Annotated in this window: 190 protein-coding genes, 3 tRNA genes and 3 pseudogenes (1 of these 196 cut by a window edge); 97 read left to right on the top strand and 99 right to left on the bottom strand. The window is 40.8% G+C overall.

Annotated features, from left to right (window positions below; genetic code table 11):
• A partial coding sequence (locus BS333_RS13810; protein ID WP_158297055.1) for a hypothetical protein occupies positions 1 to 4244 on the bottom strand: 4244 nt, incomplete at its 3' end.
• 394 nt (positions 4245 to 4638) lie between these two features.
• Between BS333_RS13810 and BS333_RS13815 the strand changes: the two genes are divergently transcribed.
• Positions 4639 to 6318, top strand: a complete 1680-nt coding sequence (locus BS333_RS13815; protein ID WP_021711027.1) for an RluA family pseudouridine synthase — start codon at positions 4639 to 4641, stop codon at positions 6316 to 6318.
• Between the two features lie 68 nt (positions 6319 to 6386).
• Here the strand turns inward: BS333_RS13815 and BS333_RS13820 are convergent, their stop codons facing one another.
• The 12 genes from BS333_RS13820 to BS333_RS13875 form a co-directional block, all read right to left on the bottom strand.
• Positions 6387 to 6836, bottom strand: coding sequence for a hypothetical protein (locus BS333_RS13820; protein WP_021711026.1), 450 nt, complete (start codon positions 6834 to 6836; stop codon positions 6387 to 6389).
• On the bottom strand, positions 6814 to 7548 hold the full coding sequence (locus BS333_RS13825; protein ID WP_021711025.1) for a winged helix-turn-helix domain-containing protein: 735 nt from the start codon (positions 7546 to 7548) through the stop codon (positions 6814 to 6816). The genes BS333_RS13820 and BS333_RS13825 overlap by 23 nt, the downstream gene beginning before the upstream one ends.
• 391 nt (positions 7549 to 7939) lie before the next feature.
• Positions 7940 to 8407: a hypothetical protein gene (locus tag BS333_RS13830; protein ID WP_021711024.1), complete on the bottom strand. Its 468-nt coding sequence runs from the start codon at positions 8405 to 8407 to the stop codon at positions 7940 to 7942.
• Positions 8367 to 9014: a winged helix-turn-helix domain-containing protein gene (locus BS333_RS13835; protein ID WP_021711023.1), complete on the bottom strand. Its 648-nt coding sequence runs from the start codon at positions 9012 to 9014 to the stop codon at positions 8367 to 8369. Before BS333_RS13835 ends, BS333_RS13830 begins: the two co-directional genes overlap by 41 nt.
• A gap of 99 nt (positions 9015 to 9113) precedes the next feature.
• The gene (locus BS333_RS13840) at positions 9114 to 9473 is read right to left on the bottom strand and encodes a DUF6968 family protein (RefSeq protein WP_021711022.1); all 360 of its coding nucleotides are present in this window, start codon (positions 9471 to 9473) and stop codon (positions 9114 to 9116) included.
• Positions 9474 to 10036: 563 nt separating this feature from the next.
• Complete coding sequence (locus BS333_RS13845; protein WP_021711021.1) at positions 10037 to 10777, bottom strand: AAA family ATPase; 741 nt, start codon at positions 10775 to 10777, stop codon at positions 10037 to 10039.
• A 161-nt stretch (positions 10778 to 10938) separates the two neighbouring features.
• Positions 10939 to 12858, bottom strand: coding sequence for an Lcl C-terminal domain-containing protein (locus BS333_RS13850; protein WP_021711020.1), 1920 nt, complete (start codon positions 12856 to 12858; stop codon positions 10939 to 10941).
• 36 nt (positions 12859 to 12894) lie between these two features.
• Positions 12895 to 13797: a hypothetical protein gene (locus tag BS333_RS13855; RefSeq protein WP_021711019.1), complete on the bottom strand. Its 903-nt coding sequence runs from the start codon at positions 13795 to 13797 to the stop codon at positions 12895 to 12897.
• Entirely contained in the window at positions 13794 to 14528 is a 735-nt protein-coding gene (locus BS333_RS13860) for a hypothetical protein (protein ID WP_021711018.1), read from the bottom strand. The genes BS333_RS13855 and BS333_RS13860 overlap by 4 nt, the downstream gene beginning before the upstream one ends.
• Positions 14529 to 14566: 38 nt before the next feature.
• The gene (locus BS333_RS13865) at positions 14567 to 16933 is read right to left on the bottom strand and encodes a TcfC E-set like domain-containing protein (protein ID WP_021711017.1); all 2367 of its coding nucleotides are present in this window, start codon (positions 16931 to 16933) and stop codon (positions 14567 to 14569) included.
• Positions 16926 to 17417, bottom strand: a complete 492-nt coding sequence (locus tag BS333_RS13870; RefSeq protein WP_021711016.1) for a hypothetical protein — start codon at positions 17415 to 17417, stop codon at positions 16926 to 16928. The genes BS333_RS13865 and BS333_RS13870 overlap by 8 nt, the downstream gene beginning before the upstream one ends.
• A 79-nt stretch (positions 17418 to 17496) precedes the next feature.
• On the bottom strand, positions 17497 to 18015 hold the full coding sequence (locus BS333_RS13875) for a hypothetical protein (RefSeq protein ID WP_021711015.1): 519 nt from the start codon (positions 18013 to 18015) through the stop codon (positions 17497 to 17499).
• Positions 18016 to 18352: 337 nt separating this feature from the next.
• Between BS333_RS13875 and BS333_RS13880 the strand changes: the two genes are divergently transcribed.
• The 3 genes from BS333_RS13880 (at position 18353) to BS333_RS13890 (ending at position 20935) form a co-directional block, all read left to right on the top strand.
• Positions 18353 to 19189 carry a hypothetical protein gene (locus BS333_RS13880; protein WP_021711014.1) on the top strand — a complete coding sequence of 279 codons (837 nt, stop codon included), beginning with the start codon at positions 18353 to 18355 and terminating at the stop codon, positions 19187 to 19189.
• A 16-nt stretch (positions 19190 to 19205) separates the two neighbouring features.
• Positions 19206 to 20063, top strand: a complete 858-nt coding sequence (locus tag BS333_RS13885) for a Hint domain-containing protein (protein WP_021711013.1) — start codon at positions 19206 to 19208, stop codon at positions 20061 to 20063.
• A 77-nt stretch (positions 20064 to 20140) separates the two neighbouring features.
• Positions 20141 to 20935: a hypothetical protein gene (locus BS333_RS13890; protein ID WP_021711012.1), complete on the top strand. Its 795-nt coding sequence runs from the start codon at positions 20141 to 20143 to the stop codon at positions 20933 to 20935.
• Between the two features lie 204 nt (positions 20936 to 21139).
• Here BS333_RS13890 and BS333_RS13895 read toward each other — a convergent pair whose 3' ends face one another.
• Entirely contained in the window at positions 21140 to 22729 is a 1590-nt protein-coding gene (locus BS333_RS13895; RefSeq protein WP_021711011.1) for a DUF1566 domain-containing protein, read from the bottom strand.
• Between the two features lie 377 nt (positions 22730 to 23106).
• Between BS333_RS13895 and BS333_RS13900 the strand changes: the two genes are divergently transcribed.
• Positions 23107 to 23571 carry a DUF6790 family protein gene (locus tag BS333_RS13900; RefSeq protein WP_021711010.1) on the top strand — a complete coding sequence of 155 codons (465 nt, stop codon included), beginning with the start codon at positions 23107 to 23109 and terminating at the stop codon, positions 23569 to 23571.
• Positions 23572 to 23674: 103 nt separating this feature from the next.
• Here BS333_RS13900 and BS333_RS13905 read toward each other — a convergent pair whose 3' ends face one another.
• Positions 23675 to 25099 carry a glycoside hydrolase family 18 protein gene (locus BS333_RS13905; RefSeq protein WP_021711009.1) on the bottom strand — a complete coding sequence of 475 codons (1425 nt, stop codon included), beginning with the start codon at positions 25097 to 25099 and terminating at the stop codon, positions 23675 to 23677.
• A gap of 68 nt (positions 25100 to 25167) precedes the next feature.
• Complete coding sequence (locus BS333_RS13910) at positions 25168 to 25920, bottom strand: hypothetical protein (RefSeq protein WP_021711008.1); 753 nt, start codon at positions 25918 to 25920, stop codon at positions 25168 to 25170.
• 270 nt (positions 25921 to 26190) lie between these two features.
• On the opposite strand from BS333_RS13910, the pseudogene BS333_RS22305 reads away from it, so the two are divergent.
• Positions 26191 to 26579: pseudogene (locus BS333_RS22305) on the top strand (transposase); the annotation flags it as partial.
• Between the two features lie 117 nt (positions 26580 to 26696).
• Here the strand turns inward: BS333_RS22305 and BS333_RS13920 are convergent.
• Positions 26697 to 27368 (bottom strand): hypothetical protein, encoded by a 672-nt coding sequence (locus tag BS333_RS13920; RefSeq protein WP_021711007.1) that lies wholly within the window; start codon positions 27366 to 27368, stop codon positions 26697 to 26699.
• Positions 27369 to 28331: 963 nt separating this feature from the next.
• On the opposite strand from BS333_RS13920, the gene BS333_RS13925 reads away from it, so the two are divergent.
• A complete protein-coding gene (locus BS333_RS13925; protein WP_021711006.1) occupies positions 28332 to 29369 on the top strand; it encodes an OmpA family protein in 1038 nt (345 codons plus the stop codon).
• A 16-nt stretch (positions 29370 to 29385) separates the two neighbouring features.
• Positions 29386 to 34059, top strand: a complete 4674-nt coding sequence (locus tag BS333_RS13930) for an endonuclease/exonuclease/phosphatase family protein (protein ID WP_021711005.1) — start codon at positions 29386 to 29388, stop codon at positions 34057 to 34059.
• 120 nt (positions 34060 to 34179) lie between these two features.
• Here BS333_RS13930 and BS333_RS13935 read toward each other — a convergent pair whose 3' ends face one another.
• On the bottom strand, positions 34180 to 34875 hold the full coding sequence (locus tag BS333_RS13935; RefSeq protein ID WP_021711004.1) for a riboflavin synthase: 696 nt from the start codon (positions 34873 to 34875) through the stop codon (positions 34180 to 34182).
• Between the two features lie 232 nt (positions 34876 to 35107).
• Here BS333_RS13935 and BS333_RS13940 point away from each other — a divergent pair, with 232 nt between their 5' ends.
• A complete protein-coding gene (locus BS333_RS13940; RefSeq protein ID WP_021711003.1) occupies positions 35108 to 35353 on the top strand; it encodes a DUF3297 family protein in 246 nt (81 codons plus the stop codon).
• 218 nt (positions 35354 to 35571) lie between these two features.
• On the opposite strand, the gene BS333_RS13945 is transcribed toward BS333_RS13940, so the two are convergent.
• Entirely contained in the window at positions 35572 to 35862 is a 291-nt protein-coding gene (locus BS333_RS13945) for a putative quinol monooxygenase (protein WP_021711002.1), read from the bottom strand.
• Positions 35863 to 35902: 40 nt separating this feature from the next.
• Positions 35903 to 36466: a cysteine hydrolase family protein gene (locus BS333_RS13950; RefSeq protein ID WP_021711001.1), complete on the bottom strand. Its 564-nt coding sequence runs from the start codon at positions 36464 to 36466 to the stop codon at positions 35903 to 35905.
• Positions 36467 to 36567: 101 nt separating this feature from the next.
• On the opposite strand from BS333_RS13950, the gene BS333_RS13955 reads away from it, so the two are divergent.
• Together BS333_RS13955 and BS333_RS13960 are read left to right on the top strand one after the other, a co-directional pair.
• The gene (locus BS333_RS13955) at positions 36568 to 37509 is read left to right on the top strand and encodes a GlxA family transcriptional regulator (protein ID WP_021711000.1); all 942 of its coding nucleotides are present in this window, start codon (positions 36568 to 36570) and stop codon (positions 37507 to 37509) included.
• Between the two features lie 140 nt (positions 37510 to 37649).
• A complete protein-coding gene (locus BS333_RS13960) occupies positions 37650 to 37910 on the top strand; it encodes a DUF2999 family protein (protein ID WP_021710999.1) in 261 nt (86 codons plus the stop codon).
• Between the two features lie 117 nt (positions 37911 to 38027).
• Here BS333_RS13960 and BS333_RS13965 read toward each other — a convergent pair whose 3' ends face one another.
• Both BS333_RS13965 and BS333_RS13970 read right to left on the bottom strand, forming a co-directional pair.
• Positions 38028 to 39380 carry a sphingomyelin phosphodiesterase gene (locus tag BS333_RS13965; RefSeq protein ID WP_021710998.1) on the bottom strand — a complete coding sequence of 451 codons (1353 nt, stop codon included), beginning with the start codon at positions 39378 to 39380 and terminating at the stop codon, positions 38028 to 38030.
• A gap of 325 nt (positions 39381 to 39705) precedes the next feature.
• The gene (locus tag BS333_RS13970) at positions 39706 to 41169 is read right to left on the bottom strand and encodes a hypothetical protein (RefSeq protein ID WP_021710997.1); all 1464 of its coding nucleotides are present in this window, start codon (positions 41167 to 41169) and stop codon (positions 39706 to 39708) included.
• 265 nt (positions 41170 to 41434) lie between these two features.
• Between BS333_RS13970 and BS333_RS13975 the strand changes: the two genes are divergently transcribed.
• From BS333_RS13975 to BS333_RS22185, 3 genes are all read left to right on the top strand, one after another.
• On the top strand, positions 41435 to 42532 hold the full coding sequence (locus tag BS333_RS13975) for a YdcF family protein (protein ID WP_021710996.1): 1098 nt from the start codon (positions 41435 to 41437) through the stop codon (positions 42530 to 42532).
• A 188-nt stretch (positions 42533 to 42720) separates the two neighbouring features.
• Entirely contained in the window at positions 42721 to 43410 is a 690-nt protein-coding gene (locus tag BS333_RS13980) for an MOSC domain-containing protein (RefSeq protein WP_021710995.1), read from the top strand.
• Between the two features lie 376 nt (positions 43411 to 43786).
• Complete coding sequence (locus tag BS333_RS22185) at positions 43787 to 43963, top strand: hypothetical protein (protein WP_021710994.1); 177 nt, start codon at positions 43787 to 43789, stop codon at positions 43961 to 43963.
• A 148-nt stretch (positions 43964 to 44111) separates the two neighbouring features.
• On the opposite strand, the gene BS333_RS13985 is transcribed toward BS333_RS22185, so the two are convergent.
• Positions 44112 to 45110, bottom strand: coding sequence for an arginine deiminase-related protein (locus tag BS333_RS13985; protein WP_021710993.1), 999 nt, complete (start codon positions 45108 to 45110; stop codon positions 44112 to 44114).
• Between the two features lie 580 nt (positions 45111 to 45690).
• Here BS333_RS13985 and BS333_RS13995 point away from each other — a divergent pair.
• Together BS333_RS13995 and BS333_RS14000 are read left to right on the top strand one after the other, a co-directional pair.
• Entirely contained in the window at positions 45691 to 47529 is a 1839-nt protein-coding gene (locus BS333_RS13995; protein WP_021708253.1) for an ABC transporter ATP-binding protein, read from the top strand.
• 285 nt (positions 47530 to 47814) lie between these two features.
• On the top strand, positions 47815 to 48522 hold the full coding sequence (locus tag BS333_RS14000) for a DUF445 domain-containing protein (protein ID WP_033003221.1): 708 nt from the start codon (positions 47815 to 47817) through the stop codon (positions 48520 to 48522).
• Between the two features lie 125 nt (positions 48523 to 48647).
• On the opposite strand, the gene BS333_RS14005 is transcribed toward BS333_RS14000, so the two are convergent.
• The 10 genes from BS333_RS14005 to BS333_RS14050 all read right to left on the bottom strand — a co-directional run bounded on the left by BS333_RS14005 (position 48648) and on the right by BS333_RS14050 (position 60772).
• Positions 48648 to 49130 (bottom strand): Lrp/AsnC family transcriptional regulator, encoded by a 483-nt coding sequence (locus tag BS333_RS14005; RefSeq protein WP_021708255.1) that lies wholly within the window; start codon positions 49128 to 49130, stop codon positions 48648 to 48650.
• A gap of 136 nt (positions 49131 to 49266) precedes the next feature.
• Entirely contained in the window at positions 49267 to 50760 is a 1494-nt protein-coding gene (gene putP / locus BS333_RS14010) for a sodium/proline symporter PutP (protein WP_021708256.1), read from the bottom strand.
• Positions 50761 to 50895: 135 nt separating this feature from the next.
• On the bottom strand, positions 50896 to 51603 hold the full coding sequence (locus tag BS333_RS14015; RefSeq protein ID WP_021708257.1) for a hypothetical protein: 708 nt from the start codon (positions 51601 to 51603) through the stop codon (positions 50896 to 50898).
• Between the two features lie 11 nt (positions 51604 to 51614).
• Positions 51615 to 54749 carry a bifunctional proline dehydrogenase/L-glutamate gamma-semialdehyde dehydrogenase PutA gene (gene putA / locus BS333_RS14020; protein WP_021708258.1) on the bottom strand — a complete coding sequence of 1045 codons (3135 nt, stop codon included), beginning with the start codon at positions 54747 to 54749 and terminating at the stop codon, positions 51615 to 51617.
• 353 nt (positions 54750 to 55102) lie between these two features.
• Positions 55103 to 55918: an AraC family transcriptional regulator gene (locus BS333_RS14025; protein WP_021708259.1), complete on the bottom strand. Its 816-nt coding sequence runs from the start codon at positions 55916 to 55918 to the stop codon at positions 55103 to 55105.
• Positions 55919 to 56159: 241 nt separating this feature from the next.
• Complete coding sequence (gene pdxH, locus BS333_RS14030; RefSeq protein WP_021708260.1) at positions 56160 to 56795, bottom strand: pyridoxamine 5'-phosphate oxidase; 636 nt, start codon at positions 56793 to 56795, stop codon at positions 56160 to 56162.
• Between the two features lie 284 nt (positions 56796 to 57079).
• A complete protein-coding gene (locus BS333_RS14035) occupies positions 57080 to 57505 on the bottom strand; it encodes a GNAT family N-acetyltransferase (RefSeq protein WP_021708261.1) in 426 nt (141 codons plus the stop codon).
• Between the two features lie 335 nt (positions 57506 to 57840).
• Positions 57841 to 59028 carry a hypothetical protein gene (locus BS333_RS14040; RefSeq protein ID WP_033003222.1) on the bottom strand — a complete coding sequence of 396 codons (1188 nt, stop codon included), beginning with the start codon at positions 59026 to 59028 and terminating at the stop codon, positions 57841 to 57843.
• 271 nt (positions 59029 to 59299) lie between these two features.
• On the bottom strand, positions 59300 to 59845 hold the full coding sequence (locus BS333_RS14045; protein WP_021708263.1) for an OsmC family protein: 546 nt from the start codon (positions 59843 to 59845) through the stop codon (positions 59300 to 59302).
• A gap of 153 nt (positions 59846 to 59998) precedes the next feature.
• Positions 59999 to 60772, bottom strand: a complete 774-nt coding sequence (locus BS333_RS14050; protein WP_021708264.1) for an SDR family NAD(P)-dependent oxidoreductase — start codon at positions 60770 to 60772, stop codon at positions 59999 to 60001.
• Positions 60773 to 61171: 399 nt separating this feature from the next.
• Between BS333_RS14050 and BS333_RS14055 the strand changes: the two genes are divergently transcribed.
• The 7 genes from BS333_RS14055 to BS333_RS14085 all read left to right on the top strand — a co-directional run bounded on the left by BS333_RS14055 (position 61172) and on the right by BS333_RS14085 (position 71756).
• Complete coding sequence (locus BS333_RS14055) at positions 61172 to 63037, top strand: sensor histidine kinase (RefSeq protein WP_021708265.1); 1866 nt, start codon at positions 61172 to 61174, stop codon at positions 63035 to 63037.
• On the top strand, positions 63030 to 64256 hold the full coding sequence (locus tag BS333_RS14060) for a sigma-54-dependent transcriptional regulator (RefSeq protein WP_021708266.1): 1227 nt from the start codon (positions 63030 to 63032) through the stop codon (positions 64254 to 64256). The genes BS333_RS14055 and BS333_RS14060 overlap by 8 nt, the downstream gene beginning before the upstream one ends.
• Positions 64257 to 64376: 120 nt before the next feature.
• On the top strand, positions 64377 to 65768 hold the full coding sequence (locus BS333_RS14065) for an HlyD family type I secretion periplasmic adaptor subunit (RefSeq protein ID WP_021708267.1): 1392 nt from the start codon (positions 64377 to 64379) through the stop codon (positions 65766 to 65768).
• Between the two features lie 300 nt (positions 65769 to 66068).
• Positions 66069 to 66728: a transglutaminase-like cysteine peptidase gene (locus tag BS333_RS14070; protein ID WP_033003233.1), complete on the top strand. Its 660-nt coding sequence runs from the start codon at positions 66069 to 66071 to the stop codon at positions 66726 to 66728.
• Between the two features lie 5 nt (positions 66729 to 66733).
• Positions 66734 to 68647, top strand: a complete 1914-nt coding sequence (locus BS333_RS14075; protein ID WP_021708269.1) for a bifunctional diguanylate cyclase/phosphodiesterase — start codon at positions 66734 to 66736, stop codon at positions 68645 to 68647.
• An 18-nt stretch (positions 68648 to 68665) separates the two neighbouring features.
• Complete coding sequence (locus BS333_RS14080; protein WP_021708270.1) at positions 68666 to 70777, top strand: type I secretion system permease/ATPase; 2112 nt, start codon at positions 68666 to 68668, stop codon at positions 70775 to 70777.
• A 397-nt stretch (positions 70778 to 71174) separates the two neighbouring features.
• Positions 71175 to 71756 (top strand): flavodoxin family protein, encoded by a 582-nt coding sequence (locus BS333_RS14085; RefSeq protein WP_021708271.1) that lies wholly within the window; start codon positions 71175 to 71177, stop codon positions 71754 to 71756.
• Between the two features lie 197 nt (positions 71757 to 71953).
• Here BS333_RS14085 and BS333_RS14090 read toward each other — a convergent pair whose 3' ends face one another.
• The 4 genes from BS333_RS14090 to BS333_RS14105 all read right to left on the bottom strand — a co-directional run bounded on the left by BS333_RS14090 (position 71954) and on the right by BS333_RS14105 (position 75694).
• Entirely contained in the window at positions 71954 to 73600 is a 1647-nt protein-coding gene (locus tag BS333_RS14090; RefSeq protein ID WP_021708272.1) for an ABC transporter substrate-binding protein, read from the bottom strand.
• Between the two features lie 254 nt (positions 73601 to 73854).
• Positions 73855 to 74595, bottom strand: a complete 741-nt coding sequence (locus BS333_RS14095; protein ID WP_021708273.1) for a hypothetical protein — start codon at positions 74593 to 74595, stop codon at positions 73855 to 73857.
• Positions 74596 to 74644: 49 nt separating this feature from the next.
• A complete protein-coding gene (locus BS333_RS14100; RefSeq protein ID WP_021708274.1) occupies positions 74645 to 74980 on the bottom strand; it encodes a hypothetical protein in 336 nt (111 codons plus the stop codon).
• 75 nt (positions 74981 to 75055) lie between these two features.
• Positions 75056 to 75694 (bottom strand): hypothetical protein, encoded by a 639-nt coding sequence (locus BS333_RS14105; RefSeq protein ID WP_021708275.1) that lies wholly within the window; start codon positions 75692 to 75694, stop codon positions 75056 to 75058.
• A 372-nt stretch (positions 75695 to 76066) separates the two neighbouring features.
• Between BS333_RS14105 and BS333_RS14110 the strand changes: the two genes are divergently transcribed.
• From BS333_RS14110 to BS333_RS14120, 3 genes are all read left to right on the top strand, one after another.
• Positions 76067 to 76906 carry a hypothetical protein gene (locus tag BS333_RS14110; RefSeq protein ID WP_021708276.1) on the top strand — a complete coding sequence of 280 codons (840 nt, stop codon included), beginning with the start codon at positions 76067 to 76069 and terminating at the stop codon, positions 76904 to 76906.
• Positions 76907 to 76921: 15 nt separating this feature from the next.
• Entirely contained in the window at positions 76922 to 77773 is an 852-nt protein-coding gene (locus tag BS333_RS14115; RefSeq protein WP_021708277.1) for a Hint domain-containing protein, read from the top strand.
• Between the two features lie 66 nt (positions 77774 to 77839).
• Positions 77840 to 78640 carry a hypothetical protein gene (locus tag BS333_RS14120; protein ID WP_021708278.1) on the top strand — a complete coding sequence of 267 codons (801 nt, stop codon included), beginning with the start codon at positions 77840 to 77842 and terminating at the stop codon, positions 78638 to 78640.
• A gap of 200 nt (positions 78641 to 78840) precedes the next feature.
• On the opposite strand, the gene BS333_RS14125 is transcribed toward BS333_RS14120, so the two are convergent.
• Both BS333_RS14125 and BS333_RS14130 read right to left on the bottom strand, forming a co-directional pair.
• The gene (locus BS333_RS14125) at positions 78841 to 79230 is read right to left on the bottom strand and encodes a hypothetical protein (RefSeq protein ID WP_050568001.1); all 390 of its coding nucleotides are present in this window, start codon (positions 79228 to 79230) and stop codon (positions 78841 to 78843) included.
• Positions 79231 to 79292: 62 nt separating this feature from the next.
• Positions 79293 to 80468: a TauD/TfdA family dioxygenase gene (locus BS333_RS14130; RefSeq protein ID WP_021708280.1), complete on the bottom strand. Its 1176-nt coding sequence runs from the start codon at positions 80466 to 80468 to the stop codon at positions 79293 to 79295.
• A 307-nt stretch (positions 80469 to 80775) separates the two neighbouring features.
• On the opposite strand from BS333_RS14130, the gene BS333_RS14135 reads away from it, so the two are divergent.
• From BS333_RS14135 to murQ, 3 genes are all read left to right on the top strand, one after another.
• The gene (locus BS333_RS14135; protein ID WP_021708281.1) at positions 80776 to 82266 is read left to right on the top strand and encodes an aldehyde dehydrogenase family protein; all 1491 of its coding nucleotides are present in this window, start codon (positions 80776 to 80778) and stop codon (positions 82264 to 82266) included.
• Positions 82267 to 82344: 78 nt separating this feature from the next.
• Complete coding sequence (locus BS333_RS14140) at positions 82345 to 82722, top strand: YgiW/YdeI family stress tolerance OB fold protein (RefSeq protein ID WP_021708282.1); 378 nt, start codon at positions 82345 to 82347, stop codon at positions 82720 to 82722.
• A gap of 195 nt (positions 82723 to 82917) precedes the next feature.
• Positions 82918 to 83820 (top strand): N-acetylmuramic acid 6-phosphate etherase, encoded by a 903-nt coding sequence (murQ, locus tag BS333_RS14145; RefSeq protein WP_021708283.1) that lies wholly within the window; start codon positions 82918 to 82920, stop codon positions 83818 to 83820.
• Between the two features lie 110 nt (positions 83821 to 83930).
• Here the strand turns inward: murQ and BS333_RS14150 are convergent, their stop codons facing one another.
• The 4 genes from BS333_RS14150 to BS333_RS14165 all read right to left on the bottom strand — a co-directional run bounded on the left by BS333_RS14150 (position 83931) and on the right by BS333_RS14165 (position 90540).
• Positions 83931 to 85610, bottom strand: a complete 1680-nt coding sequence (locus BS333_RS14150) for a DUF342 domain-containing protein (RefSeq protein WP_021708284.1) — start codon at positions 85608 to 85610, stop codon at positions 83931 to 83933.
• Positions 85611 to 86128: 518 nt separating this feature from the next.
• The gene (locus BS333_RS14155) at positions 86129 to 88153 is read right to left on the bottom strand and encodes a GNAT family N-acetyltransferase (RefSeq protein ID WP_021708285.1); all 2025 of its coding nucleotides are present in this window, start codon (positions 88151 to 88153) and stop codon (positions 86129 to 86131) included.
• 188 nt (positions 88154 to 88341) lie between these two features.
• The gene (locus tag BS333_RS14160; RefSeq protein ID WP_021708286.1) at positions 88342 to 89316 is read right to left on the bottom strand and encodes a ParB/RepB/Spo0J family partition protein; all 975 of its coding nucleotides are present in this window, start codon (positions 89314 to 89316) and stop codon (positions 88342 to 88344) included.
• Between the two features lie 6 nt (positions 89317 to 89322).
• Positions 89323 to 90540, bottom strand: a complete 1218-nt coding sequence (locus BS333_RS14165) for an AAA family ATPase (protein ID WP_021708287.1) — start codon at positions 90538 to 90540, stop codon at positions 89323 to 89325.
• A gap of 1218 nt (positions 90541 to 91758) precedes the next feature.
• Between BS333_RS14165 and BS333_RS14170 the strand changes: the two genes are divergently transcribed.
• Positions 91759 to 93729, top strand: coding sequence for a replication initiator protein RctB domain-containing protein (locus BS333_RS14170; protein WP_033003228.1), 1971 nt, complete (start codon positions 91759 to 91761; stop codon positions 93727 to 93729).
• Between the two features lie 277 nt (positions 93730 to 94006).
• On the opposite strand, the gene BS333_RS14175 is transcribed toward BS333_RS14170, so the two are convergent.
• Complete coding sequence (locus BS333_RS14175; RefSeq protein ID WP_021708289.1) at positions 94007 to 94465, bottom strand: hypothetical protein; 459 nt, start codon at positions 94463 to 94465, stop codon at positions 94007 to 94009.
• A gap of 340 nt (positions 94466 to 94805) precedes the next feature.
• Here BS333_RS14175 and BS333_RS14180 point away from each other — a divergent pair, with 340 nt between their 5' ends.
• The 3 genes from BS333_RS14180 to BS333_RS14190 all read left to right on the top strand — a co-directional run bounded on the left by BS333_RS14180 (position 94806) and on the right by BS333_RS14190 (position 96533).
• Positions 94806 to 94991: a hypothetical protein gene (locus BS333_RS14180; protein ID WP_021708290.1), complete on the top strand. Its 186-nt coding sequence runs from the start codon at positions 94806 to 94808 to the stop codon at positions 94989 to 94991.
• 288 nt (positions 94992 to 95279) lie between these two features.
• Entirely contained in the window at positions 95280 to 95504 is a 225-nt protein-coding gene (locus BS333_RS14185) for a DUF3283 family protein (protein WP_021708291.1), read from the top strand.
• A 312-nt stretch (positions 95505 to 95816) separates the two neighbouring features.
• Entirely contained in the window at positions 95817 to 96533 is a 717-nt protein-coding gene (locus tag BS333_RS14190; protein ID WP_021708292.1) for a YebC/PmpR family DNA-binding transcriptional regulator, read from the top strand.
• 65 nt (positions 96534 to 96598) lie between these two features.
• On the opposite strand, the gene rodA is transcribed toward BS333_RS14190, so the two are convergent.
• The 3 genes from rodA to BS333_RS14205 form a co-directional block, all read right to left on the bottom strand.
• Entirely contained in the window at positions 96599 to 97717 is a 1119-nt protein-coding gene (gene rodA, locus BS333_RS14195; RefSeq protein WP_021708293.1) for a rod shape-determining protein RodA, read from the bottom strand.
• A gap of 385 nt (positions 97718 to 98102) precedes the next feature.
• Entirely contained in the window at positions 98103 to 99764 is a 1662-nt protein-coding gene (locus tag BS333_RS14200) for a methyl-accepting chemotaxis protein (RefSeq protein ID WP_021708294.1), read from the bottom strand.
• A 306-nt stretch (positions 99765 to 100070) separates the two neighbouring features.
• On the bottom strand, positions 100071 to 100463 hold the full coding sequence (locus tag BS333_RS14205; protein ID WP_021708295.1) for a thiol-disulfide oxidoreductase DCC family protein: 393 nt from the start codon (positions 100461 to 100463) through the stop codon (positions 100071 to 100073).
• 484 nt (positions 100464 to 100947) lie between these two features.
• On the opposite strand from BS333_RS14205, the gene gltS reads away from it, so the two are divergent.
• A complete protein-coding gene (gltS, locus tag BS333_RS14210; RefSeq protein ID WP_021708296.1) occupies positions 100948 to 102183 on the top strand; it encodes a sodium/glutamate symporter in 1236 nt (411 codons plus the stop codon).
• Positions 102184 to 102260: 77 nt separating this feature from the next.
• Here gltS and BS333_RS14215 read toward each other — a convergent pair whose 3' ends face one another.
• The gene (locus BS333_RS14215; RefSeq protein ID WP_021708297.1) at positions 102261 to 103352 is read right to left on the bottom strand and encodes a flavin monoamine oxidase family protein; all 1092 of its coding nucleotides are present in this window, start codon (positions 103350 to 103352) and stop codon (positions 102261 to 102263) included.
• Between the two features lie 129 nt (positions 103353 to 103481).
• Here BS333_RS14215 and BS333_RS14220 point away from each other — a divergent pair, with 129 nt between their 5' ends.
• Both BS333_RS14220 and BS333_RS14225 read left to right on the top strand, forming a co-directional pair.
• Complete coding sequence (locus BS333_RS14220) at positions 103482 to 104051, top strand: TetR/AcrR family transcriptional regulator (RefSeq protein ID WP_021708298.1); 570 nt, start codon at positions 103482 to 103484, stop codon at positions 104049 to 104051.
• A gap of 162 nt (positions 104052 to 104213) precedes the next feature.
• A complete protein-coding gene (locus BS333_RS14225) occupies positions 104214 to 105575 on the top strand; it encodes a tetratricopeptide repeat protein (protein ID WP_021708299.1) in 1362 nt (453 codons plus the stop codon).
• Between the two features lie 127 nt (positions 105576 to 105702).
• Here BS333_RS14225 and BS333_RS14230 read toward each other — a convergent pair whose 3' ends face one another.
• Positions 105703 to 106185, bottom strand: a complete 483-nt coding sequence (locus BS333_RS14230; protein ID WP_021708300.1) for an ASCH domain-containing protein — start codon at positions 106183 to 106185, stop codon at positions 105703 to 105705.
• A 209-nt stretch (positions 106186 to 106394) separates the two neighbouring features.
• Between BS333_RS14230 and BS333_RS14235 the strand changes: the two genes are divergently transcribed.
• Entirely contained in the window at positions 106395 to 106793 is a 399-nt protein-coding gene (locus BS333_RS14235) for a hypothetical protein (RefSeq protein ID WP_021708301.1), read from the top strand.
• Positions 106794 to 107152: 359 nt separating this feature from the next.
• Positions 107153 to 107734 carry an endonuclease V gene (locus tag BS333_RS14240; protein WP_021708302.1) on the top strand — a complete coding sequence of 194 codons (582 nt, stop codon included), beginning with the start codon at positions 107153 to 107155 and terminating at the stop codon, positions 107732 to 107734.
• 71 nt (positions 107735 to 107805) lie between these two features.
• On the opposite strand, the gene BS333_RS22070 is transcribed toward BS333_RS14240, so the two are convergent.
• The 3 genes from BS333_RS22070 to BS333_RS14250 all read right to left on the bottom strand — a co-directional run bounded on the left by BS333_RS22070 (position 107806) and on the right by BS333_RS14250 (position 109588).
• A complete protein-coding gene (locus BS333_RS22070; RefSeq protein WP_021708303.1) occupies positions 107806 to 107970 on the bottom strand; it encodes a hypothetical protein in 165 nt (54 codons plus the stop codon).
• Positions 107971 to 108620: 650 nt separating this feature from the next.
• Entirely contained in the window at positions 108621 to 108818 is a 198-nt protein-coding gene (locus BS333_RS14245) for a hypothetical protein (protein ID WP_021708304.1), read from the bottom strand.
• A gap of 200 nt (positions 108819 to 109018) precedes the next feature.
• A complete protein-coding gene (locus BS333_RS14250) occupies positions 109019 to 109588 on the bottom strand; it encodes a LexA family transcriptional regulator (RefSeq protein WP_021708305.1) in 570 nt (189 codons plus the stop codon).
• Between the two features lie 569 nt (positions 109589 to 110157).
• Between BS333_RS14250 and BS333_RS14255 the strand changes: the two genes are divergently transcribed.
• From BS333_RS14255 to BS333_RS22075, 19 genes are all read left to right on the top strand, one after another.
• Entirely contained in the window at positions 110158 to 110766 is a 609-nt protein-coding gene (locus BS333_RS14255) for a bacteriophage antitermination protein Q (protein WP_156007069.1), read from the top strand.
• A gap of 202 nt (positions 110767 to 110968) precedes the next feature.
• Entirely contained in the window at positions 110969 to 111250 is a 282-nt protein-coding gene (locus tag BS333_RS14260; RefSeq protein ID WP_145993874.1) for a hypothetical protein, read from the top strand.
• Positions 111251 to 111320: 70 nt separating this feature from the next.
• The gene (locus BS333_RS14265) at positions 111321 to 111875 is read left to right on the top strand and encodes a hypothetical protein (protein ID WP_021708308.1); all 555 of its coding nucleotides are present in this window, start codon (positions 111321 to 111323) and stop codon (positions 111873 to 111875) included.
• Positions 111850 to 112578 carry a phage baseplate assembly protein V gene (locus BS333_RS14270; protein WP_021708309.1) on the top strand — a complete coding sequence of 243 codons (729 nt, stop codon included), beginning with the start codon at positions 111850 to 111852 and terminating at the stop codon, positions 112576 to 112578. Before BS333_RS14265 ends, BS333_RS14270 begins: the two co-directional genes overlap by 26 nt.
• Positions 112579 to 112586: 8 nt before the next feature.
• Positions 112587 to 112913: a hypothetical protein gene (locus BS333_RS14275; RefSeq protein ID WP_021708310.1), complete on the top strand. Its 327-nt coding sequence runs from the start codon at positions 112587 to 112589 to the stop codon at positions 112911 to 112913.
• A complete protein-coding gene (locus tag BS333_RS14280; protein ID WP_021708311.1) occupies positions 112910 to 113902 on the top strand; it encodes a baseplate J/gp47 family protein in 993 nt (330 codons plus the stop codon). Before BS333_RS14275 ends, BS333_RS14280 begins: the two co-directional genes overlap by 4 nt.
• Positions 113886 to 114659, top strand: a complete 774-nt coding sequence (locus BS333_RS14285) for a phage tail protein I (RefSeq protein ID WP_021708312.1) — start codon at positions 113886 to 113888, stop codon at positions 114657 to 114659. The genes BS333_RS14280 and BS333_RS14285 overlap by 17 nt, the downstream gene beginning before the upstream one ends.
• The gene (locus tag BS333_RS14290; protein ID WP_021708313.1) at positions 114652 to 115206 is read left to right on the top strand and encodes a phage tail-collar fiber domain-containing protein; all 555 of its coding nucleotides are present in this window, start codon (positions 114652 to 114654) and stop codon (positions 115204 to 115206) included. Before BS333_RS14285 ends, BS333_RS14290 begins: the two co-directional genes overlap by 8 nt.
• Positions 115199 to 115981 (top strand): hypothetical protein, encoded by a 783-nt coding sequence (locus BS333_RS14295; RefSeq protein WP_021708314.1) that lies wholly within the window; start codon positions 115199 to 115201, stop codon positions 115979 to 115981. The genes BS333_RS14290 and BS333_RS14295 overlap by 8 nt, the downstream gene beginning before the upstream one ends.
• Positions 115982 to 116305: a phage tail assembly chaperone gene (locus BS333_RS14300; RefSeq protein ID WP_021708315.1), complete on the top strand. Its 324-nt coding sequence runs from the start codon at positions 115982 to 115984 to the stop codon at positions 116303 to 116305.
• A gap of 85 nt (positions 116306 to 116390) precedes the next feature.
• Positions 116391 to 116582 carry a hypothetical protein gene (locus BS333_RS14305; protein ID WP_021708316.1) on the top strand — a complete coding sequence of 64 codons (192 nt, stop codon included), beginning with the start codon at positions 116391 to 116393 and terminating at the stop codon, positions 116580 to 116582.
• Complete coding sequence (locus BS333_RS14310) at positions 116582 to 117727, top strand: phage tail sheath protein (protein ID WP_021708317.1); 1146 nt, start codon at positions 116582 to 116584, stop codon at positions 117725 to 117727. The genes BS333_RS14305 and BS333_RS14310 overlap by 1 nt, the downstream gene beginning before the upstream one ends.
• 23 nt (positions 117728 to 117750) lie before the next feature.
• Positions 117751 to 118218: a phage major tail tube protein gene (locus BS333_RS14315; RefSeq protein WP_021708318.1), complete on the top strand. Its 468-nt coding sequence runs from the start codon at positions 117751 to 117753 to the stop codon at positions 118216 to 118218.
• Positions 118219 to 118454: 236 nt separating this feature from the next.
• A complete protein-coding gene (locus tag BS333_RS14320) occupies positions 118455 to 118982 on the top strand; it encodes a phage tail assembly protein (RefSeq protein WP_021708320.1) in 528 nt (175 codons plus the stop codon).
• 126 nt (positions 118983 to 119108) lie between these two features.
• Positions 119109 to 121850, top strand: a complete 2742-nt coding sequence (locus tag BS333_RS14325; RefSeq protein ID WP_021708321.1) for a phage tail tape measure protein — start codon at positions 119109 to 119111, stop codon at positions 121848 to 121850.
• On the top strand, positions 121850 to 122251 hold the full coding sequence (locus tag BS333_RS14330; RefSeq protein ID WP_021708322.1) for a phage tail protein: 402 nt from the start codon (positions 121850 to 121852) through the stop codon (positions 122249 to 122251). The genes BS333_RS14325 and BS333_RS14330 overlap by 1 nt, the downstream gene beginning before the upstream one ends.
• Positions 122252 to 122425: 174 nt before the next feature.
• Positions 122426 to 123388, top strand: a complete 963-nt coding sequence (locus tag BS333_RS14340; protein ID WP_021708324.1) for a contractile injection system protein, VgrG/Pvc8 family — start codon at positions 122426 to 122428, stop codon at positions 123386 to 123388.
• Positions 123389 to 123399: 11 nt separating this feature from the next.
• On the top strand, positions 123400 to 123924 hold the full coding sequence (locus BS333_RS14345; protein WP_021708325.1) for a glycoside hydrolase family 108 protein: 525 nt from the start codon (positions 123400 to 123402) through the stop codon (positions 123922 to 123924).
• A 50-nt stretch (positions 123925 to 123974) separates the two neighbouring features.
• A complete protein-coding gene (locus BS333_RS22075) occupies positions 123975 to 124220 on the top strand; it encodes a hypothetical protein (protein WP_021708326.1) in 246 nt (81 codons plus the stop codon).
• A gap of 201 nt (positions 124221 to 124421) precedes the next feature.
• Here BS333_RS22075 and BS333_RS14355 read toward each other — a convergent pair whose 3' ends face one another.
• Positions 124422 to 125435, bottom strand: coding sequence for an alcohol dehydrogenase catalytic domain-containing protein (locus BS333_RS14355; RefSeq protein ID WP_021708327.1), 1014 nt, complete (start codon positions 125433 to 125435; stop codon positions 124422 to 124424).
• A 372-nt stretch (positions 125436 to 125807) separates the two neighbouring features.
• On the opposite strand from BS333_RS14355, the gene BS333_RS14360 reads away from it, so the two are divergent.
• From BS333_RS14360 to BS333_RS14370, 3 genes are all read left to right on the top strand, one after another.
• Positions 125808 to 126455: a penicillin-insensitive murein endopeptidase gene (locus BS333_RS14360; protein ID WP_033003264.1), complete on the top strand. Its 648-nt coding sequence runs from the start codon at positions 125808 to 125810 to the stop codon at positions 126453 to 126455.
• Positions 126456 to 126542: 87 nt separating this feature from the next.
• Entirely contained in the window at positions 126543 to 127262 is a 720-nt protein-coding gene (locus BS333_RS14365) for a metallophosphoesterase family protein (RefSeq protein WP_021708329.1), read from the top strand.
• Between the two features lie 69 nt (positions 127263 to 127331).
• Positions 127332 to 127547, top strand: coding sequence for a TIGR02450 family Trp-rich protein (locus BS333_RS14370; protein ID WP_021708330.1), 216 nt, complete (start codon positions 127332 to 127334; stop codon positions 127545 to 127547).
• Positions 127548 to 127642: 95 nt separating this feature from the next.
• Here the strand turns inward: BS333_RS14370 and rtcA are convergent, their stop codons facing one another.
• From rtcA to BS333_RS14390, 4 genes are all read right to left on the bottom strand, one after another.
• Entirely contained in the window at positions 127643 to 128710 is a 1068-nt protein-coding gene (gene rtcA / locus BS333_RS14375) for an RNA 3'-terminal phosphate cyclase (protein ID WP_021708331.1), read from the bottom strand.
• 8 nt (positions 128711 to 128718) lie between these two features.
• Positions 128719 to 129945 carry an RtcB family protein gene (locus BS333_RS14380; protein WP_021708332.1) on the bottom strand — a complete coding sequence of 409 codons (1227 nt, stop codon included), beginning with the start codon at positions 129943 to 129945 and terminating at the stop codon, positions 128719 to 128721.
• Between the two features lie 47 nt (positions 129946 to 129992).
• A complete protein-coding gene (locus BS333_RS14385) occupies positions 129993 to 131147 on the bottom strand; it encodes a slipin family protein (protein ID WP_021708333.1) in 1155 nt (384 codons plus the stop codon).
• A gap of 177 nt (positions 131148 to 131324) precedes the next feature.
• Positions 131325 to 131392: transfer RNA gene (locus BS333_RS14390), tRNA-OTHER, on the bottom strand.
• 264 nt (positions 131393 to 131656) lie between these two features.
• On the opposite strand from BS333_RS14390, the gene rtcR reads away from it, so the two are divergent.
• From rtcR to BS333_RS14405, 3 genes are all read left to right on the top strand, one after another.
• Positions 131657 to 133261: an RNA repair transcriptional activator RtcR gene (gene rtcR, locus BS333_RS14395; RefSeq protein WP_033003265.1), complete on the top strand. Its 1605-nt coding sequence runs from the start codon at positions 131657 to 131659 to the stop codon at positions 133259 to 133261.
• A 164-nt stretch (positions 133262 to 133425) separates the two neighbouring features.
• Positions 133426 to 133989 carry an RNA 2'-phosphotransferase gene (locus BS333_RS14400; RefSeq protein WP_021708335.1) on the top strand — a complete coding sequence of 188 codons (564 nt, stop codon included), beginning with the start codon at positions 133426 to 133428 and terminating at the stop codon, positions 133987 to 133989.
• Positions 133990 to 134301: 312 nt separating this feature from the next.
• Entirely contained in the window at positions 134302 to 137019 is a 2718-nt protein-coding gene (locus tag BS333_RS14405) for a hypothetical protein (protein ID WP_021708336.1), read from the top strand.
• 116 nt (positions 137020 to 137135) lie between these two features.
• Here BS333_RS14405 and yiaA read toward each other — a convergent pair whose 3' ends face one another.
• From yiaA to BS333_RS14420, 3 genes are all read right to left on the bottom strand, one after another.
• The gene (gene yiaA, locus BS333_RS14410) at positions 137136 to 137576 is read right to left on the bottom strand and encodes an inner membrane protein YiaA (protein WP_021708337.1); all 441 of its coding nucleotides are present in this window, start codon (positions 137574 to 137576) and stop codon (positions 137136 to 137138) included.
• Between the two features lie 99 nt (positions 137577 to 137675).
• The gene (locus BS333_RS14415) at positions 137676 to 138137 is read right to left on the bottom strand and encodes a hypothetical protein (RefSeq protein WP_021708338.1); all 462 of its coding nucleotides are present in this window, start codon (positions 138135 to 138137) and stop codon (positions 137676 to 137678) included.
• A 486-nt stretch (positions 138138 to 138623) separates the two neighbouring features.
• On the bottom strand, positions 138624 to 139448 hold the full coding sequence (locus BS333_RS14420) for a lipocalin family protein (RefSeq protein ID WP_162147565.1): 825 nt from the start codon (positions 139446 to 139448) through the stop codon (positions 138624 to 138626).
• Positions 139449 to 140010: 562 nt separating this feature from the next.
• Here BS333_RS14420 and BS333_RS14425 point away from each other — a divergent pair.
• Positions 140011 to 141399 carry an SLC13 family permease gene (locus BS333_RS14425; protein ID WP_418369084.1) on the top strand — a complete coding sequence of 463 codons (1389 nt, stop codon included), beginning with the start codon at positions 140011 to 140013 and terminating at the stop codon, positions 141397 to 141399.
• A 112-nt stretch (positions 141400 to 141511) separates the two neighbouring features.
• On the opposite strand, the gene nagB is transcribed toward BS333_RS14425, so the two are convergent.
• Together nagB and BS333_RS14435 are read right to left on the bottom strand one after the other, a co-directional pair.
• The gene (nagB, locus tag BS333_RS14430; protein ID WP_021708341.1) at positions 141512 to 142312 is read right to left on the bottom strand and encodes a glucosamine-6-phosphate deaminase; all 801 of its coding nucleotides are present in this window, start codon (positions 142310 to 142312) and stop codon (positions 141512 to 141514) included.
• Positions 142313 to 142698: 386 nt separating this feature from the next.
• Positions 142699 to 143052 carry a MaoP family protein gene (locus BS333_RS14435; RefSeq protein ID WP_021708342.1) on the bottom strand — a complete coding sequence of 118 codons (354 nt, stop codon included), beginning with the start codon at positions 143050 to 143052 and terminating at the stop codon, positions 142699 to 142701.
• 148 nt (positions 143053 to 143200) lie between these two features.
• Between BS333_RS14435 and BS333_RS14440 the strand changes: the two genes are divergently transcribed.
• On the top strand, positions 143201 to 144103 hold the full coding sequence (locus BS333_RS14440) for a LysR family transcriptional regulator (RefSeq protein WP_021708343.1): 903 nt from the start codon (positions 143201 to 143203) through the stop codon (positions 144101 to 144103).
• A gap of 84 nt (positions 144104 to 144187) precedes the next feature.
• On the opposite strand, the gene BS333_RS14445 is transcribed toward BS333_RS14440, so the two are convergent.
• Complete coding sequence (locus BS333_RS14445; RefSeq protein WP_021708344.1) at positions 144188 to 144391, bottom strand: hypothetical protein; 204 nt, start codon at positions 144389 to 144391, stop codon at positions 144188 to 144190.
• Between the two features lie 259 nt (positions 144392 to 144650).
• On the opposite strand from BS333_RS14445, the gene BS333_RS14450 reads away from it, so the two are divergent.
• Positions 144651 to 146018, top strand: coding sequence for a DNA-3-methyladenine glycosylase 2 family protein (locus BS333_RS14450; RefSeq protein WP_021708345.1), 1368 nt, complete (start codon positions 144651 to 144653; stop codon positions 146016 to 146018).
• Positions 146015 to 146509, top strand: coding sequence for a methylated-DNA--[protein]-cysteine S-methyltransferase (locus BS333_RS14455; protein ID WP_021708346.1), 495 nt, complete (start codon positions 146015 to 146017; stop codon positions 146507 to 146509). Before BS333_RS14450 ends, BS333_RS14455 begins: the two co-directional genes overlap by 4 nt.
• Before the next feature lie 109 nt (positions 146510 to 146618).
• Here the strand turns inward: BS333_RS14455 and nhaD are convergent, their stop codons facing one another.
• Both nhaD and BS333_RS14465 read right to left on the bottom strand, forming a co-directional pair.
• Positions 146619 to 148049 (bottom strand): sodium:proton antiporter NhaD, encoded by a 1431-nt coding sequence (gene nhaD, locus BS333_RS14460; RefSeq protein ID WP_021708347.1) that lies wholly within the window; start codon positions 148047 to 148049, stop codon positions 146619 to 146621.
• A gap of 374 nt (positions 148050 to 148423) precedes the next feature.
• The gene (locus tag BS333_RS14465; RefSeq protein WP_021708348.1) at positions 148424 to 149449 is read right to left on the bottom strand and encodes an acyltransferase; all 1026 of its coding nucleotides are present in this window, start codon (positions 149447 to 149449) and stop codon (positions 148424 to 148426) included.
• A gap of 413 nt (positions 149450 to 149862) precedes the next feature.
• Between BS333_RS14465 and BS333_RS14470 the strand changes: the two genes are divergently transcribed.
• From BS333_RS14470 to BS333_RS14495, 4 genes are all read left to right on the top strand, one after another.
• Positions 149863 to 150732: an alpha/beta fold hydrolase gene (locus BS333_RS14470; protein ID WP_021708349.1), complete on the top strand. Its 870-nt coding sequence runs from the start codon at positions 149863 to 149865 to the stop codon at positions 150730 to 150732.
• A gap of 483 nt (positions 150733 to 151215) precedes the next feature.
• Positions 151216 to 152265 carry an SDR family oxidoreductase gene (locus tag BS333_RS14480; RefSeq protein ID WP_237359115.1) on the top strand — a complete coding sequence of 350 codons (1050 nt, stop codon included), beginning with the start codon at positions 151216 to 151218 and terminating at the stop codon, positions 152263 to 152265.
• A 325-nt stretch (positions 152266 to 152590) separates the two neighbouring features.
• The gene (locus tag BS333_RS14490) at positions 152591 to 156109 is read left to right on the top strand and encodes an LruC domain-containing protein (protein ID WP_021708352.1); all 3519 of its coding nucleotides are present in this window, start codon (positions 152591 to 152593) and stop codon (positions 156107 to 156109) included.
• A gap of 14 nt (positions 156110 to 156123) precedes the next feature.
• A complete protein-coding gene (locus BS333_RS14495) occupies positions 156124 to 156591 on the top strand; it encodes a hypothetical protein (RefSeq protein WP_021708353.1) in 468 nt (155 codons plus the stop codon).
• Between the two features lie 129 nt (positions 156592 to 156720).
• Here BS333_RS14495 and BS333_RS14500 read toward each other — a convergent pair whose 3' ends face one another.
• The 3 genes from BS333_RS14500 to BS333_RS14510 form a co-directional block, all read right to left on the bottom strand.
• Positions 156721 to 157494, bottom strand: coding sequence for an SDR family NAD(P)-dependent oxidoreductase (locus BS333_RS14500; protein ID WP_021708354.1), 774 nt, complete (start codon positions 157492 to 157494; stop codon positions 156721 to 156723).
• A gap of 271 nt (positions 157495 to 157765) precedes the next feature.
• Positions 157766 to 160306, bottom strand: coding sequence for a glycosyl hydrolase family 18 protein (locus BS333_RS14505; protein ID WP_021708355.1), 2541 nt, complete (start codon positions 160304 to 160306; stop codon positions 157766 to 157768).
• Between the two features lie 382 nt (positions 160307 to 160688).
• Positions 160689 to 161186, bottom strand: coding sequence for a DUF2850 domain-containing protein (locus BS333_RS14510; RefSeq protein ID WP_021708356.1), 498 nt, complete (start codon positions 161184 to 161186; stop codon positions 160689 to 160691).
• 545 nt (positions 161187 to 161731) lie between these two features.
• Here BS333_RS14510 and BS333_RS14515 point away from each other — a divergent pair.
• Both BS333_RS14515 and BS333_RS14520 read left to right on the top strand, forming a co-directional pair.
• Positions 161732 to 162109, top strand: a complete 378-nt coding sequence (locus tag BS333_RS14515; RefSeq protein ID WP_021708357.1) for a hypothetical protein — start codon at positions 161732 to 161734, stop codon at positions 162107 to 162109.
• Complete coding sequence (locus BS333_RS14520) at positions 162102 to 163499, top strand: leukocidin family pore-forming toxin (protein ID WP_021708358.1); 1398 nt, start codon at positions 162102 to 162104, stop codon at positions 163497 to 163499. The genes BS333_RS14515 and BS333_RS14520 overlap by 8 nt, the downstream gene beginning before the upstream one ends.
• Positions 163500 to 163603: 104 nt before the next feature.
• Here the strand turns inward: BS333_RS14520 and BS333_RS14525 are convergent, their stop codons facing one another.
• Complete coding sequence (locus BS333_RS14525; RefSeq protein WP_021708359.1) at positions 163604 to 163990, bottom strand: DUF2541 family protein; 387 nt, start codon at positions 163988 to 163990, stop codon at positions 163604 to 163606.
• Between the two features lie 596 nt (positions 163991 to 164586).
• On the opposite strand from BS333_RS14525, the gene BS333_RS14530 reads away from it, so the two are divergent.
• The gene (locus BS333_RS14530; protein WP_021708360.1) at positions 164587 to 166359 is read left to right on the top strand and encodes a hypothetical protein; all 1773 of its coding nucleotides are present in this window, start codon (positions 164587 to 164589) and stop codon (positions 166357 to 166359) included.
• 154 nt (positions 166360 to 166513) lie between these two features.
• On the opposite strand, the gene glgX is transcribed toward BS333_RS14530, so the two are convergent.
• A complete protein-coding gene (glgX, locus tag BS333_RS14535) occupies positions 166514 to 168469 on the bottom strand; it encodes a glycogen debranching protein GlgX (protein WP_021708361.1) in 1956 nt (651 codons plus the stop codon).
• A gap of 401 nt (positions 168470 to 168870) precedes the next feature.
• Between glgX and BS333_RS14540 the strand changes: the two are divergent.
• Positions 168871 to 169965, top strand: a pseudogene (locus BS333_RS14540) (HNH endonuclease signature motif containing protein); the annotation flags it as partial.
• Positions 169966 to 170184: 219 nt separating this feature from the next.
• Positions 170185 to 171369: a tetratricopeptide repeat protein gene (locus BS333_RS14545; RefSeq protein ID WP_021708363.1), complete on the top strand. Its 1185-nt coding sequence runs from the start codon at positions 170185 to 170187 to the stop codon at positions 171367 to 171369.
• 261 nt (positions 171370 to 171630) lie between these two features.
• On the opposite strand, the pseudogene sstT reads toward BS333_RS14545, so the two are convergent.
• The 6 genes and pseudogenes from sstT to malT form a co-directional block, all read right to left on the bottom strand.
• A pseudogene (gene sstT, locus BS333_RS14550) lies at positions 171631 to 172839 on the bottom strand (serine/threonine transporter SstT); the annotation flags it as partial.
• A 428-nt stretch (positions 172840 to 173267) separates the two neighbouring features.
• The gene (locus tag BS333_RS14555) at positions 173268 to 173732 is read right to left on the bottom strand and encodes a copper chaperone PCu(A)C (RefSeq protein WP_021708365.1); all 465 of its coding nucleotides are present in this window, start codon (positions 173730 to 173732) and stop codon (positions 173268 to 173270) included.
• Positions 173722 to 174339, bottom strand: coding sequence for an SCO family protein (locus BS333_RS14560; RefSeq protein WP_021708366.1), 618 nt, complete (start codon positions 174337 to 174339; stop codon positions 173722 to 173724). The genes BS333_RS14555 and BS333_RS14560 overlap by 11 nt, the downstream gene beginning before the upstream one ends.
• A gap of 9 nt (positions 174340 to 174348) precedes the next feature.
• Positions 174349 to 174774: a hypothetical protein gene (locus tag BS333_RS14565; protein ID WP_021708367.1), complete on the bottom strand. Its 426-nt coding sequence runs from the start codon at positions 174772 to 174774 to the stop codon at positions 174349 to 174351.
• 197 nt (positions 174775 to 174971) lie between these two features.
• Positions 174972 to 175883 carry a polyprenyl-phosphate transporter gene (locus tag BS333_RS14570; protein ID WP_033003256.1) on the bottom strand — a complete coding sequence of 304 codons (912 nt, stop codon included), beginning with the start codon at positions 175881 to 175883 and terminating at the stop codon, positions 174972 to 174974.
• Between the two features lie 492 nt (positions 175884 to 176375).
• Positions 176376 to 179102, bottom strand: coding sequence for an HTH-type transcriptional regulator MalT (gene malT, locus BS333_RS14575; protein ID WP_021708369.1), 2727 nt, complete (start codon positions 179100 to 179102; stop codon positions 176376 to 176378).
• Positions 179103 to 179578: 476 nt separating this feature from the next.
• Here malT and BS333_RS14580 point away from each other — a divergent pair, with 476 nt between their 5' ends.
• From BS333_RS14580 to glgB, 3 genes are all read left to right on the top strand, one after another.
• A complete protein-coding gene (locus BS333_RS14580) occupies positions 179579 to 182032 on the top strand; it encodes a glycogen/starch/alpha-glucan phosphorylase (RefSeq protein ID WP_021708370.1) in 2454 nt (817 codons plus the stop codon).
• Positions 182029 to 184212 carry a 4-alpha-glucanotransferase gene (gene malQ / locus BS333_RS14585; protein WP_021708371.1) on the top strand — a complete coding sequence of 728 codons (2184 nt, stop codon included), beginning with the start codon at positions 182029 to 182031 and terminating at the stop codon, positions 184210 to 184212. The genes BS333_RS14580 and malQ overlap by 4 nt, the downstream gene beginning before the upstream one ends.
• Before the next feature lie 261 nt (positions 184213 to 184473).
• The gene (gene glgB / locus BS333_RS14590) at positions 184474 to 186663 is read left to right on the top strand and encodes a 1,4-alpha-glucan branching protein GlgB (protein WP_021708372.1); all 2190 of its coding nucleotides are present in this window, start codon (positions 184474 to 184476) and stop codon (positions 186661 to 186663) included.
• Between the two features lie 73 nt (positions 186664 to 186736).
• Here the strand turns inward: glgB and BS333_RS14595 are convergent, their stop codons facing one another.
• The 4 genes from BS333_RS14595 to BS333_RS14615 form a co-directional block, all read right to left on the bottom strand.
• The gene (locus BS333_RS14595) at positions 186737 to 188035 is read right to left on the bottom strand and encodes a dicarboxylate/amino acid:cation symporter (protein WP_021708373.1); all 1299 of its coding nucleotides are present in this window, start codon (positions 188033 to 188035) and stop codon (positions 186737 to 186739) included.
• 600 nt (positions 188036 to 188635) lie between these two features.
• The gene (locus BS333_RS14605) at positions 188636 to 190786 is read right to left on the bottom strand and encodes a polysaccharide biosynthesis tyrosine autokinase (protein ID WP_033004433.1); all 2151 of its coding nucleotides are present in this window, start codon (positions 190784 to 190786) and stop codon (positions 188636 to 188638) included.
• Positions 190787 to 190811: 25 nt separating this feature from the next.
• Positions 190812 to 191252: an arsenate reductase/protein-tyrosine-phosphatase family protein gene (locus BS333_RS14610; RefSeq protein ID WP_021711471.1), complete on the bottom strand. Its 441-nt coding sequence runs from the start codon at positions 191250 to 191252 to the stop codon at positions 190812 to 190814.
• A gap of 134 nt (positions 191253 to 191386) precedes the next feature.
• Positions 191387 to 192508 (bottom strand): polysaccharide export protein, encoded by a 1122-nt coding sequence (locus tag BS333_RS14615; RefSeq protein WP_021711472.1) that lies wholly within the window; start codon positions 192506 to 192508, stop codon positions 191387 to 191389.
• A gap of 809 nt (positions 192509 to 193317) precedes the next feature.
• On the opposite strand from BS333_RS14615, the gene BS333_RS14620 reads away from it, so the two are divergent.
• Both BS333_RS14620 and BS333_RS14625 read left to right on the top strand, forming a co-directional pair.
• Positions 193318 to 194178 carry a patatin-like phospholipase family protein gene (locus tag BS333_RS14620; RefSeq protein ID WP_021711473.1) on the top strand — a complete coding sequence of 287 codons (861 nt, stop codon included), beginning with the start codon at positions 193318 to 193320 and terminating at the stop codon, positions 194176 to 194178.
• Positions 194179 to 194229: 51 nt separating this feature from the next.
• Positions 194230 to 194718, top strand: coding sequence for a GNAT family N-acetyltransferase (locus BS333_RS14625; protein WP_021711474.1), 489 nt, complete (start codon positions 194230 to 194232; stop codon positions 194716 to 194718).
• Positions 194719 to 194779: 61 nt separating this feature from the next.
• On the opposite strand, the gene BS333_RS14630 is transcribed toward BS333_RS14625, so the two are convergent.
• Positions 194780 to 195235 (bottom strand): acyl-CoA thioesterase, encoded by a 456-nt coding sequence (locus tag BS333_RS14630; protein ID WP_021711475.1) that lies wholly within the window; start codon positions 195233 to 195235, stop codon positions 194780 to 194782.
• 360 nt (positions 195236 to 195595) lie between these two features.
• Here BS333_RS14630 and BS333_RS14635 point away from each other — a divergent pair, with 360 nt between their 5' ends.
• Together BS333_RS14635 and BS333_RS14640 are read left to right on the top strand one after the other, a co-directional pair.
• A complete protein-coding gene (locus BS333_RS14635; RefSeq protein WP_255209442.1) occupies positions 195596 to 195901 on the top strand; it encodes an HU family DNA-binding protein in 306 nt (101 codons plus the stop codon).
• A 205-nt stretch (positions 195902 to 196106) separates the two neighbouring features.
• A complete protein-coding gene (locus tag BS333_RS14640) occupies positions 196107 to 197351 on the top strand; it encodes an NADH:ubiquinone reductase (Na(+)-transporting) subunit B (RefSeq protein WP_021711477.1) in 1245 nt (414 codons plus the stop codon).
• 83 nt (positions 197352 to 197434) lie between these two features.
• Here the strand turns inward: BS333_RS14640 and BS333_RS14645 are convergent, their stop codons facing one another.
• The 4 genes from BS333_RS14645 to BS333_RS14660 form a co-directional block, all read right to left on the bottom strand.
• A complete protein-coding gene (locus tag BS333_RS14645; RefSeq protein WP_021711478.1) occupies positions 197435 to 198049 on the bottom strand; it encodes a DUF2913 family protein in 615 nt (204 codons plus the stop codon).
• A gap of 31 nt (positions 198050 to 198080) precedes the next feature.
• Positions 198081 to 198164 (bottom strand) — tRNA-Leu (locus BS333_RS14650).
• 238 nt (positions 198165 to 198402) lie between these two features.
• Entirely contained in the window at positions 198403 to 199008 is a 606-nt protein-coding gene (locus BS333_RS14655; RefSeq protein WP_021711479.1) for an alpha-ketoglutarate-dependent dioxygenase AlkB family protein, read from the bottom strand.
• Between the two features lie 345 nt (positions 199009 to 199353).
• Positions 199354 to 200868: a DUF3612 domain-containing protein gene (locus BS333_RS14660; RefSeq protein WP_021711480.1), complete on the bottom strand. Its 1515-nt coding sequence runs from the start codon at positions 200866 to 200868 to the stop codon at positions 199354 to 199356.
• Between the two features lie 169 nt (positions 200869 to 201037).
• On the opposite strand from BS333_RS14660, the gene BS333_RS14665 reads away from it, so the two are divergent.
• Complete coding sequence (locus BS333_RS14665) at positions 201038 to 201616, top strand: aldolase/citrate lyase/malate synthase family protein (RefSeq protein WP_021711481.1); 579 nt, start codon at positions 201038 to 201040, stop codon at positions 201614 to 201616.
• Positions 201617 to 201666: 50 nt separating this feature from the next.
• Here BS333_RS14665 and BS333_RS14670 read toward each other — a convergent pair whose 3' ends face one another.
• Complete coding sequence (locus BS333_RS14670; protein WP_021711482.1) at positions 201667 to 202680, bottom strand: GGDEF domain-containing protein; 1014 nt, start codon at positions 202678 to 202680, stop codon at positions 201667 to 201669.
• Between the two features lie 260 nt (positions 202681 to 202940).
• On the opposite strand from BS333_RS14670, the gene BS333_RS14675 reads away from it, so the two are divergent.
• From BS333_RS14675 to BS333_RS14685, 3 genes are read left to right on the top strand one after another with little or no spacing between them, the layout of a single operon-like run.
• Complete coding sequence (locus BS333_RS14675) at positions 202941 to 204287, top strand: DASH family cryptochrome (RefSeq protein ID WP_227739129.1); 1347 nt, start codon at positions 202941 to 202943, stop codon at positions 204285 to 204287.
• Positions 204288 to 204335: 48 nt separating this feature from the next.
• Entirely contained in the window at positions 204336 to 205880 is a 1545-nt protein-coding gene (locus BS333_RS14680) for a cryptochrome/photolyase family protein (RefSeq protein WP_033004432.1), read from the top strand.
• A complete protein-coding gene (locus tag BS333_RS14685; RefSeq protein WP_021711485.1) occupies positions 205880 to 206602 on the top strand; it encodes an SDR family oxidoreductase in 723 nt (240 codons plus the stop codon). Before BS333_RS14680 ends, BS333_RS14685 begins: the two co-directional genes overlap by 1 nt.
• A gap of 69 nt (positions 206603 to 206671) precedes the next feature.
• On the opposite strand, the gene BS333_RS14690 is transcribed toward BS333_RS14685, so the two are convergent.
• Positions 206672 to 206824: a DUF2256 domain-containing protein gene (locus BS333_RS14690; protein ID WP_081638521.1), complete on the bottom strand. Its 153-nt coding sequence runs from the start codon at positions 206822 to 206824 to the stop codon at positions 206672 to 206674.
• Between the two features lie 19 nt (positions 206825 to 206843).
• On the bottom strand, positions 206844 to 207989 hold the full coding sequence (gene msrB / locus BS333_RS14695; protein WP_021711486.1) for a peptide-methionine (R)-S-oxide reductase MsrB: 1146 nt from the start codon (positions 207987 to 207989) through the stop codon (positions 206844 to 206846).
• Between the two features lie 474 nt (positions 207990 to 208463).
• Here msrB and BS333_RS14700 point away from each other — a divergent pair, with 474 nt between their 5' ends.
• The 3 genes from BS333_RS14700 to BS333_RS14705 all read left to right on the top strand — a co-directional run bounded on the left by BS333_RS14700 (position 208464) and on the right by BS333_RS14705 (position 210478).
• Positions 208464 to 208868, top strand: coding sequence for an OsmC family protein (locus BS333_RS14700; protein WP_021711487.1), 405 nt, complete (start codon positions 208464 to 208466; stop codon positions 208866 to 208868).
• A 484-nt stretch (positions 208869 to 209352) separates the two neighbouring features.
• Positions 209353 to 209529 carry a hypothetical protein gene (locus BS333_RS22080; RefSeq protein ID WP_021711488.1) on the top strand — a complete coding sequence of 59 codons (177 nt, stop codon included), beginning with the start codon at positions 209353 to 209355 and terminating at the stop codon, positions 209527 to 209529.
• Between the two features lie 127 nt (positions 209530 to 209656).
• Positions 209657 to 210478, top strand: a complete 822-nt coding sequence (locus BS333_RS14705; RefSeq protein WP_021711489.1) for a BspA family leucine-rich repeat surface protein — start codon at positions 209657 to 209659, stop codon at positions 210476 to 210478.
• A 177-nt stretch (positions 210479 to 210655) separates the two neighbouring features.
• On the opposite strand, the gene BS333_RS14710 is transcribed toward BS333_RS14705, so the two are convergent.
• Positions 210656 to 210732, bottom strand: a tRNA-Pro gene (locus BS333_RS14710).
• 350 nt (positions 210733 to 211082) lie between these two features.
• On the opposite strand from BS333_RS14710, the gene BS333_RS14715 reads away from it, so the two are divergent.
• Complete coding sequence (locus BS333_RS14715) at positions 211083 to 211463, top strand: acyl-CoA thioesterase (RefSeq protein ID WP_021711490.1); 381 nt, start codon at positions 211083 to 211085, stop codon at positions 211461 to 211463.
• Positions 211460 to 212173 carry an SDR family NAD(P)-dependent oxidoreductase gene (locus BS333_RS14720; RefSeq protein WP_021711491.1) on the top strand — a complete coding sequence of 238 codons (714 nt, stop codon included), beginning with the start codon at positions 211460 to 211462 and terminating at the stop codon, positions 212171 to 212173. Before BS333_RS14715 ends, BS333_RS14720 begins: the two co-directional genes overlap by 4 nt.
• A 9-nt stretch (positions 212174 to 212182) precedes the next feature.
• Here the strand turns inward: BS333_RS14720 and BS333_RS14725 are convergent, their stop codons facing one another.
• The 6 genes from BS333_RS14725 to BS333_RS14755 form a co-directional block, all read right to left on the bottom strand.
• Positions 212183 to 212719, bottom strand: a complete 537-nt coding sequence (locus BS333_RS14725; RefSeq protein ID WP_021711492.1) for an autoinducer binding domain-containing protein — start codon at positions 212717 to 212719, stop codon at positions 212183 to 212185.
• Positions 212716 to 213279, bottom strand: a complete 564-nt coding sequence (locus BS333_RS14730) for a helix-turn-helix domain-containing protein (RefSeq protein ID WP_081691980.1) — start codon at positions 213277 to 213279, stop codon at positions 212716 to 212718. The genes BS333_RS14725 and BS333_RS14730 overlap by 4 nt, the downstream gene beginning before the upstream one ends.
• A 931-nt stretch (positions 213280 to 214210) precedes the next feature.
• Positions 214211 to 214732 carry a DUF2058 domain-containing protein gene (locus BS333_RS14735; protein WP_021711931.1) on the bottom strand — a complete coding sequence of 174 codons (522 nt, stop codon included), beginning with the start codon at positions 214730 to 214732 and terminating at the stop codon, positions 214211 to 214213.
• A 94-nt stretch (positions 214733 to 214826) separates the two neighbouring features.
• The gene (locus tag BS333_RS14740; protein WP_021711930.1) at positions 214827 to 215819 is read right to left on the bottom strand and encodes a Gfo/Idh/MocA family protein; all 993 of its coding nucleotides are present in this window, start codon (positions 215817 to 215819) and stop codon (positions 214827 to 214829) included.
• 430 nt (positions 215820 to 216249) lie between these two features.
• On the bottom strand, positions 216250 to 219288 hold the full coding sequence (locus BS333_RS14750) for a YncE family protein (protein WP_021711903.1): 3039 nt from the start codon (positions 219286 to 219288) through the stop codon (positions 216250 to 216252).
• A 194-nt stretch (positions 219289 to 219482) separates the two neighbouring features.
• Positions 219483 to 220916 carry a DEAD/DEAH box helicase gene (locus BS333_RS14755; RefSeq protein ID WP_021711904.1) on the bottom strand — a complete coding sequence of 478 codons (1434 nt, stop codon included), beginning with the start codon at positions 220914 to 220916 and terminating at the stop codon, positions 219483 to 219485.
• 208 nt (positions 220917 to 221124) lie between these two features.
• On the opposite strand from BS333_RS14755, the gene BS333_RS14760 reads away from it, so the two are divergent.
• Complete coding sequence (locus BS333_RS14760) at positions 221125 to 221448, top strand: DUF4156 domain-containing protein (protein ID WP_021711905.1); 324 nt, start codon at positions 221125 to 221127, stop codon at positions 221446 to 221448.
• A gap of 506 nt (positions 221449 to 221954) precedes the next feature.
• On the opposite strand, the gene BS333_RS14765 is transcribed toward BS333_RS14760, so the two are convergent.
• Positions 221955 to 223301 (bottom strand): DUF1501 domain-containing protein, encoded by a 1347-nt coding sequence (locus tag BS333_RS14765; protein WP_021710381.1) that lies wholly within the window; start codon positions 223299 to 223301, stop codon positions 221955 to 221957.
• 5 nt (positions 223302 to 223306) lie between these two features.
• Positions 223307 to 224791, bottom strand: coding sequence for a DUF1800 family protein (locus tag BS333_RS14770; RefSeq protein ID WP_021710382.1), 1485 nt, complete (start codon positions 224789 to 224791; stop codon positions 223307 to 223309).
• A gap of 453 nt (positions 224792 to 225244) precedes the next feature.
• On the opposite strand from BS333_RS14770, the gene BS333_RS14775 reads away from it, so the two are divergent.
• Together BS333_RS14775 and BS333_RS14780 are read left to right on the top strand one after the other, a co-directional pair.
• Positions 225245 to 225964 carry an SDR family oxidoreductase gene (locus tag BS333_RS14775; RefSeq protein ID WP_021710383.1) on the top strand — a complete coding sequence of 240 codons (720 nt, stop codon included), beginning with the start codon at positions 225245 to 225247 and terminating at the stop codon, positions 225962 to 225964.
• 200 nt (positions 225965 to 226164) lie between these two features.
• Positions 226165 to 227334: a D-alanyl-D-alanine carboxypeptidase family protein gene (locus BS333_RS14780; protein WP_021710384.1), complete on the top strand. Its 1170-nt coding sequence runs from the start codon at positions 226165 to 226167 to the stop codon at positions 227332 to 227334.
• A gap of 89 nt (positions 227335 to 227423) precedes the next feature.
• On the opposite strand, the gene BS333_RS14785 is transcribed toward BS333_RS14780, so the two are convergent.
• Entirely contained in the window at positions 227424 to 228275 is an 852-nt protein-coding gene (locus BS333_RS14785; protein ID WP_021710385.1) for a patatin-like phospholipase family protein, read from the bottom strand.
• Positions 228276 to 228444: 169 nt separating this feature from the next.
• Positions 228445 to 228870 (bottom strand): universal stress protein, encoded by a 426-nt coding sequence (locus BS333_RS14790; RefSeq protein WP_033004038.1) that lies wholly within the window; start codon positions 228868 to 228870, stop codon positions 228445 to 228447.
• Positions 228871 to 229298: 428 nt separating this feature from the next.
• On the opposite strand from BS333_RS14790, the gene BS333_RS14795 reads away from it, so the two are divergent.
• Complete coding sequence (locus tag BS333_RS14795) at positions 229299 to 230438, top strand: hypothetical protein (protein ID WP_021710387.1); 1140 nt, start codon at positions 229299 to 229301, stop codon at positions 230436 to 230438.
• Positions 230439 to 230446: 8 nt separating this feature from the next.
• Positions 230447 to 230686, top strand: partial view of a hypothetical protein gene (locus tag BS333_RS14800; RefSeq protein WP_021710388.1) — the 5' portion only. The gene runs 693 nt beyond the window's last position; 240 of the gene's 933 nt are visible here — the first part of the coding sequence; the start codon lies at positions 230447 to 230449; its stop codon lies off the right edge, out of view.

Consider the following 230686-nt stretch of genomic DNA (forward strand, 5'->3'; position numbering starts at 1 on the left):
AGTGCATCCGCATACAGAGATTCATTCGCCGCATCCGCACCACTCACGCCCTCTATATTGTTGAGGTCCTCAGCCGTGACAGTGCTGCCCGTAACACTCCCTGAAGTGATGTCAGAGATAGTGTCTAGGTTTTCCTCACTGGTGTTCACTGCATCAACAACTGCTTGGAGCTCTTCCGCGGTAGGGTTGCTGCTGTCAGCGTAGGTGCCGTTTGCCAATGCATCGGCATACAGAGACTCATTCGCCGCATCCGCACCACTCACCCCCTCAATCGCATTCAGCTCATCAGCCGTAATGGTCACGCCGGTCACTGTACCTGAAGTCACACCAGAAACCGTTTCTAGGCTGTTGACCGAGTCAATCACTGCTTGGATTTCTTCCGCGGTTGGATTGCTGCTGTCAGCGTAGGTGCCGTTCGCCAATGCATCAGCATACAGAGACTCATTCGCCGCATCCGCACCACTCACGCCCTCAATCGCATTCAGCTCATCGGCTGTGATGGTGCTGCCTGTCACTGTACCTGAAGTCACACCAGAAACCGTTTCTAGGCTGTTGACCGAATCAATCACCGCTTGGATTTCTTCTGCGGTTGGATTGCTGCTGTCAGCGTAGGTGCCGTTCGCCAATGCATCAGCATACAAAGACTCATTCGCCGCATCCGCACCACTCACGCCCTCAATCGCATTCAGTTCTTCAGCCGTAATGGTGCTGCCTGTCACTGTACCTGAAGTCACACCAGAAACCGTTTCTAGGCTATTGACCGCATCAATCACCGCTTGAATCTCTTCTGGAGTTGGGTTACTGCTGTCAGCGTAGGTACCGTTCGCAAGTGCATCGGTATAAAGGGACTCATTGGCCGCATCCGCGCCACTGACGCCTTCAATCGCATTAAGATCTTCAGCCGTGACAGTGCTGCCCGTAACACTCCCTGAAGTGATGTCAGAGATAGTATCTAGGTTTTCCTCACTGGTGTTCACTGCATCAACAACTGCTTGGATCTCTTCCGCGGTTGGATTGCTGCTGTCAGCGTAGGTACCGTTCGCCAATGCATCGGTATAAAGGGACTCATTGGCCGCATCCGCGCCACTGACGCCTTCAATCGCATTCAACTCATCGGCTGTGATGGTCACCCCGGTCACTGTACCAGACGTCACACCAGAAACCGTTTCTAGGCTATTGACCGAGTCAATCACCGCTTGGATTTCTTCTGCGGTCGGGTTACTGCTGTCGGCATAGGTACCGTTCGCCAGTGCATCCGCATACAGAGATTCATTGGCTGCATCCGCACCACTCACGCCTTCAATCGCATTCAGCTCTTCAGCCGTAATAGTCACCCCTGTCACTGTACCAGACGTCACACCAGAGACCGTTTCTAGGCTATTGACCGAGTCAATCACCGCTTGAATTTCTTCTGGGGTGGGGTTGCTGCTGTCCGCATAGGTGCCGTTCGCCAGTGCATCCGCATACAGAGATTCATTGGCTGCATCCGCACCACTCACGCCTTCAATCGCATTCAGATCTTCAGCCGTAATAGTCACCCCTGTCACTGTACCAGACGTCACGCCAGAAACCGTTTCTAAGCTGTTAACCGAGTCAATAACAGCTTGGATTTCTTCTGCAGTGGGGTTGCTGCTGTCAGCGTAGGTGCCATTCGCCAGTGCACCCGCATACAGAGACTCATTCGCCGCATCCGCACTACTGACCCCCGCAATACCATTAAGTTCGTCGGCAGTGACTGTTACACCTGTCACGGTTCCAGAGGTCACACCAGAAACGGTCACTAAACCATTCACTGAATCAATCACCATTTGAATTTCTTCAGCTGTTGGAGTGGCTGCCACTGCATAACTGCCCGTTGGAAACGCTGCGGTGTAAAGCGCTTCATTTTCAGCAACAGCACCACTGACGCCCACGATAAGATTGATCTGCTCCGCAGTGACTGCAACTGTGTCAGAGTTGCCTGCAATGTCTTCCGCTACTTTATCTAATAAAGCTTGATTATTTGCCGCGTCAATAGCAGCTTGTAATTCTGCTGCGGTTGGGTTGGAAGCATCCACATAGGTCGACGCTTGAAAAAAAGATTGATAATAAGATTGGTTTTCAGCCAGCGCACCAGCGACACCTTCTATCCAGTTAATCTCCTCTGCCGTCATATCCACACCATCGGCATTACCTGTTATTTCATCAATAGCGGCAACTAGAGGTGAGAAGCGCACCCAAAGGCTATTGTCAGAATAATTCTCCCCTTTTTTAAAACCATTGTCTTGTGCTGATGGATGCCAGTACAGATTGTCTGCTTCACCACAACTGTCCCATACTTTTTTTACTATTGATTCTGGTGTTGTATCACAGGAGGCAGTAATGCCGCCGCCAGTACCAAGCCATTCTACTCCTCTCCCTACATCACCGGTTAAATACCCCCCCAAAGTTTGTTTTGTTTTATATCGTTCTAGATATACTGGATGGTCGGTTTGCCAATCATAAGAAACATCATCGACACTAACGCCACTAAGTCTTAATTCATTGACTCTCGGAGAATTTAAAAATAAGAAACTGTTTGAATTTCGACGAATATCCAAGGTGTAGGATAAACTCGCAGAAGCTTGTCGTACACCTGAAGCAGTAAGTATCCAACCATTTTCATCAACATAGGATGAGATTGCATTGCTGTTAACTTCCGGTTGAGTGTAAAAATAATATACACCAGCTTCAGTCACACTTTTGCTTTGATAAAAGCTGGTAAACGGGTTTTCAATCGAACCATCACTCACAGCATCATCTGCAACAGGCAAAGTGGATCTTGGCATAATGGAATAAGTATTAACAATTGGAGTGTATGCTTGACCTGAATGAGAATCGTCGTAGTCGATTTGAACATCAGTGTTAATAACACTATTAATGTTAGCATCAGAGTCGATAGAAACTTTAAACGAAAATGTTTGAGCCTCATTAACCGGTAATGTACCTCCTGTCGTACCAGTAGCTCCTTGCCCCAAATTAATATGTACCGTATTTGTTAATGAATCAAAATATCCTACGTCGCCATCCAAAGTATCTGTTAAAGCGCTATTACTGGCCAGACTTCCGTTAACATATGTCAACCCAGGCGGTATGGTGGATGACATTTTTAAATTTTCAACTCGTTCGCTCTGAACTGTGATAGTGGACCAAAATAATACTTGGCTGCCTGGTTCAGGGTATGGTGCAGTCCCAGTCAACCCAGCTAACCAAACATTAAGATCCAGTTCAGGCTGAACCTCAGTTTCAACCCCCAGAACTAATAAGTTGGCCCAGTCATCTCCTCCTTGGCCAGTCTCATTCACACCCGAATCTCTGAAACATAAGTTAGTCGCGCTATTTGGCAAAAGACTGCTAATATCGATAAGATCGGAATCCCATTCAGCGATAGTATGGGAGGTTGTTTGAGCAACACCGTCTACGGTGTAGGAGCCATTGAGAACATCATTAGCTGGGTTCAAGGCATCGGATACCCTCTTTGCTGTATCATCAGTACAAGCAGCAGAGGCCCCTGTAGTAGAAGAGCTTAATGTAAGAGCATTACCGTAACCGCTCGCACCACCATAACCCACAATAAGTGCTTTGGCCTCAAATGAACCACCGGTTGGCGTCAGGATATCATCAACATGAATATCGACCGCTGAAGAACCAACGTATTTCAAACCACTATGAATCGTAATATTTTTATGGCTGATCTCATCTCCCTGTACGATCGCAACGATTGTCCAGCCGCCTTTGTTGCTGGTACTGGTTGAGTCATTGTATAAATCTTTAACTGAATAAGATCCAGAACCGGCATTTTGCACAATCGTGGTAATATCAGCCCTAAAACCACTTCCTTCCCACTCCCACACTGCATCAGCCCAGTCAGCATTAATGACCTGAAAAGTCGAAGCTCCGGGTACTTTTAAATTGGCTGTTGCTCTAGAATCACCAGTAGTCCAATTCCCCAAGCTTGTTGCTTTGGTACCCCAAAATAGCCAAGCTTTAACCACATTCGCACCACTGGGAATGTTGAGATCAGAATACGTTTCACCTGAGACATGATCACTGGAAAGGTCGTGTATATACCCGCCAGAAGCCATGATAATTTCCGCGTTGATATTTTCATTGTAGAGCTCCGAAAATTCAGTTTGAGCATAAGCAACATTAATCTTCGCGAAAAGGAAAACAACAACTAATAGAAAAGAATGTAAGATATTGAAAGATAGGACTGTTCGATTCATAGTCTTTAACCAATGTTGAGAGACCAGAAACATACAGCAAATTACAAGCCATATTATCAACTTTGATGAAATTTTTATATCTATTCAATTATTTTTAATTAACCAATCACTTACTCTCTCATTGAATAATCAGAGATAAAGTTAGGTATCGAACTTGAATTTATATCCGGGAAGAAGATAGAAAATTACTCGAATTGAATGTCATAATGAGAATATTTTTAATTTTTTGTCAGTCACTTTGTCATTAAGGTAAATGATAAGATCTTCACAATATATAAAACATGAACTTATACCCAATTAACCTCAAGATGCCTGCGCTATACCCAGTTCAGTAGCAATTCCGGCTAAAATAGGTAAAATCCCAGCTCCTTTAATATCGCCTGAGTTAACCTACATGCCATCGCCTGAACACTGCTTTACTCGTTTTACTGCTGATATCTCTCAAGTTGAGTTACCAACGCAGTTTACGTTTCCTTTCTATTATACCCCACACCCATTGAGTGTTCTGGCAGCCAAGCAGTTACAGCAGTATTTACTTAAGCAAAAGGACTTTTGCCACGATTTTGGGCTAAACGGAACAACAGAAGGACGAGGTAAGATGTTTGGTGTCCTTGTGGTGCAAAACCAACAAGGAGAGGTGGGGTTTCTTAGCGCTTTTTCTGGCAAGATTGCTGAGCAAAATTTACTGCCTGGGTTCGTTTCCCCCGTGTTTGATATGTTGCAGGATGAAAGCTTTTTCCATGAAGAAAATAACGCCATAAATAAAATCAATGCACAATACCGCGATCTTGTATCTCAGTCTGATATCGCTGACCTGCAAGCAGACATCCGTGCTGATCGCATGGTTTATCAACAAGAAGAAACCGAGTACCGTAACTTGATTATTGCCAATCGAGCAAAGCGTAAACACCAACGTGAACTTGGCCTCAACACTCTACCAAACGATCAGCTTAACCAGCTATTAGAGCATCTGGCAAAACAGAGCGTCGCTGAGAAAAATACGCTTAAATACATGAAAAAGTCTTGGGATGATAAGCTAGCGGTGAAAGAAGCACGCTTAGCCGAGCTTGAATCACAACGCGAGAGTTTAAAAGCACAACGGAAAGCACTTTCAAACGCGTTACAAGAGAAACTGCACAAGCAATACCGCTTTCTCAACCAGCTTGGCAAAGAACGAAACCTCATTGATATTTTTACCCCTACGAACAATCCGGTTCCTCCAGCAGGAGCAGGCGAATGTGCGGCCCCAAAACTCCTTCAGTTCGCTTTTCAATACGGCTTTAAACCGCTTGCTATGGCGGAATTCTGGTGGGGCACGCCGCCAAAATCAGAAGTGAGGCAGCACAAAGCGTTTTATCCATCCTGTCAGAGCAAATGTCAGCCCATTTTGAGCCATATGCTGCAAGGGTTAAACGTAGAACCCAATCCGTTAGCAATCAGTTGGGCACAAGAAAAAGAACTCGAAATACTGTTTCAAGATGATGCGATGGTGGTGGTAAATAAACCTTCAGGGCTGTTGTCAGTCCCCGGCAAAACCATTAAAGACTCTGCCTACACTCGACTGCAAGAGAGGTTCCCTGATGCTGAAGGGCCTTTTGTTATTCATCGGCTTGATATGGCAACCTCTGGAATCTTAGTCTTCGCTCTTACCAAACGGGCCAATAAAAGCTTACAGAAACAGTTTATTACCAGAGAGGTTCAAAAAAGATACATCGCTATTCTGGAAGGCACCTTGGATAAAACCGAGGGCTTAATCACCTTACCAATGCGTGGTGACCCTGATGACAGGCCAAGGCAGCTAATTTGTCACCAATTTGGCAAGCCAGCAGAAACGAAGTGGCAGTTAATCAGCGTTACAGAGGGGCGCAGCCGAGTGAGGCTGTACCCAAAGACAGGTCGAACTCATCAATTAAGACTGCACTGCGCCCACCATTTAGGGTTAAACATGCCTATCAGAGGAGATGGTTTATATGGAGAAAAAGCAGATCGCCTTTATTTGCATGCAGAGAGGCTGGAACTCTATCATCCCTATACTAGGCAACCGATGCATTTTACAGCTAACTGCGAATTTTAAGTTGGGCGAAAATCATATACCCAAGTGACCTCAAAGTACTTGGGTATATTGGTGCTCAACACAACATGTTATTCAATGAAACCTTTGTGCAAAGCCTGATCATGAGAGGAACGAAAAATAGCCCCCTTAGGTAGATCCACAACAGCATAATTAAATAGCGCATTATGCACCGAGTAGTAAGCTCTTAAACCTAACAATTCATAGACTGAAACACCACTTTTAGCCGATGGAGAAGGACTATCACCATAAAATATGGTGTTATATAAATTCACTCGATAAGTGATCCCACCCCAATATCCATAAAGTGATTTTTTTATATAATGTTGTCCAGTATCTTTATCCCATACATCATAATAAATAAACCCTTTATTACACTTTATATTGTACTGAATTCTCCCGTTAGACTCACTTAATTCATAATCGCAGCCTAAGCCATTAATAAAAGGTTTAAAGACAAAAAAAGAGGTGATGATTAAAAGAGCTATAACTGAAACGCTAACGTACTTTGATGAACTCATGTTTACTATTCTCATCATAGATGTATCCATATAAATATAAACCTGGTGTGAGTTTTTTTGCTTCACTCTTATTAAAAGAGAGTACCGAACATACTTCAACGCTCTGATTATTAAATCGTAAACACTTCACATTAGGTTCTGAGACTTGTATCGCTAGATAGGATAGACATAAAATCGCACCGTAAGCCATTAAAACTACTCGAAAGTAGGTTATTTGGGAACGATTAAACAATGATGATACTACATTGATATTTTTTTCTTTCGACGAATCAAGTTTTGACGTACCAGGCTCAATTAGCTTATTTTCAGTATCACTTCTAACAGCCTCGTTCAATTCTTTCGTTTGATCAGCATCTTTTTCTTCTATTTTTTCTTTAAAAACAAAATGCTGGTGTCCTTCTTCTGAAAGATATTGATTAATATTTTTTAACCATACTTCTTCGCAAGAATATAAATAGCCCTCCCCTCTTATTGTCTTTATTGTAATACCAAAGTTTCTAAGTTTTCGAATCGCCATAGTCAGGGCATTTTCGACAACAATAATTTTTGGCCAACCTGCTTTTACAAGATCATCTCTGGTTTGAGCTGCTCCAATATGATTAACAAAGAAAACGAGCAATCTGCCTTCAGCAACACTAAGCTTTCCTTTTTCATTACCCTCTTTATCATATAATATTTTAGAGCTGTCATCATAAATAAATTTAACATCCATATTAATTATTCAACCTTATAATGGGTATATTAACAAATGATAATAATTAGCTATAAATAGTTACCCTATCTGCTAAAAACGAAATGGTCTAAAGTCATAAATATTGAAACTCTCATCCATTTGACATGTTGTTTTAAAGTCCTCTAAATAGTTTGTTTTAAATGAATCATTTGTCACAAAGCCACTCGCATGACAAATAATAGTAAATGGCAGTAAAAATAATACCAAGATAAATAGTAAACTTTTAATCATATTCGATATCTAATATTAAAGTAGTGCAGAAGATGCTAACCATCTCGTAACCTTGAGTTAACAAAACAAATATAAAATAAGGTAATCCTTTAATTTCAACAACTAAGAAGGGTTTATAAACAAAAAGCAATCACAGCCATTATTCAATAAAGCCTCTTTTGGGTGGTGTTGAGAAGTCAGATTTAAAAACAGCACCTTTAGGAATCTCAACAAGTGAAAAACTATTAGTGTCGTTTTGACGGTTAAATGAGGTCCAGATACTCGAAAGTTGATATACAGATAAACCACTACCAGTGACGTTCTCATCAGGTCCTTTTAAATGAATGGTATGGCCTAAATTAAGGTTATAAGTGAAGCCATTCCAATAACCATAAAAAGATTTATTAACAAAACGTTGCCCCGTTTCTTTATCCCAGATATCTTGATAAATAAGACCGCGCTTACAAGTAAGCTCATAGTGAATCCTTTCGTTGTAATCATATAATTCAAAATCACAGCCTAGACCATTCACAAATGGCTTAAGAACAAATAACGTAAACAAAAGACTCAATAGGAGACAGATTTGCTTAATGTATTTTAATGAACCTGTGCGTATCATCGTCATCATAAGTATATCCGTAGAAATAAAAACCGGAAGATAAGTCTGCTAATCCGGTTTGTGGAATAGTAATGGTTGAACAAACTTCAACATCCTTGTCCGTGACACAAACGACATTAGGCTTGTCAGACTCAAGTAATAACAGGAAGATCAGCAATACAAAATTATAGCCGATACAGCATAGCCAAAAAGTCGCTGATAATGGACGTCTACGTTCAATGCCCCGATTAGACAAAAGACGCTTTTCATCTTTTTCATCGTCAACGTCAGAAGCGACAAGTTGTTGCACATTTTGAGAAGCTAACACATCTTGTTCCTGTTGAATAAAGATATGCTCATCGGTTAATGTGTATCCTTTGCGTGGTACAGTTTGTATTTGCACACCTGCGTTGCGGATTCTCCTTATGGCCATTGTCAGGGAGTTGTCTACAACAATCAGACCCGGCCAACCATAATGAAACATATCATCACGAGACACACACTGGCCGCGATTTAGGATCAAGAGTTCAAGAATAGCGGACTCGGCAGAGCTCAACTTGGCAATTTCTTTACCTGATTGATTACGGATTTGCCCCGTATGAAGATCTAAAAAGTTATTCAAGCTGATGCTATCCAATAAATATTAATAATTATTAAGTATAAACCGTATTTAAAGTCGCGAACTGAAAACTTAAATACGGTAGAATTCTATTGCTTTCAGGATGACAACTATCGATTAGCTTTTGTCGAGAAAGTCTTCTAAAAAATGAGTGGAAAGCATATCAAAAGGACAAGTAAGGGCCGAATCGGAATAAAAAACAAATCTGGATGCTTTGAATTCACGTAACTTGATACTAATATGTTGAATAGCCAAACAAAGCGCTTGTAATGAAGAGACACCATAAAGCCTTTTCTCTGCTTCCAGTCCTTCAATATTAACAATACAGACATGCATTTTTATGCCTTGTAGACGCGGAAGGTCATAAGGTACAGGCTGACTGATCCGAAAAATCACCTTCCTTACTTCAGAAGCCTGGGAGTTTTCAACGGGTATCGTCACGAAATACTTCGCTTCACAAATGGTATACGTTTCCATGTTTATCCTAATCAATATCAATAAAAGAACGAGTGAACAGTTTTATGTCAGGTTCGCATTACAGTGATGTATCGAACATAAGTAAAAAACAAAAAGGGTAAATCAATGAAGCGTAAAGTAACTGAACACAAACAAATCGACCACGAAATAAAGCTAATCACAAATAAAAACTCATAAAATCATCACCTTAAAAAAACATAAAATCTAATAGTACATTTATTTTGAGGGGGAACCGTACACAGATGAACCCAAGGAGCTTAATTATGTAGTAGGCAACTAAAATTAAGAGCGATGTTAATAGATTGAGATCAAAGAAGGCACAGGAATAAATCTGCTCAGAGACAGATCTCCCCTCCCAAAAAGTGAGTAACCTTAGCACTCAGGCTTTATTAACGATTCTTCATATAGGCCCACTATACCTACAAATCATTGCTGCAACGGATAGCTAAGGTTGTCACACTAAGCAAAACATCTAGAAGTAACTCGAGTGCAAACATTATTGACAAGATGATCTGTCGCAATTATTTAAGAGAACTTAAAAAGAGAATACGACCAAAATCATGTCACTCATCATTCATGAGAATTTGCATCATATACTCATGTCGTTTAAGGAAATTGAGAGTCACTTCATAGTGCTCTGTGTCTTCATACTTCGTTTTATAAATACCACTTTCGCTAAACTGATAAATGATAGCTCTAGGATAAGCAAGGAGAATCGGTGAATGCGTTGCAATAATAAACTGCGAGCCGTCTTCGACAAGTTGATGGATCGCTGAAATAGCAGCCATTTGTCGGGTTGGTGATAAAGCAGCTTCTGGCTCATCCATGATATATAAGCCGTGACCGCGAAGCTTATTCGTGATCGTGGACATAAAAGATTCTCCATGTGATTGTTCATGCAAAGAGTTTCCACCATACCCTTGCAGTGACGGCGGAGAAATTTGATCAATATAAGTTGCAACATTATAAAAGCTTTCTGCTCTAAGGAAGTAATAATCCTTTGGCCTCTTAAAGCTTTTAATTGTTTTGATGAAATCAGCTAACTGAGAATGAGTTTCTTTAGTATGGAATAACATATTTTTGTTACCACCTTCTGCATTTAGCCCCATTGCAACAGCAATAGCTTCAATTAGTGTTGATTTGCCTGTCCCGTTTTCGCCAATAAAAAAAGTCACATCAGGATGAAATTTAATGAAATCGAGCTCCTTGATTGAAGGAACATTGAATGGATACTGGTCAAAAGTTGTGATTTTCTCACGCTTTAACTCAATTTCTCTTAAATAAGGTTTATTCTCGAAAGACATACACATAATCCAAAGGTAAGAAGAAAGGAGGTTAAAGCCTCTAGAAGGCCAAAAGTTATAAATAGACTTATTCCGAACATAAAAGTCACTAGTAAAGTGGCGAGATATTCGTAATTTAAATATTTCCAGAGACATAGTTAACCTGAGATAAAATTAAAATGTCACAGCCGCTGGGGAACAGCAGATATTTGACGACTTACAATAGAGGAGACTTGTTGATCGTCAAATAATTCAACTATAACCCAACGGTATAGTTGACCATAAACAGTTCCAGTCGATAAGAAGATACAATGAACTGGTTGGTTTGCTAAAACTTTACATAATTGATTAGACGGATATACTATATCTCTATATCCATAAATACCAAATTTAGCGATATAAATTTTGAAAAAACGATCCTTATTAGATACTTCATTTAATGAACCTTTAAATAAAAATCTAAAATTTGGTCCTGTTTGCGAATGAGTCAAATCATTTTGCTCATTTAATTCAGGAAACATAATATCTTGAGTTGTATATATAGAAAATTCCTCTCTGAATGAGACGCAGGAGACATAGAATTGATTAGAAGTATTTTTTGCACTGGTATTAGGACTAACAAGCCAATCTCCAAAAAAATTAACATTTTTATTTTTATTATAGTTATTAAAAACCCAATATTGCTTGTCATGATTCCAATCTGCAAGAGAGTTACCAGATAAAGATGAATTTTTTAGCTCTGAGAAATCATAATCTAAAGGTAAACGCCAGTTAGTTCGCCCTCCAAGGCGTTTGGAATTATAGGTCTTGCACAAAGCCTGAGCGCTGGACAAATCAAACGTGTAGAAAAATGAATTAGATTCACTAGTACTTAACTGATTTTCTGCAAATTGAGAGAAACCAAGACTATCTAAAAATGTTTTTGAGGGCGGGCTAGTGAATAATTTACCCCCACCTATATCAACAATATCTATACAATTTGAAACGGTGCCAGAATTACTATCACATATAGGATCAATATCTGTCATGACAAGCGTAAGAATTCCTGTTTTAAAACTTCCCTTATGGTTAGAGAGAACAAAAGTAACATCTAGATACTTAGGTGATTGACTATTCCTAGTAAAAGTAAAAAATTTATTATACGGGTCATTTAGATGCTTAGAACGAATAAAAGCAGAACCATCAACTGAATATACATTAACCAATTGATATTCGATGTTATTTTGAATTGAAATAAGTTTAGATATATCTATATCTAAAATACCTTTAGAACTAGATTTATAATTAAAATCATTTATTTCTTCAATAATTAGTCCATTAGGAAGATTTTCACCTATAGAAATGTCAATCTGACCTAATTTTGCTTCTGATAAGTTTTTAGTATTAGTCAGAGTGTAAAGAATACGAGCATAACCAGCTACACGGTAAGAAAATTTAATTGAGTTTTGAAAAAGTTTGACATCACCGTCGCCAAGTAGGGTGTACTGTTCAGATAGTTCCCAATCATCCCAATTAATTGTGAAATAATCAGCCAAATCTATATTTATTGTTTGAGAATCATGTTCATCTGACAACAACCCATGTTTTGAAATGATTTCAAGCTTTGGATCTTTATCAGTCGTAGCGAAAAAATTGAGTGTTGAAAACTGGCTTTCAACTCGGTGACCAGTGCTTAATGACTGGCCACTTACTTTATACCGGTAAGAGCACAAATTACGGCTATCTAATTGGACATAGAAACCCAATTTATCGCCATTTAACTCGACAACTGGCGCATTACAAACACCGGTCATACGCATCATCGGTTGACCTTCATGCTGACTGACAGTGTCAACTTTAATGTCATCAATAACGATATCACTCTTGGAGGAGATAAACTGACGAATATCAACAAACTCTTGAATGTTGGGCTCGACAGTAACAAAATCACTGCGAGTTTCAATGAATGGTGAAGCCTCGACAACATCAACTGTAGATTGAGTGTTTAAGGAAGAAGAAGCCGTCGAGGAGTCCTTACACCCCAGCAGGTTAAGAAGTGATAAGGTGACCCCAATCAGCACAGAAAGTCGGTAGAAAAAAAATTGATTTAAATATTTATACATAGGGATATATCTCAAATATAGTAAGCGAAATAAATATTAGATACTTGGTGAAAACGTCAAATAAAAAACATCACGATAAAAGTCGGCGTTAACACTGGATTCATCAACGTCAAAACCAACTTCAAAAGATAAATCTATACTCTGAGCATTTATATCCTGCACGATACTACGATTGGCAACATGACCTTGATAATTGACAAGATAGCTATCACCGAATTTTATGTAATATGGAATTTCTGTTCTCGGAGTAACATTAGTAGACTTCATTGAATATTGACTGCGATGCTCCCAGAGCGAAATTGTTAATCCACTATTAAAATTACCTGTCACATTAGCATTATATCGAGTAAATCCACTAACTCGATTATTTTGATACTTGGGTACAATCTGTCCAGAGCCAGTCAATGTAACATTTGAAACATAGAAATCGCGATTACTTATCTTAAAGAAAATAGGCAATGAAGCCTTATGAAGGCTAAGAGCGCCGGAATCAGGAACAATATATTTATATTGATATTCAATAAAAGCCATTCCGGAATATACACCATTATTCTTTGGTTTTCCGCTCATAGAGACCTTAAAAACAGGTTTTATAAATCTAAATGGTGTGGATGGATCTGGTAGAGGATTTATTTTTGAACAGTCATCATTATAGCCCTCTGGGGTTATAATTTTCATCTCATCGATATTTATATTTATAGAATCAGTCCCCGAATTTAAATTAATACTTTTAATGTCATTAATAATAGAGACCTGCTCCCAACAACCTGTTGGAGGTAAGTTATCGACAATATGCCATTGAGAAGGAGATATTGCATCACCATTAAAGATAATATTATTCCAATTAACGATACCATCTTGATAAAAGCCCTCTAAGGTCAAAGCAAAAATTGAAGGCGAAAATATAAATAAATTCAGTAACAAAGCATAATACCTCATATATTATGCCCTTTATGAATAGTTATTGATTCACGATATTTAGCGCGATGAGTCTCAAGGTTGACAAGGATATCATCTGACATCAAACCTTCCTTCAAATTAACATTTAACTTTCTACCAGCAAGAACAACAAACTCTTGAGTACAGTCTGTGCCCTCAGATTTGATATACTTACATGAATCTAGATTAGCTCTTATAAAACTATTACCTTTATTATGAATATAAAGTATCTTTCCATCATATTTGATATCATAATTAATTGGTTGTTCTTCTCCAGCTAAGATAAATAAGGGCCCCAAACCAATAGTAAAGTTTACATGATTGGTTTTTTCCATACCTTCAGAGACATAAGCTTGAGGTATGAAACTTATCTGGAAAGCACGATCAATATTATTAGATTTAGGATCTAAATTAGTATCAGATAGAGTAATAAAGAAATCTTTTTTTCTCCCTGGTTCAATGATCGTCTTTCTAGGTGATAGATTTATTCTCCAATCAAAAATATTATTTCTATTGTAGTCCACCATTTCTATCTCACCATTTTTTATAAATAATTCAGATATAGAAGTAGAGACAAAAATTCGAGCATTTTCATTATTTTTAATTGTAAAAACAGACTCATCATCATAAGCGGAAACCAGCATCATTGAATTAATTTCTAAGGCAGTTGAACCAAAAGAAATTGATAATAGTAAAAATATTATCACTTGACTTAATTTATGTTTTATCATTTTTTACCTATAAATTATATTAAAATAGTATTTAAGATTTAAATACACACTCCTGAAAATGAAGTTGAGTTTTTAATTTGTTTAAAATTACATACTCTACTGTTAGAACTTAAATTGAAATTACTACCTTTGATATATGTAACCTGAAAAACACCATCGTCTGAGATCTGTTGTACGTCAATACAAGTTTCTCCTGCACAGTCAAGAGATGAGATTGGGTTACCGAATTCATCATCTAAAATGACAATCATATTTTCAACATCATACGCTTTAGGGCTTACTGTGTATAACGTTCCGGGCAGAGATGTAACATCAAAGGTATTATCTTTTATTAGGGTATTTTTTTCTTTTGGTTCAATCAATATTTCTTGCTGTTGATATTCAACCAATTTAGTAACATTAGAATCTTTATTAAGCACTTTCCTTGAGATAAAACGTCCATTTTTTGAACTTGATACATAAACACTTTCTTCCTTAGCCGCTAAAAAATTATCACGTCTTAATTTAATAAATGAACGTCCTTTTAAGTTTGTAAAATCCAGGCTACCATCACTGAATATTTGAGTTCCGGAAGCACTACCTGATAGAGACTTTCTTCCAAGTGAATCAACATATACGTATGCATTAGAGTTAAATTTTTGGTTTTTTGATTGTATAGACGAAGAAAAATCAACGAATGATCTGTTAGTAACAGCTTGGAGACTTACAGAAGTATTACTATCAAAATTTTCTGATTCATCAATCATACTTAATGAGTTTCTTATACTGATTACATTATTATCCTTCACATACACATTGTTGCTAGCAGAAAAAATCTCATCAAACTTGAGCTGTAATGATAACGAAATATTAAATGAAGAATCCCGAGTTTCATAACGTTGGTAATCTGCAGATAAAGTAATATCTGCTGAAGATAAGTGGTAGTTTAAAGAAGAATAAACCATTCTATAATCATACCTATCACTTTTTTGATAATAAGAAAACTTATTATCTGAGTATTGTGATAACCGTATATAGCCAGTTCCACCAAGTACAAGCCCAGATGCTCCTATACCAAATTCACGATAGCTATTATCTCTATATAATGTATTAATTAAATCAAAGCTATTAGTATTAGCCTTCAAATCTAAATGACTATAGTAAAAATCGAAAAATGACATTCTAAAATTCAAGGTAGTAAAACTGTCACCATACTCATTAACTCCCCCCGTACCTTCAAAATACCAGTCATCCTTAAAAAGATATTTACTTCCGATTTGAAAGTAATGACCATATTCAGAAAGTGTAATACCACTGCCAATCATAAAAGGTTCATCAATACGATAATTCAACAGACCTCTTGAAAAGAAAAAGTCATCTCCTTTCGAATTTTCCATCAAGCCAACATTGAGAGTATGATCATAGCGACCAGTCTCAAGTTGAAAGTCATTATTATTAACAATTCTTTTCTCTTCTCGAAAGACTTCTTCACCTAATGCTTTAAAAACTAAAACAATTTTATAAGAACCAACTGGTAGATCATCATAACTGATGAAGTTTTTTCCTTCCGAAATAGATTTGCTGTAAATAATTCTTTCAGATTTATAAACCTCCACTTGACCATTTTCTGAAGCAGAAAAAATTATTTTCTGAGAATTTTTCGTTTTATTCTTGATTAATTGACGACTTGAAGCAACATATGCTGACGTAGAAATGTAGTTAGTATCATTAGATAAATAGTCGGTTGAATTAAAAGAAAGTGTGTTTTCACTATAGCCAAATTTAAGTAAGTTATCCAATTTTTCATAACTATACATAGCCTCAAATACATCCGTATTTCCTCTAGTATCAATTTGAGTATCAATACTTAGAAAGCCAATAGGTAAACCAACCGTCGTATTATTTGACCAATTTAATTGTGGCTGTTTATTCATCTCGCTAGATAGATAAAAGTTACTCCAGTTAATCATTGCAGGTGATTTATTTTCATATTCGATGTACTCTTTCTCATCAGAAATACTCTTGAAAGCACTGGGGGATAAAATAACTTCTAAAATGGAGTTATCGTAGTCGAAATCTAGAACATATTCTCTTTCATGATTTTTTTTTGATAATATCTCAGACCGATTAAGTCCTTTTTTGAGAATAGATATTATATCCGATGATGTTTTACCTTTAATTCCTTTATCATCCAAAAAAGATCTGACAACATTAATGTTTGAAGAATAGTCTACCAACTTTATAGACTCGTATGATACTAACATCTCAGTGTCAACACTTTCATTAATTCCAGCTAATCTTATGGAGATCATTTTATTTTTTTCTATAAAATATTCTGAGAAATTATCAGGATATCCTTTAGAATATACATTAGCATGAAAGAATTGTAGAATAGATATGAAGAATAACACATAAAAATTAGACATTTTTTGATGCTACCATAATAGAGACCGTTCCTGAGCAATCATATTTTTCATTTCCAAATTCTTTTATTTCATCAAAGATTAATTCTAAAGACAATGCATTATTAACATCATCCAAATTAAAATCTAGCTTATTTTGGCTCTCTATAGATTGACCGTTAAATTTGATATTAACTGGTATTAAAAATGAGGACCTAAGGGAGGTACACTGATGTAAAGAATGAATTAATGATAAGGTATATTTACCAGAACTTTTAGAGCTTTTTAGTCCAAATTGATACTTTAAGTTATCAAACTTTTTTTCAGTCAAATTAAAAGAAGCTACAATAAGGGTATTATTATTAATAATTTCTAAGGAATCATTATTAGTCTTACTTATGTATACTGAAACAGGTACCGGGACGACTTTTTTAAAATCTTTTATATATGCTGATTCAACATTAAAGCTTACAGCCGACACCATTATTAACAATATTGCATTTAACATAATTTAATAGTATTCATATTATTAAATATATTTATACCCCCTATGCCAACATGGAGCACAGGGGAGAGGAGGGTGTTAATTAAGTAGTAGAATTTGTGATAATTAAACTAACACTTAAATTCACCATATCAAGAGCTTTTGCCGGAAATTGCTCATCATTTTCAAATGACAAATTATTAAAATCTCCAAAGGTAATATTTTTATCGGTATTTTTATCTATAGTTTGGTTGTTAACCTTCCATGTCGCGCCTGTTAAATAGTCATTAGAAGGAGTACCCCCAACTTCCAAAGCTGGATCTTTTAATTTAACGTTGTAATCACCATTTAATCTATCTCCACTTCCGTCTTTTAAATCAAATATAAAATCAGTGGCAGAAAGCTTAAAGTGTCCTATTTTATCACCCTTGTCTATTTTCAATTTTCCCTTTGAGATAGTTGCAACACTTAGAGCACTACCTATATCTGATCCAGAAGGAACTTGCCCACTCCATTGAAAAGATGCAGTTGAAGAAGTATTTGCCTGAGTTTGCATTCCTATAGATGACAGTGACAACAAAATTGCCGGTAATAGTAAATTTTTAAATTTAATTTTTTTCATAACAAATCCATATTTTTTCTGTATTAATTTAATCTTAAACCTGGTGACGTGTCACAAAGCGGAACCACAATACCTCATTAAATCCTAACACTTCAATAAATTAAAAATAAATAAAAAGAATCACACAAATATATATAAAAAAATTATAATAATCAGACACTTATACAAATTAGGCAAAGTATTTATTATTGTGATCACAGCTGATTAGATAAAGAAGAGTAATTAAATGTAGGCTTGAGATAAGAATAATTTAAACCTCAATTAAAATATTATATGTTTGTCAGCGTCAATTTATATTGACTAAATTTAAAGTAACTCAATTATTTAGAGGTTTACGATGATAAGAGAAAGATGGAATAGGACATTAACATTAAGCGTCATATCCTTAATCCCTTTAGGCGCTATTGCAGACAATCATATATATAATAGCTGTAACGAAATATTAGCTGAAGGAGCATTTAATAGATATCAAGCAACTAACAATTTTGAAACCAGATTAGCGTTAAAGAAATGGCTATGTAGCGAAACATCTAATGAGAACTTAAACCTTCAGTATGATGTTATGAATATTTTTTCACCAAATCATGATCTTGAAAACTTATCCACTTGGAAAAGAAACAACTGTCGTGGTACAGACTTTAACTATTCAGGAAGTAAATCCTCTCACCTTTTGATACAAAGTAATAATGATATTATTTTAGATGATTGGAGCAATTGTATGCAAAAGCAACAAGCCCATCCTCTCATTTGTTACGCAAAAGAAACTGTGGATTCTGTTAAAATGGTACTTAAAGTGAATGGTAATAGTGGTATCGGTAATATTAATGTGCTCGAAGCGATTGGGACCAATATGACGGCTCTTACAACTGTACCACGAGTCTTAAGAACCGGAAAAAGAACAGTCCGATATAAAATAGATAATATCAATCAGGAATCCTATTTTGATTTAAATGGTCAAGCTGACTATATAGACGTTTCATGCAATTATACGATACCTAAAAAACCGATTATTGAATCAAATAAAGAATGTGATTTATTCAGAATGCAAGTCTTGGATAGCGGTAAAATCTCTTATCGCGAATATGAATATTTAAAAGATACAAATATGGTCCCCTTGTTTAGTAAAGAAAATGGTAAATACATCGGTGGCTACCCTTGTGATATTTATGAGTGAAGAATAAGGATATTAAATGAATATTAATAAAATAACACTTATTTTAGGAATCAGCCTTTTCAGCTCCACAACTCTAGCAATTCCTGAAATCGAAGTACAACAAAGATGTTCAATGGATAGTTTAAATGTATCAAAAGCAATTGGGAGAAACAAATGGGCTAAGAGATGTTCATTCATTTCTGAAAGAGATTATGAGTATTATACATATGACGATGATGGTAACATAAGAGCCAGACCTAAGTACCCAAGTTTTTTTAGTCCATATAATTTTAATGATTGGTTTAGAGCTCCTACTAATGAATATTCCTCATGTAATATAAAACATTATACAAAAAAGATATTTTGTGTATCTTCATGCTATACACCCGACCAAAAAATACTATTTTCTGATGGAGAACACGCCATATATGATGCACTAACAAAGAGATTAACAAATATCGTCACCTTATCTGACGATGCAAACCTCGAAAATCTCTCTTATCAGATAAAAGATGTCGAAGCCTATAGTGAGTCAATTATTGAAACAGTTCATAATATTCGAGTATTTCACACTGCCAGCGGTAACCAGATCAAGGTAACGGATAATCACCCGTTACTTGTTTCTACAGGTTACATGCTCACCGCTGAAAATATTAATACTGGTGACAGCTTGATCAGCAAAGATGGCACCTTTGATGAAATCACCAACATTGAAGACATTAAATTTACAGGAAAAGTCTATAATGTCATGCCAGATACCTCAGATAACAGTACAAATGGTCAAATCGTTGTAGCACAAGGATTCCTCTCTGGTTCTATGTATTATCAAAATGATGGTGCAGATCTGACTGGAAGACTATTACTAAGAAGTCAGGTTCCTACCGATCTCTTTTAACCTATTATGATAATACTCAAATAACTTCAACTTAAATTAAAGCAAGGCATATATGCCTTGCTTTTCACAGGTTTTATATGTTAAAAAAAATACTATTCACTACATCCATACCTACTATCGCTTTTTTAATCTTTCACTATGGTATGCAAGAAAAAGGTTTTAATCTATCTGTTCTAGGAGATGATTTACTTAATGAAAAAAATATACAGTCATCTATTACTTCCACCTTACCTCTTACCAAAGGTACACCTGTCCAAACCATCAATTCATACCAAATCGATGATCTAGATCCAGATGAACAAAGCTATGACTGGGCATATAATACTTGGCGTCAACCAAGCGAAAAGTTTGATCATTTTATTTCTCTAAGTAGCAAAGTATTGACTACTACTTCTGATCGACAAAACTTTGAGTTATTATTAAATGACTACAAAATGGTAGAAGCTTCAAGAATAGCGCTATTATCTGATATTGATACGAATAGATATAACTATGATGATGAACGTGAAAGATGGGATGCCATTTATTATATTAGCAGTATCATTACAGGTAAGTATAGAACTCAATACTTTAATGATATTATCAATTTATCTATAGAAATAATTAACAAACCACTTCCAGAAAATATTACTGATATAGAGATAAAAAAATCTCTTATTGGAGATAAAGTTGAAATTGCTATGGATTTAGCCATCTTCCAGCCTGAAGTATGGTTAGAGTATAAAACCAATAGCACTCCTAGTATGGATAAGTTCATACATTATGTTGATACTGAAGCCTCTTTTAGTCGTGCACAGGCTAAAGATAATGCTGAAAGGCTAGCTACGAGATTGAAAAATCTATCAGAAAAAACCCACAACGAGTCTCAATAAAAATTCAGTTAAAATCAAATTTAAATAAAAAGAGTTACCTATCTTACTAGAAATGGTTTTTCTTCAATAGAAGTCATTCACAGGTAACTCTTCTTAAACCTCAGATAACAGATAACCCATCTAACTAACAATTCACATACCCCGTAATTTCAGGAGGAATAGTTCAGAACACCTTAAGGCTAATTGAGCATATCTGCTTAATCTTCAAAGCTGACGTTCAGAAATACAGGATGCGAAAAGTTCAAAGTCTGGCTCGTAAGAGAACTCATATCCAAAGTATAGGTTCATATTTTTATATTGATCTGGCTTAGTAGGTTTAACTGTTTGTGTAGTCGACCAGTAATTATAACTTGTTGGCCACCCCCGTTTATTAAACATATTACCAAAAGTATTAAACAGTTTATCTAATTCGTTCAAGGTTGCTAATCGCCAGTTTGTTCTTCCACCTAAAGTTATCGTATTATAGATATCACAGAGTGCCAGCGCTTTAGAGTGACTAAATCTATAGAAATTACCGTAATTCTGACCCAGAACTCCATTAGCTGTACTATTAGTTTCAATTAATTCAGAACTTATGTTATCTAAGAAATTAACTGATGGTGAATTTGTAAATAACGTTTCATTTCCTATATCAGCAATATCAATACACGCTTTATCTGGTAGTCTTCCATTACACAAATAAGCATTCGTAAGATCTTGGTTTATTCCTACTAATCTCAAGATACCGGCTTTAAAATTTCCTTCATTATCAGAAAGTACGAAGCTTACATCCGTGTTTTTCGGACTGTACTTATTCCAGTTAAAAGTAAACTCTTTGTTGTTAAGGTTTTTTCTTTGCTCATCATTTAACGATACAGATCCATCAATTGAATACACGTTTATTAATTGGTAATCAATATCATATTCTAGTTTTATAAGATTTCTAATATCAACAATTAAGGTAGGTTGAGAATCAACTTCATACCTAAATTCTTCTATATCAGATATTATAATTCCATTAGTATGTTCTTTACCAATGGTGATATCAATTTGTCCTAGTTTAGCTTCTGTAGATTGTTTGGAGTTAAAAAGTGTATAAAAAATACGTACATAACCTGCTGTTTTTCCATAATAGGATATTGTTTTTTCAGAAGTTTTTATTTCACCATCTCCTAACAGTATAATATCTTCGGATAAATCCCACTCGGAAATGTTTAACTCACTCAATTCATCTACTAAATTTATATTAACTACGGCTTGAGAATTAGGGTTATTTGTTAATAATATATGCTTTGATATTGTTGGTAGCCTCGCATCAGACTCCACCGTAGCAAACAAATTTATTTTGGCAAATTGACTTTCTACCTCCTCATTGTTGCTTGTTTTTCTTCCAGTCACTTTATATCGATAAGTACATAAGTTATGGTTATCTAATTGAACATAGAAGCCCAGACGATCACCATTTAGTTCAGGAGTTGGGGTACCACAATATCCTGACTGGTACACACTTTCTTGCCCTATATTTTGATTAGTGACCTCTACTTCAATGCTATCTATATCGACATCATTTTCATATGATACGTAATTACTTATATCAATATATTCTTGAGTACTTGGCTGAACAGTAATAAAGCCACTTCTTGTACTAATCGCCTGAGGTGGTGCAGCGTGATCAGTTGTAGGTCGATTGTGGGATTCATTTGAAGAAGGCTCCGAAGAATCCTGACACCCAAATAGGCTCGAAATTAATACAATAGTAACCACCTGTGAAGATAATCGATATAGGTTGAATGATTGATTTGTTTTATTATACATTAGTTCACCTTATTTGTTGACAACTATAACTTTATATTTTGCATACATAATTACACTGTAAGCCTTAAGGGCTAAGCTAGATTTAATTTTTATTGCCAATGCATCTTATCAAAGCAAATAATAATTTATCAATTATTAACCCAATAATTAATTAAAAACCGACAATTTACTATTGTTATAATTTAACTCTTTAACGGCAAACCTTTAACTAAAGTAAATTAATTTTATATAACTACACAAATATAAATATTAACCAAAAATTTGATTAGTGATTTTCAATATGATCATTATTATCACATTTTTTAGATAAAATATATCAATGCGATAAAATGTCTTATACTAATAGGTAATCTAATTAATAATGGAAAGTATAACTCATGAAAATGACTTTTATCATCGAATGGTTTCGACCAATAGCGATTACTGCTGTTTATTTTATTGCAGAGGATAATAACACCGACGTCTATTCCTTTTTCCACATTCTAGGGCCTTGGATTGTCGCCATTATGGGATTCAGTGTCGCATTTGAAGGGCTTTGCTTGGGCAAAGAAGCCGCTGGTAAAATCGGTTATCGCTCGGATCGGCCTTATCAGGTTCAATCTGCTCTTTGCAATCTTGCTATTGCTATCGTCGCCGTCTTTGTCTTCTTCTCTAACTTGGGCAGCATGGCAGATGTCACTATCACACTGGTTATGTTAGTTTTCTTCTCACTTTCGGCTTTCAATCATCTTTTAACCGCTCTAATTCAACACAATTTTAAACCTGTTAACTTGTTGAGACCACTCATGACTGTCGTGTTACTCTTTCTTTTAGTCCCACCTTTATTATCAGTATTAAGCTAGTTTCTTGTGCTTGTCCTGTGTAGCTTGTTTAATTCATTTGGTAATTTAATAAAAATAAGTCGCTCAGTAATATTCTGAGCGACTTCCGATATTTTATTTGTTGTTATTTAACATACTCTTTCCAAGCTTCTTGCCAGTTTATCCCTTCACCTGGTTCATATTTTTCTGGATTAATATTGCATTTAGCCTCATCAAAGCACTGAAAAAGCCTTTGATTTGCATCATTGTATACAATATCACCATTACTGAATTGCTGGCGCTTGGTATTGACCAAATCACTTTGATAGTGAGGATATCCATAGTCAGGAACTCCTTTAACGATATAACGCGACAATTCTCTAATTAATGTGTCTTTACCCATTGAGCTTCCTGGACCACCACTATGTAAGCTTAATGTAATTATCGAACCGGGAGCAATATGCCTTTCTCTTTCTCCGATGGCAAGCATATTATTCCCATCATTTTGTACAGAATCACAATAGTAACAAGTGCCTTTGTAGGTTTCGAAATTATACACGTCATTAATTTTGGCGATTACTCGATGTTCACCATAATAAATACCCTGCGGTATCACTGCCTCTATACCTCCCATGGGTAAGGTGTATATTTTAAAGTCGTTCGGATTTGGATATTGACTATTGAATTCTTTATGTAGATTCGCACGGATAGGATCAAGCACTGCCGCCTGAGTCAATAAAGTTGCCATGCCCATATATTGACTGTATTCCGTTTTTAAATTTTCCGCTTTAAATTGGTTATTATTACTCCCAACCAATAAAATCACTGTTTTATCTTTTGGCCAATCTTCAAGTTTTGACATGGTATCATTCACATATCTCCTTAACATGTATGTACTGCTTGCTTGAGTCATGATGTGATACTCATCAATCGCGTAACTAAAGTTGCTTAAAAAGTTTCTTAATTGATTATTGTATGGTCTTGCCCAATATGATGAGTATTGTGGTATTGACAGTTCGAGACTAATATCTGGATATAGATTGTTTAAGTTATGTAAGACATTACCCAGTTTTTGGTAAAATGCTCCTTCTGTTTCATCTGGGCTGAAATCACCATTTCTCCAGGTTTCATGTTCAATATCAAAGGTTATTCTATCTATATTAACCGGTGATCTTCTTATTGACTCATCGATCAAATTATAAAGTTCTTTTGCATCACAAACCATTACAGGATCGTCTTGACCGCCAGCGGCACCGCCAAAAACAAGACCTACCTTTCCACCATTTTCTTCAAAGTTTTTGTATTTTTGCGCATGCCCAGTAATAGGATTAACATAGGAACCATCTGTTATATTATCGAAATTACAATCCAACCCTTTTTTAATTAAAAGAAAACCGATTGACACATCCTTAATATCATAATTATCATCAACCTTTTCTAAAACATAGGGATCTTGATTTAGTGCATACGCGCCCATGTATGCGGCTGTTGGTTTACTTCCAGAGAATTCACTTGCATGACTTCCTCCAGTTATAATTAATAGAGATATAATCCCAATTATATTTTTCATCTTAAATTCCTTTTTTATTTATAGCTTCTCATATAAAGAGCGGAAATTTCCGCCCTTTATATTATTTATTAATCTATCAACTTAACTTCATATGGATCCCATGCTTGGTTCCAACTCAGGCCATCCCCCGGAGCATAGTATGTCGGTAGACCATTACACCAATTTGTAATTTTACACTTATATAGGGACCTAGTTGATTCACCGTAAACAATATCACCTGCCTTGAACACCTGACTACCTTCCACTACATCATCTGCATTGTAATGAGGATAGCCATAATCAGGTAAATCATCTTTTAAGTTTGGAACAAAAATTGCTTTCACTACAGCACTATCAGGTACATTTTTCAATTTACTACAAGATTTTGTCGAACCATATTCTAGATAAACGCCATTGCCTTCTACTGCTGCACATTGTCCATTCTCTTCAATATCCCAATCATTGTTACCTCCTTCACCATTAAAATGGCTTCGAGTTGAGAAATTTGCATATTGTTTACCAGCTCTGTCTGTAATATCCCAACTTACTCCAACCCAGCCGTTTACATAAATTTTCCCATTAATTTGACTCCCACAAAAACTACCAGTTGTACCGGCGTTAATATAGAAAAACTCATCAGTTTGTTGTTCTATCCCAGAGTCGTCGACATATTGCTTAACTCTCACTTTCAAATCTTTGTAGAAAGGTTCCGTTATTTTTACACATGGAATTTGGTGGACATAGCCATTTGGTCCTCGTACGGATACATCATCAATATTTGCAATTGCATTCGCAGATAATGATATCAGGGGTATTGTAAGATATTTTAATTTCATTTTCATGATTCTATTCCTATGTTTTAATTTTTCCTTTTGACTTTAAGCATTGCCCAAGGTCAATTTAATTTTTAAACTTAAAACATCAATAATCAAATAATAAAAAATCATCAAGAATAAATTAAAAATATATTATAATTACTTTTTCAATCAGTGATTATATAATGAAAAATGTGATAAATAGAGTATTAAGAATTACATATACTATATCTCCAATTAACCCTTAAGAGCCTTTTTTAAGTTATATATGGTTTTTTTGTTGCGTAAATTGCATAAGTGCTGCCTAATTTGCTCAGCAAACACGTCGTAAACCCCATGAAATATCGTGCGATGGTACTTATGAACTAATGGATTGTCACGCAGCAATCAGCATTAAACGAGACGCAACTATTATACCTTCAAGAGATGGAGCGGCATTCTGAGAACGAGGTCATCCAAGAAATTTAGCAGCGGGTTGTCAAAAGCTATATGGCTTGAATAAGCATTCGAAAGGATACTATGGTTATCACAAGTGCTCTCTATCTGAGACGGCGATGTATCGTGCAAGGCAGTTACTTGGTGGGTGATTAAGTTTAAGGAATTACATCGCACAAGTCGGTGAAACTTACGCGATACTCAAATCGTTAAATAAGCTTACGGGTCTTGTTATGCCTAAAGCTTGCTGAATTAGCTAAAAGTCAATCTCAATAGGTCGATTCGGCTTCGAAAGTGAATTACACATCAAAGCCTAAAAAGAGCGGAAACTAACGCTCTTTTATAAAAACTAATAATTAATAATTATTTTATTCGAATGGCACTTCATATTCACTCCATGCCTGATCCCAATTTAAACCCTTTCCTGGCTCATAGTACATTGGGTTACCATTACACCAGTTTTCAACTTTACATTGATATAAACTTTCATCATACTCACTATAAACAACATCACTTGCCTTAAATTTTTCAGGTTTCACATCTTGTGATTTATAGTGACGATAGCCATAGTCAGGCTGTCCTGTGACAACATAAGTTGCAACTACTCTAATTAGCGTGTCGTCACCGACTGAACCACCTGGGCCACCAGAATGTTGAGTTAGTGACAACGTTGAGCCTATCATTTCTATTCCAGATCCTGAGAATTTCGAATTTTCAACATATACCTTACCATCCGAATTTCCTAATACATGACAATAATAACATTCTCCATTATAAGTTTCATGATTATATACATCATCAATTTTTGCTATGATTCTGTGTTCACCACCATAAGCAAATATTCGCTCAGGTACTTCGGTACGAATTTGTCCATTTGGTAATGCATATATTTTGTAGCCATCCTCAGAATAATTTTTTTGGATAACGACATCATTTTCCTCGCTAGTAGTGGAATCACCTGTATTCGCTAATACATTCAATGATATGAGTCCTGATGATACTAGAGATAGTAGTGTAAGGTATTTTAATTTCATTTTCATGATTCTATTCCTATTTTTTATAGTTTTCCTTTTAACTTTAAGCATTGCTCAAGGTCAATTTGATTTTTAAACTTAAATTATTAATAATCAAATAATAAAGAATCATCATGAATAAATTCAAAAATATTATAATTAATTTTTACTCGACGAGTATATTATTTTACATATTATACAATTATATTTATTTTTAAATTATCTGATAAGAAATGGGATAAATCGAGTATTAAAAATTACATATATACCCAAGTGACTTCAAGATGCTTTATTCAGAGCGAGGTCACTGAGTTGAATTCAAGGAAGACAACAAAGCGGAATAGTATTCTACTTCTTATTTTTGTAAGAAGAATGGTTGTCTGACGCAAGAAGCCGGCTCAGTGACACGCTCCCAAATGGCGAGCGACCTTAACTTTCAGACTTTGTTAACGATTCTCAATGTAGAACGACTATATCTTCGATATCCTTGCCGCGCCTGAGAGATAAGGCTACCTCGCTGAACACAGCATCTTGAGGTTACTTGGGTATATACTATTATCTCCAACTAACCCTAAAGAGCCTTTTTTCAGTGATACATTCTTAGCGCCCAATGTAGCAAAGAAAAGAAAGTACCGTCGTTCGATATAGAGAATCGTCAAAAAGTCTTTGGGCTAAAACTGCTCAATCTTTCGGTGCGATCTTTGGGTTCAACCCGGTAGCATTTATTGGATAAAGATTACTTTCTTAATATCAATGATTTTTGAAATCACTCTTTTTCTGATGATTTGAAGACTCAACCATAAAACCAAACAATCATAAAAAAAATACATAAGATTTTATAATAAACTAAAGGCATATAGTCGTTAGATTCAGCCGTACTTTTGTCAATTTCAAGTCAATTTCTTATATCTGTGACAATGCATCGCAATTTTTATGTAAAAATATAAATATCAATAAACGTAACGAATAAAAATTGGAACTTTATACCTTATGAAACACGAAAGAAAGGTGCAGAGTAGTTGTATTATTGCCTTAGCAGCATTGTCACACAGCGCTATGGCTGATATGTATATTGCTCCCACCATTGGTGTAAGTTACTTCTCTGGTGGTTGTGAGTCTCATGAACTCAGCTGTGATACAAACGATATTTCTTTTGGTGCGACGCTTGGCTATCAATATTCCCCGAATATCGCTATCGAGCTGGGTTACCAGCATTATGGAGAAGTAGAAGCAACCTATCCAGCGCTTCAAAATCAGCTCCTGAAGGCGGATTACTCAGCAAAAGTTCAAAGCGCAGAGCTCGGTCTAGCTTACTCTTTGCCTGTTGCAGATTCATTAGCCCTTAACCTCATCGGTGGTGCAGCTCTTTGGTTCGTCGATATGGACGGCAAAGAATTGAGTTATCGTGTAAACAAATCAAGTAATGGCCTTTCTCCCTATCTTACTACCTCTGGCAGTTATAAACTATCTGAACAATTAAGTGTTGATTCTGGTTTAAAATGGGTTAGTTCTGTTGGTTCCAGTGCCACTGGTAAATCCGATATCTGGCAAGCATTTATTGGTTTAACTTACCGTTTCCCTTCAAATATGTCGACTGCTTCTGTACCCAGAACATACGATACAGAGCCATTATCTGCCTCTCCGTCAACTTCTTCGGTCTTTTCCGACAAGGTCAAATCAACGGTAAAAGAAGAACAATCATTAACTTTATATTTTAATTTTGACAGTAGCCAGCTTTCGCCTGATTCACTGGTTAAGTTGAAAAGCTTTACCAAAGGAATGTCTGAAAAGCAGTCGATTCTTATCATCGCTTCAACAGATGATACTGGCACAAACCACTATAACGATAACCTGTCTATTCGCAGGGCAAAATCAATTAGATCAGCTTTGTTACACGAAAATATCAAAAAACAACGAATTAAAATCACAGCGCTTGGTGAAGAAGTGCAGAGTCTTTCTGTTCCAAACTCTCAACGCCGAAGTGCGACCATTAAAATCTACAACCATAACCTTGCCACTCCTTTGTGAGCAGGAGTTCTAAATTATGATAAGATCTTTTATATTTAGCCTTTTTATACTGCTTTTAGCCGCATGTGACGGCTCAGGCGGCTTACCTAAACAAGGCTCAGGCAACACAGACCCTGTTGTTGTCTCTTCAAAACCAATTCTGAATATCACTGGTATCCCGCAGAAAACATTTGCGGGTGATACCCTCACTTTACACGGTACAGCTTGGGATGATTCAACAGATATTACCTCGATTCACTGGTCAAGTACCGGGATGAAGCTTATCGATCAAGATATCCAACTGCAATCGAATGACTCAGAGCAACAGCCAACTCGCTTTACTGCAAAGTTTCGTGTTGATGATGTTTTAGAACCTCAAAAAGCAACTATTTTAGGTACAGCAACGGCATTATCAGGTCAAAAAAGTGATAATCAGGCCTTCGAATTAACTATTTTTATCAAAGAGAGCATTGATAATTCAAAACCAAGTGTCTCTATTCCGCATATCATTTTAGATAAAATGAATAGTTCAGTTACCGCCGGACAAACTGTAACAGTTACGGGTAAAACTTGGGACAAGTTTGGTGACATCACCAAACTCAACTGGAAAGCGCAACACTTAAAGCTCATCAGACAAAGCCTCATTCCTGCCACTGGGGACTCTGCACTAAAGCCGCTCTCTTTCTCAGCAACTTTTGAAGTGGATGATGCCCCTCAAGCAACCAGCGCAACCATTGAAGTTTCTTCAGTATCAAGCACTGAACACCAAAGCCCTTACGCGACTATGACGCTTGCAATTGAGCCGGATACAAAGCCTGCACCTATTGCTTTGCCTAAAATCAAATTTGACCGCTTACCTTTGACCGCTGTTAGTGGCCGGCCATTTGTCGTCACAGGTCGAGCATGGGATGAGTTTGGTGGTACTGCCAGCATTGCTTGGGACAATAGTGAACACTTTGCCATTATTGATGAAAAAACAGAGCTTGAAGCTGACAGTTCTTCTCCTTTTCCCATTTACTTTGAAGCAACGCTTGTTGCCTTGGATACTTCCACAACAACCAGCGCACCTATTCAAGCATCAATTACCGCTGAAAGTGGCGCTTCTCAAACCACCAGCGCAACATTAACGATTGTGCCAGATCACGCACCGCTAAGCCAAACCTACATCAATCTAGAGAATGTGCCTGATTCAGTAAAAAGTGGAGAGACCTTTACTGTTTCTGGATCGACTTGGTCTGACGACGGTGACGTTAAGTCATTAGAATGGACAACACCTAACTTAACTCTGCTAAAAACGACTTTAATTAAGCCCGGGAATGACTCGGAACAGAATCCAAAGTTTTTTACGGCAACGTTTGTCGCCGAAACTCTATTCGAAGTTGACAAAACGGCCACAATTAGCGTGATTGCTAAATCTACTGAGTATGACGAAAGTGTGCCTGCCTCAGACGCAATAACGATCATCGCTCGTAAAGAAGATAATCGACCAGTCGAAATTTCACGACCGAAAGTAGTCATTTTATCCGCCCCTATGGATTCGATTGATAGCGGCGATACCTTTACTATTACTGGTAAAACCTGGGATAACGTAGGTGATGTGGCTTCGTTAAATTGGACAACAGAAAATGCCACACTTATTGAGCAAGCCTTTACTCCTGCTGAAGGGGATTCTAAGCTCAATCCAAACAGCTTTACAGCCAAATTCAAAGCAGATCAAGTTCGCTACGATCTGCCAGCTTCCGTAAGTGTCGTGGCAACATCTACCCAACAGATGGATAACTCACCACAAGCGATCCAATTCACTATTATTTCACGTAATTTCTCCGATGCCTCGAACCCACATGTGTTGATTGAATCTGAAGAAAACACGATGAGCAGTGGAGAAGAAATCACTATTACTGGGGCTGCCTGGGATAGCGCCAAAGGTGATATTGCCTCCCTTGAGTGGGATACTGAGAATCTGACTTTAGTGTCAGAAGTGTTTGAACCTATTGCGAACGATTCTGAAGAAAACAAAGTCAGCTTTCAAGCAACGTTTAGGGCAAAAGAAGTCACCGCAGACTTACCTGCATCAATAACCGTCACGGCGCACTCTGATAAAGGCGAGCAAATACAATCAAAATTGGATGATTTAACCATCATCGCCAGAAAAGAAAGCAATGAACGCCCGGTCATTTCAAAACCAACGGTTACGTTAACCCCCTCTCTTGGCACAGTAAGGCCTGGAGGAACCGTCACCTTAACAGCAGAAGCTTACAGTACTAATGCTAATATCGACTCCATCGAATGGAAAACAGATAACAGCAATTTATCGCTCTTAAATTCTGACGATATCCCTACAGGCAGTACCGACAGCAAAGATAAACCACTTACATTGAGCGCCGAGTTCCAAGCAAGCGATTTCGTTAGTTTGGAGCAAGCTAACATTACTGTCATTGTAAGAGATGGCAGTGCGGGTATCCCTACCAGCAAAAGCGCTAAGATTGAGTTAAAGCCTTGGTCTAAGCCAACACTGGTAAAAGTAACAGCCACGCCAGAAGTATCATCAGGGCAGACTATCGCGTTTGAACTGGACGCTTTCGATGAAGACTCTTACATCAGTCACGTTAATTGGTTTACCGATAGCCCCAATGGCGAGGTAACCTTACCAAGCTACGACGTACCAAGTGGTCATCAGAATGATTCAGCAGATAACCTTCTAGAAATCGATACCTTTTTTGAGACAAAAGATGGGTTATTAAATGATCTTGATGTCAACGTTTGGGCTGAAGTGACGTCTTTTAATGGTACCCAATCCATCACTGACAAACAGCCAGTTAAAATCAAAAAAGCTGTCCGCCCAACTATTGGGGTGATGACCCATGCATACCGTGGCGATCATCAACACCTAAATCCAACACAACCAATACAAGACAATGATCAGATCACGATTAGTGCAACAGCCTCGGCTGAAGCTGCCACAGCAGGACTAGATGAGATCAAGATTACTTCTTACCGTTGGTCACAAATGCCAGATGATGAGGTTGAACTCACTCTTGATGAGTCTGAACAGTCGATTCCGGTCCAAGATCAAAAAAACACGGTTGAGACTCCACTCAATATTACCCTACCGAAAACAGGTAAAGACGGCTCGGACTCAGAAACGATATATAATCTCAAACTAATCGTAACTGATGAACGTGGCTTGGAAAGTGAAGCAAAAGAGTTTGAGCTGAAGGTTAAGCCAAGAACTCAGCTTAAAGTTATAACAGCCAATGTGTTTTTAATTCCCTTTAGTACTGTTGAGAGAGATAAACGAGTTAGTGAATATCTGAAGGTAAAAAACGACCTTTTTGATTTCAATGATGTAGTCGTGCTCAATGAAGCATTTGCAGGTACACTTGCAGGCTCATATACTCAAAGGCTTTTTGATGGCATAAAAACCACCTTCCCCTATAGAACTGATCCTAATGAAGATTCCGGTTTAAGACTAAATAAAGGTGTTGTGGTACTGAGCAAAGAACCAATAATACAACCTGCAGTATACCGTGTATTTGCTCAGGCATGTGGTGAGGATGAGGGAGCCAATAAAGGCTTTATCCATGTAAAAATAAGAAAAAATGATAAAATCTACAATATCATTGCCACTCATACTCAAGCAGACACGGACGCGTGTATTTTTGGTTCAACTCCCGAGAGTATAAGGAAAGCTCAGTTTGAAGAAATTAAACAGTATATCGATGAATCTCTTCGAACCAAAGCCATGGATACATCGGAGTACCTATATATTGTAGGAGATCTTAATGTTGTCAAAGGATCAGCAGAACATGCTAAGATGATGTCGATATTGCGCACCAATGAGCCTGTTCACAGAGGCCTCAAGTATTCTTGGGATCCGCATCTTAATTCTCTTGCAAGCTACAAAAATAGTGGTTGGAAGCAGGACGGACAACTTTTGGATTATATTTTATCAGTTAAAGGGTTTGCACAGCCACGTGCATGGCATAATGTCGTTTTAGACCCCGCTGTAAAAGACGTGTACTATGATGTCATTCCAGTCCCAAGTTTTAATGCAGGCAGGCATTACTTGAATGATCTATCAGATCATTTCCCCGCTATTGGTTTTGAATATTTAGAGGCAGGCATTCCTAAAAAATCTTTTAGAGGACAAAATAAACGCTACAATACAATTAAATTTAGGCATCAAGACACTGGAGAATACATAAAGGCTGGTGCAAGCACTGGTATCGTTGGTAGCTGGTCAGCAGGCGACTATGTACTTATTGGAGCTCATACAGACGAAGCAGATATCGAATGGGCAATTGACAGTCAATATCCTAGCTATTGGTTAAACAATGACACAAACTCATTTCCGACGTGCCTACTTGACGATAGTTTTGTTGAAATAGAGTCTCTAAGGCACAAGTCATATTTTTTGAACTATACAGAGCTTTATCCTAGTTACTATAAACTCTATACAAATGCATCTAAATGGCTTTCAATTGAAAAAGTTGATGATTATGGCCATCGACTATCTGGTTGTATAGAAAATGGGGACAAAATTTACTTAAGAGATGGAGCTGACACATCATCTAGTTGGTCTTATGCTTCTAGAGTTGTTTCTAGTGGCGTTCCATATTTTAGAATTAATGAATACAGAGCAGATGCAGACATTTTCGTGGTTGAAATGCCAGAAGCAATCCCATTGGATTGGTCCGATTTACCAGACTAAATAACTTATAAAATAACATTATAAAAAAAGACCTAGCACGTGCGGCTAGGTCTTTTTATATCACTACAAATGATATCTAGGTGAGCGCAAATTAATTCTAATATTTAAAAGGGGGCATGATTACTTTGGCTTGTAACCTAAGGCATTCATATCCACCCCTTGCTCTGCAAGTAACTTTTCAAACATTGGCATTAGTGGCCCAAGATTTTCAGCGATGGTTTCACGTACGGTATCAACGACGATTTGTGTACCACGCTCAATTTCTACATTAATCCAATCGCCTATCTTTTTTTGTTCAAAAACCGTCATACGTCGAGTCTCAGGAATCAGCCATACCTCAAACCAGCCTTCCGTTTTATCTACATCAGAAACCGTTAAACTGGCGCCGTTTAATGCAATATAACCTTTAGAAAAAATGTATTTCTTCCACGCTTCCGGCAAGTCAAAGCGCATGCAGTAGTTATCTTCAATATGTTTAATATCAAGCACCGCAATATTAAAATCGACATGACCAGATAAAGGATGACCTCCGATCTCAGCACCATCTTTTGCGGCACGCTCTGCGTTAACCCACGTACTCGCTTCATATTTGCTGAGTGTGGTGATCAACAAGCTCTGCAACATGACGTCAAATTTAACTCGAACATCTGAGAGAATTTCTGTCACGGTAAGGCATACACCATCAATAGCAATGCTCGCACCAATTTCTAAATCGGTACAAAAACCAGGCTTAAAATCAATAGTAAAAGTACGAATACCATTTTTATCAGCGACCGCAGCTATTTTAGCAACTGACTGAATTATTCCCGTAAACATCGTCACCTCTTTTCATTGACTTGGGTATATATAACTTTACATATTAACTCTACCCCTGCAAGTGAGTAAACGAGTGTTAACTTAATGCGATACCCAAGTGACCTTAAAATGCTTGATTCAAGGTAATATCGCGGAGCCAAATTCAAGCCAAACAACGAGGCCGAATAGCACTTGTACACAAACATGACACTGACTACAATGGCGCATCATTTATTGACTTGGAATAAACACAATGACAGATGCCGCCAAACCCGCTTTACCTGATCGCCTTGCTGGTAACCCGCGCAGTCCATTTTTCATTAAAGAGTGCTTCGAACACCAGATTGGTATTCGCTTTAATGGCCAAGAGCGTACTGATGTTGAAGAGTATTGTATCAGTGAAGGGTGGGTTAAAATCGCATCACCAAAAGCTAAAGATCGTTTTGGTAACCCAATGTTGATCAAACTAAAGGGCGAAGTAGAAGCTTACTACGCTTAAATCTAAACGTTAACATACCCAAGTAATCTCAAGATATTCTGCCTAGAAAGACTGGCCTTGAAACCACTTGGTATTGATAAAAAGCCCGATATCTATCGCAGTGCTAGATATCGGGCTTGTTGTTCCAATGGCTTCAACACTCGGCCCATTCGCAATACTCACTTAGCTTGAAGCAAAGTTATTCGATACAGCTATGCCAAATTGTTGAGATCTATGGTCTAAATATCAACCAGCGACTCATAAGTGTGAATCGTTGGCTCATGATTAAGAAATGTCAGTAATTGGGCAAAATCACCACGTTCCTTACGCCAGTCCAAGTATTTTGCCAACGCACCTGCCTGTGACCACTCGACACTGGCCATAAATTGATGATCATTTAATCGTGCAGCTTGAGCCTTTATATTCCCAGGGAATTGGCGTGTTTCGGGAAGAATACGCCGAAGAAACTCAACAAAATTGCTTTCTTGACCCGGCTTGGTTTCAAATTCAAAAATACTGATCAAAGCCATAAATTCAGTCCTTATGGGAATTATTTTGTTTATTTGTGATTTACTTGGCCAAAGGCAGTAAATTAGCGGTACTGTCTACATCACAGTAACCAAACTTTAAAGCGGCCATGTAGGCTGCATGAACCTGAGCTGCGGGAACGGTTACGCCATTGAACTCAAGGTCTAATGTCGCACATGCATCATGAGCAACATGACAATCGTAACCAAAGTCTACTGCCGCACGAGTCACGGCATCAATACACATGTGGCTCATTGCACCAACAATAACCAGTTTTGTTACTTGAAGTTCTTCTAGCTTAGCTTGAAGCTCTGTGTCTCTAAAGCTGTTGATTTGATGCTTTAAAATCACTGTTTCACCTTCAATGGGTGCAACACTGCTGTGGATCTGTGCCCCTTCTGAATTTGGTAGGAAGAAAGGTGCCTCTTCACTTGGAAATTCGTGTCTTACATGGATAACAGGTAAACCTTTTTGACGAAACGCGTTAAGCAACTGAGAGGCATTTTGTGCGGCAGCTTCTGTACCAGATAGTGCCCATTTAGCACCAGAGTATGTTGGGTAGTAGTCATTTTGAAAATCAATCAATAATAAAGCAGTATTAGACATAATAAGTTCTCTTTTATTTTGTTGTTCAGAGTTGATGGGACTATTATGCGAAATAACAATCGGTGACACCGATGGCAAAATTGACATAAAGCAGTTCAAAAATGACAAAAGTAATTCAAATTCAAATTATTGACTATCCAGACGCCTTACAGAGCGCCATCTTCGGCCTTAAAGAGCTGTTTCTCATGGCCAATGACATACTTCTCAAAGAGAACTACCCGGTTCAATTTGAAGTCAGCTTGTTGTCTTGCCGTGATTCAAATAACCTGCACTTTCTAGAAGCTCAACCCAACGCCGTACATTTGTTGATCATTCCACCCAGTCTTGGCGGCGAATATTATCTCTCCCCTCCTCCAGAAATGCTCCAGTATCTAAAACAGGCTCACACCCATGGCACACAACTATGCTCAGCCTGTGCTGGTACCTTTATCCTCGCTAAAACCGGTATGTTAGATGGCCGCTCCGCCACAACTCACTGGCAGTTTGCACAAGACTTTAGGACTGCTTTTCCTCAGATATCATTAAAAGTTGAAAGCTTACTGGTTAATGAAGGTGATATTTTGACCGCTGGTGGTTTAATGTCTTGGGTCGATTTAGGGCTTGAAATTGTCGCCCAACTGACTAAGCCTCATATTATGCGTCAGCTAGGTAAGTTTCTGATTGTTGATACAGCTCGAAGAGAACAGCGTTACTACGAAAGCTTTATTCCTAAGTTTGATCATGGTAATGGTGTCATTATAAAGGTACAGCATCATTTACAAACTCATTACAGCGATGCACTGACCATCGCTCAGTTGGCACAGATAGCTTTTATGAGCGAGCGCACTTTTTTACGCCAATTTACTCAGGCAACAGGGTTAAAACCCACTCAATACATTCAGCGGTTAAGAGTACAAAAAGCATGTGAACAGTTGGAAGCCTCCTCATTAAGTTTTGAAAAAATCGCTCTCAGTGTCGGCTATGAAGATGCTAATAGCTTGCGTAAGGTGTTCACAAAAATCATTGGGTTGAGCCCTTCTGCATTTAGAGCTCGATTCGCCTAACTAGAAGAGCTTAGGTATATACCCCAAAAACCTTCAAGATGTCTTGTTCAGAGAGACGATCTTAGCTCAGTTTGGTATATATCATGATGATAGACAGTGCTACACTTACCTGAATTTTTCAGGATCGAAAAGGAAAAATAATGAATCCAATTATTGCTATGTTAAAAGACAACAATATTAGCGACGAGCAAATACAAACTATTTTCCATACCTTAACTCAAAACCCATTAGCAGCGATGGCAACGATCAGTCAACTTGGCCTACCTCAGGACAAACTACAATCACTGATGGCGCAGGTAATGCAAAACCCAGCGTTGATCAAAGAAGCTGTTGACGAATTAGGGCTAGACTTTGCAAAAGTCGAAGAAGCGAAACAAAAACTACAAGATACACCCAAGTGACTTCAAGATGCTTGGGTATAAAACGCTTAATCCCTACGAAGTATACCTAAGTATCTTTTAGGCTGACCTTAGCACTCGTACTAAGGCCAGCTTCTCATTGAGTCGTTGCGTTATTACCTACTCATCTGGACTAAAAGAAAATCTTCCTTCAACACTAAAGTGGTCTGACAGATGCCAATTCCCCCATGTATTTGCACTTGCACGCTGCCTTAGCTTCACCGTATTGGTATTTTCTATTGCTCTACGGTGCCTAGAACTCACGAAAACATAATCTAAATACTCAATCGTTTGCCCACCTGAAAAACGTGCCGCGGCGTAAGGATTGATTCGAGGATCAAACGTTGCGTCTACATAACCCAAATACTGAGGTGGGTCCACTTCTAGGGTGGCAAGCATCAAGAGATATTCGGTAAAGTCTTCGTTCTTATTAATGTTAAAGTCACCCGCATAGATTACGGCTTCATTGGTTGGGATCTGTTTGGACAACATAAAGGTTCTCAACAAACCCAGTTGAAGGCGACGTAGCCTATGAGCTGCAGGTGTATCAAAAGAGGCTAAATGAGTGTTAAACACATGATAAATAACACCACCTTTGCTGATTTTGGTATAGACAATACCTTTATCAGCGTAGCAATCAGTGCCGGAACAGTGATCAAAAACAATCGCATCAGTCTCTAAAATCGGGTAACGACTTAAAGTCACCACACCACCATCATACATCGCCATGCTATCGCCTCCTACCACATCGGTGCGATAAGCATATTCAAGACTTAATCGATCAAAGAGCTCTTCGCGGTCATTAGAGAAAGCTTCTTGCAGTGTCAGTACATCGTACCCAGATAAATTATGATCCATTAGAGCCGCTCTTTCAATGATATCGGATGAGACTGATGGAATCATCCATAGGTTATAACTCGCGATTTGGAGGATATTTTCATCATATTCCATCTCGGCGATATCATGCTCACAAACTACATAGTCAATATCATCAAAGCTAGATGTATAGACTGCTTTTACAGCGAATTCAGTGTGATGACCGTCTTCTCCATATAACTCGACAACATAAGGGTAATAATCTGTTTTAAGCTCTCTATTTTTAAAACCATAAGAAATGGTCGTCCCTGCACCATGCCCTAACAAGCGCATCTGCCCTAAAGGTGCGTTGGCCATCTCTTGCCAATCGCCTTGTGCATTTTGAAAACGTGTTTCAAAGTAATAATCATAAGTTGCACCATTTTCAATCCCATAATAGCGATTAAATTCAGCGACTTTAACCCTCTGATAAGGTGGAATAATTAAGTTTTCATCCATCAATCGATACTGGTAGCCTTTTTCAACTGGAGCGGTGGTGTCGACCAAAACCTGAACGGTGATAGGTTTATTGGTTCTATTTGTGTAATACACAGAAGTGGCAAAAGCTTGAAACGTGAGTATCCACAACACGGTGGATATAATTATTGATTTAATCATTATTATCCTCTTTACATTTTTTTAACATACTTCCATTTTTCAATAAAGCTTCAGCACAAAAGTTAATCAATTTAACCGGATTAAAAGTGTGAGATTCGATTGAATTGTGTTCTTTTTATTAGAAAAATGTAACGTTAATTTGTTTTGTTATTAAATGTAATAACAATAAAATCAATTAATTACGGTAAGCCACGCAAACAAAAACCAACTTATACTCAAGTGACCTCAGATGCTTGATTCAGAGCTCAGAGCATCTCGCTGAACACAGCATCTAGGGGCACCTAGGTATAAATTAAGAAAACATTGGTCTCGAGTGGCATTGTGTTCATGGCCGAATCAAATAGCGTAACTGTTCAATAATGACTTTACCAACCCCTGTTTCATCAAAAACTCCACACATACTGACACGATCTTCTTTAACCACTAAATCACATACGAACTGACCATCAAATCGGTTAGGCTTATTCAGGGGTATACTTAAATTAAGTGCCGTTTTTTTTACCTTTCGATTTTCTAACTTCATTTCATAACCAATAATGTTTAGCTCTAATGACTCTTTAGGGAAGAGCACATCATAACTTTGCTCCCAATCAATGACGGAGTCTTGCCAAGTCAGGTTGGCTACTTGCTCAATATAATTACAAGGCTGCTCTGAATATAATTGGCAATCTGGATCAGCAGGTTCAAAGCAACTCGTCCAACGATAAGTATTAGCGCAACTCTCCAGCACATCTCGGTACATTTGTTCTGTTAAGGCACACGTTTGTGCAATATCCCAATATTGGCACTGTTCTGAGTGAGTAAAAGCCATAAATCGATGCCATTTTTTGATGGCCAATCTTGCAGGGCGATAGTCTTTAAATGCTTGCCAATACTCCATTCCTTCTGGTATCAAATAAGTGGATGTTTGATAACTAATGATATTGTGACGTTGGCTAGTGCTTGTTTCAAATTCTCTTAATTTTTCAGCGAAATTCAATAGATTCGTATCAGATAGAACCATTAGGTCTCCGGAAACATGGGCCTTGATCTTAATCTCATAATCTTGCTGATACTGGCGATATTGCTCTAATACTTCAGTATCGGCTGAACCGGAGATCAACATCATATAGCTGGCTGAAATTTTCGCAGCGGTCTCAGCAACATCCTTCTTTTGTTGAGTCTTTGATTTTACCTGCAATAGTAGAGAAAGCTCACGTCCATATTGAATACCATCGACTAATACATCACCGCATATATTCCTAAAATTTGTCTTACTGATGTTCGTATTCGCTTGCAAGAGCGCCAAAGCTCTAGGGTCTATTGTTGGCCAAGCGTCATTAATTAACGTGTAGGTTTTCTCTTGGATCACAAAAGCCACAGTGTTGTTTTGCTCTAGATTTTGAAAGCTATTCGACATATCTCGCTTGAATTGAGTGGAGGCCGAAAAATTGCCGTAACTTCCTTCAGCGTTAATAGAAAGATCAGCTGAGAAGAACTCTTCCACTTCTGACTTACTTGATACCACTCGTCCTTCAACATAGCGGCTTAGATTATCGACTCTTTGGAAGCTTTGGTCACTCAAACACCGATTTCTTGTCGGTCGCTCAGTGACTAAATTAAACCCATACCCTAATTGATTACCATTTAGCCGTTTATTTGAGCCATTTAAAGCATTGATTTCTGATGGGTTTAGCGGTTGATATTGTGCTTTTTTCCATAAACTATTGACGAATGCTGGTTCCAACATTGCGCAGACCGCTTGATTGACAAAAGCAATACATAAGCAAAACATCACTAATAATTTCATTATTTTTATATCCTTACCTTAGAAGACAAGTGATATTTAATGCGATAGTTCACTTTTATTCACACTTAAAGTAAACAAAATGTGATCAATGTGTAACCAAACCCCATGGTGAAATTTCTATATTTAGTGACATAGAGCAAATATTAACAAAAGAGACATTACGGAATATCATTTTATTTAACGTAGATCACAGTATATACATTCCGTAAAATTAGACTACCTTCCTGCCATCAAGTGGCTCTCAAATAATAATTAGGACTCCATTATGAAAAAAAGTGTTTTTGCTATCGCCCTTGGTAGCATCTTGAGCCTTAGTGCTGCTCCTCATCTTTTTGCCAGCCAAGAGCCAACAGCTCACTCCTCTGTCAGCTATGCGCAACTGGTGACAAAACGCCAAGTCGTTGATCAGCTTTTGAATGACGCCGTGACCGCTTTTAAATCACCGGCTCGTATTTCACATGCAGGATTTACAGCAAAAATGCCAAGTAATATGGAGATTGTCACTCATCGCTTATTAGAAGCCTATCAGTTGGAACCTTACCGTACTGATCTGTTAATTTCTGCGGCCAACGCTGAAATTTATAACAAGAACGTAGATAGAGCGATTGAATTATTTGAACAAGCTTTAACCGTGGCGCCTGATGATGTGGATTTACACGCTTACCTTGCTGTTTGGCAACGTTTCAAGGGAGATAAACCAAAGTCACAACAGCACATGGCAACTCTAACTAAGCTAAATCCAGGCAAAGCAGCGGATATCGAAAAGATGTTTGCTACTATCGATCGAGTACTTGCCACGCCTTTAAAAGAAAAGCCACAGACCAATAAGTTAGATAATAAAGGGGCCATTGTTACTCTTGGCTACGCTTTAAACCCTGATGGCTCAATGCATGATATCTTGATTGCACGCCTGCAAACGACACTTGAAATGGCCAAGGCAGCGCCTGACGCAATTATTATACTAACTGGTGGTGTACCTAAGAATCATAAAACCGAAGGTAAATTAATGGCAGACTGGTTAATCGAACATGGAGTCAACAAAGATCGTATTATCGAGGAAAACTACGCCACCAGTACTGTCGGAAATGCACTGTACAGCAGCTATGCATTAGCACGCCACGGTATCAAACATGCAACAATCATCAGCTCTGCCAGTCATGTTCGTCGTGGACAAACTCTATTTGAAATTGCCAGTTGGCAAACAGGCCCACAAGGGATCACATTTGATACGGTGAGCTACCCTGACAGACCTTTACATGAATTGCAAAATGCCAGCGAAAATGAATTACTTGGTATTTACCGTGATGCATTGAGAACTTATGGGATGTGGAGTTACCGTTCTTATCCACTCGAATCTCGCTAACAAAGATTCCGATCATTTAGAACTTTCACTATTCCATTTTTATATAGCCTCAAGATGCCTTATTCAGAGCATTTTGAGGTTATTTGGGAATAATACATTTATTTTATAAATATCACATTCTTGCTCTTTCAAATAAAAAATAAAATTAATATACTTCTCACTCTTTAATTACAAAATCCAAAACTAATATGTCAACTTTAGGCCATATCAATGCTGTTTTAGCGGGTAAAGCACTTCCCTATGCCCATCAGTCACTCAGCGCAATCAATAAGAAAATACTCTCTGGCCGTCACTATGTTTCGACGCTTGGGTTACTGCAAGATGAACAAGGCGATCCTCGCTTTCATGGAGGCCTACAAAAAGCGCTTCATATCTATCCCAGTGAACACTATGCGTTTTGGCAACAAATACTTGGTCCGTTACCCGTCATTAAAACCGTGGGGGCATTTGGGGAGAATTTAAGTTCGTCAGGAGTCACTGAATCCACCATTTGCCTCAATGACAAAATTCGTATTGGTTCAACTTTACTGGAAGTCTCTCAAGGGCGCATGCCCTGCTGGAAACTGAATGTAAGATTTGACCAACATGATATGGCCAAAAAACTGCAAGATACCCTAAAAACAGGGTGGTACTTCAGGGTACTCGAAGAAGGTGAGATTGGTGTTGGTGATGAGATTATCTTGTGTGAGAGACTCTATCCTGAATGGTCAATTGCAACGATCATGCGTATCGTTTTTGAAGGCAGCCTTGACCGCCAGAAACTAGAGCAACTACTGAGCCTCCCACTGGTTGACTCTTGGCGTAAAGTTGTCGAGCAACGTTTGCACTCTGGCCAACTTGAAGATTGGAGCCCACGCCTAATCGGACCTACGGCATAAAACTCAATGTTCTTCAAAGTTGTAACAACCAGAGTGATTTGGCCATAAAGAGCGCAGTAAAATTTGTGTCATCACTCGCAAAATTAATCACTCATTAAAAATACTTCACGTAATAGTTTTACGTTTTTTTATATTTTATAAATAGCTTTTTCATAATCATAGAATAACAACACTATCATCAGCTGAATTTCTATGACATATCCCTTGATAAATAAGGTTGTTTGAAGGGCCAGATTCACATTAGTGCAATAAAAATAGAGCTAAAATTAGCTTATACCCAAGTAGCGTTAAGCTAATTAGTTACCTGTCCCCAAGTATTTTCAAGAAACTTGGAGATCAATAACGGTTTTTAGTCACTAAGTAGTAGGAGGTTGTTATGGAAAAGTATTGCCCAATATGTCAAACAGAAATGATTGATCGCAGTAATTACTTCATCTGCCCAAGAAACAATATTGGTGAATGTATTTATGATGGCTACGAAGATAAAAATATAGAATACCAATATAATGCCTACACAAATCAATATGAAATTGAAACGGTCACATTGGTTTAATACTGAAGTATGGGTTTAATACCGAAGTATATTGAGCTAAATAACCTTCTCACAGAGGTCATAAATCTCTATTGATGAATATACCCAAGTAACACAAGATGCTTGGGTATAGCCGTCTATCTTTATCACAGAATATCGCATTGTACTGTTATTTGAAGGTCATGCGAGGTAAAAACACCTCTGCCAACATACAACGAACAGAGCCACCACCGATGGATTCTATTGTCGATACATCAAAAGGTAACAGCTTTCCATATTGAGACAATTGTTCACGTTGGGCAGGTGTAAATGCACGATAAGCAGATTGGGACATGGCAATCACTTTATCATCTGTATTTGTCGTCAGTTGTAAGACATTGCCACAAAATTGGTTCATCTGTTCAATCGATATTGAGATAATGTCCCTGTCTTTTTTGATTGAGTCAATGATATAACCCCGTTCGTATTCAGGAATAACTTGATCACAAATGACGCAAAACCCCTCTCCCAATGCCATCATGACATTCGTGTGATACACAGGAGATCCAGAAGGTAAACAAGTTTGAAATGACAAGACGCTTTCATAGTTTATACGTCGAGCAAAGTCCACTAACACTCGACGATCACAACGCTGCGACAAGGCGGCATAAATGGTTTTATTGATATGATCACAAACCATCGCCCCCGTGCTCTCTAAGTAAGCATCATCTGATAGATATGAGAGCAAAGAGTCTTGCTGAGTTACCGCATAACCCGCGTTGCCAAAAGCGGTGATTAAAGCTTCTGGCCGAACTTCTTTGCGACGATTTTCGCAAGCCATCGGAAAAGTAAATAAAACGCCCTCAGGTGTGGTATTGAACCAATTATTGGGAAACACTGCATCCGGCGTAGGTAGCGTTGATAATGGATAATCGAATTCAATCACTTCTACTCCTGCTGAGCGAAGCTCTTCCACCATAATGGCAAACTCGTTCATCACTCGAAGCAAAATATCTTCCTTAGATAACCCTGTTGGATTTTGAAATTCATTATCTTGGGCAGTTTCAGGGTTAAAGCCAAATTCTTTGGGGGGCACCATTACCACACAGTTCGTCGTTTGAACCGATGATCGTTCAACATCTTTTGAATGACCAGGCTGTAGATTAAGAGCAGCTCCATGTTTCAGCATATTTTATTTCCCTTATTAAAGCAACGACCCAAATTGTAATGTTTTTGTTAATTTCTATTTTGCTTTTTTTTATATAAATTTAATCTTAATTCAGGAACATTTCGCGTAAAAGCCCTTATAAACGATAAATTTTTTCGAAGTTTAAATGATTTACATTATAGAAAAGCCCAAAACTCAATATGATAGTCCGCTTTAAACACACCAAGTGACAACAAAAAATAGATTACATCTTAATAACATTTAGTTAGACTATTTTGATATATACCCAAGTGACTTCAAGATGCTTGATTCAGAGCGAGGTCACTGAGTCGAATTCAAGGAAGACAACGAAGCGGAATAGCAGGCTCTTTCCAAGTTGTCTGATGCAAGAAGTCGGCTCAGTGACACGCTCCCAAAGGGCGAGCGACCTTAACTCTCAGACTTTGTTAACGATTCTCAATGTAGAACGACTATATCTTCGAATCGTTGCCGCGCCTGAGAGATAAGGTCATCTCGCTGAACACAGTATCTTGAGGTTACTTGGGTATATACCCAAGTAATCTCAATATGCTCCCGTTAAGCTCTACTTTTAGGATACGTTATGTTTAAGCGATTCGAAGGTTTTACCAAACCTTTCCCAGATCACGCGACCGAGCAGCCGCCATCGGGAATTTTTGCCTTTTTACGTCACTACACAAGAGGCTTCGAAAAACCATTGATTTTCATGTCAGTGATGTCAACCATTGTCGCCATTGTTGAAGTGTCTCTGTTCGGTGCTATGGGTCAACTTGTTGATTGGCTCTCGACCAGTAATCCCGAGACCTTTTTGCAAGAGAATAAATCCGAGCTGATTTTTTTTGCACTACTTTTACTGGTTGTGATGCCAATTCTGGTGGTGGTGTATTCCTTACTGATTCATCAAACATTACTGGGCAATTACCCGATGTCCGTTCGCTGGTTAGCACACCGCTATCTACTCAATCAAAGCCTGAATTTCTATCAAGATGATTTCGCAGGACGCGTAGCAACAAAGGTCATGCAAACTTCTCTCGCCGTCCGAGAAACCGTGATGAAAACCATGGATGTGTTTGTCTATGTTTCGGTTTATTTCACAAGCATCATTGTGATGCTCGCGGCTGCAGACTGGCGCTTAATGATCCCTATGCTGGTATGGCTGTTGGTTTACATTGCGATTCAAATCCATTTCGTACCAAAACTAAAAGATATCGCCTCAGAACAAGCCGATGCCCGCTCCACGATGACAGGTCGCCTGGTTGATAGCTACACCAATATTCAAACCGTTAAACTGTTTTCCCACAGTCAACGTGAAACCCGCTACGCCAAACAAGGAATGGAAGGGTTTTTAAATACGGTTTATCGACAAATGCGTTTAGTCACTGGCTTCGATGTTGCTGTGGAAATTTCTAATTATTTATTGGTATTTTCTGTTACCGCCCTATCCATTTATTTATGGTTAGATAGCGCCATTACCGTCGGGGCGATTGCGATTGCCGTTAGCTTGGCCTTGCGCATAAATGGTATGTCGATGTGGATCATGTGGGAAGTCGGTGCCTTGTTTGAAAACTTAGGTACGGTTGTAGATGGCATGAAAACGTTATCTAAGCCGATTGACATTCAAGATAAACCCGATGCCAAAGCACTTGAAGTCAAATCTGGTGGGATTGAGTTTGATAACGTCAGCTTTCACTACGGAGAAAAGAAAGGGGTGATTCATAATCTTAACCTCAATATCAAACCGGGTGAAAAAGTAGGGCTAGTTGGGCGTTCAGGTGCCGGTAAATCGACCTTGGTTAATTTGCTATTACGCTTCCACGATGTCGAACAAGGAAGGATTAAAATTGATGGACAAGACATCGCACAAGTCACGCAAGATTCACTTCGCGCCCAAATAGGCATGGTGACACAAGATACGTCGTTATTGCATCGCTCAATTCGCGACAACATCTTATATGGCAGACCTGATGCGACGGAATCCGAACTACGAAAAGCCACCAAACAGGCTCATGCCGATGAATTTATCGAAAGTTTGAGCGATCCTTTCGGTAACGTCGGTTATGATGCTCAGGTTGGCGAACGTGGCGTGAAGCTTTCAGGAGGACAGCGTCAGCGGATTGCAATTTCTAGAGTATTACTCAAGGACGCTCCATTACTTATTTTGGATGAAGCGACTTCGGCCCTTGATTCAGAAGTCGAGTCCGCCATCCAAGAAAGCTTAAATGAGCTAATGCAAGGTAAAACGGTGATTGCGATTGCTCACCGATTATCAACGATTGCACAAATGGATCGCCTCATTGTGCTCGATAAAGGCAACGTTGTCGAACAAGGCACTCATCAAGAGCTAGTGGCACAAAAAGGCATTTATGCACAGTTGTGGGCTCACCAGACAGGTGGCTTTATTGGTGAAGACGCGGATACTTAAGGTTTCACATCATCTCATGCATCAATGCTTCATCCTTGAACTAGGGGAAAGACACTTTCCCCTATCAAGTAAAAATGGTCAAACACAAGGATATAAACCGACTTGTTGCTTCAGACAACCGTTCCTCTCACACAAATAACAAAGAACCCACTATTCCGCTGCATTGTCTTCCTTGAATTCGACTCAGTGATATCGCTCTTAATCAGCAGCTTGAGGTCACTTGGTTATAGGTATAAAATTCTGTTTTCTGAATCACTCCTTTCAACTGTTATACAATCAAACATTATGAATAAAAGTTTGCTGACCAATCTCATTGCCTGCACATTAATGGGCATGGGGTATTATTTTCAAAATCACTCACTGTGGTATGCCGGACTATTCGCATTTTCAGGCGCAATCACCAACTGGCTAGCAATCCATATGCTGTTCGAAAAAGTGCCCGGATTGTATGGTTCTGGTGTGATCCCATCACGCTTTGAAGAATTTAAGCTAGCAATCAAGACGCTCATGATGGAACAGTTTTTTACTGAAGCAAATATTGATCGTTTCCTCAACCAAGAGATGTCTGGTAGCGTTAATATTAATCTCGCCCCTGTTATCGAGAAAGTGGATTTAAACCCGGCTTTTGATTCACTTGTCGAAGTCATTGAGGGCTCTCAGTTTGGCGGTATGCTCGCCATGCTAGGTGGTGCTGAAGCCCTACAGCCAATGCGCCAGCCTTTTATCGACAAAATGAAAGTTTCGATTGTCGAGTTAAGTAAAAGCGACAGCATCAAAGAAGCACTCAAAGAACAAATTGAATCACCAAGCATGATGAGTGAAATCAAGCAAAATGTTGAAAGTATTATCGATCAGCGCCTGAGCGACCTGACTCCTAGCCTCGTCAAAGAAATGGTACAAAAGATGATCAAAGAGCATTTAGGCTGGCTGGTTGTTTGGGGAGGTATCTTTGGTGGGGTGATTGGATTATTGACTACGTTTTTCAATATGTAATTATTGCTCAAACATTATCCTCAAACATCAGAAACAGCAATAGAGCGGCATCTTGTGTCGCTCTATTTTTATTGAATTTTTTCTCTATACCCAAGTGCCCCATCGTTAACCAGAGTATACGGCCTCTAAGGGACACGTAATAACTCTGGATTCACACCAAAGCCTGTTTTGTGCTCTTGAATCACAACTTCACTGCGTGTTTGAATCACGCCGGGTAGAGTCCCCAGCTTATTTGACATGAAATTCTGATACGCTTTTATGTTTGCCACACGCACTTTTATCATCGTGTCAAAATCTCCAGACAACGAGTAACATTCTTCAATTTCTGGCATTAACGCGACTGCTTTGGCGAACTTTTCAAAAATAGAAAAGCTGCTTTGATCAAGGCGAATATGGATGAAGACTTGCATATCTAGCCCAAGTTTTTCTCCATTCAGTTCGGCATGATAACCACTGATGTAGCCCTCTTTTTCGAGACGCTTTACTCGTTCAGAGCATGGCGATGTGGTGAGGTTTACCTGCTTCGCTAACTCCACAACAGGTATTCTGCCTTTATTGTATAAGACATCGAGTATCTGTAGGTCTATTCTGTCCAACTGATGACGCATTGGCCCTCCAAAATTAATAAAACCTTACAATAGCCAACCGCTAAATTGAGCACCTAAAATCACGCAAATGAGTGTTGACATAAAAAAACCCGCGACAGCCATTGCACATCGCGGGTTTTAGCTGATTGTCTAGCGGTTAGTCAAGCTCAACCAACTTTTGCTGGTACTGTTTGTGCTGCTCACTGACTGCACGAGAGGCACCGCCCGTTAGTTTGCTGACTGCGAAGATTGTCATTGCAGACAAGATGATTCCAGGGACGATTTCATAGACGTCAAACCAACCACCTGTTAGCTGTTTCCAGACCACAACGGTTACTCCACCCACCAAAATGCCGGCTAAAGCACCATTGCGGTTCATTCCACCCCAATATAGGCTCATTACCACAGCAGGACCAAATGCCGCTCCGAAACCAGCCCAAGCGTAGGAAACAAGATCTAATACTGAGCTGTCTGGTGTCATCGCAAGTGCCAGTGCAATCAAAGAAATCACAATCACCCCGATGCGTCCCACCATCACAACCTCTTCTGAGCTCGCGTTTGGTTTAAAGACTTGCTTATAAATATCTTCTGCCAGAGCCGAAGAAGAAACCAGTAACTGAGAATCAGCAGTACTCATGACAGCTGCAAGAATCGCAGCCAACAAGACACCGGCAATCACAGGGTGGAACACTGAGTTAACCAGCAACATGAAGATCTTTTCACCATCATCGATTTTCGGCCCATTGTGAGACGTCATCCATACTAGGCCAACAAGACCAACAAGCAATGCTCCAATCATCGAAATTGATGTCCATACAACGGCAATACGGCGCGCTGTCGTCAGATCTTTGTTTGAGCGAGAAGCTTTAAAACGCGCGAGAATATGCGGCTGGCCGAAATAACCAAGGCCCCAAGCAAGTAACGAAATAATCGCGACCGCAGATAAAGGCTCACCTTTAACATCATTCCATAAGGTCATGAGTTCTGGATTGATATTATGCAAGTCAGTCGTTAATTGACCGACACCACCTTCCATTACCGCAATTGGCACGATAAGGAGCGCTGCAGCCATCAACAACCCCTGAACCAAATCCGTCCAAGAAACAGCTAAGAAACCACCAAACAAAGTATAGGAAACGACACAAACAGTACCGATGATCACAGCAATTTTGTAATCTAGACCAAATACGGTTTCAAAAAGTTTTCCGCCTGCAACCAGACCTGAGCTGGTGTAAAAGAGGAAGAATAAGAGAATAAAGATCGCAGACAGCGCCTGAATGAGTTTGGATTTATCGTTAAAACGACGAGAAAGAAACTCAGGCAATGTTAAGGCATCGGTTTGAATACTGTAAGTACGCAAACGCTTAGCATTGATCAACCAGTTAGCCCATGTACCCAGTAACAAACCAGCCGCTAACCAGAATGCTTCAATACCGGCAGCATAAGCATAACCTGGCAGACCAAGTAATAACCAACCACTCATATCTGAGGCACCAGCAGAAAGAGCTGCAGGCCATGGACCAAGGCTACGACCACCCAAAAAGTAGTCCGATGAATTAACGGTTTTCTTATATGCGTAAATACCAATCCCTACCATAATCAGTAGGTAAGCCACAAAAGTGGATGTGATAGCAAAGCTGTTTTCTATCATTTGATAGTCCTCGTTATAATTATGTCCTTCCTTACCTGCTTTGATATTTTGCCCTCTCAGCAATACATCAAAGTAGCCATACCAACTTCGGCAGACTCTTCGGCCTGCTCTACGAAGTTGGTATAAAAGTTAGGGTTAGTGAGCGTCGCTCCCCATCTCAAGTAGGGTTGCATTACCACCCACTGCGGTAATATTAATCGTTCGCGTACGCTCAGTAATAAAGCGCAGCGATAGATGAGGATCATGAGCCAATGTTGATGACTCTAAATCCGTTTCAGACACTAAGCCAACGATCGCGCCGTTGCGCTTAGCTAATTGTAAATTCAGCGCATGCTCAATATTTGAGTGTCCAATATATCCGACACTGCGTACGTCACTGTCTAACAATGACGCTGACGCATCATAGGCGACAACTTGAACCAAGTTAGAAGGCAAATTCACAGAAGATAACGCCTGCTTAATCATTTTATTAAGTTCAGCGTTGTCACTACAAACAACCACACTATTTCCTGCAACAAGGGCACAGGTAATCATGGCAAAGGCACTGGATAACGTATTCGCTTGATTAACAAGGTTGCTTTCACAAATAATCAGTGCAACCCCACGTCCTGCCGCGTATAACTCGTTTGTTTCGCCTGTAGGACCAATCAGTTGATGTGTTTCTGCCAGCAATGAAGAAGCATGTTGTAAGTGATAAGAAACCACTTTTGCAACGCTATCATTTTGCGCTTCCAAAGCTGCTCTTAATGCTTTTAAATGGTCGTATTTATAATCAAAGCTGGTTAAATTCCACTGTTCCCAAGCAGAAAGTGCGTCTTTAAAATAAGCGATCTGATGAACCATATTACGACTCCTTATGCGTTGTCTGCTTGAGTAAGTGAATGCTGAGTAAATCGGTATAGATAATGCGGACCACCCGCCTTTGGTCCAGTACCGGATAAGCCTTGCCCACCAAACGGCTGAACACCAACAACGGCACCAACTTGATCTCGGTTAATGTAGCAGTTACCCACACGCACATGCTTCTCAATCCAGCGGTAAGTGGTTTCATTACGGCTATGGATCCCCATTGTCAGGCCAAAGCCAGTAGTATTGATCTGCTCGACTACGTTCGGTAACTCGTTCGCTTTAAAACGAACAATATGCAGAATCGGACCGAATTGCTCTTCTTTCAAGACATCAATGCTTGAGATCTCAAACGCACTCGGCGCCACAAAATCACCGTGCTCACATTCTGGCGCTAGAGATAATTGAGCCACTTTTGTTTGGGTTTTGCTCATCTGTTCAATGTGGGCCAATAATTTATTTTTAGCATTCGCATCAATAACAGGGCCCACATCGGTTTTATGTAGGTAAGGGATACCGACTTGCAGCTCACTCATCGCACCTTTGATGAGATGGATAATGCGATCCGCCACATCTTCTTGCACAAACAACACTCGAAGTGCAGAACAACGTTGCCCAGCAGATGCAAAAGCAGAGCGAATGACATCACGCACAACTTGCTCTGGCAGAGCGGTACTGTCGACGATCATGGCATTCTGACCACCGGTCTCTGCGATGAATGGCACAGGTTTGGCGTCACGCTCCGCTAACGTCACATTGATCCGCTGCGCAGTTGCGGTTGAACCTGTAAAAGCAACGCCCGCGATGGCATCATGCGATGTTAATGCATGACCAATTTCACCACCTCGTCCAGGCAAGAGTTGAATCACACCTGTAGGGAAGCCTGCGGCAAACATCAATTCAATCGCACGAGCCGCAATCAAACTGGTTTGTTCTGCTGGTTTGGCGACCACCGTATTCCCCGCAATAAGTGCCGCGGAAATTTGACCAAGGAAGATTGCCAAAGGGAAGTTCCATGGACTAATACAAACGAAAACGCCCAACCCCTCTCGGCTTGACAGACGTTTAACACCATCAAAACCTTCAAGTTCAACAGATTGTAGATTGCTAGCCTGCTTTGCATAGTAACGACAAAAATCCACCGCTTCGCGCACTTCATCGATACTGTCATGGATAGTCTTACCTGCTTCTTGATGACAAATAGCAACCAGTTCAACAAGGTTATCTTCCATAAGATCGGCAAGTTTTTCTAAACAAGCCGCTTTGTTCTCAATCGGTGCCTCTTTCCAAGCAGGGAAAGCGACATGAGCAACGTCAATGGCTTCGGAAACATGATCAAGAGTCGCGAAAGCAACTTGTCCCACTTCGATTCGGCGATCATAAGGCGCAGTGATTGTTTCTACGTTTCCTTCCTTGATCATGCTTTCAGCTTTATTGACACCATTGATGATTGGACCAGCTATCCACTTGTTATTTAAAAAGTGTTCAACTTGAGCTTCAAACGGCTTAGCCTCACTGTGAATATCAATATTGACCCCATAGGAGTTTTTACGCTCTGGGAAAATCCCCGTCGGCATAGGGATTTTTGCATTGTTCAACGTTTCAAAGCTAGTCAGTACGTCCACAGGATGCTGCGTCAATTCTGAGACAGGACAGCGAGCATCAACCAAGCGGTGCACAAATGAGCTATTTGCGCCATTCTCTAATAAGCGACGAACTAGATAAGGGAGTAGATCGGCATGGCTGCCCACTGGAGCGTAAATACGCACGGGTTGACCATAGGTCTTCATTACATGGTTATATAACGAATCACCCATGCCATGTAGACGTTGAAACTCATAATCTTTGTGCTGTGCCATAACTGCAATGGCAGTCACTGTGTGCGCATTGTGGCTCGCAAACTGAGGGAAAATATTGCCACGAACACCTTCACTCAATAGGAAACGGGCACACGCCAAATAAGCCACATCGGTCGCTTCTTTACGGGTATAAACCGGGTAGTTGTCATAACCCGCTTGCTGAGACCACTTGATTTCGCTGTCCCAATAAGCGCCTTTTACTAAGCGCAGCGGGATAAGATCCCCTTGCTCTTTCGCCAAGCCATTTAACCAGACCAAAACTGGTAATGCTCGTTTTGAATAAGCTTGAACAACAAGGCCGAATTTACCCCAACCTTTCACTTGTTCACTGCGATAAAGTTTTTCAAACAATTTCAATGACAGTTCAAGTCGATCGGCTTCTTCTGCATCAATCGTGATCGCAACATCCACTTCAATGGCACGCTGTAATAGCTGTGTCAATGTGTCACAAAGCTCTGTTAGCACTCGTTCTTCATTGGCAACTTCATAACGTGGATGAAGAGCAGAAAGTTTGATCGATACCGATGGTGCAGGGCTGTTATCACGTCGAGTCGCATTTTCTCGACCGACCGCTTCAATCGCCATTAAGTAGTCTTTAAAGTACTTCTGAGCATCAGCAGAGGTCAATGCTGCTTCTCCGAGCATATCAAAGGAATAAGTAAACCCTTTGTCGCGCATCGATTGGCCATTTTTTTGTGCCTCTTCGATGGTACGGCCACGAACAAATTGGTGTCCCATGATTTTCATTGCTTGATACATCGCCTTACGAATCACAGGCTCGGAGAATTTATTCACTAGGCGATTCACGGCCTGTGACGGGCTATTTGACTCTTGTTCACCCAGACCAATCACTTTTCCAGTTAACATCAGCCCCCAAGTGGACGCATTAACAAATACAGAATCTGAACTCTTTAAGTGCGACTTCCAATCCGCCACACTGAGTTTATCTTTAATCAAAGCGTCTGCTGTTGCAGAGTCAGGAATACGCATTAGTGCTTCTGCAAGACACATAAGTAAAATACCTTCTTGGGTATCTAAACTATATTCAAGTAGAAGCGCATCAATCATCTGAATTGATTTTTTGTCGGCTCGAATGGCTTCAATAAGTTGGGTTGTCTGAATCGTGACGGCCGTTTTTTCTTCTTCTGTTGGCATCGCTAATGGCAATAATTGTTCTAACCATTCCGACTCGTCCACCATATATAATGGCGAGATCAGTGACCACAACTTATCAAGCGGTTGCCCGATAAATTCCGGTGTCAACACGTTCTTTGCTGCAAACATGCGCTTTCCTCAATCTCTTCTTCGAAACCACTTCGAAGATTATCAATAGCAGGCAGTGTATTTTGAGGGCAATAAGAATACTTGTCAAAAACTCCGAGCTTTTTGCTTAAAACTCGCTTTTATAACAAAACACCTACATAGTCACACGCAAATTAGCAATATATTGTATTGCAAACTGTAAAATTTAACTTTAAATTACAACATTAATAATCAATACCTTACCACTTTGATTAAAATAGATACAAATTGATAAGCACTTCAATGAATATTAACGATCTTCACGTATTTTAAGAAATGGGAGTTAAGAGAAAAATAGACGAAAAAAGGTGAACAAATTGAAGAAAATTTATAGCTTAGACAAATTGTTTTTTGTACTGCGAGGGAGAAAGACCTTGAAGACGGCTAAATGTGTGGGTGAAAGTACTCTGACTTGAAAAGCCAGTGAATTCTGCAATTTGTCCTAAGGTTAACTGGCCGCGCTCTATCAAGTTACGCGCCATATCAATCCGTCGACCCAGCACATATTGATGAGGTGTGATGCCAATTTGTGCTTTAAATAGGCTGTGGAACTGACTTTCACCTAAGAAAACACTGCCCGCTAGCTGAGCCACGGTAATTTTATGGCTCAGGTGAAGATCAATGTAGCGATCGATTGCATCTAGGTCAAAACGAGATTCTTTACGTGAGGCCTCGAACGAGGAAATATGGCGCTGCATCAGTGCGATCACTGTATCATGGCATGCTCGACTCAATAAATGATCATCAGGGGAACAGCGCATCTCTTGTACCAACATTTGGATCAACTTTTGAATTTGACCATCCAATTGAAAGTATAAGTGTTTCTTCTCTAAATCATTAATATGGTTAAGAAATACGGGAGAGTCACCGACAGGTTTAGGCATATTTAAAACTAAAATATCAGACTGATTCAGAGTCCCACCGAAAGCATGATCAGAGTGTGCCGTTACTACGCAACCTTGGCCAGGACCGACAATATTACCCTGACCTCTCACTTCAAATTCCACTTGTCCTTTAAGACCAATCACAATCTGAGTGTAAGCATGCTCGTGACAATCCATATACGATGGTAACGTAATTAATTCTGCAGGTTTAGGCAGTTCATTAGTTACTTCAAGGAAGGAAGTTATTGAATTATCGAAGTTACTCATTCTGGACATTAGTTTTTGTTCACGATACTCGCCAGCATCATATACTTTATCGACAGGGTTGCAAATTTTCTCAATAGCAACGCCAAAAGAAACCCTAAAGATCATTAAGACTTTTACATGATCATCTGTCCGGAACGATGATCATGTAATATTAAACTACGGTTATTGTCTGGCCAATTTAGCTAATAAAAAGCCGCTTTGTATAAACGCTCGCCAATGAGAACAACAATGCAGAGCCCGATTATGGAGCCAGTCTATCAATGTCCCAATGATCATGTTGATGAGAGAATAGAAATCTGTCATGGAGGCGGTGCTCGCCACCTTGCCAAAACTCGATACTTTGTGGTTTTACTCGAAAGCCTCCCCAAAAACTTGGAACAGGAATCTCACCACTAGCAAACTTCTGTTTTAATTCAAGAAACTTTCCTTCCAGAACTCCACGAGCAGAAATACGACTGCTTTGTTTACTTGCAATGGCTGCAAGTTGGCTTTCTTTTGGTCGAGAGGTAAAGTATTTCATATTTTCTACCGCACTTAGTTTTTCCACAGTACCTGTAATATGGACTTGGCGTTCAAGAGGATGCCATGGAAAGTGCAGACTAATATTATGGTTATTTTCCAGCTGTTGTGCTTTACGACTACCAAGGTTAGTAAAAAAGACAAATCCAGCTTCATCAACATTTTTTAATAGAACAATTCGCTGGAATGGCATGCCCGTTTTATCGACCGTCGCAACCGTCATGGCTGTTGGATCGGCAATGCCGGACTCCACAGCTTGTGCTAACCAAAGGTTAAATTGCTCAATGGGATCCGCTTTGAGATCTTTACGACGCAATCCCCCTTTGGTGTATTCACGACGCATATCAGTAAGTTCCATCTTTACTCCTCACTCGTTTTTTAAAGATTGTGCTCCGGATAGTGACGAATTACAAGTACGGTGAGATAAACTGGATTATTGATATACCCAAGTACAGCTTTGGTTCTGCTGTACCTGCCCCCTACGTCTCAACTCGCTCCCCAAACATTAAAAACCTCTTTATCATTAGTTAATATTAAATAATCTCGTAATAGCGTAAGTCATCTCCAGTTATATTGAAACGCAAATAATTGCGTATTCTATAAGCAAGATAAGGGGACGTTAGACTCATTTTAAGACACTTGCTATAACTCTTTTACAAGGCAATATGTTGTATGTCCTTTAGGGTAGTCGGGTAACTCACCAAAAACCTTATAACCCCGCTTCTCATAAAAAGGTTTTGCTTGAAAGCTGAGTGTTTCAGTCCGCATATAATTGAAGCCTTGCTCTTTAGCAAAGGTTTCGGCAGCATCCATTAATTGATTACCCACTCCCTGACCTCGAGTATCATCAGATAACCATAATAATTCTAGGATACAATAGTTCCAGAAAGCACAAGCACGGATACCACCGACTACATTTCCATTATTGTCTTTAGCAAAGGCTGCGAATTTTGTGTCTGGCTCAAATACCACATCATCAGGTATATATCCCTGATTAAAAGATTGAATACCTTTGCTTATCGTTTCAAGATCATCCTTACTTGGAGAAGTGGTAATTTCTATTCTCATTGTTCATCCGTATTTTTGGCAGTTATATTTGTAGCTATAGCACTGAGCATACAGCGTTAACCACTAGGTTGTGAATGATATACCCAAATAACCTTAAGGTGCTGCGTTCAGCGAGATGACCTGAACTAGTTTTTAACCTAGTTCACTTTGATTAACATGAAAATGTATCTTAAAGTTCAAGGTGCTTTTTTATATGCGAGGTCAGTTTGCTACTGAGCCGCTAGCCAAAGACTTCGTGCTTGAGTGCTCCATCTTAGTCAAAGCGATAGCCGCTCAATTTAGCTGATTAGCACGGATATATACCGCTCAACAGCCAATTTGAGTTTAACCCAGGTTTATAGGTATAGGTTCGCAAGCTCATGCCACTTTTTCTCACCAATAACCCTGGTTAAGTCTGCGATTGCTGATTCAGAAAGGCTGCCATCATCGTTGTAAGTCAGAGTCGGCAGTCGAGTATCTAAGCTCTCTCCTTTCTCAATTAGGCTATGATCAATCGCTTGCCAAAATGCAGGGCCCTTAACGTAAAATAGTGGGTAATATTGGTACTGCTGTTGCTTAGCGACAAGGTGGTTGGCTTCTAACAATCCGGTGCTTGCAAATGGGAAACTGCGCTCAAAATCATGCCATTGAGCTTGCGGGTCGACAAAATCATAAGGTGTCTTGCCTAAAGATTTAATACCATAGTACTCCGCGATACTTTCGGATGCCCACATTGGTGAAGTTGTATCGAGCAAGTGCATGGACTCGTGAGCCGCAATTTTAAGCAGCATTGGCATATCGTCCTCTTCTAGCTTTCCATTATTTAACAGGGCGTTAATAAGTATTTTATCGCTACCTGCAGCGCCACTGACACTGCCAACTTGTTTATCTCGGCTAAAGAAGACGATATCCCACTGGTTCACACTACTATCAGGAAATAAACGAGTGAGATAATCTAATTGAGATTCCAGTGCCGGCTTCCAATCGTCCATCGTGTGTAAAATCTGCTCGGTATCTGTGGTGACTTTGATCGCTTTACCATTGATATTTAATTCGACAGGCTTAAGGCCCCAGACAACAAACAGCGGTGGTTGATCGGCATCAGGCAACCTTCCACATTCACCATCCGGAGCACAAACTTGTGCAGGAACAGGTTGACCATGATGCGTAGAAAACCGTGGCAGAGAATTAAACTCACTGATAAATCGCCAACCTTTGTTTGGTTCATAACTATCGATTTGTTCAGCGATATCAAAACCATCGTGCCCTATCTCAACAAGTGGCCGTTGCCAAGTCACATGCTCACATTGAATCAGTGTTTGATATGCGATAGCAGATTGGCTTCCATCTTCATTAGCACAAAACAAGTCAGGCTGTGTGTCATTAACATGCGTTCTTGCCGGCAGTGCATGAAATGTTCCAAGCTGCTGAGTATCGACATTAATGGTGACAACGTCGGGACGCTCAGCCAGCTCTTCCAATTGATAGGTAAGCGTTGATGCTGCAGAGGTGATGAGTGCAGTAGAGAGCAATAATACAGACATAATAGGCACACGTTATTTGTAATAACAATTGGAGTTGAGGGACTAAAATTAGTTCAATGCAGGCTTCCTTTTTGCGCCAATTTCCGCAATTCACGAGATGATAAAGTCTCATTTCCATTAAATAACTATCCCCAAATACCTTTAAGATATTTGGGGATAGTTTTATCATTTAATCATCAAATGACATTTATTTATCGATGCTATCGCTTATAAGCTCTTGTCACATATAAATCGCTCTTTCTCTATCAACGACAACCGACAAACATTGATATTAGGCTTTCATCGCCGTTACTTTTACTGCATCAGCAATGGTGCGGTAGTTTGGTGACAGTTTTTGTACGCTAGCAATCACTTCATCAAATTCAGCTTGAGTCGCATCGCCTTTCACGTCAAAGTGGAACTGGATTTCATCAAAGCCTACTGGTGCTTCTTCGCTTACGTCTAGGAAACCACGTAGGTCAAGATTGCCCTTGATCGTTAGGTTTACAGAGTCAAGTTTGATACCACGTGCACTTGCTCCAGCAACAAAACCAACCATCATACAACCTGCCATACCACCTAGTAGGTAATCTTGTGGTGTTGGGTAAGCGTTGTTACCCAGTAGCTCTTCTGGCTCGCCGACTTGGAAGCGAAAATCTTTCACGATTTCTTTACCGCCAACTTTTTGATTGAGCGTACGAATTTCGCTGTGTACGCCACCTTTCCATTCTGCAACAATGCCGTATTCTGAAATAGCTTGTGCCGGTTCATTGGTAACGATTTCTGTGTAAGCTGCAAGGTCATTAAGTTTGATGCCATTTAGGGGTGCGTTTGCCATGAGATTTTCCTTTAAATTTTTATGATGACGCTGATGCCTAATGTGAGTGCTTATTCGTTTGAATCTGCATCAGTCGCTTTATTTTTGTTATTTATCTATTTCACTTTTATCGCGGCTTCCCCGCCCTTTTGGAGGAAGCCACACACGTTGTGATTACTGGTTACGACCTGCCATTACACCGCCGTCAACATTCAGTACCGTACCTGTTGTCCAAGACGCTTTGTCTGACAGTAAGTACTCAATCGCGTCTGCAACATCTTCTATTGAACCAATGCGGCCAATTGGGTGGAATTCATTGAAGCCTTTCAGTGTTGATTCAATTTCTTCTTCTGCGATGAAAGATTTGTAAATCGTTGACATCACAACAGCAGGAGCAACTGCATTCACTCGTACGCCATGCTCGCCCAGTTCAATCGCTAGGTTTTTAGTTAGAGCATGTAAGCCTGCTTTTTGCATTGAGTAAGCGGATGAAGGCGTTGCTTTAATCGCTTGGTGTGCCCACATAGAGCCGATGTTGACGATAGCACCGCCACCGTGTTGTTTCATGTTCTTCGCTACTGCTTGAGTGATAAAGAAGAAAGCACGGTTCATATCAAGTTGTAGGTCATAGTCACGCTCTGAATGCTCAAGGAAATCAACAGGCTTGAAGAAGCCAGCCGCGTTAACCAAGTAACCAATGTGGCGTTGTTCTGCATTCAATTGTTCAATAAAGCTTTGCACTGCAGCTGGGTCGTAAAGGTCAACTTGAGCGGTCTCAACTTGGCCGTTAGTCTTTGCTTCAAGGTCTTGTTTCGCTTCAGCCAGGTTTTGTGCGTCATGAGACAGAATCATCACTGGTACACCGCCGTTAAGAAGGCGTTCAGCGGTAGCTTTACCCATACCAGAAGAGCCGCCAACGATAAGTGCAATTGAAGAAGTATTAAACATATTGAATCCTTACTCTACCTTCTAGTAGATAGTTATTAATTTTCTAAAAAAGGAGTGTTTGCGTTTTCACTCCCTGTCTGTGGTTGTTACTTTATGATCCTTGATGAATGACGTCAACAACTTTTTCTACCTATCGATAGGTAAATTATAAGATAATTAACTTTACCTTTTAAAATCAGCAATTTGCATTGTTTATTATTTTTAAACTTTTATCACTGAAAATTTTAATATGGCAAAGGCACCTCAAGATCTCTTGAATATCACAACGAAATCACCACCTCATTAGCAAAATATGTCACTATTCTACTTATACCTAAGTAACCTCAATATACGCTTCAGCGAGACAGCCTTTGGGTACGTGTCTGGATATTTGATAAAAATCATAAAAACGAGATAAATGTGAATCTACTCAACCCTAAAGCACTTCAACATTTTTTGCTGGCTTTAGCATGTATCGCCATTATCGGCCTGTGCTTTACGCATCAACTCGCCACTCAGCACCAATACCAGCATTGGCAAGCAGAGCTCAAACAACGAGCAACAAATGTTGCCCAAGAAATCGATGATGAATTGGCGAAGTTTGAGCAAATACCGAACTTGCTCAACCATGATCCGAGACTGCTGGCAGCATTACAAACAGAAACAAAGACTAAAGACCTGAATCTACTGCTGTCTGATTGGCTCGCACAAAGCCTTGCCGATACCATCTATGTGCATGACCAAACGGGACTGGTCATTGCTTCTAGTAACTATCAACAAAACGACACTTTTATTGGATCTAATTTTGCCTTCCGCCCCTATTTTCAAAAAGCATTAAAAGGTCAAAAAGCTCAATATGTCGCTCTTGGTGTACGTTCAAAAAAACGAGGTTACTTCTTCTCTTCACCTTTATGGCTCGAAGATAAAGTGGCTGGGGTTATTACTGTAAAAGTTAACTTAGAGCAATTAGAACAAAGGCTTGCTCAAATGAAAGGGGATATTTTAATCGCGGGTATCCATGATGTTGTCTTTATGAGCAACTTAGCTGATTGGCGATATCGTGCCTTGTTCCCTTTGTCAGAAGCAGCGAAAAAAGAACTGACCCAGACACAGCAATACGGTGCCGCATTACCTAAGTACAATGGTGACCTGACAAAGGATACAGGCGCTAAAGAGTTAGTAAGCAATCACTTTCTAATTTCACCCGATTATATCTCTTACACCACCGAGTTGTTCGACAAAAATTACCGTGTGATAAGCTTAATAAATCAAAAAGAGGTGCTAAAAGCGGTTCTTCAAACTGACATTACTTTTTTAGTGTTGTATGCGGTCATTGCGCTTATTGCGCTGGCTTGGTTTCAAATGCTGGTCAATAAGGCCAGACTGGCTGATTTAAATATTAATTTAGAACGCATTGTCACAGAGCGTACTGATTTTCTCAGCCAAGCCAATAACAAGTTACGTCATACCATTGAGCAATATAAACAAAGCCAACAAGCGCTTAAGCAAACACAACAAGAACTGACGCAAGCGACTAAATTGGCGTTACTGGGCGAGCTTTCCGCCAGCATAAATCATGAAATCAACCAGCCTTTAGCAGCGCTCAAAACTTATAACGAAAATTCATTACGCCTGATGGCGATGGAACGTTACCCAATGGTCACAGATAACCTCCATAAAATGCTTGATCTCAACGGCACAATTGCAGAGGTCATCGCACGCTTAAAAATATTCACTCGTAAAACAGAAAGCAGTCCACACAATGAAGTGTCTATTTTGCAAGAAGCTGTGAGTAATGCATGCCGTATACTTAATACCCAGTTGACGAAACAAGGTATCACTGTCGATATTCCAAGCATCCCTACTCCAATCTTGCTCGCTATCCACAATGTTGAGTTGGAACAAGTGCTGATCAATATACTTCACAATGCCACTCAGGCGATGACAGGTAACAGCTTAGAACCACGTATTGCGATAACCATTCGATGTGATGAACACATGTGCGATATTTATATATCTGACAATGGACCAGGCATGGATCAAGTTTCTTTATCGCGCATTTTTGACCCTTTCTTTACGACTAAACCAGAAGGCTTAGGGTTAGGGTTAACCATTTCCAAACGCATTTTGGAGAGCTACCAAGGGACATTAAGCGCTTATCAAGGTGATAAGAATCAGGCACCTTCAGTCAGTGCTTGTTCTGGCGTCCACTTAGGCGGAATGACCTTTACTATTCGTCTGCCTCTCATCAAACAAAACTCTCAGGAGGCCCCTTCCGATGCATAGTCAGATATTTTTTATCGATGATGAACCTCATATTCGCGATGCTGTATCACAGGCTTTACTGCTTGAAGGACTCGATGTGACATGTTTACCTAATGCGGTCGAAGCATTACGTGTCATTGATGTCGACAAGCCTGCTTTAATCATCACGGATATAAATATGCCAGTGATGGATGGGTTGGAATTTATGCGGACCTTGTTAAATCAAAATAAACATTTTCAATTTATTGTCTTGACGGGGTACGGCGATGTAAAAACCGCAGTTGAAGCGATGAAGTGTGGCGCCTACGATTTTCTAGAAAAGCCGTTTTCGACAGAACATTTGCTCAAGTCTTTATACAAAGCGAATGACAAGTTGCAGTTACTGCAGGAAAATATCTGGTTAAAGAAAGAGCTGGATATGCAGACACATGTGGGACCAAAGATGATTGGACACAGTCAAGTCATGGTCGATATACGCCGCGCATTAATCAGTGCCCCTGCTCAGCAACCGATTATTTTTTTGGGTGAAGCAGGCACAGGCAAAAGACTCGCTGCACAATTCACTCATGATATTCACGCTCCACCAGAAGCAGAACTCATCACGCTTTCCAGTGAAGATTGGCAAGATGAATCTCAAGAACGTCTGTATCAGTTTCTTGATGATTTACCCTGTGACCGATGTTCATGTAGCCTCTATATTTACAATATGGAACACATGACACTGGAGCAGTGGCAATCCCTATTAGCTCACCCAAATATTAACCGTGTTCTCGGCTCTGCCAGCAGAGTTTCCAAAGCGATCGAGCAAGTCACCAACGTTATCCGTATGCCTACTTTAGATCAGCGTAAAGAAGATATTGGCCCACTATACCGCCACTTTGTCCGCCATGCGACTAGTCGTTATCAACTGCAACCACAGCAGATAAGCCTTGAAGAAATACAAGAGCTTACCGATCGAGAGTGGCCAGAAAACATCAAACAATTAAGGCAGTTTGCTGAACTCAGAGCTCTTAAACCTAATGTTTTGTATATGGAAGATTGGCAACAAACCAGTGCTGACATTCAAAGTATGGCTCAGCGTATAGAATATTTTGAATACGGGTTACTTTTTGACGCCCTTCAGCGGCATAGAGGCAGACTTAAAGATGTTCAACTAGAATTAAAACTATCACGTAAGACTCTATACGACAAATTGAAAAAACATCAGCTGGATAAAGCCCAATTCAAAGGCCGTCATTGATTAAAGATGACTTGGCTGAAATAAAAACCTTGGGTACAAAAAAACGTGGTTATCAATAAAACCATCTAAGCCAGTTCGAAATCAGCCTCATCGAGAGTTCTCCTTAGGACAAGGAATAGAATGAGCCGAGATAAGTACACGAAATTGAATCAAGATGAATTGGATTTCGTCGATGATAAAACTGCCGCATTAATACTCAATACGCCCACCAGCGCACGTACTATGCTTTGGGTCATTGCTTTGTTTTTCGTTGCAGCTGTCATTTGGGCGGCTTGGGCCAAAATAGATAAAGTGACGGTGGGTCAAGGTAAAGTCATTCCATCTTCTCAAGTTCAAATTGTGCAAAACCTCGAAGGAGGGTTAATTAAAGAAATTTTGGTCAAAGAAGGCCAACAAGTCTCGAAAGGCCAACAGCTGTTGCTGATTGATGACACACGCTTTCGCTCAGACTTTAGAGAACGAGAACAACAAGTTGCCAACCTAACCGCTTTAGTCATCCAACTTTCGGCCTCCATTGACAGTGTTGAAGTCAACCGAAATTTCAAAAGTCGTCATTGGGAAAACAGCGTTATTATTCACGATGATAAGCTCGTCTTCCCTCAAGATTTAGAAGAAAGTCAACCTCAGCTAACCCAGCGACAAGAAGCCGAATATCAAGGTAACTTGCATAACCTCAGAAATCAGTTGTCCGTCATTGATCAGCAAGTCAAACAGAAACAACAAGACCTCGTCGAAATACAAGCACGCGTAAACAATTTACGTCGCAGCTATCGGCTCGCCAAAAAGGAACTCGACATCACCAAACCATTGGCAGATGAAGGGGTTGTGCCTCATGTTGAATTGCTCAAGCTCCAACGTCAAGCCAATGATACCCGCCGTGAATTGACGTCCAGCGAGCTCAAAACACCGGTGATCAAATCCGCCATTCGCGAGTCGATGCTTAACCGAATCGATGTCGCCCTAAAATTTCGCTCCGAACAACAAGAAAAACTCAACAACGTTCAAGATCAGTTATCAGCACTGGTAGAGTCTACCGTTGGTCTAGAAGATCGCGTTAATCGTACTGTGGTCCTTTCTCCAGTAACGGGCACAATTAAGACGCTGAATGTGAATACCGTCGGTGGTGTTATCCAGCCCGGAATGGACATTGTTGAAATTGTCCCAACCGAGGACTCTTTACTCATCGAAGCCAAAATAGCTCCCAAAGACATCGCTTTTTTACGTCCCGACCTACAAGCAATTGTTAAGCTGACTGCCTATGATTTCACTAAATATGGTGGTCTCGAAGGAGAGCTTGAACACATCAGTGCCGACACCACACAAGATGATGAAGGTAACAGCTTCTATATCGTTCGTATTCGCACCCAAAAAACCAACTTTGGTCAAGGCACTGATTTACCGATTATTCCCGGAATGATGGCCTCTGTCGATATCATTACAGGTAAACGTACCGTGCTGGAATACTTGCTCAAACCCATCTTAAGTACCAAAAACAATGCTTTGAAAGAATAGGAGTATTCTCAGAGCCAGTCGTCCTTAGAACTGACTTTTTCAGAGCGTGGGTGGTTTTTTGTATAAGGTACAGGCTTTGATGTGTTGCCTTCTAGATGAGCAGCGATTAGCAACAGGCAGCACTTATCCTTTAAGTTGATGATCATGTTCTCAATTTAATGAAAATACTGTTTTTAAACCTGGGGATACATACAAAAGCACAACGCACCTTGGATAAATAGACAATTTTTGCACTGGGGAACACTTTGAATAGTACAATTGTGGTGTAAGTCGACTATGCACTCTTTATCAATTAAAAGGATGGCATTGTTTATTTTTATTATTTGTATTTCATTGCAAATCAACGCTCTCAACAACAGAGAGCAGCAATGGATAAAAGCAGTTTCATCCGTTTACGGAGAGCGCGCAGGGCTGCGAGTTCAAGCTTGGCGCAAAAAACAACATCGACTTCAATCTCAAACCAACCGCCAAAAGCTGTCGGAGGTGAACCATTTTTTTAACCAATTACACTTTGTCGATGACATCAAACTTTGGGGAAAAAAAGATTATTGGGCCACACCATTGGAGTTTTTAGGCAGTAGCGCTGGAGACTGTGAGGATTTTACTATCGCTAAGTATTTTTCATTGCTTGAACTCGGTATTTCGGATTCCAAAATGCGTTTGGTCTATGTCAAGGCTATCCATCTCAATCAATTCCATATGGTTTTAGCCTACTACCCAACGCCCAGTTCTGAACCCTTGATTCTCGATAACCTCAAACATGAAATAGTACCAGCGTCTAAGCGCCAAGACTTGAGACCAATCTACAGCTTCAATGGTAAAAACTTATGGTTGATGAAATCTGCCGCCAGTTCTGGGCAGTTAGCGGGTAAGGCTTCACGTTTGAGCCTTTGGAATGACTTACGCTCCCGTCAGCGTAAGCTGAAACTTAAGAAACCTAAAATTAACTTTGACGAGTGAAAAACATGACCCTTTATAAAAAGCTTGTGGTGGGGATGGTGACCGTCTTTCTGCTCCTGATGATCGCGGTTTTACTCATCCAACTCGACACAACAAGAAATAGCTTGGAACAACAACAACGTTCAGAGGTTAACAACACCATTAATACCGTTGGCTTAGCTTTAGCACCTTACTTAAAAGAGAAAGATAAGGTGGCGGTAGAATCAGTAATCAACGCTTTGTTCGATGGAAGTACCTATTCTGTTGTTCGTCTTACCGCACTTGACTCAGATGACCAAGTTGTGCGCACTTACCCGATAAAACCCAGTCGTGTCCCGCAATGGTTTGTCGATCTTAATTTATTCAAAGCCATACATGATAAACGTACCGTGACCAGTGGCTGGTTGCAGCTCGCAGAAGTCGAAATCATCAGCCACCCCGGCGCTGCGTATGAACAGTTATGGCGAGCCTTAGTGCATTTATTAACGGCTTTCTCGGTTGTCTTTTTGATTGGCTTAATTGCGATTTCCTATGTTCTTCGCCGTTCCTTGAGGCCTTTAAAAGCGATAGAAAGAAAAATGCGTGACATTGCCAACAATCAATTTGGCTCCCCACTTGCTCGCCCTAACACAAAAGATCTCATTTCAGTTGTGGATGGCATCAACTCCATGTCTGCTCAAATTGAGCTTTCATTTAAAGAACAAGCCAAAGAAGCACAACGTTTACGCGCTCAAGCCTACCTCGACCCTGTCTCTAAACTCGGTAATCGCTCTTTCTATATTAACCATGTTGATCAATGGCTCGCAGAAGAAACGGAAGGAGGGATTGCTTTACTTCATGCTGAATACATCGGCGATATCTATGAAACAAAAGACTATCAACTTGCCGACGCTCATGTGAAAGAGTTATCCGAACGACTCAAAAACACCATCGATATATCCACGGCTACTATTGCGCGTTTATCCAGTGATGAATTTGGCTTATTGTTTCCTCATACCGACGAGAGCGAGCTGAAGCTTATTGCAAGCAGCATTGTGAACTGCGTTAACGGGCTCAACACGGACCCAACAGGGTTGGCAAAACCAAAAGCCTCACTTGGTGTCGCTTTTAGCAAAGAGCCCAAAGCACGTTCGGAGCTACTGGCGATGGTAGATAACGCCTTATCGCAAGCGAAAGCTCATCCAGAGCAGGCTTATGGCTTCATCGGAGGTGACGCAAGTTCACACCTAATGGGTAAACAACAGTGGAAAGCGCTCGTCGAAGAGGCCATTCACAGTGGATGGATTCAATTTCGTTTCCAAGCTGCCAAAAATGCTTGGGGCAAGATATATCACAAAGAGGTGTTCTCTAGCATAGAAAAGCAAGGGGAAACATTCCGAGCCAATCAGTACTTGTTTGCTTTGGAACAACTCAATGCAACGAATATGTTTGATCAATACGTCATCAAGTCGATGATCCAGAAGTTAAAAAGTGGCCAAATAAACGAACCCATTGCGATCAACATTGCTCAAAGCAGTATTTCTGAGCCATCCTTTATTCGTTGGACTTCTCATATGTTGGAAAAACACAGCAAAGTTGCCTCCATGCTGCATTTCGAATTGCCAGAGTCCTGCTTTATTGAGCACCCTCATCATACCGCCTTACTGTGCCATGCCATCCGTCAGTCTGGTGCCATGTTTGGAGTGGATAATTATGGCCGAAACTTCCAATCGCTTGAATACATTCAAGAGTTCCGCCCTAACTATGTCAAATTAGATTATTTGTTTACTCATAACCTCCATGATGAGAAACAAAAGTTCACTTTAACGTCCATTTCCCGTACCGCCCATAATTTGGGGGTGACGACCATTGCATCACGGGTTGAAACTCAGGTTCAACTGGATTTCTTAACAGAGCACTTTGTTGAAATATTCCAAGGTTTTATTGTCGACAAAGAATAGAAACGAGGTAGATCAAGGATGAAAGACCCCTTACTGAACTCGCTTATTTACGTTAGCCGTTACTTTGGGTTAGCCAATTCACCTGAGGCCCTAGTCAACGGATTACCACTTTCTGATGGAAAACTGACGCCCTTTCTCTTTCCTCGCGCAGCAGAAAGAGCTGGGTTAATCGCCAAAGAAAGCCAAGCAGATTTAGAGGCGATTTCAAGCTTGATTCTACCTGTCATCCTCATTCTTAAAGAGGGAGAGGCCTGTGTCCTCAACAGCATTAATCATGACAGTTTAGAAGTAGAGATCACCAATTTAGAAAACGGTATGGTCCCTATTGTAGTCCCACTTTCTGAGCTGAAAGAACAGTATATTGGCCGCTACTTCCTGATCAAAAAGCAGTTTCAATATGACGAACGTTCACCGGAAGTCCTAGAGACCCGGCAAGGCCATTGGTTCTGGTCAACACTATGGCAGTCGAAACGCATTTATCGCGATGTCTTTATTGCTTCTTTTCTGATCAATATTTTTGCTATTGCCACACCAATGTTTACTCGCTTAGTTTACGACAAAGTGGTTCCCAACCTCGCCTTTGAAACGCTGTGGGTATTATCCAGCGGGATCTTCATTATTTTCTTATTCGATTTCTTACTCAAGTCACTACGTAATTATTTTATTGATGTGGCTGGAAAAAAATCGGACATTCTGATTTCCTCAAAGTTATTCAGTAAAGTGCTAGGCATTCGGCTTGAATCAAAACCACCGTCTGTCGGCGCCTTTGCCCGCCACTTACAAGAGTTTGAATCAATACGAGAGTTCTTTACTTCCGCAACGTTAAGTGCCCTGATTGATCTGCCGTTTGCTCTGCTGTTTTTACTCGTTATTTGGTTAATGGCTGGTGATTTGGTGTATGTGCCCCTGATCGGTGTCATCCTCCTGATTATTCACTCGCTGATCATCCAACGTCCATTGCGCCAATCTATCGAGGAAGGCTCGCGCTTGGCGTCACAAAAATACGCCAATCTCGTCGAAAGCTTGGCCGGGCTAGAAACCGTAAAAATGCTCAGTGCGCAAAGTCAGTTCCAATATCGCTGGGAAGAGGCTGTAGCTCACATGGCCACTTGGAACATTAAAAGCCATAGAATCACCGACAGCATTCAGAATTCTGCTGGATTTGTCCAGCAAAGTTGTAGCGTTGGCATGATCATTCTCGGCGTTTACCTGATCGCAGAAGGAGAATTAACCATGGGAGGTTTAATCGCTGCTACCATGTTAAGCGGTCGCGCTATTGGCCCTATGGTTCAGCTTTCTTTAATTTCCACTCGCTATAACCAAGCCAAATCCTCAATGACCATTATTAATCAAGTAATGTCGATGCCCGATGAACAGGAGTCAGGTAAACGTTACGTACATCGCCCAGTCGTACAAGGCAAGATTGAAATTGACCGCGTCACCTTTCATTATCCCGATGCCCCCATCGCCTCGATTCGGGACTTAAGCCTGACCATCAACCCCGGAGAGAAAGTTGCCATCATCGGCCGAATTGGCTCAGGCAAGACCACATTAGAACGCTTGATCATGGGACTTTATAAACCAACCGAAGGCCATGTTCGGATTGATGACACCGACATAGATCAACTGCATCATGTGGACGTGCGACGTAATATTGGCTGTGTACCACAAGACTCAACCCTATTTTTTGGTTCAGTCCGAGATAATATTACTTTAGGCCACCCACTTGTTGATGATCGAGATGTCTTAGAGGCAGCGAATCGTGCTGGTGTCACGGCTTTTACTCAATCAGACCCAGCAGGGCTTGAGCGCCAAGTCGGAGAAGGTGGCAATATGTTATCCGGAGGACAACGTCAAGCCGTCACTATTGCACGGGCTTTCCTTGGCCATCCGCCCATTTTGCTTTTAGATGAGCCCACCAGCGCGATGGACAATCGATCCGAGATGCACATCAAGCATCAACTCGCTCAGCTTAAACCAACAGAAACCTTGGTTTTGATTACACACAAGACATCAATGCTCGATGTTGTAGACCGAGTCATCGTAATGGAAAAAGGCAGTATCATTGCAGATGGACCTAAAGCAAAAGTCCTCAGTGATTTAAAAAGTGGCAAAGTTCGGAATCATTAAAAACAAGCAGAGTCTAAAAGCAATCAAAATCACACATCGAGACCTTGATTTCGATACTCACACCGATTGGTTGGGGTATCGAGTTCAACTTTGATAAAAAAAATGCTCCATATAACCCAATTCTTCTAAAAAAATCCAGAGCAGAACAAAACCAACAATCGCAAACAGAACCATGATGGCCTTTTCATCTTCTTCCATACGTTCACCCCACCATAGAATCATGTTGCATACATTAGTCACACACTAAGCTAACAGTAATTCTTTAAAAATATCAATTGAAGGTCTGGCTCTGTGAACTCGATACAAAACTTTTTCAGCTTTTTTATTTGACCTCAACTTAAGTAGAGGTTTTAGCCTATGGTCATTACTTCTATTTTTACCTCAAAAAGGAACGATTGTGTCTAAGATTGCCATCATTTATTTTTCTAAAACTCAAGCGACCGCAAAGTTAGCACGCTCAATTGAAAGCGGTATTGTTCAACATGGTGAGCACAGTGTGCTTTCTCATCAAATTCAAGGTTCAGAGATCATTGAGGGCCGGTTCAGTAACCCAGAGCTGATGCAACAGTTAGCCGATTGCGCTGCGATTATTTTCGGTTCTCCAACTTATATGGGAGGCGTCGCTGCACAGTTTAAGGCCTTTGCTGATGCATCAAGCGGAACTTGGTCTAAACAAAAATGGACCAATAAATTAGCTGCGGGATTCACCTGTGGTGGCTCTTTAAATGGCGATCAATCAATGACTTTGCAATACCTACAAACGCTTTCTAGCCAACACGGCATGCTATGGGTCAGTTTAGGTATCCCGAGCAATAGCGGAGAACAAGGCCTCAATCGTTTAGGAACTCAAGCCGGCATTGTCGCACAAAATAATAACGGTAAGTTGCATCATTCAGATCTTGCCACGGCTCATTACCTTGGCAACAGAATCGCCGAACTGGTCAGTGCACAAGCTGATAATACACAAGCTAATAAGTAAGATATCATAGGGCTGGTTGCTGTATTAAATGAGCGACAATAATCACTGTTAAGGTTTGCTTCGTTGAACCACCAAAATAGAAAGCAAACCCATGCCAGAAAGCTCAGAGCCAAAGTAAGTGGTTACTATATCTAAGTAACCACAATGTGCTTGGGTATCGTGATGGGTAAAAAATTTAGTGAAAAAAGTACTCTGAACTATTGAGGCACTATGTAGAGATCTTTGGAGTAAATCCGCCCTTCGACATTATTTTTGGCAAAACCTCCAACATTGGGACGAACTAAGCGCGCTTGCATATAGTAATAGATGGGTGCGATCGGCATATCTTTGGCGAGTAGCTGCTCTGCTTGATCGTAATAGCCTTGTCTCTTATTCTGCTCTGTCGCGGATAGCGCTTGCTGCATAACAGCGTCGTATTCTTTGCTCTGATAACGGGCAAAATTCCCCGTCGATTCTGAGCGAAGTAAACTGAGGAAAGTCGAGGCTTCATTGTAATCCCCGCACCAAGATGCTCGCATAACATCAAAGTTACCTTGCCTACGCGACACCAAATACGATTTCCATTCTTGGTTTTCTAGCTCAACTTTAGCGCCCAAGTTTTTTTTCAGCATTGATGCAATAGCAACAGCAATCGACTTATTGGACTCACTGGTGTTATACAGCAAAGAAAAGGTCAATGGATTTTCTTTAGAATAACCCGCTTGCTTTAGTAACGCTTGTGCATGTTGATTACGCTGCTGCTGGGTCCATTGGCTGTATGTTGGCTGTGAAGCATGAAATCCAGCGGTAAACTTATGTGCGAAGGTATACGCAGGTAGGTGACCAACTTGTGTGACTCCATCGGTGATCACATCACGCATAATAGAATAAGAGACGGCTTTTCTCACTCGCTCATCGTCAAAAGGAGGACGAGTGGTATTAAAAGCATAATAGTAAGTACATAATAACGGCACACTGGTATAAGCCTGAGGGTAATCTTGCTGTAGTTTTTGTGCCATGTGAGGCGGGATATCAGAAGTTAGGTCTACTTCGCCTGCAGCATAACGATGAATAGAAGCATTTTGGTTTTCAAACGGAATATACGTCACTTGATTCAAACGAGTATCGACCTGATCCCAATAATTAAGGTTCTTGGTAAGCTCTAAGCGCTCATTAACCACCCATTTTGCTAAAGTGAATGCCCCATTGCCAACAAACTGCTGAGGATCGTTCCAAGGCTTATCACGGTTTTCTACGGTTGCTTTATGTACTGGCATCATAGAAGTATGGGCGGTCATGGCAACGAAATAAGGCACTTTCTCTTCTAACTCAAAGCGAATGGTATGCTTATCCAAGGCAGTCATACCCAACGCTTCCAATGGCTTTTTTCCATCCGCTACCTCTGCAAGGTTCTTTATCTTGGTGATTCTCAGATACCATACATTGGGAGAGGCCGTTTTAGGATCAACCGCTCGCCTCAGTGAATACACAAAGTCTTGTGCTGTAATAGGATCACCATTCGACCATTTCGCCTCTTTGCGCAAATTAAAAGTAAAAACTTGGTTATCTTCGGTATGCCATGATTGTGCAACACCTGGGATGATATTTCCGTCACGATCTTGGATGACGAGGCCTTCAAATAAGTCTCTTATAATGTGCATTTCAGGCATCCCTTCCGCTTTTGCAGGATCTAAGGTAGCGGCTTCTGCATCATTAGCACGAACTAAGTGTTGCTGAGAGAAGAATTGTTGAGAGTTAGTATCGGTATCTCGCTGGGGAGCGGTTGCCAATGCTGCTCCTGCAGGCAGCAACATGTAACACAGCATGGCTATCGGTTGCTTAAAAAACGTTCTTTTTATGTCCATTTAATGCTTCTCCTTTGGATAACTCAGTGATTGGATGATAGCCAAAACTGAACCTTTTAATTTCAGAGTGGTTCATTTACATCACTTCGTTATGGTAATGCTCACCATTAGTCAAAGCATAGACGGCAAAAGCAGAGTTCACTAAGTTGCTCTGCTATAAGGAAGGGGAATATGCCCAAGTAACGGCAACTTAGGCATACAATGAACACTCACCAAACAACCATTTGGAAGGCTCTATTCAAATACTGTAATAATTAGGGTAATTTAGAACCATACAGTGGTAGGGATTTATTATTATTAAGGGTAATATAACCCGGAAAGTGTGGTTCACCATCTTCACCGATCCAAAGACCCGCGAACCCAGAAACTTGACCGTTATTTTTCACATCATTACAGTTCTCTGCAGAACCAGTAATTTGGAATAAGTTATTTTTCATATGGCTTATATCGATGTGTACTTTGCAATAAGTATTAATATCATCAACAAAATCTAGGTTGTAGTTTTTATGCTCGAGACCTATAACGTTACTGCGGTTGACAACCAAATAACTTAATAGCTTTAAGCTACTAATATTAATTTCATTATCATTTAAGACGTTAAAATCATCATTAGCATCATCTACATTAACATAACCACCAGCTCCAAAAGGCTTATAAGTGACCGTTTTTTCTAAGTTTCCATAACGATCATTTTGTTTAAACTCAATATAATCATCAAGCTCTGAAACTTCAGCCCCAAACACCTTTGCGCTACCATCCATTGTTTCGATCACTTTCAATGTTGATACATTGGAGCTAGAGGTATGTATAGCAAACTTATTATTATCAAATACCCATAACCCATCAAGTTTATGCTCATCATTTAAGGTTGTAGGCTTATTATTAACCGTTGGCTTAGGCAATGAAGTATTATTATCTTCCTTACCAGTTGAACTCCCACCACCACAACCTACCAGGCAACTTGAAATAATGACTGGAACAATAATTTTATACACTTTTTATCCTTTTAACATTAATTTATGACACATGAAGATATAAGACTTATTAATTCAATGTAGGATTACAGAAGAAAATTTGTGTTCCAGCATCTATTTCACATGATGCATTTTCCTCCGTCGGCATTTTTATAATTTTATCATCTTCAGTAAAGAAAACGGGATAGATAGGCTTTGTTCTCAGTTCACCGCTATCATCATAGACATAATAATCATATTCTCTAATACTTAAATGGTCACAATTTAATGCCCACTGGTTTCGTGACACCGCTTCCTCATAACTTAAGCTCTCTGATGAACAAAAAGAGCCGCTATGATAATCAGCATAAGCAGTCGAAATCAGAGCAATCGAGCAAGAGATAATAAAATTTATTCTTTTTAACATTGAGTGTTCCTTATTAATAAAAATTAGTCAGAATATGTGGAATAACTATTTTATCGAATTTATTGAAATAAACATTCAATAATAGGCAGAGCTGACGCAATAAAGTTTTTTTGTATAATGTCTCATGTCACATGGAGCATTTTGGATCTTAGGAGCTTTAAACCAATCATCAAAGTTATTTGGGTTGGAAAAGCTTGGGTATATAGGCCTAGCTCTTATTGCATCGTTATCGTCGTATACATTATAATCATAATCTCTTCGAGATATATATCTACACTTCCTGGCCCACTGATTACGTTGTATCGCCTCTGAAGGTGTCAAGCTATCATCATCACACCTTAGTAGTATTGCTCTTTGCTCAGGTGTTGGTTCAGAACTAACACAAAAAAGCTTATGTGTATAATGCCTTATACCACAGGCAGCATTTTCAGTGATAGGAGCCTTAAACCAATCATTAAAGCTTGCTCGATTATAAAAGCTCGGGTATTTAGGTCTCGCTCTTAGTTTACCGTCATCGTCGTATGTATAATAGTCATAATCCCTCCGCGAAATATGCCCACACTTCTTAGCCCACTTATTACGTTGTATCGCCTCATAAGGTGTCAAGCTATCATCATCGCATCTTTTCTTAAACTGGTCATCACCAGGAAAAGACAAAGCAACCGGGCTAAAAAAAATCACCCCTAACATTAGTGTTAACGTTTTTTTAAACATAAAAATATCCCTTTTAGATAGGAGTGCACTCCAAACACATCTAATATAGTATTAACAATAGAATTATAAATTTATTTTTATTATCTATAACTTAAAAACAATCTATAAAAAATAAAATAAAAAATCAACCGTAAGTAAGAAAAAAATAAATAGCAAAAGTATCATTTATGCATTAAATAAGAAACAATCGGCTCGCTAAAAACAAAAATGAAAATAAATAAATATCAAAAAAATCATTACTATAACGTTAAAAATACCATTAGTTCAACGTTCAAAAAAACCATTTAAATTGAACAAAGTTTATAATATATTCCTCAATCGTCATTGAACAATGACATTATTTAACTAACTAAAATAAATAAGGATATTTTCATGAAAGCGCCAATTTTTGGAAAGAAGCTTTTAGTGACAACACTGACATTAATGCCATTGAGTGTATTTGCTAATATGCATGCTTACAACAGTTGTAATGATATATTAGCTCAAGGAGCTTATACTCAATACCGAACGACAACAGACTCGGAAACAGGCATAGCTCTTAAGAAATGGCTTTGCAGTACAGACCATATAAGTAATTATGGTAGAAACTCATTTCAGTCAGCTGTTGTTGATACCCTTTCGTTAGACAGATACAACGGAAATGTAGATGAATGGAAAAGGGCTGAGTGTATAGGTTTCGAGGATAGTAACTATACTGGCAGTAAGGCTGCTCACCTTTTAATTCAAAAAGTAAATGATGGAATCATTGATGATTGGTCAAACTGTATGCAAGAACAGCAAGGTCACCCACTTGTCTGTTATGCCAAACAAACAGACCAATCACTGCGGATGATATTAAGAAACTATGGAAATTCTGACATTGAAATTAATAATATAGCTTCACACAACATAACTTCTGACTATTGGAATCCGCGCTCCATACAAGCTGGTAGAGATCGTATTATGCGATATACAATTGATGATAAAAAGTATGACTCTGAATTTGTATTATATGGTGAAACAGAATACGGAGATATGTCATGCAATTATACCATTCCTAAAAAACCAAACCCGAGCACAAGACATGAGTGTGAGGTTTATAGGTTAAATGCCTTATCAGAAGAAAAAATAACAACACGTGACTATGAGTACTTTAAAGAAACAAATATGGTACCTCTTTTTAGTAGCAGAAATAATCGTTACATGGGCTATTACCCTTGTGACATGTTTTAAGTTAAGGATATTAAAATGATAAAAAAATTATTAGCTCTAACTCTAGGTTTAACAAGTTTAAGTATTTCCGCTAACGATGGTGCAAGACTAGAAAAAAGATGTTCACTGGATAGTTTAAGTCCATCTCAGGCTGTAGGTAGAAATGAGTGGGCCCATAAGTGTAAACATATATCTAAAAGAACTATGGAATACAATACTCTAGATGATTTTGACAATCCAAGAGCGAGGCCTTTATACCCTAGTTTTTTTAACCCAGCAAACTTTGATGATTGGTTTAAAGCACCAATTGTTAAAAGTGGCTCATGTGACATAAAGCATTATACAAAGCAAATACACTGTGTTTCTTCATGCTATACACCAGATCAAAAGATTCTATTTGTAGATGGGGAACATGAAATATACGATGCGCTAACAAAGAAATTAACCAATATCGTTGCATTATCTGATAACGCTAGCCTTGATAATATCTCTTATCAAGTAAAAGATGTTGAAGCATACAGTGAGTCTATTGTCGAAACCGTTCATAATATCCGAGTCTTTAATACTGCAAATGGCGGCCAGCTCAAAGTTACTGACAACCACCCATTACTCGTTTCAACAGGGTATATGCTGACCGCTGAAAACATAAAAGTTGGTGACAGCTTGATCAGTAAAGATGGCTCTTTTGATGAGATCATTAACATTGAAGACGTTAAGTTCACAGGTAAAGTTTATAACGTGATGCCAGATACCTCTGATAAAAGTACTAATGGCCAAATTGTAGTCGCACAAGGTTTCCTCTCTGGTTCGATGTATTATCAAAATGATGGTGCTAATTTAACCGGAAGACTCTTATTAAGGGATCAAATACCTAGTGATTTACTTTAATTTTTAAGGTGATTTTGTAAATTAACTAAGCAAGGCCTTTGTGCCTTGCTTTTAAACAGGTTTTCTATGTTAAAAAAGACTCTTATTTTAACGGCATCACTATCAGTTATTGCCTATATTACTTTCAATTCCCACACAAAGGCACCATCTGAATTACAAGCACTTCGTATCGAAGAGAGCACCGTTGAAAGCCAACATATAAATGAAGCAGTTGCTTCGGAGCAAGCATCTAGTATTAGTACCCTTGTTCAACCTAACAATGTTAAATATCAGGAGAGCAACGTTCTTGATGAATCAAGCTATAATTGGGAAAATAATACTTGGCGCCAACCAAGTGAGGAGTTTCAAAGCTTTATCACCCTGAGTAGTAAGGTATTGACCACAGCATCAGACCGACAAAACTTTGAGCTGTTATTGAATGACTATAAGATGGTCGAAGCAACCAGAAAGGCGCTCCTATCTGATATTAGTGTTGAAAAGTACAATTATGATGATGAACGAGCAAGGTGGGATGCCATTTATTATATAAGCAGCATCATCACAGGTAAGTACAAAACGCAGCACCTGACTGATATTGTTAATTTATCTCTCGAAGTAATCAATAAGCCACTGCCGGACAATATACCTGATGATGAAATCAAAAAATCTTTGATTGGAGATAAAGTTGAGATTGCCATGGATTTAGCCATCTTCCAACCCGATATATGGCAAGAGTATAAAGCCAGTAGCGATCCTACCATGGCGAAGTTCATTAACTATGTCGATAATGAAGCTGATTTTAGTCGTAACAAGATGAAAAGCGACGCTCAAAAGCTGGCAGATAGGTTGAAGAGTCTATCACAAGAGTCCAATTTGGCGACGCAATAGCCTCCCTTTAAAATTTAAGGCTCATACTCAAGCCACCCAAAAATGAACACGACAAAATGCGGCCTCGGTTTCCATTAGCTAAAGGGGAAAAGTCAGAGCACTCAAGCCTCTTCAATCACGCTAATAAGCCAGAGCCGCTTGCTGCTTACAAGCTATTTGACACAGCGCTTCCACCTCTCATCACCGCTTTTGATACAAAGCTACATAATCCCTGAAAAAGGGTGTGATAAACGGGAGTAATAGCCTGGAGCGAAGATGGTTTGTCCCTTTACAAATTGGATTTGAAAGATATACCAATCACTGAATGCGTTTTCAGCTGGGTGTGCCACCATGCCCATCGCATCACATCGGTTTTGTAGGTATTGATACTCTTGTATTGGAATAGTCAAATAGCGGAATCCTACTTGCGCGTTAACAATATGAATCCCCCACTCGCCACTAATTTCAGTATCACTTCCATCCTGCTCGTATAACCATTCCCAATCCGAACCATCCACAGTGGCACAATACACTCTTGCTGAATCAGCAAAACTGTTAAATGAAAGCCCAAATAATAAAGCCATCCAACTCTTTTTTAATAATAAACGCATTGTTAATTCATTGACCTTTTTGTCTATATTTTTTATCTACATAGTAGGAGGCAAGGGTATACTCAACAGAGGCGTAATGCACTTTCAAAATCTTCTCTATTGATATAGCAACCAGCCAATTTACGCTCACCTACAAAGGTATCTCTACCGTGCAATACACGCCAATTGTCAAAAATAATCATCTCACCCGGTTTTAAAATATACTTCCATTGATATTGCTCTGATGATGCTAATGTTTCAAAGTAAACTAATGCTTCATACACTTGCTGCAAGTTATCTAGGTGTGGAGACAACGGTTCTCGGTCATAATGATTAAAACTCACTTGTTCAAGTTTACCGCAGCGATTGTAGCGAAGTACGCACCTCTGGGCAGCTAGATTCACGCCATCACCGATATAACGACCCATTATCGGAACATCTTTGAGCAAAGCATGGAGATCTGGCCGGTTTTTTAGTATTTCATTGGCCAGCATAAAGCCATCAACCATGGTTGAAGCTCCACCTTGGGCATCATAGTGACAACACAGCAGCATTTGTAATCCCGGCGCATCATGGCTGTAAGTACTGTCCGTGTGAGATCCCAAAGCTAAATCCGTATAGGCAGAATCATCTCGGTTTTGATTGGCACTGAATTGCCATAAACCACCGAAGATTGTTTGCCTTACATAGCCTATTCTATTGGCAATATTTTCTACAGAATCGATAGTCGTCGGGCACTCACTTACCACAACAAAGCCATATTCTTTTAATCGCATCAGCATCTGGTTAAAATCAGCCGCCTTTTGAATCTGATAAAATTGAAATCGAAAGGCAGCATCTCCAATCAAATCGATATTTTTCCAAAGCTTGATGTCATGTTGATTGTCGATGCCAAACTGAGCTAAGTGGTCAGAGCCATCTTTGAGCTTCGAGTATAAATCCTGTGCTGTGTACTCTGAAGGTTCATGATTATTTTGCCAATAGATCATTACCTTACTTCCTTCTTCAACTGTGATCTGCGTAGGTATTGAAGATTGGAAAAGATCCGTTGCTGAGCAAACTCTTTGATGCGTTTTATGGTCCCAATCCGTGTGGGATTTAGAATGATCTTTGAACCACATATAGGGAAGATCGAACGCCTGACCATCTCGAAATCTAATCAATAATGAGTATTCATTTTGCACAATACTTTCAATTTCCATCTGAAAGACCTCAATTTGAATGATGAACTGATAAACAAAATGAGCATAATGATGCATATTTACATCTTATTTTAGATCGTCATTCTTGTTGAAAATTTAAACTCTCAGCATTGAACTTTATCATTTGGAGTCAATCAGTCTCTGATCACATTTTATGTCAATAAAAATAGAGAACCACTCCAGTTAAAGTAAGTCCAAGACTTACTTATTAAGAATACCTTTATCATTTAAATTCATGTGTAAAGTGATTGCTTTATCCTTTTTGTTGATTGTTTGATTTTATTTCTCCTTTTTGGCTGGAGAAACTTTTCTTGATGTAACTTTCATCTAGGATAAGAACATCTCTCTTTGCTATGTAGCCTTTATGTCAAACTTACCAACAACTTCGGAAAATTTACTGACACAAGCTCATTTACCTCCTAGCAACCAACTGTTTATTCATGGTAATTGGACGACGTCTTTATCGACACAACATTATCAGGTCATTGATCCAGGCACAGGCCAGGTGTTGATGAGTAATGTAGAAGCGAATGATGATGATATAGACAGTGCTGTGATATCTTCAATCCAAGGCCAGCGTTGTTGGCAAGCTCTCTCCCCAGCTAAACGCGGTCAGCTATTATATGAATTAGCAGAAAAACTCAAACAACAGCAAAACGCTTTTGCAATTGCAGAAAGCTTGGATAGCGGTAAACCTTATTCTGAAGCAAAGGCAGACGTCGAAACTTGCATCGATTTTTTGCGTTACTACGCAGGCTTAAGTGACAAACTGCATGGTGAGACGATTCCTGTCGACGATAATCAGTTCAGTTTTACAATACAAGAACCCGTTGGCGTCACGTTACATATTATTCCTTGGAATTTTCCATTGTTCACTTGTATACGTGGTATTGCTCCGGCTTTAGCTGCTGGCTGCAGTGTCATCATCAAACCTTCTGAGCAGGCACCTATTTCTATTTTAAAGTTGGCTCAGATTAGTCGAGATTTAGCTTTTCCTGCAGGAGTGATTAACGTTATTACTGGTCACGGATCGCAAGCTGGCGAGGGGCTATCTTTGCATGCAGCCGTAGCACATATTACATTTACTGGTTCTAAAGCGACAGGCACACGCGTTCTGAGGGCTGCAGCTGAAAACATGGCAACATGCACAATGGAACTGGGTGGAAAGTCACCCGCTATTGTTCTCAAGGATGCCGATCTCAAAAAGGCAGCGGAAGATATCATTACCGCTTCGTTCTTAAATTCAGGTCAAGTTTGTTCTTGTGCATCAAGAATTTTGATCGATAAAGCGATTAAAGATCAATTCATTGAACTTCTTTGCTGTAAGTTGAGCAATATTTCCATAGGCCATGGGATGAAGGATCATCCATTTGGTGCCATCAATAATCCACTTCAATTGGAGAAAATTGAACAGGCTGTACAGTTAGCAAAACAAGAAGGCGCAACCATTTTACTTGGTGGTCAGCGTTATTATGATCCAGAGCATACGCAAGGCCTGTACTTTTTACCTACCCTGATTGATAACCTGCCTAGTGATTCCATTCTTTTACATCAAGAGGTCTTTGGACCCATCATTTGCTTACAATCATTTGAAGGAATAGATCAAGCAGTCTGTTTAGCCAATTCGACCCCATTCGGTCTCCATGCAGGGCTTTATACTCAAGATATCGCGTTAGGAATTCATCTCGCAAAACGGATTGATGCAGGCCAAGTAAACATTAATCAATATTATGCTAGCGAGATTTATGTGCCCTTTGGCGGCAACAAACATTCAGGTTTTGGTCGAGAATGTGGAAAAATTGCAGTACATAACTATATGAAAACCAAAGCAACCACCATTTGTTTAAAAACCTGAACGACTGATTCAGGTTCCATTCATGATGCCAGTATTACTATTTACCCCATCATCTAATCTTAAACATAGGTACACACAATGAAAAAACTATTCACTCTATCAACACTCGTGATTGCTTTAACCACTTCTGGTCTTGCTGCCGCAGGCTTTAATGATGGTAAAACCGTGGCTTCTGGAGGCTTTAGTGGCCCAACGCAAGGAGTCATTCTAACGGCAAAAGAAGCGTTGGATGCGGTCGATGATACCCCAGTCAAACTGACCGGAAACATTGTTAGCTCTCTTGGTAAAAAAGATTATCTATTTAAAGATCAGTCTGGCGAAGTGGTCGTTGAGATCAGTCAAAAGCGTTGGCAAGGACAATCGGTCAGCCCATCGGATAAGGTTGAAATTCTAGGTGAAGTGGATAAAGACTGGAATAGTGTTGAAATTGAAGTGGAATCTATTCGTAAGCTTTAATCAGGCACTTCTCAACGAATAAAAAAAGAGCGAACAATCGCTCTTTTTTTATTTTCTGTTTATACCCAAGTAACCTCAAAATACTTTGTTCACAATCATGGTGTGGGCGTTGCATCAACAGCCATTAAATTCGAGTAAATGTCAGCTTGTCTTGGTATCATTTTCATTCCTTCTCTAACTTGGTGAAGTTACATTATGAATATTGACTTAAATCAGCTCGTCACTGAACGTCGAAATACCGCAAGCTTAGAAATCGATAATCTATCGACTCTTGATATGTTAAAAGTCATTAATCAAGAAGACAAGCAAGTCGCATTTGCTGTAGAAAACGAGCTACCTCAAATAGCTCGTGCAGTCGATGCGATTAATACCAGTTTCTCCAATGGCGGACGTTTGATTTATATTGGCGCTGGCACATCGGGACGCCTAGGAATTCTTGATGCTAGCGAATGCCCTCCTACTTATGGTACTTCGCCAGATTTAGTCATTGGACTAATTGCTGGTGGACATCAAGCAATTTTAAAAGCAGTAGAAAACGCAGAAGACGATGCTTCTCAGGGAGAGACGGATTTAAAACAACTTAACCTCACCCATCGTGATATTGTTGTAGGAATCGCCGCAAGTGGACGTACTCCGTATGTACTCGGAGGCCTTAATTATGCTAACGCGATTGGCGCAACAACCGTTTCAATCGCATGTAATCCAGAATCGGCGATGGCAGAGACTGCAACAATAGCGATTGAACCTATTGTTGGGCCCGAAGTCGTCACTGGCTCTTCTAGAATGAAAGCTGGTACGGCACAAAAGATGGTTCTTAATATGTTATCAACTGGAGCCATGATTCGAAACGGTAAAGTTTTTGGTAATCTCATGGTTGATGTTGAAGCGACGAACGCCAAGCTTGTTCAGCGCCAAGTCAATATCGTTGTAGAAGCAACCGGGGCCTCTTACTCGGATGCCGAACAGGCGTTAAATGATTGTGAGCGTAACTGCAAAACAGCAATTTTTATGATTCTAAGCGGGCTTGATGCTCAAAAGGCAAAAAGAAAACTTACCGAGCACAATGGCTTTATTCGTAAAGCACTGACCAAAATTTAGGGTTTAAATCTAGATAAAAGCTATTCATTGCTTAAGCTAAGTTAGGTACTCGATACTCAAATAATCCCTCTAAGCCCTTTATACCATCACAGTAAAAGGGCTCAATTCCATCAACATACCGCCAAATCTTCTTTATCTAAACTCCCAGAAAATCTCAGCTTATTTTGATCGAGTTTGAATATGCAAGCTCCATAGGTTTTATTGGTTGTGATCTGATCTTTTCCTATTTTAACCGTCACTCTATCAAACATTCGATTTAATGCTTCAACCGATACCTCAGACTGTTCACGTTCAAAATCATATTCGGCTTTTTCGAGCTGATATTTAATGTACTCAAGGCCATCATTGTTTTGCTTTTTATAAGCAAATAACGCTTCTTGCTGAGCTTTTTTTTCAGCCCCACTTGAAATCCCCTTTAATGCTAATTCTTTTCGAATTATCTCCATCGTTTCATTTTGGGCTTGTTTATATTCATTTTTCAGTAACAATATTTTTTGTTTATATTGCTCCGACTGAGTGAATGCTTCAATTTTAGTTACGGTATTTCCTTCAACACCGATCTGAAAACATCGAACACTTCCCGCAACACGAGCCTCACCACCACTCAGTGTGCCAACTTTGCTTTTCAGTTCAAAAACGGTAAGATCGCCTCGGCAGTCAATATCGTTATTCATACTATGCACGCTAAGTACTATATCTTTACCCGACATTAACTCACTATACTGAGCATAGTTAGCATAGATAGTACCTTGGCTGCGCACGTGACAACTTTTAGATTCTTCACCACTGACATTATGTCCAATAATGCCTTTTCCAACCGAAATATCACCTTTTGCTTGAACGTTGGCCGACTCAATAAAGCCACCGACAGTAATGGAGCCCGTAGCTTTGACGTTCATCCCCGATTCAATATTGCCACTTATTATGACACTGCCTTTAAAGCTTATATGCCCTGTACCGATATCGACATCGTTAAGCAATAGAACGTTATCAACATCAACACAGTTTGCTTTAATGAGCGGCGTACCTGATGTAGTGGCAACCAGTAGATTGACATCAGAACGGCTAAACTCTGTTCCCTTTCCTAGCTCTAAGGCAAGGTCTTCTCCACATTTCGCAGCCACCTCTTCTCCTAATACCGTCATACCGGAGATACCATCGGTAAATGGGATTTTACGCATAAGCGGTTGCCCAATATCAACAGTAATGGTTTGACCTAAATTTCTTAAATCAACTTTTTCATTACTCGAACCGACTTGTTGTGGTTTTAAAATTCTTTTGGTGATGTCTTCCACAAGTGGTTTAAATGTCGTGTCACAACCATCAATAGGACGCTTTCCTTTTGCAACAGGTTGGGTGACTTGTTGGCCAGGTCTTAATTGTGCACTCATTTGTAATACTTTTCTTAGTGCAAGTTTATTAATGCCTTTCGTCACTCTCGCTTGACTAAGAATCTGAATTAACTCATCAGCTGTAACCCCTCTCCCACCATAAGCCCCAATGACAGTGATACTTGCCAACATTCCATCGCTACTTACTTCAATATAAGCTTGTGCATTTTTTATTTCAGCAACAGTAATACCCTGATAAGCTTCTTCTGTGGCATTTTCGGCATATTGAATAAAGAGGTCTATATTCTCTGTGTAAACCATAGCATGATAAGCTTTCATCTTTTCAAGCTGTTCAGTGAAAAGGTCCTGATTTAGACTACCGTTCAAAAAAGTGTCTTTAGGTAAACGAGCAATAACTTTAGTCTTATCATCAGACCAAACGAGATAGGGGCTCCACATAACTCATCCATTAGCATCCTCACATTTCTTCGAGTGTAGCTAATATATTAAATACAGCCGCGCTCTGTATCACAGATCTTTGTCGCTATACTGGCATCTAATAATAGAATTCAAACACACTTCAAATCTCTTGATACGCGGAGATGGCCATCACTCACACTCGTTGTTCCTCTTGCTCTCAGTAGTATGATGATAGCAGCCTCTTTACAGTGTAAATTCAGGTTTTCTTTAAGAGTTTAGGAAGAGGTGAAATTGAAATAGAAAGGCAGTTTTCTTTATTTCCGCGGGTGAATCATTAATATCAACATGACTCATGAACTTGCTTTTTCAATGGAATCTAAGCAAATTAATTTACAGTGTAAACTGGGACTCTTTTCAATAGCTTTCCATCTCTATTGTCTTTACTCATGTTGCCGAGGCTAATGAATGTTTAGAAAGCGTCTCTTTACACTGTAAATCAATAAACAACTAAAGCCTTAATGACCAAGTTAGGCACTGACGTGATCAGTTCAAAGGCTTTACAGTGTAAATTGTGCCAGCTGCTGCCGAAGCTGCTGCTTTAATTCAGCCTCAATTTGCTTGCGTCCTGCAAAGCCATACTGATATCCACATTCAGCCCAACTTAGATTTAGAATCACTTTACTGATCATTAAATCTGAAACATTGCTGAGCCCCACAAAAAAGAGCCACTGCGAAAGCCAAACAGAGATCGATTCATAACTGCTTCCACCTGAGGCATACATTTTTAAAAGATTGTATTTAGCTGGATGAGAAAACCTCAATGTATTCGAATCCGCACAAAGTGCACGTAAAATTTCAGGTTCCAACCTAGGATAAATTGTACCTGCACTAGAGCGCATGATCTCATCGAACAGTTGGTGAGCCTCGCTTATCCAAGGTAAAGGTCGTGAATAAAGAGAACTAACCATTAGCAATGAGTAACAACCACTCGCAGCATCGCGCATCGTGCCCAACCGAATTGGAGAAAAATCGCATTGAGACCAAAAACTCACGACATCTTGAGTGGCTGCAAAACTCGTAGACAAATAGTCAATATGAGCAGGAGCCAATAATTTAAGTTGTGCTATCATTCTCTGACCAATTCCTTGACCATGAAGAGAAGGATGAACAGCAATCCTCATAATACGAAGTGTTGCTAATTGACCCACATCGGAATGACCAAGCTGGGTAATCATTGTAATTGGTGTTAAATGCCCTTTGGGACGTCTTTTACCAAGTTTTATTTCTTCCACTAAACCCTGCTCTAACTGCCCTTCTTCAACAGTTAATAAGACACCAACCAGACTCTCTTGCTGTAAAGCAATATACAGCGAACATTTATCGTCTCGTAAAAGGTGTAAGAGATCATTCGGTGATGTTTGATAATGGGCATTAACCAAAAGTGAAAAACATTTATGCAATAAATCAGGATTCGCTAGCAACTGTAACTTCGTAAGCTTCTGAAGGGTAACGGTAGGTAGATCTAAAGCCGGAGCTTGGTCTAGCTCAGGATTTAAAACAAAAGCATCGTAAGACCATAATTCAAGTGGGTCATTGTCTGCCCAGCGGATAGGTTGTTTTAAATGGAGGCTGCGCATTCCTGGCCTTGCGTTTTTTAGCCACTGAGTAAATTTTAAAGTAAAACCCCGCCCGCTGCCTTCATAACCATGAATCGTGCTAGAGAACACGAGTCGATGATAGTGCTGGGTGATTTGTATTAACATTGGAAGAGGTATAGCAGATGCTTCATCAACGAGTAACAAATCACATTCAGGCTTAGAAGACAATAATTCATCAGGTGCCACGAATTGAATGTAACCGTCTCCGACTTCTACCCTGCCTTTTTTCTTATGAGAAATAGTAGAATCTGAACACTCAAATGCATGATAAAAAACAGGGGCAACAGCCGCTATAGTTGGCGCAGTGATAAGAATTCGCTGAGGTTTATCTGCTAATATTTTGGCGCAAGCAATTCCCAATGCACTACTTTTTCCACGGCCTCGATCCGCCGTTAAAACAAACGGACGCTTACGATGACCATTGATCACTTTAACAATCGAATCAACCGCAGCTTTTTGTTCAACAAACTGTTCAGGTGGCTCTAATTGCATCAAAGTGGGTAATGCAGGTAAGCTATTATTCTGTTCAAGCATTATCAGCTTTTGCCACTGCCTTTGCATCCACACGTCATCACTTGATACACAAGCCCTGTGATTAGCTAAAATAATCAGTAGCCCACCTCCAACTAATGTGCCTAAGGCGGCCATAAAGCTGTTTGCGTCAAAACCTTGGCGTGCATCCAATAATAACACATCACATTCTTGACCTAATAACTGCGCGCCGTTTTTTAAAGCGACACACTGAGTATCTTCTAAAGACCAATCCCCCAAACAAAACCATCTTTTATTACGTTGGATTTGATGAAAACGTGTAATAAGTTCATTTTGCCATCCCGCTTCACCGTAGATAATCACACCAGTACGCTGAAAGGCACGAAATGACTGGGCTTGCAGTTGAGAAAGATATTCAGAATAAATACACATCAATTTTTCCAATTGTGATAATTAGATGGCAATTATACCCGAGTGACCTCAAGATACTTGAAATCACTCGGTCATAGCGATATTTAATTATCTTATCACATCTTTGATTCACAAGATTAGCGAGGTAAAAATGAAAAAACCGCCCGAAGGCGGTTATAGCGAGAACTGGATAAATAAGTGCGATGAAATTACTTCATTTTCTGTTCAATAAAGTTAAGGATATCTTCTAACAAATGATCGTCTACTTTCTTAAGGTCTAGCTTCAAGTTAGAACCTTTTCTACTGTAACTAACGCGACCTTTCACTAACTCGACTTTTTCTATTTTTTCTGGCGATTTAACGGGTGTCAAGTCAGCAATCCAATGTTCAATACTCTCAGTGACTTCTTTAGTTAAACGGGCAACACCTTGGGCTGAACTGCGTTGCCATAAATATCCATCCGACGAGCGGCATTTATCAAGCAAACTTTGCTGCTGCTGTTTATCAAGCATGGAGAATTGTTTATGCAGTTTAACAATGGTCGGGCGTCCCAAATCACCCACATTTGGATACGCTTGAAGAAGCTCAAGAGGTAAAGAGGCTGCTTTTAATGCCCCGCTAACAAGGGCTTCGCTACACTGGAAAGTCTTAGCGAGTGCTTTTTGATCTTCCGCTTCACCACTTTCTAGCTTGGCGAGCATTTCTTTGCCCTTCTCATACAAGGAAAGAGGTTTGTGCGCATTGGCAACATCAGATAAAAACTTAGCATGCTGAGTATTAATGTTCGCGCCAACATATACCAAGAAATCCTGTTCAGCCAAGATACATGACATACGACGGCGACTACCGTCTAAGACTTCAATCTTGCCATCTTCTGTGCGACGGCCGACAGCAGGATACTGCTGGCCACGCTCTTTAAGCGTAACCAAAACATCCGACAGTGCATGTTCATTTAAAAAAGATTGTTCACGTGCATTATCTTCGAAGACGATAGTGTCGATTTCGACGCGATCCGCAGGAATACGCACTAATTCAAATTGAACGGTGTTCTCACCAGCCACAGCGAGTTCAATTGTTTGAGTCTTATCTTTTGCTGCAGACTGTGCTTCTTGAGGTGTAGCCACACGACGCTTATTCGTTTTACCAAATAATTTTGCATTTAATTCAGACGTTTTTAATGCCATATCTCGTTACCCCTGATTTAATGATGACCAATTTGAGTGCAGAACACGCTCGAGTTCCAATGCACTCTTTTGAACCGCATCTTGTGCCGTTGCTAATGTCTTTTTACCACCTTCGAAATCGCTCACTGTTAAGTCAAAAACTGTACTGTAGGTATCAGCACATGTTTCAAAAGCACGACTACGAGGGATTGTCGCCATCATCACTTGATCACCAAGTAGATAGTTCATTTCTGTTAGCACCGATACCTGCTTCTTGTTGTCATCTTCAAACATGGTTGGCATGAGACGAACAAATTCAAGCCCGTTCCAATCGTCAGGAAACATTTCATAAACCGTTGGTAAGTGCTGAAAAAAGTTAACTGTTGAAGCCCAATCCAAACGTTTGGCCGCACAGGGAATCAACAAAGCATTTGATGCATACATCGCGTTCCAAACTAACGGATCAACGTGAGGACCTGTATCAATCATAATAACATCGAAATCATCCGCGATTTTATCGATAAGCTCTTCTTTTAACAGCCTAACAATATCTAGAGATGGATCTTCAGATAGCGTTTGCCATGCTTCAGCATTAAACATCGCGTCTTCAGGGAAAGCTGAAATAGATTTAAGATTTGGATACTGGGTTGGAAGTAGCACATTTTTATGTAGGAATTCACGATCAATCTCTACCCCATCAGGCACATTACCCAACATAACATCAACAGCAGAGTAAATATTATCATGTTCTGCTACACTGATCTGAGGGTTCAAGAACAGACGTAATGACCCCTGTGGATCTAAATCAATTAAGCAAATACGATAACGTTTATCTAAATTAAGAGCCAAACAAGCTGCTAGATGAACCGCAGTCATTGACTTCCCTGTTCCACCTTTTTGGTTTTGAACATTAATAATCCAAGGTTTGTTCTCTGAATTTTTCTTTCGCTCATGAAATTTAGGGATTTCTGCAGCATCCATCAGCATATGTGCTTCTTCAAGGCTAATAGAGTAATGATTGGCATTATTTTTAGTAAACTGATGGCCCTCTGCTTCCATTTTACCAATAGCTTCATCAAGTTTACGACGAGTTAACCCTGAACGAGTTTCCATTAATGCCTTAGACATTGGAGGGAAATAATTGTCGCTTCTCTCTTCTAAGACAATCTCGATTCGATCAGCTTGAACTTGTTGAGTCAGTTCTGCTAACTCCAAAAGATTTTTAATTGTTTTTTCTCTTTTCATGCCAATTTCCGTTGGAAAGTTACCTACCCATAATAGTACAACAAAAACATAATAAAACAACAAAAAGCTGAACAAACATTTTTATGAAAAACCACATCAAAAATAGCTAAAAAAAGCCATAATCTGTATTACCAGAAAATAAGTATAAAAATTGACAACTTTAGACGAAAAAAATCATGTAAATGTGTACTATAAATCAAAAAACAAGAAAGTGTTACGGCGTCACTTATTTACATTGTAAATATAAATACCTTCGGAACGATTAAAAACGTAGCTTAAATTACGGTAGATGCTATATCAACTTTCTAAACAACACCATAACAGAAATAAATGCGCCTCAGTCGTGGATCCTTGATCATTTTTCCGTTCTTAATAGACCAGAATAGGACAAGCCTGAAAGAACGATGATCAAGGAAAATAGGAAACGGAGGTTATTTTTGTTAGGAAGAATCGAAGCATGATCAAGGTGTAAAACAAGCCATTCATTACTAATACATTGGCTTTTAAAGATCAAAACTATCGGAAATATGATCAAGTGCTATCAATACTCCGGAAGCATGGAGATTAGAAGTTAAATTACGGCTAAATGCAGATAGAACGGGGGTTTAGTAGTAAGTTTTGGCAAATTGATTTGTTATAGATTACTTTTCTAAACCTTAAATCAACAAAACCTTCCATTGATCATGCTTCCATAAGCTTTTAAGCACTGATTTTTTCATCCCAAATACTCTCTCGTTGAATTAGAAGAACAATAACCGTTAATAAATTGAAAAAATATCCAGCCTTGATCATTGATCCAATGAGAAAACTAGCTCGGATGAACACAAACAAAGTACTAAATTCAACTAATAACACAACCAAATGTGGATAACCTGTGTGGATATCATGATCATTGTTTCTGAAAGTATTTGATCATATTTTCAAATAAATGATGATCATGCTTACACGAAAATTTGATCATGTATTCGGGTTTGTTATGATCATACTTTCGAATAATTCTTGATCATACATCCATAGGGGTAAAAATATTTAACTTTAAATATCAAATATTTAGATGGAATAAAATCTCTGGATCAATAGATCATATAATCAATTAAGATCAAATTAAGCAAAAGATCTTATTAAAAGAAACAGAGATTTTTTTCTTTATTTATGAACTGTTTTTCTTTATCCTTCGGAACTATGATTGTACTACGGGCAATGTGAACTAGAGTTAAAATAATGACAGACGAAAAAACTCTGATTAAATCTCCAAGAAGCCACAAAGATGGGCACCTATTCGAAGTGAATAAATCATCAGCAGATTGGGTCCAGCAGTACCAACACTTTAAAGGGGTAACCAAAAGCATCCTCGAACTGTTGAACCTCATTTCTTTGAGAGGGTTCAGTAGTAAAGATGGTTTAGTTTCAACCACAGAGATCGTTCAATCTACAGACGGACAGCTAACCAGAGCAGCATTGCAGCAACGTTTACGAACGGCTGTTAGTATAGGATTATTCACTCAAACTCCTGTTCGCTTTGAAGAAGGCCTGGCTGGTAAAACGATGCTACATAAATTCGTAAATCCAAGCCAATTAATATCGGCATTAGGGAATACCAGCCTCGTTACTGAAAAAGTGAGACAAAGCGAAAAACAAAAACGCTCTAAAGCACTTGCCCAAACACACGTCAATAAACGTCTATTGAATGAACATGGCCTAAATACTCCCCCGGTAATGAAGGATGAAGTTGATCAATTTATTGTTTCACCGACAAACTGGGCAGGGATCATTGATCAAGCTTTAGCGCCACCTCGAACAAGAAAAAGCTACCAAAAGTCACTGGTATCTATTTCAGGTACCAAAGCTGTCATTGAGACACGATCGTCCAAAAATATCATGACAGTTGATGATCTTATGACGTTATTTGCCTTGTTTACGTTAACCGTCCAGTACCATGATCATCACAAAGATCAGTACCAGATGGACGCTACGCATGTTCCAAACAAAACACCGTTATACATCACTGATATATTATCTTTACGTGGCAAAAAAGACAGCGGTCCTGCTAGAGATTCAATCCGTGACAGTATTGATAGGGTTGAGTTTACAGACTTTCAGTTGCACGAACTGACAGGTCGCTGGCTAAGTGAAAATATGCCGGAAGGGTTTAAAAGCGATCGCTTCAGGTTTATAGCAAGAACCATTACCGCTTCTGAAGAAGCACCAACCGAAGGTATGGATGGTGAGATAAAGATCAAACCTAATCTTTACATCCTGGTGTGGGAGCCTTCGTTTTACGAGGAGCTTCTGACAAGAGACTACTTTTTCTTGTTTCCACCTGAAATCTTGAAACAACATACATTAGTCTTTCAACTTTACTCATTCTTCAGAAGTCGTATGGTTCGTCGACATTCTGATTGCATGCTGTTGAGTGAATTGAATCAAAAATTAGCTCGCAATATAGAATGGCGTCGATTTTCTATGGATCTGATCCGAGAGTTGAAGCGATTATCAAAAGGAAAGGGGACTGATGAACTGTTTGTCGTTAATCTCTGGGGCTATCATTTAACGATCGAAGCAATGATCAACAACAACAAAGTTGTCGATTATCAAGTCGATATCAAATGTGACGTCGAGGAAGTCTTGCGCTACTCACGAGCCAAAATGACCAATGCAGGTAAACGCAACATGGCGCCAACCTTGCCTAACCCACTACGCAATGAGATGGTAACGAAGAAGCAACTTGATGAGCTTTCCGGGATCATTGATGGTGAGTTTGAGCCGATTCAGCGCAAGACCCCTTCTCCAAAAGGTAACTTAGGCCGTCGTGTGAAGCAGAAAAAGCATTTAGTGGAAATCAATGCAGACGAAGTTACTATCACTCTATCTAAATATACTTCCTCAGAGGCTCTAGAACGCAGTATAACGGCTTTATCAGCTATGACAGGGCACTCCTATGCTTTAATCAAAGAAGAGTGCTCTGAATTCATTGAGAAGCTTGATTGGTTAAGAGTTGAAGATCAGCCGCTATCATATGAGACATTAAGTAAAACGGTTGAGCTTTTTAATAGTCTAACAGAAGCCAAACATCTCACGATTGAACGTTTAATCGCTGGTCTTGCTGTGAGACGCAAGATCTGCCGACAAGTGTTTGAAGGGCACATAGATGACGTCGTGATTCGTGCATTAGAGGAAATGGCCAGTTAGAGCACTAGGGAGAGCTCTCAATAAGATATTTTGTTTTATTTAGACTGAGCGTTAACTTTAGATTGACATTTATGCTGCTAACTCCCAATAGAATAGCTCCCGAACAGACACCCTTTTGTTCTTTCTGATGATTAAATATTGGCTATTTTTTTATTAGCATTTCGTTTGGCGAACTTTTCTTTGTGAAAGGTTCGCTTTTTTTTACTCAAATACCTTGAGGTCACTGTGGTAGGGTTGCAATCAAAACTGCGATTATGAACGCTGAAATAGGACGTTCTTAACCTTGATCATGCTTCTGTATTTCATTCCAATTTAATGATTCCATTAACTTTACATGCCCATTGATCAACTGGTGAGCTTGTGACCGCCATTTACGTTGATCTTCTTGTTGCTGACAAAAGCTAATGCTCAAAACCGTTAGGTGCTGGATCCTTCTTAAGCACCAGTCCTTGATCAAAATATCCGTTGAGTGAGAGGTCGCACTCTGTTCTAATTTTGCTACGGTATATTGCAGGATCTGGTAAGCCTTATCTTGCTCTGTTTCACGAATATCCTGAAACGCTCTTAAATTCATATCTAACCAGCAAGCGAGTGCCTTGCTCTGCTCATCATTAAAGGTTGGTCCAAATATCGTTTGAGGGGCTTGGTAGAGAATGCGTTCTAAGGAGTTAACTTGATCATCTTTCCGTGAACGGTACCATTTTGAGACTATATTCAACCAACTTGATATGTCCATACTCACTCCAAGTAAGCTATTTGAGGTTATTGAGTCATAAGTATATACCCAAGTCACCTTAAGATGCTGTGTTCAGCGAGACGACCTTAGTTCTCAGGCGCAGCAATGATTCGGCGGTGTGGCGGTTTGATAAAAGTGAGAGGTCTGTCAAATACATTTGAAAGGGACCAATTTTATTAACTTAATCTTTTCGCTGCTATCATGCAAAGTGTAAATGTTGCTTCTGTCGTTAACTTTGTTAAATATTGCTAACGCTCACATTTCATTACCTTTTTTATTACTTCTATAAAAGCGCTCTGGTATAGATAAAGCACTAAGACTTGGTCCATTCGGAGGAAGTATGTCTATTAATTCTATCGACCATGAAGAGATAAACAACATCACCAATAAATGGGATATTCCACAAGGTGATGCAAATAAAAGCTTAAAGTCAGCTCAAGCTAGACGTCGTATTGAGACTCTTCGCGAAATTAGAGAGAGTGGCCTCAGCATTGAAGAGGCGAGAGAAATGGGCCTTATTCATTAACTTGGACATAAATCAAAGGTAGCAGTAATGTGATCTTTAATGTTGCCTTTGGTTAACAAATTATTTTTCTTGGTCGTTTCTTGGGCGTATTTACACTGTAAATAGGATAAAAAAATGTATCCGTGTATGGTGATACATAAGTATCTTGAGTCACTTGAGTATACTAATCAAGTCGTTGACTCTGTGAGTATCAAGTAAATTGAGCTAACCTTATTCGTTTCTCTTCTGTTCCGTGATTACTGTATGTTATAGTGTGCGACCAGTATTTTAAGTACTTTGAGGCTGCACATGTCGTTTAATCTATCTTTACTGCCTTCTGCCGAGAAAACGAAAATAGAGCTTGATAAACAAGCTTCATTTTTAGTTTGGAAAATCAAAGAGTCCAAATCCGGCCATGAAATCATAGAAGATGCACTAGCCAAGATTCACGATGTGAACGAAAAGCAAATCTTTCAAGAGTCAGTCGACAAGTACAAACGGGTTATGGGGGTAATAGCAAGCCCACGTGGTTAAGCTATTTCAGCAGGTATAAGTAGGGCTAGCCCTTGTTATCTTGCAGAGTGAAATGGAAATACATTCACTTTTTTGCTAGAGTCTGTTGATATTTCGTGATGATTTTGCAGTGGTTGTATTTATTTCGTCTTAGTTGAAGTCATAACGCAGAGTTATTTTACTTATTATGCCGATACTATGTTGAGATTAACCACAAACTCTGTTCAAGAGGGATAAGCTAGCCAAGATTACTAGTTTAAACAAAACTTAATCACGGAAACCTGATAAACCTAGAATCCTTCGCATTAAATTTGAATTTAGAGAGACATCCCGATGGGAAGAAGTTTTGAAGTGCGCAAAGCCTCAATGGCAAAAACTGCAGGCGCAAAAATTAAAGTTTATTCCAAGTACGGTAAAGAGATTTACATGTGCGCTAAAAATGGCGGCATTGATCCTGACATGAACTTGTCACTGAAGCACCTTATCGCTAAAGCTAAAAAGGACCAAGTTCCTGCACACGTGATCGATAAAGCAATTGATAAAGCTAGCGGTGGCGGTGGTGAAGATTACGCACCTGCACGTTATGAAGGCTTTGGTCCTGGTGGTACAAGTGTTATTGTTGATTGTCTTACTGACAATGGTAACCGTACTTTCCAAGATGTGCGCCAGTGCTTTGTTAAAGTTGGTGCTAAGATTGGCGTGGAAGGCTCGGTTTCTCACATGTTTGATCACCAAGCTGTGTTCCAATTCAAGGGTGAAGATGACGAAGTGATTCTTGAAACCTTGATGATGGAAGATGTTGACGTAACAGATGTTGAGCTAGAAGATGGTGTGATTACGGTATTTGCTCCTCATACTGAATTCTTTAAAACCAAAACAGCTTTGAATGGTGCCTTCCCAGAGCTCGTTCTTGATGTAGAAGAAATCACATTTGTACCTCAAACTCACACACCAGTTACTGGCGATGATACTGAGAAGTTCCAAAAGTTTTTAGATCTTTTAGATGATTGTGATGACGTTCAGCAGGTTTACCACAACGCTGAACTGTAAGGTTGACTGTTGATATTGATTTAAAAAGGCTTCCTTCGGGAAGCCTTTTTTATAAATACTCCGAATTATAACGATTGAGCTGTGAGGCTATGTGGATAATTCGAGTTGCGGGTATACTTTGAATAGCATAGTGACATAATGATACCAAAGCAGATCCCTTGGGTGAGCATTGCGGTACCACCATAACTAAAGAAAGGCAACGGACTGCCCATCACCGGGAGTAAGCCACTGACCATTCCTGTATTGATAAAGGCATACAAGAAAAAGCTCATAGCCAAAGCCCCGCTGACTAAACGAGCAAAGAAGTTATTTGATTGACATGCGAGATACATGATTCGTGCAGTGATGAATAAGTACAGTACAAGCAGGAGAAGGCAGCCAAGAAACCCCCATTCTTCAGCGTATGTCGAGAAAATGAAGTCGGTATGGCTTTCAGGGATAAACCCTAACGTTCCTTGAGTCGCATTCATCCACCCTTTTCCTTTCAGCCCTCCAGAGCCTATAGCAATCAACGATTGTATTATCTGATACCCGGAACCCAGCGGATCCGATTCAGGGTTTAAAAATTGGGTCACACGACTCTTTTGATAGGATTCCATGACAAAAAACCAAAGAGCGGGTGCTGCGAGCAAAAGGCCTGTGAGAAATCCTCCTATTATTTTCCAACTCATACCAGCAAAAAATAGTACGAATAGAGTGTATATAATGGTAAATACTGCTCCATCTAAATCGGGTTGAAGTGCAATAAGTCCGGCAGGAATCAGAGTTATCAACAAACAAACGGCAATTTTATAAGCACTTGGCCGTCCACCCTCAATATGCAAGAGCCAAGCAATCATAATTGGGATGGCAAGTTTGACTAACTCAGAGGGTTGAAAGCGAAAGAAACCGATATCTAGCCAGCGCTGTGAGCCGTTTGTACTGTCACCAAAAAACATAACTCCTAGTAATAAGGTGATGGTTGTGAAATAAAGATAGGGAGCGACACGTTGATAGTTTTCAGCAGGGATCGACGACATCAAAATAATAAATACAAACGTGAGTAAACATCGGGTCAAGTGTTTGATTAACATGGCTTCATTAAAGCCACTAGCGCTCCAAAGAGTGAGTGAGCTGAAGATCATAAGTGGAATGATGGCCATTATTAAAGGCAGATCAAGCCTTGGGAAGAAACGCTTGTTCATTTTCTAAAACCTATAAATACCCAAAACAGGACTTACATAGCTCAAGCTGCTAGTGCTCAAACTATTGTCATATCGATAAAGTTAATGAGAGGTAACAAGACAAGGTTCGACTGGGTGAAATCAATCCAATATATCTTGATACGGGATTAGGTAAGCAATATATCCAAGCATCTTGAAGTCACTCGGGTATAAAATGCATAAATACACTAGGATGGCGTTTTATTCCACAAGTATTGTGTGTGAAAGTATGTTTATGCCCAAGATACTTGATTCAAAACAATATTGAGGTGAATGGGGAATATAAAGCAATATACCCAAGCATCTTGAGGTCAATTGGGTATAACAAAAAGCAGTGGAGCGAAGTGATCCACTGCTTATTTGGAATCTATGCTTTGAAGCGTTCCACTAAATCATACAGTTGATTAGCTTTAGTACTAAGGTGATGACTGCTCGACTTATTTTGATCAGTTAATTGAGCCGATTGACTGCTTTGTTGTGAGATGACTTCGATGCGTCTCGCAATATCCTGACCAACTTGGCTTTGCTCTTCTGTTGCGGTTGCAATTAAAGTATTCATATCCATAATATCGGCGATGGCGGTTTGAATTTCTTGCAAAGCATTGGAGGCAGCACGTGATTCCACTACCGTATCCTGACCTCGACTTTGACTGGTATTCATTGCTTTAACGGCTGCATCCGATCCTGATTTTAATTGTTTGATCATGCGATGAATATCACCAGTGCTATCTTGAGTTCGGCTGGCAAGTTGACGGACTTCATCCGCTACGACAGCAAAGCCTCTTCCTTGTTCACCAGCTCTAGCTGCTTCAATGGCAGCATTAAGAGCAAGTAAGTTTGTTTGTTCAGCGATATCTTGTATGACAGTCAGTGATGCTGAGATTTGTTGTACATCACCTTCTAGGCAAGCAATCACTTTACTGGCTTCCAATACTTCTTGAGCGAGTATTTCCACTGATTGTGTGGCGGAGTCAACAGTATGTTTAGCTTGTAAAGCATGGTCATCCGCATTTTTGGCTGATAGAGCGGCTTGGCTGGCATTGTTGGAGATCTCATGGGCGGTCGCTGTCATCTCTGTCATAGCTGTGGCAACTTGGTCTGTTTCTTGATGTTGTTGTGTGATTAAGTCATCAACTTTCATGGCTCGTTGAGACATATTTGTGCTTTCCGATACGACATCTTGTCCCACTATACTTACTTGCTTAATGATATTCTGCAGACTTTGTACGAAATCATTGAAATTACCACCGAGCTTTCTGAGTTCTGGTATGTTTGGTTCAGCCATTCGAGCTGTTAAGTCGGCCTCGCCTTGAGCAAATGATCGGATGGAATCACTAAGAGTGTGTATTGGGTTCATAATGCTTCGGTTAATTAAGATCGAGATGACAACCACGATGCTAACTATCGCCAAACAAAAGAGTGCAATGGCCGTCAAAGTCGTCTTTAGGTTTTGCTCGGCTGCTGCACTCATATTCTCAATAATGGCATCGACATCGTCAGTATAAAATCCAGTTCCGATCATGAGATCCCATTCAGGAATAAATACCGAATAACTCAATTTGGGTAAGGCTTCACTTTGGTTTAGTTTAGGGAAGTAGTAAGTGGTGAACGCACCAGTTTTGGCATTTTTGATCAAATCCTGAATCAAGAAGTTGCCTTTGTTGTCTTGAAGAAGGTAAAAGTTTTCTCCAACCCCTTCAAGATTTTGGCCTGCGACAATGCGTGTTCCTTTTGAATCGTAACCAAAAATATAGCCTGATTGGCCAAATTCTAATTGCCTGAGAATGGGGAGAGCTTCTTCAAGTGGTGCGTTTCTATTGAGCAAGGGAGTGATTGAGGATTGCGCAATTTGAACGTAGCTTTTTAGCTCTGCTTTTTTCATTTCCATTATTTGATAGCGAATTGAAGCGATTTCTTTGTCGCTATAAGCCGTAGTTTGAAGGTAAGTGAACCACATCATACCGGTTGCCATCATCAAGATTGGCACAATTGAAAGGATATACAGTCTTTGTTTTATGGTTATATTCATCGAGATTTCCTTCTCTCTTTATCGTTATTGCACACCGGTGATTAGAGGATATTGCTTTACTTTGGTATAGGTATCCAAAAGCATTAGTCTAGGTTGTTATTTGAGAGCTCCCCGGTGTTTTGAAATGACTATACCCAAATGACGTACACGTAACGAGCGTCTCGTTGAACACAGTGTTGTGAGGTCAATTGGATATACAGACCAGATATGTGTCTAGTCTGTCATTTAGAGAGTATCGAAGTTACTGAAGGTTAAGAACTAGAATTGTATAAATTTAGACTAATGTCGCAGCAATCTTTGTATCAATTACTGTTTGCGTGAACATATGCCATCTTTACAACGGTAAGTCCCTGTTAATAAAAAGGATATTTTGTATCTGTTTTGGGCGAAGCGAAGATAAAACCAATCCGCTACGGGCTTCACGAACTTCCATCGGAGTGGGGCATAGAGCCAACCACGTCCTACAAGTTGCCAGGCTTTGTGAGCTGCATCTAGGCCTAACAAAAGCTCTCCTTGGCTGGTGAGTGCATGCAATATAGTGTTGGCCTGTTGTCGGTCGATAAATGGGTAATGGATAAAGTCGTCACTGTTGATATCGATGGTAACGATTTGCTTTTCTCGATCACGGCGAAGCAAAGATTGCATCTCTTTAACACACAGAGGGCATGTGCCGTCATAAAAAATTGTCAATTTGCTCATTATTCTTTCTTTTCACTTGGGCATATCATGTTTATTTTTACGATCGTTTGCTTTTAATTGTTCAATTGATTGGAAGAATTCTACCGTTTTTCTATATCCAATGTCCTGTCCTTCGCTAAGTACAGCCTCTTGAAAAATGCTGGGGGTGCACTACAGACAGGTGAGCTTCTGTGCAGCCTTCTGGAAATATGGTATAATTTAGATCCGTTATTTCGCGCTTAGTCTAAGCTTTAAGGATTGAAGTGAACACTTACATACTAAAAGCGTTATGACATTGATTTAGTTCGTATGGTAACAGTAACGTCGGTTAAGTTTTCCACAGGGGTTATTGTGTTGGTGGAGTGCCGTTACAGATACCTTTGAAACTAACGCGACTATTTTGTGATGACTTTCTACGATTTTTGTAACAAAACTGGCCGTCGGGCAGGATGGAGTCAAAACTAATTCATTACGGAGGATGAAACTAACGACAACAAGAGGTGATATGAGTCATTTAATTTCTGTGGGTGCACTTGAATCTTTTTTAGTGGCAATCAGTGTACTTTTCCTTGGGCATTTCATTAATGCTAAATTACCAATTTTAAAAAAGTTTAATATTCCTGAGCCTATTGTTGGTGGGTTAATTATTGCCTGTATCATTACCGTTCTCCATTTTAATGGCATCGATTTACAATTCGATTTACCTTTGCAAAACACTTTCATGTTGATGTTTTTTGCCACTGTTGGTTTGGCGGCTAACTATACGCAGTTGGTTAAAGGTGGAGCTAAAGTCTTTGTTTTCCTTTCTGTTGCCTCATTCTACATCATCATCCAGAACGGTGTTGGAGTGTCTCTCGCCGCGGCGTTAGGACTTGATCCTCTAATGGGGCTGATTGCGGGCTCGATTACTTTATCAGGAGGCCATGGAACAGGAGCTGCGTGGTCACAAACATTTCATGATGTTTACGGATTAGACAATGTGTTGGAAATTGCGATGGCGTCGGCTACGTTTGGTCTTATCCTTGGAGGGATCTTTGGTAGTCCAGTTGCTCAACGTTTGGTGGAAAAAAACGGGTTAGAGTCGGAATATGGGCCTGGTGGACGTAATGCCAAAACCCATGAAAAGTTCCCTGAACTTGTGACTTACAATGAATATGAAGAAGATAAAGTTACGGCAAAAAAAGTCGTTGAAAAATTGTTCTTTCTATTAATTTGTGTTGCAGGCGCTAAATATGTCGAGCAATGGGTTAGTACATTTGAGATCAAATGGTTGATGATTCCTGACTTTGTCTACGCCTTATTTATTGGTGTTATCGTGACGAACTTTTTGGAAGTCACCAAGCTGCGCAAACTCGATACAGAAACGATTGACATGCTTGGTACCGTCTCATTATCGTTGTTCCTTGCCATGGCCTTAATGAGCCTAAAGCTGTGGAATGTGTTTGATCTGGCTATTCCCTTCTTGATTATTCTTGCTGTTCAATCGGTGGTTTTAGCGATTTTCACTTACTACGTGACGTTTAAAGTGATGGGAAGCAACTATGACGCTGCTGTTATTTCGGGTGGACACTACGGCTTTGGTTTGGGTGCAACACCGACCGCAGTAATGAATATGGGCTCTATCGTCAATCGTTTCGGTCCTTCGCCACAAGCGTTTATGGTTGTGCCGATTGTTGGCGCCTTTTTCATCGATATTGTTAACTTAATTATTCTACAGGGTTATATCTCTTTCCTAGGTTAACCTCAATATCCCAAGTGATATGTCTAACATATCACTTGGGTCGCTCGATAGGCTTATCAGGCCGTCAATCGAATCGATTACTCTGAAATGACTTTTATGACGGCTTCTGCTGCTTCTAACGCGCCTTCGATAAAACCACCGAACTCTTCAGCCGACTCAGTACCTGCAAACAAAAGCCCTTGTTGGCTAAGTTGTTTCAATGATTTGTGCAGTCCATAACGCGGATGGTATCTCGGCATAGTCTGATCTCGAGCTGTCGCGGTGAACGCTTCTTTTGACCAATCGAGCAATTTCACATCTTTGACATTTTCTGCCTCTGGGCCAAAGAGCCTTATCAATTGCTCAATTGCCATTTGTTTGAGATGCGTTTCTCCTAGTTGTGAACGTGTGTTTGCATCGAATCCGACAAAGCCAAATAAAGCTCCGTGTCCTTCTTCAGCGCTGGCATCATGTATCTCGACTAATGGGCCTTTTTGACTACTTGCATGACCTGATAAGCCGTTTTCTCGCCAAAATGGCTTGTCGTAGATTGCAAAAAACTTAGCGTGTGCTGCCATCCAGGTGTCGGTGCTGTTTAATACATTTATCGCTTGTTCTGGGAGAGCAGGGGAAAAATCAATATTATTGGCGATCAATCTGTGTGGGATCGCGAAAATCACTTGCTCTGTCTGGAACTGTTCTGCTTTGCCCTGATTCAAGACGTCGATCATGTAGCCATTTTGTGCTTGTTGGTGAACGCCTTGCACTTGGTGGCTGTATTTGATGTTATCTGGATTAATTTGAGCACTTACCCCTTTTATCAGCTGAGCCATTCCACCAGCTAAGCGCATTGAGCTGGGTGCAGAAAAGAACCCCGATGAAATGCGGCGCACATTATTATCGACTTGCTCGAGCATCATATCTCCGTTTTGATGCTGAGCAATGATTGGTAATGCGAGATCATCGACCAGTTTGGTGACGCGAGGATTGATGCTTGGCCAAAACCAAGAAGGGCCAAGATCAAATCTATCGTTGTCATTCATTGGCGATGGTGCAAGAGAAGACACTATTCTGCCACCGTTACGCTCGCGGGCCTCGAGTAATAAGTAGCGTTTCCCTATTTTTTCAAGATATGCAGCAATAGAAAGACCGCTGAGCCCGGCTCCAACAATAATGTAATCGTATTTCATGTTAACCCCCTTAATTATCTATTGGTAGGTAGACTATTCGATTTGAGGTTTATTTGCAATACCTATTGATAGGTAGACAGGGTTTGTTTGGGTGTGCTAATATAAGAAAAAAGTTTAATTGGAAAGCAAATGAAAGAACTCAGCCCAACGGCAGAAAAGATCGCAGATCTTGCCGAAAGTTATATTCAGCAGCGTGGATTTAATGGTTTCAGTTTTCGTGATATACAGAATGAGCTAGGTATTAAGACAGCAAGTATTCACTATCATTTTAAAACGAAGCAGGACTTAGCCGCTGTGGTGTTTGAGCGATACCTTGCGAGCTATGAAGCAATGTTGTATCAAATTGATGGACGCTCTATTAACGCGAAAGAAAAGGTTGATGCACTGGCGGATATCTTTGTTAGTGTAAGAGAGCAAGACAAGCTCTGTTTATGTGGTATGTATGCCTCCGACTTTTACTCTTTAGCGAGTGGTCTAGAAAAGTTACTGTCTCGATTTGTTCAAGTAAACGAACAGTGGCTAGAAAAAGTGATCGAGCAAGGCATACAGAATGGTGAGTTCAATTCAACGATCAAAGCAGATAATGTCGCGAGATTGATCTTTGTCGCCCTTGAAGGTGGCATGCTCTTGTCACAGTTCAAAGATGCAGATTACATCAGAGCAGTTAAAGACAGCTGTCTTGCCATGCTTGAAGCATAAATATGTTCTACCCAAGTGACGTGCTCCCAAAGGTCAGCCTTGCTGAACACAGTATCTTGAGGGGACTTGGGTATAGTATTCCGATATTTTAAATTGCCTCGTTAAGCAAAACCGAAACGGGCTTTTTTTGAAAAATAAAACTATCTATTAGTAGGTAATTTCATGATTAAAGACAAAAGATCGTTAGCCACCAGCGGTATTGATGAGGCTGGCATCATATTATTTGAAAGAATATTAGAAGATACATTAACTTTCTTACCTAATGCTATGAAAGACTTAGATCAGTTACTCGATGTCTATCCAAGCTTTACATTAGGTTGGATTTTTAAAGCTTATAGCCAAGCCAGTGATGGGCGACGTTCCACACTGCCATCAATAGCAGCAATGGCGGTGAATATTGAAAATTCAGTCGTAGCAATCAATCAACGTGAGAAACTGCACTTGGCTGCTTTAAAACAATGGGCTCAAAATAATTTAAAAGCGGCATTAGATACATGGCAGCATATTCTAAGCTTATGGCCGCTTGACATTATTGCTTACCGACAATTTACGGGCCAAGCTTTCTGGTTTGGACAGAAGCAGCGAGCGTTACAGGTTTCCCTTCAAACACTTCCATATTGGGATGAGGCCGTTCCTGGGTACTGGATGTTCGCAGCAGCTCATGCATTTGCGTTAGAAGAAGCGGGGGAGTACGAACTTTCGGAAGCTTTTGCGCGGCAAACATTGGTTCTCAACCAACGAGATCTTATTGCAAAACATACGATTGCTCATATCTTTGAAATGCAAGGAAGGGCTCAAGAGGGGATTGAGTTCTTACAGCAAAGTAGCCCTTCATTTGCAGAGCATAATGCGTTCCGTGGCCATTTATGGTGGCATTTGGCCTTGTTCCACCTTGAACAAGGTGAGCCAGATAAAGCTTTGGTTTTATTTGATCAACAGATTTATCCTAAAGACTCTTCGCTATACCTTGATATTCAAAACGCTGCTTCTTTACTTGCACGATTAGACTTTATGGGCGTGGATGTGGGTGAACGTTGGTATAAATTGCTCAGTGCCGTAAAAGAAATCAGTGGAGATAGCACCATTATGTTTACAGAGTTACATAATGCGATGGTGTTAGCTCAGGCCGGTGAGATACACACTCTAGAGACCAATATTAGCCAGATTATAAGTCAGCCACTGACTCGACAAGAGGTAGAATTTTCAACAAGCACTCAAATAATGCAGGCTATTAAGGCTTACCATCAAGGTGAGTTTGTCAAAGTGATAGAGCTAATAGAACCGATACGTGAGCTGCATTATAAGTTGGGGGGAAGTCATGCTCAACAAGATGTGATTTCTCAATATTTGCTGATGGCTTACTCTCAACTAAAGCTGTGGGATAAAGCAGCAAGCTTATTGAAGAATCGTTATATTTCTCGTTCACCAAGCAATCTACAAAACGAAATTAAACAAAAGCTTATCGATATTGACAATATTGGTGATATTGATGCATTTCTGCCTCATTTAGTCAAAGTCATCTAGAGTATTTTGAGCTAATTTTTTCAGTCAGTTGTTAGGTGAGATAAAGGTAGAGATTGTTTATATACGGGGCGAAGGTGTGATCGCCCCATTTTACATTTTGATTGAAAGATGCCATTGCGTCCCAAAACTAACGTTCTGAGATCTCTTGGGTATAGACGACTTTAAAGCGTTCTAATACTAACAGCATATTCTCGCTTGGTGTGATACCTAATTGTTGGCATTCGTCACTGAAAAATTTCCAATGTGCTTGTCGCCACCATGCTAGAGTTTTATCTCCCTCTCCTTCTTCGGCAGCAAATTCAGCCGTGACCTCTTTGTATTTGCACCTTTCGACGGAAGTCAGTTCTATGATGCATACAGGGTTGCCGTGCCAATCTGTCACGACTTGGAGGTGACCGACTTCTGGCATGATTTCATTTTCATGGCTGTACCAATACTCCATGCTACAAGAGGCACGCTTTTCCCCGTTCATGATCAAGTCTGCACATTTATTCGCGTTATACTCATCGGCACAAAAATAATCAGCGCTGAAAGAGCGATGCCGCTGTTTCTGTCTTGCCGTGAGTGTACTCAAATAGTTGTCTAAATATTGTTTGCTTCTTATATCCATAATTGTATCCCCAAGTAACCTCCTTCTGAATCAAGCATCTTGAGCTCACATGGGTGTTTGCCTCCATTGTATTTCTTAATTGGTTGCCAATTTAGTGCGCGCTAAGCTGGTGGATGATATCTTATCGTTCTTAAAACTAGTACCAATAGAAAAAATTAGATATCATCCTTGTTTTATATTCTGTTGTGATGGTACTAGGGTTTTTATAAATGAAAATAATTAAAAATGGCGGCATATTACTAACTTCACTGTTAATGTCATTTGGGGGCTTTGCAGATTCGACAGATGTATATTGTGCATCTATTGATGGGAATGTTTGGGATTGGTTATATAAGGATGATGGAACTAACAAGAGTGTAGAGGGAGAGTGGGGGATTCACTGGTATGATAACACATCAGGTTTTAGTGAAGGCTTCCGTTACTTCACTGTTCCTCTTGAAACTTACCAAGAGATTCAAATCGAGTGTAATAAGAAAGGCATGTTTGCACAGCCAGCAAACAATCGGTTCTCTTCCTGGTCTGTGTTTCAAATTGAATTTAACCATGAGCAAAAAATATTTGCCCCAGGTTATTACACAACAATTAATGATCCTCTTATGGTTCACTGATGGTAAAAATCAAAAGTAAGAGTGAATTAAAGCTCTTTATTTTTTATAATATACCCAAATAACCTCAAGATGCTGCGTTCAGCGAGATGACCTTAACTCTCAGGCGCGGCAACGATTCTAAAATAACTATTTTTCCTAAAAGCACAGAGTTTTCGGTGCTTATTAGCAATACTGATTATGTTCATGAGGCGGCTATTTGGCCGCCTCATTTTTTACCCCCTAATCTAAAGAAATGTTAGTTATATTGATGCTTTTGCACCTAGGTGACCTCGTTCTGAACCAAGCATCTTGAAGTCACACGGGTATAGATATATTACGAATTTTGCCCGGAAACTTTAACTTTTAAAGAGGACTACGTTTTGTACTTAGCAATTGATGCTCAATATGATGAAGCAGCGCGCACAGGTAAAATTGCGGGTATTCTGTTTGAAAATGCCCACTCATTAAAGCCCGTATCTGTTCACATTACGGATGTTACGAATGTACAAGACTACGAATTCGGCTCTTTTTATAAGCGTGAATTACCCTGTATTGAGAAGCTGATTAAGGCCCATCGGTTGACTCCAAGTGTTGTGATTGTCGATGGTTTTGTTGATATTGCAAGTAAGCCTTGTTTAGGTGCTAAGGTTTATGATTCCTTTGCAGGACAATTCGCAGTCATTGGTGTGGCTAAGAGTGCCCATCATCAGGTAGAAATGTCGTCCTGTGTCACACGCGGCGATTCGAAAAAACCTATTTATGTAACTTCTATTGGTATTGAGCCTGATGATGCGAGAAGGTTCATTTTAGACTGTAGTGGCAAACACCGTATCCCAACGATGCTTAAGCTCGCAGATAGCTTCTGTCGTATGGATTTAGATGAAGGTGTTTATCATGTCGAGAAAATGGTAAGGGGCAATTTAAGTCACTTTGAAAAAGTATCCTTTCATCAGGGGCTTTAAGTCGAAAATATCCAATTAATTAAAGGCAGTGTTGAACTTTTCACTGCCTCAATACAAGGGAACTGCACTTCTTATTGAGCTAAAGACGGATTTTTGAAGAGAAGCTCAAGTAAGTCGATATTGATTGTAATTTGTTCATAATTAGCTTGTTTCGCGTATTTGAGAGATTCTTTGAGTAGCTCTATTTTGACGTTTATGTCGATATCTTGTCGGTTCATATGGTTAGCCTCTAACATAGTAGGATGTTCCTTATTATTTTTTGATTGTGAGTGTTAATGGTTTTAGTTTAGGGTTGAGTGCTTTGCTATTTTTAGCGCGTTACTATAGTTAAGCCTAGACCCATATGAGTCGTCTATAACAAAACGCTGTTAATTATGTAATATTTAGTAAATGAACAAGTTACTGATAACCCTGTTAGTTTTTTACCATAGATACTTCTCTCTGGTGTTGAAAGGATACCTCTTTCCTATTGGTTTAGTAAATGCTTATCTCACTTAAAGATATTATCTATATATGTATTTTTAGTTTCTTTGGGGTAGCTAAGCGCTTTTAAAATTTGGATGATGAAAGGTATTTGAGGCTCTATTTAATTCCCTAATCATTAACTGAATAGGTAAGGAAAATGTGTATTTGCCTGGTAATTATGACTGTTAATGTAGTGAATAAGCAACTTTGAAATATACCCAATACGATGAATTTACTAAGTGAGAACTGGAGAAAATTGGCGATATAAAAGAAATATAGGCTGATGAAGGAGACGCCCTATTTGTGATCAGGGTCGTCTCATTGAAAGTGTTTTTTGAGGTTATTTGAGAATGCTCGACGCCAATGACAGCGAGTTATTAATGAGTCATGTCGATTTACTGTTCACATTATAGGCCGAGAATCAATGATTACTTGCCGCTTCAACTTGAGCAAGGTGATTTTGGCATTCTCGTCCTAACCGCTCGATGACCTGAAAGCATAACGCGAGTGTCGTTTGATCGATTTGTTCTGCGGCTTCTCCGACTGCAGTAGCGACTGCAGTCAGTTGTTGTGTTTTGTATTCTGCATGTTGCAGATGCTCGATTACATCATCATTCATTCGGAACCTCTAGAAGAAATCTAACAATACTGTTTATTCATACAGTATTATACCTTATCTTTATCATAAATATCACGAATAATGGCAATTAAATTATGATTTTCCTTACAAATGTGAAGAGAGCATGCGAGCAGCGGCATCATTGCTCATTATGCCACTAGATAGCCACGCAGGGCTTTTTCTATAGTCAACTCATTCGGTTAGCCATGTCCTACCCAACCTACGACTCTTCCTACCACTTCACCTTGATCAATCGTCTCAAATTCAGGGTTGGCTGGGACAAACTGACCACGATATTTACGCCTGAAATGGAATGTACTGCCTGACTTGACGATGACGAGGGTATCATCATTGACGGTCTTCATTGGCTCAACAATAAGGTAGCAACCAATGGGGTAATTTATACTGAAGTCGTTGGAGATCATGGCTGCATCACGCACTTTTAGTGCATAGCTTTCCATTTTAGTTCCGTTGGGGTAAAAGACGCTTCCTTGAGGATCTGGGGACTCTTTGGCGATGTCTGCCCAACTGAGGATGGCAACATTTTTACTGTAGTAGCCATGCGTTTCTTCGCTTTCCATTCGAGTAACGAACTCGCTGAGACTGACGTCCATTTTCTGTAGCGCTTTTATCAGGACTTGAGTGGGTAAATCGCCTTCGCCTTGTTCAAAACGACCGATAGTGGCTCGACTAGCAATTCCAACGAAATCTTTTTGTTTGAGTTTTTTAGATTTGCGGATAGCAGTAAAAACCTCATGGGCTGCTGGCATTTTTCCATTCCTCTTTAATTTAAGTCACTAGGCTATATTGGAATTGCTTGACCTCATTCACCTTTTATAGCTCAAAGGAATAACGGATAAGCGACCGTCAGTCAAACAAGAATATCTCGATTAAAGGATTATAAAGCACTTTCTACTTAAAAGAACCAAAATAGAGCTTTATCAAGTAAAATATGAACATAAAAAATTCTTTTGCGTCATATGTCGCACTTTAATGCTTTGTACTATCGCTAATGGCACATTTAATGAGGAAAGATATGCTTATCTAAGTGTACGTATTTTTACTAAGAGCTCTACGAAACAAATCGGTGTGCCTTGTTTAGAGAAACGATCTTATCCCTGCCTTTGTCTTTTATTTGCGTCACGCCGTCTTTTCTATCACTCTGTAGCTCATATTTGAGCTATAATGTGTCGGTTTTTGATTTTTACTCATATTTCGGCTCTATCGACTATTCAAGTAAAGAGTAAACATCAATCTTTTTGGTTTTTGTTCATGGTGGGCTTACTTGGACCATGTACAGCTCATTCTTACCAACTTTTGGACATGTGGGGTTATTTCAGTGATGACATTTGATGAACGACAACAAGAAAACGATCGAATCCTAATTACTTCTGCTCTTGCTCACTATCAACCAGCTAAGACTAGCGATGGCAGTGAGCGTGCCATATTCTCAATCGATAATCATCCAACGAAAAGAAAACATCGGCGTATCACACCGCAAACGATGCATGCAACCAGTACTCGTAACAAGGGAGTATCAAGGCTTAACTGCTCTGAGGATGTTTTTGAGCACTTAAAAGTACAAAGAACGATTAAAGCTCTTTCACCTATTGTGGCGAGTTGGCTAGTGTATCGTTATGGAGAAAATCCACCTCAAACATTGCTTCCTCTTCTTATTGAAGCGGTAATGGATCAGTTGCCATTAACTAAATGTCGTAAAAAAACGCAGCAGAACGTCAGGCTCATGTTAACAGAGCGATTATCCCGACGTGAGTTCGACGATTGTTTACAGCGACATTTATTTGAGTCAATGGGTGTCAGTGAGCAGGCCTATTATGCCAGTTATGCAAAGCACAACACGAATATAACCAAGCAAATTCAGGCTTTGGATCAGCAATCACTCCTGGCTTTCTTTCAATGTCATAATGATTTTAGTGAGTCAAAATAAATATCTAAACAAAAAAAAGCTCAAAAATGAGCTTTTTGGGTTGCTTAAGTTGAGGTGATGAAGTAAGATATCTCCATCGTCGAAAAACCCCAGTTAACAAGGCAGGTATCGACGAATTCCAACATTGATTCACTAAAAGAGATGGCTCTACATGCCATCTCTTTGTGTTTCTCAAACATTCAAACAAATCAGGTTGTGCCTTATGTTTACAGACAACAAAGAAACAAATGGGTTTTTGATGTTTGTTTTCGTTTTCATTATCGCCAGGCTTGGCTTATTACTAAAAAAGTCTGAAAAAATCTCTCCTAAAGTATTTTTCGCGGAGTTTTTCATTGCCTTGGCCCTCGCATTTGCTTCTTGGCATTTGGGGTTGATGCAGGGCATGTCTTATAGCCAAACGGCGGTATACGGTATTTTTGGTGCTTTGGGTCATATCCACATCATCAAATTTACTTTTCAGCAAGTGTCTAAAAAAGAAATGTGATCATGCAGTAAGGCGTATGATCTCCCTCTTTTTATGCCTGTTTTCATCTTTAAAGGAGGTAATGGATTGAATGCAGAATCTAGACAATCTCAGTATTTACCTTGAACACCTTTTTGCTGCACTGCGCCAAACCGTTGATGATGAGGTTTGGGTTCAATACGATGGTCCACCTCAACATCCTGAACGGGTGGCCGTCAGTATTGGTTCTCCAGAAATTATTACCTCTGATAGCAGTGGCGACGGACGCTTACAGCAAACACTCAAAATAAGACTGACTATTGATGTGCCCAATGAGACGCCAGCTTCGGCATTGGCTTTGGCGAAGATGGCTCATTTGCTATTTAGTATGCTTAATGATTCCTCTTTTCTGCAGCCAACGCTAGCTAATATTGATGCACAACACTTGGCACAAAAGTCGGTTGAGGCGAGCATTGATAAACCATATCAGATACACGGGTACCCTTTTCAGGCTCGTTCAACGGCAATGAGTTATGCCATTCAGTATCAGCAAGTCGTGCGTTATGGCGCATTGGAGCAAGAAAGGTATCAACTTCACTCCATAGTTTGTCAAGAAAGCCAACAAGGGGAGATCATACTTTATGAGTCTGACCAAAACACTCCTTGAATTAACGCAACGTATTACCGGGTTGGAGCGTCAGCAACGTAATTTGATTCGCTTAGGGCGTGTGAAATCCGTTTCTGGCAGCAAAGCCGTTATTGATTATGCCCCGCACTCGCAAGAAGCTTATCACTCGCCACCGATTCAGTGGATCGCTTTTGAAGCGGGTGAAGTGAAACGGTGGCGAGCCCCCAGCATCGGCGAGCAAGTGGTGGTGCTGAATTTATCAGGTGGTCGTGATGAAGCGCATGCTATTGCTCTACCAGCGGCTTATTGTGCGGACTTTTCACCTGAACAAACTGACCCTAAACAGACGTCGTTAAGTATTTTGGATGTCTTTCATGTTATGGCTGATTTCGATGGTAACTATCAAGTCAGAGCCAATGGTTCGGTGACGTTTATTACACCAGCGTTTGTCGTTGAAGCTTCCGAGCGGATTTCAATGCAGACCAATAGCTATTGCCGGTCTGCAGAGGTTGCCAAGACTAAAGGAGTTCACACACAACAAGGTGACGTCAAGATAAAAGGAGCGTTAGATGTCAGTAAAAAAGTGAAAACACCAACGGTTGTTAGTTACGCATCGGGGGCTTTTTCATTATCAGAAAATGGTGCAGTGTTGTCAGAAGCGGTTATTGGTGAAGTGAAGTTTAGTCTTCACCGTCATGAAGTTGATTCAGACAGCGACTACACACAGCAGCCTGTGGAATAGGAGGTAATATGCAGCAAGGCATTGATCCTAATACAGGGTTAACCATCGCAGGAGCCAAACAAGCTGCGAGCCGTTTAGCTAAAGCGATCACCACTCAGGTTGGTTCACGAGAAAAACGTCGCCAAGTCGGAGGGGAATATCGCAAATTAATGGGATTGGCCAATGAATATAATCGGATGAAAGCGATCAATCGTATCCACCGTATCATTGCAAATCCAGCCAACGACTTAGCAGACATCACAGACCCTGTTGTGGATATTCGTATTCATGGCAGTGGCTTTCGAACTCACATTTACTATCACTACAACGGACAAAAAGAGGTGTTGAGATTATGACCACCGTTCAAGTCCCGAAAATATTACAAGTCGAGCCATTTGATGTGATGCGGGAGCGCTTTATTGAAGAGGTGTTTTACCCGCATGCCGTCAAAGAAGTGGGCCAGGAAATGGCACAACTGTTACTCACGGGGTTACGTAGCCCAAATGAATCGGCCGCATTATTGCTTGATGCGATGATTTTATTTCGCCAGCAAGAAACACGTAACGACAACTATAAGTATTTACAGAACTTTTCGAAAACCGCCAGCGACTCTGAAATGATTGATTTGATCGTTTCTCGGCTAGGTTTAAAACGTCAGATCATTCGACCAGCGGATCCTTCTGTGTTTCCACCCGTTGACGCTGAAATGGAATCGGATCGCTCTTTGTTGCTGCGTTATAGCCTTGCGCCTTATGGACTGGCGACCACAGGTACGAGGACGGGGTATAAATTTCATGCCATGACATTGGGAGAGCGGCCTTTGATATCGGTCGAGCGTGAATCAGAAAATGTCGTCATACAGCGTTATGAATATTCTTCGACCGAAGGGATCCTTCGCCCTAAGGATGCAGAAGCGCGAATGCTCAGACCGCATTCCGGTGAGGTTCAAATCCGTGTGCTTTCACCTCAAGGGGATGGAACGGCTGATAACGCGTTACTCCAAAGAGTCGTGGCCTATTGCCAGCGTCCGGATATTGCTCAGGAGTCCGATGATATCTCAGCGGCATCTGCCGATATTTACCCATATCAAATCCATCTTGAAGTATGGGAAGAGAGTACACCGACTCGCTTAATTGACCGACAAGGTTTGGAACAGGCTTTGCGGGAGTATGCTCAACAACAGCATCGATTGGGTGGGCTGATTCTGAGATCGCGCATCGATCAAATTGCGCATAATTTCAATGCACATCAATTAAATGTAAGCAGCCCTGTTGAAGACGTCGTCTGTGATTGGTATCAGGCGCCATATTGTCAGGAGGTAAAGGTGAATGTCAGCAGTCATTGAGCAAACAGGCTTAAGCCAAGCGAGCCTAGACGACGAAACCTTACTGCCTGATAACCGTACCGCTTTTGAGCGCAGCTACGAAGAAGGAGTGAAATCCCTCGTTAAAAGTGAGCAAGTGCTGCCAGATCTTAACCACCCAGAGACGATTGCCTCTGAATTATTGCCATATATGGCGTCAGAGCGGGGAGTGAATGATTGGTTTTTCAGTGACAGTGAGAGTGAGAAGCGGGCGATCACCGCGGTGTCTTATGTGGCTCATCAGCATAGTGGCACTGCTCAAGGGATCATGGATGCCTCTGACGCGGTTAACTTTGAAATTGATATCCAACACTGGAAACAAGTACCCGATGGTCAGCCTTATACCTTGTATGTTCAGGCGAAAGATAAGTCCAGTCAAACCATTTCAGAGCAAAGAGCCAAGCGTTTAATGGCACGCATCGAGTTCATTAAATCGGTTCGTGATACTTTGGACATGACGTTTACGTTTGGCTGTCAGGCTCCGGTTTATTTAGGTGGCGCACACGTACCAGCAAGTAACGTGGGGACGATGAGTGCCAGTGCGACATTATGGCCAATGCCAAAAGCAAGTTGTCAGCTTGGTATGGCCACCCATCGGATGCCAGCGATCAATACCCATCCGATTTATGCCCAATCCGTGTTTGACACGGATGTATTATCCACACAACTCAGCGCTTATGGATGCTTAACACATGGCATTTCCTGCGCGTCAATTATAGCGAGAGCAATAAATGAATGAGACTGAGTTACAACTCGTTATTACCCAAAAAGGGTTAGAGGCAGCAATCAGCGCTTCAAATCGAGGATTAAAAGCGGAACTGACCACCATGAGTGTTGGGGATGCTTTGTATGCACCAAATAAAAATCAAACCGCTTTACGCAATGAACTTGATAGAGCCCCTTTCTCTGCTTTTAAAGATTTAGGCGGAGGCAGTATCCAAGGGGCGGCAAAGTTCTCGGGCCCGAGCCAATACGCCATCGGTGAAATTGGTCTGCATCTCAGTGACGGAACGTTATTTGGGGTGATTTCACGGCCTGAAGGTGTGCTGAACTTTAAGCCTGCTGGTGGGCACTGCATTCAACCGTTTACGTTGAATTTAAGTGCGTTGCCCACTGACAGCATTACGATTGAAGTCGGCACGGAAAATTTAAATATTTTAATTGATAGTGAAATGATGCAAGACGCAACGGCTTTCGTTCGTTCTCAAGTCGTGCAAGTAAAGCAATCGCGTTTGCTGATGAAGCAAGCTGAAAAACTACGTAAATTGGAGGCAAAACATGGCTGAAATTTTAACTGAACTACAAAGCCTAAAGCAGGCAACTCAAGAACAAAGTGCCATTACTCAAGCGATGACAGAAGTCGTCGAGGGGCAAATGGGGAAAATCGAATCCGGTGTCGCAGAGTTTAAACAGTGGATGGAAGAGACAACGGCCGAAGGAATCAAAGGTGAGGGGCGCTATGTGACAGAATTTACGGTTAAAGGAGACAAAGACACCTTTTATCCCGTCGTGTTTCAAATGCCGACAAATGACGAAACTACAATTCAAATCTTTCGTCATTACGCATGGAATCGATTAGGAGGCTCTGACTTTAATACAACCCATGTGGCATCAGCTTTGGTTGTACTGAAAGGGCAGAACTATCCATGGGGAGGAGATGCTAATTATCTTAGAACTCTAGTTAACGTGCAGCGTTATCGAAAGTGTGTTGCAAAAGTGGGTTTCAAAGCATGGTGCCAAATAGAAAAATACTCAGGTTCTGGTCGTGATACAGTATGGAATAAAACAAGAGTTCCGGCTTATTCTTGTCAAGCGATGAGTGGCTTCCATCTAAGAGGGGGAAACTTAAAATATCGAATTTATTCAAATCATAGGATTAATTTCAATTTATTGACTGATGGAGAACAAATTGGTCACCGACCTGATGCACATATTAATCTTAGGTGGATAGCTAAAACGGTAAATCTAGAAGATGCTGAAATTGGCGATATTGATAATAATGTTGGTGATGATTTTATTGGCTATAACAACCTAAAAACGGTAACACAAACGGAGGCATAAATGACTATTCCAAAATTAGAAGTAAAGGGCGAAACATTAATTAATGTCCCTACTGACAAACTGATTTTACTTGAACTTGGCTTGTCAGAAAATGAGGCGACGGTTGCGATAGAGCAATACGAGCAGCAACAAGAGCTGAAAAAAACACGTCATCATCGACAACACTTACTGATTCAAGCTGATCATCTCGTCAATCAGGCGATGGATCGTGAGCTTGACCCTGAACCGTTTCGCACTTATCGCCAACAATTACGTGATATTACGCAGCCATTTAAGCCTTACTCTGAAATTGAGTGGCCCGACAAGCCAGTGCTTCCTGAATAACTGACCGCCTCCATTGGCGGTTTTTTTATACCTGATTTTTTCTTCTGGCCCTGCTTCGCGGGGCTTTTTAATAGGACGATTTAATATGAGTCATACCGACGCGTCTCACCGTGACGCAAAGCAAGACAACCCACCAGTACAACAGTATGTGATGCTCAGAGAAAAACGCATTTTGCACCGTTGGCGCGAAGAAGGTGAAACCATTTCACTGTCGCCATCACAAGCGGAGTATCACTTGATCAACCAACACCTCGAACTAAAACAAGAGAGTAAATAATGGCAACAATGACCACGCAAAATCACAACGGTATTTCCCTCGAAGTCAGCGAGCCATTAGGCCCAATGAGAGGCGTCGACAATCAGCTTGGCGGCTTGATTGGTGTCGCTCCAAATAAACACCCAGATGTCAGTTATGGAGAGCCAATTAAGCTTTACACTTTGAAAGACCTTGCTCTGCTCGATACAACAGAAAAGCCCGCCGGTATGTTGTACTACAGCGCTAAATACTTTCTTGAAGTCGCTAAAGTACCTTGTTACGTGATTATTGTCGAAGAAGGAGCCAATGTCGAAGAGACCCTCGCGAACGTCATCGGTGGTGTCTCTCCGTCTGGCCGTTTAACGGGTATTGCCGCGTTTGCAGCCTGCCAAGAAGCGCCGACCAACGTTGCGGCTCCCGGTTTCCATGGCATCGAAGTGGCAAACGCGTTAGCTGCCCTTGCTGAGCAAACTTACTGCGAAGGCTGGACTGATGGCCCTGATACGAATACCGTCGCGGCGAAACAATACGCAGCCAACTTAGGTGAAGTGCACAAACGAATTTGGTGTTGTGATGTGGCCGGTGAACGCTGGTCACATACGATCCCAGCTTCGATTGTAGGTATGGCTGCACGTTGTAGCGTTAAGCCTTCACAAACACCGAACGGTGCAGGTACGCCATTGGATGATATCGCCCGTATTATTGGCTATCGCGTCAATGATAAAAACAGCGAAGGTGTTGATCTCAATCAGAAAGGCGTATCCGTCACCATTCGTGACCCTAATGGCGGCTTAATGTTCTTGGGAACCCGTACCGCTGACGGATCTTTTGGCAACATTATCGGCATTGAAAACCAATTATGCCGTGAACTGATCAAATCACACCGTGACACGATGAAATACAACCTCGATTTTGATTTCTTCAAGCAGCGAATTGCTCAATTGAGTAACTGGCTGTCTAGCCTTCAAGCGGATGGGGAAATCATTGGCGCAAAGTGTTATCTACATGAAACGCGCAACAACTTACAACGCTATAAAAATGGTGAATGGGTATTGGTTATCGACTGGGGCGCATACCGTCCAAACGAGCATTCGATCATTGAACTGAACCAACGCGATGAAATTCTTCAGGTTTACATCGACGATGCGATCAAAACATTTAGTTAAATCATTTAATACTAAGGAATATTATGTCTAATCGAGTTACTCATGCCAGAAAACTGACCTTACCAGGCGGTATTAAGATCACCAATAACATGGAAGAATTCACACCGCCAAAATACACCAAAGTGTATGCCGATGTGCCCGGTGCTTTTATGGGCAAAAAAGTCTGTGTCGGCTACGAAGCATCGGAGTGGTCAGTCACCATCATCGGTGAAATGGCTTCGGTTGTGAATGCCGCGCTACAAGATGGTGATAAAACTGTCATTATTTATAGCGAAAACGGCACGAACAACAATCAGCGGTTTGACACTGAGCACACCATGACGGGTGAAGTGAGTGTTGAATATTCATCTAATAAAATGCGCGAACAGCAGACGCTTACCCTGACAGGACAAATTAATAAGCACTTGTGGGTTGATGACGGTGAAATTATCGCTCAAGTCGACATTGACAATGGTGTTTACCATATCGGTGGTGAGAAATTTAACGTTTAGTTGCGTTAGGTTGTGATATTAAGGCCGCATGATCGCGGCCTTTTCGTTCATGGCCATAATTATTGCTAATGCTAATGCTAATGCTATTACTAGCTATCCCACGTTGCCCTTTAGCATTATCTATTTGATTTTAATTAATCATTTCTGGTGCTTATCTCACCTATTTCCCCATTTAACTGCTTATTCCCTTTTACTTATTTACTTATTAACCATTGATTATATTAAGGATTATGATGATGACAACAGACCATCTAGAGCAAACTTTTACTCTATTAAAACCGTTAGAGACGATCAGTACAGTGACGGTGAAACCGCTTAGCCGCGAATCGAGCCTTGAGATTGAACCTAAAGGTGAGACTTTTCAACAAGCAGAAAAAGAAGCGTTAGTTATGGCATCTACAGGGTTGAATCAGGAGGAGCTAGACGCTTTATCGAATCCAGACTGGTTAACCTTGTATGAGGCTTCTTACCATTTTTACAACCAAACTGGTTATCAACTGGTTGATAGTGAGCAGCCAGAAACAGACACGACCGTGACGTTGTTTTTCAGCGGTGAGCGCCAAGTTGAATTTGAGTTGCCTACACTTAAATTGACGAAAATGGCCGATAAAATTAACGATGATATTAAGCGAGCTTGCTTTATTCTTGCCAACCTCACCGGGCTAGAAGAAGACGAGATCATGCGTTTGCCATTGCCGGATTATCGCAGTTTAGTTGTGGCTGCAACGCATTTTTTAACCAAACCAGCGGTTTACTTTCAGTAGATAGCGTTGAAACCATTCTCGATGTGATCCCTCTTGCAGGTTACTCTGCGAGGGATGCTTTAGATTGGACAACGGAAATGGCACTGCGACGTTATGAGCTGGCTTTAGCTCATTTAGGAGTAAAGCGTGGATAAAAAACAACAACTCGGCATCACTCGTGAGGCTACGCAGGCGGTCGCTGGTATTAATATTGAGAGTGCTTCCAAATCGTTACGTGGGTTTATTGATACCGTAGGTCAAGCACAGAACCGTTTATCGGCGGCACAGAAAAATCTCGCCCGAATGACACATTTAGAGTCGCTGCCTGCAGCTTTGAAAAAGGTTAGAGCGGAGCTTGATAAAGATCGCAAAGCAAGGGCTGTACTGACTAAAAAGCAGAAAAGGAACATTGCCTTAACTAAGGAAGAACAAGCGGATCTGCAATACTTACAGAAGCGAATAAAACGATTTGAAGGTATTCGCAATAATCAGGTTAGGCAATCGCAGGCTTTAAATAAATCTTTAAAAGCAGCAGGTTTTAATACTAAAAATCTAGCGGCTGCAAAAAAGGTCGTAAACGACAGGATTGAAAAATCAGCACGATTATTGCAGCGAGAGACTCGCTTATTAAAAGACAACTATGATCTTGAAAAGCGCAAAGCAAAGTTTTTTAAAGATCTGCCAAGTAATGATTCTCTCGTTCAGGGAGGCATTGCTGCAGGTAGCCTCACCCTGAAACATTCATTGGATAATGAAGCTTCGTTTACCGATGTGGCACGTTGGGTAGATTTTGGTGAGCAAGGGGTTGAAAGCGAAGAAGCGAAAAAGTTGCGTGCTGCACTGAATCAACTGGCCGTTACTCTGACAGGTGCCGATACGAACATGGTGATGCAAGTTGCTGATGTGATTGCCAAACAAGGTATTGGAGCAGATCATCTCGTTGCTTACACCAGTGATGCTATCAAGGCTGCTAACGAATGGGGGGGAGATCCAGCAGAAATCGCATTACAGCGAATGTTCCTGCATAGTGAAATGAGCTATGAGGGTGATGCGACAGGTAAAGATCAATTGAACACCCTGTCTAACATGATTCATGCGGTTTCTGATAAAGGTGCTGAAATCGATTTCCTGAAGGTTCTAAACAAAACCGGCTCTATGATGAGCGAGGCTAACTTTTCCCAAGCACAGTCATTAGGCTTGGTTGGCTCGCTTCTTGGTTCGGGAGCAACGGAACCTGAGGCTTCTGATACCATTGAACAAATCATTAACTCTTTAGCAAATACTGATCTTGCGGCACTTAAAAGGCAACAATACGATGATCACGGGCAGAGAGAGGACCCTTTTGAGCTGTTAAAAATGGATGCCACAGCGGTTTCTGCTGACATGCAAACGGATCCTATCGGGACAATCGAGAAAATTTTCACTGCGATTCAAGCGTTGGAGCAAAAGCAGCAAAACCAAGTGATGAGGTCGTTGTTCAACGCGCAACCTAACTCTGTTTTGTATCGTTTGGTTAATAGACCGGAATTATTTGCCAGTAATACGCAAAAAGCCCAAGATGGCAGCGCGGACTCAATCCAAAAAGATTATGAGCTGCGCGACAATACAAAAGTGGCTAAGCTGGAACGCTTGAATGATGCTTTGAATCAATTGAGTGTTACGTTAGGGGATAAACTGTGGCCTGTTGTTGAAAGTATTTTACCAAAGTTGACTGACCTTGTGATGGCTACCTCCAATTGGGTTGCAGAAAGTGGTATTGCCACTGCTGCTGTCATAAGTTTGGGTGCAGTAGGTCTAGCTGGAAAAGCGTTACTTGGCCTTAAAGCGATTGCTGGAGGCTTTAAATCGATTGCGTCGGATCTTAATGCTGTCGCTAGTGGGCTTGGTATTGCTCGGCACTCACATGCCCTGAAAAGGCAAAAAAATGCGACAGATAAAGCGACTCGATCGACTGAGCGTCACTATAGAGCGATGCGAGAACAAGCCAATACGTATTCAGAGACACCTCTGGATGAAGAAGCTGAGGCTCGTCGCAAACGCAACAGACGTAAGAGGCAAAGGAGAAATAATCGACGCAACGCGAGTCGAGTAAGAACAAACAATATTCACCGTCAGGGCTCTAATGCAAACGCTCAGCGTGTCTCGCAAAATTTATCAACCCAACCCAATACTTCACCAGAATTAAACACGCAAGCAAGAACGGGAGTCGATACCGAAAACCGAACTTTGCGCGATAGCATGGATTCGGCCAAGGTTAGGCAATGGGTCAAAACGATGAAAATCGCCACTCCTATTTCAATGGCTGCCAGTGCTGTTGAAATCGTAGACAACCTTGCTGATGGCGATATGAAGGAAGTGGCGAAAAGTGGCGGAGGCTTAATGGGTGGAATGGGTGGTGCGGCAGTCGGTGCAGCGATTGGTAGTGCTATTTTACCCGGTATTGGAACTCTCATTGGGGCTGGGGTCGGCGGATTTTTTGGTGATTCTCAAGGCCGTGAATGGGCAGAAGATCTGTTTGATTGGTTTGAACACGATGAACAGAATTTAGACAACAATGATGCTGCCGAGCCGGCACTGATACCGAAAGACAATAATACAGCTTCGCCTCCTGCTCTGCAGATAGAGAGAGACACTGCTCAATGGTTTAATTCGTATGCTCTGACGAATCAGAGTCAGGCGATTAAAACCGCTCAAGTTGCAAAAAGGGACGTGCAAGCTCCTAACGTTACGTTTGCGCCAGTTGTGCAGGTAACCGGAGCGCAAACACCGGAACACACCGCCTCATTAACGCTCGAAACCGTTCAGCAGTTATTGACCCAGTTTGCTCGTGAACACGGTCTCGATTCAGAAAACTTAACGCAAGACTTCCAACATTCCTTGGTGACGTAATGAAGCATTTAGCACTCAATGATCACGTTTTTAGTGTGGTCCAAGGCAACCCACTTGAGACTCACTCCTATGAGACTTCCGGTGGCTGGTCTGATTTCGATGCCATCGAAAGCCCTAGACAAGATCCAACTTCTAACCCTCTTGATAACTGGACTCTGAACGTTGTGGCCTTTAAAGGTGAAGGTGAAGCAGAGGCACAACAGCTTCGTGCCATGGCTAAATCCCATGAAATTGTCATGGTGACTGACGGAAAAGGTCGAAAGTGGGGGACTTTTACGATTCGTAATGTCAGTACCAGCTATACGCGCTTAATTGAAAAAGGCCAAGCTCAAGTGGTGAATATTACACTGACCCTTAAGGAGTATCGCCAATACAATGAAAACACAAGTCAAACCGAATGAAACTGTTAATCGATTATTGTATCGAATTTTTGGTCTCGATTCTGATGAACTGGAAGAAGAGTTTTATCGTTTAAACCCCACTCAAACCTCACCATTTCTAACCGCTGGTCAAATAGTAGAGTTGCCTCAGAGGAAGAAAAGCTCAGATTCGTCGATGAAGAGTGAGATACCGATATGGATGTAATTAAGATTCGTGGCCCGGGATTTGAGGCACTTCAGCCTTTACTGAGCGACTGGTCTTTGACCGACAGCGAAGGTATGCAAGCCGATCGACTGACTCTGACTTTTAGCGGAGAGCAAGCGCTGACCAATCTGCCTCCCAGTGGTATCGAATGGCAAGTTCATATTGATGGGGAGTATCGAGGGGTTTATCAAATATCATCGGTGACAGAACACCTGCATCCGATCAAACTATCGCTGCAATTGACGCCAGCTAAATTCAGTGTTGCAGATGATACGGGATTTAAAGAGCCAAGGCGTCGGACCTACCCGCCAGCAACCGTCGGTGATGTAGTCAAAGCGGTGATGGAACCCCACGGTTATGAAGTCCGAGTGAGTCCCGAACTGATGAGTCTTCCTACCGACCATTTGAATCAAAATGAAGAGACAGATTCGGCATTTATTGCTCGGCTAGCAGAAAAATATGGCGCTTTGGCTAAGCCTGTCGATCATCTTTACGTCTTTGGTCACCGTGGCAGTTTGGCTTCTTTATCGGGACAGCCTAAACCAAGCGTCATAGTGACACCTAGCGATGCACAAAAAGGGGCCGCTAAAATTGCTCACCCAAGTAACGATAGATTTCGTGGCGTCAAAGCCTTGTGGCAAACGCTTGAAACGGGCGAACATGGCACTGAACAAATTGGTCGTTCACCTTTTTATCAAATCAAAGAGGCATTTAAACATGCCAAGGAAGCCCAGCAACATGCTGCGGCGAAACTTGCTGAATGTAATCGAAAAGGACAAACATTCAGTGCAACAATTCGAGGAAAGCCAGGGCTGTTTGCAGAGAGCGTCATGGTCTTAGAAGGCTTTGTGTCACCTTACTCTAAAGGTGAGTGGCTGATTAATACGGTCACTCTTTCTGGCGATCGAACGTCGTACACTATTCAGATAGAGGCATCTCGCCCCAGTAGCTAACAAGGAGAAATATGGACTATTCAAGTGAATTTCTTAACGCTTTTGAGCGTGTTATCGGTCACGAAGGTAAATACCAACGTGAATATAAAGACCGCGGAAATTGGACAAGCGGCATTGTCGGCAGAGGAGAATTAAAAGGGACTAAATTTGGCATCTCGGCCATGAGTTATCCCGAGCTTGATATCGAGCACCTTTCTTTAGAGCAGGCTAGGGCGATTTATTATCAAGACTTTTGGTTAAAAATCGGTGGTCGTCAACGTCATGCCGTGATGTATCAGCTATTTGATGCCGCGATTAATCACGGAACGTCTCGTGCTGTTCAATTCTTGCAACGAGCTGTAGGCAGCAATGATGATGGTCATTATGGTCCCAAAACCCAAGCGGCGTTACTAGAGGCCGATCCTAATGATGTATTGCTGTGTTTTTTGGCGGAACGATTGGATTTTATGAATAACCTCAGTGCTTGGGCGACATTCTCACGAGGCTGGTCGCAACGCATTGCTGAAAATTTGCGTTATGCCGCATTAGATAACTGAGGTATATATCCCCTTGCTCTAAATCAAGCATTATAAATAGGGAGGACGTCATGTCCTATTTCAAACTCATAGAGGGAATATACAAATTGTTCCCTTATGCCATAGAAGGTTACCAACGTTGGCGAGCCAATCGCATACATCGACAGAAACAGCAACAACAAAAAGTAGAGAAAATTAATGAACAACCTTACGATACTTTTCGTGACGATATGGGCCCTGCTGCTGGGCGGGTGCACCTCGATTCTGAGCACACCAAATCAAAGCGAATTTTGCCCACCAACACCGATCCATCTTGAGTGGTATCAAGTTGAAGAAGGCAGACGTGGGGTCTATCTGCCAGAGCAAAGCTTTAAGCAATTACAACGCTATATTGTTGAGCTTAAAACTTGTATTGAAGGGGCAAGCTTGGATTGAAAAATATCCCCAAGTAACACTAAGATGACTTTGTTGATACTACGCCTTAAGGTGCCTTGGGGTATAACACTTAAAACCCTTGATTAATTCATCGTCAGGACAATTCGAAATTTAGCGTCCCCTGATTTCATTCTTTGGAAAGCCTCGTTTGCTAGTTCCAAAGGCATTGTTTCTACAAGAGGCCGAACATGAGACAGCACACTGAACTTTAGTGCTTTTTCGTTTTCAAACGGTGTTCCTGTAATGGAACCTTGGATTTGCTTTTCTCCACCGACTAAAGCGCCGCTGCGAAATACCAAGGGTTGCGAACCTGCACCAAGAATAATGACGCGGCCTTTCGTTGCGAGTTGGTTGGTTAACTCGGATGTTAGAGTTGGCTGATTGATCGTCACGATTGCGGCTTGAATCGCGCCTAACTTGGCACAGGCTTCGCTAATGGACTCTTTATTTGTGTCAACATAATGATGAGCGCCAAGTTTGAGTACGTTTGACTCAATGTCTTCACCACGCCCGATAGCCACGACTCGGTATCCCATACGTTGAGCATATTGGATGGCCATGTGACCTAAACCACCAATACCTAAAATTGCCACGGTATCTCCTGCTTCAGCGCCGCATTTTTTCAAAGCATTAAATGTGGCAATACCTGCACACAGTATCGGTGCTGCCTCAGTAGAATCAAGAGTCTCTGGGATTGAAACCAAGCCTGAAGATCTTGCTAACATCACTTCTGCATAGCCACCATCGACTGAAGAACCGGTTACTGGTTGATCTGAACATTGCTGGAAATGTCCTTGACGGCAAGCGTCGCAAGCGTAACAGGGGCCACCAAGCCTGCCTATGCCAACTCTTTGTCCCACCTTCCAGAATTCTGGCGTGCCTTTTCCAACGGATAGCAGACGACCCACCACTTCATGTCCCGGAACACGAGGAGGAGATTGATTCTTATCTGCACCATCAATGTCGAAAATGTCTGCACCGCAGATGCCACAAGCTTCAACCTTAATGAGCACTTCACCATACCCGGGTTCTGGCATCTCTCTTTGTACTAACTCCAGTTTTCCCGGCTCTGTAATTTGCATTGCACGATAAGTCATCGTTTTATTTCTCCGTTATTTTTATATATACCCAAGTAACCTTGCCCTTTGGGATTGCGTCACTGAGTTATACTCAATAGTGTCCTCCTTACTGCCTTTTTTCAAGCCACTTATACCCAAGTGACCTCAAGATATTTTATTAAACATTAATGGCCAGTGGTTTTGACTAAATTGGGTGAGGTTTTGTAGGTTTCAAAGGTGAGCGCTTTTACTTGGCCTTAAAAAAAGATATAACAAATAGGATGTTATACCCAAGTGACCTCAAGATGCTTGATTCAGAGCGATGTCATTGAATTATATCAATCTCCCCTTTTAATCCTTCAGCCCTTGCGAGAGTGACCCCTAATGATTAGATTCGCCTCTATTGCGCTTATGCTTGTTTCTCAAACCGTGTATTCAAGTACCAGTATATGTTACGGCACCACATCCAATGGCCACTTAGAACATGGCGTGGAATTACCCAGTCAAGGTGAAAACTTTGTTAGTTACAGCACCATCGCTAGGCTGGTGGGGCGATCTTATGTGCACTCTAGTGTGAGAGACATTATCGTCAATGCCTATAAGAATTTAGCCGTTCAGATGCCCCATACAGTCTATAAATATGCTGAAACAGGACTTGAATCAGGAGGAAGATTTCGTCCTCATAAAACGCATCAAAACGGTTTATCAGTGGATTTTATGACTCCGGTTAAAAATAAAAAGGGAGAGTCTGTTCACTTACCCACCCACCCACTGAATAAATTTGGCTACAATATTGAATTTGATGCTTCGAGTAAGTTTGAGGATTATAGTATTGATTATGAGGCACTTGCAGCCCATATCGTTGCATTAGACAAAGAGGCAAAGAGACAGGGCTTTGATCTGTGGCGAGTTATTTTTGCTCCTGAGCTACAACCTAATTTATTTAAAACGCAACATGCCGAATACCTTAAAAAGCATATTCAGTTTTCTAAAAAACGATCTTGGGTGCGTCATGATGAGCATTATCATGTTGATTTTGCTATTCCCTGCCGGGCTTGAGTAGAAGGATCGTTCTCATCAGTCCTATCTTGAGGTTACTTGGGTATACTGCTTCCTTGGTTTGTTAAAATAAAAGGACCATAAATCATGACATTTAAAGCCTATCTAATCAGTGATTGCCATTATGATATTAACAATCAATATTCACTGACCTCCTTGAGAAAAGTCATCAAAGAGATACAAGTCAGAGATGACTTTGATGCTATTTTTATTGCCGGTGATATTTGTAATAGCCCTAAACATGAACATTATGTTGCTTTTGAGCAGGAGTTTAACGAGGTATCTAACAAGCCAATTTATGCGATTGCGGGCAATCATGACGATTTAGAGCAGATGAAGCGTTCGTTTTTTCGTATTAGCACAGACAACAAGGTTGAAACTGCAGAAAACGTTGACTTTATCTTGATGGACTCTAGTAAAAAACCATATGAACCCATGCCATTAGGAGCAGGGCGGGTATCGCAAAGGGACATAAAAGCGCTTAGCCAGATTACGAAGACAAGTATTATATTGATACATCATCCCATATTTACGGTGGGTAATGATACTTTTCAGACTCTTGGGATAGAAAACCGCTCACAATTGGCAGATGAAGTATTAAATAATGAACATATTCGATATATCTTGTGCGGCCATGGACACTACTTTATCCAGATAAATAAGGATCATGTTACTCAATATATGTCACCTTCAAGCTGTTATGGCTTTGATCACTCGATGGATAAGCTTGAAAAAACGTCACTCAAAGGCTTTCTTTCGATAGAAATACAAAATGATGAACTCACTGTGGAGAACGTTGATTTGTAGTTATTTATTGAACTTAAGTCATGTATAGAACGTAAAAGACTTGTTTATATTTTAAACCGCTAAGTGACGATGAATCGAATTAACCCAGCTAAATTACACCATAGCAAGTGGACGGCAATTACCCCAACGAATAAAGAGAGGCACTTCTTAGTTTCCGCTGTAGAGTATGATGAAGATGGAGCAGTGATGTCTTGCTCGCTTGAAGCAATATTGACCAGAAAAGAGTATGCCATTGACTGGACAGAGCTGAAGAACAGTGAGAAATGGCGCCAAGGTTGGAAGTGAAACTCCGTTTAATGTAAACCCAAGCTACTTCACAGCCGTTTTTCTGAACTGAAAACCATGAGGTTGCTTGGGCATATAGTTTAGGGTCGAAGAACTCAGGTGCTAGCTTTGAGTTCACAGTGGCTCTTTGTACTGACTTTAATCCGCCAAAGTCCGTCAGCTTCTGGGTAGACTTGTATGTTTATGTCCAAAAAGTTTTGAATGACATCAATGTTTGTTTTGGTGTGTAAGCTTGGCTCGGTTGTGGTGAATTCACCGCCACCAGCTAATGCCATAGGAATTAAGAGCTGATCGGCTAAGTGTTCCTCAACCGCTGCGCTCGCTTTTAAGAACTTTTTCACTCGCCCTGCGCAGCGTTTTGCTACTCGTTCTGATGACACACCGACTTCACCTGTTTGCTCAAATAAACTCGTTATCCCATTCCCTTTAATTTTAGCTTGAAAGCTGTTGCCTGGGCCGATGGTATGATGTTGTTCCACTTCTCCTAATGCAGTCTCCCAGCCTAATACTTTTCTACCCATTGCGACTTCTTTTTGGCCGATAAAATCGGGTAGATTACTCATCAGTGCTTTAAAAGAGCAACGTTGCGGTTCTTTCTCAAACTCACTGCCTGCCGTTAATACATCAATAGGGATTAGCTTGTCTGTAGGATGAATAGTGAGTCGCCAATGTCCTCCGCCAGCAGGATAAAAACCAAGAGAGGTAATATCGACGTGTGTATTTACGCCCATTTGTTGCAAAGCTGGCAAGTATGACTCTTTAAAAAAGCAAAGAGAAGGGGACATACCGTTGTGAGTACCACCTTCAAACGTGATCGTCGACGGTTCCTGAGCTAAAGCCAATACAGGAAAGATGGTTTGTGCCACTAAAACGGTGCTTCCTGAGGTACCTATGGAAAAGTGATAATCTCCCGGCTTTACTTTTTTTGGCGAGAATCGGATACGTGTCGCGCCTAATTCTACGCCCTCAGTTTTAGCCTCACTGATGCTTTGCGCCGCTTTTACCGAAGTTAAATGTTGACGTAATAGCCCTGGTTTGTTGCGTTTTGCTCTGATGTTTATTACTTCAATTGGCGTTTGCGTTAGGATTGATAATGTGAGCGCGGTGCGTAACACTTGTCCGCCCCCTTCTCCTTGAGAGCCATCGATAACTAAAAAATTCATTCAGCTTTTTATCCTTTTACACATACAATTTGCTTGAGGGTATACACGACTTCGACTAAGTCCTTCTGGGCTTCCATGACTTTTTCTATGTCTTTGTAAGCATGCGGGATCTCGTCGATAACGGCTTCGTCTTTGCGGCATTCGACACCTTGAGTTGCTTCAATGTGATCTTTAACGCTATAGACTTTCTTAGCTTTGCTTCGTGACATCACTCGTCCAGCCCCATGACTACAACTGTTAAAACTCTCTGGATTACCAAGCCCTCTGACAATAAAAGAGCGAGCTCCCATACTGCCGGGAATGATGCCCATTTCACCTTCTTGAGCGCTTACTGCCCCTTTACGGGTGACGAAACAGTCTTTACCAAAGTGTTTTTCTCGTGAGATGTAGTTATGGTGACAATTGACCGCGAGTTCAGCAGTTGAGAACGAGACAGGGAGTGCTTTGCGCAGTGCAGCAATGGCATTAAACATCATGATTTCACGGTTTTTCTTGGCAAAATCCTGCGCCCATTCTACCGCTTCGACATAATCATCAAAATAGTCGCTGCCCTCGGATAAGTACGACAAGTCCATATCTGGCAAGTGGATTTGGTGGCGTTGCATTTCTTTTTTAGCGAGCTCTATGAAGTAAGAGCCAATCCGGTTACCCACTCCACGACTTCCAGAATGCAGCATAATCCATACCGCATCATTTTCATCTAAACACAGTTCTAAAAAGTGGTTGCCTGTTCCCATTGTTCCCAAGTGGTTGACATGGTTGCTGTTTCTGATGGCCGGATGCTTATGACAAATCTTTTCAAACCTAGCCTCCAGCTTCTTCCACTCACCTGCAACCACATCAGGAATGTTATGCCATGCTCCTTTATCCCGAGCACCACGACGACCTGCTGTTCTTCCATGAGGGACGGCGGCCTCAAAGGCGTGGCGGATACCAATTAAATTATCTGGCAACTGGCTGGCAGTTAAGGTGGTTTTTGTTGCCACCATGCCACAGCCGATATCAACACCAACGGCTGCCGGAATCACGGCATTTACAGAGGGAATCACACTGCCAATGGTGGCCCCTTTGCCCAAATGGACATCGGGCATCACTGCAATGTGTGAATGTACGATTGGCATGCGAGCGATATTTTTTAATTGTTGCTGTGCTTGTTCTTCAAACGGGACGCCTTTCGTCCAAGCTTTAATCGGCACCATACCTGCGTTTTCGATGACGTTGTAATGTTTACACATAATATTTCCTAAATTCTTTTGCTTTGAAATTTTTTTGATTTGCTTCGCTAAGCGATTTTTATTAATCCATTGGTTAAGCCTTCTAGGCCGCCGTATACCGTGAGGCTGTCAATGCGCTCGGCCACTTTTTCTAGTGCTTCAAGCTCTTTAAGGCGCATCAAAGTTGGGTTGTTTTCCATAACTTTAGCGGTGTTATGTAAGCTCCTCGTTGCTGCGGTTTCTTCTCTGCGCTTTATGACATTCGCTTCTGCGGCTTTTTGAGCTTCAACCACTTGATTCAAGATGGCTTTCATTTCACCTGGCAGGATGATGTCTTTTACTCCGACGCTTATTAATGTGACGCCAATGGCATCCAGTTGTTCGACGACTAACTCTTTGACTGTTTCGTTGACGTATAACTTATCCAATAAGATATCATCCAAAGACTTTGTCCCTACCGCTTCTCTTAACGCCAACTGCAGAGCTCGATAGATATACTCGTCTACTTTTTCAATGCTTTTTGCAACCAATTCAGTGTCTCTGATTTTGAGGCTAGCGCTTAAATTAATGCGAAGGCTTACTCGATCTTTACTTAAGATCTCTTGGCCGGTGATTTCTAACATCTGTGTTCTGCAATCAAAGGTTTTTAACTCAATATCGTGGTTAAACTGCCAATAAGCATGTTTACCCGGTGATAGACGCTTAATAAATTGGCCATCGACATAAAGCAGCCCTTGATGATCTTTTTTCACATTGAGCTCTGCAATCGGCTTGGTCGCGACAGTTTGGTCACTTCTAATAAGTCTGGATGCATGATTGATCCCCGCGCGATGGATTAAACGCATCAATTGAGGATCAACGGCGATATCCTGCTCAATGGGTAAAGTATCTAAACGGATATCACCTGCTTCTTTCCAGATATAGAGATGCTCGTTGGGTGCAACGATGCCTTGTAATAAGTCATTAACGTACAGTAGGCCAACATGATCGCTTTCTAATTTCCAATGTGAAATATGCTCTTTCAATACGCTGCTGCTCTGATATAAGCGCTCGGCGTTTCGATCATTAAAGTAAAGTTGATCGATGTCGAATGGAATAAACTCGCATTCTTTTTTTAGGTCCCAGATCTTATGTTTACCAGGAGTGAGCACATCGCATAATACTTGGTTTCTGAAAACGAGTACTCTCTGATTTTCGGCAACTAACTGATGGGTTCTCAACATATTTACTTTCCTTCTTAATGCCAACTTAAGCTGTGTTAGTAAGGGTTAATTGCTTAACAACACAGAGGTTTCAAACTCTGAACTAACAGGGAGCATCCTGCTTGCTGTTAATCGTTGGTTTTCAACGCCTGTCTGCCATTGGCAACAACAACTTACTAACGATGTATTTATAGATTTTTAAGATGGGATTCGAACCCACAACAGACGACTGGAAAATCGTTGCTCTACCATTGAGCTACTTAAATGGTGTTTGATTGGTATACGCAGTCACATTGTTCAGCGCACCGGAGTGATATTCGAATCACTGCCTCGTAATCAGACCCATAATGTTTTCACTTTAACTATTCCAATTCGCGTGCCAATTTATAAAAGATAGATAGAAAAAATCACAAGTTACTGATTTTAAATGTATTTTTATTTTTAAATAAAATTTGAGATATTTTTTGTAGAAATATAAATTTAATAAAAGTAACCTTTTAGATATAAAAGTTATCTATGTGGATATTAAGTTGAGTAAGAAAACCATCGCCGTGAGTTTAATAGGTACTCAGTTAGACTTTTCTGGTAAGCGTGAAGACCGCTGGGCAAAGTGGCGACCTAATATTAGCCTTTGTAGCCAAGAAGACATCGTGATCGATGAGCTGCATATGTTGCATGACAATCACTCAGAGCGCTTAGCCAGCCATGTTGCGCTTGATATTGGTAGTGTGTCACCTGAAACCCAAGTGACATTGTATAATATTAACTTTAGTGATCCCTGGGACTTCGAAGAGGTTTACTCTAAGCTCTATGATTGGTGCCAGCAGCAGCGATTTGATACCGAGCAGAATGACTACCTTTTTCATATCACAACGGGGACTCACGTCGTACAAATCTGTAGCTTTTTATTAACTGAGAGCCGCCATTTTCCGGGCCGTTTGATCCAAACCTCTCCTGATAAAAAAAATAGCAATAAATCGATAGGGCGCGTGCAGATCATAGATCTCGATCTTTCTAAGTATGATCAGCTTGCTACGCGTTTTGATCGTGAGCATTTAGAGGGTAAGGCGTTCCTAAAAGGAGGAATTCAAACTAAGAATGCAGACTTTAACCGCTTAATCACCCAAGTTGAAAAAGTTGCGATACGCTCGAGCGATCCCATGCTACTCACTGGCCCAACGGGTGCTGGAAAAAGCCAACTTGCCACTCGAATTTTCCAACTTAAAAAACGTCGCTCGATGCTGAAGGGCGATTTAGTTGCCGTCAACTGTGCAACTCTGAAAGGGGAAAACGCAATGGCTGCATTATTTGGTCACACAAGAGGTGCGTTTACAGGAGCGCAAAAGGAACGAAGTGGTTACTTACTTACCGCACATCAGGGCATGTTGTTCTTAGATGAAATAGGTGAATTAGGGATCGAGGAGCAGGCAATGTTACTGCATGCGATTGAGAACAAGGCTTTTCACCCAGTCGGCAGTGATAAAACGGTTACAAGTGATTTTCAGCTTATTGCTGGCACCAATAAGGATCTTAAAGCTGAAGTCGCCAAAGGACATTTTAGGGAAGACTTATTAGCGCGAATCAATCTTTGGACTTACAAACTGCCAGCTTTAAAAGAGCGAAGGGAAGATATTCCAGCCAATATTGATTATGAAATTGAAGCTTATGCACAAAAACACAGCCAGCGAGTACAATTTAACAAAGAAGCAAAGCGAGCGTTTGAGAAATTTGCGACTTCGCAAGAAGCTATTTGGTCGGGCAACTTTCGTGATTTAAGTTCTGCTATTACCCGATTGTGTACGCTTGCTGACTCCTCAAGGATTTCGATTGATGATGTTGAAGACGAAATTATTCGATTAAGAAGTGCTTGGCAGGGGCCTGATGAATATCGAACAGGTAATCTGCTGGTGAATTACCTTACTGAGTATCAAATTTCTGAGTTAGATCAATTTGACATTCAACAGCTCAATCATGTTCTTTCGGTATGTTTGCGTCACAGTAGTATGGCCTCTGCTGGTCGAGAATTATTTAATGTCAGTCGAACAAAAAAGTCACAAACTAATGACTCTACCCGATTGCAAAAATACCTGAGTAAGTTTGGTTTGAAATGGCGTTTGATAAGAGAAGTTGGGTAAGTTTTAAGTCACTAATTAATATATAAAATGTGTTGGTTAGAAAGTCGGTAAGGCGATATAATTTAGCGGCCATTCAAGCGGGAAATGGCAGTGTACAAGCGCCTCCTGAATCGTTATATAGCTAAGCAGTAGATTCTAATTCTGAAACGTTATCGAGAATTCTAATGACACCGAAAAAAATAAAAAATGTGAGTAAGTTTCTAAGTTTTGTATTGCGCCATAAACCGGATGCGATTGGTTTAGATCTTGACCAAAATGGTTGGGCTAATATCAATGAGTTGATTAACAAAGGGAATGGTTCGGCGGAGGTAAGCGATTTATCTTACTCTCTTATCCAGCAAGTAGTGGCCAGCAATGATAAAAAGCGGTTTCTTATTTCTGAAGATGGTTTATCGATCAGAGCCAATCAAGGGCATTCCATTAAGGTTGACTTGCAGCTCAAACCGACCGAGCCTCCTGAATGGTTATATCACGGAACAGCCACACGCTTTTTAGAAAGTATTATGGCCACAGGATTAACATCTCAAGCACGCCAGCATGTCCATCTTTCTACCAACCTTGATACCGCTAGGGCTGTGGGTCAACGTTATGGAGAACCTGTTATCCTCACAATAAATGCACAGCAAATGCATCAACGCGGTCTGCCGTTTTATTTGTCAGAAAATGGGGTTTGGTTAACTGAGCATGTTCCGACTCAGTACATCAGTAATCGGCCTGACGTTTGTTAAGCGACGAAGGAAGGCAAACCCTCTCTTTTAAAAAAATAGCCAACTTTAGCGCCCCAAGTCATCATCTGTTTTATGAAAGCCAAAGAAAAATTATGAAATATTGAGCAATTTAACATTTATTATATTTATTTGGTATTTCTAAGGTGTATGGCTATTCATCCTGTGATTATATAAACCTCATGTGATTTCACTGAGCTGACACATAACCAAGTAACCTCGCTCTGAAACAAGCACCTTGGGGTCACTTGGGTATAAAACGTTTTAGTTTTTGTTGAAAGTGTTTTGTCAACGCAGCATGAGGGATATATAACAATGATAACAAAGGAAACCAATCGCCCAAGTGGAACGGAAAATGTGCCTCTTTCTGCTCTGGCCTTGCAGGACAATGAATACAAGGCAATGGGAAAAAATATCAAAATGGTCACTCAACAGGAAGGCTCCTATCTTACCGACGAAAGTCCGATACGCATTCTACAAAGAGCAAACTCATTTTTGCACGGTACTTTTTTGCGTGACACCTTAGCTAATAAGCCAATTCGTTTAGTCGATGCTGATGGCTCCTCTGGTTCTATAAATTCATCGCGAGTTATTCAGCTCAATAGTGCGAATAGAGATAATGAAAGTGTTCCTGAACGTCGAATCATTGCTGGCGATCTGAAGGCCATCCAGCTTGCTCTTTTGGCTTTCATGCAGAACTCTCCTGAGCGTTATCACAACGCAATCCAATTGTTGCATGTAGAGCTTCAGCCCGCCTTAGATAAATATCAGGGGCATAATGGACACTTATCCTATCAAGATACAAAGCTGACTCATGTTGTGTTCAAAAAATTAGCCAAACAACTGCCTAAAGGAGAGTTGAAGGAGTTATGCACTATTCTTGCTCAGCACACTAAATGTGACTGGATGCAAATGAAGCATGAAAAGTTACAAGCTAAGCAGTTGTTGGAATATCTGGAACTGGGCAAACCAGGAGCTGGAAAAGCAACTGCCTATCATGCTGGTATCAATGTCGGTGCAAGTTTATTGGCGGTGCCTGGCACGGAAACGAAAGTCGGCCCTTTTGCTGAGCTCTCTTTGGGCGCTACAACAGAAAACAGATTTAACGTTGATGATGAAGGGTTGGTGTTTGAGGAGAAAAGCCATTCACTGAGTGCTGGGGTTGCGGGTGGATTACAAGCTAAATTGGCAAACGAAATTGGTATGAGTGCACAAGCTAATGTAATAGGTAAAAGCAGTCTGACTTATTTTAAAGAGTGGAATAATTCTAAAGATTATATTGCACAAAATGGCCCAGATACTAAGAGAACCAAAGACCTACAAAAGCAAAAGCAATGGGTGGCGAACAGTCAACACCGTCTTAATGAGCTTTTGAATCATGTCTTAAAGATGAAAGCGAATGTTCATGCACCTGCACCAGAGAGAACCAAACCTCTCACTGGTTTCTATAAGACGACGACGGGAGAAGTAAGTGCATCAATCAATGCTGGGACTGCTTTTAAAGTTGGTGAGCTTGATGTGAAATTTGGTGGTGGTTTAGGTGCAAGTCGCTCGAAAAGTACAACCGATATTTATGAATTTGTGCCAAGTTACCTTGCGGATGTGGTGCTCAAAAATAGCGCGAAGCTTAATGAACTACCAGCTAACTTTACTCAGCATGCGCGACAAATCATAGACAGCACCCTTGAGTTCAAAGATAAACCTAAAACCGCGATTGGAGGGCTGAACCTGCTAAAAACCGATCTTAATGTGTATTATGAGGTGGTGCAAAAGTACGATTATTATAAATCTTACAAACATGCGGATAAAACAGAGTTGAAAGCTTTAAGGGCCCAAAAGCACGCGATTGAAAATCGTTGGGGTGCAATTGGTCGGCATCAGTTTTTACAATTTGCGTCCGCGTCACATGCTCTCTTTGCAAGTACGATCATGCCGAATAAACAATTAGCCTCAGCAATCGATCCCAAAAGAGAGCAAGCATTGGTTAACTTAATCGGCCAAACGGGAGTTCTGGTCCAGAATCCTACTATCGATTATTCCAAGTCTCGTTTAGATAGGATTGCTACTTTTAAACAGGAAGTGTATTTGCAAGTTGCAGATACCAACTCTAGCTTTGACATTACCGCTGGTCCATTTAAAGGTCAGTTAACGGTGGTTGAGCGTCAACGCTTGCACCCCAGCCGAGTCCGTGAAGGTCGTTATATTGATGTTGTCTTAACCGGAACAATAGCTAGTTCACTACAAGGGTTAGTCAAAGGGTTAACAATTAAAGAGGCGATTGCTGAGCATGGGATTGAGTTGCCTGGTGAGTTGGATATTATCCCAGATATCGGAGCGGGTGCGTCGTTGTCCCATACGACTCGTTTCTTTAAACCAGAATATAGTCAAGCTGATGACTATAAGGGAGAAAAAGGGTGGCGCAAGCAGTTCTCACGTAACACAAAGACGGTAGCAGCTGATATCAATCTGGGTGGCTCAGGTACGGTAGCAGCAGGTGCACACGTTGGAGTTCGAGGTGGTATAAATCACAAAGTGACTAAGGTGATGAATGAGAAAATTGCGAGCGATGATCTGACTTTTACTATGGTGCGCTTTAACCGTTTTTACCGTGATGCGAAGCTAAATACTGACAATACAGCATGGAAAGCATTCTTCAAAGATAATGAAGCAGAGTATAGGAAGATGTTTTTGCTTCTTGGTTCAGAATCGCATCCAATGAAAGAAGAAGTGACGTATTTCTTTAATGAGTTGATAAAGCGAGCTCCTCTAGAGCAAAAAGATGCTCTGCGTAATCGATACGTGCACTTTTTTGAAACTATGGCTGACTTTAGAGCTGATGAAGAGAATCTTGAGAAGTTTCACAAGGCGCAAGCCAGTTTAGAATACTATTTAGAGCAACAAACCGTGCCTTGGTGGGAGGCCCATACGAGTCGCTGGAAAGACCTGGAATTTAAACCAGAGGCAAACTCAGGATTGGACTGGAACTCCAAATTATGGAAAAAGTTGGGTTTGCATACTAGAGCTAATAACTAGCTCTGGCTATTCTTTAAGTATTCGCAATGAAAACACCCCAAGCAAGGGGTGTTTTTGGTATGTGTTGAGTAAAATACTAACTTTCGGCAGGATCTTTATACCCAAGCATCTTGAGGTTACTTGGGTAAATCTTCTGTTTTGTTTGATACTATGTCGTCTTCTTTGAAGTATTCAAGGTCCCTAATATTCTTTTGTACGACGATTGAACTGAATAAAGTGAGTATAAATGCGATACCGAAAAAACCTTTTTCATTCAAAAGTAGTGACTCTTCGTTATAAAGGCCTATCAGCATCAAAACACAGGCAAGAATTACACAAATGATATTTAGATATTTATACGATAACGTAACCTTTAAGTTTTCGGACTCATCCCTAATTGTTTTTTGCAGTGTAATGACACTAAATAAACCAAAAACTAATACAACAAAGTAGTAGCCTTGCTCATTTAATTGTAAATTTGATTTGATCAAACCAATCATGTAGGTAAATACACCTATGCCTAAGGCAATGAGCGCGGTTAAGACGTATGGTTTGGTAGGAGCTAACGATTTATCCATAATTTTTAATTTAGTTTATTGTTTTTAAAAAATGACACACTTGCGATGCATGCTATACGGAGTTCTTTTTCACTTGATAATAATTCTTAGTCTTAGCTATTACTCATTAATAACTTGCTCCTGTTGTTCACTTGACTCTTCTTTCAACTTAAGAGAACATTTATAGACGAAATCTTGCTCAGTCACATCTACACTAATTTTGTATCCTGATGGTAAATCATTATCATATATATCAATCGAGCTTTTTATTTTAGCATCAATTTCATCTAAATATTTTGAATGACGCACATTGACTACATGGCTAAATAATTGATGAAGAGCTATGCCTACACTAGCAATGGGACCCGGGAATATCTGAATAAGCTGTAAAAGGGTAGGTCCATCATTTCGGTCATAATAAATCGTATCTGGACCCAAAAAGAGAGTAATGACCCCAACAAGACCGATCACAGCACTTGTGCATACCAGAAAATTATACAAAGTATTATTAGGTTTTTCTACTGGTTCGATTTTAATGAAACAAGGCAAGTTATCGATGGTTGCTTTATCGGAAATGCGCATATTATTTCTACTTTAAACTTTTATAGTGCTTCTTACACCCAAAGGTCGTTTCGTTGAACACTGCATCTTGAAGTTACTTGGGTATATATAAGATGATATTTATCGGAAAGGATTTTTAAGAACTCAATATGAATATACTTATCTTAAATTTCCACCATTATCAGCAGCGTTTTTTGTATTTAATAAAAATCAAAGTTAATTCTATCTTTTTTCTTGTATTTTTTCTTTAGTCATAAAGTGGATGTTAATAGTGATTTCATCTTATTATCACTTTAATTTGACTTTACAGTGATGGTCGATTGAAATGAGGATATGCTGATATACCAAGTAACCTCAAGATGCTCGTATTTTGGTAGCGTATCACCACCCTGAATAAAGCTTCTGGAGAACACTTCGACATATGTGGTTGTTTTTTATAAAAAAGACCCTGACATTGATTTATCAGAGCCTTTGAAATCAATTGGGTATATCTGGTTGAGTATGGTGTTAGTTTTGCTCTTGTATAACGATAGAACTGCGCTTGATACCATTCTGCTCAGCAAGATCTAGGTAATACTCAATGCGCTCTTGAGATAATGTTGGCGTTCTTGAAAGCAGCCAGAAGTAATCCGTTGTTGAACCACTTACCAGAGCAACAGAGTAATCAGGCTCAAGATGAAAAATGCGGTAGTCGCCATAAAAAGGCCAAAAGAAAGCAACGCGAAGGTAACCGACATTTGGCTCACCTGCTAGATAGGCTGTACCTTTTGCTTCTTGCCACTGGTTGGTGGCATCATTCCAGCCTTTGTTTGTTACTTCAACCATCCCATCATCTTTTAAGGTGTAAAAAGCCCTACCTTTACTTAGGCCTTGTTCAAAAATACTATCGATTCGAGCTATTTCATACCAGGAGCCTAGGTATTGGTTAACATCAAAAGAAGTTACAGGCTCTACAACATTGTATGAACCATACTCCGTATATTCACGACCTGCGCTATAAAGGCCTGTATTGGAGTCATAATTAATATTTAGGTTCCAGAATGCAAGACGTGTCGCGCTATCATCATTGGGACGAGAATATAAACATTGTACTAGGCTGTGTGGGTTGACGCCTAAACTGGAAGATAGAAGTTGGTTTTCTTCTATTGTCTTAAATTGACATTTTTGTTTTTTATAGCCATCTTTTTCCATTCTCTCTAGTATTTGATTACTTAGCTCAAATTCATTCAGAACTTTTTCTGGTGTGCTATGTGGAATATTTAAAATATCATTTGCTTGTATAGCGAGTGAATGTGCACTGATTAATACACCGATCATTACCTGCTTTTTCATATTTACTTCCTTTTTATTAACAACATTCATGATTGAAAACCTTCAAGCATTTGAAGTCGCTGTATGAATGGTTTCACCACCAAGCTATCTTAGTTAAGTTTATGTAATCAATGGATTATTTTCTATGTTTTGATTTTTTGAGTAGTCGTTTCCAAATACGTGTTATTTAAATTACTTCATTGTGCATATCTATTCAGACAATTTAAGATGTCTGCATCTGAATCGTAGCTACACGTCAGTTGAATAGGAAGTCAATTGAGGAAAGTGAAAAAAATGGCAATGACTGAAGTTTACTGGTTTTCCTTTATTTTATTGTGGTTTTTTTGTTTTTTGGGCGAAGATATTACCTAATAGGAAGAAAATATAATCAGTTTATTTGCTCAATTTGTAACGATTTGTCAATATTTTTTGGTGTGAATTTTAACCACTCACCCAATATAAAGCAAAAATATCGCTGTTATTATGATGTGTGTTAAATAAATAACAATAAAATTTATATAATTAATCAATGTATGGGAGTATGTTGCGGGCAAATAGCCTAATAAGGAATATAATAATGACTATAAATGTGAGTAATTCCATAAGCAATGAGGAAAGGCGCAGTCTATCTTTTTTTAGTCTGCAGAATCTCATTATTGTTGCTGATATTATATTAGCATTCTGCTTATACAACTTTTTACCTCTCGAACAGCCAATCGTATTAGGTATCACCATGTTGGTGTTTATCGCGATCCTCTGGTTAACTGAAGCCGTTCACGTTACTGTAACCGCAATCCTTATCCCGATCATTGCGGTTTTAGCGGGTGTCTTTGATACGCCAACCGCGCTGAATAACTTTTCAAGCCCGATTGTCTTTCTATTTTTAGCTGGTTTTGCAATGGCTGCAGCTATGCAAGGGCAGGGGCTGGATAAGATTATTGCCAACCAAATCTTGGTCTTGTCTAGAGGAAAAATGGCAGCGGCTACACTGTTTATGTTCGGTACAACCGCTGTCCTTTCTATGTGGATCAGTAATATCGCGACCACCGCCATTATGATGCCGATGGCGCTTGGTATGCTGAGTAAAGTTGATATTGAAAAAGAGCGAAGCACCTACACCTTCGTTTTACTCGGTATTGCTTACAGTGCCAGTATTGGTGGTATTGCTACGGTTGTTGGTTGCGCACCTAATGCGATTGCTGCATCTGCGGCGAAACTTGGATTTTCGGAGTGGTTCAGCTTCGGTGGTCCTACGGTCATGATGCTACTTCCTGCTGCCATTGTCCTACTTTACATTACGTTCAAGCCTAACCTTAATGATACGTTTGAGATCGATAACCAACCAGTAGAATGGAACCAAGGTAAATTGATCACTGTTGGGATATTTTTGTTTACTGTTGTGAGCTGGATCTTCAGCAAGCCACTGAATGCGATGTTAGGTGATATTGCCAAGCTAGACACTATTATTGCGTTGATTGCTATTGTAGCGATTGTTATTACGCGTGTTGCAAGTTGGAAAGATATTGAAAAGACAGCGGACTGGGGAGTGTTATTACTGTTCGGTGGCGGTATTTGTCTGAGTAATGTGTTAAAAACAACTGGAACCAGTGCATTTTTAGCTAATTCTCTAAGTGAATTCGTGATGAACTTTGGTGTGATTGGGATGATAGTTATGATCATCTCTTTTGTCGTTGTGTTAACTGAATTTGCGAGCAACACGGCTAGTGCTGCCTTGCTGATTCCTCTTTTTGGTGGGATCGCGGAGTCTCTAGGCTTGTCGCCAGTTGTGATGTCAGTTCTGATCGGTATTGCTGCTTCTTGTGCCTTCATGCTACCAGTTGCAACACCGCCTAATGCGATTGTTTACGGAACTGGTTTTATCAAACAAAATGAGATGATGCGGGTCGGTGCCATTGTGAATACGGTGGCGATAATGATCTTATCCGTTCTAGTGCTTAATATATGGATTTAATTGTACAAATAAGATGGATGATTGATTAAATCTGATGACTGGAGATAAGAAAACCCCGTGCTCAAATAAGCACGGGGTTTTTAGATAATCGATAACATTTCGCGGTTAAAGATCAAAAGCCTTTGATGTTTTCTGCTTCCAGTTCAGAGAAGTACTTAACCGTTTTGACCTTCAGCTCTTGTTGTGATGGCTCGTCGCAAACAATGACAGCTTTAGGGTGTAGTTGTAGAGCAGACACTGTCCAAAGATGGTTTACGCTACCTTCGACAGCAGCCTCAAGCGCTAGGGCTTTATTGTGTCCTGTCACGAGAATCATCACTTCTTCAGAGTCCAGTAGAGTGCCTACACCGATAGTAAGCGCATACTTAGGAACTTGGTTAATATCACCGTCAAAGAAGCGTGAGTTTGCAATGCGTGTGTCTTCTGTCAGGGTTTTGATTCGGGTGCGAGAAGACAGAGAAGAAGCCGGCTCGTTAAACGCGATATGGCCATCGTTACCGACACCACCCATGAATAAGTTGATTTTACCGTAAGACTTTATTTTATCTTCGTAGCGTTTGCACTCAGCTTCATGATCTTCTGCATTACCGTTGAGCAAGTTGATGTTTGCTTCTTGGATATTTACGTGATTAAAGAAGTTGTTGTACATGAATGAACGGTAAGATTCTGGGTGATCTGCTGGGATACCAATGTACTCATCCATGTTGAATGTCACTACGTGTTCAAAGCTGACTTTGCCTGCTTTGTATAACTCAATTAATGCATTGTATGTTGCTAGAGGAGTGCCACCAGTAGGTAAGCCTAGAACGAACGGCTTTTCAGCAGTTGGTTTGAAGTCATTGATACGCTTAGCGATATGTGCTGCTGCCCACTGGCCTACTTGTGCTGCTTGAGCTAACGGGATAAGTCTCATTTTGTGCCCCTAGTTATGAAATGTATGATGTCCTGAAACATTAATTCGCATTATAAAATAAGTGACTGTGAACTGCTATTGTTTTAAGTCAAAATTTTACCTTTTCTTCGGACTTCGACTTTTTTCCGAGCAACAGCTTTTTAGGCCACTTATTTTCTGTCTAAATGGTAGACAAAAAGAGGATAGTTGAGCGATCAAGGTTTAGGGAGATATTGTTTAAATTTATCCTTGAAATTAAGTGTATACCCAAATGAACTCGCTCTGAATCGATCATCTTGAGGTCACTTAGCTGCACAAAAGAGACGTGTCAAAATCGGACTCGGTGAGGAGATAAAAAAAGCCCAAGAAACCTGAGCTTTTATTTATAAATCAGTTTTTATGAACTTTTAGCCTTCTTCGGTTAAGCTCTCTTCAGAGTAATCTTCAGCCGTTTCAGGTTTATTTCGTCCATTTAGCGTATGGAAGCGTTTACGGCCGCGTGCAAGTTGCACGTACTTTAGCCATGTACGTTCTAATTTGCTTTTTGCCTTTCCTGGGTTAACGAGGACCTTCACGAAGTGCTTTTCTTCGGAGTTTTCAGGGGTTAATTCGCCAGACTCCAAGCCAAGCATTGTGTCCCCATAAATTGTTAGGATTTCCTCTTCTGAGAGAGTAAAATCGCCAGACTTTGCAAAGCCTCGTGGGAATTTGACGTTGTCGTAAAAACGTTTTTTGCCGTGACGGAATTCAGTGTCAGACATATCGTACAGCCTCTGTAACTATTAGTATTGAGTGTGAAGAACTATGGCGAAATTAGGCTTAAAATTTACAAAAGAGAAACAAAAAATTTTTGTCGTCATAATTTAAATTAATTGTTAATCTGGTTGCACAATAACCTGGAGATGGTTTATGGATGTAAAGGTATTTCGGACATTTCTAGAGCTGGCAACGGTTCGGCACTTTGGAAAAGCAGCAGAAAATTTATACATTACACAAGCAGCGGTGAGTGCTCGTATTAAGCAATTAGAAAGTTACTTCGATACGCAATTGTTTATTCGTGATCGAAATAACATAAAATTGACCTCAGCAGGTGAGCGCTTAGTCAGTTATGCAGAGGTCATGGTGTCTACTTTACATCAAGCTAAACTTGAATTGTCGCTTGAAGGGGGCAAAGCGCTGCAATTGACTATAGGCGGAACGCCAAATGTCTGGGATGCTTATCTACAAAACTGCCTCAGTGTTGTGACGGACTCTTTTGGAGGCTACGGGTTTATGGCGGAAGTAATGGGGCGTGAAATGCTAAGCCGTTGTCTTGTGGAGCGAACGTTGGATATGGCGTTTGCATTCGACCAAATCAAAGCAGATGAGCTCCATTGTAAGAAAGTGGCGGATGTTGTTTTAGTGCTCGTTTCCACGGAACCTGATTCATTACATACGGTTTTTAAGAAAAAGTACGTTTATGTTGATTGGGGGACACGTTTTGCTTCTGAGCATGCAGAGCGTCACTCAAAAGCCCCTACCCCTTTTCTACGTACATCAACAGCACGTATTGCACTCGACTTTATTTTGGAAAAAGGAGGCAGTGCGTATCTTCCGACTTCGTTGGTTGATCCTTTTTTGGTCAGTGGGCAGTTGCACAAGGTCTCTGGTATTGAAAATTGGTACCGTCCGATTTATTTGAGTTATCGTAAAGCGAGTTCTTCGGTCGTCGCCATCTCACAAGTAGAGCAAATCGTGAAAGAGATCGACCCTCTGACGGCATTTAGTTTGCAGAGAATGGCTGATGTAACGCTTAACGACCCAATATCGTAACCCGTTTCCGTAGTATGAAAAGTGAAGAAGAGACAAGGTAATCGCCTGTTTCTTCACTTTGTGATATCCAAAGCCAGTGTATCACTAAAGGTTCATTAAGCTTTCAAGCGATTCTTCGATATCGTTATAAAAATAAGTGTGAATGTTGGTGCCATCGGTTGTGTTTATTTGAATTTCTGAGATCTGGTTATCGCAATCGTGCTCAAGGACACAAATCGAGTGCTCTACCGACTGGCTGGTGATGACTTTTTTATTTTTTAAAACAATGATGCATGTGTGTAAATCCATTACTTTCCCTTTATTGGCCCTAGCAAGCTGATCACTTGCAACAAATTTAGTGCACAAACAATCGAGTGCAAAAAATTATTCCTTTTCAGTTCCGAAAATGACTATATCGCAGCAATATTAAACCGTAGAATCATTGTTAGCGTATCTAGTCGGTTCGAACATTTCACTCCAATGTTATTGATTTGAGGTTATTTGAGTGTGAAGTTAAGTTGTTAATTTTATAACTTTTTATCTACTTATATACAGGAGGGATTATATAATGTTTATCCATCCTCATACATCCCTGACATTTGAGCAATGTCAAAAAGCAAGAATGTCAAGAGACGGTCGCTTTGATGGTTACTTTTACATTGCTGTGAAAACAACGGGTATTTTTTGTCGCCCTATCTGTCCGGCAAATTTACCTCAAGAAAAAAATGTAGAATACTTTATTGATAAAAATCAGGCTTTAAAAGCGGGGTATCGTCCGTGTTTACGTTGCCGTCCAGACAGTGCACCGGGATCATGGGCTTGGAAAGGGACCGAAACCACGTTTCAGCGCGCACTGGGAATGATTGAACGTGGTGAACTCTATCAAGGCTCCTTGATTGGGCTTTCTGCGCGCTTAGGTATCACCGATCGCTACTTAAGAAAGTTGTTCGATAAATATTTGGGGATGTCCCCAAAGCAATATGCACAATACCAGCAATTATTATTTGCTAAGCAACTCTTACATACGAGCACGATGACCATTACCGAGATTGGTTTTGCTGCAGGTTTTAATAGCACAAGGCGTTTTAACGATGCGTTTCAAAAAAAGCTTAAGTTGACCCCCTCACAAGTAAAAAGAAGGAAGTTTTTTAATATGGCCACTCATCAGCTAGCGTTACCTTATAAAGGACAATTAAACTGGCAACATATGCTGGCATTTTATCAAGTACGTGCCATTGATGGAGTTGAACGAGTTACTCAAGAAAGCTACCAGAGACACATAATGATCGATGATTGTTGTGCTTATTTTGAGGTTAAGCAAGGCGATGGTCAGCTTGAAATGTCGTTTGACATTGAAGATATGACTAAGTTGCAATACTTAGTATCAGCGGTGCGGAGAATGTTTGATTTAGATACTGATATAAAGCATGTTGAAGAGCACTTAGCGCATGTTGACCAACAGCTTGTCTCAGTTCCTGGGTTGCGTATTCCAGGTGTTTGGAATACTTGGGAGGCGGGGGTTCGGGCGATTCTAGGCCAACAGGTATCAGTCAAAGCGGCAATAGGGCAACTGAACTTGTTAGCGAGTACCTTGTGTGAAGATGAGCAGAAACGTTACTTTCCAACGCCTGAAATGATTGCCCAAGCTGATGTGAGTTTTTTGCGTATACCACAAAGTCGTAAAGACACGTTGGTGCGTTTTGCTCACTATATGCTTGAAAACCCAGACTCTAACCCTGAGCAATGGCTTGAGCTGAAAGGAATTGGACCTTGGACGGTGAGTTATGCAATATTACGTGGTCAATCCCAGCCTGATTGCTTTTTAGACAAGGACTTAATGATAAAAAAAGCCATGCAAATGAAGCCTTCGATTAATGCTAACAACGTTTCCCCTTGGGGAAGCTACGCTACATTTCACTTATGGAATCAATCATGAACACATATTTTAGTGAGATGAAAAGCTCATTAGGTAACATTACGTTGCAAGCTAATGAACAAGGTTTATTGGGTATTTGGTTCGAAACATGTACAACAAAGCCGCTCAATTTGGGTCAGTACGATCCATCTCATCCGATACTGAGTCGGGCGGTCAATGAGTTAAATGAGTACTTTTCGGGTTTGCGTACCCAATTTGATTTGCCTTTGGCAGCAACAGGGACTGAGTTTCAACATCAAGTATGGCGAGCTTTAGTGGCCATTCCTTATGGAGAAACATGGACCTATCAAGACTTGGCGAACGAAATTGGTAACCCTAATGCTGTCCGAGCTGTCGGTTTAGCAAATGGTAAAAATCCCCTGTCTATTGTTGTACCTTGTCATCGTGTGATTGGAAAGAATGGCAAACTTACAGGGTATGCTGGTGGAGTAGAACGTAAGCAAGCTTTACTCACTCTGGAGGCTGAGACGTTGATGAAAAATGTACAGTGAGTGATGAGCTAATCACATCACTCACTGCTAGGTAATAAAGTTTTAACTCTGGATTTTAATCAATACAGCTTGCTGCTTCTGGGCTTGTGATGAGCAGCAAGCTCTATGGCTAAGTAAATAGGTGCCCGTTTAACCATAAATGCGCAACGATGCTGACGGCATACCCCAATGCAATCACGGGTGCCCATCTCAGGTGGCCGAAAAAGGTGTACTGACCATGAGCCGCGCCCATCAACGCAACCCCAGCCGCAGAGCCAATAGATAATAAACTTCCCCCAACGCCTGCTGTTAAAGTCACGAGTAACCAGTTCCCCATCGACATGGTTGGATCCATGGTTAGAACAGCAAACATCACCGGAATATTATCGACAATAGCAGAGAGAATTCCTACCATGACGTTAGCCCAAACAGGGTGCCATTCTGTGTACATCACATTAGAAACCAGCTCAAGATAGCCAAGCAAGCTGAGGCCGCCGACGCACATCACGACGCCGTAGAAGAAAAGTAGGGTATCCCATTCGGCATGCGAGACGCGGCGGAAAACATCAAAGGGAACCACGGAGCCTAATCGTTTCAGCGCACTATCGTCGCCATTGGCTATTGCAACAGCGGCTTTCTTTGCCAGTGAGTGCTTGAGAGTTTTGCGCAGAAAGTAGCCAAAAAATTGTAAGTAAGCCAAGCCCATCATCATGCCGATAACGGGTGGGAAGTGTAAAACAGCGTGGAAGGCTACTGCAGTGGCAATCGTAATAATAAATAGAGCCACAATGCGTCTTGCTCCACGTTTCATTTCAACGTGCTCATGCATGATATCTGGCTTAGTGTTTGGAACAAACATCGACATGATCATTGCAGGAATAATGTAATTGAGTAAAGAAGGGATAAATAGAGGTAAAAACTCAATAAAGTTGACGTGGCCCGCTTGCCAAACCATCAGTGTCGTAATGTCACCAAAAGGACTAAAAGCACCACCTGCGTTGGCAGCAATAACAATATTAATGCAGGCTAAATTGACGAAGCGAGGGTTATTGCCAGAGACTTTCATGACAACGGCACACATTAGAAGGGCCGTCGTTAGGTTATCAGCAATGGGGGAAATGACAAAAGCCAGAGCACCGGTTAACCAAAAGAGTGACTTAAAATTGAATCCTTTACCGACCATCCAAGCTTGTAAAGCATCAAACAGCCTTCTCTCTTCCATGGCATTGATATAGGTCATGGCAACCAATAGGAACAACAGCAGTTCAGCATATTCAAGAAGATTATGTTCGAGAGCTGCTTGTGCAATAGCGGTTTGGTTGTGCTGAGCGAACGTATAACCAATAAGAATCCAAATTAATCCAGCCGCTAATAAAACCGGCTTAGACTTACGCATTTGTAAGTATTCTTCTAACATCACCAAGAGGTAGGCAATGGTAAAAAAAGCGAGTGCGGCGTAGCCGACGGTTGAGTTTACTAAGTTGAGGTCACTGTTTGTTGCAGCTACGCTCGCACTTGAAAAAAGCACGCAAAACAGAGCGGCAAAAAAATAGAGTGGCATCGGTACTTCCCTCTTGTTGGATTGGAAAAGAGTCGTTTGAATGATGAGTAAATAGGGTGATTGGGACCTAAAAAAGCCCGAAGGGATCTTAGTGGAACTCAGCAGAATTTGTTGTGAGTGGCTGCAACCGATTAGGCCATTAAAATGATAATTTTAACGAGTGAGAGGTAAGTCTCACTTATAATTCAGTACCTTGATGACACTGGGTACAAGAATAATGTGCAGAGAAGTATTTTCTGAAGAAGGACTGAGTGCCTAAAGATGCCGAGGACTAAGCATCTTTAGGCGCTCTGGTGATAACACAACACCTTGCCTCTGAGTTTGTGTCGCTAAAGGCAATTGATTGAAAGGCAAAATAGGACTGCTTAGCCTTTTTAGCGAAGTAACCAAGCTTTAAATGGTGTTTTTTCTATCCCAATGATCAATAAACTACTAACAACTAAGGTTGCTGGATAAAGAAAGATATCTCGCTCGAACCCTTGGAAATTGAGGAATCGTACAATGTTGCTCAAGGTAATAATAACTAATAAGTGACACACATAGAGCCCTAATATCCTTGATGACCACTTATAAACCCATGGCATATTTCCCCAATTGGGGTGAGTCAGAAGCCACATAAATGCCCCCAACGCCCAAATTGCGGTGCCAAATAAATAATCATGGGAGTTAAACGCAATTCCATATCCCATCAATGAGTAAGCTTCAGCAAAATGTAAGCTGAGCCCTGCGAAAAGTACAGCAAGGATCGTGTAGCGAGACCACTGCCACTGAGCTTGCCTAGCTAAATAGCCTAAAGCAACCAAAAGAGTACTAAAAAACGGACCGTTACGAGTCAGGAATGGGCTGGGTAGGTCAGTAAGAGTGAGATAACTGCCTGCTAATACTCCGTAAAAATACAGTAACAAGGCGACGGGTAAGATAAGTGCATCTAATTTGACACGCACAAGAAAAGCAATTAGCGCGACAGCTATGACTAACGCAGGGATGAACCATAAGTGCACCAACCCACCTTCTAATAGGGAATTGATGGGGCTTAATGCGAGCTTGGACCAGTAGGCTTGTCGTTCAGCGAAATAGCCCACTTTAGAGACGTTTGACCAATTAAACGGCATCAGCAAAGAGAAGGCGCTCCATATCAACCAAATACGCATCAAGGGTTGAGCATAGCTTCTTAATGTCGCAAAAGGTGTCGTGCTTAATTTGGGTTGAATTAAATAGCCAGAAATAAGAAAAAAGAGGGGAACGGCAAATCGTGCCGACTGGTTAATGACATAGCCTACCCAAGGCAATTCATTCCAATGCCAGTACGTCAAAGCCATTTGGCAGTGCAGGCCGATAATGGCAAACATAGCGATAATACGAGCAAATTCTAAACTGGCAATTTTGTGTGTTGTTGCCATAGCGTTACCTAAATAAGTGGAAAAATTGCGGTCAATCTAGCAGCTACAGCGAAGCGTTTACTGGTGTTAAATCAAGCAAATGATGAATAACATTGAACCAATAACCAAAGTTAGAGTTGATGCAAGGTTTGAAAAGGCATTCAGTCAGTTCACTGATTCGTAGGTTCTATCAAAATTGGATTGGCAAGACTTTCTCCTACATCAAGGTAGTTCCGCTGAATACAGTATCTTGAGGTTACTTGGGTATAAATACACAGATTATCAATTGAAGACGAAGTGGAAAGAAGGCATTATGGAGTGAGAAGTTGATCACTCTTTCTGGTGTCCGATTTGTATGAAAGAATCAGATTAACCCATTGAAACAGTTCAACGGATAAAAAGTTAAGCATGGTGCTGATCATTAAGGAAATCACATGAGTGAAAAGATCTATTTTAATACTTCGCAGCGATTTAGCCTTAAACGCAGCTTGGTTAACGTGAGCACACGCCTACATCATACTTTAGCACCATCCCATGCAAAACGTGCTGCTCGTCGATTGCTGCTAACTCCAACCCAAAACTCTTCTAAAAATCATATACCGGAGAGTCTTGTGTATGGTGAAGTGAAAGGCTTTAACGGCATCATTAAAACCTACAGTTTGGGAAGCGGCCCGATTTGGGTTTTGACGCATGGATGGTCTGGTTCAGCCAGTCAATTTTTCCCACTAATGGAATATATTGCTTCATGCGGTTTCACAGCGTTAGCTTATGATCAGCCAGCTCATGGTAAAAGTGACGGCCAGTATGGTCATTTTCCTGCATTTGTTCACGGGTTAGAGCATATTCTTGATTCTGTTGAGGATGTTGCAGGTTTGGTTGGTCACAGTATGGGGACGGCTTCAGCCTTAGAATGCAAACACAGTAAGCTCAAAGATAAACCCTTTTTATTGATAGCCCCAGTGTTGAATTATGTTGAAGATATGTTTGGCCGGATCAAGCAATCTGGTTACTCGATGAAACTATTCAAAGCCGTCGTATCTGAAGTAGAGGCTGAGTTTGATTACCCACTTGAACGGGTCAATCCCAAAAAGCGCTTAGCGCAACGCAAAGGGCATACTGTTATTGTCCATGATATACAAGATAAGTTTACCCGCCATGATGTCTCAGTCCATGCAGCAAGTACGAATGAGAATGTCGAACTGATATCGACTCAAGGACAAGGACATGGCCGAGTAATGAAGAGCCAAGAAGTGTTTCGTGGCTTTAGCTTGCTTACAGAAAACAACTCATTTCAATTGAGTTAAACGATCTTATATACCCAAGTGACCACAAGATGCTTGGGTATACTATTGCTCCCTTTTCATCTCTTCTATCTCATCACATATTTATTACTTGGAATCGCATAAAATCGAATTGCTGGATTTACAGCAAGCGCGGTTGACTAATATTGGAAAAATAATAGACCGTAATAAGAGGGTTTTTGCGATAAACAAAGATCTCTTATATGCGGAGTATGAACATCCTTATACCAATACCGTCTATACGAACGGGAAGAAAGAACGCCCTCGATGTTCATTGGCTGAAAGCCTCGATTTGGTTCGGTTGAATAGATCTACATTGGTTAACTCTTCATTAATTAAAGAGTTTGGTGATATTCAGACCAAGAAAGACAAAAAGAGCTATCAACTTGTACTTCAAGTTAAATCGAAATCAATAGGGCTTGAAATAAGTAAACAATCAGAAACCACATTATTGAAAGTGTTTTCATAATAAAATTGGGTTTGAAAATGAAAAAAATATTGATCACTTGTGCTACCAGTAATATGGGTTCAGCTCTAGCTAAAAGATTATCTGCAGACAATGAACTTTGTCTTGCCGCTCGAGATACAGAGAAATTAGACAGTATTGTTGAGGCCATCGGCACATCTGAGCATCATAGTGTGCTGACTCACCAGTTGGACTTCTTTGACAAAGAATCTATCGATCAATGCGCAGACGACCACAGTGAGGTTGGTGGTTTGGATGGGTTGGTATTTATCATCCCGAGAATCCCCCCTTCAAGCAGTGTTTTTCCAGACGATGAAGCCTGGAGAGAGTTGTACGAAAAGTATTTTATATTACCTTTGAGGCTCATTAAAAAGCTTGTAGAGAACTCAGCATTAAACAGTGGGTGCAAGATCGTGTTGATTTCCGGTCTTAGCTCTAAGAATGCTTTAACACATTATTCTACAAATAATTGTTTAAGAAGTGCTTGGGTTGGACAAGCAAAGACAATGGCGTTGTCTTTAGCTGCCCAGAAAATTTCGGTTAACACCATTTCTCTCGGTGGAGTAATGACTGAGAGTTACACTAAAAAAATGCGGGATAAAGCAGAGGCTCAAGGGATCAGCTTTGAAGACTTGATGGTTAACGAAGTTGCTAACATCCCTCTGAAAAAGTACGCCTCTGTAGATGATGTCACAGAGGCTGTAATTGCTTTGTTAGGGCCGCTGGCGAACCATATGACAGGGCAGAACATATTCTTGATGGTGGTTTTAACAAGGCCTACTAATCGAGAGGCCTCTAGGTCAAGTGACTTAGAGGCTGAGTTTGATTACCCACTGGAACGGGTCAATCCCAAAAAGCGCTTAGCGCAACGCAAAGGGCGTACTGTTATTGTCCATGATATACAAGATAAGTTTACCCGCCATGATGTCTCAGTCCATGCAGCAAGTACGAATGAGAATGTCGAACTGATATCGACTCAAGGAAAAGGCCATGGCCGAGTAATGAAGAGCCAAGAAGTGTTTCGTGGTTTTGACTTGCTTATAGAAAATAACTCATTTCAATTAAGTTGAATGATTTTATATACCCAAGTGACTTCAAGATGCTTGGGTATACTATTGCTCCCTTTTCATCTCTTCTATCTCGTCATATGTTTATTACTTGGAATCGCATAATCATTGTTCTGCTTTTTCACGTGATGATGAGACCCTGTATTCAAATTACGTCTAATTAAACATCTGGCACCAAATATGCTCTCTCTTACCTGATGTAAACAAAAACAACTAAGAATACGACTTTCCCCAGCTGGAGTCGGCTAGATTCTCATATTGATATTGATATTGATATTGATATTACTAATCGGGTGTCAGTGATATATCGGGGAGAATGGAGAGACTTATGTTTAGACGGTTACTGATGTTATCTTCCCTTGCTCTGCCAACAGCAGTGCAGGCTAACCCACTTACTCTAGAAGGAGATTATCAAACCACGGCGGGAGGGGTGAATTACCAAGTCTCTCCAAACCCAATAAGTTGGGCCGCTTTTTATGACTTATCAACCAGCAGTTTACCCATTGGTTCATTTTCGATGTCAGCAAGTTTGCCCGGTGCCCATGAGTTAGTGGCTGGCTCGATACAAGTGCCGAATAATCTTACGGTGACCTCCAGCTCTAGTACTGGGTTTACGGTCAGTGCTGATAATTTTAATCCTTATGTTACCTCTAAAGAGGTACTCAGTATCGGTGATATCGTCATTTCTGGAGTGAGTGGCGATGGCGTTACTCCTTTTGTGACGAAAGATAGAAGCCGATTCTTTTTGGTTTTCCATAATCCCAACGAACCGAACCCTCTGTATTGTCATGAAATTCAAACCAACCAAGCTTGTCCAGGCTATCCTAGGCCTTCTCCATTTGGCGGTTTTGATGGTCACTACATAACAGATATAGAATTAAACTTTTTTGATGAGATAGACGATAAGCTCTACCAAAATGGTCTCGGACATAATTCCCTCGGACAGACAGTATATTACGGTATTAATTGTTGGGATATGATGAATGATACTCAATGTGGTGACGTAGTTATCGGTGATGATGGGAATATGACTTCCCGACCAATGAGAGTCGGAGATAAGATTTATGCTACAACAACGAAAGATGAAATTTACTGTTTTAGCCTAGATTTAGCCACGAGTTGTGATGGGTACCCTAAACAACTTGGTATTCCTACACCGGGTCCTAAATATATCCGTAATGCTTCTGTTGCCATCGACCATAGGATCTACTTTGCTGCCCATACTCACTTAGCTTGTTGGGACACACAAACCGACGCCTTGTGTAATAGCCCTTGGCCGTATGCCGAATTAGACGCGCCTGCGGTCTATGGTGGCTTATTTATTGGGTATGATACTCAGTCACAGCCAGATAGGATCTGTTATGGCCCGCATTCGTTGGAGTGTATTTCGTTTTTGACGGGAGAGAGTTCACCTCACAGCTTTACTAACGTTGTTCGCTACGGGTTTGCTGATGAATTTACTAATTCTCAGGGACAGAAAATAACCTTTCTTCCAACCGGACATGATTTGTATGCCTATAACTGGGCTACGGAAAGCATCATAACGTTTACCGATCTACCAAGTAATTCGCAATATGGTGTGCATATTGATAGTGCTGGCTGTCTTTGGCTCGGTGGTCACAACTTGAATGCTGCCCTTAGCGTCCGGTTAGATACCAATATTGAACCCTTGCCATCTTCACTGTTGTCCGGTTGTAAGAATGGCCGAGCATCCGGCAGCATTACCCCCCAAAACAACTACTGTGCGACAGGCTCTGCTACCGTCACCACTTGGTCAACGGTGGTGATTGAAAACATCACCAGCAGCGACTACTCAAGTGTCCAACTGGAACTCATTGACGGCGATGGCAATCTATTACAAACGGTTGATGTACTAGGTGGCTTAACCGGAACCACCTTTACACTGGACATTAATACTCCGACATTTAATGCCCACGATTCTTTGAAATACAACCTTGTCGCAGTCCCTGTTGTTAATGCGCAAACGACGGTTCCGACTCTTCATATTGATTTTTCTGGACCTGCAGCAGAAGTGTGCTTTGATTCGGTTGCCAATACAGCCAGTTGTAATCTGGACCAAACCGCAGATTTAACCCTCACCAGTGACGTAGATGGCGTAACGAATAACCTCAGTGTGAGTGGTATTTACTCGGTGAATAATACTTGTACCAATTTGGATGACTTCGACTTTGGTGACGCACCAGAAAGTTATGGTACCTTGGCGGCGGATGATGGTCCAAAACACATTGTGACGTCTGGATTGCATTTAGGCAGCGCCTTAACGGATGTTGACCCAGATGGTATCCCAAGTACCAATGCTGATGGTGACGATAACGAAGGCAGTAACGATGAAGACGGCGTGGTTATTCAAACACCATTTGAAACCGGTAAAGCCTCTGTGATTGAAGTGCTAGCGAACACAGGTGGCGATGAGGCGTATCTGCAATGTTGGACGGATTGGAACCAATCGGGTCAATTTGAGGCTGACGAGCAATTTCTGAAAAATCATGCGCTGAGCGATGGCAGCAACACCATTGTGATGGACGTGCCGATTGATGCACAGCTAGGCACTACCTATATGCGTTGTCGAGTTTCTGCGCTGAAAGACCTTGGTCCAACCGGCTTTGGTGGGGGCGGTGAAGTCGAGGACTACGCAGTCAATGTGTCCCAAGGTGACGTGAACTACGTTTACTTGCCGAGTGCTTCGGGCTGGTATACCGCGGCCTTCGAAGATAACTGGCCAATGATGGGTGACTACGACTTGAATGACGTGGTGATGCAATACCGAGTGATTTTGCATGAGAGCAGTGCTCATAATGGCGATGTGGTCCGCGTTGATGTCGTGGGGCAATTGGCCGCTTATGGCGCAAGCTATAACAACGGTTTTGCCTTGCACTTCCCGGGTATTGACCGTGCGATGGTTGATGCTGCGTCTTCACGCTTCTACCGTAATCAAACGCAAGTCGGCACCATGCTGGATATGAATGCGACCGAGCTTATCGTGATAGCCAGTAACGACCTGAAAAATGCACTGACGTTCAACAGTGGGTGTGATTACCATCGTACCGAATCACACTGTTTGAATGAGCCTGTGCAGTTTACCTTTAACGCGAAAATGCCACTGGCCAGTGCGCAACCTTCGTCGACCTTTATTGAAACCGGCTCAATGCCAGGCGGCTATGACCCATTCATCTTTGGTGGCGGTGGCTGGCGTGAAACGCCTCCAGGTGGTGGTTTAGGTCGTGAGTTTGAAATACACACCGCAGACCGAGCGCCGACGTCCGTCGGGGATACGGTTTCCTCAAGCTTCTTTACTCAAGGGGATGACATCTCCGATGGCACGGTGTACTACCGTAATAGCAACCAATTGCCATGGGGTATCATCATTACCGACGATTGGGCTCACTCACTGGAATACCGAGACATCAGTCAAACTTATCCTGAGTTCCCAACCTTTGTGACCACCAGTGGTGCGCAATCTGCGGATTGGTACACGCCAAGTAAAGCGTCTTACGGTTACTACGGCAGTGACAACGGCGTGATGCATGTGACGGTGTCGGGCGGTAAGTACTACCTCAATGGGGTAGAAGCGCCAAGCTTGACCTTACAACGTGGCCGCACTTATGTGTTTGAACAACATGAAGGCACCAATGCCGGTCATCCATTAGCGATTCGTACTACCGATGACCAACCGTACACCAGTGGGGTGATGTCATACGGTGGCGATGCGGGCAGCATGCGTTCACAAGTGAAGTTCCAAGTACCAATGGATGCGCCAGACAGCTTGCGTTACTACTGTACCGTGCATGGCAATGGTATGGGTAATGTGTTGAACATCACCAACTAACAGGAGAGAGTAAGATGAAATACTTATCAATTTGGACGCCTTGTGCGTTAGCAATATCCGCTCTTCTGGTCGGTTGTGGTGGCGGTGAGGGAGGCGGAGCCAGTGCTCCGCCAAGCACACCGACACCAGCCTTGTACGGTGAAGCCTTGGAAGAAGCGGAAACGGCGGAACTCGTGGCACAAAAAGGATTTAACTTTGGTACGGATTATAAAGTGGAGGTGTCGCTTTCGGTGGCAGAGCCTGCGGGTGCGGAGGGGTATCTTTCGTTGTACACCGAATTTGATGCTGCCAGTGGTCGTCCGGATTACGCTTCGCGGATTGTGTTATCGACCTTAGATAACCAAGGAGGCTACAGCCATTCGATGCGCTTACCTAACCATGTTACTCAAGTGTGGGCTGAAGTGTGGTATCGAGATGCGCCGGCCAAACCACTCAAACAGATGCTCACCGTCAGCAATGGCGTGATTAATGAGACGTTGTAAACATTAGACGATAACAAAGAAGCCCTCTGCCCAAAGTTTCTTAGATACTTGGGGGAGGGCTCTGTTATTTCACTTTAGATGGGCGTTTCTTTGCTAAACCTGTCGTAAAAGTAGCCCCGCACGTTGTGATTACTGGTTACGACCTGCCATTACACCGCCGTCAACATTCAGTACCGTACCTGTTGTCCAAGACGCTTTGTCAGACAGTAAGTACTCAATCGCGTCTGCAACATCTTCTGTTGAACCAATGCGGCCAATTGGGTGGAATTCATTGAAGCCTTTCAGTGTTGATTCAATTTCTTCTTCTGCGATGAAAGATTTGTAAATCGTTGACATCACAACAGCAGGAGCAACTGCATTCACTCGTACGCCGTGCTCGCCCAGTTCAATCGCTAGGTTTTTAGTTAGAGCATGCAAACCTGCTTTTTGCATTGAGTAAGCAGATGAAGGCGTTGCTTTAATCGCTTGGTGTGCCCACATAGAGCCGATGTTGACGATAGCACCGCCACCGTGTTGTTTCATGTTCTTCGCTACTGCTTGAGTGATAAAGAAGAAAGCACGGTTCATATCAAGTTGTAGGTCGTAGTCACGCTCTGAATGCTCAAGGAAATCAACAGGCTTGAAGAAGCCAGCCGCGTTAACCAAGTAACCAATGTGACGTTGTTCTGCATTCAATTGTTCAATAAAGCTTTGCACTGCAGCTGGGTCGTAAAGGTCAACTTGAGCAGTCTCAACTTGGCCGTTAGTTTTTGCTTCAAGGTCTTGTTTCGCTTCAGCCAGGTTTTGTGCGTCATGAGACAAAATCATTACTGGTACACCGCCGTTAAGAAGGCGTTCAGCGGTAGCTTTACCCATACCAGAAGAGCCGCCAACGATAAGTGCAATTGAAGAAGTATTAAACATATTGAATCCTTACTCTACCTTCTAGTAGATAGTTATTAATTTTCTAAAAAAGGAGTGTTTGCGTTCTCACTCCCTGTCTGTGGTTGTTACTTTATGATCCTTGATGGATGACGTCAACAACTTTTTTATCTACTGGTAGGTAGTTTTGGTTATTAATTTATATTTTATAATTAAATCAATTGTTTAATTGTTTTTATTTTTTGGTTTTATTTTTATCAAAGAAAAGGGCAGCGAGTGCTGCCCTTTTAGAAAGGTTTAAATAGATAATGAGTTAAACGCAGTTTACCGGGCCAGTCTCTTTCCAAACGCCCCATTCACCTGATTTTGCCGGATCGTCTCCTTGAGTCCACCACTTGGCTTCCCATGTTTTTCCAGCATGGGTTACCGTATCGCCTCCATTATAAATGGTGTTCGGATCCCATGCGTTTTGGCAAGTATCGCCTCCACTAGTGTGCTTGTTTACGGTTACGGCTGCACTCGCAGAAGACGTTGCTTGACCATCACTGACACTGACGGTGAACTCAAGAACAGTATCTTGTGTGTATTCATCAGCAGTGAAGGTCACGATGGCACCATTAACTTCAGCAACAATGTTGGACGGAACTGACCAAGTAAAAGTGAGTGAGTCACTGTCAGCATCACTCGAAGCTGAAGCATCGAGGATAACGACATCACCAGCGTTGACGGTTGCTGGTGCAGAAACCTGAGCAATTGGTGCGTTGTTAGGTGGCTCGGTAGTGCCTTCTGGTGTCACAATCACAGTGACAAGGTCAGAAGCTTGCGCACCTTCGTTATCTGTCACTGTAAGTTTGAAGGTCAATGATTCTTCAACGGTTACTTTGGTCGCTTCAAAACTAGATGTTGCGCTATTAGCATCAAGTAACGGCATGCTATTACCTGAAACTTGTTCCCACAAATAGCTTTCGATGGTCCCATCGCTATCCTTTGAGCTACTACCATCTAAGGTGACACGAGCCGGTCCGACAACCGTTTGATCTGCTCCAGCATTGGCCACAGGATTACGGTTAGGAGGGATTACGACACCACCTGCCATGCTTTCATGCATCGCATTGAGAATATCACCATTATCGGCGTCAATTTCCCAAGAGAATAACCCTGCAAGGCCTAATGTTTTCGCGTAGTTGCCTTTAGCAAGAATTGAGCGATGATCGTCAAAGGTAATAAGCTGACCCGTTGAACGGTTCCAAACCCAAGGTGCTTCGGCTTGTGCGTCATAACCGTATTCATAACCGTTGATTCCGGTGTTATTCTCACCAAGCATGTAGGACTTTATGCCTTTATAATCGATCACCCCATCTTCCCAGACGCCCTGTGCTTCGCTGCCTTTCAGTTTTCCTGTAGCAATGCCTGTCATTGGATCATCTGGCGTTGTTAATGTGTCTGGTGTTACACCTTCCCAACCTCTACCATACATGGCTGCGCCGAGTACGAGTTTATTGGCGGGAACGCCTTGAGCGAGAAGTAACTGTATGCCGTTATCAGAAGTGTAGGCTGGGCCTTTATATTTCTCGCCGTTTTCGTCTGTACCGCTGCCATCACATTGGCCAGGGCGCATGAACGTACCACAATATAGAGCGGTTTGATGCCCAGGGACATTGTTCCAACCGCCATAAAAATCGTAAGTCATGGCGAAAATATAATCCATATACTGAACGGCGTCAGCATAGTCTACATCTTCAATTTTGTCGTAGCCAACTCCGATAGCGGAAGTCAGCTCATAGGTTCTGCCTGTTTCTAATTCCAGCTCATCGAGCATAGCTCGCAATTCACGCATCAAGGCGATATAAGCGGGGCCATCGTTGATTGGATCACCTTTGTCTGCAGCGGCACCTCCACCACCAGGGAATTCCCAGTCAATATCGACGCCATCATAAAACTTCCAAGTTTTTAGGAATTTTTTTACCGAGGCGACGAAAATGTCACGCTTAGGCTTGTCAACGAAATCGTAGAAGGGATCAGAGAGTGTCCAGCCCCCAATCGATGGTAGGATTTTTAAATCAGGATTACGTTGTTTTAACGCCATCAGCATGGCGTAGTTGCCTTTAATAGGTGTGCTGTATTCATGACCCGCTTGTTTGAAGCTCTTTTGATAGGCAGCCCATGGGTCATGAATGACAACTTCATAATCATTGACACCACGACATGCGGTTTGCAGGGCATTAAAACTGTTACCGCCAACTTCTTTAAGTGACTCGTTAGGACCGCAAACAGGGATAAAACCGTAAATAATATGGGTTAAGTTATCAACAGGCAGATTATCGACGGTGTAATCTCTACCATAGATGCCCCATTCAACAAAATAAGTCCCCATTACAATACTTGGATCGGTGTTGTAAGTTTTATTGTTTGGATCAATGTTCATAGCCAGCGGTTTCAAGTGAGAACCATCTGTATCAGCGATAGTGATTTCGACAGGAGCGCTTTTCGAACAGCCGGATTGATCACAGGCCTCGATTTCTAACTGGTAAAGTCCGCCTTGCTGATATTCAAATGAAGCGGTGGTTTGACTTCCTTTAATTGCTCCTGTTGCGACTTTTGCCCCATCAAAATAGACATTATAAGTGTCGCCAGTTTTACCGCTCCATTGATTAAACTTGATATTAATTTTCGCTTTTTCATGGTAGGTAACCATGTCGTTATAGCCAGATGTGGTCTCCATAGCTAACTCAATCTTTGAAAATTGAAGGTTATTGGAGCCATACATATCAATGCTTGGTGCGGTTGGTGCTGCATTGGCAGCTCCTGTAAGTGCTAGAGTAATCCCTACTGCACATAGATTAAATCTAATCATAACTTCTCTCTCAACTCTGGGTCCATGTCCGTTAGTTAAGGGACATAAGCTGCTTTTACTGCGTCATTTACGTTTTGTTTACATAAATGACGAAAGCATCACTTTGAGCATTTCAGAAACTTTTTTTTTTTCAAAAAAAAATAAATCAAGATTAGACAGCTTTATCCAAAAACCGCATAAATTCGACATGGAATTGCATAAAAATGACGTATTGAGCCAAGTATCTATAAATAATTGGCGTTGAATCCAGTCATGGTTTGCTTTTTTGTTAATTGGGTGTGGTAGTTTTGGGTTTTAGTTGTTGATAGTGTGTGTCTTGAGTGTAGACATCGTTAATTCTCTCAATCACTGTGCAGTGACTAGAGCCTGATCGTTGTCACTCCTACTGAGCACTGAAGTGTTCGCTGAGGGCAGCTCGACGTTGAACTTGTGAGCTTGAGGCGGAATCTACCTTAGCATCTTGCTCACTTTTTAGAGTAAAACGCTGTCGAGGGAGAGGGGGGGTAATTCGATGAAGTTGAGGAGAAACATAAGACCCAGATAGCTTATAGATTGACTCCCCTATACTGTGGTTAATGGTGATGAATGTACCGTCAAAGTCAAACTGTGTAGCAATGAGCCGATCATTACGAAACACGCCCTCTGGGCTGAGAGTGAGTCTTTCTGTTTGGGAAGGAGGGGCATCTATTTCTACCCATTGGCCATAAACATTGTTTGGAGCAATAAAGTTGGAATATGCGCCTATCCCCACCTTAAGAATTGCAGCGATGACAAGACAGAAGATGACAACACCGAGCATTTTCCAATAATACGGCTGTTTGTTACTTGAAAGAGAATGCAAGTAAGGTTTCGATTCTGCTTTGTGCGTAGCTCTTGTCATGGGCGACCTACTGACTTTTGTTGTTATACCCAAGTAACCTCCCTATGTTTGATTCAGTGTATCTGAGGTTACTTGGATGTATGTTTAAAAGCTTCTGCCTAAAAGGCAACGAATCTTTCTTTTACCATCTGTAATTTATGATCTTTGCCGTGTTTTTCTATCACAGTCAACGTTGTTGATAAAAGCATAGTCAATAACTAGCCATTGAGCTCGTTGAGTATTGATTCAAAATGGCTTTAGTATGTAAGCAGGTATTACTATGGTAAAGCTTTATTCACTGCCATTATTTCAAAACTATAATTATTTAGATACAACTGGAATAAACGAATGGCTTTTAAATTATTTATTAGAGTTAATGGCTGGTAATTAATGATTGTTTACAATTTTTATTTGCTTGGGTAATATTAAAACTACAATTTAATAATTTTATTTATTTGAGTGTTAACGTGAAGAATCGCATAAAGTTAAATGTCCTATTGTTAATTTCTTTTCTATCATCAGGAGTGTCCAATGCGCATGTATATACGATTGGGGAGTTTAGCTCATTGATAGAATATGCATGGCCTACTTTCGAAGAATCTAATTCTATTTATATGGGAAGAATGAAAGATGAAGATATACTTTATGTTAATCTACATAACATTTCATTTATTGATGTAATCTCAGTATACAAAGAGATTGAAAATGGTCATAGCTTACTACTGGACATGTCAGATATAGAGCTTAATGAAAAGAGAGTGATTATGTCTCAGCAGTTAATTAAATTTGGCTTAGATGCCCCACTTATTGCTTTTAATAAAAAAAATACAGATAGTAGCTTTTATAACATTTCGGTATCTATGGAAGATAAGAAAAATGTGATACGAAAAAGCATTGCTTATGTGGTTTCAAAGATTTCTAAAGCAGGTGAAGAAAATGAGTAAAAAATTGTTTTCAATAGCATTTATTTCTTATGTTATTTTTTCTAGTCAAGCTATTGCTGAACCCTATATACCCATATTTAAAAAAGGGGTTTATGTTACTAAGCATGGTTTGGAGTGTGTTTTTGATAAAAGCTTTAAAGCTGATTATGGAAAAGTTGATCTCTGTAATGCCAATGCGTCAGTCGATGTTCGATTTGAGATTGCACAAATGCGCTCTGTTTTTAATAATGCTAATGGTGAATCAACAGAAAATAAAAAATATGTCAGTTTTATTGTTGGTGATAACTCCGGAGCAGGCATACACGTGAGTGATAGAGTTGTTCAAGAGCATACTCGTTTTACGAGTTGGACGGAACGTGATGACTTTATTGGTGGTTTTGCAAGAGAATATGGCATCTCTGTAGAGCCTATCGCAGGTTATACTCCGTCCATTTATAAACAGTTTCCATTAAACGAAAATAAAAATTACCAACATCGAGATACGACGGGCTTTACTATTGGCATTAATGGCAGTATTAAAGCAGATATAGGTGAGTTCGGACCTAAGTTTTCTCCTGAAGTAAGTGGTTCTTACACTTATACCAATAAAAAGACAATCGTATATAACACTAGTGACTATAAGATTGTTAATTTAACCAATCATGCAAAGTTTGAAGTAAAATACGTTTATGATGTTAATCTTTGTAACTCAACGCTCGGTGGTCGGGGGCTTTATGATTGTTCATGGAAAGATGTATTGTGGGGCAGCAGTTTTGTCCATGACCTAAAAAAGATTAACCCTGTTGCCTATGCAAACTTTCATCCAAAAATGGAGTTAATTTACGAAGCACCTGCGGATGAAATTGGTACAACGCACTTTGAAATTACGGTTTTCGTCGCACCACAAATTATTTATGGCAATGTCAGCTATGATGGGTTTAGCCAAAAAGCCTCTGCAGAACTAGTCAATACTCATCATTATTTAATTAAGGCTAATGTGGTCATTGATTGGGGGCATCCTCTATTTGAACCAGAAGCACATGTTTACTTACAAACACTAGAAAGTAATGACAAATGCCTTACGGTAAAGAATGAGGAAGTGCTCTTATCGCAGTGTAATGGTAACTGGGATCAAACATGGGGTCTGGATAATTATCAACGTTATAAAAGCCGCTCAGGGCATGATCTATGCCTTAGCGTTCAGGATGATAAATCCCTTGCCATTGAGCAATGCTCTTTTGCCATGAATCAGAAATGGTATTGGGAAGGAGAGCAATTATTGAGCCGCTTTATTGATGGTAGTGGTGAGCAGTATGGTCTTAATGCTTCTTCGGGTCGATTGAATGTGGTACCTGTTAATGGTGAAAAGGCTTTAACGCGATTTATGCCTGCTTTAGCCAAGATTGACTAAGTTAATTTTAGAATTGTCGTCTTGTAATATTGACCCAAGTCATCTCAAGTTGAAGACTGTAACTTGAGGTGACTTGGGTATATTAACGATTATAAATCAATAAATTAGTCGTTCTTTTCTTTGCCGTAAACACGGACTCCGGCTTTTGAACCTTTAGAATTGCCATAAACATCAATGTTTTTTACACAGCGGCGGTAGCCAAAATAGCGCCAATCCGTGGTGTGGTCTTTCTTAAGATCACGATGAAAATGGATAGTTTGTTCTTCACCATTTTGAAATTTCACTACCGCTTTTCTCAACTCTAGATTTTTCTCAGCTTTGATCTTTATAGCGTTAGTATTGCGACACACAATCATAGGGATCTTGGCTGCTAGGTTACCGTGCTCAAGCAGAATAGTGCGTCCAAGGGTAAACTTATCGTCAGCATGTGCAGGTGCAATCATTGTAGTGGCAGCAAGCGCTGTTGCTAATAAAGTCGTGATTAATTTCATTCGGGTGTATAACCTCAATAAAGGACAAAGGTGCAAAATGATATGCGTGTTAATGAGCATATCTGGTGGGCGTATTTTTTTACAGAATGAAGACTTTGATAGTGATTTAGATCAATATATACCCAAGTAACCTCAAGATGCTATGTTCAGCGAGATGACCTTAGCTCTCAGGCGCGGTAACGATACGAATATATAGTCGTTCTACATTGAAAATCGTTAACAAAGTCTGAGAATTAGGTCGCTCGCCCTTTGGGAGCGTGTCACTGAGCCGACTTCTTGCATCAGATAACCGTTCTTCTTACAAAAATAAGGAATAGAATACTATTCCGCTTCGTTGTCTTCCTTGAATCCGACTCAGTGACCTCGCTCTGAATCAAGCATTTTTAAGTCACTTGGATATGGAGTATGGTGATGTCACTGATCCTCTCATGAAATTCGCATTTTTCCTTATAATCTTTACACTGGGTTATAAGTATCTTGATATTACTTGAGGGATTAGAATATTATAATATGTAATTATATGAATTTAATCTAAATTTTAGTAGTGCTTACTACCAAAACTTATCATATACCCAAACATAACAACGGAGTTGGTCGTGAAAAAATTATTATTAGCTATTTCTATTGGTGCAGCAGCTGCGGGAGTAGGTTACTGGTACCAAAATCAAGATCCAAAGAGTGCTGAAACAGACTTGCTACTCTCGCAAGTGCCAGCAGATACCTTAGCTCTTTCATATTTAACTCAACCAATTGACCACTATGACTATGCAAATGCTTTTGGGTATACCCGTCAGCAACCAATGGCTGATCTATTTGTGGGTCAGCAGTTGACGCCTGGGCAAGAGTTTCTCATTAACTTTATCGATGCTTATATGTCTGCATCAACGTCTCCAGAATCACTGAAATCATTTTTAGGTACCGGCGATCTGGTTAACCCCGTCTTGTATACAGTAGGTATGGTCCCTGTGTACAAACTACCACTCGAAAACCCTGCTGCTTTTTGGCAAACAGTAGATAAGCAAGAAGCGCTTTCTAATGTTAAGCATGAAATGGTCAAACTCGAATCGGTGGAATATCGTCGTTACACGCTAATAGAATCAACCTCTGATGCAACTGACCCAGCTGATGCTGTTGATGTAAATGAGACCAAAGAAATTAATTTAGCTGTTGGTGTGGTTGATAATGTGTTGACCGTCACGCTGGATATTCCAAGTCTTGGTGCGGAAAACCCACTCAAAACAGCTTTTGGATTGACCAAGCCCAAAATGAGTATCTTAGATACTGAGCGCTTAACAGAGTTACAAGATCAATATGGCGAGCAGAACAACGCATTTATGTTTGTGGACTTTCGTCAGATTGTTGAGGGTTTAACATCTTCAGATGGTAACAGAATGGCTCGTCAAATGATGACATTGGACATTGCCTCTAAATTGGAAAAAGCTCGCGCTCCAGAATGCCATAACGAACTTTCTCAGATCGCTGCTAACTGGCCACAAATGGTCGCTTACTCACAATATGAAGTTGAAAAAGGCGAAGCAAGTATGAAAGGAGGCGTTACGTTTGAATCAAATAACCAAGCGATTCTTGGTGCACTCCAATCGATTCGTGGCGTTGTGAGCAATTCTCACACCAATAACAGCATGTTTGGTGTGTCGTTAGGTATAGATGCTGTTGCTCTCGCTTCTGCTGTCGGTGAGATCTGGAGTGATTTGACGATGCCAAGCTACCAGTGTAGCTTTTTAGCTAAAGCTCAGCAGGGGCTTAATCAGCAGAACCCATCTCTCGCGGTGAGCATGGGTTCTGGTATGGTTCAAGGTTTAAAAGGTGTCGGTATTGAAATGTTTGGGATTGATGTTGATACCAGTGGACCGAACGGCCTTGAATTAGGTCAACTTGATGCCATCATTTCAGTGGCAGCGGATAACCCAAGCAAGTTATTAAATATGTTACAGGGATTGGCGCCGAATTTACCACAAGTCACTATTAAGCCAGACAATAAGCCAGTAAATATTGGTGAGATGTTGCAGGCTTATACTGGTAAGCCAATGGATATTTATCTTCGCCTAAACAACGAACACCTTGCGTTGTATCATGGAGAGAATGCAGAGAAAGTCAGTGAAGAAGTGATGAAGCAGCCTCTTACTGCGAATGGCTTGATGAAGTTTTCTTTAGATACGACTCGTATGCTAGAAGTGATGGAATCCGCTGCAAAAATCACGGGTGAGCCTGTTCCTGAAGACATTCTTATGAGTTTGCAGAGTCAGTTAGTTGCAGACTTTTCGTTTGATGTAAATGCGAAAGGGCTTCAATTTGATTTCTCTTATCAGGGTTCTATTCAGCCACCAGTAAAAGTTGCTCAGCAACAGTAAAGTAGAAATGTAAGAGCATAATGATAAAGCGACAAAAAGGTCGCTTTATCTTTTTATATCATACCCAAGTGACCGCTCAACAAGACTGCCTGAGTTCTCAAGCACGGCAATGATATCGTAGATATAGTGGTTGAGATTCTAGTCTCTAATATCTCTATTCTTGATAGTAAAGGATGATCATTGAGGCTGGTGCAACCCGTACTTCCTCTTCAACATAGGTTAAACCAATGCTGCTCTGTGCTGTATCACACAGAATTTGCCACTTTTGTTTGCGATCAATAGGAAGTGAAAAGTTGACAGGAGTTTTACTTTGATTGATCAAATAAACCATTTCCTGCCCATCTTTGCCGGCGCCTAAATGTAGAGACACAGAATTAACGCGGTTCCAATCTTCGTGGCGCATCAAGGTACCATCTAGACAGCGCCAAAAAATTCGGTTTTTATTTCTATTTTTGCCACTAAATGCGCGTATAAAAGGCACCATGTAGCGCTGACGTTGCGCAACCATCTCAGCTAACCAAAGTCTGAATGCTTGTTTGTCCTTTGAAATGCCCCAATCCAGCCAACTGGTTTTATTATCTTGGCAGTAAGCGTTATTGTTGCCACCTTGGCTGTGAGATAACACATCGGCCAAAAGAACATGTGGAATGCCAAAGGCAAACAATAAGCTGGCAATTAGATTCCTTTTTTGCTTTTCACGGGTTGAGGTGATGCTGATATCGGTTGTTGGCCCTTCGATGCCATAGTTACAGGAACGATTATCACCATGTCCGTCTCGATTATTTTCACCGTTAGCATCATTATGTTTGTGCTGATAAGAAACCAAGTCTTGCAGTGTGAAGCCATCATGATAAGTAATGTAGTTTACGGTCAACTTATGAGGCCAGTTAGCCGCACTGTAAATATCTCTTGAGCCCATTAGCCTTGTGGCGAATTCTTTAAGGTAACCTTGATCGCCTCGCCAAAAGCTTCGAGTGATATCTCGCAGTTTATCGTTACATTCATTCCAACCAAAAGGAAAGTTACCCACTTGGTAACCATCTGGGCCGATATCCCACGGTTCTGCAATGAGTTTCGTTTCTTTTAACACAGGGTCTTGAGCGACTGCGGCAAAAAAAGCCGCTTTTTGATTGAATTCTTCACCTTGGCGGCCAAGGGTTGCGGCAAGGTCAAATCTAAATCCATCAACCTTAAATTCCGTTACCCAATAGCGCAAGGTATCCATTACTAAATTTAACGCGGGCTGATAGGAGAGATCGACCGTATTTCCACAGCCTGTAAAATTAGCAAAATGCTCGCCATGTTTTAGGTAATAATGGGGATCAAGTGCTTTCAAATTGAAAGTCGTCGGTCCATTACCCCCCTCCGCTGTATGGTTGTAGACCACATCTAAGATGACTTCAATACCATGTTTGTGAAGTTCTCTGATTGTGGTTTTTAATTCATCAACGGCATCATATTGGGCATATCTTGGATCAGGAGCCATGAATAGATAGGGATTATAGCCCCAATAGTTCACTTTATTCATTGCGAGCAAGTGTGGTTCATGCATGCAAGCAGCGATGGGCAGAAGTTGGAGAGTATTAATATTTTGTTGTTTGTAGAAACTCAGCATCTCTGGAGAGGCAAGCCCGAGGTAGCGTCCTCTTCGATTGGCATTAATCAATGGATGCTGTTGAGTCACGCCTTTTACATGAGCTTCAAACAAAACCATTTCTTCTCTAGGAATACGAGGATGAGTTGTGTTTTGCCAATCAAAGTGATCATCGACTACGACACACTTTGCTAAATTGAAGCTTTTGCTAGCATCAAAAGGCGGTTCGTAAGTAAGCTCTTCATCAATAGATTTTGCATAAGGATCAGATAGCATTAAGGTCTGCTCTTGCTCTCTGATAATGAAATTGTATTTCTGGCCAGCTTTTATTGCAGGGATAAAGGTATGACGAATCCCTGCAGAATCATTGGCCAGATCATGTAAAACGAAGTCACCATTATCATTGAATAAAGCTAGATGGATCTCGTTACAATTTGGGGCATGTACGGCAAAGTTACAACCGTTTTCAGTTAAGGTTGCACCCAGAGGGTAAGGGCGAGAATGAGAGGAAGTCATCAGAGGTTCTTAGTCAAAATCTATTACAGGTTTAAGATTAACCATAAGTAAAAAGCTTTGTTTCAGTTAGGTCAACACCTGTGAGTCAAAAACATGACTACGATTTGACGTATTGCTCCAAAGAATTCGCTTCAAAGTCTTAACCATGTTGCTTTAAAGACACTTGAACGGACTTTTACTCATTAGAATTCCGTGTAAAGAAAAGAAGAACAGAAAAATCGTTGTGTAACAAATTTGTTTCTGAAATGTTGTATTATCATTCCTTTGAGTCTCAGGATGTGGCTCTTGTTCATCATCATTTGGAATCAGTAATGAAACTTTTACACTCACTTCTCTATTTCTTAGTTTCTTTTTGTGCCTTCTTGGCTTTCGGAAACGAACTTGAAAACCAATTTTCAGACTGCGAATCTAATCAAGTGGTACTCAATATCATGACAGATAAGTATGGCGGTGAAACCAGTTGGATCCTAAAAAATGACCACTCTGAAGTTTTATACTCAGGGTATGACTACACTGGATCTGAGTTTTATCAAACCAAAATGTGCTTAGATGATGGAGAGTATCAGTTCACCATTACGGACAGTTATGGTGATGGGATGTGTTGTGACAGTGGCTATGGCTCGTATTTCTTATTGTCTGAATCAGCTCGATTAGCATCAGGTCGTAAGTTTAAGGCAAATCAGACAACGCATTTTGCATTGGAGGGAAAGGCTTCACCTTCGACACTAGACCAATACTACCAATCGACGAACGATAAAACAGGTTATGAATTAAAAACAGAGCTATTCCAGATCATTAGGCATCATCAAAGCCGCGGTTATTCGGCGATATGGGCGTTAATCAATAACGCGGACAAGGATCGTTATTACGAAAAAGATCACTCTGTGCTTGATATGTATACAGAGTCTCCACTGGAGAGAGACTCGGTTATTTATCAATCAAGAGTGGACCAATGTGGTCAGTATCGAAAGGAGGGGGACTGTTATAATCGCGAACACGCATTTCCAAAAAGTTGGTTTGGGGGGAAAATCGAACCGATGAATTCAGATGCCCACCACATCTTTGCGTCAGATGGTTATGTGAATGGCAAGCGAAGTAATTGGCCATTTGGTGAAGTGAGTGAGAGTGTTTTTGTATCAAAAAATGGTTCTAAATTAGGTTTTTCTAGCAGAGCTTCAAACTATAATGGCAAGGTATTTGAACCAATCGATGAATTTAAAGGGGATTTTGCTCGAGCTTATTTTTATATGGCAACGAGATATCAAGATGTGATTCATCGTTGGGAAAAAAACTCCATGACTTCCGATGCTGTACTCGATGGGAGTAAAGATCGAGTTTTCGAACCTTGGATGCTAGTAACTTTGATACGTTGGCATAAAAATGACCCAGTGAGTCTCAAAGAAAGAGAGCGTAATCAGGCTGTATATCTATTTCAAGGTAACCGTAACCCATATGTCGACCATCCAGAGTTTGTTGAACAAATTTGGAGTAAATAACTAATATATGGGTGTAATATCTTAATCAAATCAATTTACACTTCAGATTTGACTCAATCGGCCGTTATAAATACAAGCGAGAGGTTAAAAATCACTGGCTTGTGATTTAACATACTCTTTCTTCGACTCTTAAGTTGATAGAGATGGCGAGTAGATACGTTACTAACTGCCTTATGGAGGGGAGGGAGAGTATGGTTTTTAAATTCATTGAGATAGCGTATGAGTAGTTTGGGCCTTGGGATCATTGCAACGAGTTTATTACTGATTTTAATCTTCATCTGGATGGTCTCTTTATCTATGCGTAAAAAGCGCTTAGAAACCGAAAAAAAGCAACGTGAAGCCGCCTATCGGCAGGCGATACAGAAAGCAAGACAGCAAGAGCAGCAAGATCGTGAGTTCAAAGCAGAAACTGGCCACGTGCCAACCATACTTTACCTAGCGAAAGAAGCGGAAAAAGGTAACTTAAGTAAAGCTCTGTATTGGTACAAAAAAGCGGCCCACTTAGATAATGTTACAGGCATGTACGGAGTGATCCGCCTGAGTGAACGAATGCGTGATGATATTGTTTTAAAGCAGCAGATTAACTTCTGGCGTCTTGCGATTAAAGGAATTGAGGGAGACCTTGAGGCTAAACTTTCTGCAGGAACAGCGCTTGTTACTGGCTCTGGAGTAGAAAAAAACATCGCAAAAGGTATTGAATGGATAGAAGGGGCTGCTACGGAAGGCTACCTTCCTGCGATAATTTATATGGGAGAGTGGCAAAGCTCACCACAGAATGCGCATCCTAAACCAAATGATGCACTATCTTGGTTTGTGAAAGCAGTAGAGCAAGGCAGTACGGAAGGAAAAATTAACCTTGCCCGGTGTTATTTGCAGGGTATTGGTGCTCAACACAGTTTGTTGAATGGTCGTTATTGGCTAGAAAGAGCAGCGGAAGATGGTCACGTTGAAGCAATGTATCTTGCTGGTGAAGCGTGGCTTGAGCAAGAAGACACTGGTAAGTTTATCGCATACATATGGCTGTTTTTATCCACGAGCCTCGGTTTCGATAAGGCAAGACCCTTACGTGATGATGTTGCGAGTCAAATCGGGATTGATGTTGTCGTTGGTCTTCAATCTATTGCTAAGCCAATTTTGCACAAGCTGTCATCTGGAGCGTTAAAACCTCATACAATCATTAGAGCTTTAGATAAGATTTACAAACGAGTTCCTTTTACTCCTAGCGAAGTGGTCGGTGTGCAAGAGTTTCAATCAAACGCACCTGAGAGTTTTGAAGAGAATTTAACTTCTATCAATGATCAACAAAACAGCAGTAAGCTTGAAGAAAAGCCCTTGTCAAAGGATGCTCTGGATTTTACCCACACTTTCCTGCAACCCCAGCAGACTAAGCCCCCTCAGTTTTAATTTAAAATGAAGTGTATTGGCACGTTCCAATTTCCTGATTAGTAAGTGTCAACCTTATTTAGGACGGGTCAGCTAGAATAAAAAAGGGAAGCGATGGTCGCTTCCCTTTTGTATTGAGCAGTGGTTGGATTAATCCTGCTCTTTCTCTTGTGCATTAGGCTGCTTCTGTATCTCGTTTTCAGCCATTGTTTGGGCCTCACCTTTTACGATTTTCGCTTTAGCAAGGGCTTGTGCTTCAGATACCGTTTGCTCTTTTGCTTTCTTTCGTTGTTCTGACAGACAAACAGCAGCAGTAAATACTACGTCAGTAGAACTATTCAGTGCAGTTTCAGCAGAATCTTGAATGACACCGATAATAAAGCCAACAGCAACAATTTCCATTGCGATATCATTTGAAATACCAAATAAGCTACATGCCATTGGGATAAGCAATAATGAACCACCTGCCACACCCGAAGCGCCACAAGCAGAGACAGCAGCAACAAGACTCAGGAGTAAAGCCGTCATAATATCAACTTCAATGCCTAGAGTATGAACAGCTGCGAGCGTTAGAGTCGTGATCGTAATTGCGGCACCACCCATGTTAATTGTGGCACCCAGTGGAATAGAAACAGAGTACGTGTCTTCATCCAAGCCTAACTTTTCACATAGGGCCATATTCACAGGAATGTTGGCAGCACTTGAACGTGTGAAAAATGCAGTGACTCCACTCTCACGTAAGCATCGGAAGATCAATGGATAAGGGTCTTGCCCTGTTTTGAAATATACAATTGCAGGATTGACAATCAAGGCAATGACAAGCATTGAGCCGACCAAAACACCTAATAGATGCAAATAATCTATTAGAGCACTAAATCCTGTTGTTGCAAAGGTTGAAGCTACTAAGCCAAAAATACCAAATGGTGCGAGTCGGATGATGAAGCGTACAATATGAGAAACACTTTGGCTAAGATCTTCAAAAACGGCTTTAGTGGTATCTGAAGCATGATGCAGAGCAAGACCTAAGCCTACCCCCCAAGCCAGAATGCCGATGTAGTTTGCTTCAACTAAAGCATTCACCGGGTTATCGACCAACTTAAACAGTAAGGTTTTTAGTACTTCAGTAATGCCTTGAGGTGGTGTTACGCCAGACGCTGCTTGATGAAACTCTAGAGTGGTAGGGAAAAGGAAGCTAAGAGCAACAGCGGTCAGAGCAGCAAAAAAGGTACCAGCTAAATAAAGAACAACGATTGGTCGCATGTAAGTATGCTGGTTTTTCTTTTGGTTAGCGATAGAGGCTGCAACCAAAATAAAGACTAAAACTGGTGCGATGGCCTTTAAGGCTCCAACAAAGAGACTTCCAAGGATACCGATGCCTTTAGCACTTTCTGGTGCGGCTACTGCAAGTATCGCTCCCAGTAAAATACCTATAAGGATTTGATAAACAAGGTTGCCACGGAAAAACCGCGCAACAAGGCTGTTGTTTTGCATACTTCATTCCTGCAATCAAATGATAAGTTTTCTTCATCGTTATGAGTTATCAGCCCCGAGTGAGAGGAGCTAGTCACTCATATGAAGAAGATATGTTTAATTATTTTTTATAAAATCAGCCATAATTTTGCTGAATAACATATATATTAACTGGCTTATATTTTGTGTCTAGTTTTAGTTGTTAGTTATTTTAATAAAATGTTAAATAAATCATTGTTAGAAAAGGGTTTTCTTCAGAAAAAGTAATTTATACCCAAGTAAATTCAAGATGCTTGCTCTTAATGGTTAATACTTAAGGCTTAATGTAAGGGGACTAAACTAGGGAGGAGAGTTAATTAAGCGCGAAAAGGTTGCTCTTCAGTATAAGCTATGAGGCTATCTGCTCAAGCCTTTCAGAAGGCTTGAGCATCGATACTTTAATGGTGATATTAATGATTCATATGTTTCTTCATACCAGCCATGACTTTTTTCACTGGTGCTTTGAAAGTTTGCTTTTCACCGTTGCTGTAAGTCAGGTTAACGTCGATCGTTTCACCTTCTGTAAGTGGTTTTACTAAGTCAAAAAGCATAATGTGTAAACTGCCTGGCTTGAGCGTTGTGCTGCTTCCAGCAGCTAGAGTGATATGATCGACTTGACGCATTTTCATCATATCTCCGTCTTTGATGACATCGTGCAATTCTACTTTGCCAGCCGCAGGTGTTTCAGCAGCTACGATATCAATATTCTCTTTACCTTCATTCGCAAATGTGACGAAAACTGCACTGGTCGCAGCGCCAGGAGCCATTGCACGAGCATAAGGGTCTTGTACTGTTATGTCCGCTTTTGCATGAGCAAATGAACTCAATAGTAGAACATTTAATGCGATGGCTTTGACGACGTTTTTAGCTTTCATTAGGTTTTCCTTTAGCAGTCAATTTTGAAATGGCGTCAACGATTGGCGCTGGCGTCAGGGTATGCGGTACTTTTGTTATAAGCGTACCGTCTGGCTTTAGAAAGTAGAAGTATGAGCTATGGTCAAGGGTATACTTTAATTCAGAGTTTTCGAGAGTCGTTTTGCGAAAAAGTACACCATACTTATGCGCCAGAGGCGTCGTGATATCTAAGGGGGCAGAGAGGCCTTCAATCATCGGGTGAAAGTAATGGGCATATTGTGCTGACGTTTCTGCATTATCGCGTTCTGGATCCAGTGAAATGAAAATTGGTCGGAAGGACTTTTGTTGTTCTTCACTAATTTGGTTCAGTGCACCAGCTAGCATGGCTAAGGAAGTCGGGCAAACATCTGGACAGCGAGTAAATCCGAAGTAAACAATACGAATTCTAGTATCATCAGTATCAAAAATATCAACGGCTTGATTGTTTTCACCCATTAATACACTACTAGGTTCTGAAATCGATTGTTTTGGCTGCACTTCGGTGGCTGGCTTATCCGTTATATATGCTTGGATGGCAAAACCTAAAACAAAAGTCACCACAAGCAGTAGGGCCCATTTACGGTTCATTCCAATTCCTTATTTTTTCATTGTTATAGCAGGATGGAGGGTCGTACTTCCGTCAGAAAGTTCACCGATCCATATCATCGAGTCTTGTGTGCAGATAGGCAGCACAATTTCCCCTACAAATGTATTTTGAGGGGTTCGGTGTAATGTAAACTGAGGTTTTCCCATTTCCATGTCATAGCCTCTTAATGTAAGAACAAGTTGCGATTGTGTGGTATTCGGCCACTCAACTTCAATTTTGAATGGCTTAAAAGGCGTCGCGAAGTCAGCATGGCTTATCATGACAATATTTTGCTGTACACACGGTGTTGTAGATAGCATGCAGTAAGCGTTTAGGGGGGTGACATCTGTTTTAGAGGTTAAACTCTCCCAAGCACTTGGAGCAAAGTACCCAGCGATAAGCATCAAGACAACGACAGCAAGTTGTAACACTTTCATCGAGATAGCGTCTTACAATATTTACATTTTTATATCGTAACATATAAAAACATTGAATCAGAGATATTGTTAATAAATTGACTCATTTGTCACTAAAAATGGAGAATACTAATAGTTAAAGGTCAATTAGTGTTCGAATTTAACAATTTCTAGCCTTATACCCAAGTATCATGACGTTACTTGGGTATAAGCAGAGGTTACTTGTTGGCAAACCTTTCTAGGCTAAGTACAAGGCCAATAGCAGCAAGCATCATAATAATCGCTAATCCTAATTGTGCTGGCTGAGTCGTGATTTGCTCAAACTCCGCTGGGGTAAGGTTATGCTGCAATAGTGGGACTTGTTCTCCGTGGGAGTTAGTTCGCCACGTGATCGTTTCTTTCCAAGGCCAAATTTTAGGTAAGGTACCTATCATAAGCCCAGTTAGGAACATCAAAGTAAAATCACGTAACTTTTTGAGTAACCATGAGAGTAGGTGTGAGAAAGATAGAAGCCCAATGATGCAGCCGCTCAAGAAGAGGAGTAATACGTCTATTTGCAAACCTTTAACCGCTGCCAAAATAGGGGTATACATCCCTATAAGTAACAAAATGAAACTACCGGAAATGCCTGGCAGGATCATCGCACAAATAGCAATAGCACCTGCAAAAACGATATTGATGGTTGAAGGTTCCATATGAAGTGGCTTTAAGACGGTAATGCTGTAGGCAAATACGACGCCAATACACAAGGTAAGGAAACGGGTTAAGTCACGTTGCTCAACTTGACGAATAATATGGTAGACAGACACCAAAATTAAACCAAAGAAAAACGACCAGATAGGAATCGGATGCGTTTCTAACAGCCAAGTAATCAACTTCGCTAAAGTTGCAATGCTGGTGAAAATACCAGCAAACAGTGAAAGAAGGAAAAAACCGTTAATATGTTGAAAGGCTGCTTTTGTTCCATTTTTTTTCCAAAGAGAAAAAAGTGCTGGGTTAATACGTCGAATGCTTTCAAGTAAGGTATCGTAAATACCTGTAATGAAAGCAATGGTACCGCCAGAAACGCCGGGAACCACGTCTGCAGCTCCCATCGCCATTCCTTTAAAAAAGGTGATTAGATAATTCATTGCTCAAATAATTAAATGGTATAGGTGGTATGAGTATACAAATATTACGCAGAAAAAAGTATGAAAGAGTAAAGCAAGCTTCAGTATTATGTACCGCTAGCCCAGTTGATCGTTTGCCTTTAGTTGAATTAGTAACACTTTTGCCACTTCTGTACTTTTTTTTGCATTTTGCTTTGTTTCTTTGCATTTTGCTTTTGCATTTTGCAATGCTCTTTCAGTTGATAATGAATTAGTGTGATGCGAATCACTAAAAAATGTATTCACAACATGGCATGATTAATGCATAATGTTTTTCGACCCTTACTAAGCCGAGGGTCACCTAGCCAACTGACGTTGTTAGTGAATGAATATTGTTCACATTATATATAAGCCAATCGCGTTTCTTGCGGTTGGCTATTTTTTTATCTCAACGTAAGTGCAACCAACTTCTTATCTTGTTTGCATTTTGCACTGATCTTGATTTATTCATCAAAAAAACTTGTTGCATTGGTATCACTGAGTATGAGTGTTATCGGATGAAGAAGATTGCGTTAGCCGTAGTAATTGTTTTGCTATTTGAATCGCTTGTTTTCTTTCTGTGATACTTAGCTTTTGATATAGGTTACGTATATGCGTTTTAACGGTGGTTCCTGCGATATCTAGCTTCTGTGCAATTTGTTCATTTTTTACACCAGAATATATAAGCCCTAAAACTTGCCATTCTCTCTGAGTCAGAGGGCTGGTTTTTATGCAGCTTGGTATATCTGGATGTTGGAGCAATTGTTTAATCAATGCCTGACTAAAAGAGATATCGCTTTCAGTTTTATGTCTATTGTGGGTTGATGGGCTCTCTGTAAGCTGGCCTACTTTTCTCTTTAACTTTTTAGCTTCGATAAGTGGCGAAAATAAGTGACCAATTACATGTTTATCATAGAGAAGTTCGCCGATGATGATGTTGTTAGGATCGACATCTATGATTTTGTGTAGTATTGATATGGCTTGCTGTTCATTATTTTGTTGTAAAGCCAGGACGGCTTCTATAACTGAGTTTCGTCTGAAATCGGTTAGCAACTGATGACGCTTTGCTTCTTCTTGCAGAAAATCAATGACCTGATGAGCTTTTTCCCAGTGATGTAAACTGATGTAGGCTCGAGCAACATTGCGCCATTGTAGTTGCTGGAAGTGGTTTGTTGCCTCTTTGGGCTTTATCGCCTGCTCAAGCCAACTTTGAATCGCTTTGGTGTCTTTTTTCTTTTGCCAATAAAGTAATAAAGATAGAGAAGCATTAGCAACCCAGTCTGCGTGATAAAGAGAGTGTTGCATCAGCTGTTGTATATGTTCAACAACGTTGCTTGCGCGATCAAGGTCTCCTCTTAAGAGAGAAGTTCTGGCTAACATAGAATAGCAATGTAAGTGGTTACTTTGGTTTTCACCTATGATACTAAGGCCTTTTTGGATACAAACATCTGCTTCGTCCAACTGATTCCAAGAGCAGTAAAGTTGAGCTCTCAAGCGGAGAAGAAATTCATGCAGGGGGATGTGTTGTAGCTGTTGTTCTTCTATCAGACGGAATGCCGTGTTTTGAAGCTCATAGGCAGTTTGAAAGTCACCTCTAGCGACCATGATTTCGCTTTGCTGAAGAATTGCCCAAAGAACTTGGTGGTACACTTGATGCTGGCGAGCCAATTTTTCAGTTTGTTGCATTATGGACAGGGCTTGATCCAGTCGTCCTAGTACATGGTTAACCTCTCCAATGACTGAAATTGCAACGATTCGGCTGAGATATACCGTGGAGTCTAATTGACTTAACGCTTGTTCGGCTAATATAAGTGCTCTTTGAGGGTCATTGCTATTGATGGCAACTTGAGCAAGTAATGCGTTCGATTGACCTTGGTAGTTAGTCCCTAGAGTAATGTTTCGTTTTAGGTGCTCAACTTCTGCATGAGAAAGTAGTTCAGAAACTTGATCAAAGCGGTGCTGACTTTGCGCTAACCATGCTTGTAGAATGGACAGTTTCGGATGATGATAGAGAAGATCGCGATCAAGTTGATCTATAGTACTTTCTAGCTCAGTGAGTGCGCCTTGATGAAACATTTTCCAGCCATAGCCTTCGAGTATCTCAATGATTAAGTCAGAGTCCTTTGTTTGTTGAGCATGAGCAAGTGCCCGGTATGGATTTTCTTGTTCCACCCATGCCAGTGCGGCCTGATGGTGCAGTGTCTTCTCTAATTGAGGGAGACGAGTTAAACGTTGGTGAGACAAAAACTCTGCAAATAAATTATGAAAGCGATACCAGTTTTGCTCTCCTTCTAGAGGGTATATAAACAACCCATAGCGGTTGAGTGATTCAAGCATGCTCAAACTATCGGCTCGTTGCGTTAAAGTAAGCACTAACTTTTCGTTGAAGTGTTCTAGAACGGAAACTTGCATTAAAAAGTGTTGTATGTCCGAGTCTAAAAGTTCAAACACTTCTTCCATTAAGTAATCCCATACATGGCAAGGGTCAAATGGATAGTTCGTGATAACATCTTGGGTGAAAAGAGGGCTTTGCATTGGTGTTTGCAGAGCGATGAGCTGGAGAGCAGAAGGCCAACCTTCGACATAATGACAAATATCTCTGGCTTGTATTTTGTTCACTTTATTGTTGCGTTGATTAAAAAAACGCAACGTTTCTTCCTGATTGAATGCTAATTTAGAACTGTCAATTTCCAGTAATAAGCCATGCACACGGAGGTTAGCTGTCCCTAGAGGTAAGGCTGCTCTGCTTGTCACAACGAGCGTGAGGTTGTCCGGTATATGCTTTATAAAGAAGCGCATCGATTCATGAATCTGAAGGTTTTTGATTAAGTGGTAATCATCCAAGACAAGGTAACAAGGTTGCTTAAATCGTGTTATCACAGCAACGATTTCGCTAACTAGTGCATTTGGTGAGTGGTATTGACGCTTTTCAGTGAGCTTTTTTACTTTTTCAAAATGACCTTTTGTCGCTTTATTGAGGGCTTGGACGAAATAGCTCATAAAGTAAAACTCATCATTATCGTTTATATCGATACTGAACCAACCAACATGAGCCTTATCCGCTAACCATTGAGTGACGATGGTGGTTTTGCCATACCCTGCGGGCGAACGGAAGAGCACTAATTTATTATTCGATGCTTGTCTGAGAAGCTTTAATAGACGTGGGCGTGTAATCGAATGTTGTGAATGGCTTGGACGAATAAGCTTTGATGGTATCCACATTCGTCATGATGTCCTTATCTGAGCAACGTCAATGTTGTCACTTTATTGAGTGAAAGTGAAAATTGCGTGAAAGTAAAAGTTTAGTGTTATCCCCAGTCGCTTGGAGTCACTTAGGTATCGCCATGTTACGTTATCAACATTATGCCTGAATTGATCCACTTCCTAATTTTTGCCCACTTATATGACTTTGATTAACTACGCCCTAAATATGCGATCAAGCTCTCTTTTTTGTCCGAGGTAGATGTGAATTACATTCTATGTTGCACTAAATAAGGCACTTTGCCCCTTAGATCGTCGACTATCTTTACTCAAGTCTTTAAGGTCACTTGGGTAGATAACTCGATTCATTTTTTCTACGCCCCCTTAGGTTGGTGATCTCATCCCCCCAATGAACATGGTCAGGGATGATGTGTGTTTGGTATTACCGATGCACGATATTTGGTATGCATATGAACAAGGACAATAAGGACTGTTTTATGAAACCAATTCAACAAAAAAAATTTGATAAAGAAGCGTTTCAAGCGAGTGTGCGTAAGCATTTATCTGTGAGTTATGCTCAAACTCCTGCTCGTGCTGATAATAGAGCATGGTACCTCGCTATGGGGCGTGCATTGGCGGAGTTTACAACATGTGACTTACTTGCAACCGAGGCAGACCCAAGAATTCAGCAAGCCAAAAGCGTGAACTATCTTTCTTTAGAATTTCTTATCGGACGATTAACGGGAAATAACCTAATTAGCATGGGTATCTATGAGTCTGTGGCAGAAGCAATGGAAGAATTAGGCCACTCAATCTCTGATTTACTCGAGGAAGAGCGTGACCCCTCGTTAGGCAATGGTGGTTTAGGTCGTTTAGCGGCTTGCTATATGGATTCGTGTGCAGCACAAGAGTTTCCCACGGTTGGCTATGGGCTCCATTATGAATATGGCTTATTCAAACAATCTTTTAAACAAGGCAGGCAGCAAGAAGCACCAGACTCTTGGCGAGGTATTGAAGGTTACCCGTGGGAGGTTGCACGACCTGAGCTGGCTCAAGAGATCGGATTCTACGGTCATGTTGAAACAGTGAGCCATGAGGGAGAACAGGTCCGAAGATGGGTGCCTAGTATGAATGTAAAAGCCATGCCTTGGGATCTACCCATTGTTGGCTATGAGTCGGATACGGTTTACCCTCTTCGTCTTTGGGAATGTCGAGCGATTGCCCCGTTTTCATTGGAGAGCTTTAATAACGGGGATTATTTTGAGGCGCAGCATGCTCTTATCGATGCGGGGAACATTACCAAAGTTTTATATCCAAATGATAATCATCAAAAAGGTAAAACACTTCGTCTCATGCAGCAATACTTCCATTCTGCTGCATCGATTCGCGACATTTTACGTCGCCACGAAGCGCTAGGTTATGCAATAGAAGACTTACCCAAACAAGAGACGATTCAACTCAATGATACACATCCATCGATTGCTATTCCGGAGTTGATGCGAATTTTGATTGATGAAAAAGGTCTGCAATGGGAGAAAGCATGGGCAATAAGTTCTAAGACCTTTGCCTATACCAACCATACCTTATTGCCTGAGGCGTTGGAGACATGGCCAGAATCATTGATTCAGCATTTGTTGCCACGTCATATGGAAATTATTTATGAAATCAATCATCGCTTTTTACAAGAAGTCAGATCGATGTGGCCGGGTGATGTGTCGAAGCAACAGAAACTGTCTATTATAGAGGACGGCTTTCATCGCATGGTTCGTATGTCTAATTTGTGTGTTATTGGCTCTTATGCGGTTAATGGTGTGGCTGCCCTTCACTCTGATTTGGTCAAAAAAGATCTGTTTCCTGAGTTTCATCAAATGTTCCCGACTCGGTTACATAATGTCACTAACGGCATCACTCCGCGTCGTTGGTTGAAGTTCTGTAACCCAGGTTTATCACAACTTATCACTCAAAAAATAGGCTCCGAGTGGCCTGTAAAGCTAGAGCAACTAGAAGCGATTGCACATTTCGCTACGGATGAGGCATTCCAGAAAGCGTTCATGGCCGTCAAGAAGAATAATAAAATTCGTTTGGCGAATTGGGTCAAAGATAATATGGGGATTGAGCTGGATTCGAATGCGATTTTCGATGTACAGATTAAACGTCTGCATGAATACAAGCGTCAGCACCTTGACTTACTGCATGTATTATCTCTTTATTATCGCATTCTCAATGAGCCTAAGTTTGAGTGTACACCTCGTGTTGTGTTCTTCGCAGCGAAAGCCGCTCCTGGCTATCATCTTGCGAAAGAAATCATCTTTGCCATCAACAAGATTGCAGAAAAAATCAATAATGATCCCCGAATTGGTGGCTTACTTAAAGTGGTGTTTACTCCGGATTACCGAGTCAGCATGGCGGAACTCATTATCCCTGCTGCTGATGTGTCACAACAAATCTCCTTGGCTGGTAAAGAGGCTTCGGGCACGGGCAACATGAAGTTAGCACTGAATGGGGCATTGACCATTGGTACGATGGATGGGGCGAATGTCGAGATCCGTGAGGAAGTGGGAGAGGAAAATATTTACATCTTTGGCTTAAATGTTGAAGAAGTGAAAGCGTTGAAAGCGAAAGGATATAACCCGTTTGATTATTATCATGCTGATCCACTATTGAAAGCTTCTATGGAGTTATTACTTGGTGAAGAGTTTTCTCCAGGTCAGCCTGGCCTGCTTCGTGCGACCTATGACAGTCTGCTCGATGGCGGTGATCCTTACTTATGTCTGGCGGATTTTGCTTCTTACATCGAGGCACATGAAGATATGGAGAAGCAATACAGAGATCAGTCGGGATGGGCAAAGAAAGCGATCCTTAATACGGCTTTGATGGGCAAATTTACCTCTGATCGTTCGATCAGAGATTACGTCAATCATATCTGGAAACTAGAGGCAGTGAAGCGATGAAAGCTCAGACAGTATTACAAAAAGCAGCCGAGAGTGCGCAATTATCTGAGCGTTATGTTAATGCTTGGGGGGAAGAGGTGAGTGTTCCACACACCACGTTAATCTCACTGCTCTCATCATTAGGTTATGATGTTACTAATGAAGAAACACTATTAAAGTCATTGGAGAAAAAGCAGAAAAAAGAGGTATTAGCGCCGGTTCTAGTGCTTCGAGATAATGAACCTATCGAGATCGAATTAAACCTAGGAAAGAGTGCTCGAGACAGTGATTTCAGTTGGCGTTTGAATACAGAGCAAGGGGAGTGTTTTGAAGGTTATCTGCAGTCTCAGATAATTCTGGATGAACGTGCACAAGGAGGAGGGCTCGTCTTCTCTTTACCTCAATCTTTGCCTTGGGGATATCATAAGCTAACGCTGTTCCGTAAACGCCGGAAGGCGCCTTATGAGATGTCTTTGATCATCACCCCTCAAACCTGTTTTAAGCAAGCCGCTTTAGAGCAAGACAAGAAACTTTGGGGACCTAGCATTCAGCTTTATACCCTTCGTTCGGTACATAATTGGGGAATAGGAGATTTTGGTGACTTGAAGCAGCTTGTCAGCGATATCGGATCTAGAGGAGGTGATTTTATTGGTTTAAATCCAATTCATTCTCTTTTTCCAGCTAACCCAGAGAGTGCCAGTCCTTATAGCCCTTCTTCTCGTCGCTGGCTGAATATCATGTATATCGATGTGAGTTCTGTTCCAGAGTTTGTGTTGAGTACACCGGCACAACAGCAGGTTGGTAGTACAGATTTCCAACAGCGCTTGCGAGCGGTCCGAGAATCACATTGGGTGAACTATTCTGAAGTCTCTGCTCTAAAGATGAGTGTACTGCCTTTGCTATACCAAGAGTTTAAGGTGCGCCATTTGGATAACAGCACCAGCCGAGCTCAAGCCTTTTTAGACTTTGTTGAACAAGGTGGAGAAAGTTTGTTATGTCATGCCACGTTTGACGCCTTACATAGCAGTTTAAGAGCGAAAGACTCAGAAGTTTGGGGCTGGCCTGTTTTCCCAGATAAATATCGTAAGTTTGAAGCAGTAGCGACGCAAAAGTTCATTAAAGAAAACCATGATACAGTCCACCTTTATATGTATTTACAGTGGATAGCAGATGAGCAAATCAGAGAAGCACAAGTACTTGCGACGGAAAAAGGTATGCAAGTTGGGCTTTATCGTGATCTTGCTGTTGGTGTTGCGGATTCTGGCAGTGAAGCGTGGGTAGATCATGGATGCAACTTAGTGTTAGGTGCCAGTATCGGTGCGCCGCCAGATATTCTTGGACCACAGGGACAGAATTGGGGGTTACCTCCTTTCAATCCTCAAGCGCTTGAGTCAACAGGCTTTGAGGCTTACATTCAGTTATTACGTGCCAATATGAAGTACTGTGGTGCGCTTCGGATTGACCATATCCTTGGCTTACTTCGTTTGTGGTGGATTCCAAAAGGGCAAAAAGCAACAGAAGGGGCTTATTTGTATTATCCCGTTAAGCAGATGCTTTCTATTCTTGCTTTGGAATCTCATCGTCAGCAATGCTCGGTTATTGGGGAAGATCTCGGAACGGTTCCCGAAGAAATCGTCACGCTTCTTCAAGAAGCTGGAGTGTATTCGTACAAGGTCTTCTTTTTTGAAACCTCGGAGCATGACGGCGGGTTCATTTCACCAAAACACTACGCAGCTCAAGCAATGGCTACACTGTGTACCCATGATATGCCAACCCTACGTGGCTTTTGGCATTGTGATGATTTAAAAATTGGGCAAGAGATTGGTTTATATCAAGATAAACCACAACTCGATGGTTTATTTGATGATCGCCTGAACTGTAAGCAAGGTATTTTAGATAGTGTCTTTGGCCATGGTTATTTACCAGAAGGCGTTGGTCGCGACGCACAATACGTCCCAATGGATGGGCACTTAGCAGAAGCTTTGCAACTTCACCTTGCAGCCGGAAACAGTGCGTTTTTGAGTGTACAGCTCGAAGATTGGTTAGAAATGGACAAACCGGTCAATATTCCAGGTACGGTCGATGAATACCCCAACTGGCGACGCAAGTTATCTATCAATCTTGACGAAATTTTTAGCCGTGAACAAGTTAATAGCTTGGCACAGCGCTTAACGGAAGTGAGAGCTCAGGTGGCGTCGTAGAATGGGAGTTATCTTCGGCTGCCAGTTCAATGAGTCGCCTCGAGAGAGCAATTATTGTCTAAAGTATTGATCATGCCACTCATAAAATCGGCGCAAATGATGTAGTATGTTGTACCGTTAATGGCCCGTGTACATTGCGGGCTTTTTTGCATGGTTTGAGCTATTTGTCGCGTTTTTGTGATTTCACAACAACTGGCTGTGGAATGTCGAGTCCCTTTACTTTGCATTCAGAGCAGGGATAGATGCGCTAGGGAGAAAAATTTGAAAACCAAGGCTAAGAAAAAATATCAACACTTTTACGATCAACTCGAAAAGGCGTCTTACGCTGACCCTTTTGCAACGCTTGGCCCATTCATTGATCAAAGTGAAGGCTCATTACGTGTTTGGATGCCAGGTGCTGATAAGGTCGAGTTATTACTTGCAGACCAATCGCGGATGCCTTTGGAACGTGAAGGGGAAAGTGGTTTTATTCTAAAAGAACAAGGTGACTTACACTTTACCCATTATCAACTTGCCGTAGATTGGAATGGCGTCGAGCAGCTGGTGGACGACCCGTATCAGTACCACAATATTTACCCAGAGTATGAACACCTGCATACCCCGATCCATATGTATCGTCATATGGGTGCACAGTTTGTTGCGCTTGAGCGCGGCGGTAAGAATGTCACGGGTATTCGATTTTTGGTTTATGCGCCTCACGCTTCTGCAATGAGTTTGGTTGGCTGCTTTAACCAGTGGGATGGGCGACGTCACCCCATGCAGCGTCTTGACTATGGAATGTGGGGGTTGTTTATTCCTGGTTTAGAAGAAGGTGTTCAATATAAATTCGAAATTAAAGGACCAAATGGAGAGGGCTTACCACACAAGCAAGATCCTTGGGGATTTTTCTCAGAGCAATACCCTTCATTTGCTTCAATAACTTATGATCATAATCGTTATCAGTGGCAAGATAGCAAATGGCAGCAGCGACCAGTAACTCAAAAGCGTGATGAAGCCCTGTCCTTTTATGAGCTTCATGCTGGATCATGGATGCGTCACACGGATGGTGAGTTTTTAAATTATCGTCAATTGGCTGAAAAGCTTGTTCCTTATCTTGTGGATATGGGGTACACCCATGTTGAATTGATGCCAGTCTCAGAACACCCATTTTATGGTTCTTGGGGGTATCAACCCGTCGGCCTTTTTGCACCAACGAGTCGTTATGGTTCCCCAGATGATTTCAAATTTTTTGTCGATGCATGTCATCAAGCTGGATTAGGAGTCGTGCTGGATTGGGTTCCCGCTCATTTTCCATCTGATGATCACGGGTTAGCAAATTTCGATGGTACACCTCTTTACCATGATCCCGACCCACGTCGTGGTTGGCATCAAGATTGGAATTCGTATATTTATGACCTTGGACGCGAGCATGTGCGTCGTTTTTTGGTTTCCAATGCGCTTTATTGGTTTGAACAATTCCATATTGATGGTATCCGTGTCGATGCTGTTGCTTCCATGCTTTACCTTGATTACTCCCGTAGTCATGATCAATGGATTCCAAACGTGGATGGTGGGAATGAAAATTATGATGCGATAGCCACATTAAAATGGATGAATGAAGAGGTTTATAAACACTTCCCGAACGCTATGACTATAGCAGAGGAGTCCACAGCATTTCCTGGCGTATCTGCACCAACTTTCATTGGAGGCTTAGGTTTCGGCTTTAAATGGAATATGGGTTGGATGCATGACAGCCTTTCCTACATTAAGCAAGATCCGATTCATCGTAAATACCACCATAATACGATTACATTCCCGCTGGTCTACGCACACAGCGAGAACTATGTTCTGTCTTTATCTCATGATGAAGTCGTTTACGGCAAGGGGGCGATCCATGACAAAATGCCCGGTGATGAATGGCAGAAAACCGCTAATTTAAGGGCGTTTTACGGCTACATGTATGGGCAGCCAGGTAAAAAATTAAACTTTATGGGCGCAGAGTTAGGTCAAACTGCGGAGTGGAATCACGACGATCAGCTGCAGTGGTTTTTACTCGATTTCGAACGCCATCAAGGTGTTCAGAAGCTGGTTAGAGACTTGAATCATTTATACCGCAGTGAAGTGGCTTTGTATGATCAAGACTGCGCACCATCAGGGTTTGAGTGGCGTCTTCAAGATGAGGCGAACACTAGCATCTTAGCACATGAACGGATCAGTAAAGATGGCGAGCGTATTTTAGTCATCACCAACTTTACCCCCGTACCACACGAAGATTTTCGTTTAGGTGTCCCAACTAAAGGTTCTTATCAGTTACTGCTTAATACTGATGATAGCGAATACGCAGGCAGTGGTTTTTCGGTGTTCCCTACAGTAAAAACTGACAATAAAGAGAGTCAATCTTTATCACAATCTTTGCAATTAAGCCTCCCTCCGTTATCGACGTTGTTTTATAAACTAAACAAGTCTCGTTAAAAAAACAGCCCCTGAACGCAAGCTCAGGGGCTGTTTATTCTATTTAAAGATAAACATCTTACCGATAAATATTTTACGCTTTCGAAAGACTGACTTTTTCTTCTGCTACTCCAGCAGTTGGGTTATTAAAGCAGTTTTCGTCCAAAGCACCTTCAGATTTAGCAACAATGACGGTTACGGCACTGTCACCCGTGATATTGACGGCAGTACGAATCATGTCTAGAAGACGGTCAACACCCATAATTAAACCGATTCCTTCCAGTGGAAGACCAACTTGGTTTAGAACCATAGCAAGCATAATAAGCCCAACACCAGGGACTCCGGCAGTACCAATTGATGCTAATGTCGCCGTTAAGATGACCATTAAGTAATCACCCATTGTTAGGTCTATGTTGAAAGCTTGAGCAATGAAGGCTGTCGCGACACCTTGCATGATTGCCGTGCCATCCATGTTTATCGTTGCACCAAGTGGGATAGTGAAAGATGAAACTCGGTTTTCAACGCCCATGCGATATTTTGCTGTTTCCATGGTGACTGGGATGGTGGCATTGGAGGATGCGGTAGAAAATGCAAACATCACGGCATCTTTCATTTTTTTCAAGAAAGTTATCGGACTTAACCCGGTGAAGGTTTTAAGCATTACACTGTAAGTGATCAGTCCATGAAGTAACAAAGTGCCTGCCAATACTAGGAAGTATTCCGCTAGGTTAAAGATTGCACTTAACCCTAACCCCGTAAAGAGTTTTGCCATCAAGAAGAACACGCCATATGGAGCGAGGTTCATCAAGATAGCAACCAATTTCATGATTACTTCATTCAGGTCTGAGAAAAAGGCCGCAATGCGTTCCCCTGGTTTGCCAGATGCACTGATAGCAATACCAAACAGCACAGCGAAGACGATAACTTGTAATGTTTTTCCTTCGGCCATTGCACTGATAGGGTTGGTCGGGAACATATTAATAATGACTTGACCTAAAGATGGCGCTTCGGCTGATTTAAATGAGCTGGCCGCGGTAAGGTCTGCGCCTGCTCCAGGTTGGAACAAGGTTCCCATAGTGAGCGCCAACGTAATCGCAACGGCGGTCGTTGTTATGTAGAAAGCAAGGGTTTTCCCCCCCATGCGTCCTAGGGTAGATAAATCTTTAAGAGAACTGGTCCCACAAACCAGTGATACAAAGATAAGTGGTACAACAAGCATCTTTAAGCTAGCGACAAATATCTGTCCACCAACTTCAAATAATCCATTAACGATATATGCGTCGACAAATCCGTTGTCAGAAAACAGAGTACGCATTGCAAACCCTGTCAAGATACCCGCTACCATGCCTATAATAACTCGGCTGGTAAGCGACATCGGTTTCTTGGTATTCATGAGAACACTCCTTATAGTTATGCACATTGAGTTCACTTCAAGGCGGCATGCAGGGTATCAGCGGAGTGTGAAAACGAGAAAGAGTAATTAATCTTCTTATCAATAGGTGTGAGCTTTGTCACCAAATAATAACTTTTATATCATTAATGTGGTGTTTGTTTTAATTTTAAAAAAAACTATTAACCAAATTGTTTGTATTTGTAAATGATATTATGTGTCCGATTAACAACAACAGCTTGTTATATACCCAAGTGACCTCAAGATGCTTGATTCAGAGCGAGGTCACTGAGTCGAATTCAAGGAAGACAACGAAGCGGAATAGCAGGCTCTTTCCAAGTTGTCTGACGCAAGAAGTCGGCTCAGTGACACGCTCCCAAAGGGCGAGTGGCCTTAACTCTCAGGCTTTGTTAACGATTCTCAATGTAGAACGACTATATCTTCGATATCGTTGCCGCGCCTGAAAGTTAAGGTCATCTCGCTGAACACAGCATCTTGAGGTTACTTGGGTATAGACCTTGGTATTTTGAGGCTAATCGGACGTATACCCAAGTGACCTCAAGGACTTGGGTATAAATAATACTAAAGAACAAACTTTAATCATCAGTCGCTTTTATAAGCGTAGTTGTAATATCCGTAACTATGGGCACTGGCTGCTTTCTTCTCTATGGCATTGAAGATAATGCCTTTCACCTCTATTCCTGATTGTTCAAAGCGATTTTTGGCTGCCTCCAGTTCCCTAGCTGTGGTTTTTTCAAAGCGAGCCACCATGAGTGTTGTGCCTGCAAGTGAGCCAACGATACACGGATCAGTCACTGCCAGAATCGGTGGCGTATCAATAATCACAAGATCATAGCGAGAAGATGCTTGCTCAACAAACTCGGTAAACCGTCGATGCATCAGTAACTCAGATGGGTTCGGCGGTGTTTGACCTCGTGTGATAATATCTAAGTTGTCAATATTGCTATGCTTAATCGTCTCTTCAAAGCACACTTTACCACTTAAAAAATCGGAGAGTCCCAGTTCATTTTTTGATTTAAAGCATTGATGTAAATAACCCTTTCTCATATCTGCATCGATAAGTAAGACTTTTTGACCTGTCTTCGCTGTTATCGCTGCAAAGTTAGTTGAAACGAAGGTCTTTCCAATTGATGGAGCAGGCCCTGAGATCATCAAGACATTATTCTTCGCCTCCATCATGGCAAAATGCAGACTAGTTCGTAACCCACGCAATGCTTCCATTGATAAATCGGCGGGATTGGCTTCGGCAAGCAACGGTGAGTTTGATGGGGTTTTGCGTTTTAAACGATTAGCAATCTCAAGTTGCTGAAGTGACTTGGGAATACTGGCATAAACGGTCATACCCTTCTGTTCTATCTCTTCAGGAGAAAGCAATCCGCGCTTAAATGCTGCCCTAACCAAGACAAAAGCAATGGAGAGCATAGCACCTAATAAGGTCGATAAGACGACAATCAAGGGCTTTTTAGGTTTGACAGGGAGAGCATAAGATTGAGCTGAGTCTATGATACGGACATTACCAACAGTGCCTGCTTTTATAATGGTCAACTCTTGGACTTTGTTGAGAAGTTGGATGTAAATTTGTTGATTGACTTCCACATCACGCGTCATTCTGAGGATTTCGCGTTGTGTCTTAGGTAACTTTTGAATTTGCTTATTCAAGCGCTGTTTCTCTTGTAGAAGCGTTTTTCTTTTATCAAGCAGCGATTTATAAGCAGGGTGATCCAGAGTGAACTTTTGGCTGATATCACTTTCTTTAAAAGTCAGCTGGTTAAGCTGTGCTTCAAGTTCAACCATGACTTTTAAGGTAGATTGGGCTTCTAGATTGAGGTCTATCGACTCATTTTGTTGTCTAAACTGGTTTAAGAGATCTTCTGAGCTGTTTAACTTCTCTTTAATCTTAGGTAAATGACTGGTCAAAAAGGTCAGGCTTTGTTCTGCTTCCGCTGAATTCCTTCTTACGTTCTGTAGAAAGTAGTTTTGCACGACATCGTTCAGAATCGCTTGGTTAAGTTGAGGCTGCTCACCTTCAATACTTAAAGAGATAATACCAGTTTGAGCACCTTTTTCGGTAATCGAAAGCTTAGAAGTTAAGGTATTGATAGCGTCAAGCTTAGAGACTTTGTTGATTGAGAATCGATCGTCATTATTGGAGATCAGTTCATTGACTCGAACCTTGTAGCCATTTTTTTCGATTAATTTACCTTGTTGGCCTGATAACACGATCTTGTCATTTAACAAAAGTTGGAAATGACCTTTTTCAGAGTCAGTGATGATCATTTCATGAGTTAGCCCTGTGACATGAGACGGTACATCAAACTTGCTTAATGTTAGATAATGTTGGCTGTTGTTGATGCGAGCGATTCCCTTGCCAATAACAGGCAAATACAAAGGGGTAACGATAGTGGTTAAGTTAAACTTATCGACGGTGTCACCGAGTATCATGCGTGATTTTAGTAACTCCATCTCAGTTGCACAGGAAGCTTCTGAGGAGAAAAGCTCTCCCATATCCCCAACCATCGCAGAAATACCTCCAGAACTTTTCTTTTCAATCTGAATGAGTGCATCTGCTTTAAATATTGGTGATGAAAGTTGCGCAAAAGCCAGTCCAAGTGCTGCGAAGAGTAAAATAAATGAGATAATCAACCATTTAGAATCAAGCAAGATACTAAAAAGTTGCCTTAAATCGATTTCGTCATCCGTGTTATCCACTGCGGAGTTTTTTATATTATTCATCATTGTTTACTATTATTTTCGTTACCTATAATTTTCTTACCCATGAATCTGCAGCATTCTTTAATAAAGAAAAAGTATGCACAAAGGCCTCTTTACTTTGTCCATAAGGATCTGGGATATCGGTAGACTCGAGCCAGTGACCAAATAACATGGTTTTGCCTCTTGCTTCTGGGGCAATATCTGTAAGGGCTTCAATGTGGCCTTGTTCCATTACAAGGATAAGATCTTGGCTTGCACATAACGCTGCAGTCAGTTGCTGCGCTTTGTGTTTTTCAAGCGATATGCCGTTTTCTTCGGCAATTAAATGCGCAGTTTCATTTGCTGCTTTACCCTTGAGGCGGCTTTTCTCGACTGCAATTCCGGCAGAGGTCACTTCTTTATTGGGTAAGAGGGACTGGAGTAATCTTTCACCAGTTGGTGAACGACAAATATTGCCTACACAAACAATAAGGATTTTAGAGAACATAACGAGCTCCTTAGATAATACTGATTTTTATTATTATTTTTTAATGACGATTTTTGATACCTAATTGACGCGCTCCTAAAGGTCGTTTTGCTGAACACGGCATCTTATGGCTACTTAGGTAATAAGTACTGAGACTATGGCCAATTTTTTAAACGTAATACTCCTTCGGTGAGTTCGTTAAAACCTGTAATTGTGGGCAATAATTGACGAATGACCCTATTCCAACGACTGATTGGAGCGGCTGTGACATAGACAATATCATAAGGATTTAAGTCAAATTCAGTACCAATGACTAAAGCTGCAGCATCAGTAATATCGAGTTGAAAAATGTCAGCTGTAATATTGTTTTCTTTTGAGCGTCTTATAACAAATACCCCAGTTGCGTCAGCTGAAACTTGATTGATCCCCCCCACATGGCTTAACGCTTCGGTAAGGCTCATTCCTGCACGATCAATTTTTAATAATTTAGGGTCATTGACTTCACCCATCACAAAGACTTTCTGAGCATCATTTCTAGGAATATGTACGATGTCGCCAGGCTTTAATAGTTTGTTTTCAGTCAGATCCCCTTTTTGCATCAAAGCATAGAGCGAAACAGTTTGAACGTTATCACCTCTGGTTAAGGTGACATTACGCCAATCAGCGTCTGGTGAAAGACCTCCTGCGAGATTCACAGCATCCAATATAGTTAAAGGAATATTGGTAATGGCCTGTTGCCCAGGTTTATTGACTTCCCCTGTGATGTAAGACTTTTGTGAACGAAAAGCTGCGACACTGACGTCCACTTGAGGGCTTTCAATATACCTTTCAAGTTTTTGAGCTATATCAGAGCGAATTTGACGGACATTTTTACCTGTAACTTTGACCATTCCTATGTAAGGATAAAAAATATGACCATCTGCATAAACCCAGTTTCCAGCTTCAGCAGAACTGCGATAAGAACCTGCGGGAATAGTCAGCTCAGGGTGATCCCAAATAGTAATATTTAAAATATCTCCCGGCCCAACTTGATATTCATAAGCTGCAATTTCGTCCTCGAGTTGCAAATTAGCTGTTGCGCTAATGGGTTGGCTTTTTAATTCGGATATTCTATTTAGTGTTAAGGGATATACATTAAATTTAACATTTTTAATATATTCTTCTTCTTGGTTTAGGTGTTTACCTGACAGAGAAAGATGATTTCCTGAAAGAGAACATCCAGTCAAAAAAGTAAGAGTAAATACTATATAAATAAGTTTCATGGATTGAAAATTCATTTTTTATCAACAGGAATGACAGTTAGGGTTAAGTTTTTAGGTTGTTCTTTCTGGTAAGGGAGTCTTAAGATAATTAAGTTCTAATGAGCGAACTATAAAATGAACCAATACTTTATTCAATGTATTATTTTTTCATTATTTAATGTTACTTTTATGATTTGTTTTTTTTTACACATTAGATGTTTGTTTTTTGATTAAATTATTTTCTATTGAGTGCTTTTTTTTCGAATTTAGCTCTTTTCACCCACTGAGTGTACGATTATTCTGAAATAAAAATACATTGAAATGTGACCTTTACCCCAAAGAAAATGGGATTAAAGAATTGATGAGGCAACATATTGTTTGAGCTGTATAGGAGTCTTTGAATGTTGTGGGGTTTGATATGCGCATAAAGTGAATTTTTTCATAAATATCGGCTTTTATCATTTGTTATCAGGCTTTGCCATCAGGGCTTGTGCTCAAGTTACCTCAAGATGTATCCAAATGTCGTCTCGCTGAACGCCGCATCTGATGTTACTGCTTGCGTCAGACAGCGGTTCTTCTTACAAAAATAATGAATAGAATACTATTCCGCTTCATGGTCTTCCTTGAATTCGACTCAGTGACCTCGATCTGAATCAAGTATCTAAGGTCACTTGGGTACATAGCCACTTTCTATTTAAGTTGCATTAGGTTTTAGTAACGGAAAAAACCGGAAAGTTTTCTATCTGCAGATATACTAAATGAATGGAGCATTTATAGGTTATTGAAATTGTTATAAATGTCAATTGGGAGTTGGTAGGGTTTGTTGGATAAGTAATGGAGGATTCATGGCAACAAAAGCAATTGTTGTTGAAGGTGGTGCAATGCGGGGTGTTTTTGCCAGTGGTGTTTTAGATGCCTTTCTAGAACATGACTACAAACCATTTGATTTTGCGATTGGTGTATCGGCTGGAGCATCAACGTTGATTGGCTATTTAACAGATTCACCTTACCGAAGCATCAACGTTATTACTAAACTCGCAACGAGTAAGCGTTTCTTCAATCCAACCCGGTTTTTAAAAGGGGGGGACTTGATAGATGTAAAATGGCTTTTTGAGGAGTCTAATCGTTTATACCCGATCGATGAAGAGAAGCTTTTTAGTGGCATTCCTTTTTTGGCCGCTGCGACGAATGTTGATACAGGGAGAGCCGATTACTACCGCGTCAACCAAAAAAATTTCTCGCATACGATGGAAGCTACTACAGCGATACCTATTGCTTATCGACATACTCCAAATATGTCAGGCTCGTCCTATACCGATGGTGGCGTGGCTGACTCAATACCGGTTCGAGAAGCCTACCGAAGGGGGGCGAAGGATATTACGGTGATCCTATCGCACTGTATTGATTACGAAAAAAAACCAGTTAAAACGCCTTGGCTGATGAAAAAGCTATTCGCAGAACATCCGCAAATGGCAGAGGCCATGTTGCACCGAGCTGATAACTATAATGAGTCTTTGGCGTTTATTCGTAATCCTCCGAAAGGGGTTCATATTCGTGTGATTGCTCCTCCAAGTGCTTTCCAAGTTCAGCGTCTTTCGATGAGGCAATCTGTACTTTTAGACGGTTACCAAATGGGGTTAGATGCGGGACATGATCATGTTGAACGCTTATGCCATTTCAACATGGAGTTAGTATACGATTCATAAGTGCTGACTCAGTAAATGAGAGTTAAGGAGCGAGCGACTAAAGGAGAAGGTATGCAAAGTTTCCATATTAGAAGATTAAGACAAGAAGATACCCCTTTATTGGAGGGGCTGTTAGCCGAGTTAGATGCTTCCCATTATCAAGCAGATCCTCTGTCCTACCGTTCTCCACAAGAAATGGCTGATATTAGGCAGCAACAGCAAATCTTCGAACGATATTTTGATGGCAGTATCATTGCTTTTATTGCATGTTCACATCGTAAGGTTGTTGGCTTTGTTTCTGGGACCATTCGTCATACAGCAACGTTAACATCGCCAGAAAAGAGAGTCGGTTTTATTAATGAATTGGTCGTGGCTGAAGAGTACCGAGATTCCGGTGTCGCTTTAGCTTTGATGGATAGAATTGAGAGCGACCTCAACCATCATGATATCGATGAAATCGGCTTAACAGTCGCATCATTTAATCAAAAAGGCGAAGAGTTTTATCGTAAGATGGGATACAGAGTAACAGTGAAAAGTATGACAAAACGTGGCTTCGTATAAGCCGCTCATAATTACCTACACCCAAGTATCTTGAGGTCACTTGGGTATAAATTCTTTTTTGTTACTCTCTCACTAATGGTGACCGTTGAGCCGAGTCCTCAAGCTTCAGTATTGCATTTTTAATCGCTGCAGGCATTGATGTTTTACAATGATTTTCGAAATCAAAGATCACAATAGTTGCTGTTCCTGTTGTAACAATTTTGCCAAGCTTTTTGCTGAAGATCTGATACTCCATCGTAAATCGATCAGCTTGGAGATCTATGGTGCGTGAGCCTACACAAAGAGTGTCAGGAAAAGTGACGGGTAGTTTGTAATTGCATTGAGTGTCTTTAATAATCGGGCCGATATGACAAGCTTGTAAATCAAATTCAAGGGTTACTGCTCGAAAGTACTCTAAACGCGCAATCTCAAAATAGCGAAAATAAACCACGTTGTTTACGTGTTTTAAAGCATCCATATCTCCCCACGCTACCTGTATTTCGGTGATGAGGGGAAACGTTTTAAAAAATGTATCCACGTTCGTATTCCTTCAATTTTTAGTCTTTTACAACCAATGGCTTCAACTCGACTCAGTGACCTCGCTCTGAATCAAGCATCTTGAGGACACTTGGGTATAGTCACCCTAAATCAAGTAGCATGCAATCATCTGGATAAAATGATTCTCAGGTTGTCTTTGTTTTTTTGTTGTGGAAATGTAGCATATTTGTGTGCTTTGGTTTTGCGATAAAGATAACACCCTGAACCAAGTGCCTCGAGAAATTGTAATCATGAAAGGCGACTGGGTATAAAGCTCAGGTATAAGTTTTTTCTATTTTTTTATCAATAAGTTTGACCTTCAGCTTACCTTCGCACATGCTTGTTAGGGCGGTACGCCACTATTTCATTTAGGTTTAATAAGGAAGCACTTATGAATAAAGCACAATTAGTTGAGTACATTGCGAAAACAGCCGATATTTCAAAAGCTAAAGCTGAAGCTGCATTGGGTGCTGTTACTGAAGGAGTAACACAAGCGTTATCAAATGGGGATGACGTCTCACTGATTGGTTTTGGTACGTTTAAAGTGAATGAGCGAGCAGCCCGCACTGGTCGTAATCCACGAACAGGGGAAGACATTCAAATTGCGGCGGCAAAGGTACCGGCTTTTAAAGCGGGTAAAGCACTTAAAGAAGCATGTAATGCTTAAAACGTTTTGGGTTGAATCATGGTGAGCCATCTTACTGATGGCTTCCCTTCCTCGGTTTCTTTTTTGTACAACATAAACTTGTTTGCCACCTCTTAGCTGTTCTTGCTCAAAGCCACTAATACCTCAAAGTAATGAATACCTCAAAATAATTAAAAAGCGATCTCTTTCTGATTGTTCTCGTAACATTCAATAGGGAGGAATGCTTATGAGTCTGAAACACTATTTTGAAAAACACGCCCCCAAATTTTCATCTGGTGGTCGCTACCATGTGTTTTATCCTCTCTTTGAAGCGGTTGAAACATTATTCTACACACCAGGCCGGGTGAATAAAGGTGTAACTCATGTGCGAGATAGCATCGACTTAAAGCGCATCATGATTGTGGTTTGGCTTGCGGCATTGCCGACGATGTTTTGGGGTATGTACAATATAGGCCTACAGTCTAGTAATGTTCTTTTGTTCGGGCTTGATTCAAATTCTGCTCAGCAAGTTATTAAAGAAACTTGGCAACTCAATCTGGTTTGGGGCTCTTTGGACAAGATTGCTGAATCAGGCTGGCTGGGAAAAACTTTACTTGGGGCAACTTATTTCCTTCCGGTTTATTTGACGGTATTTGTCGTTGGTGGTTTCTGGGAAGTGCTTTTCGCTATTGTGCGTAAGCACGAAATTAATGAAGGCTTTTTTGTCAGCTCAATCTTATTCTCTTTAACACTTCCTCCAACTATCCCATTGTGGCAAGCGGCTTTGGGTATCACGTTTGGTGTCGTTGTCGCTAAAGAAGTCTTTGGTGGTACTGGTCGCAACTTTCTTAACCCCGCTCTTGCGGGAAGAGCGTTCTTATATTTCGCTTATCCTGCCAGTATGTCTGGTGGTCTTGTCTGGGTAGCGGTTGATGGTTATTCTGGGGCGACACCGCTAAGTCTTTGGTACGCAGGTGGTCAAGAAGGTCTTGTTCAGGCAATGACGGGTCTTCAGATGAATTGGTTAAATGCATTTTTAGGCCGAATACCGGGATCGATGGGAGAAGTCTCAACGATAATCATCCTTTTGTCTGGTATGACGTTATTATTTATGAAGATTGCCTCATGGCGAATTGTCGCAGGTGTACTCACGGGGTTAGTTGTTACTTCACTCATGTTCAACACACTGGGATCGTCCACAAATTGGATGTTCTCAATGCCATTCTACTGGCACTTTGTATTAGGTGGCGTTGCATTTGGGACCTTTTTTATGGCGACAGATCCTGTTTCTGCAGCATTCACAAACCGGGGTAAGTGGATGTATGGGCTTCTCATCGGTGTGATGACAATACTGATTCGTGTTCTTAATCCTGCTTATCCTGAAGGGATCATGTTGGCTATTTTGTTTGCAAATCTATTCGCTCCTTTGTTTGATTATTTAGTGAAAGAGCGAAATATTAAGCGCAGACAAAGCCGACTTATATCCAAGTAACTTATGCTCAGCATCTTGGGATTTACCTAGGTATATGGCAGTAATGGAGTCGTTCGTGAGCTTATGTGCTAACTTGACGGTAACTAGGCGAGGTTAAGGGTAATTCTTACGAATTGTTCGTCCTGATACTGGACTTCATAGGCAAATGTGTTGTTGGCGTAAATACTGCCTAAAAATAGCGAGCGTTGACTCATTGGGCCACGGAAAAGCATAGAAATAGGGTTGGTAAGAGTGTTGCTATTATCGAAGTGCTGGTTTAAGTCATTTGAAAGAACGCATAGTAGGCATCCATGTTGATCGTGGGATAAATCCACGTCTTCTGGGCGTGAAAGTAAGACAGTTGTACCCAGCTTCTTTTCAATCTCATTAATTAACAATAGGTAGCTATCGAGATGAGGCTGGTGAAATCCCCCCTCTTGTGGCGAGTTAATACAACGGCTGAGCAGCTTTTCTAAGCTGTCAGAGTTGTTTTTAGCTTGTTGGGTGAGAGCCTTTAATTGCTTTTTGATCAGTTTATATCGAGGGCTTTTTTGCTTCGGTTTAAGCCATTTTTGCAGCAGTTCGTTACGCTCTGCCAATGGAAAAGAGCGGGAAGAATTTTCAAGCTTGAAATACAGGTGCAGTAAAGCGTGCAATGCAGTTTCACTAAGGAGTCGATTAGCTTCCGTGGTCAGTCTTGCCTGTTTTGAACTGTGCATTTGAGTCGAAGTTTCTTTTCAAAAAGGGGGATGGTGCCGAGAGAGGGACTCGAACCCTCACACCAAAGGCACTAGCACCTCATGCTAGCGTGTCTACCAATTTCACCATCTCGGCATCACACTGTTTTATTCAACAGCAGCTCTATTAGAGTGGTAGAGATTGTATATCGAAAGTCTATGAATTGGCGAGTATAAAACTAATTTTTTTTGAGCTATAGGTTTTTCTTGAGGATTTATTGTTCAATTTGCCTGTTTATGACTCAGGGTGGCGTTGTTGTACATCACGTTGACTATGGTTGTATGCGTTACATTGATTAACTTAATTCCCTTTCGCGTTCTCACAACCGCGATGTTCAATCATTAACAGATTTAATGTTGCGAAATGTTAAGTTAATACGTTCATCTTTGTGTTTTGCTGTTTTAGGTACACTGTGTTGCCAATGATGCTGCAATTCACCAGCCATGATAAGTAAGGAGCCATGGCTAAGTGTATATTCTATCTGGGTTTTACAATGTAAATTTCTCAGTAGGAAACGGCGACTTTCTCCTAGGTTTACTGAAGCGATGACTGGGTTCATTCCTAACTCAGGCTCGTTATCTTGATGCCAACCCATAGAATCTTGACCATTACGATAAAGGTTAGCGAGTACTGAGTTAAAGGAAACATGTGCAACTGCTTCACATTTTGCCTTTAGAACTTGTAACTCTTGATTCAAAGGTTGGGGGCATAGAGTAAGGCCAGAATAAGTATAAGTCTTATTACCATGCCATGACTGTAAGCGAGGCTGAAGTACATTTCGTCCAAAGAGAGTTATTGTCTCCTGCCGCCACGGCAAATCTGCTCTCAATGTTGAGAAGTATTGAGTTGCTTGTGAAGAAGATAAAAAGTGAGGGTCAAAATAGATCTGACCTTGCTTAATGTCTACCCAGTTAGAACTTGGAAATAACTCATTCTGCATGTGCGTTCCTCCTCGTTTTGATAGGTTACTTGGCTATAGTATAAAGCTCACTGTCGATGAATGCATTGATAAAACAGAGTCAAGTGGCATATTAAAATTCAAATTGCATTTTGAAATTGCATAATGCAATTAAGTTGAGTGGTAATTAATCGATATACATCAAAATAACACCAAATGGAGGGTGTAAAAGTTGGCACACATCATGCTTTATAATAAGTGACCCTTCTTAAGCCGAGGGTCACCTAGCCAACTGACGTTGTTAGTGAATGTTAATTGTTCACACTTATATACCGCCAATCACCTTATTGTGTTTGGCGTTTTTTTTACGCTTTTACAAATTAACACTTAATCACCGCATTTTTCATAGCAACTTGGTTGTCTTGGACACACCGCACCTCTCGAACAAATCAACCTTGCTTGGCTTTGGATCCCTCGTTCAATCCAATTGATGTTCAGAATTTTTGCAATTGTTGTGAGATCTTTTTTAATGTGTGGCGGTATGTTGGCGCTGCCCGTGGATATGCATAGCGCTTTGAGTTCTTCAGCAATCGCAGCTGCGTCTCCACCTTGAGCGGCGATTGCGGGATTAAGATCGATTCCTGCACACAGAACACGATTATTTCCTGCAGGATCTTGGACGTTAATCGATTCACAGCAATAGATTCTTGGTTCCTTACCCACATTGAGAATCGATATTTGAGCAGAGCTATCTGCCAAAGGTTTTGCTAAGCGACGAAAGACTGCCCAATGCTGGCAAGGGTCATTGACCTTACGCATATTTCCCCAAGGCAGCGGTATACCATTTCCACGATACACCGCTTTTAGTTTTCCTGGCCCGTAGGCATCAAAATAATGCCAGTGTGGGTAAGGGGAAACAACGGTCATGCGGCGCATGGCAACAGAAGGAGAGACGCCCGCTTTTTGATGAACGCTAATTTCATAACCGGAACGGTCAAGCAATTGGCGGAAAGGAACTTTAGGGCATAGCAGTGCTCCAGCGAAAAAACTGGACTCAAAATCGCGCCAAGCTTGGAGGATATCCTGTGAATTTAATTCCGAGTTTGAAATAAGAGCGCCATCTTGCTCCCAATTATTTTGATGGCCGATTGAGAGCAGGCTATTCATTGCATCATGACTGTGAAGAATCCGATGGCCAATATAAACAGCCAAATCATATTTTAACCGAGTCGGATAATCACGCATTCGCTTGTTGAGATAAATCGTTCCCGGTGGCTCCATAAAAGACGTCACGACTTGCTTTGCACTTACACCAAGTTCATCAACAACGTCTTCAGGCGCTCGCTCTATCCATCGTATTGTGAGCCCTAAGCGTTTAGCTGTATCAATTAAGTCTTCAACAGAAAGGTTCAATTGTTTTAGGCCAATTTCTTCAGCCGCTCGCTCGAGATCTGGGAAGTGATTTTGATGATTTTCCTGATGAGCTCGAATAAGTAGATGAGCAAATTGACGACCAGTAATTCCTGCTTGAGAGAGCATTTCAGGAATCGCAATTTGTAAGATATCGTTGGAAAATAAAAAGCTGGGCTCGAGTGCCATTCCTCTAATGCCACCACGATTACCTTTGTTAGGCGTAATCGCGTCTAATTCTGGTTCATCATCTAAAAACCAAGTGGGATCTTTTTGGAAAACTTCGGCGATGACTGCCAACATATCAAAGCTAGGGACCCTTTTACCACGCTCGATCATTGAGAGATAGGATACGGATGGTGCATATTCAGCATTCACACGTACACACCTTGCAGAAAGATCCTCCATGGTTAAATGATTATTCTTTCTTAGGTTACGAATTTTTGTCCCTAAAAAATGAGATTGGCGGATAAGACTTTTTGATATGGGCATTTGTAAAATTCACATTGTAAAATTTTAGTTGTGAAATTGTAGTCAAAAATTGACTAGTCTTCATATTAAGTAAACAAAAAAGAGTCTTTTAGCTTCACAAGTTTGCCTGAAACTCCCAATAAAGCTTGTAAGAAGTCTCTTAACAAAGCGTTAGTATGAGGATAAGACAATGAATATGCTGAACTTCGATAAACAAAAAAATACACAACAAAGCCCGCCATTTATCGCTGAAGCCGTATTTGCTGTCGAAGCGGTCAGTGCAGAGCAGCCCCTAGAAAAGCAGAGAAAAGCTAAGCTCTTGCTTGACCGTATATTTCCTTTAGAACAGGGGACTCATCAAGAAGTTTCAAGTTATGTAGTTGATTATCATCACGTTATGGCGTACTTCAAAGATGGCACACACAGTGGTTTAAAATGCCCAAAGCACTTTGTTGCTTACACTGGTGAAAAGTCAGATCCGAAGTCCGTTTTGTTCAAAGACGAATCTGGGAGTCATGTTGAAGTGATCTTCGGGTGTCATAAAGGAACAGGCTGTGTTGAGCTGATGGATATTGACGATATTCATCTTGAAACATGCACAACATTTGGTGCGACCCTAAGTGATGTTTCGCCTGTCGTTATGCGTCATTGGGTGAGCTTGATTAAATGCAGCAAGCAAGGTAAATCTCAAGCATGCAGTGAAGATAAAGAATATACAGCAAAAAGCGGTGAAGATTACTGCTTAGGCTACTGCTATTGTATTGACTGAATTATTGTTCATTGACTCGTCAGAAACCCAGTTTCAATGATAAACTGGGTTTAAGCCGGCATCACTCGGTTACGGCCGAGCTGCTTCGCTTCATAAAGTTGTGTATCGGCTTTATTGATGAAAGCTTCTGCACTTTCATTTTGGGAAAATTGGGCGACGCCGAAAGAGGCAGTGATATTCTGTACGAGGGTCCCATTACGTTTATCTCTTATGCCCATTTTTTCTATCATTTGTCTCAAATTTTCGGCAAATTGCCGGCTAACCAGCAATGACCGATTGGGAATAATAATAGCAAATTCCTCTCCACCAAAACGGTATACGTTTACTCCATCACGACAATACTGCTTTAGTTTGCGGCCGATGGTTTTTATCACCGTATCACCGAATACGTGACCGTAATCATCATTTAATGATTTGAAATGGTCTATATCTAGTAATATCAATGACATAGTTTGACCTCCATTGGTCAATATTTGCAAGTCATTATCAAATGCACGGCGGTTGTTTAAACCTGATAAAGCATCCAACAAAGCATCTTTTTGTACTTCTGCAAGCTGATTCTTTAAGCGTGATATCTCAGTACTCGCAGTGGTAAGCTGTTGACTTAGGTCTTGAGTTGAATGACGAATGTCTTGTGAATCGATGACCAGTTGGCGTATCAATTCCATGACTTCCTCAAAGCTGAGGCAATTGCTTTCTGCCGCTTCGAGTTTCTTAAAGCTGCGGTTAATTGTTTCGGAGAAAGAGGAAGTGTCAGCAAGTGTGTCGGTCATGGAATGGCCAATTTCACCAAGTAGCACCTCAATATTGGTTTTTAGCTCTTCTAAACTGGTCTCGTTTTTCGTCGCAATATAGTTTTGGTAGAGCTGATTATTCAGTACAGGAGGGCAGATATCGTAGTGTTCAAGGGCTTGCTCTAAAGCACAGTTAAGCTCTGGGATCGCGTTATCCACATAAGTGTACCACAGTGCGTAGTTAGCGGGAGTCGCTGCGACTCGGTTTTTAATCATTAATGGTACCGCTTTTTTGAGGTTTGCGGTTGCCTTCTTAAATTCGTTATTCATTTCTGAAAAGTTACCGACCAATTAGCTTGGCGTTAGAGAGTAACGGATAAAAATGGCTATCGCTCTAATTTTTGTCATTTTTATTTTTATTTTGCAGCATTGACGCGCAAAGTTTGAGCGTAAACATTTTATTATCAAACTATTTCATCATCAAAGCACTTCATTCCTGTATACCCAAGTTAGCTCAGATGCTTAATTTGTGATCGTGCTATTTCAGCTTGGCGTAGAATAGTGTTAAATTCGAAAAAGGAATGAGACCATTGCCAAAGAAAAAAATAGGCTTGTATTGGTTTACCAATGATCTGAGGCTCAGCGATCAACCCTTGTTGTTTAAAGCATCTCAGGAGGTGGATGAGCTAATCTGTTTGTATTGTTTGCCACAAGTGACTCAGTTTCATCAGCACTATAGCCAAGAGAAAGGCTTGAGTGATTCGAGGTTAAGTTTTGTTAAGCAGTCTCTTTTTAGTTTTAAACAGCAATTAGGTAACCTGAAACAGCAGTTATTCGTAACGACGGAATCTCCTTACATTGCGTTCAAACGAGCCTTATCACAGGGAGTCATTACGCACTTATATTCTGATACGTTTGCCGGAACGACCGAGCAGTGCATCATTGAAAACCTAAGACATGATTTTCCGCATCTTTCGATCCATCAACAAGAGACAGGGCATCTTTTTTGTCAGAACCAACTGCCTTTTTCGCTAGAAAACTTGCCGCAATCTTTTACAAAATTTAGAAAAAAGGTTGAGTCACTCGACATACTTCCACCAATTCCCCAACTTAATAGGCTTCCCCCGATGCCTAGCGCTTGGAGTCACGACAATGATTTTGTCTCTATCGAAGAAACAAGTATTCAGCAAAAGATTGAACAGTTTCACGGTGGTGAGCTGTCAGCCATAGCACATTGCGTTCGCTATTTTTCCTCTGGACGAGCAAGTCAATATAAGCATACTCGTAACGCCCTCGATGGCTTTGAAGACTCAACCAAATTTTCCCCTTGGCTCGCTAATGGTTGTATTTCAGCAAGAACGATTTATGCCATGTTAAAAGAATACGAAGCCAACCATGGAGAGAATGAGTCAACTTACTGGATATATTTCGAACTACTTTGGCGTGAATATTTCTATTGGTATGCACGTCGATACGGATCTCGGTTGTTTGTTTTCAGTGGCATCAGCGAGCGTGTGCCATTAACTAGCTTTTATGCTCATCGCTTCCAACAGTGGAAAAAAGGTGAAACTCCCTTCCCGATTGTCAATGCTTGTATGCATCAATTGAATCAAACAGGCTACCTGTCTAACCGCGGTAGACAGCTCGTTGCAAGTTGTTTGATTCATGAACTCGGCTTAGATTGGCGTTATGGTGCGGCTTACTTCGAGTCACAATTGATCGATTACGATGTTGCTTCTAACTGGGGGAATTGGCAGTACTTAGCTGGAGTGGGTGCCGACCCAAGAGGATCAAGGCAGTTTGATCTTATTAAGCAAACTGAGATATACGACCCTAATGGCGATTTCATTAAAAAGTGGCGCGGTCACTGTGAGACCGCAGTACTTGACCATGTTGATATGGTCGATTGGCCAATCAGTCCTCCCAACAATCACTAATATTGCCCCAAGTAAGAGGGGGAAGCTTTGCCACATGAGGAAGGCATTATGCAATTTCAAACGTTACGCTTAATTCTAGGCGACCAACTTAATGCTGCTCATTCATGGTTTCAAGAGCCTGATGACAAAGTCGTTTATTTGATCGCAGAGCTCAAACAAGAAAATCAATATGTTACTCATCACATTCAAAAGGTTTGTGCATTTTTTTCTGCCATGGCGGCATTTGCGAAAGAGCGACAAAGTGAAGGTCACCAAGTTTTACACCTGACCTTAGACGAGACCGCTTGCCACGAAAACTTAGAGCACTTACTGCGTTATTATCTAAAAAAAGTGGGGGCTGAGAAGTTTGAATACCAACGCCCTGACGAATACCGACTATTGGCTCAACTGAGCAATTTCAAATTCGCAGGGGTTGTGTGCCGCTGTGTTGATAGCGAACATTTCTTGTTTCCTTATGAAGAGATCGAGTCTGAATTTCCAAGCGGTAAGCACATTATGATGGAACATTTTTACCGCCGTATGAGGAAAAGGTTTGATATTCTAATGCAAGCGGGGAAACCCCATGGAGGTAAGTGGAACTTCGACGCGAATAACCGCAATAAACTCAAGCCTGATGACATAAAACAACTGCCTAATCCCTTAATGTTCTCTACCGATGTGAAACAAATAAAGCAGCGTTTAGAGAGGCACAATATTGCTACGATTGGTCATTTAGACGGTCAGTTGTTATGGCCTGTTAATCGGCACCAGAGTTTGTCACTGCTCGCTTTCTTTTGCCAAGTATGCCTGACTCATTTTGGCCGTTTTCAAGATGCAATGATAGGTCATCATGAAGCAAAGTGGAGTTTGTACCACAGCAGGCTCTCTTTTGCTCTTAATAGCAAACTCTTGAGTCCGAAAGAAGTCATTGATGCTGCCCTTGAAGCATTTAGAAATCATTCAGAGATTGATATCGCTCAAGTTGAGGGGTTTGTTCGTCAGATTTTAGGTTGGCGGGAGTATATCCGAGGCGTTTATTGGTCGAACATGCCGCATTATGCGCAAATAAATGAGCTCAATGCCAAAAGAAAGCTGCCGGATTACTTTTGGAATGGGGAGACAAAAATGGCTTGTATGCGTAATGCCATTCAACAATCTCTTGATTATGCCTATGCGCATCATATCCAACGATTAATGGTTACGGGTAACTTTTGTCTATTAACTGATATTGAACCGGCGCAGGTGGATGAGTGGTATCTTGGGATTTATATTGATGCCATTGAATGGGTCGAGATGCCTAATACAAGAGGTATGGCCTTGTTCGCTGATGGTGGTCTTGTCGGTACTAAACCTTATGCTGCAAGCGGTTCATACATCAATAAAATGAGTGATTATTGCAAAGGCTGTCATTATGATAACAAGTTGCGCGTTGGTGAGAGCTCCTGTCCTTTCAATAGCTTATATTGGCGCTTTATGGAAAAGCATAACAAACGATTAGCGAAGAACCCTCGTATTGGTATGATCTTTCGCTCATGGGACAATATGGATCCTGAGCAGCGTCAAGCCATTTTAGAGACTGCCGATCATTACATTGATAACCTGGAGAGTTTGTGATGAATATTTTAATTGCTGGGGGCAGTGGTGGGATTGGGTTAGCCATGGTCAAGGAGGTCGTCAGAAGGTATCCTCAAGCGACGGTTTATGCAACCTATCGGACTCAGCAACCTTATGAGTTAAACGATGCTGCTTTGATCAATAGAGTGTGCTGGCATCAAGTTGATATTACCCAACCAGAACACGTGAAAGCCTTTTCTTGTCAATTATCACACCTCGACTGGCTGATAAACTGCGTGGGAATGTTACATACTTCTGACAAAGGCCCAGAAAAGAATGTTGCTTCTTTAGACGCTGAGTTCTTTTTACAAAATATGACCGTGAATACTTTGCCCAGTTTACTGCTGGCAAAACACTTTACTTCAAAGTTAAAGCAAAGCACAGGGCCACGCTTTGCGACAGTTTCAGCTAAAGTTGGCAGTATCAGTGATAATCATTTGGGTGGTTGGTACAGTTACCGTTCTTCGAAAGCTGCGCTCAATATGTTTTTAAAAACGTTGTCGATTGAATGGCAAAGGACCGTCAAACATGGAGCTGTACTGGCTTTACATCCAGGCACAACCGATACTGCACTGTCTAAACCGTTTCAAGCGAATGTACCCGAAGGCAAACTGTTTAACCCAGACTTCGTTGCAAAGAATTTGCTAGACTTAATTGAAAATTCGACAGCACAAGACAATGGCAAGTTTTGGGCTTACGACGGTGAGTGTTTGCCTTGGTAAGACGATAATATACCCAAGTATCCTGAGAACACTTGGGTATGTTTGAGTGGTTAAACGGTCCTTCAGGGCCTACTGATGTTGATTTTTTGCTTTATTGCGTCGACAACGCTCGGAACAGTAAATAACGTCGTCCCACACCTTTGACCACTTTTTCCTCCATGTAAAAGGTCGCTCACAGACGGGGCAAACCTTGGTTGGAAGTCTAGCTTTAAAACCTTTCATGCGTAGAGTATGACTCCTGCTATTTAAAAAGATAGAGGTAGTTTTCGTAGCCTAATGATTTCATGTCATCGACGGGTATAAACTTCATGGCTGCAGAGTTCATGCAGTAACGAAGTCCTGTTGGCTCCGGACCATCATCGAAAACATGCCCAAGGTGAGAATCACCATATTTGCTGCGAACTTCGGTCCGTGTGAACAACAATTTAAAATCCCTTTTTTCTGTAATGAAGAGTGGATTGATTGGACGAGTAAAGCTTGGCCACCCAGTGCAAGAATGAAACTTATCGGTAGATGAAAATAATGGCTCACCAGAAACGATATCGACATAAATACCCGGTTTGTCATTATCCCAATAAAGGTTGTTGAAAGCTGGTTCAGTCGCTTCTTTTTGTGTGACGTTATATTGTAATTGAGTTAAGTTCTTTTCTATTTCCTCTTGAGAGGGCTTTTTATACTTTTCAACAGCTTCTCTAGACAGTTGTTGTTTAAACTGAATTAACTGCTCTAAGGTTTTTGGCTGGGTAAGACGTTGTTCACCTAATATGTCATCTAGGTAGTCATCGCGGCCAGAAGCGTATCGGTAGTATTTGTATTTAAGTGGGCTTTTTTTATAGTAGTCTTGGTGATAATTCTCAGCAGGGTAGAATTTTTCGAAAGGGATTAATTCGACTTTTAAAGGCTTGGGGTAAATTTGGGCCTTGTCGATGCTTTGGATAAAATCTTCAGCAATCTCTCTTTGTTTGCTGGTATGAAAAAAAATAGCTGGACGATATTGAGATCCTCTATCGACGAAAGAGCCTTTGTCATCCGTTGGATCGATATGACGTAGGAAGTAATCCAGTAAATGCTTATAACTTAAATCATTGGCATTATAAGTTACTTGCACAACCTCAAGGTGGCCAGATTGACCAGATGAAACCTCGCGGTAGGTCGGATTTTTTAGATGCCCTCCAGAGTAACCTGAAACAACATCAATCACACCAGGTAAGCGCTCTAGATCGGACTCTACACACCAAAAGCAACCACCTGCTAATGTGGCCGTTTCAATACTCTGCTGAGAAGTTTTGCTTAGACTATCTTTAGCATTCGTTGAGGGGACATTCAATAAAAACAAGCAAAGGCTCAATACAGAGAAGAATTCAGAAAATAAGGACTTTTTATTCATTGTAGCTCCTAGTCGATAAGGCCAATACCCAAGTGACACGCTCACAAAAGGCGATATCCCCAACTTTCAGACTTTGTTAACGGTTGTCAACATACAAAGACGGCATCTAAGCATCGATTTCGTGTCTTAGAGGTGGGGACGATTCTCTGAATACAGCATCATAAATTAATTGGGTATTTATTAATTGATTTAATAATACAACTATTACGTGGATCGTCGAGAGTTGGATTAAAATAAAAACAAAATATTTTTTTATATGATATTACAAGTATAAATACAATTATCTTCATATATTGAATGGGTTAAATTAATTTATTTATAAATGTAGTAAATGTAGCTAAGCCAACTCAAGTTACAGTGCTCAGTGAGAAAACCTTAGCTCTCGGGACGGCAATTTTTCTAGATCATTTATATCAAGCATTTGAGAACACTTGGGTATATGCTATCGAGAATCTATATGAAATGGAGCTAGTTATGCAATCAGAAGTAAAATGGGTCGATTCGCTTAAATTTGTTGGTCAATCACACTCAGGTCACTCAATTGTAATGGATGGAAACGGTGGTGAGACTGCGCCAAGCCCGATGGAAATGGTGTTAATGGCGGCTGGTGGATGCAGTTCGGTTGATGTGGTTGAGGGGTTGAAGAAAGCGCAGCAGAAGGTTAGAGCAGTCAACGCGAAGTTAACGACTGAACGTCGTGAGGTTGCACCGCGTCTTTTTACTCATATTAATATTCACTTTGAAATTTCTGGCGAAGATTTAGATCCAAACGTTATCGCTGCTGTAACAGCAGACTCGTTAGAAAAATATTGCTCCGTTTGTTTGATGCTTGGGCAAGGTGTCGAAATGAGTCATAGCTGGGATATTATGCCCAAGTAACCTTAGATGCTGTGCTCAGTAAGGTGTCCTTAACTTCTTAGGTGCCGCAACGATTCCAAGATATAGTGGTTCTACATTGAGAATCGTTCACAATGTCTGAGAGCTAGGGACGCTCGTCCTTTGGTAGCGTGCCGCTGGGCCGACTCCTTACGTCAGACAACTATTCTTCTTACAAAAATAAGAAAGAGCCTGCTATTGCGCTTCATTGTTTCCTTGAATTCAACCCATCGACTTCGCTATGAATCAAGAATATTGAATTCATTTGGGTAGACTCTTAATCTCTGAAATCGGGATTAAATGATGACTATTTAAACAATAAATAGTAAATACCAAAAAAACCTTTCACTACAGTCCTGATTAATATTAATGGCACCCATCTTAGTGAAGGCAATCACACTCATGCTAATAATACTTTTCACTTTCCTACTTATTTTTAATAATTCGATGAATTTTACATTTTATTAACTTTTGGGGTGGGTAGGATATGAAATATGTTTTAATTATAACATTGGCAATCATTGGTATTGCAGCTTTGTCAGAAACAAAACTTGAACAATCGGATGATTACGCAAAGGGTGAATGCTATCAAAATCCGAAAGATATGATGTGTTATAACAATAACTACCCTTATATCAATATGGAAGAAAATGGTCCATCTTAGTTAGATTTTAATAACTCACCACATATAAATTTCGATATAAAGAACGCCGTGTTCTATTTTATTAGCAGATAACTACTCCCCCTAGTTAATCCAATCCTCTATTTTAAAATACATAAGGCAGATTATTATGAAATTAAGAAAACTCGCTTTGTTAACCTTTCTGTTAAGTCCATCTTATTGCTTTGCAAATGAAAAAGATTTTACAGTCATGGTTTGGGAGGAATGTATATCCAATGAATTTATTGAATTTATTGCTTTAGATGAAGTTCTTGGAGAAAGCCCTACGAAAGATAAAATGCGAGAGTACTTTAATTCTCTAGAGTATATTCCGACTGTGAGTGAAATCTATAACGCTCTTATTGAAGGCACCAACCACCGAGCGAGTATGGCAGCTGCTTCTATGGGGGCTTCATGCGGTTCTGAGCTAGAGAGCAGTGCGACACACGCGGAGTCGGGCTCTAGCGCCAAATCTTCCTCTCAAGAGAGTTTTTATGCGGTAAACTGTGAAAATCATTTTGTGGGAGATCAATTTCAGTATAGCGGTCATCGTTATTTGGTGGTGGATGACGTGACGATTAGAGACTCAAACAATCTAAGCTTACTGGAACAAGAAACACTGCGCTTTTGTACCTCTCAAGTTACGAATATGCGCACTTTGTTTAAGGGTATGAAAACATTTAATGCTGATATTCGAGATTGGGATGTGTCTAATGTTGTAGACATGGATCGAATGTTTTCATACGCAAAAAACTTTCAGCAAGATATTAGCCATTGGGACACCTCAAGTGTCAGAAATATGAAAGGGATGTTTTTCGGAGCAGCCAAATTTCGACAAGATTTGACATTATGGGAGGTCAATAAAGTATGTCAATACGATGGTTTTGCTTCTTACAGTGGTATGACGAGCTTAGGTTACCCTAATTTTAATTACAGTTGTGATAGTCAATAAATCGATGCGTATAATTATCGGATAACTAGTAAACCCTGCTAGAATTTTAAATATTTTTAAGCCAATCCTTATAGGTGAGGCTTGTATTTTTTGTTGTGTATTTACACTGAAACAATACTTGTTGTTACAGTGAAATAGGTAAGAAAGTAAATTAATTTCTAGGGATGTAGATTGAAATGGTCGGACTGACTGGATTTGAACCAGCGACCCCCGACACCCCATGACGGTGCGCTACCAAGCTGCGCTACAGTCCGACTCTGTGGAGCACATTTTTACGCACATAGGTAGTTGTTGTCAATAGAGAAATGTGTGCTTTTTCACAAGAATCGCCTAAATCATTTTGTTGGGGTTACTTATGAAGATGTCAAAAAATACCAGACTGGCTAATTCGAGCTTTATTTATACCCAAGTGACTTTATTGCTTAATTTTTGATGAGAATTGATATGATAACTAATGTTAAATAATATTTTAGATGTTTTAAATATATTAATGGCTTTGAGTGTGGTTTTTAATTGATAACATAGATTTGTCGATTGTATTAGTATCTTAAATGTTATAGATTAATTGGGTTGAATGTATTTAAATCTTACTGATGGAGTATTTGTGTACGAACATAATATAGATGTACGTTTTTTAGATATTAATTCAGGGAATCATGTTTCTAGTCATACTATTCTTGATTACATCGTCGATACGATAAGTGCTTTTTGGGTCAATAAAGGTTTTTTATTGAGTGATATTGACGGGAAGTCTTATATAATTTCAAATACAAACATTGACTTTAAACAAGAAATAAAATACCCAAATCGATTATCTTCATGCATCTGGATCGAGTCAATCAATCGTAAATCGATGATATTTAAAATAGAGTTGAAAGATTCAAACGAACGTGTTTTGGTCAAAGCTCAGGTTAAAGGAGCTTTATTAGACTGTGATGGAAAATTATCACTGATTGATGACTGTTTAAAAGAGAGGATCTTATGAAGAAAACAATCATGATTACAGGTTGCTCTAGAGGTATTGGTTTCGAATTATGCTCATATTTTCTAAGCAAGGAGTTTCGTGTTGTTGGGACGGCTAGAAAAAAAGAAGATTTAGAAAAGTTAAAAAGCATGGGTGCCGATGCTCTTCAATATGAAGCCAATAATGAAGAAAGCATAGAGAACTTAATTTCTCAAGTAAAAGCAAAGTATGATTGTATTGATTTTTTGATTAATAATGTTGGTGTGGCCAAAGTTAATTTAATCGAAGAAGTAACCTTTGAAGATTTTGATGAAGTAATGAATGTGAACTTTAAGTCGACGTTCTTTATCACGTCTAAGCTGGCCCATTTGATAAAAAAGTCTAAAAATGGACGTATTATCAATATTTCTAGTATATTGTCATCAATGCCTCAAAAAGGCTTTTCTTGTTATTCGGCTTCAAAAAGTGCGATGGAGTCCTATACTAAATCAGCAGCATTAGAATTTGCCTCTCATAACGTGACTGTAAATACAATTGCTCCGGGCTTTGTTGAAACCGAGATGTTACAAGTCATAGACTCTAAAAAATTATCCAGGATGAAGAAATCCATTCCACTTAAACGTTTTTGTTCCCCCCATGAAATCTCTCACTTAGTTGAATTCCTGATCTCAGAACAAGCAGGTTACATTACGGGCTCAGTTATTTCCATAAATGGAGGGCTGAGCCTCTAAAAGTAGACTTTAATAAGTAGGATTAGTGCTTTTGGTAATAATTTGAGGTGTATTTGAAAGGATAGACTTTCTGAATGTACTCAAAGCTGAATCTATTATAGTTCGATTGTTTACTATCTGAGCACTAAAATTGTAATTATCTGCATTACCTGCCAGTACTAGTGACTCTCTAAATTGACCCTGCTTTATGGCTAAGCCTAAACCATGACCAATATTATATGAGTGTCTCAAATCCATTAGGTCTTGCTCTTCTCCTTTAAGGTGTGGTACCGCATCCCATAGAGTAAATACAAAATTTTTCTTGTTTTTAATGGCTTCAAATGCATTTCTATATATTGGGCAAACATTTATTAACTTATCTTTAACAAATGTTTTTTGCCAATCATTATTGGATGAAAAGTGTACTTTTAAAGTTTCAGTTTCAATCATATAAGTTAAGTAAGTACACTTAAGATCATTATTTAACTGTGAGAATAATTGGTCTATATTTTCATCTTCGCCAAGATTTTTTGTGATTAACTTTATATCATTAGATAGTATGCTCATATGTTTTTCCTTATCCATATTATATCGTATACCATCGATATCTTACTTAAATCTATTTTCCTAATAGTATCATTTTCCAGGATTATAATGAAACCCATAAACATATAACATTTTACTATATGAATCTCTTTATTAGTTAGTGATAATATTCTAATTTTCAGACTTTCTTTATTTGAAGAAGATGGTATACCACCTAAAAAGTCCCCAACCTCGATAAACCCCTCGAATGACTTATTGGCTGATATAATAATACTTAGTGGATTTAGATCTTGGAAATATTGAGCCTCCTGTAGACATGAAAAATTCAATCCTATGTGATCCTTCTTCAAAGGAGGAGGTCCTTCACCTTCTAATAGCCATGAATAACTGACTGATATGTCATTGTTTTTATAGAATTTAGTTAGCTTCTGTAGGTACTCAATACTGATGTTTGATTGCCCATTTTCAAAAGTAGATAAGGATGATTGCTTAATTTTACCTTTGGACATCATCTCAATTCTTCGTCTACTAAGCCCTGAGTATTTTCTCAACTCTTTTAATCTTTCTGCAATTCCGTTCATGGTGAGATATAAGCATGGTTAGAATATTTATATAGTATCAACATTCATTACTTGACGTCTAGAGAAAACTCCGATAGAGTTTTTTATTGTTTTTGACTCCATTGGAGTTAATTTTATGAGTGTGCCAATATAGTAATATAAATACTAATTAATTGCTTTTTCGTATATATTTTTTAATGTTATGGCTATGAATAATTTAAATTTGATAATTTCATACTCTTTCTTTTCAATTGTTTGTGTTTTTAGTATTGGATTTATCAACTCAGAAGTACAATTCTTTGACCTGTTCTTTTATTTTTCTTTACTTTCATTTAGTAATTGCTTTTCTACTATTGCTGCATTTTTTATTTTTTTATTTATTGCTTTTTTCTTGTTTTATTTTAGGCATGATAAGACATTTATTTTAAGTAAGTCAGCGCGTTGGGCTTTGCTATGTGTTTTTTTGTTAGGATCATTGAGAAAACCGATACAATCATTTTTATTGATGTAAATTGAAAGTTGGCTCTAGTTCACGTATACCCAAGTGACTTCAAGATGCTTGATTCAGAGCGAGGTCACTGAATCGAATTCAAGGAAGACAACGAAGCGGAATAGCAGGCTCTTTCTTATTTTGTAAGAAAAACGGTTGTCTGACGCAAGAAGTCGGCTCAGTGACACGCTCCCAAAGGGCGAGTGACCTTAACTCTCAGACTTTGTTAACGATTCTCAATGTAGAACGACTATATCTTCGAATCGTTGCCGCGCCTGAGAGCTAAGGTCATCTCGCTGAATGCAGCATCTTGAGGTTACTTGGGTATAATAGGCTAATAAAAACTAAGGGTGTCTCGCTGAAAACGGCATCTTGAGGTGATTTGGGTATAGTGGAGTCTAGGGTTTGGCGACTGCAAGGCTGAAAAAAGCCGTAAGCACGGCTTTCTTATAACAGATTTCGCTACCACATCAGGTCATCTGGAACGACAAAGTCTGCGTATGGGTCATCTTCTTCAGGGATGTCAGTTTCAGGCTCTTTTTGTTCGATAATCACAGACTCATCTCGTTGAGCGATTTTATTCGCAACGGGTCGAGGGATCACAACATAGCTTTCTTCAACGAGAGCGATAGCTAAAATTCCTCTAATTAATTGTTCGCGAATTAGACTATCAACATATAAAGATTTAACCAATGTCCCATGAGTGAAGTTATACTTGATATCACCATCGTTTAAATCAATCTTATTATTTTCAATCAATTGATTAATTTGAGCTTGGATTTCTTTGTTTAAGCGCTCAATATTTTGTTGCTCGCTCAATTGTTTATCGCGTTCTAATTGCTGACGCTTGTTTTCTTCGACGGCCGCTTTGACTTCTCTGGCTTGAACACGTGATTTCTTAGAGCCTTTCTTTGCTTTCTTGAGTTTTTTTTCGTTAACCAAGCCTGCTTTGAGCATTTGTTCTTGGAGGGTTAGTTTTGCCATGATGTATCCAATTCGTACGCAGTTTTATGCATTCTAACCACTGTTCGCCCGCAAGAAAAGAGGCAGAGATTGAAATCCGTTCAACAGGTGATGTTTAAGTTAAGTATTCGAAACCGTGATGAGCAAGGGATTCTGCCATTATCTCACTGACGCTTCGGCTGATATCATGACGGAGTAACTCAGACTTCACCTTATTTTGCAGGAGTAGTGTAGTAATATGTTCGATTTCATACTCAAATCCGCCACCTTGAGCAGGAGTAGATAGGTTAATGTGTTCTTCCTTAAATCGAATATCAATATTGCGCGGGTTCCACCATTTATCATGGATAATGATTTCAAGATCTGGGCCTTTGAGGATTGCTTCACGCTTAAGATCACGGGTTATTGATGCGTTAATCTGGCCTTTCATTATGCCATCAAACTCAAAGCGTACGTTTTCGTCAACCTGACTTTGAGGATTATCCTTGGTGTAGAACGCGGTAGGGAAGGGGATTGGTTGTTGCATCCACTGACACAGGTCAGCAAACAACCACAGGCCATAAACACCTACATCTAAAGTTGCTCCACCGCTTAAGTTTGGATCAAAAAGGTGCCAGTTTTGGTCGTACGCGTGCCAATTACCAAAAGAAGCTTCAATGGAGTTGATGATCATTTCTTTTTGTTTGATATGTTGCTTCATGGCTTGATAAGCAGGGAAGGTGACCGTTTTCATAGCTTCGGCAAGGAGTAAGCCTTTTTGTCGAGCGAGCTGTGACATTTCATCCCAATCTTTTACGTTAGTAAACGCGGGCTTTTCAACCAGAACATGTTTACCGTGGTTCAAAAATAATGACACTAAAGGTTTATGAAATGGATGAATGGTCGCGATGTACACCACATCGATGTTGGTATCTTTGGCCATCGCCTCGTAAGATGAGAAGTAGCGCTGGCAATGATAATGTTGAGAAAACTGACTGGCTCGATCTTCGTCTCTAGCTGCTACAGCGTAGAGTTCTGCATTTGGGATATATTGCGTTAAATCTTTTGCAAATCTGTGTGCAATATTACCCAGCCCAGCAATGCCCCAACGGATGATCGATTTTGTCATGGTTATTCCTATTAATTGGGTATAGATATACCCAAGTAACCTCAAGATACTGTGTTCAGCGAGATGACCTTAACTCTCAGGCGCGGCAACGATTCGAAGATATAGTCGTTCTACCTTGAGAATCGTTAACAAAGTCTGAGAGTTAAGGTCGCTCGCCCTTTGGGAGCGTGTCACTGAGCCGACTTCTTGCGTCAGACAACCGTTCTTCTTACAAAAATAAGAAAGAGCCTGCTATTCCCCTTCGTTGTCTTCCTTGAATTCGACTCAGTGACCTCGCTCTGAATCAAGCATCTTGAAGTCACTTGGGTATATAAAGTAAATTTCAACTGATTATACCTAAATAGCTTGTGGTATCTAAATGATTTAAATAAAAAAGTCCGAGAGATTAAGTTCTCGGACTTTTAATTAAACTGCTCCTAATCGAAGGAGATTATCGGTAGTTATAAGTGCCAAACTTACTTGAAAAATACCAGCGTCTTCCATTTGACCAATGCACTTCAGGTGTTTGAGTACAAGCGTGTTCTCCCTCTTTGAAGCCGACACCGTAAAATCCGTTGGCATTAATAGAGCAAAGTATCATTCCATCCTCAGTAAGCACTTGTTCTCCTGTTTTGGATGGCTGATGAAGTGACAGCCAATCGAACTGATTGATTTCCGAGGTCGGATAGATCATAGAGCCATCACTGAGGTGGTAGCTGATTTCAGAGCCAAACGAGCATTGATAATGATTAGGTGAAACTTCATCAACGAACCCATACAAGGTTTTAAGGTTACCTTCGATAGTTTGTGTGAAGCGACAGACAGGGACCTGATTTCCGTCTTTTTTCAGTTTAGCAATCGATATTTTCTCATGATTACTTAATTGTTGATATTGGAAACTTTCGTTGTGAGTAAACCAGCCTTGCGGCATCGTTGAGTTACTCATATACCACTTGTCAAAACGATTAGAGTCGCTGTCACTTCGGTGTTCCCTTTTACCAGTTGCTGCAAAGTGGCGATATTGCGCATTCTCATCTTTGTAGAACCCATTAAGGTCCTCATCGCTTGATAAATAAGGAATATCCCCCTTACGAATCAAGTACATGCCTAATTCTGTCATCAGAGGTTGGAAACCAAAAGCGCTGGAAGCAAACCCACTACCATCTATATAGAGCTGAGTGCCATCAAAACCGTGACCAAATTCATGAGCCAACACACCGTAGTATCCATAATAGTGTTGGTAGTAAAATGTTTCACTCACACCTGTAAACCCAACGTTGCCATATCCTAAGACCTGTTTTACAGCACCAATTCTTAAATAATCACGATTCATCATACCGTTATAGTAGTATTCATAGTCTTCAGGTTTAAAATATCCGCCAGGACCCTCGACACGGCCTGCATTACCGAACATCTCTTCACCGTTACCGAACATTTCACTAAAATTAAACCAGAATAACTTAAACTCTTCTGATGAAGCCATATAAGCAAAGTTAGTGAGCATGATCAGAGCTTCACGAGCATGTAATGGACTCATTTTTAGCCAGTTATTACCTTCACCTCCGGTAAAATCTACGGTTTGAATACTCCAGCGTGGTTTAATTTTTTGAAGTTTTTGTACAAACTTATCTGTTTTAGAACTGAATGAGGTTTTAAGGAGTTGATTAAAATTATCTTCACCCATCATGATATGAGTGATATCGAAAACGCCATCCCCATTTTTACTGTTATAAAGGCCTATGTTACCAAAAGCAGTCACGGGTAAAGTGATCCTGGTAAAAGGAGGAATTTGATCAATATTACCGAGGACAAACCATTTATTTATGCCGTTAATCCTTGCTTCAAGGTCCACATTGGTGACGGTTTTCGCGTTGTAATTGGTGATTTGAACGGTATTATTATCAACAAAAGTCGTATGCACGAGTTCATTGACTCTCGCGGAGCGAAGGCTTGGATTAGTGATTAAATCAAAAGACTCGTTGTTGGTGAACACTTCCTGAATGGCACTTGGCATGATTTGCTCAAAGGTAATAGGACTGTTGCTAACCTGCTCGCCTGCATTAAACTTCACCGAACCATCGATAATGTATTCATTGATATCAATTTGATCAGAGGAAACCGTTACCAGCTCATTATTGTCAAAATGGATATCCTGATACTGGATAAATTGGTGATTATTTAGATCATGAGTACTGCCTTCCGGCGCGACAAATTCAAAGTTATTTTCAATAAAAGTTGGAATATGGTGCCACTCTAGGCGATTCTTGATGCTAACGATTAAATAGTCACCAGAACGATCAATTTTATTTGCTGCCTTTGTTACCGTTTTTTCAGGTTGTAATGTCTCACCGGCTTTAATTTTACGAATATCATAAATAACGTAATTATTATTAGAGGTATTAACAAGTAAATAATTGCCTAAAATATGCATCTGTACTAGGCGATGGCTGTATTGCCCGGTACCAAAAGCAAGCGAAGCAAAACGGTTCATATGATTAGAGTTCTCTGGTGTTATTTCCGAGCGCTGTATTACGGCGATATTTTCTCTAGCATCGGAAACAAAAAGATAGTCACTGTTACCCACGATAGACTGAGGACGGAATAATCCACTGCCAGTCGTAGTGTCGATGCCTATTTGCATAACATGCTGATGGTTGTTATCGAGATCAAGTACGTCAACTCGGTTAGCCTCCCACGAAACAATAAACAGAAGGTTATCTTCGATGTAAAGTTCATTTAATTGGCGAAAGTTATGTGTTTGCCCATCTGAAGTCGTAATAGCATCTAAGCGTACAACTTTTTGATGGGTGTTAATATCGTAGACATCGATATAGTTATATTCATTTGGAACGGAACGAGTGACATAAATGCGATCTTGATAGCGTTCTACGGCAGTTGCACGGAAACTTTCTTGATCGAGTTGCCCTGGAGTAAGCGTGGTTGGGTTACCAAAATAGCGTACAGTAGTATCAAATGAGTTCACTGAACAACTGGAGGTCTCGATGACCACATCAACGACTTCACCATTTTGTATGCTACCTTCTGGGAAGTACTCAATCAGACAGCCGTCACCATAGTTATAGTTCCCGAAGTATTTGTTAACAAATACGGCACCGCCTTGGTAGAGACTCAATTCCCAATCTGCGCTAAAAAATGGGAATAGAGCTTTTATCGCAGAGGTATCATTGAAAGAGTGGAAAGGGATGATAGGATTATTTTTATTATTCAGTTCATATTGAATGCCACTGAATTCAATGTAGCGCTCACCATCCTGAATAATAACGTTGTCTTCATCTTCTGCCAGAGCTCTTACTTCTTCCAATCGCTGGTTAACCTGTGAGAACATCGATTGATATTGCTGTTGGAAGTAATCTTGTTCAGAGTTGAGTATTTGAGTTGAATTTGCTTGGTGTGAGTGAGCCAGAGAGGGTAAAGCTAGAGGAGATAGGGTGGCGCCAATCACTGCTGCGATGAGATTCCTTTTTAACACGGTCTTGTCCTTAAGTAATAGAAAGCTTCCCATCTTATACTTGACTCAGTACCTGCTTTAAAACGAAAAATTTTTATGCTGAAGATTGATTTCTTTTGTTAAAAAAATAAACCATCGCCCCGAATGACTATGAGGCCTATACCCATATATGGGTATAGGCGCGATGGTTGAGTTTTCAGATGTGTTGAGAATGTTTAACTGAGATGACTTGGACGTGGCTTACGGCGCGGCTTTGATGGTGATGACTTTGCAGAAGCTTTACCTGTTGAACCATTTGGCTTTTTGACTTTATCGCCCTGTTTTTGCTTAGCTGTGTTGGGTGAGTTTTTTGACTCTCCGTTGAAGCGTCGTTTGGGCTTGTTTTTTTCAGCCTGTTTCTTTGCTGTAGCTGCTTGCGGCTCATTGCCTTCAGCTTGCGGTGCTTTTGGCTTTTTCGGTTTCTTTGGCTTTTTCGGCTTGATAGGACGAGTATCCAATTTCGACTCAGGAACTGGATTGGTTGGAGCATAACCGTCTAATGCTTTTCTTGGCAATAATTGTTGAATCAAACGCTCAATTGCGAAAAGCTCAGGAGCCTCAAGAGCACAGACTAAAGAAATGGCTTGGCCGACTTCTCCAGCACGACCTGTACGACCAATACGGTGAACATAGTCTTCTGCGACTTTCGGTAACTCGAAGTTAACGACTTGTGGTAATTGTGGAATATCGATACCACGTGCTGCGATATCGGTTGCGACTAAAACGCGGACTTCACCCGATTTAAAATCAGCGAGAGCTTTGGTACGAGCGCCTTGACTCTTATTACCATGAATGGCTGCGGCGGTGATATTTTTTTCAATAAGGAATTTAGCCAAACGGTTTGCGCCGTGTTTGGTACGCATAAAAACGAGAACTTGCTTCCAGTCACCATCTTGGATCAGCTTGACCAACATGGGGCCTTTTTTCTTCACATCCGCAGGATAGATGCATTGCTCAACCGTTCGTGCGGTTGAGTTAGCAGGGTTAACCGAAATTTCAACTGGGTTATTGACTAAACCTTTGGCCAGATCTCGGATTTCATTGGAAAACGTGGCTGAAAAGAGTAGGTTTTGTCGCTTCTTAGGCAATAAATCTAAAATTTTACGAATGTCTCTGATAAAGCCCATATCGAGCATGCGATCGGCTTCATCTAAAACAAGCACTTCGAGCTGGTCAAACTTGACTGCATTTTGATTATACAGATCCATCAAGCGGCCTGGTGTTGCTACTAGAACATCGGCGCCTTTACGAAGACGTTGCATCTGAGGGTTAATTTTAACACCACCAAAGACAACAGCACTGCTCAAAGGCAAATGACGACTGTACATGAAGACATTTTCTTGTACTTGTGCTGCCAGTTCACGGGTTGGTGTTAAGATTAATGCACGAATATGGTTACTGCGTACGCGAGGTCCGTTGGATAAACGCTCAAGAATAGGTAACGTAAACCCCGCCGTTTTACCTGTACCGGTCTGTGCTGCCGCCATCACATCTTTCCCTTGTAAAATAGCAGGGATGGCTTGCGCTTGAATAGGAGAAGGTGTGTCGTATCCTTTTTCCTGTATCGCGTTAAGGATTGGCGTAGATAGACCTAACGAGGTAAAACCCATATTTATGATTCTCAATTGTCGAATTATATTGGGCTTCGAGGATGTACTCGAAGCGAAAAGTGCGCCATTCTGAAGCTTTTATGCTCAGGCTTCAACTATTTCTAGCATAGATAAAAAAGTTTGATGGTGTCGACTCAGCGATTTTGTTGTTCTGGAAGGTTATGCCGCAATAAAATCCGCGCTTTGGTGCTTTTAGAGGTGCAGTATAATGCAAAAGCAAATTGCAGGAATATGTTCGGCTTTATTACTCAGTGGCTGTGTCACTTTTCCCACTCAAGAATCAGAGAAAGTGGCGGTCATATGGGGAGAATCAACTGAGCTTAAACATTGCCAGCATATGGGCACAGTTATTGGGTCAGAAGGGCATTTTTATGATTATTGGTTTCATGCAGATAAAGATATGGTCTGGGGTGCATTAAATCAAATGCGGATCAAAGCCTCGCAACTTGGAGCTGATACTTTGTACCTTTACCAACCATTTGATTTCTCAAGCTCAGTCACATTATTGGCTAACGCATATCAGTGTAAATAACGGCTCACATGGATAGACATTCTTAATGGCTTTTATATCCAAGTAACCTCAAGATGTTGTTTTCAGAGAGATGACCTTAACTTTCAGGCGCGGCAACGATTCAAAGATATAGTCGTTCTACATTGAGATTCGTTATACCCAAGTAACCTCAAGATGCTGCGTTCAGCGAGATGACCTTAGCTCTTAGGCACGGCAACGATTCGAAGATTTAGTAGCTCTACATTGAGAATCGTTAACAAAGTCTGAGAGTTAAGGTCACTCGCCCTTTGGGAGCGTGTCACTGAGCCGACTTCTTGCGTCAGACAACCGTTCTTATTACAAAAATAAGAAATAGAATACTATCCCGCTTCGTTGTCTTCCTTGAATTCGACTCAGTGACCTCGCTCTGAATCAAGCATCTTGAGGTCACTTGGGTATATATGTTTAAACTGACTGTGCTTAACGCGCCTGTTCTTGAATCAAAGAAATGAATCAAAAACAGGCAGTAGTTTCTTAAACGTTTGTGATTAACACATCTTAAATATCGGTAAAGTTTGCGGCTGAATCGGGTTTTGTCCAGTTGTGTCTAATGCGGGAAACAAGGTGTTAATTCCTGTTTCAGTTAAACCAAGCCAAGCCATTAAGCTGGCGTGTAATTGATCACAAGAAACCGTGGGGATGACACGTCCTCGAGAGAGCAAATATGGGCTTTGTGGAGAAAGATCAGGATATGTCCCCAGCGTTGTTTTTCCACGGACTCCGCCTCCCATCACCAGAGCGTGGCTTGCCCAACCGTGGTCAGTTCCTGCCGTCCCATTTGGAATTAAAGTTCGGCCAAACTCAGAGTGGGTAAACGTGGTGACTTGCTCTGATAAACCGTGATTAATTAATGCAGTTTGAAATGCAGCCATGGCTTCAGCAAGCTGTTGTAGCAGGCCAGTTTGTCGACTTAGTTGAGCGGAGTGCGTATCGAAGCCACCTAATTTACAACTGAAATACTGAGCCGGGTGTTGAAATTGCTCTCGATGTAAAATTAATTTAAAGATGGTTTTTAATTGTTTGCCAATTCCAGTATTCGGAAAGAGATCACTCACGTTTGAATTTAAGATGGCACTGAATTCTTGATACATGGTAGTGGAATGCGTGGCGACACCTGCATAGTGAGACTGAAAAATATTTTCATATTGGTCGGCCTGCTGAAGATTTTCGAACAGTTGGCGAGCGCGTTGATCACTGATAATGTTTTTAGGCAGAGAGGTGCCGACTGAGTTGGATGGAGCCGTAATACAGTTCGTCCAAACTTGAGTTCCACCAACATCAAACATGGGGGCGAGACCATTCAGGTTTCGCAAAATAGCACCTAATTCGTTGGAAGTTCGTGCGCCAAAGCCTTCTTTTGATAAAGACAGAGCAGCATGAGATTGGACCATAGTTGATTGATGGGAATGACTGAATAAGTGAGCTGGGCGAGTGGCTTTATCAAAAATCTCTTTGTTTACCCTTTGAGTCAATGGACCTATGTTAAGGATCGGAAGCAGTTCAGAGCTTTGCCAAAATGGTTCAAGAGCGATCATTGCAGAGTTGAGTGCAAATGAGCTGGTGCCATCATTAGCAACGAGAGGAAGACATTGCTCTGATGGTAAAGCGAGCTTACCTCGAAGTGTACGGTATTGATTATGCGCATTTTCCGTTGTCGGTATCAGCATATTATAGCCATCATTACCGCCAGCAAGGTCGATACCGACAACCGCGCGATAGCCAGGAGTACATTGATTAAATGAGTTTGCTAAAGCCGGAAAAGCCGATAAATTAATGGCTGAGATCCCGGCACCTGCAGTACCTGCCTGAAGAAAACGACGTCGTGTTAAGTTCATAATGATTACCCCTGAGTAACAAATTCCGGTGAAAGCAGTGCGTTCATAACGAGGTGTTTAAGCTCTTGTCGGCGTGTTGATTTGCGGATGTTGCATTGAGCAAGATAATTAAGATAGTGCTGACGAGAGGTTTGATTCATTTGGTAAGCAAATAGGTGTTGATTTAAGTAATCCACAACCGCTTCATCCTGAAATTCAAGGTATAAATGAAATAGAGCCGGGTCCATGTGCCAACTTTTACCCTCTTCACTAACACGGATGATCAGTTCTTTAAATTGATTGCCGTATTGGTAAACGTCATGCCATTGATAGACATTGAATTCAGGGGCAGATAATCCATTGAAGTCGACATGACTTGGAGCATCATCGGGCTGGTAATAATAAAAAACGGAGGGCGCGGAGAGAGGTAACATACGACCATATCGTGCAAACTGTTTTGACCACATGGCAACCCCCTCACGTCGCTGCAGCTGTAGTGCTCGCATTGCATGGGTAAACACACAGATAGGATCACGTAACTTCCCAGCATGGGTATTGGCTGTACGCGCGTGCGGGTCGGTGAGTATTGCGGTGACCAAGGTTTGAATATCACCATTGGATTGCTGAAATGCATCGCGTACTCGTTGAACATACTCTCCATTTGGATTGCTTGTCACCCATTTATTGATAAAGAACTTGCTGACAAAGGTATAGAGGGTATCTTGCTGCATTAGCAGTTCAATGACCGAGTTGAGTTCACTTTTAGCATCAACGCCTGCAGGAAATGTGGTCCCTAATATGCGCTTTTCACCGGTATCATGAGTGCCACGAGCTTGCATTGGGTGGGCATACTTTTCATCACCACGAATGTTAATGAACTTCCAACCAGTAAAAACTCTGGCCAATTGCTCAATGTCTTCTTGGGTATAAGAAGGGATGTCATTACCATTGCTGTCCAGTTGAGCACCGCCATTGTTATCTAAGCGAACTGGGCCGAGAGTAAATAACTGTAGCAGCTCTCGGGCGTAATTTTCATCGGGAGCGGTTGTCGCGTTAGCCACGTTGTTCACGAAGGTCAGATATTCCCCCATGATCGGAGAGGTTGAAACAAAGCGAATGACATCACGAAAGTTGGCGAAGGCATGCTCCATCAAACCATCAAAGTATTGGCACATATATTGACGTTTAGAGGCATTTTTAAAGGCAGGATCTTTTACACTCACCACAAACAACTGAGAGAGCGTATAGGCAATTCGTTGACGAAGAATGTCTTGCCCTTCTGTAGTCATTTTTGTCCAACTGCTAGCGAAATAAAGTCGGTGGCCTAAATTTGGCGTGCTGAGTTGATCTTGTTTGAATATTTGCAACCAAGAAGAAGTCGGGAGTGATGCTTGCTGCGCGATCCAATTTTCAAGACCATTGGCTTGAAGGTAGTGATGAATATCAGCTTGGGAGGGCCCCAAGGTACATTGCTGTAATGTTGTGGCAGCATCGATATATGCTTGATTCATATTAACCCCTATTAATTTGGATGTGAGACAACGTAGAGGTACCCCAAGCATCTCTAATTCACTTGGTTACAAATACCAACCAGAATGTCGTTCTGTAAATTTAGATGTTAGAGTGATAATTGAGAAGATTGTAATCTAGGTTTTAATGTGATCTTGCTGCCTAATCAGTGCAATAGTTATCAACCCACTGCCCTACTCAAAGCGATTTTATCAAAAGTTAGCCTCGAAAGATGAACAGAACGAGTAAAGAAGAGGAAGTATTATTTTATAAACTAATCATGACGATATATCGATGGTTTTATAACCAACTGCTGAAAAGCTGCTATAGTTTGATTAAGCAATAAGGATAGGAAAGCTCATGCGTATAGTGTAACGTCGATAAAGAGCTAGGTATAAAAATAAAACGCGATGAGCAAGGTACATTTTTAATCTCAACCTTTGAGGAAGACCAAGATGAAACCTGAGAAAGTAGCAGTCGTCACTGGTGCAGCTCGCGGCATTGGCCAAGCAATTTGTGAACAACTATTGGAAGATGGCTTCCATGTTGTTGGGCTGGACGTATCACCTGTTGATTGGGGGCACTCTGAGCAGCTTGCAAGCCATCGAGTCAACTTATGTGATGGAGAGGCTGTAGGAGAAACGGTAGAAAAGATCGCCCAACAATATGGTAGGATCGATGCGTTAGTGAACAATGCCGGTATTACCCGAGATGCCTTATTACCTGATATGTTAGAGCAGGACTGGGATAGTGTTATCGATGTCAATTTGAAAGCGGTCTTTTTGCTCACTCAGCAAGTCGCTTCAGTCATGCTTAAGCAAGGCTCTGGCAGCATCGTCAATATTTCCTCAATTGTTGGTACCGATGGCAACATTGGTCAGAGTAACTATGGTGCCAGCAAAGGTGGGGTGATTGCCATGAGCAAAGGCTGGGCGAAAGAGCTAGCTCGAAAAGGGGCGCAAATAAGGGTTAACTGCGTCGCACCTGGCTTTATCGCCACGGATATGACAAAAGATCTGCCTGAAAAAGTCATTCATATGATGGAAGGCAAGACACCATTAGGTCGAATGGGGTCAGTAAAAGATATTGCTCAGGGAGTCTCTTTTCTTACCTCTGAAAATAGCACCTACATTACAGGACAAGTGCTTAAGATTGATGGTGGTTTAGTCTTGTAAATCAGACCGTTAGTTTATAGCGCCTTTACAGTGATGTAAGGGTGCTTTTTATTATATTAATAAGGTTAAAGTTTAACCGATCTCTCATTCTTTTCGACAAATATCGAGTTACAGTAACCAAACGTAACAGAGTTGCTGTAACTGAACAGCGTTTCCCTATACTCACTGTGCTTATTCGTTTACAACCAAAGAAGACCGCCATGAGAGAAAAAACATTATCAACCCCAATCATTATGATCGCCTTAATGGCGGTTTCTTCGTTGAGCAGTGCCGCTCCGTCAGTGGTGCCAAACCCGCCAGAACTGAGTGCGAAAGGGTATATTTTAATGGATTTTAATACGGGGCAGGTCTTAGCGGAGCGAGATGCGAATCAGAGATTAAACCCAGCCAGCTTAACAAAACTTATGACAGCTTATGTAGCAGGCCAAGAAATTAAATCTGGCAATATTAATATGAATGATCAGGTGGTGATTAGTAAAAATGCATGGGCAAAAAACTTTCCTGACTCCTCAAAAATGTTTATTGAAGTGGGTAATACCGTCGCCTTGTCTGATTTATATCGAGGGTTGATCGTTCAATCGGGTAATGACGCCAGTGTGGCTATCGCGGAACATGTAGCTGGTAGTGAAGCTGGCTTTGTGAGTTTAATGAATGGGTGGGCAGAAAAACTTGGTTTAACCAACAGCGCTTTTACCAATCCCCATGGTTTAGATAGTGATGGTTTATACTCAACGCCACGAGACATTGCAGAGTTAGGTCGAGCTATTATTCGTGACTTACCGGATATCTATTCTTTGTATAGCGAACGTTCGTTTACCTACAATGGCATAACTCAATATAACCGTAATGGCTTATTACGTGATCGAAGCATAAATGTCGATGGTATGAAAACAGGTTATACAAGTGGTGCTGGCTACAGTCTTGCAACCTCCGCAACCCAAGGGAACATGCGTTTGGTGGCAGTCGTAATGGGAGCAAAAAGCCCGAATGTTCGAGAATCAGAGAGTAAACAGCTTCTGAGTTATGGTTTTCGGTTTTATGACACTGTCGTTCCCACTCAAGCGGGGAAAGAGATTGATCAAGCCAACGTTTGGATGGGTAAGGCAGATGAAGTGAAAGTTGGCGTTTTAGACGATGTCTATCTCACTTTATTAAAAGGTGAGATGAGCCAATTAGAGGCAGAGCTGATCTATTCAGAGGAACTGGTGGCTCCACTACAGAAAAATCAAGCCGTTGGTAAAGTTGTCTATAAAGTTGGTGACAATGTGTTGGGCGAAACCGCGCTGGTGACCTTACAAGATGTTGAAGAAGGCAGTATCTTTAAGCGCTGTATAGATTGGTTAAAAAGGCTCATATCAAGCTGGTTTTAAGTAACCAAAATACCCAAGTAAGCGACTAGGATGCCGCTTTATATACCCAAGTATCTTGAGGTCACTTGGGTATGCTGGTTTCATTTCTATTACCCATGCTGATGCCACTGTGTGATGGCTTCACGGCCTAACTCTTTGCCCAAATTGTACGCATGCATTAACGGTTTCGGCGAACGGCTTAGACGTTGCAGCTTAAAGTTTTCTGGAGGGCAAACTTGAATGACCTCAATACCTTTAGGGGGAGATGACAGTAGCTCCACTGTTTGATTATAGCGAATGTGACGAGTGAGCATCGGTTCCACAAGGCCTGGGGTTTGTTTTAAAAGATGACGTGTGAGATTTTTGAATCCTGGTCCTTCCTTTCGGTAACTCTGTGGCCGACTTCGAAGCACCATGATTTTTGTTGCCCCGCGTCTTATCGCTTCTGCGATGGGGATTGCATCAGCGACACCGCCATCGACGTATTTCACTCCATTTAAATTCACACCATTACGATATAGGATCGGCAAAGCACTGCTTGCTTTCATTGTTTCTGGTAATAACTCCACCGGAGGCGTATGGTACTCGGCCTGTCCATTATCTTGTCGGGTTACACCTAAGAAGAACGGCCTTTGTTCTGCGCGAAGCGAAGCTTGGTCTAAGCCTAGTTCGGCCATCGTTATTGACCACATCCAATCTAAGTTCAACATGTTTCCGCCACGAATTAATTGCGAGGGATTTATGAATGGCTTACGTAAACTGTAATCAAGATAAATCTTACAGTTTCTGCCCGGCATGTTGGCAAGAAAAGCTGCAAGGTTATTTGCCCCTGCTGAAACACCCCAAAAACTATCAAATGGTGAGAAATTTTGTTCCATAAAGGTGTCTAGGATACCGCAAGAAAATATCCCACGCATTGCGCCGCCCTCAACAATGAGTGCTTTTGAGCCTATCTGTTTCATGTGATGTTTTGTTACCGTTTTGTTGGGGTTAGCGAAGAACTGGTGCCGACCTTAAGCGATATTATTTTGAAATACCAGAGTAAAACTTTAATGTATAACCAAGTAACCTCAAAAAGCATAATTCAGGGCATCTTAAGGTCACTTAGGGAGATATAACTATCATGAAGTTTTAATCTTGCAATGGGACAACCAGTATATCAACAGGTGAACGGTCGATTAAGTGTCTGGAATACGAGATGAGCTTGCTCCAAAAGTCTTGATGGTGACCGCAAAGTAACAGATCGACGTCCTGCTCTCTTATCGTGACCTCGAGTTTATCCGCTAGATCGCCTGTCCCTACAAAAAAGTGCTTTAGTGGGTGATCAATGTACTGTTTAAATGCTTGTAGTCCCTCCATTATGTGCTCACTAACTGGGCGTTGATCTGGTTCTTCGATGATATCCACCAGTTCGTGATAAATTTCACCGTGAGTACCATCCAGATGAATAAAGGAGATCTCTGCATCAAAGTAACCAGCCATAGAAACTGCACGATCAATCAGAATTTTGCTTTCGTCGCACAATTCTAAAGCAACTAGGATATGCTTGTATTTCAACGTCATACTCTCTTCAAAGTGATCCAAAAATCCAAGCATAGTATGCTTCCACTAAAATTTTTGTCGATAAGATCGCGAAATTCGCATTCGTCTTGTTTGTGGTAAGAGGTTGCGGCTGATTGCAACTGCCTTGAAAAAATGCCGATACATATCGCTCTGAGTCAAGCATTCTGATGTCACTGGATATATTCCCATTACTTTAAATAACAGCATTTGAATAAATAATTTATTTTTAACAATTCTATTTTTTAGTTCATTTCCCTTTAATTTAACCATTAAAAATAATTAACTTTTAGTTTTTTGATCTATTTGATTGTTTATGTTTACTTAATGATAGTTCTATTATATAGATCGATTTCACCTGGATTTGATTTAATTAAAAACAGTTTAATTAGTGTATTAGGTAATGATAATAACAAGGGGAATATATGAAAAAACGATTATTTTTCGTCATGTGCAGTGGCCTCGTAAGTGGGTTATCTTTAAGTGCTGATTACAAACCAGATACATTCACAAAAGCGCTTCATTATTACGATAAAGGGAAAGAGTATTCAGATAAGTCGCTTAAGGAGTTGTTCTTAAAAGATCCTGATTCTCCATACTCGGAGCTTAGATCAGATAATGATTGGGTACTTAATGATTTAGCTTGGGTCAGTGCATGGGATGATTTTCAGTCATATTATAATGCCAGCTTAAGTAACCAAGTTGCTTACAATATTATAACCAAAGAAGCTGGGTTTACTAAAGCTAGGCCTCAACAGTTCAGTAAAGAGCAATTGAACCCTGTGCGCAATAGTGCACGATTTAGAGACAATGAACCCAATTCAGTAAGGGCCAGTGTAGTTAAAGCACAAGTTGATCCTGATATATTCTACAAAGCTTACCAAATATATATGTACGAAGATGATCGCTATAGTGCAAATATCCATACTTTAATCTCAAAATTGGCTTTGGCTGTTCAGGTTGTGCGAGATAGAAGTACGTCGATTCCTAAACATCAATGGAAAATAAACGGTATCAGAATCGATGTAGTTGATAGGTTTATGAATGATGTTTTTGCTTTAGATGATCTTTGGGATGGTGATAAAGAATATTTACTGCAAATTTTAAATGGTGTGATTAATACAGAAATTCAACCTTACAATTTAAGTCGTCAATATTTAAGGGCCCATTATCGTATTGCTAGACTCTCTTCGGCTATGATCGATAAATATGGCTATATTGATCCTCCTTGTAGCCGTGATGACCATGCCCTTTATCCCACGGTGAGTTATAAGCGTTGCTATGTCGATATGACAGATCGTGCTTTGTGGGATTGGTATGTCTCTGAATACCGTCAAGCGATCGTGCCAAAACATTACCATAATGCACAACAGCAAGGCTTTTTAGGACATTTATTTGAAGTATTAATGCCAATGGCTTTGGTCATGGAAGGTCTGGCCACAACCGATTTCTTTACCGCTTCAGCGGCCAGTGAATTTTCGACAGAAGCCGCTTGGACAGAAGAAGAACTTGCTGCCAGCCAAGAGGGCTTTTTAGCAGAAATTTGTTCAGTTGATTTGGATTAAGGTGAAGTATGAAAACGTTTATTAAAAAACTGCTTTTAGTTTCTGTAGCAGCCACATCAGCGAATGGTTTGGCTGCTGTTGTTGAACTGAATAAAGTCACTGATGCACAGAGTTTGGTTCCGCAACATATTAATCATACCTTTGATCGGATCACGGCTTCTTATGCCACAGCGACTAACACTATGGTTGCTCATGGTGAAGGCGCACTCGTGGGTGGGCAAGTGACTAAAGCAGAAGTCAACCCTGGT

The organism is Vibrio azureus, from assembly GCF_002849855.1.
Classification (GTDB): domain Bacteria; phylum Pseudomonadota; class Gammaproteobacteria; order Enterobacterales; family Vibrionaceae; genus Vibrio; species Vibrio azureus.

Coding starts and splice junctions, on each gene's coding strand:
- BS333_RS13815 (WP_021711027.1), top strand. CDS start 4,639: ATGCCATCGCCTGAACACTGCTTTACTCGTTTTACTGCTGATATCTCT.
- BS333_RS13820 (WP_021711026.1), bottom strand. CDS start 6,836: ATGAGTTCATCAAAGTACGTTAGCGTTTCAGTTATAGCTCTTTTAATC.
- BS333_RS13825 (WP_021711025.1), bottom strand. CDS start 7,548: ATGGATGTTAAATTTATTTATGATGACAGCTCTAAAATATTATATGAT.
- BS333_RS13830 (WP_021711024.1), bottom strand. CDS start 8,407: ATGATGACGATGATACGCACAGGTTCATTAAAATACATTAAGCAAATC.
- BS333_RS13840 (WP_021711022.1), bottom strand. CDS start 9,473: ATGGAAACGTATACCATTTGTGAAGCGAAGTATTTCGTGACGATACCC.
- BS333_RS13845 (WP_021711021.1), bottom strand. CDS start 10,777: ATGTCTTTCGAGAATAAACCTTATTTAAGAGAAATTGAGTTAAAGCGT.
- BS333_RS13850 (WP_021711020.1), bottom strand. CDS start 12,858: ATGTATAAATATTTAAATCAATTTTTTTTCTACCGACTTTCTGTGCTG.
- BS333_RS13855 (WP_021711019.1), bottom strand. CDS start 13,797: ATGAGGTATTATGCTTTGTTACTGAATTTATTTATATTTTCGCCTTCA.
- BS333_RS13860 (WP_021711018.1), bottom strand. CDS start 14,528: ATGATAAAACATAAATTAAGTCAAGTGATAATATTTTTACTATTATCA.
- BS333_RS13865 (WP_021711017.1), bottom strand. CDS start 16,933: ATGTCTAATTTTTATGTGTTATTCTTCATATCTATTCTACAATTCTTT.
- BS333_RS13870 (WP_021711016.1), bottom strand. CDS start 17,417: ATGTTAAATGCAATATTGTTAATAATGGTGTCGGCTGTAAGCTTTAAT.
- BS333_RS13875 (WP_021711015.1), bottom strand. CDS start 18,015: ATGAAAAAAATTAAATTTAAAAATTTACTATTACCGGCAATTTTGTTG.
- BS333_RS13880 (WP_021711014.1), top strand. CDS start 18,353: ATGATAAGAGAAAGATGGAATAGGACATTAACATTAAGCGTCATATCC.
- BS333_RS13885 (WP_021711013.1), top strand. CDS start 19,206: ATGAATATTAATAAAATAACACTTATTTTAGGAATCAGCCTTTTCAGC.
- BS333_RS13890 (WP_021711012.1), top strand. CDS start 20,141: ATGTTAAAAAAAATACTATTCACTACATCCATACCTACTATCGCTTTT.
- BS333_RS13895 (WP_021711011.1), bottom strand. CDS start 22,729: ATGTATAATAAAACAAATCAATCATTCAACCTATATCGATTATCTTCA.
- BS333_RS13900 (WP_021711010.1), top strand. CDS start 23,107: ATGAAAATGACTTTTATCATCGAATGGTTTCGACCAATAGCGATTACT.
- BS333_RS13905 (WP_021711009.1), bottom strand. CDS start 25,099: ATGAAAAATATAATTGGGATTATATCTCTATTAATTATAACTGGAGGA.
- BS333_RS13910 (WP_021711008.1), bottom strand. CDS start 25,920: ATGAAAATGAAATTAAAATATCTTACAATACCCCTGATATCATTATCT.
- BS333_RS13920 (WP_021711007.1), bottom strand. CDS start 27,368: ATGAAAATGAAATTAAAATACCTTACACTACTATCTCTAGTATCATCA.
- BS333_RS13925 (WP_021711006.1), top strand. CDS start 28,332: ATGAAACACGAAAGAAAGGTGCAGAGTAGTTGTATTATTGCCTTAGCA.
- BS333_RS13930 (WP_021711005.1), top strand. CDS start 29,386: ATGATAAGATCTTTTATATTTAGCCTTTTTATACTGCTTTTAGCCGCA.
- BS333_RS13935 (WP_021711004.1), bottom strand. CDS start 34,875: ATGTTTACGGGAATAATTCAGTCAGTTGCTAAAATAGCTGCGGTCGCT.
- BS333_RS13940 (WP_021711003.1), top strand. CDS start 35,108: ATGACAGATGCCGCCAAACCCGCTTTACCTGATCGCCTTGCTGGTAAC.
- BS333_RS13945 (WP_021711002.1), bottom strand. CDS start 35,862: ATGGCTTTGATCAGTATTTTTGAATTTGAAACCAAGCCGGGTCAAGAA.
- BS333_RS13950 (WP_021711001.1), bottom strand. CDS start 36,466: ATGTCTAATACTGCTTTATTATTGATTGATTTTCAAAATGACTACTAC.
- BS333_RS13955 (WP_021711000.1), top strand. CDS start 36,568: ATGACAAAAGTAATTCAAATTCAAATTATTGACTATCCAGACGCCTTA.
- BS333_RS13960 (WP_021710999.1), top strand. CDS start 37,650: ATGAATCCAATTATTGCTATGTTAAAAGACAACAATATTAGCGACGAG.
- BS333_RS13965 (WP_021710998.1), bottom strand. CDS start 39,380: ATGATTAAATCAATAATTATATCCACCGTGTTGTGGATACTCACGTTT.
- BS333_RS13970 (WP_021710997.1), bottom strand. CDS start 41,169: ATGAAATTATTAGTGATGTTTTGCTTATGTATTGCTTTTGTCAATCAA.
- BS333_RS13975 (WP_021710996.1), top strand. CDS start 41,435: ATGAAAAAAAGTGTTTTTGCTATCGCCCTTGGTAGCATCTTGAGCCTT.
- BS333_RS13980 (WP_021710995.1), top strand. CDS start 42,721: ATGTCAACTTTAGGCCATATCAATGCTGTTTTAGCGGGTAAAGCACTT.
- BS333_RS22185 (WP_021710994.1), top strand. CDS start 43,787: ATGGAAAAGTATTGCCCAATATGTCAAACAGAAATGATTGATCGCAGT.
- BS333_RS13985 (WP_021710993.1), bottom strand. CDS start 45,110: ATGCTGAAACATGGAGCTGCTCTTAATCTACAGCCTGGTCATTCAAAA.
- BS333_RS13995 (WP_021708253.1), top strand. CDS start 45,691: ATGTTTAAGCGATTCGAAGGTTTTACCAAACCTTTCCCAGATCACGCG.
- BS333_RS14000 (WP_033003221.1), top strand. CDS start 47,815: ATGAATAAAAGTTTGCTGACCAATCTCATTGCCTGCACATTAATGGGC.
- BS333_RS14005 (WP_021708255.1), bottom strand. CDS start 49,130: ATGCGTCATCAGTTGGACAGAATAGACCTACAGATACTCGATGTCTTA.
- putP (WP_021708256.1), bottom strand. CDS start 50,760: ATGATAGAAAACAGCTTTGCTATCACATCCACTTTTGTGGCTTACCTA.
- BS333_RS14015 (WP_021708257.1), bottom strand. CDS start 51,603: ATGGTTCATCAGATCGCTTATTTTAAAGACGCACTTTCTGCTTGGGAA.
- putA (WP_021708258.1), bottom strand. CDS start 54,749: ATGTTTGCAGCAAAGAACGTGTTGACACCGGAATTTATCGGGCAACCG.
- BS333_RS14025 (WP_021708259.1), bottom strand. CDS start 55,918: ATGAGTAACTTCGATAATTCAATAACTTCCTTCCTTGAAGTAACTAAT.
- pdxH (WP_021708260.1), bottom strand. CDS start 56,795: ATGGAACTTACTGATATGCGTCGTGAATACACCAAAGGGGGATTGCGT.
- BS333_RS14035 (WP_021708261.1), bottom strand. CDS start 57,505: ATGAGAATAGAAATTACCACTTCTCCAAGTAAGGATGATCTTGAAACG.
- BS333_RS14040 (WP_033003222.1), bottom strand. CDS start 59,028: ATGTCTGTATTATTGCTCTCTACTGCACTCATCACCTCTGCAGCATCA.
- BS333_RS14045 (WP_021708263.1), bottom strand. CDS start 59,845: ATGGCAAACGCACCCCTAAATGGCATCAAACTTAATGACCTTGCAGCT.
- BS333_RS14050 (WP_021708264.1), bottom strand. CDS start 60,772: ATGTTTAATACTTCTTCAATTGCACTTATCGTTGGCGGCTCTTCTGGT.
- BS333_RS14060 (WP_021708266.1), top strand. CDS start 63,030: ATGCATAGTCAGATATTTTTTATCGATGATGAACCTCATATTCGCGAT.
- BS333_RS14065 (WP_021708267.1), top strand. CDS start 64,377: ATGAGCCGAGATAAGTACACGAAATTGAATCAAGATGAATTGGATTTC.
- BS333_RS14070 (WP_033003233.1), top strand. CDS start 66,069: ATGGCATTGTTTATTTTTATTATTTGTATTTCATTGCAAATCAACGCT.
- BS333_RS14075 (WP_021708269.1), top strand. CDS start 66,734: ATGACCCTTTATAAAAAGCTTGTGGTGGGGATGGTGACCGTCTTTCTG.
- BS333_RS14080 (WP_021708270.1), top strand. CDS start 68,666: ATGAAAGACCCCTTACTGAACTCGCTTATTTACGTTAGCCGTTACTTT.
- BS333_RS14090 (WP_021708272.1), bottom strand. CDS start 73,600: ATGGACATAAAAAGAACGTTTTTTAAGCAACCGATAGCCATGCTGTGT.
- BS333_RS14100 (WP_021708274.1), bottom strand. CDS start 74,980: ATGTTAAAAAGAATAAATTTTATTATCTCTTGCTCGATTGCTCTGATT.
- BS333_RS14105 (WP_021708275.1), bottom strand. CDS start 75,694: ATGTTTAAAAAAACGTTAACACTAATGTTAGGGGTGATTTTTTTTAGC.
- BS333_RS14110 (WP_021708276.1), top strand. CDS start 76,067: ATGAAAGCGCCAATTTTTGGAAAGAAGCTTTTAGTGACAACACTGACA.
- BS333_RS14115 (WP_021708277.1), top strand. CDS start 76,922: ATGATAAAAAAATTATTAGCTCTAACTCTAGGTTTAACAAGTTTAAGT.
- BS333_RS14120 (WP_021708278.1), top strand. CDS start 77,840: ATGTTAAAAAAGACTCTTATTTTAACGGCATCACTATCAGTTATTGCC.
- BS333_RS14125 (WP_050568001.1), bottom strand. CDS start 79,230: ATGCGTTTATTATTAAAAAAGAGTTGGATGGCTTTATTATTTGGGCTT.
- BS333_RS14130 (WP_021708280.1), bottom strand. CDS start 80,468: ATGCATCATTATGCTCATTTTGTTTATCAGTTCATCATTCAAATTGAG.
- BS333_RS14135 (WP_021708281.1), top strand. CDS start 80,776: ATGTCAAACTTACCAACAACTTCGGAAAATTTACTGACACAAGCTCAT.
- BS333_RS14140 (WP_021708282.1), top strand. CDS start 82,345: ATGAAAAAACTATTCACTCTATCAACACTCGTGATTGCTTTAACCACT.
- murQ (WP_021708283.1), top strand. CDS start 82,918: ATGAATATTGACTTAAATCAGCTCGTCACTGAACGTCGAAATACCGCA.
- BS333_RS14150 (WP_021708284.1), bottom strand. CDS start 85,610: ATGTGGAGCCCCTATCTCGTTTGGTCTGATGATAAGACTAAAGTTATT.
- BS333_RS14155 (WP_021708285.1), bottom strand. CDS start 88,153: ATGTGTATTTATTCTGAATATCTTTCTCAACTGCAAGCCCAGTCATTT.
- BS333_RS14160 (WP_021708286.1), bottom strand. CDS start 89,316: ATGGCATTAAAAACGTCTGAATTAAATGCAAAATTATTTGGTAAAACG.
- BS333_RS14165 (WP_021708287.1), bottom strand. CDS start 90,540: ATGAAAAGAGAAAAAACAATTAAAAATCTTTTGGAGTTAGCAGAACTG.
- BS333_RS14175 (WP_021708289.1), bottom strand. CDS start 94,465: ATGGACATATCAAGTTGGTTGAATATAGTCTCAAAATGGTACCGTTCA.
- BS333_RS14180 (WP_021708290.1), top strand. CDS start 94,806: ATGTCTATTAATTCTATCGACCATGAAGAGATAAACAACATCACCAAT.
- BS333_RS14185 (WP_021708291.1), top strand. CDS start 95,280: ATGTCGTTTAATCTATCTTTACTGCCTTCTGCCGAGAAAACGAAAATA.
- BS333_RS14190 (WP_021708292.1), top strand. CDS start 95,817: ATGGGAAGAAGTTTTGAAGTGCGCAAAGCCTCAATGGCAAAAACTGCA.
- rodA (WP_021708293.1), bottom strand. CDS start 97,717: ATGAACAAGCGTTTCTTCCCAAGGCTTGATCTGCCTTTAATAATGGCC.
- BS333_RS14200 (WP_021708294.1), bottom strand. CDS start 99,764: ATGAATATAACCATAAAACAAAGACTGTATATCCTTTCAATTGTGCCA.
- BS333_RS14205 (WP_021708295.1), bottom strand. CDS start 100,463: ATGAGCAAATTGACAATTTTTTATGACGGCACATGCCCTCTGTGTGTT.
- gltS (WP_021708296.1), top strand. CDS start 100,948: ATGAGTCATTTAATTTCTGTGGGTGCACTTGAATCTTTTTTAGTGGCA.
- BS333_RS14215 (WP_021708297.1), bottom strand. CDS start 103,352: ATGAAATACGATTACATTATTGTTGGAGCCGGGCTCAGCGGTCTTTCT.
- BS333_RS14220 (WP_021708298.1), top strand. CDS start 103,482: ATGAAAGAACTCAGCCCAACGGCAGAAAAGATCGCAGATCTTGCCGAA.
- BS333_RS14225 (WP_021708299.1), top strand. CDS start 104,214: ATGATTAAAGACAAAAGATCGTTAGCCACCAGCGGTATTGATGAGGCT.
- BS333_RS14230 (WP_021708300.1), bottom strand. CDS start 106,185: ATGGATATAAGAAGCAAACAATATTTAGACAACTATTTGAGTACACTC.
- BS333_RS14235 (WP_021708301.1), top strand. CDS start 106,395: ATGAAAATAATTAAAAATGGCGGCATATTACTAACTTCACTGTTAATG.
- BS333_RS22070 (WP_021708303.1), bottom strand. CDS start 107,970: ATGTTAGAGGCTAACCATATGAACCGACAAGATATCGACATAAACGTC.
- BS333_RS14245 (WP_021708304.1), bottom strand. CDS start 108,818: ATGAATGATGATGTAATCGAGCATCTGCAACATGCAGAATACAAAACA.
- BS333_RS14250 (WP_021708305.1), bottom strand. CDS start 109,588: ATGCCAGCAGCCCATGAGGTTTTTACTGCTATCCGCAAATCTAAAAAA.
- BS333_RS14260 (WP_145993874.1), top strand. CDS start 110,969: ATGTTTACAGACAACAAAGAAACAAATGGGTTTTTGATGTTTGTTTTC.
- BS333_RS14265 (WP_021708308.1), top strand. CDS start 111,321: ATGCAGAATCTAGACAATCTCAGTATTTACCTTGAACACCTTTTTGCT.
- BS333_RS14270 (WP_021708309.1), top strand. CDS start 111,850: ATGAGTCTGACCAAAACACTCCTTGAATTAACGCAACGTATTACCGGG.
- BS333_RS14275 (WP_021708310.1), top strand. CDS start 112,587: ATGCAGCAAGGCATTGATCCTAATACAGGGTTAACCATCGCAGGAGCC.
- BS333_RS14280 (WP_021708311.1), top strand. CDS start 112,910: ATGACCACCGTTCAAGTCCCGAAAATATTACAAGTCGAGCCATTTGAT.
- BS333_RS14285 (WP_021708312.1), top strand. CDS start 113,886: ATGTCAGCAGTCATTGAGCAAACAGGCTTAAGCCAAGCGAGCCTAGAC.
- BS333_RS14290 (WP_021708313.1), top strand. CDS start 114,652: ATGAATGAGACTGAGTTACAACTCGTTATTACCCAAAAAGGGTTAGAG.
- BS333_RS14295 (WP_021708314.1), top strand. CDS start 115,199: ATGGCTGAAATTTTAACTGAACTACAAAGCCTAAAGCAGGCAACTCAA.
- BS333_RS14300 (WP_021708315.1), top strand. CDS start 115,982: ATGACTATTCCAAAATTAGAAGTAAAGGGCGAAACATTAATTAATGTC.
- BS333_RS14305 (WP_021708316.1), top strand. CDS start 116,391: ATGAGTCATACCGACGCGTCTCACCGTGACGCAAAGCAAGACAACCCA.
- BS333_RS14310 (WP_021708317.1), top strand. CDS start 116,582: ATGGCAACAATGACCACGCAAAATCACAACGGTATTTCCCTCGAAGTC.
- BS333_RS14315 (WP_021708318.1), top strand. CDS start 117,751: ATGTCTAATCGAGTTACTCATGCCAGAAAACTGACCTTACCAGGCGGT.
- BS333_RS14320 (WP_021708320.1), top strand. CDS start 118,455: ATGACAACAGACCATCTAGAGCAAACTTTTACTCTATTAAAACCGTTA.
- BS333_RS14330 (WP_021708322.1), top strand. CDS start 121,850: ATGAAGCATTTAGCACTCAATGATCACGTTTTTAGTGTGGTCCAAGGC.
- BS333_RS14340 (WP_021708324.1), top strand. CDS start 122,426: ATGGATGTAATTAAGATTCGTGGCCCGGGATTTGAGGCACTTCAGCCT.
- BS333_RS14345 (WP_021708325.1), top strand. CDS start 123,400: ATGGACTATTCAAGTGAATTTCTTAACGCTTTTGAGCGTGTTATCGGT.
- BS333_RS22075 (WP_021708326.1), top strand. CDS start 123,975: ATGTCCTATTTCAAACTCATAGAGGGAATATACAAATTGTTCCCTTAT.
- BS333_RS14355 (WP_021708327.1), bottom strand. CDS start 125,435: ATGACTTATCGTGCAATGCAAATTACAGAGCCGGGAAAACTGGAGTTA.
- BS333_RS14360 (WP_033003264.1), top strand. CDS start 125,808: ATGCTTGTTTCTCAAACCGTGTATTCAAGTACCAGTATATGTTACGGC.
- BS333_RS14365 (WP_021708329.1), top strand. CDS start 126,543: ATGACATTTAAAGCCTATCTAATCAGTGATTGCCATTATGATATTAAC.
- BS333_RS14370 (WP_021708330.1), top strand. CDS start 127,332: ATGAATCGAATTAACCCAGCTAAATTACACCATAGCAAGTGGACGGCA.
- rtcA (WP_021708331.1), bottom strand. CDS start 128,710: ATGAATTTTTTAGTTATCGATGGCTCTCAAGGAGAAGGGGGCGGACAA.
- BS333_RS14380 (WP_021708332.1), bottom strand. CDS start 129,945: ATGTGTAAACATTACAACGTCATCGAAAACGCAGGTATGGTGCCGATT.
- BS333_RS14385 (WP_021708333.1), bottom strand. CDS start 131,147: ATGTTGAGAACCCATCAGTTAGTTGCCGAAAATCAGAGAGTACTCGTT.
- BS333_RS14400 (WP_021708335.1), top strand. CDS start 133,426: ATGACACCGAAAAAAATAAAAAATGTGAGTAAGTTTCTAAGTTTTGTA.
- BS333_RS14405 (WP_021708336.1), top strand. CDS start 134,302: ATGATAACAAAGGAAACCAATCGCCCAAGTGGAACGGAAAATGTGCCT.
- yiaA (WP_021708337.1), bottom strand. CDS start 137,576: ATGGATAAATCGTTAGCTCCTACCAAACCATACGTCTTAACCGCGCTC.
- BS333_RS14415 (WP_021708338.1), bottom strand. CDS start 138,137: ATGCGCATTTCCGATAAAGCAACCATCGATAACTTGCCTTGTTTCATT.
- BS333_RS14420 (WP_162147565.1), bottom strand. CDS start 139,448: ATGAAAAAGCAGGTAATGATCGGTGTATTAATCAGTGCACATTCACTC.
- nagB (WP_021708341.1), bottom strand. CDS start 142,312: ATGAGACTTATCCCGTTAGCTCAAGCAGCACAAGTAGGCCAGTGGGCA.
- BS333_RS14435 (WP_021708342.1), bottom strand. CDS start 143,052: ATGTCTGACACTGAATTCCGTCACGGCAAAAAACGTTTTTACGACAAC.
- BS333_RS14440 (WP_021708343.1), top strand. CDS start 143,201: ATGGATGTAAAGGTATTTCGGACATTTCTAGAGCTGGCAACGGTTCGG.
- BS333_RS14445 (WP_021708344.1), bottom strand. CDS start 144,391: ATGGATTTACACACATGCATCATTGTTTTAAAAAATAAAAAAGTCATC.
- BS333_RS14450 (WP_021708345.1), top strand. CDS start 144,651: ATGTTTATCCATCCTCATACATCCCTGACATTTGAGCAATGTCAAAAA.
- BS333_RS14455 (WP_021708346.1), top strand. CDS start 146,015: ATGAACACATATTTTAGTGAGATGAAAAGCTCATTAGGTAACATTACG.
- nhaD (WP_021708347.1), bottom strand. CDS start 148,049: ATGCCACTCTATTTTTTTGCCGCTCTGTTTTGCGTGCTTTTTTCAAGT.
- BS333_RS14465 (WP_021708348.1), bottom strand. CDS start 149,449: ATGGCAACAACACACAAAATTGCCAGTTTAGAATTTGCTCGTATTATC.
- BS333_RS14470 (WP_021708349.1), top strand. CDS start 149,863: ATGAGTGAAAAGATCTATTTTAATACTTCGCAGCGATTTAGCCTTAAA.
- BS333_RS14480 (WP_237359115.1), top strand. CDS start 151,216: ATGAAAAAAATATTGATCACTTGTGCTACCAGTAATATGGGTTCAGCT.
- BS333_RS14490 (WP_021708352.1), top strand. CDS start 152,591: ATGTTTAGACGGTTACTGATGTTATCTTCCCTTGCTCTGCCAACAGCA.
- BS333_RS14495 (WP_021708353.1), top strand. CDS start 156,124: ATGAAATACTTATCAATTTGGACGCCTTGTGCGTTAGCAATATCCGCT.
- BS333_RS14500 (WP_021708354.1), bottom strand. CDS start 157,494: ATGTTTAATACTTCTTCAATTGCACTTATCGTTGGCGGCTCTTCTGGT.
- BS333_RS14505 (WP_021708355.1), bottom strand. CDS start 160,306: ATGATTAGATTTAATCTATGTGCAGTAGGGATTACTCTAGCACTTACA.
- BS333_RS14510 (WP_021708356.1), bottom strand. CDS start 161,186: ATGACAAGAGCTACGCACAAAGCAGAATCGAAACCTTACTTGCATTCT.
- BS333_RS14520 (WP_021708358.1), top strand. CDS start 162,102: ATGAGTAAAAAATTGTTTTCAATAGCATTTATTTCTTATGTTATTTTT.
- BS333_RS14525 (WP_021708359.1), bottom strand. CDS start 163,990: ATGAAATTAATCACGACTTTATTAGCAACAGCGCTTGCTGCCACTACA.
- glgX (WP_021708361.1), bottom strand. CDS start 168,469: ATGACTTCCTCTCATTCTCGCCCTTACCCTCTGGGTGCAACCTTAACT.
- BS333_RS14545 (WP_021708363.1), top strand. CDS start 170,185: ATGAGTAGTTTGGGCCTTGGGATCATTGCAACGAGTTTATTACTGATT.
- BS333_RS14555 (WP_021708365.1), bottom strand. CDS start 173,732: ATGAAAGCTAAAAACGTCGTCAAAGCCATCGCATTAAATGTTCTACTA.
- BS333_RS14560 (WP_021708366.1), bottom strand. CDS start 174,339: ATGAACCGTAAATGGGCCCTACTGCTTGTGGTGACTTTTGTTTTAGGT.
- BS333_RS14565 (WP_021708367.1), bottom strand. CDS start 174,774: ATGAAAGTGTTACAACTTGCTGTCGTTGTCTTGATGCTTATCGCTGGG.
- BS333_RS14570 (WP_033003256.1), bottom strand. CDS start 175,883: ATGAATTATCTAATCACCTTTTTTAAAGGAATGGCGATGGGAGCTGCA.
- malT (WP_021708369.1), bottom strand. CDS start 179,102: ATGTGGATACCATCAAAGCTTATTCGTCCAAGCCATTCACAACATTCG.
- BS333_RS14580 (WP_021708370.1), top strand. CDS start 179,579: ATGAAACCAATTCAACAAAAAAAATTTGATAAAGAAGCGTTTCAAGCG.
- malQ (WP_021708371.1), top strand. CDS start 182,029: ATGAAAGCTCAGACAGTATTACAAAAAGCAGCCGAGAGTGCGCAATTA.
- BS333_RS14595 (WP_021708373.1), bottom strand. CDS start 188,035: ATGAATACCAAGAAACCGATGTCGCTTACCAGCCGAGTTATTATAGGC.
- BS333_RS14605 (WP_033004433.1), bottom strand. CDS start 190,786: ATGAATAATATAAAAAACTCCGCAGTGGATAACACGGATGACGAAATC.
- BS333_RS14610 (WP_021711471.1), bottom strand. CDS start 191,252: ATGTTCTCTAAAATCCTTATTGTTTGTGTAGGCAATATTTGTCGTTCA.
- BS333_RS14615 (WP_021711472.1), bottom strand. CDS start 192,508: ATGAATTTTCAATCCATGAAACTTATTTATATAGTATTTACTCTTACT.
- BS333_RS14620 (WP_021711473.1), top strand. CDS start 193,318: ATGGCAACAAAAGCAATTGTTGTTGAAGGTGGTGCAATGCGGGGTGTT.
- BS333_RS14625 (WP_021711474.1), top strand. CDS start 194,230: ATGCAAAGTTTCCATATTAGAAGATTAAGACAAGAAGATACCCCTTTA.
- BS333_RS14640 (WP_021711477.1), top strand. CDS start 196,107: ATGAGTCTGAAACACTATTTTGAAAAACACGCCCCCAAATTTTCATCT.
- BS333_RS14645 (WP_021711478.1), bottom strand. CDS start 198,049: ATGCACAGTTCAAAACAGGCAAGACTGACCACGGAAGCTAATCGACTC.
- BS333_RS14655 (WP_021711479.1), bottom strand. CDS start 199,008: ATGCAGAATGAGTTATTTCCAAGTTCTAACTGGGTAGACATTAAGCAA.
- BS333_RS14660 (WP_021711480.1), bottom strand. CDS start 200,868: ATGCCCATATCAAAAAGTCTTATCCGCCAATCTCATTTTTTAGGGACA.
- BS333_RS14665 (WP_021711481.1), top strand. CDS start 201,038: ATGAATATGCTGAACTTCGATAAACAAAAAAATACACAACAAAGCCCG.
- BS333_RS14670 (WP_021711482.1), bottom strand. CDS start 202,680: ATGAATAACGAATTTAAGAAGGCAACCGCAAACCTCAAAAAAGCGGTA.
- BS333_RS14680 (WP_033004432.1), top strand. CDS start 204,336: ATGCAATTTCAAACGTTACGCTTAATTCTAGGCGACCAACTTAATGCT.
- BS333_RS14685 (WP_021711485.1), top strand. CDS start 205,880: ATGAATATTTTAATTGCTGGGGGCAGTGGTGGGATTGGGTTAGCCATG.
- BS333_RS14690 (WP_081638521.1), bottom strand. CDS start 206,824: ATGAAAGGTTTTAAAGCTAGACTTCCAACCAAGGTTTGCCCCGTCTGT.
- msrB (WP_021711486.1), bottom strand. CDS start 207,989: ATGAATAAAAAGTCCTTATTTTCTGAATTCTTCTCTGTATTGAGCCTT.
- BS333_RS14700 (WP_021711487.1), top strand. CDS start 208,464: ATGCAATCAGAAGTAAAATGGGTCGATTCGCTTAAATTTGTTGGTCAA.
- BS333_RS22080 (WP_021711488.1), top strand. CDS start 209,353: ATGAAATATGTTTTAATTATAACATTGGCAATCATTGGTATTGCAGCT.
- BS333_RS14705 (WP_021711489.1), top strand. CDS start 209,657: ATGAAATTAAGAAAACTCGCTTTGTTAACCTTTCTGTTAAGTCCATCT.
- BS333_RS14720 (WP_021711491.1), top strand. CDS start 211,460: ATGAAGAAAACAATCATGATTACAGGTTGCTCTAGAGGTATTGGTTTC.
- BS333_RS14725 (WP_021711492.1), bottom strand. CDS start 212,719: ATGAGCATACTATCTAATGATATAAAGTTAATCACAAAAAATCTTGGC.
- BS333_RS14730 (WP_081691980.1), bottom strand. CDS start 213,279: ATGAACGGAATTGCAGAAAGATTAAAAGAGTTGAGAAAATACTCAGGG.
- BS333_RS14735 (WP_021711931.1), bottom strand. CDS start 214,732: ATGGCAAAACTAACCCTCCAAGAACAAATGCTCAAAGCAGGCTTGGTT.
- BS333_RS14740 (WP_021711930.1), bottom strand. CDS start 215,819: ATGACAAAATCGATCATCCGTTGGGGCATTGCTGGGCTGGGTAATATT.
- BS333_RS14755 (WP_021711904.1), bottom strand. CDS start 220,916: ATGGGTTTTACCTCGTTAGGTCTATCTACGCCAATCCTTAACGCGATA.
- BS333_RS14760 (WP_021711905.1), top strand. CDS start 221,125: ATGCAAAAGCAAATTGCAGGAATATGTTCGGCTTTATTACTCAGTGGC.
- BS333_RS14765 (WP_021710381.1), bottom strand. CDS start 223,301: ATGAACTTAACACGACGTCGTTTTCTTCAGGCAGGTACTGCAGGTGCC.
- BS333_RS14770 (WP_021710382.1), bottom strand. CDS start 224,791: ATGAATCAAGCATATATCGATGCTGCCACAACATTACAGCAATGTACC.
- BS333_RS14775 (WP_021710383.1), top strand. CDS start 225,245: ATGAAACCTGAGAAAGTAGCAGTCGTCACTGGTGCAGCTCGCGGCATT.
- BS333_RS14780 (WP_021710384.1), top strand. CDS start 226,165: ATGAGAGAAAAAACATTATCAACCCCAATCATTATGATCGCCTTAATG.
- BS333_RS14785 (WP_021710385.1), bottom strand. CDS start 228,275: ATGAAACAGATAGGCTCAAAAGCACTCATTGTTGAGGGCGGCGCAATG.
- BS333_RS14795 (WP_021710387.1), top strand. CDS start 229,299: ATGAAAAAACGATTATTTTTCGTCATGTGCAGTGGCCTCGTAAGTGGG.